Source organism: Sphingomonas rustica, assembly GCF_039652585.1.
In the GTDB taxonomy this organism is placed as follows: Bacteria; Pseudomonadota; Alphaproteobacteria; order Sphingomonadales; family Sphingomonadaceae; genus Sphingomonas; species Sphingomonas rustica.
The window spans coordinates 1-222470 of sequence record NZ_JBDIZK010000010.1 but is presented as its reverse complement, the minus strand read 5'-3'; the positions used below and the strand labels follow the sequence as shown (position 1 = coordinate 222470).

Below are 222470 nucleotides of genomic sequence, written 5' to 3'. Positions count from 1 at the left end.
TACTCGCAAACGGCACGGCAGACCTCCAAATATCATGTCTCGACAACATGATTTTGGCAGAATCCTCAGGACTTGTCTGCCGTGCACCTCCTCACAGAAACAAAATCCCGGACAGTTGTGGGCACTGCGGCCGGGGTGACGGAGGTTTTCGGGTGGCCACTCACGCTCGTCATGCCGGGGATGACGGCCGCCGGGTGGCGTGGCGGGAACTTCGCGGGCGCTCCTGCGCTTCCATTCGCGACATCCAAGCGGAGACTATCATGATCGGCAAGGCAATTGCGGGCTGGATCGGCAGCCGGATCGACCAGCGCGACGGCGAGGGCGGGACGCTCGGCGCAATCGCGGGCGTGGCGGTGTACGAGACGGCGAAGCGCGTGATTCCTGCCGCCGCGGTGATCGGTGGCGGCTATCTGCTCGTGCGGTACCTGACCAGCCGGTTCGGCGGCCAGGACGCGATCCAGCCGGCGGAGTGATGCCGCCGGCGCGGCTGGCGGTGCGACATCCATGGACCCCGGCGGAACCGCATTCATGTCCATGCCGTTGATCCTCAAGGACATTCTGGAGAGACGCGATGCTACGTAACATTCTGGGCGCCGTCATCGGCAGCCGCATGGCGCGGCGCGGCGGGGGCGGTAGCGTCAAGGGCGCGATCCTCGGCGCGACGGCGCAGCGCATGGTCACCCGCATGGGGCCGTTCGGCTGGGTGATGCTGGGCGTGGTCGGCCTGTGGCGGTTGATTTCCGGGCGAAAGCGCTCGACCCGCTATCGCTGAGCGACAATTGGGGAGTCGCCGCGCTTGACGAGCGCCCGACTCCTCCGCCACTAGCGCCCATGGCTGCGCACCCCGACGATCCGCATGGTTTCCACCGACGTGGCGTTTTGTTCGTCCTGTCGTCGCCCTCGGGCGCAGGGAAATCGACCATCGCCCGCAAGCTGCTGGCGGCGGACGACGATCTCGACATGTCGGTTTCCTACACCACCCGGACGATCCGTCCGGGCGAGGTGGACGGCGTCGATTATCATTTCACCGACACCGACACGTTCAAGGCGATGGTCGAGGACCGCGAGTTCCTGGAATGGGCGCATGTGTTCGACCAGCGCTATGGTACGCCCAAGGCGCCGGTCGACGCGATGCTGCGCTCGGGCCGCGACGTGCTGTTCGACATCGACTGGCAGGGCGCGCAGCAGCTGTTCCAGCTGATGGGCGGCGACGTGGTGCGGGTGTTCATCCTGCCGCCGTCGATGAAGATCCTGCACGAGCGGCTGACCAATCGCGGGACCGACAGTGCCGAGGTGATCGACCGCCGCATGGCGCGCGCCAATGCCGAGGTCAGCCACTGGGACGGCTATGACTATGTGCTGGTGAATGACGATGTCGAGGAGTGTTTCGACTGCGTCCACACCATCCTGAAGGCCGAAAGGCTCAAGCGATCGCGCCAGACGGGCTTGATCGGATTCATTCGCGGGCTCAACAAATAGCCTCTTGGGCCGGCACCTGCCGGCCGACAGGGAGGTTTCCATGCCCAGACTCATTCTTGGCGGCGTGCTCGGCGGCGTCGCGATGTGGCTCGTCGGATTCATCTTCTGGGGGACGCCGCTCAGCTGGCTGGCGCTGAAGGGCACCAGCGACGCGACCACCCAGGCGCTGCAGGCGGCGCTCAGCCAGCATCTCGGTGCGTCGGGCACCGGCGCCTATCCGATCCCCTGGCCCGGCACCCCGCTCGGCACCCAGCTTTATGGCCAGGGGCCGACCGCGATCGTCTTCTTCAACACCGGCGGCTTCGCCACGCTGGACGGCGGGTCGCTGATCGGCGGGCTGGTGCTGGCGATCGTCTGCACGCTGATGGCGGGCATCGCGCTGCGGATGGTGGCGCACCAGCTGAGTTTTGCCGGCCGGCTGAAGCTGGTGGCGGTGATCGCGATCGCCGCGACCGCCTATTCGGACCTGGGCCAGCCGGTGTTCAACCACATGCCGCTGGGATATTTCATGTATCTGTGGATCAGCGACGTCGCGTCGTGGATCGCGGCTGGGGCGGTGCTCGCCTGGGCGCTGCCGAAGCCGGCATATCCGAGGGTCGATACGCCCGCGGCATGAAACCGCCGGGCGGGGTCCGGCGTTTCTCACCGCCGCCAACCCGCCCGGAGCCCGACGCCGCATGATCAAGAGCCGCATGAAGCCGCGGGTGTTCTGGGGCGCGTCCGCCGTCGTCGCGCTGCTGCTGATCGGCACGATCGCGATGCCGGGCACGGCCGATGTGGCGTTCCACGCGGCGCAGAACTGGACGATCGACACGTTCGGCTGGTTCTATGTCGCCTCGGTCGCGGCGTTCCTGGTGATCGTGCTGATCCTGGGCTTCGGGCCGGCGGGCAAGCTGAAGCTGGGGCCGGACGATGCGGAGCCGGACTTTCCCTATGTGTCGTGGCTGGCGATGCTGTTCGCCGCGGGCATGGGCATCGGGCTGATGTATTTCGCGGTGGCCGAGCCGATCCAGCATTATATCTCCCCGCCCGATGTCGAGAGCGGCACGATCCTGGCTGCGCGCGAGGCGATGGCGATCACCTTTCACCATTATGGCGTCCATGCCTGGGCGATCTATGCGCTGGTGGGCCTGAGCCTGGGCTATTTCACCTATCGCAAGGGGTTGCCGCTGACGATGCGATCGGGACTGTCGCCGATCCTGGGCAAGCGGATCAACGGCCCGCTGGGCGACGCGATCGACATCTTCGCGATCTGCGGCACGGTGTTCGGCGTCGCCACGTCGTTGGGCTTCGGCGTGTCGCAGATGACCGCCGGCCTGGCCTATAATTATGCGGTGCCCGACACCGACAGCATGAAGCTGATCGTGATCGCAGTCGTCATGACCGCAGCCACGCTGTCGGTGCTCAGCGGCGCCGATCGCGGCATCAGGCGGCTGTCCGAACTGAACCTGATCCTCGCCATCCTGCTGATGGTCTTCGTCCTGTTCTCCGGGCCGACCCTGTTCCTGCTGCGCGCGCTGGTGCAGAATTTCGGGCTGTATCTCGACCATTTCGTGAAGCGCACCTTCACCCTCTATGCCTATGAACCGCGGGCATGGATGGCGAACTGGACGCTGTTCTACTGGGCGTGGTGGATCGCCTGGTCGCCCTTCGTCGGCATGTTCATCGCGCGCATCTCGCGCGGGCGGACGATCCGGGAGTTCGTCATCGGCGTGCTGTTCGTGCCGACCGCCTTCACCTTCCTGTGGATGACGGTGTTCGGCAACACCGCCATCTCGCTCGACCTGGGCGTGGCGGCGGGCGACATCGCCCGCGCGGTCCAGGCCGACCTGTCGACCGCGCTGTTCAAGTTCCTCGGCTACCTTCCCGGCGCCGGATTCACCTCGGCGCTGTCGATCCTGCTGGTCGGCGTGTTCTTCGTGACCTCGGCCGATTCGGGCGCGCTGGTGATCGATACGCTGGCCTCGGGCGGGCAGGAGGACACGCCGCGGTGGCAGCGCGTCTATTGGTGCATCCTGCTGGCGGTGACCGCGGCGGCGCTGCTGGTGGCCGGCGGGCTTGGCGCGCTGCAGGCGGCGACGCTGCTCGCGGCCTTGCCTTTCTGCTTCATCATGCTGCTGCTCGCCTATGGCCTGCTGCGCCAGACCAAGGCCGACCTGGCCGGAGAGACGCTGTCACAGGAGGACGGACCGTCGATCGCCGAGCGGATCAAGCGGCTGCTGGTGCCCGCCACGCGCGGCGACATCGCCAGGCAGATCGAGCGCGTCGGCATGCCTGCGCTCCAGTCGGTCCATGACGCGATGCGCGAAGAGGGGCTGACCAGCGCCAGCGTCGATCGCGACGGCGACGGTGCCACGCTGACGATCCGCCTCGGCGAGGCTCAGCCCTTCGTCTATCGCCTCGCCGCGCGCTCGCGACCCTTGCCCGCCTATACCGCGCTGGATGCGCCCGAGGGGCGGCGCAGCCTGACCTGGATGATGACCGGCCAGGCGGGCGACGATGCGCGCTATCGCAACCTGACCGGCTTCACGCGGGAACAGATCGCGGCGGACGTGCTCGAACAGCTCGAGCGCTGGCGGCTGCGGTGATAAAGCTCCAATAACTTTCAGTATGAGTTGATCGATCACGCCTGCAAGATCTCCGTCGTGCGCCGGCGATGAGCAGCGTACATATGCAGAGTTGGCGGCTTGGTCGACCGGACCTTTGAGGCGGCCATTAGCGGAAGCGAGCTTGTGTTCTGGCGCGTGATCAGCGCGAGCGTATGTTGAGGAGTTCGTCGATGAATCAGAAGTTTTTGACCAACCGAAGCACTTTGATATTCTACGGAATATTGTCGATAATCGTTGTGCCAGCGGGGGTTATCAATCTGTACAATTTCTTTTCGGGTGCTGCTGACGCCTCAATTGGATTCAGAGCGCTCGTCGCGCCGGTTTTGCCTATCCTGATATATGCTTCTTACAGGAGCGGTTTGCTCGTGGTGGACGCAGGGGGCGTGAAGGTCGGCAAGCGCTATTATTCATATGGCGATTTCAGTTTTGCGTTGTCGTCGAAGACGCTCTCCCTGACGGAAAGACCGCTGACATCGATCTGGAGAGCGTCCTATCCGATCTTGGTTATCACGTCGAAAACGACGGCAGAGACCGAGGCCGCCGATCTGGAGATGAGCAAAAAGGAGATCGAGCGGCTGCGAGCAAGCCTGATATCGCCTTGAGGGGCAATCAGCGAGGCGCCCTTATCATCAACGGCCTCTTCTTCCTCGGGACCATTTACGGCGGAGTGCGAACCTCAAGGTCAAATGCCGGTCCGACGATGTGAGGAAGGGTCATTCTCGAGATATCATGCCCTGTGTGGGGCCATATCGGTGCCATACCGGATCGCCACACCCTTCCTCGGCGCCGTCCCTCTTGCCGCCGCCCATCTCGCCGCCGCCATCAGATGGTGGTTGCGGGTCTCAGCCCAATTCGTCAGCGCAGGATGCCCGCCGCCTTCGCCGCGTTCAGCCAGCCGGGATATTCGGTCATCAGCTTGTCGTAGAGCTCGCTGTCGCTGAAGCTGTCGGCGCTGGGGGTCGAGAAGAAGTCGCAATTGTCGACCTTGCGGCCCTTCAGGTCGTCCAGCTTCTGGAGGAACTTGAACCCGCTGGAGCGCCCGCCGCTCTCGCCGATGCCCATGAACTGCCAGAAGATGCCCTCGGACGAGGCGTCGCGGATCTGACGCTCGGTCAGCGACCGGTCCATCGTGTCGCCGTCGGTGACGAACATCACATAGACCGGCACGCGCCCGAAATCGGCCTGCGCGCCGAAATCCTCGCGGATCAGCTTCACCGTCGCGCCGTAATGCGTCGAGCCTTCCAGCGGGTGCTTGCGCAGCATGTCGGGGACGAAGGTCTTGTAATTGTCGATATCCGCCGCGCCGACGCGATAGGCGCCGGTGCCGAAGGCATAGACCTCGATCGACCCGTCATCGTCCATGTTGAGGCCGAGCGCGAGGATGCGCTGGACGAGCCGGTCGACCTCGCCCTCCTCGTAGCGCATGTACATCGATCCCGAGATGTCGAGCACCAGCACCACCTTCGCCGTGGCGCCGGCCAGCGATTTCTTTTCCAGGCTGATCGCGGCGGTCTTCGCCAGACTGATCAGCTTGGGGTCGCGCTTTTCCAGGCTGATGATCCGCTGCTTGCGCAGGTCGATCGACGAGGGGGCGGGCGTGGGGGCCGGAGCAGGGGCGGCGGCGGGAGCAGGCGATGCGGGCTCGTCCGCCACGTCGATGCCGAAATGGCGCGACAGCGGCGCCAGGCCGCCCTGGAACCCCTGCGCGACCGCGCGGAACTTCCACTCGCCGGCGCGGCGATAGAATTCGCCCAGGATGATCGCCGCCTCGTTCATGCCGGCGGTGTCCTGGCCGAAGGCGACGATGCCCGGCGCCTCGATCGTCACCTGTCGCAGGTCGGCGACGGTGCCCTGGTCGGGGGTGACGCAGATCGCGATCCGCTCGACCTCGGCGGCGACCTTCGCCAGGTCGATGGTGAAGTCGGCACCGTTCAGCGCGATCGCGCCGTCGGGCGTCGAGGGCTGGTTGTAGAAGATCATGTCCGCATCGCTGCGCACCTTGCCGCCCGGGCCGAGTACATAGGCGGAGACATCGGCGCTGCCGGCGCCGAACCGCACGCCGGGTCGAATGACACCGGTCGGGACGGCGGTGTTCGCGCCTTTGGTGAGCTGCTGCATGCGGTGAGTCTCTCCGGGACGGTTGTTGCGGGCTGGACTTGTGCTGATGTCCTTGCCGCCAGGTCAAGCGGTTGGGTGGATGAGTTGAGAGATTGGAGGGGTGGTTCGGAACCCCGGTCGAGATCCTGTCCCGGCGGGAGCGGATTGTCCCTGTCTCGCACCCCATTTCGTTGGCCGAACCGGTCGCTCAGCCCAGCAGGGCCAGGAACCGCGCGCCCGCATCGAAATCGGCGCGTTTGGCATCGCGCGCCTTCGTCGCGAGCTCGTCCTCGCCCCACATCTCGGCCTGCCATGCCTCATCGACCTGCGATGCGGTCCACACGCTGTCGGGGTCGGCGGCACCCTCCAGCAGCGCCAGCGCGGCGACCAGCGATCCGCTGACGGTGACGAGCGGCGACAGGCCGGCGAGGCGGAAGGGGTCGAGTGCGGCGACGGCGTCGCTCAGGCGCGCAACCGTCGCCTCGGGCTGGGCCTTGTGCATCACGCCGGTCACGGTCTCGAAATGCACGTCGTAGCGGCCGCGCGCCCAGTCGAGCAGCGGGTCCCAGTGCGCGACCTGGCGTGCGACCAGCGGTTCGGGCAGTTCGGCGCGGTAGCACAGCAGGTCGCTCTCGCCATAGGCGGCAAGGCCGGCGGCGAAGCGCGCGGTGTCGGGGGCGATCCGGTCGATCGCCGCATTGGCCAGTCCGGTCAGCGGCATCGCCCGCGGATCGATCGTCTCGCCGACCGCGCGCCATTCATCGGCCACCGCCCGTGCCAGCGCATCGGTCGGCAGCAGTAGCGGCACGCGGCCCGGCGTGCGCACCGGCCGTCCGTCGAGCGCGATGCCGCGATCTTCGACGCTCACTTCCTTCCAGAATCGCTTCATGCCTCGGGGGGACTCTTCCATCTGCGGGCCATCGCGCGGGGCACGACCGCCATGACGTACAATGCCGACAGCACGATCGCGCCGCCAAGGACCTGCCCGTACCAGTCGGTCGATCGGCCCGCCAGCACCAGTCCGAAAAACGCGCCCGCAGCGCCGAGCAGGTTCACGCCCGCGATCAGGTAGTAGCGCTTGCGCGCCAGCATATCGGCTTCGGTCATAACGCCTCCAGATGGCCGGGCAGGGCATGGGCGGACTCGATGACGTGATGCGCGCCCGCCTCGACCAGATCATGCGCGGTGTGGTAGCCCCATGCAACACCCAGGGTGTGCGTGCCCGCCGCGCGGCCCATCGCCATGTCGAAACTGGTGTCGCCGATCATCACGGTCGTCGCGGGCGACGCCCCCGCCTCGGCCATCGCCGCCTCGATCATCGACGGGTGCGGCTTGGACGGGTGGCGATCGGCGGTCTGCAGCGTGACGAAGCGGCGGTCGATCCCGTGATGCGCGAGCAGCAGGGCGAGGCCGCGGTCCGACTTGCCGGTCGCGACGCCCAGCAGCCAGCCGGCGGCGTCCAGCGCGTCGATCGCCTCCGCGATGCCGTCGAACAGCGGTTCGGGATCCAGTCGCCCGTCCTGCCGCATCGTCCGGAAGGCGCGCTTGTAATCCTCCGCCATCGCCTCGTGCAGCGCCGCCTCCCCCTCCGGCAGCAGCAGCGCGATCGCCGGCACCAGGCTGAGCCCGACGATCCGCCGGATCGCCGTGCGCGGCGGCGGCTCCAGCCGGGCACCGGCGAAACATTCCTCCATCGCGCGGCAGATGTTGACTTGGCTGTCGGCAAGCGTGCCGTCGCAGTCGAAGAGGGCGAGCCGATTCATGCGCGGGCTTTAGGTCGGGGCGGGGGCTGCGGCAACGAGGGCATTGGGAGAGGGAGATCAGTCAACGCGGGCGCGAGCGCTCATTCTCCAGTCTTAGTGTACAGCGCTGGCAATGCTCGACGGCGCCTCGATGGTTTCATCCAACGAATCGATTTGTCTTAAAGGCGCTGGGCGATGCACACGCGCTCTCCGCGTGGCACCCCGATGACATCAGGAATTGCCTGGCAGGCCGCGGGTATAGTCGCTTTCCCGGACCTCTTCCGGAAGCTGGATCAGTGCCACCTTGGCGCAGTCGCGCACCTGGTTCCATCGCTCGTCGTTGAAGAGAGCTTCGCGCCGCCAGAAATCGGCATGAACCTTGCCGCTCCACTGCAAGAGCAGAGCGTTAAGAGGCGCAAGCGCGTCGATCTCTCGCTGGGAAATCTCACCATGGGATTGCATATGATTGACGGCAAGGTACGCGTCCTCGAACTCCAGCGCGAGTTCGTCATTGCCGTAGGCGGCTTGGATGTCGGGTGTGCAGTCGGCGAAGACGCGATTCAGATGCGCAACCTGCACCTCGGCTGGCGCTGCCAGATTGGCGACCACTTGCCGCAGGACCTGATAGCGCGTCGGCATCGCCCGTCTCCCCCTTCAGCCCGCGTCGCGCATCCGCTGCGCCATTGCCGTGCCGCCCCGCGCCGCCAGCGCGTCGGCGGCGGCCAGCCGAGCGGCTTCGGGCTTGTTCTGGCCCAGCTTGCGGGTGCCGCGCCAGTCCAGCACCTCCATCCGGAACCCGACGATCGCGTTCAGCATCGCGTCGATGCGCCGCGGGTCGGCCTTGGCGCGGGTCCATTCGGGCTTGGGCGCCAGCCGCGCCTCGAACTCATGGCTCAGCGTGTCGACCTGCGCGATCAGCGCGTCACGCTCCATCCGCACCATGCGGCCCTCCAGCTCGACCGCGACATAGTTCCAGGTCGGCACCTCATCGGGGCCGGTGCCGTACCAGTCGGGGCTGATATAGGCGTCGGGGCCCAGGACGGTGAACAGCGCGGTCGCGCCGTCCAGATGGCGCGTGACCGCATTGCCGCGGGCGAGATGGATGCCCAGCGTGACGTCGTCCAGCCACACGACCGGCACCTGCGCGGCACGCGGTCCGTCGGGCGTGCCCAGGAACAGCGTGCCGAAGCCCAGGTCGCGCACCAGGGCGCGCATCGCGCCGCGGTCCTCCCAGCGAAAGGCCGCGCTGGGATGCATCAGTCCCGTCCGCCGCGCCCGCCGCCCGATCCGCCCGGCCTGCCGCCGCCCGGCTTGCCGCCCGTCGGCCGGGTCGTGCCGCCGGGCTTGCGGCCCCCTGCGGGCTTGCCGCCGGCCGCGGGCTTGCCGCCGGGACCGCCGCGCGCGCTGCCGCCTGCGCCACGCTCGGTCGCGGTGCCGCGGCCGCGCCGTTCGCCCTTGCGTTCCTTGCGGACCGTCTTGGCGTGTTGCTTGGCCCAGATCTTCTGCTGTTCGCGGCTGGGGGGCGGGGCCTCCTCCATCGGCAGCTGGTCGCCCAGCGACAGGTCGAAGCCCAGCGTCGCCATCGATTCCGCGATGTGGCGCGGCAGCTCGGCGGTCACGTCCAGCTTGCCGCCATCGGGATGGTCGATGCGGATGCGCCGCGCGTGCAGATGCATCTTGCGGCTGATCCCGCCGGTCAGGAAGGATTCCTGCATGCCGTATTTGCCGTCGCCGACGATCGGATGGCCGATCGCCGCCATGTGCACGCGCAGCTGGTGCGTGCGCCCGGTATGCGGCTGCAGCTCGACCCAGGCGGCCCGGTTGCCCGCCTGCTCGATCACGCGGTAGCGGGTGCGCGCCGGCTGGCCCTCGGCCTCGTCGACCTGCATCTTCTCGCCGCCGGTGCCCGGCTGCTTGGCGATCGGCAGGTCGATATAGCCGTCCTCGATCTGCGGCACGCCGACCACCAGTGCCCAGTAGAGCTTGCGCGCGGTGCGGCCCGAAAAGCTCTTCGAGAAATAGGCGGCAGCGCGCGGCGTGCGCGCGACCAGCAGCGCCCCGGACGTGTCCTTGTCGAGCCGGTGGACCAGCTTGGGCCGGCTGTCGAGATCGTAATAGAGCGCGTCGAGCAGCTCGTCGACATGCTCGGTGGTGTTGGTGCCGCCCTGCGTCGCCAGGCCCGGCGGCTTGTTGATCACCAGCGCGCTGGCGTCCTTGTGGATCACCATCGACTGGGCGAACTCGATCTGCTCGTCGCTCAGGATCACGCGCGCCTTTTTCGGACGCGCCGCCATCGCCGGCGCCTGCTTGACCGGCTCGGCCGGGGGGACGCGGATCACTTGGCCCGCCGCGATCCGCTCGCCCGGGGTGGCGCGCGCGCCGTCGACGCGCAACTGGCCGGTGCGCGCCCAGCGCGACACGATGTTGAAGCTCGCATCGGGCAGGTGCCGCTTGAACCAGCGGTCCAGCCGGATGCCGTCATCGTCCAGTCCGACGGTGAACTGCCGCACGTCCGTGCCATCCGTGCTCATGCCAGTGTCCTCGTCGTCATCATCGTCGCTATCCAGAATCCTGCCGCCACCGCCGCGACCGAACCGATCACCGATGCCGAAATATAACCGATCGCCAATCCCCAGTCGCCGCGCTGGAGCATCGCCACCACGTCCAGCGAGAACGCCGAAAAGGTGGTGAAGCCGCCCAGCAGGCCGACGCCGATCAGCAGCCGCCACGTCTCCGCGCCGTTGCCCAGCCGCGCCAGGCCGCCCGCAAGCAGCCCCATGGCCAGCCCGCCCACGAGATTCACCGCCAGCGTCCCCCAGGGATAACCCGGCCCGAGCCACAGCACCGCGCCGCGCCCGACCAGATACCGCGCGCCGGACCCCAAGGCCCCGCCCAGCATCACGAGGAGGAGATTGAACATCGCCAGCGCCTAGCGCGGAACGCGGCAAAGGGGAACCACGGGCTTTGCAGGAGGGGGCTGATCCCAGCGCACCCGATCTCCCCTCCCGCTTGCGGGAGGGGCCGGGGGAGGGCCTGTCACCACTCGTCAGAAGCGATTGGCGATTGCGCGATCACCCCAAATGCCCCCAGCATGCGAAGACAATAGTCGGGGGGAGTGATGTTCGGATTCGGCAAGAAGGCGGCGATCCGGCAGCGGGCGATCCAGGAAGTGCGGGTCCTGCGCCATTTCTGCGAGGGCCAGCGGCAAGTCGACGCTGCGGCGTTCTGGAGCGACCCCTACCTCGTCGGCTTCGCGCATGGTGTCGTCGGCGCGATCACCAGTCCGCTGACCGGCACCCGCCTGAGCGAAACGGCCAAGGCGCGCATCTGGCTGGAGGCGGTGCAGGTCAATGGCGGCGACATCGCCGCGATCGGCGGATTCATGGCCCGCCATGCGGAGGACGAGGCATTCCAGCGGGGCATGGCGCAGGGAATCGACGTCCGGCTGCTCGAATTCGGCGCGATCCCGTCTCAGGGCTACACGGAGGACATACGCTGGGCCGTCGAGCGCGGTCCGATCGTCCAGGAAGAGATCGTCGCGCTCGATCAGCGGCCGATCGACGAAAAGGCGGCGGCCAGCATCGCGCTGATGACGCGCTACCTGCAGCGCCATCTGCACGACGCGATCTAGGACGCCGGCGCGGTCACACCCCGTTGTTCGCGACCAGGTCGATATCCGTGCCGCCATCCTCGCGGGACGTCATGTAGAGGACATAGGCCCCGCCGTCGCGATCGCGCGTGCCGCCCAGGATATGCTCGTCGCCATCGACCTGATGCTCGGACGAATAGCCAGCGCGGGTAGCGCGGGTGTAGTACCAGTCGAGCATCACCTGCATCGGTTGCGATGCGGAAAAGCTGACGACGCGCAGCGCACACTGGCCGCCTTCGGTGCCGGCCGCTTCGGTGACGCGGGCCTGGGGAAACAGCGGCAGGTCGGCGGGCAGGCGCTGGGCCCAGCCGGCGCCATAGCGGATCGCCGAGGCGCAGGCGCCGGTCGTGCCGCCCTGACGCTGCGCCAGCGCACCCAGCGTCACGCTGTCGCGCGACGCCTTGCAGGTCTTGCACGCCTTGCCGGCCTGGACCGGAGCGGGCGCCTTCATCAGCCCGGCCAGGTCGGGTTTCTGGCCGTTGGCGGCGACCGTCTCGACCGGGATTCCGGCGGAATAGGGCTGCGCAGGCGGACGGACCGCATCGGCATTGGATTGCTGGGTCAGGTTGGGATCGACCATGATCTGGCCCTGCAGCGCGCTGGCCAGCGCCGGATCGACGCCATTGACCTGCGCCGCGGGCACCGCATCCGCGATCTCGTCGGACTTGCCGCAGCCCGCCAGCGCGAGCGGCAATATGACGAGCATGTAGAAACCAAGCCGGGCGATCATGACAGCGCTCCTGTGTGAGGCTTCCTCATGACGCGGCAAGGTTAAGGACCGCTAAACGCCGTTCGCGGCGGGAACCGGTCGCGGGGATTCGCCGTTGATACGCGAACGTCACGAACGCGGTGGGCGCTTGTCATACGACCGTACAACAGGCTTGCGCCGCCGCCCTTCGATCGGCGCTTGACCCCGGTCCCTCAAGGACTGTATTATCCAATTAACACACTAAGCGAGGCTTGTCCGTCCATGCTGAATCTGGTTTCGATCCTCGTCGGTCTGGTAACCTTTCCCGTTATGCTGGTCGCGCTGATCCCGCTTCTGGGCTGGCTCAACTATCTCGTGATTCCGATGGCGCTGGTGGGAACGGCACTGGGTGCGCTGTCGGACAGCAGCACCGGCCGCAACCTGAACCTGGTCGTGCTCGTCATCGGCTTCGTTCGCCTCTGGCTGGGCGGCTTCTTCTTCTGATCGACCGGGCGTCCGCACGGATTTCTGATGAAGGCCGGCTGCCGCGGCGCTATGCGGCCCGCATGATGACGGTTCGGGTTCAGGGCGGATGACGCTTCACAGCTGGTGGCTGTTCGTCGCCGCGGTGTTCCTGCTGTCGGGGACGCCGGGGCCGAACATGCTCCACATCATGTCGCGGAGCATTGATTCGGGGCTGAAGCGCTGCATCTTCGCGATGGCCGGCTGCCTGCTGGCGATCGTCGCGGTGCTGAGCGCGTCGGCCGCCGGGCTGACGACGCTGCTGCTGGCGCTGCCCGGCGCGTTCGAGGTGCTGCGCTATCTGGGTGTCGCCTATCTGATCTGGCTGGGCATCAAGGCATGGCGCAGCGCGGTGCCGCCGATCGACGTGGGCGCGGGGCCGTTGCCGCCCGCCGTCTCGTCGCTCGCTGCCTTTCGCGGCGGCTTCGCGATCGGGATCAGCAACCCCAAGCTGCTGCTGTTCGCCGCCGCCTTCTTCCCCCAGTTCATCAACCCCGCCGCGCCGCAGGTGCCGCAATTCGCGATCCTGGTCGGCACCTTCGCGGTGATCGAGAGCTTCTGGTATGCGGTCTATGCGCTGGGCGGGCGCGGGCTGGCGCAGCATCTGCGACGGCCATCGGTCCGGCGCGCGTTCAACCGGATCAGCGGCACGATCTTCATCGGCTTCGGCCTGGCGCTGCTGGGCGTGAAGCAGGGCAGCTAGGGCGGATCGCGCCGGGGCAGCGGCCCGATCGCCTCGATCACTTCCCGGGCAGCTTGATCCCCAAAAGGACCAGCCGGTCGCCTGTGATTCCGAACCAGTGCGGCACGCCGGCCGGGACCAGGATGACATCGCCGGGGCCCAGCGCCCGCGTCGTCCCGTTCTCGATCCGGCTTCCTTCCACCAGGGTGGCGTTGCGTGGCTCCGCATCGAGCAGCGTCCCGCCCGAAACGAGGGTTCCGGTTCCCTCAATGACGATCGCATATTCCGCCTGATCAGGATGGACCGCGGGGCGACCGGGCCTTTTCCATATTTCGAGTGCCGCGATGCGCACGCCGTCCCGAACCAGTGGCCGCCACATGAACCCCTGGTCCGGCTTCATCTCGGCGAGCATCGCCTGGATTTGCGCCCGTACCTCTGCATCGCTGGCAAAATCTTGCCGGCTTGCGGCGTCGGGCGCCTTGGTCTGCGCGGAGGCGTCGGCGATCCCGAATGACATCGCCATCAGCACCACCGATGCCAGCGCGCTGAGTTTCGCTGCAGTCTTCACGGCGCCTCTCCCCCGACCGATCGCGGGGCGTGACATGCCTCGCGTCCCGCGATCGGGCAATAGTGACGTGTCGATGCCCGCAATGCCAGCATTTGCTTGTCAGGGGGCCACCCGAATATGGCCGCCCCGGCGCGCGTCAGGCGAGCGGCAGTCGGGCGCGGATGAACTCGGCCACGTTGGACGCATGGGGATGGCCGCGATTGGCGAGGACGAAGACACCGAAGTCGGGGGCGTGACCCAGGCGCTCGCCCGGCTCGAACAGGCGCTGGCGCGCAGGCCGCTGTCGCAGCGGATCGGCACGCCGCCGCCCAGGCCTTGAACCGCGACCGGGCGACGGCCTGCCGGATGCTAGAGTTTCGCTCGCCACTGCGCATCGAGGGCATCGATCGTCGCCGGCAGGCCCAGCGCCGGTCCGCGGGTGCCAAGCCACGCTTCGAAGCTTCGCCCTTGCGCCAGCGATTCGGCGATCTCGGCGAACACGGTCGGACGGCCGGTCCGCTCGAGCATGAAGTCGGCGAAGGCGCGCGCCTGGATATAGAAGAGCCGCTCCTGCACCGCCGAGTTCACGCCGCCGCCGCCGGCCGGGGTGTAGACCAGCGCAATCCCTCCGCCAGCCGGCATCTTGGGCGGCGCGGACAGCACGCGCGACAGCGCGGGATGCGCGCGCGACAGGAAGCCCTTGAGGTCCAGCATCGTCTCCCGGCCCGCGACCGGTCCGATCGCCGGCAGCACCTCTCCGGCCAGCAACGACCGGAACTGCGCGCGCCGCCGCGTGGCGGTCGGCTCGTCCTCCATCAGGATCGCGGCGAGTTCGTCGAGCCAGTCGGGGCCGGGGCCGCCATAATGGTTCGTGCCCGCGCTCTCGCCCTTGCCGGCGTCCGGCCAGAAGGCGTGGGTGAACCACAAATGCCCCAGTTCGTGCGGGACCATGCCCGCGTCGAGCGCGGCCTTGCCGCCATCGGCGCCGGCATTGGCCAGCGCGCGCGCGACGACCTGGTCGATCTGCGCGGCGGTCATGCCCTGTGACGTGCCGAACTGGCGGGCCGCCCGTTCGATGCCCTCACGCGTGGCGCGTTCGAAGCTTTCCGGATCCGGCCAGGGCAGGACATGGACGAAACCGGCCGCACGCAGCGCCCGCCCGTCCAGCGCCGGCGGCGTCGACGTGATCGCATAGGGAGCGATCGTCCTGCCGAAATAGGTGCGGAAGCGTGCTTCCCCGGCGCGCGCATGTGCGGCCAGCGCATCGGCATTCTTCCGGTCGCCGGCCAGCGCCACGCCGTTGCCGGTCGGCGCGCACACCGAATAGGCAGGCGCCGCGGCGAGCGCCCGGCGGCACGCATCGGGATCGGGCAGGGCGGGGCCGGACGAGACAAGGGCAAGCGCGAAGACGAGCATGGTTCACTCCTGAAAAGGTCCATGCGACGCTGACGGGTTCCTGTATCGGTTCGATGTCGGACAAGGCGACGCGCGCCTGGGTTCGACACAGGATCGATACATGCACGCGCGATGAGGGTGGAATGGACGCCGAAGACCGGGATCGCCGCGCCGACCTGCTGATCGTCGATGACGATCCGGCGGTGCGCCGCGCGTTGCACGACTATCTGACCGGACCGGAATTCTCGGTCCGCAGCGCCGACGGGAGCGCGGCGATGGACGCGGCGATCGCGTCGCGCATGCCCGACCTGGTCGTGCTCGACGTGATGATGCCCGGCGAGACCGGCCTGTCGATCTGCCGCCGGCTGGACGGGATCGTGCCGGTCCTGATCATCAGCGCGGCGGGCGAGACGACCGACCGCATCGTCGGGCTGGAGGTCGGCGCGTCCGATTATCTGGCAAAGCCGTTCGACCCGCGCGAATTGCTCGCGCGCATCCGCGCCATCCTGCGCCGCCCGGCGAGTCGGCGCGAGGATGCTTCCCCACCGCAGCGATACCGCTTCGCCGGCTGGCTGTTCGATCGCGACGCGCGGTCGCTGATCGATCCGGACGGGGCCGGCGTCGCGCTGACCACCGGGGAATTCTCCCTGCTGCTGGCCTTTGTCGAGCGGCCGGGCCGCATCCTCAGCCGCGACCAGTTGCTGGCGCTGACGCACGGGCCGCTCGCCGAGAATTTCGATCGCGCCGTCGATCTCGCGGTCAGCCGCCTGCGGCGCAAGCTGGATCGGCCCGGCCAGCCGCCACTGATCGAAACGGTCCGCGGGGTGGGATACCGCGCGCTGGTGGAGGTCGAGCGGGCGTGAGGGGCGCGTCGCTCCGCGTTCAGGTGGCGCTGTTCACCGTCGCCGGGATCCTGATCTGCCTTGCCGTCAGTTTCGGCATCGCGCTGGCCTTTCCCGATGCCGAACCGCAGCGCGTGTCGCTGGCCGAGGCGATCCATGCCGCCACCGCGCGGGACGTCCCGCCGGGCTGGCGGCGACGCATCGCCGATGCGCCGCCGTTCGAGACCCCGCGGGACGGGCCCGACATCGTGATCCGGGCGGGCCTCGCGGCGACGCTCGGCCTGCCCAATGACCGGGTTCGCGTCCGCTCGTTCCGCCAGGTTCGGCCGGGCGGCGCCGGTGCGCTGCGGCAGGGCGCGTCCGACGGCGCGGCGCTGTCGGCCGGCGCCGAGGCGATGCTCGCACGCATGGCGCTGGCGCCGGGAGCGCGGTTCGCGCCCTTCGCCCTCGCGATCCGGGAGGGTGACGCGCGCTGGGTGGTGCTGACGCCGGACCGGCCGTTGCTGACGCCCGAGCGCGCGCGGATGCTGATCGCGTTCGCGCTTGCCGCGGCGATCCTCATCCCGCTGGCGCTGTGGGGCGCGGCGCGGCTGACCGCGCCCTTTCGTCGGCTGGCGCAGGCGGCGGCGGACGACGGGCGGCTGGACAGCGCCGCCTGGGTCGGAGGGCCCGTCGAGGCGGCGCGCGCGGCGGAAGCGATCGACGCGATGCGCGCGCGGATGATCGATCACCTCAGGAGCCGCACGACGATGATGGCCGCGATCGCGCACGATCTTCGCACGCCGCTGACCGCGCTGCGCCTTCGCGTCGAGGGGCTGGCCGGCATCGCGCGCGAGGAAGCCGTGTCCGACATCGCCCGGATGGAGCGGATGATCGCGCAATTGCTGGCCTATGTCCGGGGCGAGTCGGTCGCCGCGATCGACGAGCCGGTCGATCTGGTGGACGTCGTCCAGGATTGTGCGCGGCGCCAGCGCATCGCCGGCGCGACGGTGACGCTGGCTGCCGAGGGCGAGCATCTGGTGTTCGGCGACCGCGACCTGCTGGATCGCGCCGTGTCCAACCTGATCGACAACGCCGTGATCCATGGCGGCCGCGCGGACATCATGGTGTCCGAAACCGGGGGGCAGGTGGTCTGCACGATCGACGACGACGGCCCCGGCATGGCCGAGGACCGGATCGAGGCCGCTTTCGCCCCGTTCCATCGCCTCGATCCGTCGCGCAACCGCGACACGGGCGGGGTCGGCCTGGGTCTGGCGATCGCCCGCGCGATCGTCGAACGCGCCGGGGGCACGATCACGCTGACCAACCGACCGCGGGGCGGGTTGCGCGCCGAGGTCCGCCTGCCCCCGCTCCGGGCGGCGCCGCCGTGACGCGCCGCCCGACCGCCATGCGCGCACAGCCCCGGAACGATCGCCGGAGCGTCGGGGTTATGACGCTCATGACCCGGATGATCTTGTGCGCCGCAGCCGTGCCCGCGCTGCTCCTGGCCGGATGCGAGCCGGCACAGCCGCCCGAGGACGGCAATCGCTCGACCCCGACAGAGGCGAATGCCGCCCGGCCCACGCCCATGGCCGCGCCGACGCCTGCGCCCGCAATTCCGGAAGCGACGCCCGTACCGGAGCCGAGCCCCGATCCCGCCGCCACGGTGCCCGAGCTAACCCCCGAGGCCGAGCGCGGCGAGAAGGGCGCGCGCAACCTGCTGCTCGGCTTTGCCCGATCGGTCGAGCAGAAGCAGTTCGACCGGGCCTGGTCGCTGCTGAGCCCGGCCGACAAACGCAAATGGAGCCGCGCCGCCTTCGCGAAGCTGTTCGCCGATCTCGATCGGATCACGGTCGCGATGCCGTCGGGCACGATGGAGGGCGCAGCCGGATCGAGCTATTACAATGCGCCCGTGTCGGTCACCGGCACCGACAAGGACGGCCGCTCCGTCAGGCTGGAAGGCGAAGCGGTGCTCCGCCGCGTCAACGACGTCGACGGCGCCACCGCCGAGCAGCGCCGCTGGCATTTCGAGACGCTGACGCTCGACTGGACGCATTGAGCCGCAGACGAGCCAACGGATCGTTCCTGTGGATGTCAGCGGGCTTCGGCGATTGCGGCCTTCCCGGCTTCGAGCAGCGCAGCCATCGCGTCCCGCAGATCCTGCGAAGACGGTTGTGTCCACGGTAACGGCCATCCGCCTTTTGCGCGGAAGCTGTCGGCGCTCACGCCCTGCCAGACGCGGGCGATCCACACGCCTTCATATGACCCTGGTTCACCCGCCTGGGTCGCGTTCAGTCGGACCGTGGCGCTGATCCTGCGCGTGTCGCGACCATCTTCGTCCGTCTGCTCGACCTGGACGCTCCACCATGGCCAATCGCGATTCGAGCGGTTGGACGTGTCCCGCACGACGTTTCCGACGAACGGTGCATGCTGGCGGCATTCGTCCAGCAGGGCATCGAGGGTGCGCATCTGGCATGCAAATGGGTCCTTGTCGCTCATGCAGGGACGGTATCTCCGATCACGACGTAAGTCAGCGTCCCACCCAATCGCAGTCGCCCGGCTCTGGCACAGGCTGGCGTAAACCCTCGCTGTGGCCGAAAGACCGCAAGATCGGGGGAGCGGGCGGCCGGCGCGTCCGGCACTGAGGGTGCGCCACGACGGAAAGAGGATGATGACCGCGACGCTGACGCACTATCAGGACCGGATGCGCCGGGTGCTGGATCATATCGACCGGCATCTGGACGGCGATCTCGACCTGGCTGCGGTCAGCAGCGTCGCGGCCTTCTCCAAATTCCACTTCCACCGGCAGTTCAGGGCGACCTTCGGCATTTCGCTGCATCGCTACGTCCAGCTTGCCCGCCTGCGACATGCGTCGAAGCGGCTGGCGGACGTGACGGGACACACGATCACCGAGATCGCGCTGGATGCCGGATACGAGACGCCAGACGCCTTTGCCCGCGCCTTTCGCCAGCGCCTCGGGCAATCGCCGTCGGGGTTCCGGAAGTCTCCCGACTGGGAGCCGTGGCTGCGCGCCTTCGGGCCGCTCACCTCAGCCAGGAGCAGACTCATGCAGCCGACCTATTCAAGCGACCATGTCGAAATCCGGACCGTGCCGACGATCCCCGTGGCGATGTTCGAGCATCGCGGCGATCCCGCGACGATCGACGTCACGATCCAGCGCTTCATCGCCTGGCGAAAGGCCGCCGGACTGTCGCCGCGGACCAACCCGACCTTCAACATCTGGTACAGCGAGCGCCGCCCGGCCGATCCCGCCGACTATCGCATGGACCTGTGCGTCGGGCTGAATGCGGGGCAGGGTGTGGACGAGACGGATGACGCGGTCCGGATCGGAGAGATTCCGGGCGGGCGATGCGCGGTGGTGCGCGTCACCGGGGACTCCCATGACCTGGAGCCCGCGGCGCTCTATCTCTATCGCGACTGGCTGCCCGCCAGCGGCGAGGAAGCGCGCGACTTCCCGATCTATTGCCAGCGCTTCTTCCTCGACGAGCCGGGCCTGACGACGGCGGCCGAGCTGTTCCTGCCCCTGAAGTAGACGGAACGCCGCCCCTCCCGCTGGCCGGGAAGGGCGGCGCCCTGTCAGTTGCGGATCACGATCGAGACGGCGCGGCGGTTGCGGGCATGGGATTGCTCGTCCGATCCCAGCGCGTCGGGGCGCTCCTTGCCATAGGACAGCGTGCTGATCCGAGTGGGGTCGATCCCCTGGAGGATCAGGAATTCGGCGGCCGCGCGGGCGCGGCGGTCGCCCAGGGCGAGGTTGTACTCGCGGGTGCCGCGTTCGTCGGCATGCCCCTCGATCGAGAAGCCGATGCGCGGATTCTGGCGCAGCCATGCGGCCTGGCGGGTCAGCGTCGCGCGGGCCTCGGGCGACAGGGTATAGGCGTCGAAGCCGAAGAAGACGCGGTCGCTGCCCGCCGCCGCGACCAGCGCGGACTGGAGCGCGCGCAGGCCCGGATCGTCCTGCTCGCCGCCATCATAGTCGCCGCCGGGGCCGGCATCGGGGATCGTCGCCCCGGTCTGCGGCGGCACGCGCTTGGCGCAGGCGGACAATGCGGCCGCGCCCAGCATCAGCGCGATCGTCAGGTGCTTCGTCTTCATCGGATCCCCTCTCGAGAAATGTTTCGGAAACACTCCTAGGGCGACCGCGCGAGACGGCGTTACTATAGCTTTTATATGCATGGACTTGGGCGGCAGGGGGCGGCTATCCGGAATGGGTGAGCGCAACCGCGTCCCTAGCGCGGACTCCTCTCTTCCCCCCCGAGGATGCGCTTCTCACCACGGCGGCGGGCGGCCATAAAGGCTCCCCCTCGGGCCCGGCTCCCGCCGTCGCGGACCAGATATGGAGACGATCCGGCCAATGGCCGAACCAGCCCCGTTTCTTGCCGGCCTCAGGACCATGAGGCTGCATATCGACCGCATGCAGGGTGCGGTCACGCTGCTGGTGCTGCTCGTCTCCGCGCTCGCCGCCTTTGCCGTCCATGATTATGGCGAGGTGGCCTCCGCGCTCGTCTTCGTCCTCGGCATCACCATCGCCGGCGCGCTCAGCGGCCTCGTCGCCGCGCTGATCGCCGCGGTCGTCGCCTTCGCCATCTATAATTTCTACCTGACCGAGCCCGCGCTGACCTTCCGCATCGCCGGAGGCGGCGACCTGGCGCCGCTGGTCGCGTTCAACCTGTGCGCGCTCGTCTCGGGCGTGCTCGCCGGGCGGTTGAAGGACCATGCCGAGGATGCACGCTCGACCAATCTGCAGCTGAACGGCCTGCTCGCGCTCAGTCACGAGCTGCAATCGGCGCTGCGCCTGGCCGATATCGTCGGGACGCTGGGCCGCGGCGCGCGCACCATCCTGGGCGCGGAAGTCGCGCTGTTCCGCATCGACGGCGATCGGGCGGTGTCGCTCGATGCCCGGCCGGAAAGCGCCGACTGGACCGATTTCGCGCTGCGCACCGACCGGGGGCCGAAGGCGTTGCGCGTCGAGAAGGCGCTGATCGGCCGGCGGCTGGGCGGGGGCGCCGGAGCGATGGTGATGGTCGCCGTCCCGCTCGGGGCGCCGCGGCTGAAGCCTGCGGTGGTCGATGCGCTGGGCAACATGGTCGCACTGGCGATCGAGCGCGCGGCCCTGTCCGACGAGATCACCGAGCGCCGCGCCGCCGCCCGCGCCGAGGAGTTGAAGAGCGCGCTGCTCGCCTCGGTCAGCCATGACTTTCGCACCCCGCTGACCGCGATCAGCGCCTCGGCTTCCAGCCTGCTCGCCTATGGCGCACAGCTCGATCCCGATACGTCGGCAAAGCTGCTGCGCGGCATCGTCGAGGAAGGCGACCGGCTGAACCGCTATACCGCCAATTTGCTGGAGATGAGCCGGATCGAGGCGGGGGGATCGCCCCAGCCGCTGCAGATCCTGAGCGCGACCGAGATGGTCGCGGCGGCGATCCAGCGGGTTCGGCCGCGCGCCGGCGATCGTCAGTTCGCCCTGATCGGCACCGATCCCGAGCCGCTGGTCGCCGCCAATGCCGCGCTGTTCGAACTGGTGCTGATCAACATCCTCGACAATGCGGTCGGCCATAGCGACGACGGCACCCGCATCCAGGCGAGCCTGTCACGCGAGATGGGGGCGTGCCGGATCGACATCGCCGATGCCGGGCACGGCATTCCGGAGGCCGCGCTGCACCGTGTGTTCGACCGTTTCTACCGCGAGGGCCGCACCGAGGGCAGCGGGCTGGGCCTCGCCATCGCCCGCGGCTTCGTCGAGGCGCTGGGCGGCACGATCGAGGCGCGCGTGCCCGGGCTGGACGGCCGGGGCAGCTGCATCACCATCCGGCTTCCGCTTGTCGAAGGGGCACTCACATGACCAGGATCCTGCTCGTCGATGACGAGGCGCCGCTGATCGCGGTGCTCGAGCCCGTGCTGGGCGCGGCCGGCTATGAGGTCAGCACCGCGCTGGACGGGTCGACCGCGCTGCGGCTGGCGCAGGATGTCGCGCCCGATGTCGTGCTGCTCGACCTGGGACTGCCCGATATCGACGGCAAGGACGTGATCCGCGAGCTGCGCCTGACCGGCACGGTGCCGATCATCGTCATCTCGGCGCGCCACCAGGAGACCGAGAAGATCGCCGCGCTGGATCACGGCGCCGACGATTACGTCAACAAGCCGTTCGAGATCGGCGAGCTGATGGCGCGCATCCGCGCCGCGATCCGCCGCAGTTCCAGCCTGCGCGAGGAACCGGGCGTCTATCGCGGCGGCCCGCTGGAGATCGATTTCGTCGCGCGCCGCGTCGTGCTGGACGGCGAGACGATCAAGCTGTCGCCCAAGGAATATGACCTGCTGCGCACGCTGGCGATGAGCGCGGGGCAGGTGGTCACGCACAAGCGGCTGCTCGCCGCCGGATGGGGGCCGGATTCGACCGACAGCCAGTATCTGCGCGTCTATATCGGCCTGCTGCGCCAGAAGATCGAACAGGATCCGGGCGATCCGCAATTGCTGCTGACCGAGCCCGGTGTCGGCTATCGCCTGGTCGGATCGGCCTGATGCGCGGGAGCGTTGCCACCTCATGATCGACGTCCGTACCCGCGACACCCTCGGCACCAGCAGCCTGGCCGAGCTGGAGACGCTTCACCATTTCTCGTTCGGCGGGTTCCAGGACCTGGCGCGCGACAATTGGGGGCGGCTGTGCGTGCTCAACCATATCGTGATGGCGCCGGGCGGCGGGCTGCGCACCGCGCCGATCGACGGCGTCGACCTGATCAGCGTGGTGCGCAAGGGGACGATCGCGCATGACGGCGGACTGGGCGGCAGCCCCAAGACGCGGGCGGGCGAGGTCCAGCTGATCTGCCCCGGCCCCGGCATCGTCCATGCCGATACCAATCCCGGCGCCAAGCCCGCCGAATATGTCGAGCTGCGCATCCGCATGGAGGGCGCGCCCGAACGCGCGCTGCGCCGCACGACCCGCTTTCCCGGCCGCACCCGCGCCGGCCTGCTCGAGCTGCTAGCCAGCGGCTTCCCGCAGGACCGCGCGCCATTGCCGCTCAATTCGCCGTCGCGCGTCTATGGCGCGCGGATACCGGCCAGGGCGCAGATCATTCATGCGATCGACCCGGGCAGGACCGCCTATCTGATGGCGCTGAGCGGTACGGTGACGGTCAACGGCGCCGTGGTCGGGCCGCTGGAGGGCGCCGCGATCGCTGACGAGGCGACGCTGGCGATCGAGGCGGAGACGTTCGTCGAGATGCTGCTGGTGGAGACCGACTGAGCGCGGGATTGCGAGGCGCGCTACGATCGCAACCAGGCGCGCCGCATCCGACACGAAGCCGCAACCCCCATCGGCGATCCCGATCCCGCATATCGGCGATCCCGTCCGATACCTGACCCGCGCGTCCGGCCGCGACGCTTTCGGCAAGCCGGGGGCATGACCGCCCGCGTCCGCGCCGCCGGTGACAGGACAGTTTCTGGGGTTTCACTTGGCGCATCATCTGATCGGACAGGCATCCATTGCCGCAACCACCGGCGCGCGGAGGGACGATGCGGCGCGGCCGGTGTCGGCGCCTCAGCGGATCGCCTCGCTCGACGTGCTGCGCGGCTTCGCGCTGCTCGGCATCCTCGTCCTCAACATCGAGGTGTTCAGCGGACCGATCACCTTCCACAACGTTCCGCTCGATCAGCCGCGCCCGGCCTTTGTCGGCTGGCATGCCGAGCTCGATTATCTGATCCTCTGGGTGAAATGGGCGTTTTTCGAGGGCAGGATGCGGACCCTGTTCGCGATGCTCTACGGCGCCGGCATCATCCTCCTGACCCGGTCGTTCGAGCAGCGCGGCGATGCGGCCCGCGGGCGGCAGATCTATTTCCGGCGCAATTTGTGGCTGCTCGCCTTCGGGCTTGCCCACGGCATCCTGATCTGGACCGGCGACATCCTGACCTATTACGCCCTGCTCGCGCTGGTGGTGATGTACCCGCTGCGGCGGGTCGGGGCGCGGACGCTGGTCACGATCGGCCTGATCATCGGGATCGGCGGCGGTTCGGTCGGGCTGTACCGCATGACCGATGCCGGCGCGATCTTCGAGGCGGAGCGCGTCGGGCAACTGGAACAGCAGGCCCATGCCGCGGTGAAGGCGCACCGGCCGCTGACCGACGAACAACGCGCCGCGCTGGCGTCCGAGGCCAGGCGCCGGGCAGAGGCTGCCGATGCGCCGGCATCGGTGGTGGGGGAATCGGGCAGATCCTATCTGCAGAGCATCGGACCGCGGGCGGCGTCCTTCTTCGAGTTCATTCGCGGCGTATTCGGCAGCGGCTGGATCCTCGAGGTGGTGGGCAGCATGATGGTCGGAATGGGCCTGTTCAAGCTGGGCTTCCTGACCGGCGACTGGTCGAGGCGCGCCTATGCGCTCACCGCGGGCATCGGCTATGCCCTCACCGTGCCGCTCGTCACGGTCGGCCTCGTCCTGTCCCAGCAATCCGGCTTTGCCGCACCGGTGCTGATGCGCTGGCTGGCGCTTCCCTATGGCCTGGAGGTGCTGCCCGGTGCGATCGCGAACGCGGCGCTGCTGCTGCTGATCTGGAAATCGGGTGTCGCGACCAGGGTGACGACCGCGCTCGGCAAGGTCGGGCGGACCGCGTTCAGCAACTATATCGGCACCAGCCTGATGTGCCAGTTCATCTTCGCCTGGGGGCCGTGGCCGCTGTTCGCGAAGCTGGAATATCACCAGCAGCTCTATGTGATCGCGGGCATATGGACGATCAATCTGGTCGCCAGTGCGCTCTGGCTGCGCTGGTTCGCCTTCGGCCCGCTCGAATGGCTGTGGCGGTCGCTCGTCTATGGCAGGCGCCAGCCGATGCGCGGGGCCTGACGCGGACTTGACGACGTTCGTAACGGGATCGGCAGCGACGGAGACGGCGCCGTAGCCTTGCCCTGCCAAACTGCCGGTTCTGACTTCAGCCGGGACCCCGCCATTGGCGTCCCGGCCCGGCAATGGGATTTACGATGCATCGCTCCGTTCTACCTCACGACCTGATTGTCGGCCCGCGCATGGCCAGCGAAGGCGGGCGTCATGACCTGCTCACGCTGATGGCGCTGGGGTGCATCGTCTATTTCATCACCGTCATGGGGCATGAGATCCTGGGCCATGGCGTCGTCATGGCTCTGAGCGGCATACGCAGCTTCGTCCTGACCTCGACCTCGATCGACGGAACCGATCCGAGCGAGTTCTCCGATTATGCCAGCGTCGCCGGACGTGCGATCGTGATGGCGGGATCGGCGTTCAACGTCCTGCTGGCCGCCCTGATCCATGCCGTGCTGTCGAGCCGCCGGAACTGGGCCGGAGCGCCGGTGCTGCACCTCTGCCTCCGCCTGCTGGTCACGGTCAATCTGTCGCTCGGCCTCGTCTATCTGCTGTTCTCCGCGATCTTCGGCGTGGGCGACTGGGCGATGGCGATCGATGGGCTGCCCCATCAGCTGCTGTTACGATCGGTCGAGATCCTGATCGGCCTGGCCGGGCTCTACCTGTCCGCCCGGATCATGGGCGGCTGGCTTCGCGACTATTCGGGCAAGCCGGCGGTCCTTGTCCGGGCGCCCTATCTCGCCTCCGTCGTCGCATTCTGCGTCATCGGGTCGCGCGTGCCCGACCCCTATCTCATCCTGACCTCGGTCTTCCCCGCGCCGATCCTGGGCCAGTCGCCGCTGATCCTCGCGCCGCTGTTCGTTCGTCGCCGCGCGGCAAGGCCTGATCCGACATCCCTGGTCCGGATCGAGCGAAGCTGGACGGCCATCGCGCTGGCCGCATCGTGCCTGATCGTGACCTGGCTCGTCGCCCCCGGGGTCGCGTTCCGGCTGTAACAGTAACGGTATCCAAGCCTGCTCGCCCAAGCAGATCACAGCGAGAATATGTCGATGTGATCCGTTCCTACTCAGCGTTTCGGGACGCTCGGCTTCGATCTTCGCATTGTCCGATTGACGAGGGCTCTGCGGTAGGCGAAATTGACTGTACTAACCGGGGGGCGGGGTTCCAGTGAATAAGCGACTTTGTCTCAGCGCCATTTCGGCGCTGATGTGTCTATCTGCTTGCAGCGGTGGCGGGGGCGGTGGCGGCGTCAACAGCGGCGGCGGCCCTGTCGCGCCGACGCCGACGCCGACGCCGACGCCGACGCCCGCCCCGACGCCGACCCCGACGCCAAATGCGTCGCTGTTGGGGCCGCTCACGAGCGAGAGCTTCACGAACGATTCGGCCTCCGGAACCGCGACGTTTCCGACCGGCGGTGCAGCCGTTACCACCAGCGCCGCGCGAAGCAGCGTGACGGTCAGCTACGATGCAGCGACGCGCAGCTATTCCATTTCAACCGATGGTCGGTCACAGATTTTCAGGCCGTCCGATCGCGATGCTGCCCAGAGCAGCAGCGCCACCGATGTCTTCGTGCGCACCAACGGGTCGATCACGGATTCGCTGACGCTGACCCGCCCCTCGGCGACGTCCGGTGCGTTGGCCTATAAATATGTCGGAGCCGGTTACTGGCAACGTACCAATAACGGGACGAGCGCGGTGACTGGCAGCTTCGACGCCTTCACCTACGGCGTAGAGACCCCCGATGCCGCGTTGCCGCGGACCGGGTCAGCCAATTATTCGCTGGATCTGCTCGGCATCGCGGCGGGCTGGCGCGGCTTGCGGGCCATCTCAGGCACCGGGAGGCTGGAGGCCAACTTCGCCAGCGGCCTGATCGCGATCAGGGGCACGGCACGCGAATATGATGTGCCGACGGGCTCGCTTGCCAGCGGCGCGATGGTCTTTTCCAGTGAGACGGCTTTGTCGAGCACGGGAAACGGCTTCAACGGCAGTTTCAGCTATAACTCGGAATATGCGACGACCTATGATGCCTATGACGGCACGGTGGCGGGGCGCTTCTATGGGCCCGGCGCGGAAGAAGTCGGCGCGACCTTTTCCGCGCGCAATCGGGACGGCAGTTCGATCGTGGGCACATTGACGGGCGGACGCGCTCCCGTTCCTTCGCTCCCGACGCTCGACGCGCTCAGCGCCAATCAGCAGTTCGATATCTACGCTTACTCGTACCACCCCGAATATTATCACGGGTACGATTTCCGCTCCACGTGGATTCGCTATGACGCAGCCAGCCGGAGTTGGACATTTCAGCCTCAGAATCTTACGACAGACAGAGTCCCCAGCTTCGGCCCGTCAAATCGCAACGCTACGCTGTCGAACGCGCGTTTCACCATTTATGATGTTGTCAACGACGTAGGAACCTTTCGCCTCACGCTCTACAATCCCGGTGCCGGCAACGATCAGCTGGCACTCAGCTATGCCAGCTTCGGCAGCTGGGAAGGCAAATTCACCAACACACCCGGTCTCGAACCTTCCAGTACTGGTGGCGCTATGATCGCCTTCGGACAGACGACCCCCACCCGGAATATCCCGATGACTGGCACTGCCACTTATGCAGGGATCGTGTTCGGGCAAGGGAGTGGCGATTCACATCGTTATACAGTGGGTGGAACGAGCCGGTTCGATCTGGCCTTTTCGACGGGCGAGTTCACCGTTGCACTGCAACTGAATGGTATCGAGAAGCGGTTGGGCACCGCGGTGGATTTCGGAAGTTTCACCTATGCCGGCAAGGGTATTGGCCGGGAAATGCTTGCCACCGACCGCGCTAACAATATCGGCTGGCGGGGCTTTCTTGCCGGACCGAACGGAGAGGAGATCGCCGGAACATTTAGAGTTGGCGGGCGCGATCCACTCGACAGCGGCTCTACTGTATGGCTCTACGGTGCGACGGGAGCCAAACGCTGCGCCGGGGCATGCTGATCCCGTAGGCCGCAAAAATGATCGGTGTAAAACAGGCGTTTGTTGCCATTGCAGCAGCGGCGACAATGATGGCGCCGCCCGTGCGCGCTCAGGAGATCAGCGGTCTGAACGCGTCGCAGCTGTTCGAGCTGGCTGATCAGGCGCTTCAGGCGGTCAAGCTCGACGAGGCCGAAGCAATCTATCTTGCCCTGTCCAAGGATCCCGATCTCGAGATTCGGACCGAGGCACGCTTTCGGCTTGCGATGCTATTGGCCGCGAACAAGCGTCCGCGCGAAGCGGCCGTGCTGCTTCGCGCGATCCTGGATGAAAAGCCTGGTGCGTCGCGCGTGCGTCTCGAACTCGCGGCGATCCTGGCCACGTTGGGCGATGATGCCGCTGCCCGGCGGGAGTTGCGCGCCGCTCAGGCAGGGGGGCTTCCTCCTCAGGTTGCGCAGGCGGTCAATCAGTTCGCGACCGCGCTGCGTTCCCGCAAACCTGTCGGAGCCAGTATCGAGATGGCACTGGTGCCGGATAGCAACATCAACCGCGCCACTGACGCGCAGATGCTGGACACCATTATAGCTCCGCTCGAGCTTTCGCGCGACGCGCGCAGCCAGTCCGGGGTCGGCGCAAGGATTGCCGGCCAGGCGTTCTTTCGACATCCGGTCTCGCCGGCACTGTCAGTCGTGCCCCGCGTCTCGGCACAGGGCGAATTTTATCGGCAGAGCCAGTTCAATGACGCGTCGGCGTCGGCGCTCATCGGTCTGGAATGGTCGCCGGGGCGCGAGCGGATCCAGGTGTCCGGCGGTGCCACGCAGCGTTGGTATGGCGGCGCTTCCTACGCCCGGACTGCGACGGTCACGCTGAACTGGCAGCATCCGTTGAACCCGCGCACCCAAATAACGGCGAATGCCACGGTGGCGAACACGGACTATCGGCAGAACGACCTTCAGGACGGCATGCTGTATAATGTCGAGCTGGGTGTTGAACGCGCGTTCAGCGCCCGCGCGGGGGGCGGCGTGTCGCTGTCGACCGTGCGACAGCGTGCCAGCGATCCGGGCTATTCGACTCTATCCGGGGGCGCGACCATTCTGATCTGGCGTGAATTCGGGCGGACGACCGGATTTGCCACGCTGACCGGCCGACGCCTCGAAGCGGACGAGCGCCTGTTTCTCTATCCCGAGCGGCGCAAGGATACGCTTCTTGGCGGGACAATGGGTGCCACCTTTCGCTCGCTCACGGTTCATGGTTTCGCCCCGCTCCTGCGCGTGACCTACGAACGCAACTTCTCGACCGTGGGCATCTACGACTATCGCCGGATCGCGACGACCGCGGGCATTACGCGAGCCTTTTGACGACGCAACAACTGGGCGGAGCGCACCCGTGCTGCCGCCGCCCTAGTGCCTGAGCGGAGGCGCAGACGTTGCCTACAGGTCGATCGAGGCCGACAGCTTGAAAGTGCGCGGCGCGCCCTGGAGCAGGTTCGGGCGCGAGCGGGGTCTGTCAAATGCCACGAGATCAGACTTAGTCGCGTGGACTGATGTCGCGAGGCAGGGGGATTGATCGACTGGACCTGCCCCGCACCAGGACCAGTTTGTCGGGGCGGCGGCCCGCGCGCCGTTGTGCTAATATCGGTCGCGACGACTCGGCGTTGCGCCAAGGCAGACAGGCATCGTTCCGGGGCGTGGTGAAGTAACGCCCAGAATGCGGTTCGGCGCTGACTGTCTGTCGCTGGTCCGCCCGGAGAGGTGTCCGATGGCGCAGGTGACGATCGATGCCGGCGATACGCGCTTCCATATCAGCCTGGCGCCCGCCATGCCGGTCGTCGAGCTGACGGCGAAGGGCGAGGACGGGCGTGCGCTGCCGGGGGCGTCCTGCACCTGGACCTTCGTGCTCGATTATCCGGGCTTCATCACGGTGCCGCAGGGATTTCGGCGCAACGGACGCGCCTATCGCCATCCGCCGATCGCGGCGGTCACGGGCAATCCGGTGCGCGTGCCCTTCGCCATCGTGACCGGCGGGCGGCTGACGGCGACGGTGACCGCCTCGGTCGGCGGGCGGCCGGTGACCGCCACCCGCGAGGACATCCTGATCGGCGGGACCAACCCGAGCGGTACCGATCTGGCGACCGCCGTGCCCGACAAGCTGATGCGCCAGATGATCCAGCAGGAAAGCGGCGGCGCGCAGTTCAACGACGGGCGCGCCGGGCTGCCGGCGCAGGCGATCAATCCCAACTGGTCGCAGGACAATCTGCGCGGGGTCGGGCTCGGCCAGCTGACCAATCCGCCGCCGACCGCCGACGAGGTGTGGAACTGGCGGTCCAATGCCGCCTCGCTCCAGCGCCGCTACCGCGACAAGAGGCGGTCGGGCGCGACGCTTCACACCCGGATCACGGCATCTGCCCGGTTCCAGGCGGAGGTGGCGGCGCTGGCCGAGTGGCGTCGCGCCGAAGGGCTGCCGCCGATCCGCGTCTCGCTGCCCGCCCTGACCGAGCAGCAGCAGGATCTCGAGGGTCTGCGCGCCTATAATGGCTTTGGCCGCACGGTCGCCGGCGAGTATCTCGATCACATCCATGAATATGAGCCGGCCCTGACCACGCTGACCTCCGCCACGCGCCGCGACCCCGCCGGGCGCGCGCTGACCTCGCCGCCGGTTCCCGCGGTGGATGGCAATGGCGCCGGCAGCTGGACCCAGATCAGCGGTGCCGAGCGAAATCGTCGCTCTGGCGGACAGGCGCCGGGCGATCCCGATTATGTCGCGCATGTCCTGGCGAGGCCCGGATGAGGCGGCTCGTGCGCCTGCTCTGGCTGCTGCCGCTGCTGGCCCTGGCGGCGCCGGTCCCGGTCGCGGCGCAGCGCTGGACCGCACCCCAGCAGGCGACGATCCTGATCGGTCAGTCGTGGCTCGGCCTGTGGCGCGGCGGCCGCGTCGCCGCCTCGCGGACCATGACCGGGTGGCAGTTCGGCGCCGCGCGGCTGACCCCTGACGGGCGGATGGTGGAGATCGCCGCGACCCGCACCGATGCGGCGCAGGGCGGCGACACGATCCTGCGCTTCGACGCGCGCACGCTGTCGCCGCGCGGGCAGGGGCGCGACCCCGTCCTGGCCGCGGCGCCGGTGCGCACCCCGATCGGAACCGACACCGGCATGGCCGACGATCGCGCGGCCCTGGCCCGTGCCGGGCGCGATGGCGGTAGGCTGGCGGGGCCGAACGACCGGGTCGTCCTGTCCGCCGACGGCAAGACGGTGGCGATGTTCGCGCCGTCGCCTGAGCCCGGTGCCCCCTGGACCGGGCGCGCGGCGCGCCTGCACGACGGGCACGCATTGAGCGCCGCCGGCCTGTTCATCGACGACGGTTCCCGCCGTGAAACGGGCGCCGCCCGCGCGCTCGCCTGCCTGCTGCCGCGCGGCGAGGGCGCGATCTTCACCTATATCGGCGCGCCGGCAGACCGCGTATCCGAATATCAGGCCTTCACGCCGCGCGCCGCACCGGTCCCGCTGAAGATGCCCTATGTGATGAGCTGCCTTTCGCCGCGGGAATCCTGACGCGGAGGTCATGCGTGGATCGTGGGAGAGTTAGCCTTGCGGCTTCGATGCTGCACGCTCGAGCCGGGAACGTCCCTTCCGCCCGAACCGCCACCCCCGCTTTGCCCGCTGCAACGCGATCGCCTCGCCCAGCGGGCGGTCGGGATGCTTCCGCCAGCCTCCGGCGCGATGCACATCGTGCCGGGCCGAGCTTTCCGCCAGGTCGAGCGTCGCTTCGTCGCCCATGACCGCAACGGCGATCGCCTGATCGTTCCGGTGGCGGTTCCGACGGTTTTCGATCGCCTTGCGCAACGGCACGGATTTGCGCGCGGTCTTCTGGCCGCTGGCGAAATAGGCCTGGCGCGTATCCTTCTTCAGGCTGAGTGCCTTCTTCTCCCGGGGCGTGCGGATCTTGCGCGGCATGTGCGCAAGGTGCCGGGAGATCGGGAGGCCCGCAACGAAAAGTTGAGCCAATTCGGTCGGCTGGATTCATCACTGGGGTGGCAGCGACGCCGATGCAGAAGCTGGGGAGGTTGCTTTCGTCGTCCGGATCGCGTTGGTATCGGTGGGGCAACCGGGGGGCATCATGGCAGGGCATAGTTTCGGGTGGCGCACACTTGTCATCGTCACCGGCCTGATCATCGCCTTGATCCTTCCCGCGACCGCATGGGCGAGAGATTATGATCTTCGTCACTTCGTCTGCCCTTTGGGCGGGCAGAAGTTCAGTCACGATGTCGGGTATGAGAGTTTTCCCTTTCTGACGCTACCGGATGGCAGTTGGCTCGGCGACGCCCTGATCGGCGCTCAGATCCCGGTATGCCCCGACAATGGCCTCGTCATCCTGCCGGACTTCGAAGCGATGCGCTTGAGCGACGAGCAGGCGATGAAGTACCGGACCTACACCCCGTCCGAGATTGCTCGCCTTCCTGCGCTCATCGCGGATCCGACCTATGTGGCGCTGAAAGCGGAGGGTCGGCATGCCCAGGCCTACTGGCTTGCAACCCAATTGGGCGTGTCCGCCGAGACCAGATTTCATCTGTTGCAGCGATCGACCTGGGCGGCGCTTCTCCCGCAGCTTCGTCGCACCCGCGTCGAGCGTTTCGCGGCCGATGGCCCCGCCCTGATCGATCAGTTGTCCGGACCGGAGGACGCAAAGCGGCTTTACAGGCTCTACATCGTGAATGCCTTGCGAGAGCTTGGCCGCTTCGAGGAAGCGCTCGCCGCGCTCGACCATTTGGTGCCGCCGAGCCCGAAGCCCGGCGAAACCGACGAACCCGCGGCAAATGATTTTATCCCGCTCAGACTGGCCATCGCGGCGCGGGATCACAGCCGGTTTGCGGTGGACATGCTTCCGGAGAAGGCGATGTCCTTGTTCTGCACTGGCGACGCGGCTCCACCCTATGATCAGATGACATCGCCGCCGGTCCAGGCGTGCGCGACGCGTCGGCAGCGCGAGGCCCGGGAGATGGAGCAAGATCGCGCGGACAGGATCAGATTCAGGGCAAACCCGCAACTGGTTGCCGAACAGTGCGCAGCGACGCCTGCTGGCCGACGCAGCGATGCGCTGGTCAGCGCGTGCGAACGAGCTTCGGCGGACAAGCTGATGGTCGACGGTCCGGCTTTGGTCAGGAGATGCGAGTCAACCGACGGCCAGGAACGGGCGCGCGTGCTTTTCCAGGCGTGCAGTCGCTATCTGGAATATCTTGCGCATGAGTTGGGCAGGGCGATTGCAGAAGACGCGGACGCCAGATCGATCCTTTGTGCCGGCGGCAGCTATATTCTGACCACGGCCGATATCCAGGTACCGGAGCCGTGCGAATATGCGGACGAGATCGCCGGCGCCCGGTTGGCGCAGCAACTGGGCGGCGATACCGATTTCGAGCGGCAGTGCGCCAACAGGTCCGAACTAAAACTGCCGAGGCCTATGTCCATTGCCTGCGATCAGCACTCGGACGCGACGGCCGAAGTCGAAATCCAAAGGCTGGCAGGAGACAGGGCAGCCTGGAAGCGTGAGTGCGGTCGCTATGTCAAGTCAGGCAAGGTGTCGCTCGATCTGATCATGAGAGACCCCAAGGTCGGCATTTGCGCCGACTCCCAGGACGCGCGGCCCTATCTCGCGGAGAAAGCGGCTGGTGAGGCGAAAGGGCTGGTGTGTCGAATCACGCTCCTCGGCGTCCAGTGCCAGACTCCTGCCGAACGCGACGCCGAAATGGCCGACAAGGCGCATGTGATCAGCGATGAGAACCCTGTCGCGCATGCGCACGCTGCCGCGATCATTGCGGAAGCGAAGGCGCGACGGTCCGCATCCGGAGCGCAACCGAGCCCCTGAGAACGATCCGCCTCACCCCAGCTCCGCCACCGTCACCATCCGCACCAGCTCCGACAGGCTCCTTGCCTGCATCTTCATCATCACGTTCGCCCGGTAGACCTCGACCGTACGAGCGCTGATTTCCAGGTCGAAGGCGATGACCTTGTTCGCGTGGCCGGCCACCAGCCCGTCCATCACCTCGCGCTCGCGCTGCGACAGGGTCGCCATGCGCGAGCGGATCAGGTCGCGTTCGGCCTGGGCCTCGTCGCGGTCGTTCTGGCGGGCGATCGCGGCGCGGATCGCGGTCAGGATGGTGTCGTCGTCGAACGGCTTTTCGATGAAGTCGGCGACGCCGGCCTTCATCGCTTGGATCGCCAGCGGCACGTCGGCGTGGCCGGTGATGACGATCACCGGCGCCGGCACCGCGCGGCGCTTCAGCTCGGCGACCAGCTCGACACCATTCATGCCGGGCATGCGGACATCGGTGACGATGCAGGCATGGTCGACCGGGGCGTGCGAGGCGAGGAAGGCATCGGCGGAGGGGAAGGTGCGCACGCGGATGCCGGCGCAGTCGATCAGGAACTCCAGCGAATGCCGCGCGCCCTCGTCATCGTCGATCACATAGACGATCGGCTCATTCGACATCGGCCAGTTCCTCCTTGTCCAGTCGCTCCAGCGTGAAGCGGAACACCGCGCCGCCGCCGTCATTCTCGTCGACCCAGATGCGCCCGCCATGCGCCTCGACGATCGTGCGGGAGATCGACAGGCCGACGCCCATACCCGTGCGCTTGGTCGTGATGAAGGGCTGGAACAGCTGCTGCGCGATGTCGGGGCTGATCCCCGGTCCGGTATCGGCGACGCGGACCAGCGCCATGTCGTTCGGCGCCGCCTCGATCGCGATCTCCAGCTCCCGCCGGTCGGTTCCGCTCTCGCTCATCGAATCGACGGCGTTGCGCACCAGGTTCAGCACCACCTGCTGGATCTGCACCTTGTCGGCCAGCACCAGGTCGATCGCGGGGTCGAAGGCATAGCGCACGCGGATGCCATGTTCCTTGGCGCCGACCAGCGCCAGCGCACTGGCTTCCTCGATCAGCTTGGGCAGGCTCTCGGCGCTGCGCTCGCTCTCGCCGCGCGCCACGAAATCGCGCAGCCGGCGGATGATCTCGCCGGCGCGCAGCGCTTCGTTGGCGGCACGATCGACCGCGTCGGCGATCCGCTCGACCGGCACCGCGTCGCGCTTCAGCAGCATCGCGCTGCCTTTCAGGTAATTGGCGATCGCCGACAGCGGCTGGTTGATCTCGTGCGCCAGCGACGACGCCATCTCGCCCAGCGCGGTCAGGCGCGAGACATGCACCAGCTCGCTCTGCAGCTCCTGCAGACGCGCCTCGGTCTGCTGGCGCTCGGTCAGGTCGCGGACGAAGCCGGTGAAGAAGCGCGCGCCCTCCATCCGCATCTCGCCGACCGCCAGCTCCATCGGAAAGGTCGATCCGTCGGCACGCTCGCCCATCACGACGCGGCCCTTGCCGATGATGCGCCGCTCGCCCGTCGCATAATAGCGCGCCAGATAGCCGTCATGCGCCTCGCGGTGCGGCGCGGGCATCAGCATGCTGACATTGCGTCCCTCGACCTGGTCGGCGGTCCAGCCGAACAGCCGCTCGGCCGTCGGGCTGAAGTCGCGGATCAGCCCGGCCTCGTCGATCACCACCATTGCGTCGGGCACGGTTTCCAGGATCGATCGCAGATGTGCCTCTCGCCGGGCAAGGTCGGCATTGACCGCCTCGGCCTCGCGCCGCGCCCGCTGGAACCAGTCGCCGCCCAGCGTCACCGCCGCGCCCACCAGCAGGAAGGCGCATGCCGCGATCCAGTTGCCCGCACCGATCGTCCCGGTCATCCGGTCGACCAGCAATCCCGCGGCCGCGCCGAGCAATGTTGCCAGCAGCCCCGGCCACAGGCCGGACAGGGCGGCTGCGGCGACCACCGCGGGCACGAAGAAGATGAAGGTCGCGCGCTGCTCCAGCAACTCGTCCAGGCTCCAGCGCACCGCCGCGCCGGCGGCGATCGCCGCGATCGCCAGCGCGCAGCCGGCCGCGATGCCCAGCCGGGGCAGGCGGGTCGGGGCGGCGGGAACGGGCAGGGCCATCGCGTCGATCATGCTCCGGCCGGCGGGACGCCGACCTCCGGGATTCCCCTTAGGGTAGTCATCCTAGGATGATCATCCAAATTTCGCCGCGCAGGCGCCGCGCCTAGTTGGAGTCCCGACGGCAGCGACCGGATCGCACCGCCTGTTTCGGGAGACTTTCCATGACCGCACCCTTTATCGACCTCAGCGTCCACCACCGTCCCAAGGGCGTGTCCGACCGCATCGCATTCGGCTTCACCAAGATGCTGCGCTGGACCGCCGACACCTTCTTCGCCGAACGCTATGGCCACCGCGCCGTGGTGCTCGAGACCGTCGCGGCGGTGCCCGGCATGGTCGGCGCGACGATCAACCACCTCGCCTGCCTGCGCCGCATGTGCGACGACAAGGGCTGGATCAAGACGCTGATGGACGAGGCCGAGAACGAGCGGATGCACCTGATGACCTTCATCGAGGTGTCGAAGCCGACCTGGTTCGAACGCGCGGTGATCATCGGCGTCCAATGGGTCTTCTACCTGTTCTTCTTCGGCCTGTACCTGGTCAGCAGCAAGACGGCGCACCGCGTGGTCGGCTATTTCGAGGAGGAAGCGGTGATCAGCTACACCCATTACCTCGCCGAGATCGACGAGGGCCGGTCCGAGAATGTGGCGGCGCCCGAGATCGCCAGGCGCTATTGGGGCCTGGCCGAGGATGCGACCCTGCGCGATGTGGTGCTGGTCGTCCGGGCGGACGAAGCCCATCACCGCGACGTCAACCACGGCTATGCCAATGAACTGGCCGGCCTGCCGATGGGCACCGTTGCCCCGTGCCCCCCGCACGCCGCGCTCGAGCCGACCTGGAAGCAGGCGGCCTGAGCGAGGCCGGGCCGGCGGATGCCCCCGCCGGCCGGGCGCCACCTGTTCCCGTCAGGTGGCGGCTCCGGACCTCCGCTCCCCGCCAACACCGGAACCGCGCCATGACGATCCAACCGCAGATCCTGTTGTTCGAACCCGATCCCGCCGTCGCCGCCGCGCTTGCCTTCTCGCTCGAGCTCGACGGCTTTCGCGTGATCGCGGGACATGCCGAAGGCAACGCCGCGGATGCCGCCTGCCTGGTGCTCGATCATCGCCAGCCGACCGGCGACGGGCTGGCGCTGCTGGGGCGGCTGCGCCAGCGGGGATGCCGGGGGCCGGCGGTGATCCTGGCGACCAATCCCAGTCGCGCGCTGCGCGACGGCATCGCCCGTGCCGGGGCGGCGCTGGTCGAGAAGCCGCTGCTGGGCGAGGGACTGACCCGGGCCTTGCGCAGCGCGCTCGCTCAGCCGAGAGAGGCCTGACATGTCCGACTTCGTGTTCGATCCGATCCCCGAACTGACCGAGGCCGACCTGGAACGGGTCGTCCACGAATTCTATTCCCGCGTCCGCCGCGATGCCGAGATCGGGCCGATCTTCAACGACGCGATCCGGGACTGGCCCGAGCATCTCGACAAGCTGAGCGCCTTCTGGTCGTCTGTGATGTTCACCAGCGGCCGGTACAAGGGGCGGCCGATGCCCGCGCATATCCGCCATGCCGGGCGGATCACGCCGCACGGCTTTGCCCGCTGGCTGGCGCTGTGGCGCGAGACCACCGACGACCTGCTGCCCGCGCGCCATGCGGCGGCGATGCAGGAAAAGGCCCGGCGGATCGCCGAAAGCCTGATGCTGGGGATCGATTTCCACCTCGGTCGACTGCCTTCCGACGCCCGCCAGGCCTGACCTGCGACGGGTCGCGGAACTCGAAACGGGTTCATCGGTACGAGACATCAGCGCAAATGCTGCTAAGAGCGCGCTTCCTGGCGATCCTCGCGGTCGCCTCCTCGAACCTATGGAACCCCGACGGATCATCATGGCAGGCTACAAGACCCCGACGTTCAACGATCGCGCAGCGGCATCGCGCGCTGCCCGCGAAAGCGCGCTGGAGAAGCTGCGCAACAAGGCCGCACCGGATCCCGCCGTCGTCGCCGAGCGCAAGGCGGCGCAGGAAGCCCGCGAAGCCGCCGAGGCGGAGAAGCGTGCCGCCCGCAAGGCAGCGATGGAGGAAGCCAAGGCTGCCAAGGCGGCTGCTGCGGCCGAGCGCAAGGCGGCAGAGGAAGCGAAGGCGGCGGTCGCCAACAAGCCCAAGCCGACCGATGCCGAGCTGAAGGCAGCGCGCGACGCGCGCTATGCGGCGCGTAAAGCCCGCAAGCGGTGACCCCCCGCGAGCTGATCGGCGTGGCCGAGGTGCCGGGCGGTCCGCCGCTCCGCCTCGTCCGGCACGGTCGCGACTTCATCATCATGCTCGATCGCAACGAGCTGATGAGCAGCCGCATGAGCGGTTCCGAAGTCGCGCTGGCGACGATGACGCTCGAACGGCTGGCCGACCCGGGGTCGGCGCGACTGCTGATCGGTGGCTATGGCATGGGCTTCACCCTGCGCGCGGCACTCGCCGCGACAGGGCCGAAGGCGCAGATGGTGGTCGCCGAACTGGTGCCCGGCATCCTCGACTGGGCGCGCGGTCCGATGGCTGATCTGGCCGCGGGCTGCCTCGACGATCCGCGCGTCGAACTCCGCATCGAGGATGTCGGCGCGTCGATCGGCGCCGAACGCGCCGGCTATGACGCGATCCTGCTCGACGTCGACAACGGCCCGGACGGCCTGACCCGGCCGGGCAATGACGGGCTCTATTCGAACCGCGGCCTGTCCCGTGCTCGCACCGCGCTGCGGCCCGGCGGTATCCTGGCGATCTGGTCCGCCGGCGCGGACGCCGCCTTCTCCCGCCGGGTAAAGCAGGCCGGCTTCGACGTCGACGAGGTCCGCGTCCGCGCGCGAGAGAACGGCAAGGGGCCGATGCACACCATCTGGTTCGCCCGGAAGGTGTGACGCCGGCGGCGCCGGCCCGCCCGACGGTGCGTTCACGCCGGGCGCGGCAGCGACCCCATGAAAAAGCGCCGGGGCAGGGCCGATGCAAGGTTCGGAAACACGGCGGAAAGCTTCGCCGTCTATGCGCCCATCGTCCAGGGGCCCGGTGATCCGGGCCTTCCCCGTTCCGGTATAAGCGCGAGGACCCTCAGTGCCCTCACCGTCACCCTCCATCCTGATGTGGCCGTCCCTGTGTTCCGCCCAGCGGATCACCGCCATCTTGCCGCTTGCAAAGTGCACGATTCGGCAACATTCCCGATTGTAACGCCATGAAACGATTCCCTGCCGCACGAGTTTGGCCCGCAGCGCCAGGGATCGTGTCTGGCTTGACCAGGACTCCCCACTTGCCCGCTCAATCGATCACGCATGTTTCCAGAACCCTGCCGCTCGTCCTCGCGCTGGTCCTTGCCGGCTGTAGCGGGGGTGCGAAGCAGGATCAGGCCAAGGGCAAGGGCATGGGCGGCCCGACCCAGGTCGGCTTCGTCGTGGTCCAGCCGACCAGCGAGCCGGTCAATGTCGAGCTTGCCGGGCGCGTGAACGCCTATCAGACCGCCGAGATCCGCCCGCAGGTCAGCGGCGTGATCCAGCGCCGCTTCTTCACCGAAGGCGCGATCGTCCGCCAGGGCCAGACCCTCTATCAGGTCGACCCCAGCCTCTACCGCGCCTCGGTCAATCAGGCGCAGGCCAATCTGCGAAGCGCCCAGGCCAATGCCGAGGCGACAGCGGTCCGCGCCCAGCGGTTGAAGCCGCTGGCCGAGATGGAAGCGGTCGCCAAGCAGGATTATACCGACGCCGAGGCGACTGCGCGCCAGGCGCAGGCGAGCGTCGCCCAGAACCGGGCCCAGCTGGAAACCGCGCGGATCAACCTGCGCTTCACCAATGTCCCTGCGCCGATCACCGGCCGGATCGGCCGCTCGCTGTTCACCCAGGGCGCGCTGGTCACCGCGAACCAGGCCGACCCGCTGGCGGTGATCCAGCGGCTCGACCCGATCTTCGTCGACATCCAGCAGTCGAGCGCCGAGATGCTCGCGCTGCGCCGCCAGCTGAGCCAGGGCGGCCTGTTGCCGACCCGGGCGCAGGTGCGGCTCAAGCTGGAGGATGGCAGCGACTATTCGCTGACGGGCAGCGTCGAGTTCGCCGAGGTCCAGGTCGATCCCGCAACCGGCACGGTCACGCTGCGCGCGGTGTTTTCCAATCCCAACGGCGTCCTGCTGCCCGGCATGTTCGTCCGCGCCAGCTTTGCCCAGGCGATCAACACCCGCGTCTATCTGGTGCCGCAGCAGGCAGTCACGCGCGAGGCCAATGGCACCGCCTTCCTGTTCGTTGTCGGCGCGAACAACAAGGCCGACCGCCGCAACGTCGAGATCGAACGCGCGGTCGGCGCCAACTGGGTCGTGACCAAGGGGCTGAATCCCGGCGATCGCGTGATCGTGCAGGGCACCGGTCAGCTCCGGCCAAACGCCGATATCCGCCCGGTTCCCGCCACCAACCCGCAGAATGTCGCGCCGCCGCAGCAGAAGCAGGGCGGCGGCGATGCCGCCAACGGCAAGCAGGGTTGAACTGAGCGATGTCCCGCATCTTCATCGATCGCCCGATCTTCGCCTGGGTGATCGCGATCATTACCATGCTGGCGGGCGTCGGCGCGATCTTCGCGCTGCCCAAGGCGCAGTATCCGAACGTCGCTCCGCCGCAGGTCAATATCCGCGCCACCTTCCCTGGCGCGTCTGCGGAGACGCTTCAGAATTCGGTGACCCAGGTGCTGGAACAGCAGCTGACCGGCATCGACGGGCTGCTCTACTTCAGTTCGAGCTCCAGCTCGCGCGGGCAGGTGACGATCTCCGCCACCTTCTCCACCGGCACCGATCCGGACATCGCCCAGGTCCAGGTCCAGAACCAGGTCCAGCAGGCGCTCCCGCGCCTGCCGCAGCAGGTGCAGCAACAGGGGTTGCGCGTCACCAAATCGAACCCTGACTTCCTGTTGATCGTCGGCACCTATGACGAGACCGACGAGAAGACCAATCGCGATGTCGCCGATTACCTGACATCGAACCTCCAGGACCCGCTGTCGCGCATCGAGGGCGTGGGCGACGTCAACGTGTTCGGATCGCCCTATGCGATGCGCATCTGGCTGAACCCGGACCGGCTGGCCAGCTATCAGCTGATGCCGGGCGACGTCGTCACCGCGATCCAGAACCAGAATACCGAAGTTGCCGCCGGCGAGCTGGGCGGTCAGCCCATGCCGCGCGAGCAGATGCTGAACGCGACCGTGACCGCCCAGTCGCGCTTGCAGACCGCCGACCAGTTCAAGGCGATCGTGCTGAAGACGCAGCAGAACGGCGCGACCGTCCGCCTGTCCGACGTGGCGCGCGTCGAACTGGGGGCGGAAAATTATACCGCGTCCAGCCGCATCAACGGCCATCCCGGTGCGGGCATGGCGATCAGCCTGGCGCCCGGCGCAGACGCGCTGCGCACCTCCGACCTGGTCAAGGCCGAGGTCGAGCGGCTGGCGAAGAATTTCCCGCCGGGCATGAAATTCGCCTATGCCAACGACACGACCGACTTCATCCGATTGTCGATCGACGAGGTGGTGAAGACCCTGCTCGAGGCAATCGTGCTGGTCGTGATCGTGATGTTCGTGTTCCTGCAAAGCTGGCGCGCGACGCTGATCCCGGCGATCGCGGTGCCGGTGGTGCTGCTCGGCACCTTCGCGATCTTCTATCTCGCCGGATTCTCGATCAACACGCTGACCTTGTTCGGGCTCGTCCTCGCCATCGGTCTGCTCGTCGACGACGCGATTGTCGTCGTCGAGAATGTCGAGCGGCTGATGGAAGAGAATCCCGGCATGTCGCCGCGCGATGCGACGATCCAGTCGATGCAGGAAATCCAGGTCGCGCTGGTCGCGATCGCGGTGGTCCTGTCGGCGGTGTTCATCCCGATGGCGTTCTTCGGCGGATCGACCGGCGTGATCTATCGCCAGTTCTCGCTGACCATCGTCGCCTCGATGGTGCTTTCGGTGCTGGTGGCGCTGATCCTCAGCCCCGCGCTGACCGCGACCTTGCTGAAGCCGAAGCATGCGGAAGGCGAGCATGAGGCAAGGCCCGGCTGGCTCAAGCGTCGCTTCCCGCGCGTCGCCGGTTGGGGCCACACCGCGAAGACCAAGTTCAACAACGGCTTCGAACGCGGCGTCGACAAATACACCACCAGCATCGCCTATGTCGTCGATCGCAAGTGGATCTTCCTGCTGATCTATCTGGCGGTCGTCGCGATCCTGGTCGTGATGTTCCTGCGCCTGCCCACCAGCTTCCTTCCTGTCGAGGACCAGGGCGCGGCCCAGATCCAGTTCCGCCTGCCTGCGGGCGCGACCCAGCCGCGTACCATCGCGGTGCAGGAGCAGATCGAGCGCTATTTCCAGCAATATGAGGGGCGTAACGCAGCCACCATCCTGACCGTCTCCGGCGGCGGCGGGGGCGGGGCCGCTGGCCAGAATACCGGCCAGGGCTTCCTCAACTTCGCCGACTGGTCCCAGCGCAAGGGCAAGGAAAATGGTGCCGATGCCATCGCGGCGCGCGCCACCGCCGCGTTCCGCAACATTCGTGATGCGCAGGTGTTCGTGCTGTTGCCGCCGGCGGTCCGCGGCCTGGGTCAGTCGACCGGCTTCACCATGGAGTTCCAGAACGCCAGCGGCATGAGCCAGGCCGATTTCGCCAAGGCACGCGACCAGCTGATCGCCGCCGCCAATGCCGACTCGATGCTGACCGGCATCCGCCTGAGCGATCTGCCTGACGTGGCGACGCTTCAGGTCGATATCGACCAGCAGAAACTGTCGGCGCTGGGGCTCAACCAGAACGACGTCAACAACACGCTCGCGACCGCCTGGGGCGGGCGCTACGTCAACGACTTCATCGATCGCGGCCGCGTGAAGCGGGTCTTCGTTCAGGGCGATGCGCCCTATCGCGCGACGCCCGAAAATCTGGGTGAATGGTTCGTGCGCGGATCGCAGGGCAATATGGCGCCCTTCACCTCCTTCGCCCGCACCAGCTGGTCGGTCGCGCCGACGACGCTCGGCCGGTTCAATGGCATCCCGGCCTTCGAGATCCAGGGCCAGGCCGCATCGGGTGTCAGCTCCGGCGAAGCAATGGACCGCATCGCCGAACTTGCCGCGCAGATCCCAGGGACCAGCGTCGCCTGGGCAGGCGTTTCGTTCCAGGAACGCCTCTCCTCCGGCCAGGCACCGTTGCTCTACGGCCTGTCGCTGCTCGTCGTGTTCCTGTGCCTGGCCGCACTCTATGAAAGCTGGTCGATCCCGGTCGCGGTGCTGCTGGTGATTCCGCTCGGCCTGGTCGGGGCGGTGTTCGCGGTCACGCTGCGCGGGCTGGAGAATGACGTGTATCTCCAGATCGGCCTGCTGACGACGATGGGCCTTGCGGCGAAGAACGCCATCCTGATGATCGAGTTCGCCGAACAGGCGGAGAAGCAGGGCAAGCGCGTCATCGACGCCGCGATCGAGGCGGCGCGGCTGCGCATCCGCCCGATCCTGATGACCAGCCTCGCCTTCATCTTCGGCGTGCTGCCGCTCGCCATCTCGACCGGGGCCGGCGCCAACAGCCGCGTCGCGATCGGCACCGCCGTGATCGGCGGCATGCTGACCGCGACGATCCTGGCGGTCTTCTATATCCCGCTGTTCTTCGTCCTCGTACGCCGCGGCGTGCGCGACGGGCTGAACAAGCTTCGCGGCCGCAAGCGCGATCCGAATGCGGGCACGACACCCCCGGAGGCTACGGCATGAAGCGCGCGCTGATCCTCCCGCTCCTGCTTGCCGGCTGTTCGATGACGCCGCGCTACGAGACGCCGGCGCTGCCCGTGCCGCAATCCTGGCCGGCGGGCGACACCTATCTGGCCCAGTCCGAGGCGACTCTGCCCAGCCTGACCTGGCGCGAGGTGTTTCGCGACACCCGGCTCCAGACGCTGATCGAGCAGGGGCTGGACGGCAACCGCGACCTGCGTATCGCCGCCGCCAATATCGAGGTGGCGCGCGCGCAATATCGCATCCAGCGCGCCCAGCAATTCCCGCAGGTCGATGCCGGGGCGGGCGTGACCGCCAGCGACAGCGGCACCGCGCGACAGGGCAATGCCGGCGGCGCGGCGGGGCAGGGCGGGGGCACGCGCACCAGCTTCTCGACCGACATCGGCGTCACCGCGTTCGAGATCGACCTGTTCGGCCGCCTGCGCTCGCTGACCGAGGCCGAGCAGAACCGCTATTTCGCGACCGAGGCCGCCGCGCGCGCCACCCGGCTGACGCTGGTGGGCGACATCGCCGATGCGTGGCTGACCCATGCGGCCAATGCCAGCCGCCTGAAGATCTCGCAGGAAACCGCCGCCAGTGCCGAGCGCAGCGTGCGGCTGACCCGCGCCCGCTACCAAGGCGGCATCGCCCCGCGATCGGACCTGCGCCAGGCCGAACAGATCCTCGCCACCGCCCAGGCGGACATTGCCGAGACGCGCACGCTGCTGGCGCAGAACGTCAACGCGCTGCAGCTGCTGGTCGGCCGTCCGATCGATCCCGCGCTGCTCGCCGCGTCGATCGACCAGGCCGCGCCCGCCATCGCGCTGGTGCCGGCGGGCATGGACTCGACCATTCTCCTGCGCCGGCCCGACATCGTCCAGGCCGAATATCAGCTGCGCGCCGGCAATGCCGATATCGGTGCGGCGCGCGCGGCGCTGTTCCCGCGCATCAGCCTGACCGGGCTGGTCGGCTTCGCCAGCAATGCGCTGACCTCGCTGTTCACCGGCGGCGCGTTCAACTGGTCGGGCGGCGCGAACGTCAACTATCCGATCTTCCAGGCAGGCGCGGGCAGGGCGGGCGTGGCGCTCAGCGAGGCGCAGCGCGACGCGCTGCTGGCCAGCTATGAACGCTCGGTCCAGACCGCGTTCCGCGAAGTGTCCGACGGGCTCGCCCGCCAGGGCACGATCGGCGAACAGCTTCGCGCGACCACCGTCAATATCGACGCCGCCGCCGACAGCTACCGGCTGGCCGAGGCGCGCTATCGCGGCGGGATCGAGCCGTTCCTCAACACGCTGGATGCACAGCGCTCGCTGTACCAGGCGCAGCGCAGCGGCGTGGACCTTCGCCTGACCGAGGCATCGAACCGGGTGACCCTGTACCGCGCGCTGGGCGGCGATTCGTCGATCTCCGATCCGCGCGCCTCAGCTCGACCCTAAACCGCGCACCGGTCGTCGCGCCCGCGGCCGTCCTTTTCCAAGGAACCGTTGCCGGGCGACGGGGATTGGGACAGACAGACGCAGGTTGGTGCTAATCCTCGCGGAGCCGGTGCATGAAGAAGACGCTGTATCTTCCGAAATTCGACGCGTCCCTGAATACCGACTGGTGCAATTCCAAGAACAACGCGGACCTGATGCTGACGCTGCGGTTGGGCTTTCGCCAGATCAACCCGGCCGGCGGTGCGGCAAAGGGCACCTATAACGACTATGGCGACGCCAGTGGCCAGCCGCGCGCGATCCTGAAATGGACGCCGCAGACGTGGCAGGCATGGAAGCAGACCTTCTGCCGCTCGGCCCAGTTGTTCTGGCACGGCAAGTTCTGGATTTCCAACAATCGCGGCCTGTTTCCGGTGCGGATCGGCCAGAACGTGTTCCTGCCGAACTTCTGGTGCAAGTTCGAGATACTCGGAAGCGACGCGTCGGCCGGGCGGCACCATCATGTGATCGATGTGGTTCGCCTCGACCCCAGCGAAAGCTGGTTCGGGTCGCACTCGACGCTGTACGACAGCGGCGACATCAATTCGGTGGCCAAGGCCCGCGACAGCAAGGGCAAGACCGTGATGCAGCGCGCCCATGTCCACGAGATCGGCCATCTGCTGGGCCTGCCCCATGTCGATGTCGGCAAGCCGCATTGCCCGCCGAGCGGGAACACCAATGCCAGTGCATGCTACGGCATCACCGATACCGACATGAACAGCGTGATGGGCGCGGGAATGCGGCTGGACGTTGTCCATGCCAAGCCCTGGCTGGACGCGATGGATGGGTTCGCCAAGGGGGAGGCGCGTTCGCCCCATTACAATCCGACACCCAATTTCGTGAAACCGTTCCAGGCGACCAAGCAGCGCATCTACCCGCGCAGCACGGCCGAGTTCGAGGCGGGCAAGCTGGTGACAACCCTGCAGTTCGGAAGGTGACCGTCATGACCATCGGCACGACCATCAGGTTCGGAATCATCGCGTCGGTGCTGGCGACCAGCGCGCTTGCCGGATGCACCGGATCGAATGCGGCAGCACCGGCGAACGAAGCCTCAACCCCCGACCCCCAGGCGCGCACCGTTGCGCGCGATCACGCGAAAGGACGGACCATGTCGGCATCGAAGCGCTGCGGCAGCACCCGGATCGAACGGTCCGCCTGCATGATCGAGCTGATCCTCGACGATATCCGCGCCAATTACGGCGCGATCGGCGGCGGCGGGATCACCAGCATCAAGGCGGGCGTCGGCATGTCCTACACCATCGCCCTGCCCCAGGAAGGGCGCACCGACCTGTTCACCTATGAGTTCGAGCTGCGCGGCGACGAGATCGCGATCAAGAGCAAGAAGGAGTCGACCCAGAGCTATTGATCGCCGGCGTCAGGCGAGGGGCGTGGCGAACTCGATGCGGATGCCGCCGGGGATGAAGACCAGGAAATGGCGCGTTGCCGATCCCGCGCGGATCGGGCCTGGCGGCGCGTCGACCGTGACGCCGGGATGCGCGCGGACCTTGTCCCAGACCGCATGCAGCGCGGCATCGTCCGTCACCGCCAGCGACAGATGGTGCAGCCCGATATTGGCCCGCCGGTCGAACTCGCGCGCCGTCTCCGGATCGGCCGCCCGCCACAGCGTCAGCAGGATCGCGCCGTCCGACACGAAGATCGACGGATAGTCCGGTACGCCGCCCACCTTGTCGAACCCCAGCACGCCGCAGAAAAAGTCGCGCGCCTCGTCCAGGTCGGGGACGGTCAGCCCGACATGGTGGACGCCGCGGGTCAGTGCCTTGGTCATGAATGTTCCTCCAGTTCCGCCACCCGCGCACGCAGCCGGGCGATCTCGTCGATCAGCGGCTGGCTGGCCTCCCGCACCTCGGCTTCGGTGAAGCGCGGCGTGATATGCTGGGGGCAGTTCCAGTCGAAGCCGGTCACGTCGATGACGAAGGCGCGCTCGACCTCCGCCGGATAGCCCGGACTCGCCAGCGCGGCGATTTCGGCGGGATCGTCGCTGCTGCGCGCATGGCCGATCAGCTTCAGCCTGCGCCGGTTGGGATAATCCATCAGGAACAGCGCGACGCGGTCGTCCGCCGCCAGGTTCGCCGTCGACAGATATTGGCGGTTGCCGCGATAATCCGCGAACCCGATCCGATTGCCGTCGATCCGCCGCAGGAACCCGGCAGGGCCGCCGCGATGCTGGACATAGGGCCAGCCATCCTCGCTGACGCTGGCCATGTAGAAGCTGTCGCGGGCCGCGATGAAGTCCGCCTCGCGCTCGCCCAGCCAGTCGATGTCCGCGCCCGCCTCCATGCGCGCATAAGCGGCGCGCGAACCCGCCGCCTCCTGCAGGGCGCGGGCGCCGGGGCCGAACAGGGTGTGGAGATAGGTTGCCGCCATGCAACCCAGCTAATGCGTTGCGACCGCGACGATAATAGTCGAGGATCGGCGCTCACTATTCCGAAGGGTGGAATAATGGATCGGTTCGACATGCTGGCCGCGTTCGTCGCGGTCGCCGACCGCCGCGGCTTCTCGGCGGCGGCGCGCGACCTGTCGATGTCGCCGCCCGCCGTCACGCGCGCCGTCGCCGGACTGGAACGCCATCTGGGCGTCACCCTGTTCCATCGCTCGACCCGCGCCGTCGCGCTCACCGACGAAGGCGCCGCCTTTCTCGAGCGCGCACGGGCGATCCTGGCCGATCTGCGCGAGGCGGAGCAGGTCGTGATGGGCGGGCGATCGGTGCCGCGCGGCCAGCTTTATGTCACCGCGCCGGTCATGTTCGGCCGGCTGCACGTCCTGCCGGTGATCGGCGCGCTGGTGGACGCGCATGACGGGCTGACCGCGCGGATGATGCTGCTCGACCGCAATGTCCGCATCGTCGAGGAGGGGATCGACGTCGCGGTCCGGATCGGCGAGCTGGCGGACAGTGCATTGCGGACGACGCGGATCGGCTCGGTCGAGCAGGCGATCGTCGCCAGCCCGGCCTATCTCGCCGGGCGTGGCGTCCCTCGGCGACCCGCCGACCTGTCCGACCATCGCTGCATCGCCGGCAGCGGCGTGCGCACCGGCACCGCCTGGCCCTTCGGTGGGCAGGGCCAGGCGCCGGTCGAGATCGCGCCCCGCCTGACCGTCAACACCGTCGATGCGACGCTGGCGGCGGCGGAGGCCGGGCTGGGGATCGCCAGCCTGCTGAGCTACCAATGTGCCGAGGCGATCGCCGCCGGCCGCCTCGTACGCATCCTGGCCGATCATGCGCCGCCGCTGCTGCCGGTCAGCCTGCTCTACGACGCCGGGCGCGCCGCCATGCCCGCGGTGCGCGCCTTCATCGACGCCATGCGAGAGCGCACGCGGCACGGCGCGTGGTGAACCGTTCGCGCGGCCTTAGGGCGCGATCGTTCCCTTCGACAGAATCCATGACCGCGATCCGCCATGGTCATAGACCACGGTGATCCGGCGCAGGACCGGCAGGCCGATGTTCGGGCGACCGCCCTCCATGAACAGGATCTCCGGATTCTCGATCGCCACGCCCTCGATCCTGACCGTGCCCGCAAGCCTGGCCACGTAGATCGGCTGGCGACCGGCGGCGGAGACGGCATAGCCATAGAGGCGCGGCGGCTGATCGAGCTTGAGCCGGTCCTTGAACGACAGAGGCAGGATGATCGACGAATCATTGCCCGTGTCCAGGATCGCGGGGACACTCAGCCCGTCGAATTCGAGGATCGCCGAGGGAAGGGCACTTCCGCCCGAGCCGAGATAGGGGGTCGCGGCACCGGGCGGCAGGGTCGCATCGGCCTTGCGCCGGATCGTCAGCCGGCTGCGCGGCCCGTCCATCTCGACCAGGCTTTCCGGAAAGCTGTTGGGGCCGAAAATGCCGACTTCGTCGGGCAGGTCATAGGCCAGCACCGTCGCGCGCGCGTCGCGGATCGCCACGCCGCCAAGGCGGGCCCCGCGGATGAAGCTGTCATGCCCCGGCACCGGCTTGCCCGTGCTGCCGTCGACCGAAGGCGACGGTCCGGTGTTCGGCAGCCCGAGCCGGTCGGCGAGGCCGGCATCGACCAGATTGCCGTTGGTGCCAGTGTCGAACACTACCGGTACCGGAGCCGCATCGCCGACACGCAGCATCACCAGTGCCCGGGTTTCCGACAAATAGAGGTTGATCACCTCGGGCTCGGCCGGCGCTTCCGCGGGTGCGTCCTGCGCATGCAGCGCCGACCCGACGGGAATGAGGGCGGTGACGAACAACGCGATGCAACGTACAAGGATCTTCGACATCTTCACCTCATTAGTACGAATCGTACTAAAGTTGGTATATGAACAGCGACGACGATAAAAGCGTATTGACCGAGATCGAGGGTGCTATCCTTTCCGAGATCGCGCATCGGGGCAACACCACCGCCTTTCGCGTGCGCCGCGCCTTCGAGCTTTCCCCGTCGTCGGAGTGGAGCGGCAGCGCCGGTGCGATCTATCCGGCGATCAAGCGGCTGCGCGACCGCGGCCTCATCATCGGGGAGGCGACCACCGATCGCCGCGCCACGCTGCGCATCTCGCTCACCGATGCGGGACAGGCGGCAATGCTGGCCTGGGCATGCGATCCCGATCGCGCGAGCAGCGTCGGCATCGACCCGTTTCGTCTGCGCTCGGGAATCTGGCGGCGGCTGCCCGACGCGGATCGCGTCATCGTGCTGCGCGGCTCGGCCGAATCGATCCGGGCCAATATCCGGTTCCTGGAGGAATACCGGATCGGACTGGACGATGTGGAGGCAGAACGGATCGAACTCAGCCTCGCGGTCCAGGCAATGCGGCTCGACTATATCGCCCGGCAGTTGCGACGTCTTGAGGAAGCCACGCCCGGATCGCCCTAGGCGGCGATCCAAGGTGCGTGCGGGACGAGCCGGGCGACCGCGCATGCCAGGGGCCATGGGGATGAGCCGTGCCTCCCCCCGGTCGGGTCGCGCCACGTCGCTGGTTCCTGCACGACCGCGATGTTAGGCTCGTGCCCGGCGGCGACGGAGGGCGTTGATGCGCAAGGTTCAGTTGAACGTAGGCGGCGTGCCGGTGGGCAAGGCGACCACCTGGGCCTATCCGCAGGGCAAGCCGCTCGGCTACTTCGAAATCCCGACCTATACGATGACCGTCGCCGGATCGCTGGGCGGGCGCCGCGTCTCGCATGCGTTCGAGGTGCTGCGCTTCGGCGTGTCGTGCAAGGATGGCAAGACGGCGCGGGTGGTCGGGCTGGCCGATCAGCAGACCCATGTCGTGCGCGCCTGGATCCCGACCTATGAGGTGCACAGCGCCAACTCGCCGGAAAATGGCGGGTGGCAGGTCTATGGCAATTTCCTCATCCATGACGGGCCGGACAATGCGACGGAGGTGTTCGCGTCGATCGGCTGTGTCGAGGTCATGGGCACGCGCGGGTTCGTGAGGTTCAACGACCTGCTGATCCAGTTGACCGGCGCGGTCGGCAGCAAGCGCAACGACCAGCTGCACCAGATTGCCCGTTCCGGCCTGCTCTCGATCTCCTATGATCGCGCGTCGCGGCCGCCGCTGGTGGCGATCCCATGATCCCGGCGATGCGCCTGGGCCTGATCTCGGCCGCCATGCTGGCCAGCGGCGCTGCCATCGGCCTGTCGCTGTCCGGCGGCGGCACCCCGGCCGATCCGGTGCCGCATGTCGCGCAGCCGGTGAGCCCGGACGCGCTGCTGCGCGGTCGGATCGTTGCCGATTACCGCTTGGCCGGCGACGCGGCGCGGTTCGAGGTCGCCGACTATGCGGCGGCCGATCTCGACCGCCTGGTTCGCACCCGGATCGACCCCGCGCTGCTGAAGGGCGCGGTGTCGAAACGCGGGCAGGATCTGCGCTTCACGCCCGCCGACGGGGTCCGCCGCCATGCCGGGGTCATCGTCATCCGCTATCCCGATGCGGCGACCGCTGCGGACCGGGTGCGCCCGCTGCTTGGCGGGAAGCGCTTTTTCAACGACACGAAGATCCTAACGCCGATGGTCGCGGCGGCGCGGGGGGACATGGTGGCGATCTTCTTTACCGAAAGCGGCGGCGACCCGATGCTGCGGACGGCGCTGTCGCACGCGGCCAATGCCTTTCAATCGCCAGTCTGACCGATTTCATCCGGCCGAAGGTTGTGCTGGTAAAATCCCGCCCGGACACTATATAGGAACTATCGCGTCATTTCCGCCACGAGCAGGACGCGACTGAGAGAGATCATCCGCTTTCGCTCCGTGCCGGAGCATTGCGTGCTTCCCAGATCCCAGAATTCCGGAGCGTCGCCGCTCCCGCCCGCGGTCGAGGCGCCTCCGCTTCCCGCAACCGGTTCCCCGCCCGCGCGCAAGCGCCGTCTGCTCTCGCTTTTTGCCGAAAAGGAACATCCATGTCCCGTGCTCTGAACATCAAGGCCACCGTCGCCGAAGTCATCGCCATGTCCGCCAAGAAGGGCGCGGCGATCACGGCGATCGAGCCGCTGACCCCGGCCGGAACGCGCGTGGTGTACATGAATTCCGACCAGACGGCCACGATCGCCCGCGCCTATGGCTCGCGCGTCATTACCGGCCCGGTCGTGCGCGAGGCATGGGGCACGCGCCGCATGATCTGACCTGTCGGGCAGGCCGGGTGTATCCCGGCCCGCCTCACGGTTGCGGGACACGCCTCGCTGACAAAAATGAAATCGGCCGCGCCTGTGCGCGCCGGCCGCGAATCGCCGCACCTTGCCTTGGTTCCCAAGCGCTTACACGGGTCATGGCGGGTCCGACCCAGATGCCCGCCGCCGGCTCCCCCTGACATGCCCCCTTGCGTCGGTCGAAACCCGCGGTAGCGTCTGGCGGGACACCATATCAGGGGCTTTCGATGACCGCATTCCGTACCGCATTTGCCGCGCTGGCCTTCATTGCCGGATCGGCACTCTCGCTTCCTGCCGCGGCGCAGATGGTGCGGGGGCAGAACCCCCAATCGGTTCTCGCCGCGATGAAGGCGGGCGGCTATTCCGGGGCCACGCTGAGCACCGACAAGGGCGGCGACCCGATGATCAACGCCGAAACCAACGACACCAAGTTCGCCGTGTTCTTCTACAACTGCAAGGACAACAAGGACTGCGCCACGGTGCAGTTCTACACGGCCTACAAGGCAGAGAAGCCGATCGCGCTCGAGCGGATCAACGAGTGGAACAACAGCCGCCGTTTCGGCCGGGCCTCGCTCGACAAGGACAATGATCCGGTGATCCGTATGGATGTGGACCTCGACGATGGCGGCATGCCGCAGGCGCTGTTCATCGACAATCTGGAATTCTGGGAGTCGGTCGTGGTCGGCTTCGAAAAGCATATCGCTTCCTGAGGGCATTGCGTGCGGCCTGGTCGGGGAACCCGGTTCCTCCGCCAGGCCGACGGGGCGATCTTCGCCCTTGCATCCCCCGCCGGCTCGGTTAGCTACGGCGCCGTGAAGATATTGGGGGGCTTGATGACAAACCGCATTCGTACCGCATTCGCCGCGCTGGCCATGATCGCCGGCGTCACTGTCGCGCTGCCCGCCGCGGCACAGATGGTGCGCGCACAGGATCCGCAATCGGTTCTGGCGGCGATGAAGGCGGGCGGCTATTCCGACGCGACGCTCGGCAAGGACGGCGAAGGCGATCCGAAGATTTCCGCCGAGATCGACGGTACGACCTTCCACGTGTATTTCTACAATTGCACCGGCAACAAGGCGTGCGCCACTGTGCAGTTCCACGCCGGTTACGACCTGAAGAAGCCGATCAAGCTCGAGCGGATCAACGAATGGAACCGCACCCAGCGGTTCGGCCGCGCCTATGTCGACGACGAGGGCGATCCGATCCTCCAGATGGACCTCGACCTGGACGATGGCGGCGTTTCACGGCTCCTGTTCATCGACAATCTGGAATTCTGGGCCGCCGTGGTTTCCAAGTTCGAAACGCATATCGGCTTCTAAGGGGCGACCGGGCGGCGCTAGGGCGAGGGGGGCAGGGCACCCGTCTCGCCATAGGTCGCGATCCACGCGGGCGGTTCCTGTTCCTTCGATCCGTCCACTCGCACGCCCGTCGCCCGGGCCCAGCGATAGCCCCACATCGGGCCGAACTTCGTCGCGACCGCCGGTGAGGTGGCATAGGCCGGGTCGGCCTGCGCTTCGGCCAGCGAGACGAAGCCGAAACCCTCCGCCCGGAACAGCGCGACCAGTTCGTCCAGCGTCGCGGCGTTGATCTCGTTGACATGGAGCAGCAGGATCGCGGGCGGCGCACGGCCCAGCACCTCGCGGCTCAATCCCTGATAATAGCGGATCTGCACGCGGCTATGGTCCAGATAGGCGCGGATGATCCGTGCCCTCGACACCGGGTCGGTGGCGGCGCGGACATAGGCGCGGTTGAACAGATAGTCCGACGTGTCGATCGTCGATGCCGCCAGCCGATAGCCGCGCTCGGCCAGGGCCGCCTCGATCGCGACGCGCTTCGCCTCGGTCTCGCCGACATGGTTATAGGCGAAGCGATAGAAACGCAGCGGCCGGCGATAGCGTTCGGCCAGCGGCCGGATCGTCCGCTCGCCCGCCTCGATCTCGGTGCGGATCGCGGCGATGTCGAGCCGGTTGATATCGGCATGCGTCGCGCCGTGATTGCCCAGTTCCAGCCCGGCGGCGATCCAGTCGCGCACCAGCCGCCGGCCGGCATCGCCCAGCGCGGTCACATTCTGCTCGGTCACGAACCCGATCGCCGGCACCCGCTCGCGGCGCAGCGTGCGGACGATCGCGCGGTTGGCGGCACGCGCCTCGGCCAGCGGAACGTCGCCCGCGCCCGCCATGGGCAGATCGTCGAACGTGATCGCGACGCTCGGCCGCTCGCCGCGCGGCTGTGCCGGGACGGCCTGGGGCGCGATCGCCAGCAGTGCTGCCGCGAGCCCGAGGAGCGGCCGGATCATTGCACCTGCCCCTGCTGCTGCCAGACGGTCTTCGTCGCGTAATCGACCGCGAAGCCGCGCGTCGTCAGCCAGTCCATGCCCAGGATCGCCAGCCGGTCGCCCGCCATGGCCAGCCGGCCGAACACCGGCAACGCGCCGACGCGCACCGGTGCGGAGGTCCAGCGCCACGTGCCGACGCGGATATCGGCAAGGGTGGCAGAGCTCAGCGGCAGCTCGCGGCCGTCGATGCCCGCGATCGAGCCGGCCGGCCTCAACCGCGCGGGATCGATGCCGGCCACGCGGGCGAATTCCGGATTGAGCGTCGTGTACTGTGCGCCGGTATCCAGCAATGCCCAGCCATCGGCCTGGCCGATGCGGATCGGCAGCATGATCTTCCAGGGCTGGATCCATTTGACCTCGACCCGGCGCCAGCCGCGCCCGGCGGGGCGGCTGCCCCCGGGGGCGATCGTCACGCACCCGCTGCCCGGCATCCAGCGGGTCAGCCGGTCGCCGAACAGGTCGGTTCCGGCCAGCCCGACGATCCGGTGGCTGGCGAGGGCGGGCGCCTCGATCGATGGGAGGGCGACGTTGCGCAGGCTGAGCGGGCCTGCGTCGAAGGCGGCGACCTGATGATATCGCACCGTGACGCCGCCGCCCATGCCCTGGGCGGTCTCGGTCGCGGCGTTGCGGGGCAGGGCCAGGCGCGCCGCGGTGGCGGGGTCGATCGTGGTCCCGCTCGATCCGGTATCGAGGATGAAGGACAATGGTTCGCTGCCGTTGACGCGCGCGGCGATCACCGGCGTGCCCTCGTCGCCGCGCTCGATCGCCAGGCAGGCGCCGTCCGCGGCCAGCGCCGCTGCGAGTGCGAGTGGGCTCACCGGGCTTGGCCCAGCGGCAAGAAAGGCTCCAACATCTTGCTGCGATACGTCTCGCCGTCCTGCCAGATATAGAAGGCTCCGGTCCAGATCGTCTCCGGCTGGCCGAGCATCTGGCGCATCAACTCGACCAGCGCCGGTGGCGACTTCTGACTGTCCGACGCGATCGCTGCGATCGCGGCATCGGGCGCGAACCAGCGCAGTTCGTCGAATCCGGCCGGTGCCCGCGCGGTACCGCCGGTCAACCGCGAGCGGTAGTGCGACCTGGTCGAGATCGCAGGGGTGTAGCCGTAGCGATAGCTGAACAACCCGGCCAGGCGGACCTCGTCGATTTCCACGCCATAGGTTCGGGCGAGGTCGGCCAGCCCCTCGCGGATCGTCAGTCTCTTGTCATATCGTACGCCCGGAGTACTCCACCCCATGAAGTTGCGCTGCAACAGCACCTCGCCGGCGTCGTTGACGATGATCAGATTCTGGGTGGTGTAGTTGGGGTCTTCGACCGGCTGCGCGGACGCAGTCCCGGTCCAGAGCACCATCGCGAAGATTGCCAGCAGCGTGCGGATCATCGATTACCCTCCCGTGCTTGCAGATGGTGCATCCGCCGCAGCCAAGTAAAGTCTTTCGTGAGAAAGGATCATCAATGCGATCGTCCGCCGTCCTGAGCGTCGCCGCGCTGGTCGAACGGGTCCGATACCGCATCATCGATCATTTCATGGCGTTTCATGCGATCGAGCCGGAGGAGGCGGTCGACTACCTGCCGACGTCACCGCTCTACCGGCGCGAGTTCGATGCGCTGCTGGCGCGCGGACTGGTCCGGCAGGCGGGGTATCGACGCTACTGGGTCGATCTCGCCGCATGCCAGGCCGATGTCGAACGCCGCCGCCGCCGGGCAGTGCCGATCGTCGTCGCCACTGCCATCGCCTCGGCGGTGGCGCTCACCTTCCTCTATCGCGGCTGAGGCTCCAGGGCGCTGCTCTCGTTCCCGGCGGCGCGGTCGGCGGCCGGGTCCCGGCCCAGGCGATAGGGAAAGGCAAGCCATTCACCGACGGTCCGCGGCGGTCCGGCCTCGGCGATGCCGCAGTCCGGCCATTCCTCGGCGGCCGGAAAATGCGCTGTCCCGAAAACGCGATCCCACAGGGTGGTGAAGGCGCCGAAATTCGTGTCGAAATGCCGCGGCTCCAGCGAGTGATGGATGCGGTGGAACCGGTTGTCGACAAGGCCCAGCCGCCCGGCGCCCAGATGGTAGCGCGTGGGGGAGTGGATGAAGGCGCCGTGGAGATAGAGAAACACGGTCACCACTGCGCTCGTCGCGCCGGCCTCGCTAACGATCAGGCTCGCCGGAATCAGGATCAGCACCGTCTGGATCAGCGGCTCGGTGATATGGTGATAGGCATTTACCGAGTTCAGATCGCGGATCGAATGATGGACCGCGTGAAAGCGCCACAGGAATCGGTGCTGGAACCGGTGACACCAGTAGAAAAAGAAATCGTAGAGGATCGCGGCGGCGATCGGTGCCAGCACCAGAGCGGCCGCCCCGGTCCAGTGAAAGCCGAGCGGCAGCGTCAGGAGCGGCTCGATGCCGGCGGCCACCCAGAGCCGGGTGAATCCCGCCTGGACGAGTGCCGATACCGGCAGCCAGATCGCCCAGAATGCCAGCCCCGGCAGGCGCGTGCGCAGCGGCTGGCGCCCGCGGGGCACCAGCATCTCGACCACGGTCATGAAGATGAAGGCGAAGCTCCACGACCAGAGATAGGGAACGGCGCCGGCGTAAAGCGTCTCGATCAGGTCCATGGCGAAAGGCTAGCGCCGGGAGGTTAAAGTTCCTTACCCGCTTGAACGTGACCGGGAGCCTGGCGGGGCGAGCCGGACCGCCGCCTATTCGATCGTGAAGCTCAGCCCGGCATTGGCTTCCAGCCGCGCCTTCAGCGGCTCGGCCATCAGCGCGCCCGGTGTCCAGATCCCGCCCTTGGCATCCGGGACGTCGCGCGCCAGGCACAGCGCGGCCTCTGCGATCATCTTGCTCGTCGATCCATAGCCGGGGTCGCGGTCGCCCTTCACGCTGGCGGTGACCCGGCGTCCGTCGGGCATCTCGGCGATGAAGGCGATGTCGTAATGGCCGCTGTCGCGCTCTTCCTTCGACGGCCCTTCGCCGGGGGCGGGGCCCTTTTCGGCGCTCATCGGATTCATCTTCGCGATCGCCTCGGCCGCTGCCTTGCCCAGGTCGCCCAGACCCGGGGCCACCATCATCTCGTCATAGCGAAAGTCCGCGCCATAGGGATGGCCCGCCAGGAAATTGGTGCGATGGACATTCTTGGTGTTGATCACCGCCATCATGAAGGGCGCGACCCAGCCGCCGATCGCCTCGTCATATTCGGGCAGCATCCCCTTGGGCTGGCCGGGGCCGGTGAAGCCGGGCGTCAGCGCGAAGGGATCGATCATCACCTTCAGCACCGACGGGTTCCTGGCAGCCGCCATCGCCGTCGCCTTGCCGCTGGCGAAGGTGCCGCCGGAGAAGGTGCCCTTCATCGTGCGTACCCGGCCCTTTACCCGCGGCGCCGGCCCGCCGAAGCGTGCGGTCGCCGCCTGCTGCGCCGTCCAGACGCCCAGGTCGAACGGGATGGAGTCGAACCCGCAGGAAAACACGATCCGCGCGCCGCTGGCCCGGGCCGCGGCGTCGTATTTCTCGATCATGTCGTGCATCCAGTTGGGCTCGCCGCACAGGTCGACATAGCCGGTGCCTGCCTCGACGCACGCCGCCAGCAACGGTTCGCCGTAAAGCTGATAGGGGCCGACCGTGGTGATCACGACGGCCGCCCGGCTGACGAGCGCCTTCAGCGCGGCCGGGTCATCGGCATTGGCGGTCAACAGCGGCGTGTCCGCCGGCGCGCCGATCTCGCTGCGGACCTGCTCCAGCTTTGTCAGCGACCGGCCCGCCATCGCCCAGCGAACGCTGCCGTCCGCATAATGATGCGCCAGATATTCCGCGACCAGCCGCCCGGTAAATCCGGTCGCGCCATAGACGATGATGTCGAACTCAGCCATGTCGCTCTCCCGCTGCCGGTTGCATACCGGCTTTTCTAAAACCGCGGACGTGGTGCCACGCGCGGCCGGGATTGGCTACAGGATTTCGAGCGGGCGGACGCGCCGTGCGGTCAGGCCGCCTCGTTGAACTGCAGCGCCGCCAGCCGGGCATAGAGCCCGCCCTGCGCGACCAGCTCGGCATGGGTGCCGCTCTCGACGATGCGGCCTTCGTCCATCACCACGATCCGGCCCGCTGCGCGCACCGTGGCCAGCCGATGGGCGATGACCAGCGTGGTGCGATCCCGCATCAGCCGCTCCAGCGCATCCTGCACCAGCCGCTCGCTCTCGGCATCCAGCGCGCTGGTCGCCTCGTCCAGCAGCAGGATCGGCGCGTCGCGCAGCAGCGCGCGGGCGATCGCGATCCGCTGGCGCTGCCCGCCCGACAGGCGCGCGCCGCCTTCGCCCAGGAAGGTGTCTAGCCCCTCGGGCAGCTCGCGCAGGAACTCGGCGGCATTGGCCGCCTCCGCCGCTGCCCAGATCGCCTCGTCGCCCGCATCCCAGGCGCCATAGCGCAGATTGTCGCGTGCGTTGGCGGCGAAGATCACCGTCTCCTGCGGCACCATCGCCATGCGGCTTCGGATCTCGCCCGGATCGGCCTGCTTCACCGGCACCCCGTCGACGCGGATCTCGCCGCCCTCGGGGTCGTAGAAGCGCTGGACCAGCTGGAACAATGTCGACTTGCCCGCGCCCGACGGGCCGACCACCGCGACCGTCTCGCCCGGGGCGATCGTCAGGGTGAAGTCGCGCAGCGCCGCAACCTCCGGACGCGTGGGATAGCGGAAGGTGACCTGCTCGAACGCGATCCCGCCCTGGGGCGGCTGGGGCAGGGGAAGGGGATTGGCCGGGGCGGCGATCTCGGGCTGTTCCTGCAACAGCTCGGCCAGCCGGCTGGCGGCGCCCGATGCGCGCAGCAGGTCGCCATAGACTTCGGTCAGTGCGCCGAAAGACCCGGTGACCAGTCCCGCGGTGATGACGAAGGCGGTGATCGCGCCGCCCGAGATGCGGCCGGCCGCCACGCCCGATACCGCGTCCCACATGATCAGCACGATCGCGGTGAACAACAGGCCGATGACCAGCGCGGTCATGATCGCACGCAGCGCGAACCGGCGCTTGGCGGCGACGAACCCGCGCGCGACCGCTTCGTCGAACCGCGCGCTCTCGCGCTTTTCCTGGCCGAATGCCTGGACGATCCGCATCGCGCCCAGCGTCTCCGACGCGATGGCGCCGATATCGGCGATCCGGTCCTGGCTCGACCGCGACAGCGACCGCACCCGCCCGCCCAGCCAGACGATCGGCAGCACGATCAGTGGGATGCCGATGATCAGATAGGTGGCGATGCGGGGCGACAGCGCGAACAGATAGATGATGCCGCCGATGCCGGTCAGCAGGTTGCGCAGCGCGGTCGACACGGTGCTGCCGACGACCTGCTCGATGATCGCGGTGTCCGACGTCAGCCGCGACGCGATCTCCGACGGGCGGTTCTCCTCGAACCAGCGCGGCGGCAGGCGCAGCAGGTTGCGATGCACCCCCGCCCGCATGTCGGCCACGGTCCGCTCGCCCAGCCAGGACACGAAATAGAATCGCACCGCGGTCGCCAGCGCCAGGATCAGCACGACCAGCAACAGGCCCTGGAAATAGACGCCGATGCGGCTGATGTCGCCGCCCTGGGTAAAGCCGTTGTCGACCACGCGCTGGAAGGTCCGCGGAATCCACAGCGTCGCCACCGACGAGGTGACCAGCGCCAGCATCGCCACCACCAGCTGCAACGGATAGCGCCGCGTGAAACTCCACACGACGAGCAAATTGCCCAGCTTGCGGCTCGGCTGGGGCGCAGCCTGGGGCTGGGCGGCGACGGAGGGTAATTCGGCCATGGCGGCTGCGACCTAGCGCGATTGGCCGCCCGGGGAAACCTAGGGAAGTGCATTCAGCCGCCATGTCGACCTCGGGGCCACGCCACCCCTCCGCTGTCACCCCGGCTGGAATGCCGGGGGCCACCCACCCTCCATCCCGGAACCACGGCTGCGCGCCACACTGGCCTCGCAGGCTGGACGTGGGGGGTCCTCGCCGCCGCCCGTCCGGGATGTGCCTTGCAGTGGATGCGGGCACTTCGGCCGGCATGACGGGGGTGTGGTGTTGGCGTGCAGAGAAAGCTCTCCCAACAGCCGACATGACAGTCCGTTTCGTATCGCCACGGACCGCAAAATCGAATCCGCCAGCCGGACAGCCCTGACAACGGGATCAATGCGTAGTGGTCCGGCGTTGCACCGCACAAGACATGGACTATAACTCGCCGTGCCGCCGCCGTCGGGGGGTGACGGTGGAAGGATCGCCAATGTTATATAATGCTTATGAATTCCAAAGGTCTCTGCTCGCCGGCGCCAGTGCCATGGCGAATTTCGGCGCGGGCCTGCTCCAGAATCCGGCCAACCCCTTCGCCTATATGGGGGGCGGCACCGTCCTTGCCTCGGCGCTCGAGGTGTTCGCCCATGCGTCCGCGCCGCGCGGCAAGCCTGCCTTCGGGCTGAACCGGACGACCGTCGACGGCCGCGAGGTCGATGTCGTCGAGGAGGTCGTGCTGCGCAAGCCGTTCGGCCAGCTCAAGCGCTTTGCGCGCCAGGGCGTCGAGGGCGGGCCGAAGCTGCTGATCGTGGCGCCGATGTCGGGCCATTACGCAACGCTGCTGCGCGGCACGGTCGAGCGGATGCTGCCGACCTGCGACGTCCACATCACCGACTGGCGCGATGCCAAGCTGGTGCCGCTGTCCGAAGGGCGGTTCGACCTGGACGACTATGTCGATTATCTGGTCGAGTTCCTCGAGGTGATGGGTCCCGGCGCGCACATGCTCGCCGTCTGCCAGCCCTCGGTTCCCGCCTATGCCGTCGCCGCGCTGATGAGCGCCGACAAGCATCCCTGCCGTCCGAAGACGCTCACCATGATGGGCGGCCCGGTGGACACGCGCGAGGCGCCGACGGCGGTGAACCTGCTCGCCACCGAACGGCCCTTCGCCTGGTTCGAGCGCAACGTCATCGCCAGCGTGCCGGTCACCTATCCGGGCGCCGGGCGCAGCGTCTATCCGGGCTTCCTGCAGCTTGCCGGTTTCATGACGATGAACCTGGGCAACCACATGATCTCGCATTTCGAGATGTTCAAGCACCTGGTCCAGGGCGATGGCGAGAGCGCCGATGCCACCATGGCGTTCTACGATGAGTATCGCGCGGTGTGCGACATGACCGCCGAATTCTATCTCCAGACGATCGACGTGGTGTTCCAGACGCATGCGCTGCCCAAGGGCGAGCTGATGCACCGCGGCCGCCGCGTCGATCCCGGCGCGATCACCGATATCGCGCTGCTGGCGATCGAGGGCGAGCGCGACGACATCTCGGGCCTGGGCCAGACCAAGGCGGCGCTGACGCTGGCCACCGCGCTGCCCGATGCGATGAAGCAGTATCACATGGCGCCCAGCGTCGGCCATTACGGCATCTTCAACGGCTCCAAATGGCGCACGAAGATCGCGCCGGTGGTCGAACAGTGGATCGCCGCGCACAGCGACTGAACGGTTCCGCCGTCAGTCTTTCAGGGCCGGGGCGGAAACGCTCCGGCCCTTTTCATGCATAGTTGAACGCCACGATCGACCAGGCCAGCCAGGCCAGCGCCGCCCAGATCGCGACGACGATCAGCACGCCCCACCAGGACACCGGCCGCTCGGCCGCCTGCGTCGCGGTCGCGCGGTGTTCGGCCAGCACCGCGGGCGGCACCATCTTCTCGAACAGCCACACGCCGATCGGCACCAGGATCGCATCGTCCAGCAGGCCGATGACGGGGATGAAGTCTGGGATCAGGTCGATTGGCGACAGCGCATAGGCCGCGACGAACAGGCCGAACAGCCGCGCATGCAGCGGCGTGCGCGGATCGCGCACCGCCAGCCAGACGGCATGCGCCTCGATCCGGATGCGATGTGCGAGCGATGGCCCCATCGCTGCCGGATGGGACGCGAACGGGGCCGCGTCAAGCGGCGCGGCCCCGGCATGGATTACAGCGCGGTCTCGACGTGGCGGCCGGCTTCCTGCGGCTTGATCGTCTGCCCGGTCAGCATCTTGAACTTGCCGGTCAGCGATTCATCGCCTTCCCAGATCTCGGCATCCTCCAGTTCGAAGCGCAGCATCAGCAGGTTCGGATCGTTGCGGCCGCCCTCGAACCACGCCTCGACGGTGTTCGACCAGTATTTGTCGATGATCGCCGGATCGGCTTCCTCGACCAGATTGCCCTTGATGCATGCGAAGACCACATGATCCTTCGACGCGAAATGGACCATCGCCGGGCCGCCCGGGGCGATCCGGTTGTCCTTGCTGGTGTAGAACCAGAACTTGCCCTCGACATCCTCGTCCAGCTGCGCGGTCATTGGCAGCGCGTGGTCGGTCGCGCCGATGCGCGACACCATGACGAAGGGGCTCTTCGCCATCTTCTTCCACATCCGGTCGCGGACTTCGGCGGGGTTTGCGGTCTCGTCCATTCTCTTTCTCCTGAAAGGGGTTGGAGCGAGAACGGGCAGTCGGGTCAGGCGTTCCCGAAGGCAGTCGCCGCGCCCAGCAATTCCAGGTCGTTGCGATTGACCAGCGCGACCGGCACCTCGCTCAGCTGGCGGCGAAAGCTCGCCTTGGCCTCCATCCGCTGGCGGAAGGCCGGGTCCATCAACTGCAGGTGCAGCGCGCGGGCGATGCTGCCCGTCAGGAAGATCCCGTCCCACGCCCCGAACGCCAGCGCCAGGTCGCCGGCGAACATGCCCAGTTGCTCGACGAACAGCCGCACCGCCGCGGTGCAGGTCTCGTCGCGCCCGGCGCCACGGGTCACTTCCTCCGGCTTCAGCAGCTTCCTGCCGCTCAGCGCCTCGTGCGCCAGCAACAGCCCGTTGGCGCTGATCAGCGTCTCGACCTCGGTCTGGATGCCGCGCGCGCGACAGAAATCGGCGAAGCGCTGGCCGTCGGCAGTGGCGGGGATGAAGCCCATATGCCCCGCCTCGCTCTGCACCGGCACCAGCCGGTCGCCCGCGGTGACCAGCGCGGCGACGCCCAGCCCAGTGCCGGTCCCGATCACCACGTAATTCCCGCCCGGCCGCACCTCGCGCGGCGCCGGACCGCGCAGCGGCGTGAACGCGCCGGCGGGCAACTGGCTGAGCGCCAGCGCATTGGCCGCGCATTCGTTCAGCGCCATCGGCGGCTCGCGCAGCACCGCCTCTACCCCGGACAGCGAGATGTACCAGCGGCTGCCGGTCAGGTTGATCAGGTCGCCCCTTGCTGCGCCCGCCACCGCCAGCACGCTGGGCAGCCGCGCATCGCGCAGGTCGACCGCGGTCAGGTAGGAAACCAGCGCGCTGGTGAAGGTCGGATGCTCGGCGGTCAGGAACTTGCGCACGTCGCGCGGCGCCAGGCCATGTTCCCCGCCGGTCAGCCCGAACCGAACCGACTGCCGCCCGATATCGGCGACCAGCGCCATGCTCTGCCCCATGATCCTGCTCCCTCACGGCCTTCGATGAAGGTCCGGCGACCGTTATCGCTAACAGGCGTTACCGAAAGGAAAACGTGGGGGGAGGGGCGTTCAATCGGACGGATCGGAAGTCGCGAGCGGTGCACGCCATGCGGTCAGCGCTCGCCCCTTGGATCTGCCCCGTACCGGTTCGCACCGTCCGTGCCGGGCGCGAAATAGAAGCCCAGCTGGGCGATCACCAACAGGGTTACCGCCAGCAGTAGCGGCAATGTTCCCGCATCCCAGTCGTACCGCCCTTCCCAGATCAGCATTCGGACGATGGATACGCCATTCGCATCGCCCGGCATCGACATCAGTGCCAGCGCGAGGGGAATCTTCGCGACCCCGATCAGCGCCCACCATCCCGATCGGTCCTGATCATGCATCCGCCGCACGAACAGCGCGATGCTGGGAATCTCCAGTGTCAGTGCCAGCGCGAGCGCAACGGCGACCCACGCCATTTCCGATCGGTCGCCCGCCAGCACCAGGGCGGTCTGAGAAAGAAGCGTGCTGACAAGCAGGAAGCCGAGCGCTTCGGTCCGGGTCGATCGGCCTGCGAACACGAAACTGTCCGCCACCGTTCGAACGAACAGCGGCATCCGGTCGCGCGCGGCGGAAGCGGCGGCAATGTCCATGATCGAAGGCTGCGCGCCGATGCAGTCTTCGTCAACCCTTGGCCTGCCGCGCCTCGGGCGGGCGCCCATCTCCCCCCTGGATGCTGCGCATCCGGGGGGAGATGGGGCCTCTTGCTTACAGGACCTCGAACAACCCGGCTGCGCCCATGCCGCCGCCGATGCACATCGTCACGACGACATACTTCGCGCCGCGGCGCTTGCCCTCGATCAGCGCGTGGCCGGTGCAGCGTGCGCCGGTCATGCCATACGGGTGGCCGATCGAGATCGACCCGCCATTCACGTTCAGCAGCTCGTCGGGAATGCCCAGCTTGTCGCGGCAATACAGGACCTGCACCGCGAACGCCTCGTTCAGCTCCCACAGGCCGATATCGTCCATCTTCAGGCTGAAGCGCTCGAGCAGCTTGGGGATCGCCACGACCGGGCCGATGCCCATCTCGTCGGGCTCGACGCCGCCCACCGCCATGCCGACATAGCGGCCCAGCGGCTGCAGCCCGCGCTTCTCGGCCAGCTTCTCTTCCATCAGCACCGATGCCGAGGATCCGTCGGACAGCTGGCTGGCATTGCCCGCGGTGATCGTGCCGCCGGGGATCACGGTCTGCAGCGCCTTGAGGCCCTCCAGCGTGGTCTCGGGCCGGTTGCCCTCGTCCTTGGTCAGCGTCACTTCCTTGGTCGTGACTTCCTTCGTTTCCTTGTTGACGATGTTCATCGTCGCGGTGACGGGGATGATCTCCTGGTCGAACAGGCCGGCGGCCTGCGCCGCGGCGGTGCGCTGCTGCGACTGGAAGCCATATTCGTCCATCACGTCGCGGCTGATGTTATAGCGCTTGGCGACCACCTCGGCGGTCTGCAGCATCGGCATGTAGACGTCCTTGTGGATCGCCAGCAGCTCGTAATCGGGCGCCACGCGCATCTGCGGCGTCTGCACCAGGCTGATGCTCTCGACGCCGCCGCCGATGGTGATGTCCATCTGGTCGCTGACGATCTGCTTGGCCGCGGTGGCGATCGCCATCAGGCCCGACGAGCATTGCCGGTCGAGCGACATGCCCGACACGCTGACCGGAAGGCCCGCGCGCAGCAGCGAGGTCCGCGCGATATTGCCCGCCTGGTGCCCCTGCTGCAGCGCGCAGCCGAACACCACGTCGTCGACTTCCGCGCCGTCGATCCCGGCCCGCTCGACCGCCGCCTTGATCGAATGGCTGGCCAGCGTGGGCGAGGGCAGGTTGTTGAACGCGCCGCGATAGGCGCGGCCGATCGGCGTGCGGGCGGTGGAGACGATGACTGCGGAACGCATGATGTTCTTCCTTTCTGTGGGCCCGCCGCCGCGCGGCCGGCCGTATCGATGATGGTTCAGACGTAGATCAGCGAGATCCATTCCGCGATCAGCGCGGGCTTGGGCTCGCCTTCAATCTCCAGCGTGAATTCGGTGACCTGTTCCCACACGCCCGGCTGGCGCTCGACGAACTTCAGCAGCTTGAAGCGTCCGCGCACGCGCTTGCCCGATCGTACCGGGGTCAGGAACCGGGTCTTGTTGCCCCCATAGTTGACGCCCATCCGCGCGCCGGCGATCTGCGGCGCGCCGGTGGTCTGCGCCAGCACCGGCATCAGCGACAGCGACAGGAAACCGTGCGCGATCGTGCCGCCGAACGGAGTCTGCGCCGCGCGTTCGGGATCGACATGGATGAACTGGTGGTCGCCGGTCGCCTCGGCGAAACGGTCGATCCGCTCCTGCGTCATTTCCAGCCAGTCGGACACCCGCTCGGTGCCGATGGTTTCTGCCATCTGCTCAACGGTGATGGTATCCACAGAGACTATCCCTCCCGCCGCTTTTTTCGCATAGCGCGCGGGCCCATCTAGTGAGCGGCGCGGGTGCGCCGCAAGTCCAAAGAGACCGGAAACACGAAAATGCCGAATGACGTAGCGTCCAGCCCCCGCGCTTCCATGGCGAGCCTGCACCGGGCCAGCGAACCCGATGTTCTAAAACCGCTTCTGGAGCGTGCGCGGGTCACGCCTGAGTCGCGCGGACGCATCCTCGGCCACGCCGCGGCGCTGCTGGCCGACCTGCGCGCGGCGCAGAATCGCGGCTGGGTGAACCAGTTCCTCCAGGAATATCGCCTGAACTCGTCCGAGGGCGTGGCGCTGCTCAGCCTGGCCGAGGCGTTCCTGCGCGTGCCCGATCCGGAAACCGCCGACCTGCTGATCGCCGACAAGCTGGGCGATGCCGACTGGAAGGCGCATTCGGGCAAGTCGAACTCGATGCTGGTCAATTCCGCCACCTGGGGCCTGATGCTGGGCCGCGCGGTGATCGGCGAGCAGGGCGGGGTGCTGCGCCGCCTGATCTCGCGCGCCGGCGAGCCGTTCGTGCGCCAGGCGGTCGGCGCGGCGATGAAGATGATGGGCGAGGTCTTCGTGATGGGCCGCACCATCGACGAGGCGCGCAAGCGCATGGCCCGGCCCGAGCACAAGGGCTTCACCGCCAGCTTCGACATGCTGGGCGAGGCGGCGCGGACCAGGGCCGATGCCGAACGCTATTTCGGCGCCTATTTCGATGCGATCCGCGCGGTCGGCAAGGATCCGAAATCGGGCCATTCGGTCTCGGTCAAGCTGTCGGCGCTGCATGCCCGCTACGAAGTCGGGCAATATGAAAAATGCGTGCCGGAACTTACCGACATGCTGGCCCAGCTGGCGTCGGAGGCCTGTTCGCAGGGCATCCACCTGACCGTCGATGCCGAGGAGAGCGAGCGGCTCGACATGTCGCTCGACATCATCGGCTCGGTCGCGCGTCGGCCGGAGCTCAAGGGCTGGGACGGCTATGGCATGGCGGTCCAGGCCTATGGCAAGCGCGCCCGCGCGGTCATCGCCTGGGCCGACCAGCTCGGCCGGCCGATGAACGTCCGCCTGGTCAAGGGCGCCTATTGGGACAGCGAGATCAAGCGCACCCAGGTCGAGGGGCTGGACGATTATCCGCTGTTCACGCGCAAGGCGTCGACCGACGTCTCCTATCTCGCCTGCGCCCGCGACATGCTCGACGCGACCAACATCGTCCCCGCCTTTGCCAGCCACAATGCGCTGACCGTCGCGACCATTCTCGAATGGGCGGGCAAATCGCGCGACTTCGAGTTCCAGCGGCTGCACGGCATGGGCGAGGGGCTGTACGAGCGGCTGGTCCAGGAAGACGGCTATCACTGCCGCATCTATGCGCCCGTCGGCGGCCACCGCGACCTGCTCGCCTATCTGGTCCGCCGCCTGCTCGAGAACGGCGCCAATTCCAGCTTCGTCCACCAACTGGCCGACGAGCATCTGTCCGAAGAGGAATTGCTCGCCGATCCGGTCAGCAAGATCGCCGCGGTCGGCGGCACCCGCCACCCCAATATCCCGCTGCCCAGGGACCTGTTCGGCGACTGGGCCAATTCGGGCGGCATCGACCTTCAGGAACGCTCGATCCTGCACCAGACCGCCGAGGCGATCGGCGCCTTCCCCTTCGTGCCCGAGGGCGCGGCGACCGTCCCGGTCGGCGACGCGGTGACGCGCGCGCAGGCGGCGTTCACCGGCTGGTCGGATCAGAGCATCGAGACCCGCGCCGCGACGCTGGAACGCCTCGCCGACCTGCTCGAGGCCAACCGGATCGAGCTGATGGCGCTGGCGGTCAAGGAAGCGTTCAAGACCATCCCCGACGCGCTGGGCGAAGTGCGCGAGGCGGCCGACTTCTGCCGCTACTACGCGATGCAGGCGCGCCGCGGGCTGGCCCCGATCGCGCTGCCCGGGCCGACCGGCGAGCGCAACGAGCTGCGCATGGAAGGGCGCGGCGTCTGGGCGACGATCGCCCCGTGGAACTTCCCGCTGGCGATCTTCCTCGGCCAGACAGCAGCCGCGCTGGTCGCGGGCAACACCGTGGTGGCCAAGCCCGCGCCGCAGACCCCGGCGATCGCCCGCGCCGCCGTGCGCCTGGCGCATCAGGCGGGGGTGCCGCAGGACGCCCTGATCCTGGTCCCCGGCGGCCCCGAGGTGGGCGCGGCGCTGACTGCCGATCCGCGCATCGCCGGCGTCGCCTTCACCGGATCGACGCCGACCGCGAAGAAGATCGCCCGCGCGCTGCTCGACGGCGACGATCGCCCGCTGGTGCCGCTGATCGCGGAGACCGGCGGCATCAACGCGATGATCGTCGATTCCACCGCACTGCCCGAACAGGTGGTGGCCGACGTGCTGACCTCGTCCTTCCGCTCGGCCGGCCAGCGCTGCTCCGCCCTGCGCCTGCTCGTCCTGCAGGAAGAGATCGCCGACACGGTGATCGAGATGCTGAAGGGGGCGATGGAGCTGCTGGTGATCGGCGATTCCGGCGATCCCGCGACCGATGTCGGCCCGGTGATCGACGATGCCGCCTATGACAAGCTCATGGGCTATCGCGACTCGGTGAAGGCGCGCTGGATGAAGACGCTGCCGGTGCCCGCCACCGGCCGCTTCGTTCCGCCGACGATGATCCGCCTCGACGACATGGACGATCTGCGGACCGAGTGGTTCGGACCGATCCTCCACGTCGCGACCTGGCCGGCGGGCGAGCTTGCCCGGACGATCGACCGGATCAACGCCAAGGGCTTCGGCCTGACCATGGGCCTGCACAGCCGCATCGCCCGCTCGGGCGAACTGGCGGAGATGCGCGCGCGCGTCGGCAATCTCTACATCAACCGCTCGATGATCGGCGCGGTGGTCGGCTCGCAGCCGTTCGGTGGCGAGGGCCAGTCGGGCACCGGCCCCAAGGCCGGCGGCCCGCACTATCTCCACCGCTTCTGCGCCGAACGCTCGGTATCGGTCGACACGACCAGCGCCGGCGGCAACGCCACGCTGCTTTCGCTTGACGAGGGCGGCATCTGACCATCCCATGCTGCCGTGCCGGCGACTCGGCACGGCACCTGGGGGGGGTATCGATGGGGACTTGGCTTCGCACCGGCGCGATTGCGCTGGCACTCACCGCGCTCGGCGCGCCGGCACTGGCTGCGGCGCCCGACAAGGGCGAGAAGGCGGAAGCCGTCGCAAGGGCGAAGGTCGCGCCCGAGATGCTGGCGCTGCAAAAGAGCCTGCACACCCAGACCGGCGATGTTCGCATCGCCGAGGCGAAGGCGGTGCTGCACCTGGGCGAGAATTATTATTTCATCCCCGCCGACGAAGCGAAGCGGGTGCTGACCGAGGCGTGGCGCAACCCGCCCGATGCGGTCGCCAATGTGCTCGGCATGGTGATGCCGAAGGGGGCGACGCTGTACGATTCGCCCTGGGGCGCGGTCATCACCTATCAGGATACCGGCCACATCTCCGACGCCGATGCCGCGGGCCAGGATTACGAGAAGGTCCTGCGCGAGATGCAGTCGGGCGAGGAAGCCCAGAACCAGGCGCGCAAGTCGGCCGGCTATCCGACGATGCGTCTGGTCGGCTGGGCACAGGCGCCCTCCTATGACTCCAAGAGCCATTCGCTGATCTGGGCGAAGGAACTCGCGAACGAAGGCGATCCGGTGCACGGCCTCAACTATGACGTCCGCCTGCTCGGCCGCACTGGCGTGTTGAGCCTTAACATGGTCTCCGACATGTCGGTGCTGGGCGACATCCGCGGCGCCGCCGCCAGCTTCGGCCGATCGGTCACCTTCGAACCCGGCGCCGCCTATGCCGATTACGACGCCTCGACCGACAAGACCGCCGAATATGGCCTGGCCGGCCTGGTCGCCGGCGGCACCGCCGTCGCGGTCGCCCAGAAGGTCGGGCTGTTCGCGGTCATCGCGAAATTCGGCAAGCTGATCTTCGTCGGCCTGTTCGCCGCCTTCGCCGCACTGGCCGGCCTCGTCCGCCGGATGTTCGGCGCGAAGGAGGAGAAGGACGTCATCTGAGGTGGCGGAAGGCCTCGGAGTGGGACCTCCCCGTCATGCCGGCCGAAGTGCCGGCGTCCACTGAGCGGCACATCCCGGATCGGCGGGGGCGCCGAACCTCCGCGTCCATCGTAAGGGATAGCGCCGTGCCCGACCAATGCCCAGGAATGGAGTACGGGTGGACACCGGCATTTCAGCCGAGGGACCGCGGAGAGGGGCGTGGAGCAAAGCTGCCGGCCGGTTAAGTAGAAGAAATGCGGCGTTACGAGCTCAATTGCCCGGGCAGGTTCGATGTGTAACTATTATTGGATGAAGCAATACCTGCCTCGTGCTGCGATCTTCGTCACGGCCCTGTTCGCCATGCTGATCAGCGGAAGTTGTGGCATGCCCAGAAAAAGCCTGAGCGCGACCGAACTTAGTTCGTGCAAGTCGCAAGGTGGATACGAAAGTCGCACGGCCTTCGGATCGCCCATCTGCCAATTCGATTATTCCGATGCCCTGAAAGTCTGCAGCGACAAGTCGGATTGCAAGGGGATGTGCCGGTTGATGGTAACGGGCGCATCAGGAGAACCGAGTTCGCGGCCGGGCGATCCAGCTCAGGGGCAATGCCAGGCTACGAGCTATGATCCTGGATGCTACGCCACTGTGGAAGGTGGAAAGATTACCGGGGACGGAGCGATATGCGAGGACTGAGCGGGGCGGCGCTTGACGCTGACGAGAGGTCTATTTTCAGCCATCGAGCCCTCTAAGGGTTTCTTGAAAGGAACGTCGTGGAACAGCGAGCCGGCCTGCCGATCGTCGGGTTCGCCAATGCCGCAGCCTTCGACGCTTGGCTGGCGGCGGAACCGCGATCGTCCAAGGGGCTGTGGCTCAAGCTCGCCAAGAAGGACTCGGGCATCGCCAGCCTGTCCAAGGCCGAGGCGATCGACGCCGCGCTGTGCCATGGCTGGATCGACGGGCAGCTCGACACCTATGACGAGAAAAGCTGGCTGGTCCGCTTCACCCCGCGCAAGCGCACCAGCAAATGGTCGCAGGTCAATCGCACCCGCGCGACAGAACTGATGGCAAGCGGCCACATGCACCCCGCCGGTCTGGCCGAGATCGAGGCTGCTAGGGCGGACGGCCGCTGGGAAGCCGCCTATGCCCCGGCCAGCAAGGCGGAGGTCCCGCCCGACCTTCAGACGGCGCTCGACGCCTCGCCGGCGGCAGCCGCCTTCTTCGCCACGCTGAAGGGCGCCAACCGCTACGCCATCCTCTACCGCATCGGCACGGCAAAGAAGTCCGAGACGCGCGCCCGGCGGATCGCGGAGTTCGTCGCGATGCTCGAACGGGGCGAGACGGTTCACGGTTCGTGAGCATGTTGGTGACCGCGCCTCTATCTCGCGCACCCGTCACCCTGGCTGGAATGCCGGGTCCACCCATCCTCCATTCCGGGCCTGAGGCTGCGCGCCATGTTAGTGGTTTGGCGCGGACGGAGAGCACAGCATACGAATTCGAACGAAAATCGCAAAGCCTGCTATTCGTTGTCGATCGCGCCGTCATATGTAACGTCTTCGACGGTCAGATATAGTGAGCTCGAGCAGGCCCGGCAGAACATCTTCTTACCGGTGCCGTCCGATCGCGTGTAGTAGCCACGTCGCGATTTATCGATCGCCCACGTACCGTGCTCACCGTTGGCAAGCCAGACAACACCCTTGGCGTAGCATTGTGAAATATTCAGTTCGTGATTGTAGGTTAGATCATCAATCGTCTCTGCACGTGTGAAAAATTCCTTCACCTGTGCCGGCGTCAATTGAAAGGCGGCGCAATCCGCGACGCTTTCATAATTCGTATCGTTTCCAGAATGAAGTCCGTTACCTGTAATCACCACCCTGAAGTTCCCGTTCGCAGCCGGGGAAGCATTCGCAGGCACGGAAGGGGGCTTGCTCGCGTTTTCGCTGTCGTTGACCTGCTTGCAATTTGACAACCCGATGGCGAGTAGGACGAAGAGCGCGCTGCGTCCGAATCGGATATTCGTCACCATTTCGCTGTCGCCGCTTCAGTCGGAGTCTTTCTCGAAACGAGAGGGTGGCGGAATATCTCCCTTGCGTTCGAATCAAACGTCTCGATCAATTCGCGCACCTACCATCTCAGATTAGAATTTTGCCGCGCCGCTACCGCTTCATATAGTGCATATGTCTCACCCTGTATGTTCTGCAATGCGTCGTGCCTTCAACGGTCCAATATGGTTGACCCGCTTGAGCACGCCACGCTGAAGGGCGCCAACCGCTACGCCATCCTCCACCGCATCGGCACGGCAAAGAAGCCCGAGACGCGCGCCAGTCTCACCACCCATCCTGCATTTCAGACCCAAAGCTGCACGCCGTGCCCGACCGGCAAGGGTAGACTCGGAGGTCCGGCCATCACCACCAGTCCGGGATCTGCCGCCCGGTGGGCCCCGGCATTTCAGCCGGGGCGACGATGAAGAGGTGTCGAGCGAAGCGCGCCAGCCTCAACCGCGCCTGATCAGCGCGTCAACGCCACCGCACCCCTCCGTCATGCCGGCCGGAGTGCCGGCATCCACTGCGCGGCACATCCCGGATCGGCGGCGGCCCGGAACCTCAGCGTCCATCGTGAGGGGGTAGCGCGGCGCCCGACCTGGGCTCCGGGATGGATGACGGGTGGCCCCCGACATTCCAGCCGGGGTGACGGCGGAGTGGTGGCGAACGAAGCGCGCGAGCCGCAGCCGCGATCATCTGCACCCCTCCGTCATGCCGGCCGAAGTGCCGGCATCCACTGCAAGGCACATCCCGGACCCAAGGCGGCCGGACCATCGTTTCCGCGCGGCGGCAGCCCCCGGACCCCGGAATATCATCCCGGGGTGACCATTTCCGCCTGCCCATGCGTTCAACCCCCATCCCAAAGGAGACGGCAGATGAACCCGACGCATATCCCCGGAAACGAGCCCGACCCCGGCGACATGTCCAGGGAGCCCAAAACGGTCACGCCCAACGACCAGGCCGAGCAGCACGACCTGCCCGAGGACGAGGCCGAGAAGCTGGGCGATTTCGCTTAGGGCTGACGCGATCCGGCGGACGACGGTAGCGGTCCGCTACCTCGCCGTCGCAAATCCTCGATCAGCGTCTCGATCGCCCAGCGGCAGGCGGCCGCCGCCTCTTCGCCGGTCAGGTCCCATTGCTCGCGCAGTTCCAGCCAGGCGGTGCCCTCGCTGACGAAACCCAGCATCGCCGCCGCGCGGATGCGCTCGGGTGCGGGAAGCGAGCCCGCCGCGTCGATCAGCATCGTGCGGGTCGCCTCCGGCCTCGCCCGGCGGCGGGCGGCGCGGCCTTCGGTGCTGGCCAGCGCCAGTGTCGCCTCGGCCGGGCGGGCGTCGAAGCCGGCGAAGCGCGCGGCCAGCCCCTCGATCACCGCGTCCAGGCTGGCCGGGGGTGGCGCGGGCGCGTCGATCCGCGCGCGGATGGCGGCGCGAAGGGCCTTCTGGTCGGGATAGCGGCGATAGACGGTGCGCCGCGACACGCCGGCGCGCTTCGCCACCGCATCATGGTTGAACCGCCCGCCCTCGGCGGCGAGCGCGATCAGCGCCGCCTCGATCGGCGAAGCCTCGGGCAGGGGCGGGACGGCCTGGCGCGCGGCCGGTTGTGCCGCTGCGGACGCGCGCTTCGGTGCGGGCGGGGGCGTCGGGGTTGCCCGGACCCGGGGCGAGGGTTCGGCCGGATCCTCGTACAGAAACTTGCGCATCCGAACGCCCTACGCCCGGCACGAAATGTGTCAATCCGTCACCCGGCCGGCGACTGCGCCTCGTAGGCACCGTTGCGGTAAGTCGCCCCGAAATAGACGGTGACCGACAGGATCCGCCCCTCGCGTACCTCGAAATATTCGGTGTTGCGGAACGACCGGCCGTCGTCCAGCGTGACCAGATAGGTCAGGAACGCCCCTTCGCCATCTGCGATCAGCCGTTCCTCCTCGAACGCGACATGATGCGAGCCCGGCTCCCAGCATCGCTGGAAATACTCCGCCTTGCCCAGCGCCTCGTCATAGGGGCTGGTGAAGGTGAAGCCCTCGTCCATCAGCGCGGAAGCCGCGGCCCGGTCGCGCTCGTGATAGGCCTGGTAGAAGGCGCGGATCGCGTCCGGCGTCTCCCTCATGCCCGCGCCGCTCCCGATGTCGCGGTCGCTCGTGGCGCCGGGGAATGGTCCGCGCCGGGGTCGGGATAGGGCAGGATCAGCTTGCCGTTCGGGTCGGCGGTGAACGCCGTCTGGGTCGGATAGGGGATCGAGATATCCTCGTCGGCGAAGCGGCGCAGGATCGCTATCATCACCCGGTTGCGCGCCAGATGCGCGGTATCCCAGTCGTCGCCGCGAATGTCGAACTCCAGCACGAAGTCGACCGAGCTTGCGCCGAACGCCTCGAAACTCGCGCGGGACACGGTCGCGCCGGCCGCCTCGACGATCTCGTGCAGCATGCCGGGCAGCGCCTCCAGCTTCTCGGGCGGCGTCTCATAGGCCACGCCGATCGCCAGCTTGATCCGGATATGGTCGCGGTGCGTGAGATTCTCGATCAGCTTGTCGAGAAGCTGCTTGTTGGCGATCACCATCTCCTCGCCGCTGAAGGCGCGGATGCGGGTGGATTTCAGGCCGATCGCCTGGATGATCCCGGTGGTCTGGTCGAAACGCACCTTGTGTCCGACGCGGAACGGCTTGTCGAACAGGATGGCCAGCGCGGCGAACAGGTCGGCGAAGATGCCCTGCGCCGCCAGACCAATGGCGATGCCGCCGACGCCCAGACCGGCGACCAGGCCGGTGACGTTCACGCCTAGATTGCTGAGCACCACGACCGATGCGATCGCGAACACCACGATCGTCACTAGCAGCCGGATGATCCCCAGCGCGCTGGTCAGCGCCTGGCCGTGATAATCCTCCGCCGACGTCCGGTGCTCGATCGCGCCGAACACCAGCTCGCGGACCCAGATCGCGGCCTGGAACACGGTGGCGATGGTGAACAGGAACCCGACCGTCGTATCGACCATCGGCGGGGTCTGCGCATAGCCCACGACCAGCCGGATCGAGACCATGATGATGAAGAAATTGCTGGTCCGCGACACCGCGCGGCCGATGATCGCATACCAGTTGGCGACGCCGTTGCCGCGCTCGCACAGCTTCATCGCCCAAGCGCGGATCGCGTACAGCAAGGCCGCGATCGCGATCGCGGCGCCGGCGGCGATCAGGATGCTCAGCCAGTAATCCTGGACCCAGTTCCACGCCTCGGTTGTGAACGACCGGACATGGGTTTCCAGCTCGGCGGCCGACGCAGACGTGGGCGTGGCCTTGGGGGCGGCGGTATTGACGGTCATGAAGATCCTCAGGCGGCTTTGGCGATGTCCGGCGCGTCGCTTTCGAGGAAGGCGATCAGGCCGCGCTCGGCGCGGCTGAGATAGCGCGTGGTTCGCGGAAGATTAAGACGGGAGCGAAATGTTTCCTGCAGCTCGCGATCCTTGGTCAGCGCGATGAGGGCAGGGTGAACATAGGATTTGCGCGCGATGGCGGGGGTGTTGCCCAGCGCCTCGGTCACTGGTTCCAGCATCGCGTTCAGCCCGACATGCGTCCTGGCCGTCGCCAGCGCCTCGAACGCGATCACGCTGGCGCCCCAGGTGCGGAAATGCTTGGCGGTGAATTCCTCGCGCATCGCATCGCGGATATAGCAGTTGACGTCGGTCGAGGTGACCGGATGCGTCTCGCCGGCATCGTCCAGCCAGCGGAACAGATGCTGGCCGGGCAGGTCCTGGCACCGCTTGACGAAGCGGATCAGCGATCCGTCGGTGATGGTCAGCAGCCGCAGCTTGCCCGACTTGGCGCGGAACTGCAGCCGCAGCGTCTGGCCCTTCACCTTCGCATGGCGCTTGCGCAGCGTCGTCGCGCCGAAGCTCTTGTTCGTCGCGGCATATTGCTCGTTGCCGACGCGGATGCTGCCGAGGTCGAGCAGCCGGACGACCGCCGCCACCGCCTTGTCCTTGCACAGGCCGCGCAGCTTAAGATCCCGTTCGACCTTGGCGCGCAGCAGCGGCAGGCGGACTCCGAAACTGGCGCAGCGATCATATTTCGCCGCCTCCTGCGCTTCGCGAAAGGCGGTGTGATAGCGATATTGCTTGCGCCCGCGATCATCATATCCGGTCGCCTGGATATGGCCGAGCGGGCTGGGGCAGAACCAGGCATCGCGATAGGCGGGGGGCAGGCCGATCGCGTTCAGCCGGTCGATCTCGTCGCGATCGGTGATCCGGTCGCCGGCGGCGGTGTAATAGCCCCATCCGTGCCGCATCTTGCGGCGGGTGATCCCGGCCTCGCGGTCGTCGACATAGCTGAGTTCGGATTGCGACATTCGGGTCCCTCGCGATGTCCCGATCAATGCTCGGGCAATCGCTTCGTTCCGGAACCGCGCCGTCGACGACGGGTTGGCGCTGGGAAAGTCCCTTCATTCAAGGATCTTACCCATGACCGATCTCTCCCGCAGCCACGTCCTCATGATCGCCACCGACGGCTTCGAACAGTCCGAGCTGTTCGATCCGCGCCAGGCGCTGCTAGATGCCGGCGCCCGCGTGACGCTCGCCTCGCTCAAGACCGATCCGATCACCGGCGAACAGGGCGGCGAGAAGGGCAAGAGCATCACCCCCGACACGACGATCGATCAGGTCGACCCCGCCGATTATGACGCGCTGGTCCTGCCGGGCGGCGTCGCCAATCCGGACGCGCTGCGCATGAACGACCGGGTCGTCGGGATCATCCGGCAGGTGTTCGATGCGGGCAAGCCGGTGGCGGCGATCTGTCACGCGCCGTGGCTGCTGGTCGAGGCCGATGTGGTGAAGGACCGCCGCGTGACCAGCTGGCCCTCGATCCGCACGGATCTCGCCAATGCCGGCGCCACCGTGCTCGACGAGGAAGTCGTCGTCGACGGCAACCTGATCACCAGCCGCAAGCCCGATGACATTCCCGCGTTCAACCGCGCGGTGATCGACGCGCTCGACCACGCATTGGCCGACGCCTGATCCTTCGCCTCAGATCGATGCCGTTCCGGTCCGCCGGAACGGCATCGGCCGGCCGTTGATCCAGCGCTGCGCCGGCCGCTCGACGAGGTGGTACAGCGCGACCGACGCCCCCAGCACGATCGCCAGGAAGCCCAGCGCCATCGGCCAGCCCATCCCGCCGGCGGGCACGACGGCAAGCTTGAACGCCATCCACAGGATCCAGTGGCCCAGATAGGTCGCATAGCTGATCTCGCCGAGATAATGGACCGGCGTCCATTCCAGCACGTTCCCGCGCATCCCCGAGCTCAGCGCCAGCGTCAGCACCAGCGCGGCGAAGACCAGCGGCATCGCCAGGATCTGCGGCACGAGGCCCAGCGCATGACCGCCGAGCAGCGCGGCGCCGACGGCGACGCAGCCCAGCGCCGGCGCCATCGGCCGATCGCGCCAGCGCAGCCACAGCGCGCAGGCGATCGTGCCGATGCCGAATTCGGCCAGGCAGCGCACCACGCCATACCGCTCGATCAGATTGCCCAGCACCGTTGCGCCCAGCGCGGTGAAGATCGCCCAGAGCGCCGCGGCCAGTCCGGTCATCGCCGCCAGCAAGGCCCAGCTCGGCCAACGCCGCCAGTCGGCCGTCATCACCAGCCAGGGAAAGACCAGATAGGCGGCCAGCTCGCACGAGATCGACCAGGCCGGCACGTTCCAGGTCAGCCGCCCGGTCAGCCCCCAATTCTGGATCAGCAGGAAATGGAGCGGCAGTTCGGCCGGGGGATATTGCGGCATGTCGGGCCGGCCCGCGACGATCAGCGCGACCGCGAACAGCATCGCGACGCCCAGCATCACCGCGTGCAGCGGCCACACTCGGGCGATGCGCCGCTTCAGGAACTCGGGAATGCCCGCCGGTCCCGCCTGTCGCAGCCGCTCGCCCCAGGTCAGCCAGATCACGAAGCCCGACAGGACGAAGAAGAAATCGACCGCCAGATAGGCCTGGGACAGCCAGCCCTGCGGCCCGCCCATGCCGGGCATCATGAAGCGCAGGTGGAACAGCACCACCAGCCACGCCGCGATCCCGCGCGCGCCGGTCAGCGCCTTCAGCTCGGGCCGGTCGCTCACGCGGCGGCCACCTCGGCCGGCCGCTGCCGCGCCCGGCCCATCGGCCGCCACAGCGCGGCAGCGCGCTTCTTCGCGCAATACAGGTCGAGCCCGATCTGCGCGCCGATCAGCATATAGACGAAGGGCTGGAAGGCGATGGCGATGAACACCGCGCCCAGAAGATAGATGATGTGCCCGCTCTGCAAGGCGCTTGCCAGCGGCGCGATCCAGTCATCCTCGCCCTCCGCCTTGCGATAGCGCCGCCGCAGCACCTCCATGCGCAGGATGCCGGCGATGTTGACGAGCAGCCACAGGCCCAGCCCGAAATAGCCCTGTTCGCCCAGCATCTCGAAATAGGCGCTGTGATAGGCGCGGGCCTGGTCGAGTTCCAGCGTGCGCTCCACCTTGGCCTGTCCGCCGACCGTATCGACATTGACCTTCTCGTACCGGATCCGGTTCTGGCGATAGGCCTCGAACCCGCCGCCGGTGGGACGGGTCTTCACATAGTCCATCGTCCATTGCCACACCGCGACGCGGGTGGAGGCGGAGCTGTCGCCCTGATAGGTCTTGATCGTCCCCATCCGCTCCATGAACGCCTGGGGCAGGAACGGGACGGCGACCAGCCCCAGCGTGGTGATGCCGGCCAGGTACACCAGAGGCCGCCGGCTGTCGCGAAGCCTGAGCGCGGCGAGCAGCCCGATGCACAGCAGCCCGGTGCGGGTCGAGGTGCCGATCGGGATCAGCAGGCAGGCAAAGATCAGCGCAGCGCAGAACAGCTTCACCCGCCAGTCGGGCTTGAAGATCGTCCCGTGCCGGGTGAACCACAGGATCAGCGGGATGATGCAGATCGCCACGGTCGAGATGGTCGATCCCTCGTACAGGCCCGAATTGTTGGTGATCATCAGGTTCAGCTCGCCATAGCCGCCGCCCGATGCCAGCGTCTTGATCCCGCCGGTGATGATGATCGCCGCCGCAGACGCGATCATGAACAGCAGCAGCGCCTCGATCCTCAGGCGCGTGCGCAGCGTGAAGGGCAGGAAGAAGGCGAAGGCCAGCGCCTTCCACACCCAGTCCCATTTCTCCAGCGCCTCGCGCGGGAAATCGGCATTGACCGTGGTGTAATAGCAATAGGCCAGCAGGATCAGGATCATCACCTGGCGCGGCGCGATCCGCAGGTCCTTCTTGTCGTCGGCCACCGCCCATCCGCCGACCGCGAGCGCCACCGCGATCAGCGAGACGGGCACCGAGTTGAGCAGCGAATAGGTCAGCCGCTGCGGCGAGACGATGTCGATATAGGCATAGGCGAGCACGAACATGAACGGGCGGTAGAAGCCGCACGCAAGGATCGCCCCCAGGAACGCGACGAAGGGAAGGTCATGCACCGGGACGACCCCATCTGCCCCTTGCTCGGGGCCGCGCGTCGTCGGCCGGCGGGCCTTCGCGGTCGAGATCGGTGCGTCGCATCAGCAGGATGGCGCCGAGCAGCATCACCGCATGGCTGATCGCGAGCGCGAAATTGTCGATCATCTGGCGTCCCGTGCTCCTCGGCCGATCGTCGCTGGCCCGATTCCCGCCTAGGGCCATGCGGTTGACGCGGCGTTAAGGACGTCGTGGCAGGACGGGGCCATGCGGATTCTCCACCTCCTCGACCACAGCCTGCCGCTGCACAGCGGCTATACCTTCCGCACGCGGGCGATCCTGAAGGCACAGATCGCGCGCGGCTGGGACGTGGCCGCCATCACCGGCCCGCGCCACGGCGACGCGCCGCCGGGCGAGGAGACGATCGACGGGCTGCGCTTCTTCCGCACCGGCCCCGTCGGTGCGCTGCCGGCACCGCTGGGCGAGTTGCGCGAGGTTCGCGCCTTCACCCGCGCGGCGCTTCAGGTGGCGCGCGATTATCGCCCAGACATCCTCCACGCCCATTCGCCGGTGCTGAACGCGATGGCCGGCCGGCGCGTCGCCGACCGGCTGAAGCTGCCCTTCGTCTACGAGATCCGCGCCTTCTGGGAGGATGCGGCCGTCGGCAATGGCGACGGGCGCGAAGGGTCGCTCAAATATCGCGCCACCCGCGCGCTGGAGACCCGCGCGGTCCGGCGTGCCGATGCGGTCGCGGTGATCTGCGACGGTCTGCGCCGCGATCTGGTCGCGCGCGGCGTGGATGCGGGCAAGATCTTCGTATCGCCCAATGGCGTCGACCTGACCCTGTTCGGCGATCCGCTGCCGCGCGATGCGGCGCTGGTCGCGCGGCTGGGGCTGGAGGGGGCCGAGACGATCGGCTTCATCGGCAGCTTCTACGACTATGAGGGGCTGGACGATTTGATCGCGGCGATGCCGGCGCTGGTCGCCGCGCGCCCGGCGATGCATCTCGTCCTGGTCGGCGGCGGGCCGTGCGAGGCGGCGGTGCGCGCGCAGGCGGCGGCGTCACCGGTGGCAAACCGGATCCACTTCGTCGGCCGGGTGCCGCACGACCAGGTCGAGCTCTATTATTCTGTGATCGACGTGCTGGTCTATCCGCGCAAGCGGATGCGGCTGACCGATCTGGTGACGCCGCTCAAGCCGCTCGAGGCGATGGCGCAGCGGCGGCTGGTCGCGGCATCCGATGTCGGCGGCCACCGCGAGCTGATTCGCGACGGCGACACCGGCACGTTGTTCGCGCCCGACGATCCGGCGGCGCTGGCGCGGTCGGTCGCGGCGCTGTTCGCCGACCGCGCGGGCTGGGAAGGGCGACGTGAACGCGGCCGCCGCTTCGTCGAGATCGACCGCAACTGGGCGGTCAATGTCGGGCGTTATGATTCTGTTTACCAAGATCTCGCCAAAAGGGCGGCCATGGAATCGGGTCGCAAGGCGGGAACGGGGATATGAAGCTGGCGGTGGCGACGCTTGGCGGGCTGGTGACCGGCGCAGCGGGGGCGATCGCGGTCGCCCTGCTGCCGGGGGCGCTGATCGAGTCGATCGTGACCGAATCAGGCCTGCCCGCGCTGCTCGCCGCGGCCGAACCGCCGCTCGGCCTGACCGCACGCGCCGGGCTGGCGCTCGGCGTCGGCGGGGTTGCCGCGCTGCTCGGCTGGTTCGCGGGTTTCCTGATCTTCGGCAGCCGCGGACTGGCGATCGGCCGATCGCACGCGGCAACACGCGGCGAACGGGGCGAGGGCGATCCGGTGCCGGTCCTGCGCCGTGCCGACGCGCATCCCGATGCGCCGGCCCGCGCGCCGTTGCTCGCGACTCGCGACCTCGGCACGCCATTCCTCGAAGTGACCGCGCGTCCTGCGCCGCCGACGCTGCCGCCACGCCGCGCAAAGCCGGAGCTCAAGGGCCTGCCGCTCGGCCGGCTGGCCGACCCGGTCGAGGCTCCCGCGGCACCCGCCGTCGTCGAGCCAGTACCGGCCGAGCGCTGCCTGCCGGTCGATCTGGAACAGCCGCTCTCCGCCTTCGATCCCGGCGCGATCCTCGCCGTCCCGATGCCTGCGCCCGTCCCGCCCAAGCCGCTGCGCCCGGCGCGTCCAGCGCTGTTCGACGAGAGCGAGCGGTTCGAGACGTTCGAGATCACCCCGCCGGTCCGCCCGCGCCCCGCGCCGCCGCCCGGCCTGCGCCCGGTGCCGCAGCCGGAGCGCGAGGCGATCGCGACGCCGCGCACCGACGCGACGATCCATGCGCTGCTCGAGCGGCTGGAAAAGGGCGTGATCGGCCGCACCGCCGCGCCGGCGCGGGCCGCGCCGCCGCCCGCGCGCGATCGCTCGCTCGAGGATGCGCTCGCCACGCTGCGCATGCTCGCCCGCACCGCCTGAGCGTCAGCCGTCCGCGTCGCGCGCGGCGATGAACGCCTCGATTCGCGACACCGTCCCCGCCCGGGGCTGGCGCCCCTTGCGGAGGTCGCTGACCAGCCGTGGATCGTTGACCGCGTCGCGGCCGAATCGCGTTTCCTTCATCCCGCTATGGCGCAGGAACAGGGTGATCTTGCGCAGGACCGCCATCTGCCTTCCTTCATCCGAGTCGCATGTTGATGATCCTGTTTTGTTCTGGTAATCCAACTTGTCTAGGAAATTTCCTACGGGATCGGATCGACCATGGACCCTGTCGAACAACGCGCCGCCCTGTCGGCTGCGATCGAACGTTCGGAGCATAGCTGCGCGCTCCTGTCCCGCGTGATCGGGCGCAACCCGGCCTATCTCCAGCAATATCTGAGCCGCGGCTCCCCGCGCGAGCTGTCGGTCGGGGACCGCGCCCGGATCGCCCGGTTCCTCGGCGTGCCCGAGGCGCGATTCGGGGTGGTGCCCGATCGCCAGATCATCGAGGTGACCCGCATGGACCTGGGCGCCTCGGCCGGGCCGGGCCGTCTGGCGGAGGAGGATCGCCGCGGACAGGCCGGGCTGGTCGATCCGCTGTTGCTGCGCAAGCTGGGCGTGCGCGCCGATGCCGCATCGCTGATCCGGGTGCGCGGCGACTCGATGGAAGGCACGTTGTTCGAGGGGGACGAGATCCTGGTCGACAGCGACCGGCGCGTGCCCAGCGGCCGGCACAGCCTGTTCGTGATCCGCTATGACGGGGCGCTGATGGTCAAGCGGCTGCTGCCGCTGGGCAGCGAGATCGAGGTCATCAGCGACAATCCCGACTATCGCAGCTGGACCGCGCCGGTGGGGGAGATCGACGTGGTCGGCCGGGTCGTCTGGCTGGGCCGCAACCTGATCTAGCGCCGGCGGTCGACCAGCCAGACCGCGGCGAGCAGCACCATGCCGACCGCGAAGCCGATCACCGTGCCCAGGCTGGCCTGGCCCTGGCTGGTACCGATGCCGAAGCCGAGCAGGAGGCTGATCGCGAGCAGGAAGCCGCCCGAGCGCGGGGTCTTGGTGCTGGAACCGTTGGTCATGCCGATCCCCTGCCATGTCCGCGCGCGCGACGCCACTGCCCATGGTTGTCGCCCGCTTCACCATCAAAAGCGGTTCGGTCCGGCGAAAGGGGGGAGACGGCGGGGCACTTTTCGGTATAGCGCGCAAAGGGACGCCCTGCGGGGTGTCGATCGGAGTTTCCATGGACGTTCTGCCCCCGTTTCTCGCCGACGCCGCGCAGGTTGCCGACGCCGCCGAGCTGATCCTGATGTTCGGCGACGAGGCCGGGTGCGAGGCAGCGTCGCGCGCCGATCGCAGCCGCGGCATGGGCAACACGCTCCATTATCTGCGCTGGCGCCAGATCGAGCGCCTGGTCGCGCTGCTGTCGTGCGACGAGGCGATCGGCACCGTCCACTGACGCGCTGACACCCATTCGGCTTCGCTCTCCGGAGCGGAGGGTCCCGCCTCTTCTCGTCCCCCCAGGAAGAAGAGGCGGGATTTCCCCGAATCGGTCGCGTCGCCACGGACCCGCGAGCGCAGACGGGAGTTAAGGCCCGGATGACATCCGAGGCCGCGTGACGCTCCCGCAGATCCTGTCGATTACCGTGCTGATCGGCATGATGCTGCTCTTCATCTGGGGCAGGCTGCGTTACGATCTGGTCGCGGTCACCGCGCTGCTGGCCGCGCTCGCGGTCGGGGTGGTGAAGCCCAAGGACGCCTTTTCCGGCTTTTCCGACGACATCGTGATCATCGTCGGATCGGCGCTGGTGATGTCGGCCGCGGTCCAGCGATCGGGCGTGATCGAGCGGGTGATGCAGATCACCCAGCGCCGCGTCCGCCGCATCCGGTCGCAACTCCTGCTGCTCACCACCAGCGTCGCCTTCGCCTCGGCGCTGGTCAAGAATATCGGCGCGCTGGCGATGCTGATGCCCGCGGCGATGCAGGTGGCGAAGAAATCGGACACCTCGCCTGCCGTGTTCCTGATGCCGATGGCCTTCGCCTCGCTGCTCGGTGGGCTGATCACTTTGGTCGGCACGTCGCCCAACATCATCGTCAGCCGGGTGCGGGAGGAGATTACCGGCCAGCCCTTCGGGATGTTCGACTATGCCCCGGTCGGGTTGGGGCTGACGGTGATGGGGCTGATTTTCCTGCGCTTCGGCTATCGCCTGATCCCGCGCGACCGGCGCGCGACCGCGTCGCTGGGCGAGGCGCTCGACATCCAGGACTATGTGACCGAGGCGGAACTCGCCGAGGGGTCGCTGGCGATCGGCGAGACGGTCGAGGCGTTCGAGGAGCGGCACGAGCAGGAAGTCGCGATCACCGCGATCCTGCGCCGCGGCATGCGCAGCACGCCCCACCGCCAGACGCCGCTGCGCGAGGGCGACGTGCTGATCCTGGGCGGCGCGCCCGATGCGCTGGAACGGGTGATCGCGATCGACGGGCTGAAGCTGGAAGGGCTGGAGCGCGAACTGCCCGAGGGCGCCGGCGGCGAGGTGGGCGTGATCGAGGCGGTGGTCGGCAATGAAAGCCCGCTGATCGGCCGCACCGCAATCGGCATCGGGCTGCATGAGCAGTTCGGCATCAACCTGATCGCGGTGTCGCGCCACGGCGCCCGGCTGGCCAAGCGGGTCGGCCGGATCGCGCTTCAGCCGGGCGATGCGATCCTGCTCCAGGGGCCGCTCGAGCTGGTGTTCGAGCAGTTGAGCGCGCTCGGCTGCCTGCCGCTCGCCCAGCGCCAGTTGCGGCTGGGGAGCGTGCGCAAGGGGCTTTTGCCCGTCGCGATTCTGGCCGCGGCGATGATCGCGACCGCAACCGGGCTGGTGCCGGTGGCGGTCGCCTTCTTCGCCGCCGCGGCGCTCGTCATCCTGACCGGCGCGCTGCCGGTGCGCGAGGCCTATGAGCATGTCGAATGGCCGATCCTGGTGATGCTGGGCGCGCTGATCCCGGTCAGCGACTCGCTGCGCACGACGGGCACCAGCGACCTGATCGGCGAATGGCTGTCGGCGCTCGCCGCGACGCTGCCGCCCTGGGGCGCGGTCGCGCTGATCCTGGTCGCGGCGATGGCGGTGACCCCGTTCCTGAATAATGCGGCGACGGTGCTGGTGATGGCGCCGATCGCGGCGACCTTCGCCAGCGGCCTCGGCTATCGGCCGGAGGCGTTTCTGATGGCGACCGCGGTGGGCGCCGGGTGCGATTTCCTCACCCCGATCGGGCATCAGTGCAACACGTTGGTGCTGGGGCCGGGAGGATACCGGTTCGGCGACTATGCTCGGCTCGGCGCGCCACTGTCGGTGCTGGTCGTCCTGGTCGGCACCCCGCTGATCCTGATGGTGTGGCCGGTGTGACGCTCGGCTGATAAGGCGTGCGAAGGTTCGAAGGGAGCGACGATGATGGCGCGTGTGGTTCAGATCGACAGGACGGGCGGGCCCGAGGTGATCCAGCTGGTCGATCTCGACCTGGCCGATCCCGGCGCAGGCGAGGTGCGGGTGCGGATGACCGCGATCGGGGTCAATTTCATCGACACCTATCACCGTTCCGGCCTGTACCCGGTCGAACTGCCCAGCGGGCTGGGCAGCGAGTTTGCCGGCGTGGTCGAGGCGCTGGGCGACGGCGTCACTGGCCTGGCGGTCGGCGACCGCGTCGCGACCTATGGCCCGGGGCTGGGCGCCTATGCCTCGCACCGCAATGTCGCCGCATCCTCGCTGTTCCGCCTGCCCGACTGGTTCGACGACGAGACCGCGGCGGCGGTGATGCTGAAGGGCTGCACGACCGAATATCTGGTCGAGCGCTGCGGCAAGGTGCAGGCGGGCTGGACCGTGCTGGTCCATGCCGCGGCGGGTGGAATGGGGCAGCTGTTGTGCGGCTGGCTCAAGGCGATCGGCGCGACGGTGATCGGATCGGTCAGCACCGAGGAAAAGGCCGCAGTCGCGCGCGCGGCCGGGGCGGACCATGTCATCCTCCATCGCGAGCAGGACATTGCGGCACGGGTGCGCGAGCTGACCGGCGGTGCGGGCGTGCCGGTGGTGATCGACGGCGTCGGCGGATCGACCTGGCAGGCGTCGCTGGCCAGCACGGCGCGGCGCGGGCTGATCATCAGCTACGGCAATGCCGGCGGCCCGGTGGAGGGCGTCAATCTCGCCACGCTCAACCAGCATGGCTCGCTGTTCGTCACCCGGCCCAAGCTGTACGATTATTACGCCACGCCGGTGGAACGCGAGCAGGGCGTCGCCCGGCTGTTCGCGATGCTTCAGAGCGGCGCGCTGCGCACCGAGATCGGATCGCGCCGGTCGCTGGAAGAAGTGGCGGACGTCCACCGCGCGCTGGAGGCCGGCGAGACGATCGGGTCGACGATCCTCATTCCCTGACCGGGCGGGCTGATCCCGTCCGGACACGAACACAGCGGAGAACGATATGGTCGGGATTTTCAGGAAGCTGTTCGGCGCGAAGCCGGACCCGGCGCCCCCGCCGGGCATGCCCGCGACGATCGAGGAGGGGATGGCATCGCAGGCCGATGAGTTTGTCGACGCTTTTTCCGAACCCGGCTCGCCGATCGACGGCACCCAGCTCGATTACAGCGAGGCCTCGCTCGCACTGGTCGACCAGATCCTCGACGATTTCCATCGCCAGCAAGTCCCGCTTCCCGAGGATCTCCACTTCCTCGCCTCGGCCTATGTGTTCGAGACCGCACGCCGCCAATTCGGCGGTCGCTATGCGCGCAGCGATGCCGACAACCCGTTCGTGCTGGTCATCGGCGAAGGCGATGCCGAGGTCGGCGTGTGCGTCATGTCGAAGGTGAACGGCCGCGTGGCGAATGGGGACGAGGACAGCATCCCTTTCTTCTACGCCGGCATCGCGCCGCTGGTCGCGGCGGGCAAGGGTGCGATGCTGATTTGAGGGTGCGCTGACGGCGCCTAATCGTCCGTCATGCCGGCCGAAGTGCCGGCATCCACTGTGCGACAGATCCCGGAATGTCAGCGGGACGCCGCCCTGGCCTCTTGCTGATCCGGGCGGGCGTCGTGGATGCCGACGGTTCGGGATGAAGGAGGGATGGGCCCCGGCATTGCGGCCGGGGTGACGGAAACGATCAGCCATTCACCCCGATCAGGGCCTTTACCTCCAGGAACTCCGCCAGGCCGAACTTGCCATGCTCGCGGCCATTGCCCGATTGCTTGTAGCCTCCGAACGGAAGCTCGGGACTGGGCTGGCCGCCATTGACATAGACCATCCCGGCGCGCAGCCGCGGCGCCACGCGGCGGATGGCTTCGGGCGAGCCGAACACGACCGCGGACAGGCCGTAGTCGGTGTCGTTGGCGATGCGCACCGCCTCTTCCTCATCCTCATAGGGGATGATCGTCACGACCGGGCCGAAGATCTCCTCGCGCGCGATCGTCATGTCGTTGCGCACGTCGGAGAACAAGGTGGGCTTCACGAAATAGCCGGTGTCGACGCCGTCGGGACGGCCGGGGCCGCCGGCCTCCAGCGTCGCGCCTTCCTCCAGCCCCTTGGCGATCAGGCCCTGGACCTTGTCCCACTGGGTCCGGTTCACCAGCGGACCGAGATGATGGCCTTCCTCGGCCGGGTCGCCGGTGCGCGTGGCCTTCATCATCTCGCTCGCCAGCGCGACGATCTCGGCCTGCTGCGCCTTGGGCACCAGCAGGCGCGTGGGGGCGATGCAGCTCTGGCCCGAGTTCATCAGCACGCTCATCAACGTGCCCTTCACCGCGCGCGCCGGGTCGGCGCCCTCCAGCATCAGGCTGGGCGACTTGCCGCCCAGTTCCTGGTGCACGCGCTTGACCGTATCGGCGGCGTTCTTCGCCACCAGCACCCCGGCGCGGGTCGATCCGGTGAAGCTCACCATGTCGACGCCCTTGTGCCGGCTGAGCGCGGTGCCGACGCCGGGCCCGTCGCCATTGACCAGGTTGAACACGCCCGCGGGCACGCCGGCCGCGTTGAGCACCTCGGCGAAGATCATCGCGCAGCTGGGCGCCTCCTCGCTGGGCTTCAGGATCATGGTGCAGCCCGCCGCCAGCGCCGGCGCGACCTTCGACACGATCTGGTTCAGCGGCCAGTTCCACGGAGTGATCATCGCGACGACGCCGATCGGTTCATGCACCACCTCGGACGATCCGATCGTCTCGGCGAACTCGAACCCGCGCAGCGCCTTGGCCGCGGCCATCAGGTGACCGATGCCCGACCCGACCTGCGCGGTCTTCGCCAGGCTGAGCGGCGCGCCCATTTCCTGGCTGATCGCCTCGGCCATGTCGCCGGCGCGCTTCTTGTATTCGTCGATCACCCGCTCGATCAGCGCGATCCGCTCGTCCGGGCTGGTGCGCGAGAAGCCGTCGAACGCGCGCCGCGCGGCGGCAACCGCCTTGTCGACATCCGCCTCGCTGCCCAGGATGATCTCGCTGACCGGCATTTCGGTCGCCGGGTTGATGACATGGTGCGCGGTGCCGCCCTCGCTCTCGACCCAGGCGCCGTCGATATAGTGGTTGAGGTTGCTGCGCATCTCGCTCTCCCGATTCGAATTTCCGGTATGGAGATGCAACGCGGGGAGATCGGTTGCAAGCGTTGGGGGCTGTGACCAAGCCTCTCCTCCCCAGGAGCCTGCGGCTCCGGGGGAGGAAAGGGCTTACCGCTTCTCGCTCGCCAGCCGGGTCATCAGGATCGCGGCGCGTTTCGCCTGTAGCGCGATACTGGGGATGTCGAGCCATTCGCCCTCGGCATGGCTGTTGCCGCCCCATGGGCCCATGCCGGCCAGCGTGTCGGCATCCGCCGCGACAAAGCTCGAATCCGCCGCGCCGCGCTTGGCGGGGTCGTATTCGGGCATCTCGGGCAGGCCAAGGCTCTTGTTCACGCCGTTCAGCTTGCCGAGCAGCGCGCGATTGCCCTCAGTCGGCGCCATCGGCGGATAGCCGGACTCGACGGTGAAGGTCGCGCTGGTGCCCGGCAAATTCTGCGCCGCGATGGCGGTCATCTTCTGGCGCGCGCGGGCGTCCTGTTCGGCGGTCAGGCTGCGGATGTCGCCGCGGGCGATCGCGGTTTCGGGGACGATGTTGGTCTTGCCCGATCCGGTGATGGTCAACTGCGCCGCATCGATCGTCGCCGGGGTGCCGCCGCCGGCGACCGAGACATTATAGGTCAGGTTCGGCTCGACCACCTCGCGCCGCCACGTGTCGAGGATGCGCGACAATTCGTAGATCGCGCCATAGCCCAGCTCCTTGCCGAAGATCGTGCTGGAATGGCCGGTCTTGCCCTTCACCGTCAGCAGCCAGTTGGACGAGCTGCGTCGCGCGACCGTGCCGTAATCCTTGCCGCCCTCACGCGCGAGGCTTTCGAACTCCAGCGCGACATCGGCCCATTTGCCCGCCTCGATCAGGTCGCGGCGCGCCACCTCGACCGGGGCACCGATCCGTTCCTCGTCACCGGTCAGCACGACCATGATGTCGGCCTGTTTCAGCGTGCCCGCCGCCTGCATCCCGCGCAGCGCCGCGAGGATCACCGAGATTCCGCCCTTGTCGTCGACGACACCGGGGCCGATCGCGCGGTCGCCCTCGCGCTTCCACGTCTGGAAGGGCGAGCTGGGCTCGAACACCGTGTCGAGATGGCCGATCAGCAGCATCCGCTTGCCGCGGCCATTGCCCTTGTGCGTCGCGACCAGATGACCCGATCGCCCCGTGGCGGCCATGTCCGACCAGCGCACCGCAAAGCCCAGCGCCTCGAACTCGGGCACCAGCAGGTCATGCACCTTGCGCACGCCGGGGGCGTTCAGCGTGCCGCTGTTGATGACGGTCATCTTCTCCAGCAGCGCCAGCGAGCGATCCTGCTCGGCATCGATCGTCGCGGCGATCTTTGCCTCCGACTTGCTCAACTGGGCGGCGGCGGGCGTGGCGATCATCATCGCGAGCGTGCTCAGGATCAGGGATTTCATGCGGCGCAGGCTAGGGCGGTCGGAAACGGGTGGCAATGACGAGGATTGCCGCGCGGCGATGCGACGCTAAGCTTTCCCTCGGGGGGAATGTGCGATGCTGGGATTGTTCAAGCCGAAGCTGCCGGTCGATCCGGACGAATTCGAATGGCTGATGGCCGGCTATGCCTGGCTGCTCCAGGAGTTTGACGGGATCGAGGGGCTGCGCGGGACCGGGCTGGTGCTGCCCGACGGGGACTATTTTCCCGCGAGCCGAGCGACCGGCCATATGCGCGCGGTCGAACTGTTCGATCAGGTGCGGGCGATCGCGGGCATGAGCGACTGGCAATGTGACCTGTATGAAGGCGCAACCGATGCGGATCCGCATGTCGCGCACGGCCACGCACTGCGCCGGCTGACCGCAGCGCAGCCGCTCGGAACCTTCGGCTATGCCGACGGTCGCTATCATGTGACCTATAATCCGGACGAGCTGGCACGGCCGCAATCGCTGGTCGCGACCTTCGCGCACGAGCTTGCCCATTATCTGATCCACAGCGCGCGGACGCGCCCGCCGGGCGGTCCGGAACTGGAGGAGCATGCGACTGATCTGGCCGCGATCTTCATGGGATTCGGTGTGTTCCAGGCCAACAGCGCGCGCGATTTTCGGCAGTTCCAGGATGCCGGGGAACAGGGGTGGCAGATGCGATCGAGCGGCTATCTGTCCGAACTGTCCCGGGTCACCGCGCTGGCGATGTTCGTCCGGCTGACCGACGCCGATGCAAAGGCGGCGGAAGTCGCGCTGAAGGACTATCTGCGCGGACCGTTCCGCAAGGCGATCGCGGCACTCGACCATCGCCATCCTCGATTGGCCGAGGAGATTGCAGCAGTGGACCTGGCCGAATGGCGCTGATCAGGCAGGCGTGACGCGGAAGATCTCGCCCGCCAGGTCGACGAGATAGAGATTGCCCGCCGCATCCTCGCCGAACGAGGCGATCTGGTCGATCTCGCCGGCATCGGGCGTGAAGTCGAGGTTGCGGCGTTCGTAGCTGCCCGAGGGGAACAGGCTGCCCTGCACCAGCGATGCGGCCGGGACGGTCCAGATGTTGCCGCTGACGAAATCGGCGAAGACATAGTGGCCGGCCAGCGAGGCGACGGGGCCGCGATAGACATAGCCGCCGATGATCGAGGCGCCCTGGGTCGGGCCGGTGCCATGGCCATATTGCGAGACCGGCGCGGTCAGCCCGCCCGGCGCGGTGCCGCGATAGGGCTGGGTCCCCTCGAGGAACGGCCAGCCGAAGTTCAGCCCCGGCTGGTCGGGACGGACGACGTCGATCTCCTCGATCGCGCCCTGGCCGACATCGGCGATGTACAGCCGCCCGTCGGGCCCGAAGGAATTGCGGAACGGATTGCGCAGGCCATAGGCGAAGACATAGGGGTCGCCGCCGCCGCCGGCGAAGGGATTGCCCGGCGCGGCGCGATAGCCGCCGCCCGGCGCATCGGCCAGCCGCAGGATCTTGCCCAGCCGCGAGCTGGTATTCTGGGCATTGTTGCCCGGGTCGCCCGACCCGCCGCCGTCGCCGGTGGCGACGTAGAGCAGGCCGTCGGGGCCGAAGGCGATCCATCCGCCATTATGGTTGTTCGCGCCGGGATGCGGCACGCTGAGCGCGGTCGTATAGCCGGGCGATCCGACGACATAGTCGCGCACCTCGATAATCCCGCCGACGCCGGTGCAATGGACCGCGACGCGCCTGCTGGTCGCGAAATCGGGCCGCGCCGCGAGGCCAAGCAGCCCGCGTTCGCCATCGGTGGTCAGCCCGGTGACGGTGAACGCGGCGCTCTTCGCGCCCGTTGCGGGATCGAGAGTCCAGACGTTGCCGCCCTTCTCGACCACGAACACGCGGGTGTCGCCGGGAATGGCGGCGACATAGAGCGGCTGGTTGAAGCCGGTGCCGACGCGGCGCACGGCGATGCCCTCGCGGCTGTTGGTCACGGTGATCGCCAGGTCGAGCGTGGCGTTCAGCGTCCCGTCGCTGGCGCGCAGCTGGACGTTGTAGACATTGTCGGCCCCGGCATCGGCGGGCGCCTCGAAATTGGGCGCGGAGGTGAAGCTGAGCGCGCCCGCCGGGGTGATGGCGAAGCGCGCGGCGTCGGCGCCGCCGGCGATCGAATAGGTGATGGCGTCGCCATTGGGGTCGGTCGCGGTCGCCTGATAGGCGGCGCTGCTGTTCTCGACGACGCTGGCGGTTGCGGCAGAGGTGAAGACCGGCGCACCATTGGCTGCGGGCGGTGTCGGCGCCGGGCTGGGGGAGGGGTCCGGCGTATTCCCGCCGCCGCCGCTGCACGCGGCGAGAAGAAGCAGGGGCAAGGCGATGCCGGCGCGCATGATCAAGGCGCGTAACGCGATGGGTGCGCGGTAGTTCCGAAAGGTCTCTTCCAGTAAAATCCTCTCCCGGAGGGAGAGGGGGACCGCGAAGCGGTGGAGAGGGATTTTCCACGTTCGCAGTTTGTCGTTTGGGAATACTCCCTCTCCACCAGCCTGCGGCTGGTCCCCCTCTCCCTCCGGGAGAGGATTTATTTTACCTTGCGAGTTACTTCCTCAAAGCCCCAGCGCCTTCTTGATATCGTCCCATGCCACCAGCTTGAAATTCTGGGCGCGCGGGGCGTTCTGGCCGTCCTGGGCGATGAAGATGCCGCCGGGATAGTCGGGGCCGAAATCGCCGACGCCGATGTCGATGCCGTCGGTTTCCTCGGTCGCGCCGAACCTGCCCGCGCCGATGCGAAAGCGGCCGACATAGGAATCGTCGCTCAGGCGATAGACCGCATAGGCATTGTCGCCCTGGCTCGACACGATCAGATAGCCGCCATCGGCATCGCCTTCCGCGGCGATCGTGACGCCTTCGGTGTCGGGCACGATCTCGACGCCATCGGCCGCCCCGAGCTTGACCGGCGTCGTGGCGCCCGTCGCCCGCGCGTCGAAGCGCCACAGGCCGACATCCTCCTCGGCGACATAGAGGCGGTGCGTGCGCTCATCGACGACGCAACCTTCGGACTGGGTCGCCAGCTTCATCGTCCGCACGATCCGGCCGGCGGGTGCCGCCCCCGACAGGTCGAGCTCGACCTGGGTGATGGTGCCGTCCTTGATGACGTTGAACGCGCTCAGCGTCGTGCCCTGGCGGTACAGGCATACGCCATAGGCCTCGCCGGTGCCGACCGCGACCTTGCCGAGCGGGGTCAGCGTGCGCGTGGCGGGGTCGAGACGGAACAACGCCAGTTTCGGGTTCAGCTTGTCGATCCGGTCGCTGGCGGCGACGATGATGCCCGCGGGCCCCATGTCGCGCAGGTCGACATTGTTCACCCGGCCGGCATCGAGGAAGGACTGGATCTCGCCCTTCAGGTTGTAGACGTACAGGCCGGCCTTCTTGTCGGTCGCCACGATCAGGCTTGCGGCCGGATCGGCGGCGTTGCGCCAGATGGCGGGATCGTCCGCGGCATCGGCATTGGCGGTCGCCACCGCCGCCGTCTCGCCGCGCGCCTTGACGCTGGCGGTCGGGGCGGGGGAGAAGGCGGGGCGGGGCTCGGTTGCGCTGCACCCTGCCACCAGCGGGAGGAGGGCAGCCAGGGTGGCGGTCAGCGTCTTGGTCATGGTCGTCCTCGGAAGCGCCGGGCGGGCGTGCGGAAGGCCGGACGTAGGAGCGACGTTTGACATTCGGGCGCGATTTGCGTGACGGTTCGGCGTCGTTTGCGTGACACTTCCGCGCACGGCCGCCGACGCCAATCAGGCAGCCGGCGGCTTGCGCTCGGTACAATGTCCCGATCGCTCAGTTCATCCGAGTCAGCCAGATGCGGGAACTGCCATCGGGATCGTTGACGTGCATCATCATCCGCCCGTTGCGGGTGCTGTAGCTCATGACCAGGTTCGATTCCGTCATGTGGATCGCGCTCTGGTTGATCTCGTACAGTTCTTCTTCCGCCGGATCGGTATAGCCGGTCTTCGCGCGATAGGTGCGCATCTGGCGATCGGCGGTGAATTCGATCTGGTCGCCGCGATGGATATCCTCGAATCCGCTGGCGCCGGTCACCTTCCAGCGCCCGACGACCGCCAGGTGGCGCAGCGCCTTGGGCGGCTCGCCGCCGAAGCCCGAATAGAAGCCGGCACGCTGGCGCAGGTCGGCAACCAGCCTGGTTTCTCCCTCCAGTCCGTCCAGCCCCGAACTCGCCATACGGCTCGCCAGCCCGTCGACCAGCGCATAGGCCGCCTTGGGGTCGTTGCGCTGATGGAAGGCGGTGGTCGCTTCCTTCAGCGACAGATATTCGTCGACCAGCAGATGCGCCTTGCGCAGCGGTGCGCTGGCGACGCGCGTTGGAGTCAGATCGACCGCGACCGCATCGGTGCCGGGCGTGCCGTCGATCGCGTTCCAGCTGACCGTCGCCGCCAGCAGCGGCGCGCCGGCGGCGACCGGCGCCAGCGGCAGGTTGGCGCGGTCGGCACTGCGCGTCATCGTCGCGAAGATTCCGCCGCCATTGGTGCTCAGGAACACGCTGGGCACGGTCACGGTGATCGCCCCCTCGGGCGTCTCGGTCATCACGTCGGCGGGGACGCCGAACACGCCGGAGATGCGATAGCCCGCGGCCGGGGTCAGCGTCAGCTTCAGGTCGTGCGCCAGTTCGCTGACCATCGTGTCGAGCTGGCGATCGAACACCGTCTTCACATCGTCGTCGCTGGCGATGAAGAACAGGTTGCCGCCCCGCACGCTGGACACGCGCGTCGCCAGCGGGCCGTCGAACTGGGTACTGACGCCGATCGTCGTCAGGCCGATGCCGCGCTGCGATGCCTCCTGCGCCATCCCCATGAAGCTTTCGGCATCGGTCGCGCCGACATTGGGCTGTTCGTCGGTGAACAACATCATCCTGGTCGTACCCTTGAACCGCGGCGCATCGGCAAAGGCGGTGTCGTACCCGACGCGCAGGCCCGCCTCCATGTTGGTCGATCCCTCGCTGCGGATGTCGCGGATCGCGGCGGCGATCCGGTCGCGGCTTGCGGCGATGTCGGTCGGCGCCAGATAGACGTGCGAGCGGTCGCCATAGAGGATGATCGACATGCGATCGCCGTCGCGCATCTGTCCCAGGATCTGGAGCAGGCTGGCCCGGACCCGATCCAGCGGCGCCCCGTTCATCGATCCGGACTTGTCCACCACCGCGACGAGGTTCAGCGGCGCGCGGCGCCAGTTCGCCCCGTCGATGTTCGACGCGAAGCCGACGCCGACGAACAGCCGGTCGTCGTCGCGCAGCGCCAGCGTGGCGGGCATCGCCTCGCCGGTCAGGCAGAACAGCTTGGCACAATCCCTTGCGGCGGGCAGCGTCAGGTCATGCTCGCCCATCAGTCCTTCGACCGTCAGCGTCTCGGGACGCGGCATGCCGACCTCCTCGGCGATGTTGCGGAACGCCTTGATGTCCTGCGCGCCGCCCTGGCGGACCGCGGTGACGACTAGTTCATCATAGCCTTCGTCCTGATCGTCGGTCTGGGCGAGGGCAGGGGCAGCGGGGAGCAGCAGCGCGGCCAGCGTCAGCGCAAAGAGGGAATGGGCCAAGGGCTTCATGACGATCCTCCCGATATGTTCTGTAACGCGAAGCTAACACGAGCCGACGGGTGGCGGAAACGAAAAGGGGCGCCCGGACGGCAAGGTCCGGGCGCCCCAAAGCGCCGATGATTTCCCCCGAAATCAGGCGCTGTAGTACATGTCGTATTCGACCGGGCTGGGGGTCATTTCCCAACGCGCCACATCGGCGCGCTTGATCTCGACATAGGCCTCGATCTGGTCCTTGGTGAACACGTCGCCCTTCAGCAGGAAGTCCATATCGGCTTCCAGGCTGTCCAGCGCCTCGCGCAGCGAACCGCAGACGGTCGGCACGTTCGCCAGCTCGGCCGGCGGCAGGTCGTACAGGTTCTTGTCCATCGGGTCGCCCGGATGGATCCGGTTCTGGATGCCGTCCAGGCCGGCCATCAGCAGCGCCGCATAGCAGAGATACGGATTGGCCAGCGCGTCGGGGAAGCGGAACTCGACCCGCTTCGCCTTGCTGCCCGCGCCGTACGGGATGCGGCACGATGCCGAGCGGTTGCGCGACGAATAGGCCAGCAGCACCGGCGCCTCATATCCCGGGACCAGCCGCTTGTAGCTGTTGGTGCTGGGGTTGGTGAAGGCGTTCAGCGCCTTGGCGTGCTTGATGACCCCGCCGATGAAGTACAGGCACATGTCGCTGAGCCCGGCATAGCCGTTGCCCGCGAACAGCGGGTTGCCCTTGTCCCAGATCGAGATGTGGGTGTGCATGCCCGAGCCGTTATCTTCCTTGATCGGCTTCGGCATGAAGGTCGCGGTCTTGCCATAGGCATGGGCGACCTGGTGCACGACATATTTGTAGATCTGCATGCGGTCGGCGGTCTGGACCAGCGTGCCGAAGGTCAGGCCCAGCTCGTGCTGCGCGGCGGCGACCTCATGGTGGTGCTTGTCGCAGGGCAGGCCCATTTCGAGCATGGTCGAGACCATCTCGCCGCGGATGTCGACCGCGGAATCGACCGGCGCGACCGGGAAATAGCCGCCCTTGGCGCGCGGGCGGTGGCCCATGTTGCCGGCTTCATATTCGCGGCCCGAATTGCCCGGCAGCTCGATGTCGTCGATCGCGTAATAGCTGGTCGAATAGCTGTTCTCGAAGCGGACGTCGTCGAACATGAAGAACTCGGCCTCGGGGCCGACATAGACGGTGTCGCCAATGCCCAGCGACTGGAGATAGGCCTCCGAACGCTTCGCGGTCGAGCGCGGGTCACGCGAGTAGAGCTCGCCGGTCGACGGCTCGACGATGTCGCACACCAGGATCAGCATCGGCGTCGCCGAGAAGGGATCGGTCCACACCGCGTCCAGATCCGGCTTCAGGATCATGTCGGACTCGTTGATCGCCTTCCAGCCCTCGATCGACGAACCGTCGAACATCAGGCCGTCGGTCAGTTCGTCCTCGCCCAGGATGCTGGCGACCATGGTCAGGTGCTGCCACTTGCCCTTCGGGTCGGTGAAGCGCAGGTCGATCCACTCGATCTCCTGATCCTTGACCATCTTCAGAATGTCGCTGGCCGAATTCGCCATTGGGAACCCCTTTCGCTCTCTTTCAGAAACCCGACGAATCGGGCAATAAAATTACCGTGCGGCGCGCTTCATCCAGTGGATGCTGCGCCGCGTCAATCGACTCAGATTGCGTTCTCGTTACGCTCGCCGGTGCGGATGCGCAGCGCGGTCTCGACCGGGATCACGAAGATCTTGCCGTCGCCGATGCGGCCGGTCTGCGCTGCCGCGGCGATCGCCTCGACCACCCGGTCGGCCAGCGCATCCTCGACCACCACTTCCAGCTTTACCTTGGGCAGGAAGTCCACGACATATTCGGCGCCGCGATACAATTCGGTGTGCCCCTTCTGGCGGCCGAACCCCTTGGCCTCGGTCACCGTGATGCCGGAGACGCCCACCTCGTGCAGGGCCTCCTTCACCTCGTCCAGCTTGAACGGCTTGATGATCGCTTCGATCTTTTTCACGTCGTACCCCTAACCGGAAGGCGGTCTCGCCTGTCGCGCGTGTCGCAACAAGCGTGCCAGCCGCAATGCACAGCTTGTCCCTCCGCGCGGCGCGACGCAATGCCCGAGCGCTGCCTGATAAACGGGCAGATGCGGGCCTGCTGCCCGTTCCTCCGGCATCTGCCCGGTCGTGCAGCAAGGGCTCCGCGGGTTGACGTCGATTGTCGCGGTGATATTGCGAGGCAATCGCAATTAACCCAGGAGATGCGGCATGTACCGGTTCCTCGATCGCCACGTCCTGTCGCTCGCACCTGGCGAGCAGGCACTGCTCTGGTCGGTGCGCAGCTGGACCGACGCGATGCTGATGCAGCGCTGCCCTTGCGCCGCGCTGGGGCCGGCCTTCGCGCGGTGGCGGGTGGCCGAGCTGCTGCCCGATTTCAACATGGCGATGTTCCTGCTGAACGGCGAGGGACTCGGGCGGATGATGTTCGGCGCGCCGCCATGCGCGCACGTCCATGATGACGAAGCGATGCTTCTGGCGCTTTTTCACGCCGCATCGGCCGATGATTTTCACCTTCTTGAACGAATGGCATTGCAATTGGTGAAACAGGAAAGCATCGCGCCTTTCATCGTTGCGGCAAGTCAGGCCGCCGAACTGCTGCGGCGCACGCCCGTGCCGAAGCAAAACTGAAGGACCTGCAGTTCAATGACGTTGCATACGCGGCCACCCGCGCTGCTTCCCGAGCACAAGAGCTTCCTCACGGCGGGCGTCCGCTGGGTACGCCACTGGAACGAGCATCTGTTCAGCTTCGCGATCGAGCGTCCGGCGAGCTTCCGCTTCCGCTCGGGCGAATTCGTGATGATCGGCCTGCTCGACGACGAGGGCAAGGCGCTGATGCGCGCCTATTCGATCGCCAGCCCCGCCTGGTCGGACGAACTGGAATTCCTGTCGATCAAGGTCGCGGACGGCCCGCTGACCTCGAAGCTGCAGCTGATCCGTCCCGACGACCAGCTCTATCTCGGCCGCAAGCCGACCGGCACGTTGGTGTCGGACGCGCTGCTGCCGGGGAAGCGGTTGTTCATGCTGGGCACCGGCACCGGGCTGGCGCCGTTCCTCAGCGTGGCGCGCGATCCCGAAATCTACGACCGGTTCGACCAGGTCGTGATGGTGCACAGCGTGCGCCGCGTCAGCGACCTGGCCTATTATGAGGAACTGACGGCGCAGCTGGCCAGCGACCCGCTGGTCCAGGAACAGGCGCTGCTCCAGTTCCATTATGTCCCGACGGTCACGCGCGAGCCGTTCCATACCTCGGGCCGGATCCAGGCGCTGGCCGATGACGGCACGCTGTTCCGCTCGCCGGTCGTCGGCCCGGCCGAGTTCGACCCCGAGACCGATCGCATCATGCTGTGCGGGTCGATGTCGATGATCCGCGACTTCGCCGAGATGCTGGAGGGCAAGGGCTTCATCGAAGGCTCGAACGCCAATCCCGGTCACTTCGTGATCGAGCGCGCCTTCGTCGGCTGATCGGCGCAAGCGCTGGAGAGAATTGGGGCGCGTACCGTCGAGGTGCGCGCCCTTTTTCGTGCCGGCGCGGATTTTTGCGCGCAGAGACGCGGAGACGCAGAGATCGGGTGCGAGGAGGCCCATACTTCTCCCCTTCTTGGAAGGGAGGGGAATCTAAAATCTCATGCGCGAAGCGCTGATTGCGGCGGCACCGCCAGCGCACCCCCTCTGCGCCTCCGCGTCTCTGCGCGCAAAAAATCCGCCCCTTCAGCCAACTGCCACCCTCAATAAGGCGGCCGGTCCAACCCCTTGGGGCTCTTGGTGAAGATCTCGCAGCCATCCTCGGTGATGCCGATCGAATGTTCGAACTGGGCCGAGAGCGAGCGGTCGCGCGTCACTGCCGTCCAGCCGTCGTCGAGCAGCTTCACGTCGGCGCGGCCGATGTTGATCATCGGCTCGACGGTGAAGAACATGCCGGGCTTCAGCTCCGGGCCGGTCTTGGGACGGCCGACATGGACGACTTCGGGCGCATCGTGGAACATGCGGCCGACGCCGTGTCCGCAGAAGTCGCGGACCACGCCGTAGCGATGCTTTTCGGCATGCGTCTGGATCGCATGGCTGATGTCGCCCAGGAAATTGCCGGGCCTGGCCTGTTCGAGGCCGAGCATCAGGCATTCATAGGTCACGTCGACCAGCCGGCGCGCCTTGAGCCCGACATCGCCGACCAGGAACATGCGGCTGGTGTCGCCGTGCCAGCCATCGACCAGCGGGGTGACGTCGATATTGGCGATGTCGCCGTCCTTCAGCACCCGGTCGCCCGGAATGCCGTGGCACACGACATGGTTGATCGAGATGCAGCAGCTATGGGTATAACCGCGATAGCCCAAAGTCGCGGGCACGCCGCCGCCGTCCAGCGACATCTGGCGGACGATGTCGTCCAGCTCGCCGGTGGTCACGCCCGGCACGACATGCGGCACCAGCGCGTCGAGAATCTCGGCAGCCAGGCGGCCGGCGCGGCGCATGCCCTCGAAGCCCTCGGGCCCGTGCAGCTTGATCGCGCCCGTGCGGGCCATCGGCGTGTCTTCGGTGACGCTTACATACTCGGTCATGTCGCCGATATAGTCGTTTGCGTGCGGCTTTGCGAGTGAGTACGAGCGCCGATATGGACGAGAGGATCTGGACAGCCGCGCTGGTCGTGATCGGAGACGAGATCCTCTCCGGCCGCACCCAGGACCGCAACATCGCGCAACTGGCCACCTGGCTGAACGCGCAGGGGATTCGCCTGGCCGAGGTGCGGGTGGTGCCCGACGTCCAGGCGGCGATCGTCGAGGCGGTCAACACGCTGCGCGCGCGCAACGACTATCTGTTCACCACCGGTGGCATCGGCCCGACCCATGACGACATCACCGTCGATGCGATCGCCGCGGCGCTTGGCGTGCCGGTCGTGATCCATCCGCAGGCGCGCGCGGTGCTGGACGACTATTACCAGACGCGCGGCGGACTGACCGATGCGCGGTTGCGCATGGCCCGCGTGCCCGAGGGCGCCGACCTGATCCCGAACCGGATGTCGGGCGCGCCGGGCATCCGGGTGGGCAACGAGGTCTTCATCCTGGCCGGCGTGCCGCATATCGCCGCGCAGATGCTCGACGCGCTGACCGGCCAGCTCGAGGGCGGGCGCCCGCTGGTGTCGCGCACGATCGGCGGCTGGGTCGCGGAGAGCGAGATCGCCGACCTGCTCGGCAGGACCGAACGGGCCCATGAGGGCGTGTCGATCGGCAGCTATCCCTTCTTCCGCGAGGGCCGCGTCGGCGCGAACTTCGTCGTGCGCGCGACCGATCCTGCGGTGGTCGACGCCTGCGTCGCGGACCTGATGGCCGCGCTGGCGGCGGCGGGATATGAGGTCGTCGACGGCGGGATTTGATCAAGGCAGGGTGCGGCTTGGCCTTTCCTCCCCCGGATGCTGCGCATCCGGGGGAGGGGGACCAGCCGAAGGCTGGTGGAGGGGGTCCACAACAGATGTTGCAGTCTCTCCACCACGCCGGTTGCAGCCCCCTCCACCACGATGCTGCGCATCGCGGTCCTCCTCCCCCGGAGCCGCAGGCTCCTGGGGAGGAAAATTAGAACTTCGTGCCCGCCCGGATGCCGAACGTGGCGGGCCGGATGTAGAAGGCATAGGGCCGCTGGGTACAGGCGCCGCATGCCTGGAAGCGGCTGATCTGGGCGCGCTCGTCCCAGGCATTGTCGAGGAACGCCTCGATCGAGAACTCGCCGAACTTCACCCCCGCCGCCAGGTCGAGCGTGGTGAAGGCGGGAAGGCGGCCCAAGGCGTTGGCATAGTTCACCCGAATGTCCGACGACGCGCTGCTCTGGTGGGCCAGCACGCCCTGGACATGCACCCGGCTCGATCCCACCGGGAGTTCGTAGCGTGCGGTGATGTTGCCCTTGAACCGCGGCGTGACCGGCAGGCGCGTGCCCTTGGGCGCGGAGACCGAGTTGCCGGGATCGGCGCAGCTATAGGTGGGGTCGTCCGCCGCGCACAGATTCTGAGTGGTCTTGGCATCGGTATAGGCGCCGCCCGCGGTCAGGGTCAGGCCGTTGCGCGAATAGTTCAGGTCCGCCTCGATCCCGCGGATGCGCGCGTCGGGGCCGTTGTGGATTTCGGTGAAGCTGTTCTGCCCCAGGAACGAGAACTGGAACTTCTCCCAATTCTGCTGATAGACCGCGCCGTTGAAGCGCAGGCCCGGCGCCAGCGTCGTCTTCCACCCCAGCTCGTAATTGATGAGGAAATCCGCGGCATAGGGCGGGATGGTGCCGCGGCGGTTGATGCCGCCGGGGCGATAGCCCTTCGACCAGGTGCCATAGAGCATGATCCCCTCTGCCGGCTTAAAGGTCAGGTTGAAACGATAGAGGAAGCCGTCATCCTTGGTCGCCTTGGGCACCAGCTTGCCGTCGACGAAGGTGGCGAGATTGGTGCACGGGCTGCCCGCCACCGCCGCCGGCAACAGCGCCGCGCCGGTATCGTCGCGCACCGTCGCACCGTCTGCGGTAAAGCACCCCGCGACGCCGGTGCGGCTGCTGCCCGCGGCGTTATAGGGCGGGCCGTTCGGATCGCGGCCGAAGCCGAAAAAGCCGATCAGCGAATTGTCATAGCCATAATAACGCCCGCCAACCGTTGCGGTCAGCTGCGGCGTCAGGTCGTAGCTGAGCTCGCCGAAGCCGGCATAATCCTTGTCGACGCGGTGCTGCTGCGTCAGCCACAGCGTGCCGGGATAGCCGTTGACCGACAGCGCCGGCGAAAGGCCGGTGATGATGTAATCCTGGTGGATCGCATTGCTCTGACGCTGAAAGAAGCCGCCGCCCACGAACCGCAGCGGCGCGTCGGCGGGGGAGGCGAGCCGCAGCTCCTGGCTCATCTTCTTGAAGTGATCGGTGCCATAGACGCGCTGCCGCGGGTCGATCGTCGCGCCACTGGCGTTCTGGTAAAAGAAATAGCCGGCCAGCCCGCCGACCGAGGAATAGAGCGAGTCATATTGCTCTGCATAGTCGGTATAGTCGGTCGAGCTGGCGGTCTTGCGGTCGAGATAGGCGCCGGCATAGGTCAGGTCCCAATTGCCGATCCGCCCCTCGATCGTCAGCGCCGCCTGGACGAAGCGGTCGTCGCGATATTCGTCGAAGAAGCGCTGCGCCTTCAGGTCGCCGACCCGGGCGTCCGATCCGAAAAAGCCCTTGGCATGCGATTCCTGGTACAGGACGGTCGGCGTGACGGTCCAGTTCTCGTCCAGGTCGACCTTCAGCGCGGCGCGGCCGCCATAGCTTTCGACCGTGTTGTAATCCTTGTCGACGAACGCGTTGTTGTTGACCGTGATGCCGCCGGGGTCGGGCAGGAAGCTGCGCGTGCCCGGGACATTGTCGATGAAGCCGGCGTCGCGCTGATAGAAGCCGACGACGCGCAGCGCCGCCATCGGGCTGACCGGGACATTGACCATGCCCTCCAGCTTGCCGCCGACACCGCCCTTGGCGACCTTGTTCACCTCGCCGTCGACGCGCCCCTCGAAGCCGCTGGTGCTGGGCTTGTTGGTGATGATGCGGATCGTGCCGGCCTGGGACGAGGCGCCGTACAGCGTGCCCTGCGGTCCCGCCAGGCTCTCGATCCGGGCAATGTCATAGACATGCACGTCCAGCGTCCCGCCGATCGTCGTCACCGGCTGTTCGTCGAGATAGAAGCCGACCGAGGGGAGCGATCCCGAATGGTTGCCGTCGCCGCCCGACGCGACGCCGCGCATATAGACGGTGGTGATGCCCGGCTGCAGCGTCTGGAACGCGACCGAGGGCAACAGGGTGGAGAAATCCTCGAAATTGGTGACGTTCAGATTGTCCAGCCGGGTGGTGCCCAGTGCCTGGATGCTGATGGGCACGTTCTGGACATTCTCCTCGCGCTTCTGTGCGGTGACGATGATCTCGTCGTCGACCGGGGCGGGGGGCGGAGTCGTGTCCTGCGCAAATGCCGGTCCCGCCAGGGCAGCCGAAGTGAGCAGGGCGACAAGGGTAGCGCGGCGCGTGGTGTGATGCATCGGAACAGACTCCGGTACGAGGGCTTCGCGAGTCCGGAGGCTGTTCGCAGGCGTAACGATCGTCAATATTGTACGACCGTGCAGGTTCATTTCGCAGGTGCAGCGTGACAGATTTGCAACGCTGCGATTACGGCCGGAAGTCGGGCACCGCGGGATAGACGGTCAGCACGTCGCCAAGCGCGGTTTTCAGCGGATCGAGCCAGGGATCGAACGCCTGCCACGCCCCGGTCCCGTCTCGGAAGATCGGTTGCCGCACCTGCTCTGAACTGGCGGTGCGCACCGCGCGTTCGGTGCGGTGGAACTCGAGGCAGGCGGGTTCGAAGTCGAGCCCCAGCGCGGCGAGCAGCGCGCGGACCTGCGCCTCGGTATCCTCGACCATCGCCTCGTAGAAGACGCGGTGGACCAGCCCCGGCCGAACCGCGTCGACATGCGCCATCAGCCGCACATAGTCGCGATAATAGCGGCCCATGTCGTCCAGCGCATAGCTGAACGCCTGGCCGCGCGCGAAATGCTGCTTGAAGTTGGAGAAGCAGCAGCCGAGCGGGTGGCGGCGCGCGTCGATCACCTTCGCATTCGGCAGGATCAGGTGGAGCAGCGGCAGGTGCGCCCAGTTGTTGGGCAGCTTGTCGATGAAGAAGGGGCGATCGGTCTGGCGCTGGATCGCGGCGCGCCTGAGATATGCCTCGCCCATTTCCTTCAGCCGATCGGGCGAAAGCGCGGCGACGCCGGCGGGATAGCCGTCGATCCGCCGGGCGATGGTGGGCAGGTCGGGCAGTTCGGTCGTCCCCTCGACCAGGCTGTGGCTCGACAGGATCTGTTCGATCAGCGTCGATCCGGCACGCGGCATGCCCAGGATGAAGATCGGGTCGGGCGCGGCGCAGCCCTGGCCGGCGCGGGCGTCCATGAAGTCCCGGGTATAGAGTGCGATGCTGGCATCGACGAACGCTGCGGTCTCGTCGGCGTCATAGACGATCTTCGTCTTTCGCAGCCGGTTGCCCGCCTCGTAATGGGCGAAGGCACGCGCGGGATCGCGCCGGTCCTCGAACGCCTTGCCCAGCGCGAAGTCGAGATGGAAGCGATCCTCGTCCGACAGGTCGCCTCCCGCCAGCGCCGCCTGCATCGCCGCGATATCGGCGTCGTCGAACGTCACCGTCTTCAGATTGGCGAGGCTCCACCAGATTTCGCCGAGGTCGGGCGCGAACTCGAGTGCCGCGCGATAGGCGGCTATGCCCTCGGCCTGGCGCCCGACGGTCTTGAGCATATGGCCATAGCTCATCCACACCCTGGGCTGGTTCGGCGCGGCGTCCAGCACGTCGCGGTACAGCGCGATCGCGCCGTCGAATCCGCCCAGCCGGCCCAGTGCCGCCGCCTTCAGATTCGCATGGCCGATATTGTCCGGATCCTCCTCCAGCACCCGGTCGAGCTCGGCGATCGCCTCGTCCGCCCGGTTCATCCGGTAGAGGACCAGCGCGAGATTGGCGCGGGCGGCGGTGAAGGCGGGCGACAGCTCGATCGCGCGGCGCAGCAGCGCCTCGGCATCCTTGTACCGGCCGATCCGCCCGGCAAGCTCGGCCAGCATCCGGATCGCTGTCACGTCGAACGGGTCGGCCTTCAGATGCGCCTTCAGCAGCGGTTCGGCATCGTGCAGCCGATTGTCGTGCAGCGCCAGCGCGGCATCGATCAGCCGGGGGGGATAAAGGCGGGCGGGCAGGGGCTGCGGCGTCTGCATGATGCGCGAGTGTAACGACCGTGCCGCCGCGCGCCATCCCCGCGTGACGTGCAGCGCATTTCGTGATTGAGTGGCCGCAATCGGGGGAGAAGGCGATTGACGGTATCGAGACGCGCGCTGGGGTTCTGGACCGCGCTTGCGCTGGTCGTCGGCAACCTGATCGGGTCGGGCGTCTATCTGCTGCCCGCCAATCTCGCGCCGCTGGGCGCCAATGCGCTGCTCGGCTGGCTGGTCACGATCGCCGGCGCGATGTGCCTGGCCTTCGTGTTCGCGCGGCTCAGCGCCCGGCTTCCGCTGGCGGGCGGACCCTATGCCTATGTCAACGCGGCGTTCGGGCCGGTCGCCGGGTTCGCGGTCGCGTGGAGCTATTGGGTGATGACGTGGGCGGGCAATGCCGCGGTGGCGATCGCCGTGGTCAGCGCGCTCGGCCTGGTCTTTCCCCCGCTGATCGACACGCCGGGCCTGGCACCGATCGTCGCGCTGGCGCTCAGCTGGAGCCTGATCCTCGTCAACATCCGCGGCGTTGCCCTTGCCGGGCGGGTCCAGCTGGTGACGGCGGTGCTCAAGCTGGTGCCGCTGGCGGGCGTGATCCTGCTCGGCGGCTGGCTGACGCTGCGCGGGATCGGCGGGGGTGCGGGTACGATCGAGGTGCAGCCGCTGGCGCCCGCCGCGATCACCGCGGGCGGGATCGCGACCGCTGCGGCGCTGACCTTCTGGAGCTTCATCGGGCTGGAAAGCGCTACCATCCCCGCCGACAAGGTCGAGAATGCGGCACGAATCGTGCCACGGGTGACCATCCTCGGCGCTGGCGCGACCGGACTGGTCTATTTCCTCGTCGCCATCGCCATCGCCTTCCTGATGCCGTGGCAGGTCACGGCAGCCTCGCCGGCGCCGCTGGCAGAATTTCTCGGCCGCGAATTCGGCAGCGGGACGGGCAAGGTCATCGCGCTGTTCGCCGCGATCAGCGCGTTCGGCGCGCTGAACGGCTTCATCCTGCTGCAGGGCGAAATGCCCTGGGCGATGGCCAGGGGCGGCGTCTTTCCCGCCTGGTTCGCGAAGGAAAGCCCGCAGGGGACACCGGCCCGCGCGCATCTGGTGTCGGGCGTGCTGGTCACGCTGCTGATGGCGCTCAACTATGGCGATCGCACCGGCCAGCTCTTTTCGGACATCGCGACGATCAGCCTGGCCGCCGGCATGGTCGCCTATTTCGCCAGCGCGCTGGCGGCGATCCGCCTGCTGCCCGGCGACCGCATGCTGGCGACCTCGGCGCTGGTGTCGGCCGGTTTCGTGCTGTGGATGATCTGGGGCCTCGGCCTGCGCGCCGACCTGTGGGGCCTGGGACTGATGGCGCTGGGCCTGCCGGTGTACCTGCTGGTCCGGAGGGACGGGGCGGGGCGGAGTGCGGCGAGCCAAGGCTCGTAAGTGAGCGTTTCCGCCCCCGGATGCTGCATCCGGGGGCGGACGTGGCAGCCCCTCCACCACCCCGCTGCGCCGGGCGGTCCCCCTCCCCGAGCGAGCTCGGGGAGGATTTCAGGCGCGGCGGTGGCATCGCTAATTCCTCCCCGAGCTCGTCTCGGGGAGGGGAACCGCGCCCGGAGGGCGTGGTGGAGGGGTATGCGGTGATGGAGCCGCAGGCTCCTGGGAAGAGAGGTTGCGATCTTCTGCCGCGCGCCGTCAGAACAAAAGCCTGCACCGCGCTGAACCCGTTTGGAAACTGCAACGAGTTGCGGCTAGACGCAGTCCGGGGGCGTCCGGGGCGGGCGTTCCGACAGGGGGACATGCGGAATGGATGCGCCGGTTGAGGGCAAGGGCGAACTGACGGCCGCGGTGCGGCAGGTGAATGCGCATCTGGAGTCGTTGAGCGCGCGGTTCGTGGGGCGGCGTGCGCTGCTCGAACTGGTGATGCTGGGGCTGATCGCACGCGAACATGTCCTGCTGATCGGGCCGCCGGGGACCGGCAAGTCGGCCGCGGTGCACGCGATTGCCGATTCGATCGACGCCACCGCATTCGACTATCTGATCGGCCGCTTTACCGAGCCGTCCGAATTGTTCGGCGCGCTCGACCTGAACGCGCTGAAGGAGGGCGAAATTCGCCCGGTCACCAAGGGCATGCTGCCCGAGGCCGAGATCGCGTTCCTCGACGAAATCTTCCTGGGCTCGACGGCGATCCTCAACTCGCTGCTCAAGATCCTGAACGAGCGGACCTATCGCCGCGGCCAGTTCAGCGTGAAGACGCCGCTGCTGTCGTGCGTCGCCGCATCCAATGCCCTGCCGGACGATAGTTTGCTGGCGGCGTTTGCCGATCGCTTCCTGCTGACAATGTTCGTCGATCCGGTGGGCGACGATGCGCTGGGCGACCTGCTGCGCGCGGGATGGCGCGACGCGACATCGGGTGCGGCGCCGGTCGCGCCGCTCGACAAGGCGATGGTCGCGGCACTGCACGATGCGGTGCTGCGGATCGACATGGCCGGGGTGATCGATGCCTATGCCCATGTCGTGCGCAAGATCCGCCTGACCGGCGTGACGCTGTCCGATCGCAAGCTGGTGAAGGCGCAGAAGCTGGTCGCGGCGGCGGCGCTGTTGCGCGGGGCGCAGGTTGCCGGCCCGGAGGACCTGTGGCCGGTTACCTATCTGGTCCAGTCGCGCGACCAGCAGGAGGCCGTGCGCGAACTGCTCCACGCCGAATTGCAGCACAGCCACAACCCGGTGCTGACCGGCAGCGTCGCCAAGGCGACCTATGGCCCGACCGCCCATGCCGCCCATCTGACCGCTCAGGCGACCGCATTGCTGGAGGCGCATCCGGCTGCAGATGACGAGACGGCGCGCGAGGCATGGCTGGTGCGACTGGAGACGCTGGTCACCCGCATCGACGCCGCCTTCGCCCGAGACAAGCTGCCCGAGGCGTTGCGTGCTGCGCGAGCCAGCATCGACGCGATCCTGTCGGGTGGCGGCAAGGCGCCGCAGGGCGCGGGTGCCGAGGCGGCTGCGGAACCCGCCTGGTGCGCTGGCGCCGCACCGATCCGGTGCAGGCCGTCTCGGCACTGCTCGTCGCCGGCCCCGACGCTGCACGCCGTGTGGGCGCGGCGATGGCGGAGAAGTCGCGCCTGTTCCATACGCTGCGCGTCGCGCATGGCGAGGACTGGGCCGCGGTGTTCGGCGCGCCGCTGTTCGGCGAGGCGGAGATCGTCCTGCCACGGATCGACGGGGCGACGGCGCTGTACGAGGCGCCGCGCAGCTGGTGGATGCCGGTCGGTCTGGTGCTGGACGTGCCCGAACGGCTGCACGACCAGCTGCTGATGGGACTCGCCCAGGCCCGCGGCTTCACACCGCCGGCGATCCTGGTGCCGTCGGGGGAGGGCGACGCCGTCCACGCCTATCCGGTGGGCGGCGCGCTGTGCTTTTCCGACTCCGGGCTGGGTGAGGGGGCATGAGCACCTACGACCCCGACGGCAAGCGCACTGGTGATTCGGCTACGCCCGGAGCCGCCCCTTCGATTCCCGAGGCGGCAGACTGGGTGGCCCAGGGGTTGCGCACAAATTATGCGGGTCTGGTCAAGGCTGCCGCTCAAAAACGGGCTGCCCTGGCAGCGCCCGAGCGGCCTCCCGAACCTGCGGTGCCGATCGCCCGCCCGTCCGAACCGAACGCGGGTGACCTGGAACGCCTGCCGCCCGCCTATGCGCCATTTGCGCCTGTCCTGGAGGCGCTCTCGCTTCCGCTGCGCCAGATCATCCACGGGCTGCTCGCCGAGCTCGAAACGACTCTCGCAGCCTTCGAGGTGCGCGAGTTCGCCCAGCAGGGTGAGTTCGAGGGTCTGGGCGGGCTCACCACCCGCGGCGACATGGCGCATGTCCTTCAGAGCGAGTTGCTGCTTCGCACCGAAGCGCCGCTGGAGTTTCTGCGGCGCTTCGCCGAGTCCGAGATTCTGTACCACGCGCCGCAATATGCCGATCCCGGCACGCGCAGCCTGTACCGGGTCATGATCTCGTCCGGGCCGGGCCTGCTGGGCCATGGCCGGATCGTCGCGCTGGCGGCGTTGTTCTTCCTGGCGCGCGTGGCGCATGAGCGCGGTGCCGAGTTCCACTGGTGCTATCTGCCGCGCGAGGAGGGGGCGGACTGGTTCGATGAGGTGTCGATCCGGACGGTGATGCGCTTCCTGAAGAGCGCTTCCTATCGGGAGATGAGCGGGGACGATGTCGCCGACGCCGATGGCAGCTGGACGGGCGCGACACCCGGACGATCCGAAGACCGCGACCCGCGCCTGCTCGATTGGGTCGTCGGCGCGCAGTCATCGCTTGCCGGCGCCCGTGACGCTCAGCCTCCGGCGGTAGTCGATGCGCCCAATGCGCTGACTTTCACACTGAAGGCCCCGATCCCGGGCACGCCGCGTGCCACCGACATCAGGGTGCGGCGGGCCGGACGCGAGCGGGCGCGGCGACGGATGGTTTTCCCGGAAGACAAGATTTGCCGCTCCGCGCTGGAACAGCCTTTCGATCAGCTGAACGCGGTGGCAGATGCGCGTCCTCCGGGCGTTCGGCAGGTGCCGCCCCGCGGTGGGCAGTCCCAATATCTTGCCGTTTGCGGCAGTGTCATCTTGATCCGGACTGACTGGGGATTGCTGATCTGCGATTGGACCAAGAGATGGTTCGGTCGTTGCCGCTATGTGCCGATCGAAGCGGACGCGACGTTGGTCGGGGTGTCCGCAACAGCGCGAACCCTCCTGCTTCTGATGCACGCCCGAAATGCGCTGGCTCTCAGTCAGATCTCGTTGACCACTGATGCACCGGATGGTTTATTGCTCGGGAGAGCAACCGGGCCCGATATAAAAGATCTAGTGGGTCGGGGCCGATACGCGATCCCGCCCCTTGGAAATGACTACGATCTTATCCAGTTCTACACGGCTTCTGGACAGAGCTGGTTTATTTATCAATTAGCGGACCGACCGGGCGAGCTAGCGTTGACCATTGACGGATTAGACCTTCGCTTTGCTCAGAACCAGTATCGCGTTTTCGTCGATCGCATCACGGGCTCTCAGCGACTGGAGGTCAGAAAAAGGCGTGAGTCGAGGGCCAAACGGTTCTGGCTGCCGTCGGGGCAGACATTGCCTGCCGATGTGCTCGACTGGGCGTGGAGTCCCGACGAGTCCAGCCTGGCCTTCAGCGCTGAAGCCAATGTCTGGACCATTCCCGAACGCAAAGAGGGTGAGGCAGCAGAGATGTTGTCGGTCGCGCCGTGCGAACAGGTGCTAACCGCCCTCGTAAACGAGGGCGGCGTAATCGCCCGAATCTGGTCCGACGCGCGCTATGGCGGGAACGGGACCGTGAGAGAACTCGGCTATCTGGACGGGAGGGTCGTACATCGGGGCCCGACACTAATGCTGGGCGATGTCGGGTCGAAGATCGTCTACCTGCAATATGTCGACGGGGGATATTGGGCGGTGGTCGGTGACGATGGCGGAAGGCCCCATACGCTAATCCGCTATCGTCGGACCCAAGGTGGCGGCTATTCCACCCACCGCTTCCCGCTGGCCGAACTTCGCGCGAAGGCGGTCACGCTCGATCCGAAGCAGCTTTATGCGTGACACCAGCCACGCCGGCCGCCGGTCGGCCAGGTCGATCATGCGCGACTTTCCGGTCTTGCCCACCCTGCCGGCGGGCACCGTCTGCGATGGACTGGCATTCCTGCAGGACGGGCGCGCGGCGATCCCCGATTTGCGGCCGCTGCGGGAGGAAATCCGCGAGATCCGGACCGGGATGGTGGGGGGCGATGACGGCTGGACGGTCATGCTCATGGTGTTCGAACGACCGCTGACAATCGATCCGATGCGCTGGCCGGGGGCGCTCCCCGTGATCGGCGTGGCGCCCGCGACGCTGCGCAGCTTCGCCGACCGGCTCGACAGGGATGCGACGCCGCCATCGGGCGCGCGCAGTTTTCGCCGTCTCGAACTGCGATGGGGCGGCACGACCCATGGTGTCGCGACGGATGCGCTGACGCCGGTGTCGCTGATCTCATTGTGGGATCTGCCGCCGGTGACGATCCACGCGCAATCGCCGCGGATCGTTCGCCGCGTCATCGTGCGTGGTGACGGTGACAGCCCTGGTGATGGCGGTGACGGGACCGATCTGGCGTCGCGGGGCAGTGCGGACGGAAAAGGCCTGGCGGCCGGTACCGACGGCTCCTGCCAAAACAAGACGACCACCGGCGCAGCGAAAGTGTCGGTCGCCAGCCCGGCGATCCGATCCGACGCTGAGGATTTTCAGGATTATGTGCGTGCCCGGCTGGGCCGCGGCGGTGGTGGTGCGGGTGGCTTGCTGCGCCGGATGCGTGAGCGACTGCGCGGCTCGGCTGCGGACGATTCCGGGGACAGCGATGCGATATCACCGCAGGGGGAGAATCCGCTGGGCGCCCTGTTCGCATGGATCAAGTGGCGCACGCCGCTGGGCGATGGCCTTCGCCGCCAGTTCGGCGAGAGGCTCAGTCTCGTCGAGCGCCTGATCGCATCGGGCAAGTTCGACGAAGCGTTGCGATACGGGCTGAAGGTCGGCGGCGACAAGGATGGCGGCCGCAGCCGAATGCCGGGATCGCTGCCGCCGCCGCATGCACGGCTGGACTTCGACATTTCGCTCGGCGGCGTTTCCTACCCCATCCTCGATTCCGGCAGCTTCTGGAATTTGAGGGCGACCTATCGCGACCTGGCCGGCCGGCTCGAGCGCGAGGGGGATTTCCGGCGCGCTGCCTTCATCCGGGCGCAGCTGCTGGGCGAGCACGAGGCCGCGGTGCTGACGCTGGAGCGTGGCAAGCTCTATGCCGATGCGGCCAGGCTTCCGCTGCGCGCGCAACTCGACCCGGTGCTGGCAATCCGGATGCTGTATCTTGCGGAGGACCGCGACGCCGCATTGGCGCTGGCGCGCCGTGCCGGTTGTTTCGACGCGCTGGCCGAGGACAGTCGGGAGCGTCATCCCGATTATCACGCCTATGTCGTTCATGCCTGGACCGAAATGCTGGCAGGAACGGGCCAGTGGTTGCGCGCGCTGCAGGTCACCGACGATCTGGCGTCCCAGAGTCCCGACGATGCGCTGTTGCTTGCGCGGCGCGGCTGGCTGGAGGCGGCGATGGATCGCGCGGGTGCTCGTCCAGGGGCTGAGTTGATCGTGCGTGCATTGCTGGCGTCGGCGTCGCAGGATGTGGGCGGCGATCTTGAGCGGTTCGCCGCTTTCCCGGCCATGGCTGTGGACGAGGGTGCTGGCCCGTTCGAACTCGCGCTGTCGCACGTTCAGGCGGCGGCGCGCGACGAAGGCGATGCAGCGGCCATGCTGCTCGACTTGCTTGACGCATTGATGCGACTGGCCCTGACAAGCCATGCGGAGCAGCAGGCATTCTGGAAAGGGGTGGGGCCGGCACTGATCGACGGCATCGCCCGAGCGGCGATCTCGATCGCTTCGGGCCGGATGCAGTTGCCCGATCTGGAGGCGCTGCAGTCGCTTCTGCGCAGGGCGGATCAGCCGGTTCTGGCTTGGGATCTCGACAAGCTGCATCGCCTGACCCCGCGGCCATCGAAAGCGGAAAATCGTCATGTGCTGGAGGTCCCGGACATCAGCCGGCCAGCGGTGCGGATCGGCTGCATCCTGGCCGGCGGCGACATCCTGGCCTGGCGTGACGGAGACCTGCTCGAACTGCGCGATCGTCACGGGCGGCTGGAATGGCAGATGCGATTGCCGCTGGTCGTCGCGCTGGTGCCGATCGGATCGAGCGACGACGCGCTGGTCATCCAGTCGCGCGAGGACGAGTTCTTCGCGCTGAGCCGGATGGCGACGCGGTCGCGCACGGTGCATCCCATCGGCGCAGTTCCGCTGCTGGGTGCGCACGACCTGACGACCGACACCCAGTGGCTGGTTCAGATCGATGAGCAGGTCGGTGCGCTCGATCTGGTCAAGCTGTGCGCGCCCGAACCCGAGATCGAATATCTGTGGGCCTGCCAGCTGGGCAAGGGCGTGCGCACCCGCGCCTTTGCCCATTACGCCAAGGGCGCGGGCTGGATTACGATCGGGGTCGGCCTGCACGGGGCGGGCGTGATGGAGAAATGGCAGCTGACCGGTTCCGGCCAGCTCACCTCGCATGTCTGCCTGCCCTCGACCGACGACAGTGATCTGCGGCCGCATGACTGGTTCTGGGATCCGGGAAGCGGGATCGGGACGATCGGACCTACCGTCCGCTGGATGTCGTTCGAGGGATGGAGCGAGAAGGCGGCAGCAAAGGCCCGGCGCCTGATGGAGGCACGCGAGCGGCTGGAAATCGAGGGAATCGACAGCATCCAGCCCTGCGATCTCGGTCGGCCCTATGTCGATCACAGGCTGAGCCCGAAGCTCGACAGCTTCGACACGCGCGTGACCTTGTCCGAACTCAACGGAGATCATTACCGGCTCGACCATCCCGTTGCGCTTCCGCTGCGATGCCTGGCGCGAGCGCCGATGCCCGGTGCCATCGCCAGGGACCAGGCGGGTCCGGGCTCGAAGAAGAAGCGCAGCGCATTGCCGGGGCCCGGTGCCACTGCCTTGCTCGCCGACGATCATGGCCGGATGATCCTGGTCGATCCGGGCGGGCGCCGGGTGACGCTGATCCCATAGTCGGGAGTGGCGCAGGTTGAGATCGCGCTTTCCTCCCCGGAGCCGCAGGCTCCCGAGGAGGGTAGGATGCTTTACCCCAGCAGCCACCCCAGCATGCTGCGATCGCGCAATATCTCGTGCGCCGCATTATGGCCGGGGGCGCCGGTGACGCCGCCGCCGGGATGGGTACCGGCGCCGCACATGTAGAGGCCCTTGATCGGGCCGCGATAGTCGCCATGGCCGAGCAGCGGGCGGGCGGCCCAGAGCTGGTCGAGCGACATGTGGCCATGCATGATGTCGCCGCCGATCAGCCCGAACTTGCGCTCCAGATCGAGCGGGGAGTGGATCTGGGTGGCGATGATCGACTTGCGGAAATTGGGCGCGTGCCGGGTGACCGTGTCGATGATCGTCTCCGCAGCCTTCTCGCGCTCGTCGTCCCAGCTGCGGCCGCCGGGCAGCACCGGTGCGAATTGCTGGCAGAACAGCGAGGCGACATGCATGCCCGGCGGCGCCAGGCTGTCGTCGACGCTGGTCGGGATCTTCATCTCGACGATCGGCGCGTCCGACCAGCCCTTGGCCTTCGCGTCGGTGAACGCGCGGTCCATATAGTCGAGCGTCGGCGAGATGATGATGCCCGCGGTGTGGTGTTCGGCCACGTCCCTGCCCGGCAGGACGGCGAAGTCGGGCAGTTCGGACAGGGCGACGTTCATCCGGAAGGTGCCCGACCCGGCCTTGAAATGGTCCATCCGCCGGGCGAATTCGGGGCTCATGTCGCTGCTGTCGACCAGCTGGCGATACAGCAGCGCGGGGCCGGCGTTCGACGCGACGACGCCCGCCGCGATCTCCTCGCCGCTTTCCAGCCGCACGCCGGCGACGCGCTTGCCGTCGACCAGCACCTTGGCGACCGGCGATTCCAGGCTGATCTCGACGCCCAGGTCGCGGCAGGCCTCGGCCATATATTGGGTGATCGCGCCCATGCCGCCGACCGAATGGCCCCAGGTGCCCTTTTTCCCGTTCACCTCGCCGAAGACATGGTGGAGCAGGACATAGGCGCTGCCGGACGTGTCGGGGCTGGCATAATTTCCGACCACTGCGTCGAAGCCGAACGCGGCCTTCACGAAGTCGTTCTCGTACCAGCTGTCGAGGAAATCGCGCGCCGACTTGACGAACAGGTCCATCACGTCGCGCTGCGCCTCGATGTCCATGCCCGCCAGCTTGCGGCCCTGGCTGGCGGCGGCCAGGAGCGCGCGCACGCCGCTGCCGGCATTGGGCGGGGTCTTCAGCGACAGGTCGCGCAGCACCTCCGCCACCCGCTCCAGCGCCGCCTCGTATTTCGGGAAGGTCTCGGCATCCTTGGCGCTGAACCGGGCGAATTCGGCCTGGGTGCGCGCGGTGCCGCCGCCCAGCTTCAGATAGCCGCCGTCATGCGGCAGGAAGTTGCTGATCGTCCGCTCGATGATCCGCCAGCCGCGTTCGTGGAGCCGCATGTCGCGGATCACCTTGGGCCGCAGCAGGCTGACCGTGTAGCTGGCGGTCGAGTTGCGGAAGCCGGGATGGAATTCCTCGGTCACCGCCGCGCCGCCGACGATGTCGCGCCGCTCGAGCACGCGGACCTTCAGCCCGGCATGTGCGAGGTAGAAGGCGCAGACCAGGCCGTTATGCCCGCCGCCGATGATCAGTGCGTCGTATCGCTGCGTCATTCGTCCCCGCCCGTTCGTATCATTCTGGTTCGCGTCGCTGCCGGCGCGACGGTCAGTCGACCGCGCGCGGCCGGCGGCTCCATCCCGGCGCCGGCGGCTGGTGCAGCCGCGCCTCGGGGATCAGGCCGCGTATCTTGCGCGCGAAACTGCGCAGGCACACCTCGCTCCTGCCCAGCGGGCCGACGCTGTAGCTGCGCGAGGCCATGCCCTGCTGGATGCGGGTGATCAGCCAGGTATCCTCGGCATTGACCATCCGGTTGATCCGCCAATTGGCATAGCGGACCAGCTTCATCGTCCGGCGCTGGTCCTCCGGCAGATGGTCGTCGGGCCGGGCGAAGCTCATCTCGCGCAGCACGCAGCTGGTCGGCGTCAGCGGCAGCCACTGCATGAAGTCAATCTGGTCCGAATAGATGTCGAACGCCTGGTTCGGCCACAGCTTGTAATAAAGCCACAGCCGCTGGTTCGCCTCGGGCAGGTGATCGGCACGGGGCAGGTGGGTGCGGTACACATCCTCCCAGAAATTGCCCGATCGCTCGGTCAGATAGCCCGACATGCGATCGACCCAGGGCTGGGCCTCGACCGAATAGCTGCGCCCGAACAGCCGGGTCAGGCCGGGATGGGCGACCGGGATGTGGAGCCCGTCCGAATAATTGTCGCCGACATTCTTCCAGTTCACCGGCCGCTCGCGCCGCCGTTCGGGGGTCAGCGTGCGCATCTCTTCGAACCGATAGGGCGCGACCTCCTCGTCATAGGGCGCCATCATCTCGGCCACCGAGGGCCCGCCGCGATCCTCCAGCCGGACGAACACGAAGCCGCGCCAGATCTCGACGCCGACCGGCGCCAGGCCGTGGCTGGCGGGATCGAGGGTCGCATAGTCGGACCGAGCGGGCACGCCGCTCAGCCGTCCGTCGGGATCATAGGTCCAGGCGTGATAGGGACAGACCAGCTTCTTCGCGCAACCCGCCGGCCCCTCGACCAGCCGCATCGCACGGTGGCGGCAGACATTGGTGAAGCCGCGGATCTCGCTATCGGCGCCGCGGATCACGATCACGCTTTCGCCGACATAATCGAGCGTGTGGTAGTCGCCGGTCTTCGCCAGGTCGCCGACATGGCAGACGATCTGCCATGACGGGCGGATCACCCGCTCGATCTCCGCCTGCTGGAATTCGGCATCGCCATAGATCCAGCCGGGCAGGCTCAGATCGTCGTCGGGGTCGATGCCGGCGTCGGCGAAACGATGGGCCATGAATGCTCCGCAGCGCGTTGTTGTACGATCGTATAACAGCGGATCTGCCCTTCGACAAGCGCGCGGGGATCGGGCATGAAGCCGCCATGGCACGCAGCTTTACCCGCGCCGAACCCGACGCCCGGCGCCAGAGCCTGATCGAAGCCGCCGCGACGGTGCTTGCCGAACGCGGCGCCGCCGGGGCGTCGGTCCGCACCATCTGCGCCACCGCGGGCGTTTCGCCGGGGCTGCTGCGCCACTATTTCGACGGCATCGACGCGCTGATCGCCGAGACCTATCGCTGGGTCGATGCCCGCGTCGCGCAGGCGCTGGACGAGGCGGTGGCGGATTCCGGGCTGATGCCGCGCGCGCGGCTGGTCGCGTACGTCAATGCCAGCTTTCGCAGCCCGATCGCCGATCCGGCGCTGCTCGCGACCTGGATCGCCTTCTGGAGCCTGGCCAAGTCGAACCCGGCGATGCAGGCGCTGCACGGCGAGATCTACGCCAATTACCGCGCCGGGCTGGAGCCCCTGCTGATCGGCTGCGGCATGCCGCGGCGCGAGGTGCGGCTGGCCGCGATCGGCCTGACCGCGCTGGTCGACGGGCTGTGGCTCGAACTGTGCCTGGCGCCCGACGTGTTCACCGCGGAGGAAGCGGGCGAGATTGCGGAGCGGTGGATCTCGGCGTTGCTGGGGTAGGGTGGTCCCGCTGAGGTCGCTCAGGCGCAAGAATTTGATCTGTAAGGACAAATTCTCTCCCGGAGGAGGCCTTTGCAAAAGCGGTTGGTCTGTGATTCGATAGGGATCACAAGGAGGTTGCCGCGATGCATCGTTCGAGTGGTCAGGGTGATCTGGGTCGGGCGTGGTTGTCGCCGCAGCTTGGGCGCAACGCTCGGCTGGAGCGGATCCGGGCGGCGTTTGACTGGGGCGCGATCGAGGCGCTGGTTGCGGAGGTCTACTCGGCTCGGACCGGTCGTCCGAGCTGGCCTCCGGTGCTGATGCTCCGCGCGTTGCTGCTGCAGCAATGGTATGGTCTGTCCGACCCTGGGCTGGAGGAGGCGCTGAGCGATCGGCTATCGTTCCGCAGCTTCGTGGGTCTGGGCCTGGACGAGGGCCAGCCCGATCATTCGACGCTGAGCCGGTTTCGCAAGCGCCTGCGCGAGCTCAAGCTGGACGAGCGGCTGTTCCAGGAGGTCGAGCGCCAGTTGTCGGCACAAGGGATGCTGGTGCGCAGCGGCACGCTGCTCGATGCGACTTTGGTGGAGGCGGCGGTGCGTCGCCCGGGTGCTCCGGCCGGCTCGAGGTCGCAGGTCGATCCCGACGCCGCCTGGACCCGCAAGGGCGGCACGAAGCACTTCGGCTACAAGGCGCATCTTGGCGTGGACGAAGGCTCCGGCCTCATTCGCCGCGCCGTGCTGACCCCGGCGGTGATCAACGAGAGCCTGGTCGCCGATGCGCTGATCTGCGGGGACGAGCGCGCGGTCTATGCCGATCGCGCCTATGAGCACAAGGATCGGCGGAAACGCCTCAAGGCGGCCGGTGTGAAGGACCGGATCATGCATCGCAGCCACAAGAACCAGCCGCGGCTGCCGCACTGGCAGGCCGTGCGCAACCGGCTGATCAGCCCCATCCGGTCTGCCGTCGAACGGGTCTTTGGCACCCTGAAACGTGGCTATGGCTATCGGCATGTGCGCTACCGCGGGCTCGACGCCAACTGGCTCCACCTCAGGCTGCTGTGCATCGCCTTCAACATGCGCAAAGCGACCTCTGCCGTCTGATCAAGCGCCGACAACGCGGATCGCAGCCGAAGCCAGGGATCAGGCGGCTGCGGTTGAGCAAACGCAGGCCCTCATTTGCCAGTAACCCCTCGTGGGCCAACGTCTCGGCCCCCCTCCAATCACCGCCCGGACCTTACGCAAAAGCCTCCTCCGGGAGAGGATTTAAGATACTGATATAGTGATGTTTTCGAAGGGGTGCGGTACTCTCGCACCCCGCACCCTCACTTTGCCAGTTCGGTCAGCACCGTCTTGTAGAACACGATCGACGGCGCGATCTCGCTGATCGGGGTGCGCTCGTTCAGGCCGTGGGCGAAGGAATCGCTGCCCTTCATGAAGATCGGGCTGATGCCGTAGCTGGGCACGCCGCGCGCGCGGAAGTGCATCGAATCGGTGGCACCGGCCGACATCACCGGCACGATCGGCACGCCGGGGAAGCGGGCATGGACCGCCCTGGTCACCAGCTTCATCAGGTCGGGGCGCAGCGGTGATGCGTCGCTGGCGACCGATCCGCTGTCGAGCTCGCGGATCTTCAGCTCGGGATCGCCGGTCACCTGGGTCAGCGTCGCCTGGACGTCGGACACCTTCACGCCGGGAAAGATGCGGCAATTGACGTTCGCCGTCGCGCGCTGGGGCAGGGCGTTGGCGGCATGGCCGGCATTGACCATCGTCGCGACGCAGGTCGTGCCGGTCTGGCCGACATAGCCCGGATCGGCGCGCAGCACCGCCAGCGCCTCCTTGTCCTGGGGGTTCGCGACGAAGCGGCGCATCGCATCGGCGATCTTCGGCTCGGCATTGGCGGCCGCGGCGGTGAAGCTGGCGCGGGTCACGTCGTTGATCTGGGCAGGGAACTGATAGGCGGCCAGCTTGTCCAGCGCGCGCGCCAGCGAATAGATCGCGTTGCTCTTGCGCGGGGCCGAGCTGTGGCCGCCGGGATTGGTCACGCTCAGCTCGAAATCGGCATAGGTCTTTTCCGCGCCCTGCACGCCGAACACGATCGGCTTGCCCGCCTCGTCCAGCTCGCCGCCGCCGCCGTCGATGTTCAGCAGCAGTTCGGCGTCGTGATAGTCCGCGGCCATCAGCGCGGTGGTCTTCATGCTGGTCTCCTCGTCGCCGGAGAACAGCAGGATGATGTCGCGGCCGGGCTTGAACCCCTCGCGCTTCAGCTGGACGAAAGTCGCGACCATCGTCGACATGTCGTACTTCATGTCGCTGGCGCCGCGGCCCCAGATATAGCCCTTCTCGACCACCGCGGTGAACGGGTCCCGCGTCCAGTCGGCGGGCTTGGCCTCGACCACGTCCATATGGCCGGAGATCAGGATCGGCTTGGCGCCGTTCTTCGCCTTACCGGTGCCGCGATAGCGCGCGACCAGATAGGCGGTGTCGTCGACCCGCTCGACCTTGATGTCGTCGGCCGGGAAGCCCGCCTCGACCAGCACGCCCTTCAGATAGGTGGCATAGTCGAACGTCTGGTTGCCGGGGCCCGCGACGGTGCGAAAGCCGATGCCGCGCTTCAGCAGCTCGAGCGCCTGCGCCTCGGCCTGCGGATTGGGGCCGGCGCCCTGGGCGTGGGCAGCAGTGACGCCGCCCGCCGCGATCGTCACCGCCAGCAAAGCCGCAAACCCACGACGCACCATCACTTGTCTCCCTGTTGTACAGGCGTAAAGTTATGCGGAGGCTGTGGGGGAATGGCAATGCGCCTTGTGGTTCGGTGGCTCGTCCTGTGCATCTGGCTGGCGGTCGCGCTTCCCGCTGCCGCGCAGCAGGAGGCGAGGCAGGTCCGCTATGTCCGTGCCGGCCAGCTGCTCGACGTGATCGCCGGGCGGATGCTCACCGACCAGCTGATCCGGATCGAGGGGGATCGCATCGCCGCGGTCGGCCCGTGGCGCGGCGCTCCCGCCGACGGCCCGGTCGAGGACTGGTCGGGCTATACCGTGCTGCCCGGGCTGATCGACATGCACACGCACCTGGCGGATTTCGAGGGGTTCGAGCCCGGCACCGTGCTGATGCGATCGGCGGCGGAGACGGCGTTCGTCGGCGCGCGCAATGCCGGGCTGACGCTGCGCGCGGGCTTCACCACCGTCCATGATGTCGGCTGCTATCGCGGGCTGACCGACGTCGCGCTGCGCGACGCGATCGATGCCGGATGGGTCCAGGGGCCGCGGATGAACGTGGTCGGCGCGTACATCACCGTGCCGGGCGGCGGCGGCGAGGTGACCGGCTTCGCGACCGACGTGCAGATCCCGGCCGACTTCCGGATGGGCGTGGTGCGCAACCCCGAGGAAGTGCGCGAGCGGGTGCGGTTCCTGTTCCAGCACCGGGTCGACTCGATCAAGCTGATCGCATCGGGCGCGGTGCTGGCGATGGGCGGCGAGCCCGGCCGGCTGGAACTGTCCGAGGACGAGATGCGCGCCGCGGTGGCCGAGGCGGCGGAGAATGGCGGATACGTCACTGCCCATGCGCACGGCGCCGCCGCGATCAAGGCGGCGATCCGCGCCGGGGTGCGGTCGATCGAGCACGCCTCGCTGATCGATGCCGAGGGGATCGCGATGGCGAAGGCGCGCGGCGTCTGGCTGGTGATGGACATCTATAATGGCGACTGGATCGAGAGCGAGGGCCGCGCCAAGGGCTGGCCCGCCGAATATCTGCGCAAGAACCGCGAGACCACCGACACCCAGCGCGCCGGCTTCGCCGCGGCGGTGAGGGCGGGGGTGAAGATCGCCTATGGCACCGACGCCGGCGTCTATCCGCACGGCCAGAATGCGCGCCAGTTCGCATACATGGTCCGCCACGGCATGACCCCGCTCCAGGCGATCCGCGCCGCGACGACCGTCGCCGCCGAACTGCTGCGCCGCGAAGCCGATATCGGCGCGGTCGCCCCCGGCCGCTATGCCGACATGATCGCGGTGAAGGGCGACCCGCTGACCGACATCCGCGTGCTGGAGCATGTCGCGGTGGTGATGAAGGGCGGGGCGGTGGTGCGATGAGCTTTGCCGGTTGACCGGACGCCCCCGCCTGGCATATCCGGCGCTGCACGCGGGTGTAGCTCAATGGTAGAGCAGAAGCTTCCCAAGCTTACGACGAGGGTTCGATTCCCTTCACCCGCTCCATTTTCTAGATGCTGAAAACATGGGAATTTCCCAAATTTTTTGCCTGTGATAGGTACTGTGCAAAATTTTGGTTTGGTTTCGATTGGTCCAGCAGTCGGCAGAATCAAAGCGGCTGCCAAGCGCAGATGGTGCGCTACCCAATTAGGGCCATTTCTCGTAAAAACCTCGACGGCTCCTTGTTCCAGCCGAACACACGCTGGGAGTAGGTCATCGTGAGCGAGTCTTCGGTGCGCGTAATAGCCACAAAGCAATTGCGGCGTTCTTCCTGCATTTCTCTGCTGTCGGGCCCTTTCTTAACCGCCGCCCAGCTCGGTAACTGATCCTCGACCATCGCCATCAAATAGACATGGCCAAACTCCATGCCCTTAGAAGCGTGAATGGTGAAACAGGGAACAGAGCCCTTGGCAGGTGCGGGAGCTTTGGACCTCATATCTAGCTCTTGAAGTAACACGTTGAGCGTAACATTTTCGCTGCCGAACTGGCCTTCGATCTCGGCAGTTAGATCGGACCACGTTAATTTCTCATCGACGTACTCTGCAAACGGATTGTCTGTCCCATATGAAGAATCTTGCAGCAACTCCGCCCAACTGAATGTGGCTTGCATAAAAGACCGGAATTCCAACTTATCGGTCAAAGGCGGAATAGAATCTCTGATGAAAGCAGCCGTGTTGTTTCCAATTTCTCCACGGCTCAGCGCAATATGCGCAAATGCGCGGAGCGCATTGCCGTCAAATGCTTCCGACGCCGAGCTAACGTTGGCTGGATCAATTTGAAGACCTTCCAGTGCGTAAAAGGCCTTTGATAGCCTCCGCGCCTGCTCTCGATCTTGCGGGTTATTGGCGAGACGCAGTGCGGCATGCAGAAAACGCATGGGCGCACTCACGAACTCGTCTTTCCGCATGGCCAGATATGCGGGTACGCCTTGCGCCGTTAGGCGCTCAAGGGCACTTTCAAGCGCTTTGCGAGTGCGGGCCAAAACAACGCACCGGCCACGTTCCTTCTCGTCCCGCGCGGCTATATCGGCTGCCACCCAAGCCGCCTCTTGATCAAAGGTGCCAAACCGGTGGACGCGAACGGCATCTCCATCCGAGACCGGCTTCAACGCCTGCAGGTTCTGCTTTTCCGCTGACCGTGCGGAATTGTGCGCGATGAGCTTGTTGGCGATCTCGATCACAGCTGGAGGGCAACGGTAATTCGCGGGCAGCTGGATCAAACCCATTCCAAAATCGGTTCTAAGCTTTGTGAGGCGCTCAGGACTAGCCCCGTTCCATTGGTAGATGATCTGGTCATCATCAGCGACAACGAACAGGTTTTTTCGCTCTTGATCGACTAGATGGGTAAGCAAATGATATTGGGATAAGTTTGTGTCCTGAAACTCATCAACACAGACGAACTTGTAAACTCGCCGAATCTGCTTGCAAACCGCAGGTTTCTCGCGGAAAATTCTAACTGACTCAGCAATTAGTGCGGGAAAATCCAAGCTATTGGAAGCGACTAGGTGAGCACGATATGCTCTGTAAATCGCCTGAATGGGCTCTTGTTGATTTTCAGGCAATGTCATCACCATGCGCGAAACAGAGCCCGCCGACACGTCGTTTTCCAGCATGCGATTAATCAGCGGAAGCAAACGCTCGCCGGTAAGATGCATAGTGTCGTTGTCAAATTGGGATTTTTCGATTACTTCATCAAGAAAAGCGATGCGTTCGCCTTCCTGAGTAATGATGGTAAAATCTGGTTTTAGTCCGATTAAATGACCATGCTGTCTAAGTAAATCACCTGCAAAAGAATGAAATGTGGTCAGCAGCGCCCTGTTTCCAGAGCCGGGTACCAATGCTTCGATTCTCTGTCGCATCTCGGCAGCGGCCTTGTTCGTGAAGGTCAGCGCAATAATACGAAAATGCTCTGAAGCCGATTCTTCGATTATCCGCGCAATTCGGCTTGTCAAAACCTTTGTTTTTCCAGAACCTGGCCCAGCAAGCACAAGCAAGGGGCCCTCTTGCCATTTGACGGCCTCCAGCTGGCGGTCATTTAGCGTTGACAAATCAATCATTAATCACCTTCCCCGGTCTTCGCAACGGTCAGCTCGATAACCTCACGAAGATATTGTGGCACGCCTCGCGACGAAGGCTTTTCCATTTCCTCGATAACACCGGCGACGCGCGCTGGTTTTCCTTTCTTAGGTTGCAGCTTGGTCACGACGTGCTTCCAGTAATTGTCCGTTCCCACTGGATCACTGATCGGATACAGCGCCTGCAATTGGGCCGAGACCGTCGCGAGGTACATGTGTCCATAGCCATGGATCGACAAATATGTTTCAATGTCCCATGCGGGGATCTGTCGGATATGGTCAGCGCCATGGCGCCCGTTTAGAAGGCCTTGGGCGGCAGCGGCATAACCATTTCCTGAACCATCAGCGTCCGCAACCACTATCCAGTGAATGCCGAACTGGTCGGCGAGGCGAATGAATGGCTCGACCCCGATCTCGGTGAACTTGAAGCAGCACACCCCAATTCCGAAAAGGTCTACACCGAGAATGCGAGCGGTTTCCTGAAAAACGGTTTCGTCAGTTTCGCCCTCCACGAGAAGCCACACTTTAGCAAAAAGGAAGCCTCCACGATGGCGACGAACGTGATGGTCGAGTCTGCGTAAGTCTTCGTTGCCTATTGCGCCATCCGTCAGTTGAAATACTTTGACTTCATCCCCCACTCTGCGGAGACGGCGCAGAGATTTGAGGGATACTGACGAAAGTAAGTCGCCCGAGTGGGTGGAAATGAGCTTTTGGCCAACAAAATTGCTGAGCATTTGCCCAACTGCACGCACTGCTGCGGGGTGCAAATGTGCTTCCGGCTCTTCTAGTGTTAGGATCGGCACGGCGCCCTCGCCAAACTCACCGATAAGTTGGGCATCGAGAAACGCATCGAAAAGGCAAATGACGGCGAGGCTTTGTGTGCCTTCCCCATGCTGTGATAGGGGCAGGGCCGCTCCGGTTTTGCCGGACAGCATGACTTGCGTTTTGGCCAGGATGTCAAACACGCGGTTGGGCAAAGCTTCGATACGCACCGGATCAGCTCCGCCGCCAAGCGGCACCATCTTTCCAGAGTTTGCCAACCTTGTTTTTACTGACTCAAAACCCGTGTGCGCGTCCAGTACTTGCTGGTTCAGGTTTGCAATGTCCTGCTCAATTTGCGCGCGAACCGCGGGGTCAATTTTCAATGCTTTGACGAAAGGTCCCCAAAACGGTGCTCCAGCACGAAACTCTCGCCCCGCATCCCGCAAAGCGGCGAGATAAAAGGCGGGGATAATCTGTTGTAACTTGCGCAGTGCGTTTGGATTGGATGGGTAGGGATTTCCTGCCGGATCAAGGAAATCGGACGTCGTTACAAATGAGTTCGCTGCGTCATCAAATGAACCGGTGACACGAAGCGTAACTACTTGGAGTCCATCCGCCGTAACGCCGACCACTTTGTCGAGCTGCTGAACCTTCTCGTCCGGCCATTCGGCTTCCATCGTTTCCGAAAATTTAACGGTGATCTGGATGGGCGGCGCGTCTGTTGGCTGCATCGCTCCATCAAGATGAAAATCATATTCTGAAAAGATGCCGCCTTTGCGACCAAAGGCTCTGCTAAGGACACAGTGGATCGCCGCCATAATGGTGGACTTACCAGTGTTATTAGAACCGAAGATTACGGTTGTCTCATCAAGATGCAGCGATAGGCTTTTAATTCCTCTAAAATTCTCAATGTCTAGCTGCCGGATAATCACGCTCTTGCCCTCCCGCGGACATCGTTGCGCACCTGCACAGTCCGTCCCAAATCTGGTTGCGAAAGCAGGCCGCTTACCCGTCGATCATATCTGCCCGGTTCCGCGGCGGGATCGGAAATGATGCGCTCGACACGTGCCACCGCGAAATGGCTGCGCGTGCTCGTGACCTTGCGCGGCCCATAACAGGCGACCCATCCAACAAACTGCGATGCGTGCCCAAGGTATTGCGGCGGGAACTGATAGCGCTCGGCCGGAATGTCATCATAGATTGAGTCCGAGCGGTGGATGAAGACGCCGTAGGCCATGGCGCATGATAGCCTGCGCGGGCTGGCACGCTAGCCGGAATGCGCCGTGGTTGCTCCGCCTGTCCGCATATCACACTTTCCCCGCACCGCAGCATTGCAATCCCCCGCATCGCTGGCTAATGCGAATTAGTCGCATAAAGGGGAAACCGTGAAACCTGCATTTATCCCGGGGCTGCTCGTCGCCCTGGCTTCGCCTACTGTTGCCTTCGCCCAAGATCAGGGGACCGCCACCGCCGATCCGGCGGCCGAGACCGCGGTTGGCGACGAGATCATCGTCACCGGGCGCGCGCAGCGTCTGTATCGGACCGAGACGACGACGGTGGGCAAGTCGGCGGAGGATCCGCTGAACATTCCCCAGGCGCTGCAGGTGATCAATTCGGACCTGTTCGCCGATCAGGGCGCGCGCGACGCGACCGATATCTATCGCAACATCTCGGGCGTCAGCTTCTTCAGCTATGCCGGGGTGACGTTCCGCGGCTTTCGCCAGGACCAGTCCTATTATGATGGCCAGCGGGGCAATCCGTTCATCGGCTTTTCGGTGCCGCAGCTGTTCAACATCGACCGGGTCGAGGTGCTGAAGGGGCCCGCCGGACTGTTCTTCGGGCCCGGATCGCCGGGCGGCATCATCAACTATGTGTCGAAGACGCCGTCGGACAAGGCGGCGCTGCGCACCGTCGTGACCGCGGGCAATTACGACCGGATCGGCATCTCGTCCGAGGCGACCGGGCGGATCGACGGCGACGGGGTGCTGACCTATCGCGTCGGCGGCTTCTATGAATCGATGGATCCGTATCGGCGAAACACGCAGAACAAGGCGCTGATCGGGGATGCCGGGCTGACGATCCGGACCAATGCGGGCGGTGCGCTGACGCTGCAGGCGACGACCTATGACAATCAGCTGCAGGCCAACCGGCTGCGCGGCGTGCTGGTCGACAATGCGGGCAATTTCCTGACCTCGATCCGCTGGAACGCGAACGAGCCGAGCGACTTCCTCCACCTGACCTCGACCGCGCTTCAGGCGCGCTATGCGACCGCGATCGGCGAGCGGGTGACGTTCGACGCGGGCGTGCGATATTTCAAGGCGACCGAGCGGCAGAAATATCACGAGCCGCGCGGGCTGAGCCCGACCAATCCCGACCTGGTGCTGCGCGAGTTCCGCGACCAGATCCGCCCGGTCGACGGCCTGTCGTTCATGGCCAACGCGACGGCGAAGGCCACCATCCTGGGCATGGAGCACAAGTTCCAGGCGGGCGGCGACTGGTATGACGAGACCAGCATCCTCCAGTCGCGGATCCTGCGCGCCGGCGTGCTGCCGCTCAGCCTGAGCAACCCGGTCTATGGCCAGTCGGACGGCGATGCGGTGCGCGCCGCGGCCTTGCCCTATACGGTCACCGATACGCGCACGAAGCGATACGGCTTCTACCTGCAGGACCAGCTGAGCCTGAGCGAGGCGCTGATGCTGGTCGCGGGCGTGCGCTACGACCGGTTCGAGGACGGGGTGACCACCAGCACCGGCGGCACGGTGAGCGCGCGGTCGCGCTACCGCGACGGCGACGTCACCTTCCGCGGCGGCGCGATCTTCAAGCCGCGGCGCGACGTGTCGCTCTATGCCAGCTGGTCGCAAAGCTTCGAGCCGCAGGCGGCGGCGAGCCAGTCGACCGATGCCGGCGGACCGTTCGCGCCGGTCACCGGCAACCAGATCGAGGCGGGCGCCAAGTCCGACCTGTTCGGCGGGCGGGTCCAGGCCAATGCCGCGGTGTACCGGATCCTGCGCCGCAACATCCTCCAGGCCGATCCGACGCTGCCGCCGGTCAACGGCCAGGACCAGTTGCGCCCGATCGGCGAGGTGACAAGCAAGGGGGTCGAGTTCGACCTGACCACCGACCTGACGCCCAACTGGGTGCTGATGGTCAATTACGGCTATAACGATGCGCGGATCACGGGCACGGTGCCGGGGCAGGCGATCACCAATGCGGTGGGCGACCGCTTCGCCAATGCGCCGGCGCACAAGGTCGGCTTCTGGACGCGATATCAGCTGCCGGTGGTCGATGCGGCCTTCGCGTTCGGCGGCGAGCATGTGTCGCGGCGGATCAGCCTGTCGGGCCAGACGGTCCGGCCCTATACGGTGTTCGACGCCTCGATCACCAAGAAGCTGGGCTTTGCCGAGGTGATGCTGCGCGTCGATAACCTGTTCGACACGGTCTATGCGGCGTCGGGCTTCTCGGCGCAGAGCGGCCATTTCCCGGGCGAGCCGCGCACCTTCCTGGCCGAGCTGCGTACGCGGTTCTGACGATGGCAAATCCCGCGCGTCCGCCGAAGCGCCGGTCCTTGTGGTGGATCGTCCACAGCTGGGCGGGGCTGAAGCTGTCGATCTTCCTGACCTTCATCCTCGCCACCGGCACGCTGGCGGTGTTCGCGCACGAGATCGACTGGCTGGTCACCCCGGCGATGCGGGTCGCGCCGCAGGACGCGCCCAGGGCGTCCTGGGGTACGATCGCCGAGGCGGCGACGCGGGCGGCCCCCGACCTTCGGCTGACGACGATCTTCGCGCCGATCGATCCGTGGTTCGCAGTCGAGGCCTGGGTCGAGCCGGAGAAGGGGGCGCCTGGCCGGGTCTATGTCGATCCCTGGACGGGGGAGGTGACCGGGCAGCATGGCTGGGCCAATGTCCATCGCTTCCTGCGCCAGGTGCATCGTCACCTGATGCTGCCGACCCGGATCGGCATTCCGATCGTCTGTGCGCTGGCGCTGTTGCTGGCGGCGTCGCTGATCACCGGGGTGGTGACCTACAAGAAATGGTGGCGCGGCTTCTTCAGACGGCCGCGCGGCGGGGACGGGCGGCGGCTGGCGGGTGATCTCCACCGGCTGGGCGGGCTGTGGAGCCTGTGGTTCGTCGCGCTGATCTCGCTGACCGGCATCTGGTATCTGGTCGAGACGCTGGGCGGCAACGCCCCGGTCGAGCGGGTGCCGGAGATCGGCAAGCGGACGATGCCGACCGGGCCGGCGCTGGACCGGCTGGTCGAGATCGCGCAGCGGGCGCGGCCGGGGCTCGAGATCCGCGAGATCCGCTTCATGGAAAAGGAAGGCGTGATCTTCCTGGGACAGGACAGCGCCTGGCTGGTGCGCGACCGGGCCAATGCCATCGCGGTCGACCCGGCCGACGGACGGGTGACCGCGACGCTGGATGGCGGCGACCTGACGCTGCATCAGCGGATTTCGGAAATGGCCGACCCGCTGCACTTCGGCACGTTCGGCGGGCTGGGGACCAAGATAGTGTGGTTCGTGTTCGGCGCGCTGATGACCGCATTGGCGGTAACCGGAACCATGATCTACGCGATGCGCCTGGCCCGGACCGAGACGGGCGGCGGGATGCGGATCGCGTGGTGCGGCATGGGCGTGTGGGGCTGGGTGGGCGTGGCGGCGGTGGTCACCGCGCTGGCGATGACGCCTTATGCGATTGGCGGGGCGAGTTGAGCTGCACCCGGTTTCGTGGACACCAAGATAAGGTGTTTTTGGACCCGGAGGGTGAAGATGCAAAGACGGAAGTTCAGCCGAGAGTTCAAACTGGAGGCGGTGAAGCTGGTATTGGAGCGGGGCGTTTCCGCAGCCCAGGCGGCTCGCGATCTCGACGTGCATGCCAACGTGCTGCGCAAGTGGATCCGCGAAGCGGAAGGCGATCCGGGATCGGCCTTTCCCGGCCACGGCAACCTGCGACCCGAGCAGCTTGAGATTGAGCGGCTACGCCGCGAGCTGGCCCGGATGAAGGCGGAGCGCGACATCCTAAAAAAAGCGGCGGCCTACTTCGCGAAGGACTCGATATGAGGTTCACCTTCATCGCGAAGCACCGGGGTATCTGGCCGGTATCGTGGATATGCGAGGCGCTCGGGGTCTCGCGCAGTGGCTTCCACGCCTGGCTCGTGCGTGCGCCGAGCGTGCGCTCTCGCAGCGACGAGGCGTTCGGCGCCAAGGTGCGTGCAAGCTTCATTTCCAGCTATCGCACTTACGGCGCGCGTCGTGTCTGGCACGATCTTCTGGCCGAAGGCCTGTCATGCGGCCTGCACCGCGTCGAACGGCTGATGCGGGCGCAGGGTCTCAAGGCTCGCCCCAGGCGTCGCGGGCTGCCCAAGGACGAGGGCCAGCGATCGGTGATCGCTGGCAACGTGCTCGATCGTCAGTTTACCGCCGCTGCGCCGAACCAGAAGTGGGTGGCAGACTTTACCTATATCTGGACCGCCGAAGGCTGGCTCTACGTCGCAGCCGTCATCGGCCTGTTCTCACGCCGCGTCGTTGGCTGGTCGATGAGCGACACGATGACAGCGCAGTTCGTCACCGACGCACTGGTGATGGCGATCTGGCGACGCGGCAAGCCCGATGCCCTCCTGCATCACTCGGACCAGGGCAGCCAGTACACCAGCGAGCAGTTCCAGCGGCTGATGACCGACAACGGCGTCACCTGCTCGATGAGCCGGTCGGGCAACGTCTGGGACAATGCAGCGATGGAGAGCTTCTTCTCCTCGCTCAAGACCGAACGGATCGCGCGGAAAACATACCGCACGCGCAATCAGGCCCGGGCGGACGTGTTCGATTATATCGAGCGCTTCTACAATCCGACACGCAGGCACTCGACCTTGGGGTATCTCAGCCCGATGGACTTCGAGAAGCAGGCTAATGTAGCCTAACCTGGTGTCCGCGAAACCGGGTGCAGCTCAAGTTGAGGGCGGTGGGGTTGGGTGGGCTTGCCCTGGAGTGGGCAATCAGGGCGGACCCGTAAACGGCCGCTATCGTCACGTGGGTCGCCCGTCTAACGTTGGGTGGAAAGTGCTCGCGCCGCTTATTGCAGGCTACCTTGCTATCGATGCTGCTGAATTGTTAGACATCAAGCTTTGGCGGGGGGCGGTAAAATGATCGTTGGTTTTTTATTCATAGTGCAAGACGTCCCTCAATTGCCTCCGCCGAGGTTGCCACTAGTGCCAATTGAAAACCTGACGGACAGCGCAGGGCGCCAAACGCTTCCTGCATACAAGGTAGATTGCAAGCTCAACGACAGTCGCGGCCGGATCAGTCACCTCAAACTGGAGCAAACCGGGGGGCGCGGCGTCCGTGGCACAAAAGACGAGCTCTGGACTATGCCGGCTTGGCGAGGATTCGTGAGCACGCCCGTTTCTCTGAAGATCGTCAAAGATGATGCCGGAATTTTTGAAAACTCCGTGGTTGAAGCCGAAGCCAGTGCCAAGCAATCCGACCTCGAAATTTATCGTTGGGATGCAACTCGGCGCTCCAACTATGATACCCTCATGCGCTTTCAGGATGGCGAGACATGGGTGATGATCCAGCTTACCGAGACGCCTGAGCCGTCCGTCAATCCGTCTGGGCCGATGGTGTATGGCGCCGTGATCACACTCCGGAGAGATAATAGAAACTTGCCTGGCGCGCATCTCGGTTTCTGCTCGATTAAAAGCAGCCCTCAAAAGCCATTGTCGCAGGCAGAAGAGGTTGAGTACCGACGCCGGTAATGTCGCTCGGGTCATGAGCGGCTACCATTCAACTCCCTCATTTTCGGTACCCGTGCGTGACAAGCGAGCGGACCATCACAGCACCCGCACCGTCCACACCCCCGTCTCGGCCTGATCGAACCGGCACATCCGCCCCGTGAACCGCTCGATGATGTCGGCGGCGGTGCGGCTGTGCTGGCTGGGTTTGACCGTGGTGAAGCTGCCGCGGCCCGCCAGCGCGAAGGGCAGGAGGAGCTGGTCTGCCAGATAGGGGCCCGCAAAGGCGTCCGACGCGAGATAGCCGGTCATGCGCTGCGCTGCCTTCTTCGCCAGCGATTCCGCCGACACGCCCAGCTTGCCGAAGCCGCTGACGATCTCGGTCGCATGTTCGAAACTTGCCTCGAGCAGCAGGATCGTGCCGGGGCCCTGATCGACCGGCAACTCGCGCGCCGAGAAGGCGCTGTCCGGCCAGTCGGGCAGGTGCCTGCGGGCGGTCGCCAGCATCCGGTCGGCGACGTCGAACGGCAGGGAGGCGAACACGGCCGACGCCGTCACGCCGGTCGGCGCGCCGCGGTCGAGGCAGTCGATCGGCGTCAGCCGCGGGGCGGGGGTGATGTCCACCTCGATCCGGCCGCCGCCGCGCGGGTAGAAGCCGTGGCGGATCAGCCGCGCCTCGATCCGCGGGCCCATGCGGTTGACGATCGGCAGGAAGCAGCGGTCGATGAAGTCGAACGGCGGCGCCATCATGTTGTGCGTGCCGCCCTCCAGCACCAGCCGCGACGGGCCGCCGGCCAGCGCCAGCGGCATCGACAGCGTCTGGAGCACCAGCCCGGCGCTGCCTGCCGATCCGACCGCGAAATGATATTCGCCGGGCACGACCGTGCCGGGCGTGAAGGCGATCTCGCCCGAGCCGATCGCCAGCCCGTCGCAGCTCGCGCCGCCGATGCGGCACGCCGCCTCGACCGCGGTCAGATGCTGGCGCATCAGCCCGGGCTTTTCGCGCCCGCCGCGGACATTGGTGATGCGGAAGGGGGTGCCGGTGATCAGCGACAGCGCACAGCTGTTGCGCACCACCTGGCCGCCGCCTTCGCCTTCGGATCCGTCGATGATGATCATGAATTTACCAGGTCCAGAAACAGTTTGTTGGCTCGGTCCGCGGCGTCTTCGGGCCGTTCGGGGCCGGTCACCTCGCCGACGCGGCCGATCTCGTCGCGGATCAGCGCGTCGATCTCGGCCAGTCGCGTGCCGTTGGCATGCTCGTTGGTCCGCGCCTTGGCCGCGACCAGCAGATCGATCTGCTCGACGATTCCGTCGGGCAGGCCGCTGAGCGCGACCAGCGACTGGAGGTTCATCGGCGGTCGCGAGTTCGGGTCGAGCCGGAGCGCGCGGATCGCGAGCGCGGGCCGCAGCGCGTAGAAATATTTCTTCACCGGCACGTCGCCGTCGCGGTCCAGCCAGCGATCGGCCGACCCCCGCGCCAGCGCGGCATAATGCCGGGCCAGTGCGGGCGGATCGAGCAGGTCGTCGGCCATCGCCGCGAGCCGGGCGATGACCGGATCGTCAGCCTGATAGCGGATCGGCGAGTTCATCCATTCGCTGACCACCGCGTTCGACTTGAGCAGCAGGCCCAGCGCCTTGCGCAAATCCCATCCGTTCAGGTCGACCTCGTCGACGATCGGCCGCTCGATCACGTCGCGCACCGGCGACAGCGCCAGATAGGCGTCGCGCGGCCGGATGTAGAGGAAGCGCACGTCATAGTCGCTGTCGGGCGAGGGGAAGCCCCAGGCGCGCGAGCCGGACTCGACCGCCAGCAACAGGCGCACGCCGTCCACCGCCTCGATCGCGGCCATGCGGCGCTCGATCTCGGTCCGGACGGGGGCGGGGATGGGATCGGTCGTCATCTCAATCGGTATCCGTTGTCAGTAGGACGGTCGCGATCCGAGTGCCTCGGTCGAACCAGAATAAACTGCGGTCCCACCCCATGCCGCGAAACCAGCCGTTCCATGGTTCCTCGCTCACCCAGCCGCCGGCACTGGAGAAACGATCTCCGATGCCGGCGCCGAAGTCGGCCACCAACTTGGCGGCGTCAGCAGCGCTGCCCCTGAAGCTGCGATACGCGCCGCCGTCCATGATCCCGCGTTCAAGCCTTTCGGTGAGTTGAGTTCCGCTCTCGTGATGGAAGCCAAGCATGGTTTCCGATGGCTGCGGCATGTTCGGAAAAGCCCTTCGGACATCCGGGTGGGTGAAAAAGTGGAAGAAGAAATCGGCCTCTATGCGATTGTGATCGAAATAGTCGCTCAGTGCGGGATCGGGATGGATCTCGAACTGGAGGAATTGCACGCCATTGGACACATTGCAGGTGGCGCGTATCGTCTTCGCCACCGCCTGAAGGCGGGGATCCAGTGCCTCGACGCGGGTCAGCGTCGTCCGGGACCAAGCGCTCTGATAAGCGATAAATCCCGGACGTGCGCCCTGGGTGGATGGCGTGAAGTCACTCATTACTACCCCTTAACGCACACCGCCTAGATCGCGGCCATGCGGCGCTCGATCTCGGTCCGGACGGGGGCGGGGATGGGGTCGGTCATCTCAATCCTCTTCGCGCCACTCAGTGACTGTTGGCGCCGGTATGAAAACACGAGGGGTCCAGCAATCGGTGCGAAGCGTACCTATTTCGGCTCCGCAGCCGCACAGTTGGTTTGGTCCATCGCAGCCATCGAGTCCGCAGCATCCGGCAAGGCGACCCTTGTCCTTGGTCATGCGCACGACCTTGGTCAGATCATCCGGGTTGAGCCAATACTGTGGGACAGATCCCAGCAACGTTGGCGTGTCCAAAGACGAAAGCCCGATTGGTTCATAGGATTCGAACGCGATGCCTGCCGGGGTCATCGGTTTGCCATCCTCCATGTCGGGTGGCGTGACCGCGGGGTCCTTGCCTGACAGGATGGCGAGGGGCCGCGTCAGCGCGATGCCGCACGCGGCACAATGTAGCTTCTTTCGCATTCAAGTTCCCCTGATGGCGGTGCGCGGGTGCCGGCTCGCAGGGCGAGCCGGCGATCGGGCGGCGGCATGCCCCCGGCATGCCGCTTGATCGCCCGATCACCCCTTCACGCACACCACCTGCTTCAGCGTGTGGACGATCTCCACCAGATCGGCCTGCGCGGCCATCACGGCTTCGATCGGCTTGTAGGCGCGCGGCGTTTCGTCGATGACGCTTTCGTCATTGCGGCATTCGACGCCGGCGGTGTCGGCGATATGCTCGTCGAGCGAGACCAGCTTCTTCGCCGCGGTACGGCTCATCACCCGGCCCGCACCGTGCGAGCAGCTGTCGAACGACTCCGGATTGCCCAGCCCGCGCACGATGAACGACTTGGCGCCCATCGATCCCGGGATGATCCCCATCACGCCCTTTGCCGCCCGCACCGCGCCCTTGCGGGTCACGAGCACGTTCTGGCCGAAATGACTCTCGCGCTGGACATAGTTGTGGTGGCAATTCACCGCTTCCATCTCCGCGTCGAACGGCCTGGCGATCTGGCCCCGCAGCGCGCGGATGACGTTGGTCATCATCGTGCGGCGGTTCAGCGCGGCAAAGTCCTGGGCCCAGCCGACCGCCTCGACATAATCGTCGAAATGGTCGGTCCCTTCCGGGAAATAGGCCAGGTCCTGATCGGGCAGGTTGATGTGCCACTTGCGCATGTCCTGCTTAGCCAGTTCGATGAAGAAGGTGCCGATCGCATTGCCGACGCCGCGCGAGCCCGAGTGCAGCATGATCCACACGCGCTGGTCCTGGTCCAGGCACAGCTCGATGAAATGGTTGCCGGTGCCCAGTGTCCCCAGATGGGTGAGGTTGTTGGTGTTACGCAACCGCGGATGCTTGTCGGCCAGCCGGTCGAAGCGCTGCGCCAGCGTGGCCCAGGCCTCGACAATCGCCGGGGGCGGGGAGCCCCAGGAGCCCGTATCGCGCTTGCCGCGTCCCACCGACCGCCCATGCGGCACCGCCTGCTCGATCGCCGAGCGGATGCCCTCCAGATTGTCGGGCAGGTCGCTCGCCACCAGCGAGGTGCGCGCCGCCATCATGCCGCAGCCGATATCGACGCCCACCGCCGCCGGGATCACCGCGCCCTTGGTCGGGATCACCGACCCCACGGTCGCGCCTATGCCGACATGGACGTCGGGCATGACCGCGACATGGCTGAACACGAACGGCATCTGCGCCGCACGCTTCAGCTGCTCGCGCGCCTGGTCCTCCACGGGCACGCCGCGGGTCCACATCTTGATCGGCACGCCGCCCTCGACATGCTGGTAATCGTACAAAGCTTCGGTCATCTCGACCTCCTTGATCCTTCTGGTGCCGGCGACGAGCGTTGGCGAGACATCCGGATCGCTCCGGCGCGGAGTTGAACCGCCCGGCCTTGCGGCCTTACCATGTAGTCCCGCCGGGCATTCGCCGGCTTGTGTGTTCGGTTCCGGCAACGAGGGATGCGGTGGACGAGGCCCCGAAGGGACATCGTTGGAAGATGTAGTCCATCGCGGCATTTGCCGGAGTGTGTCGCGTGCTGGCGACAAGGGGTTGGCGAGACGCTCATGCTCTGTCCAACTGAGCTACGGGCCGGAGGCCCGGGCGGATTCGAACCGCCGACCTTGAGATTAACAGTGTAGTCCCGCCGGCATTCGCCAGCTGTATCGTGGTTCCGGCAACGAGAGTTGCGAAGGACGGGTCCCCGAAGGGCCATCGTGACAGGATGTAGTCCTGCGCGGCATTTGCCGGAACGAAATCATGGGGCCGTGGCGACGAGATCGGTGGTGAGACTTTTCGCCAGTGCGTGAGGTGCTTTCGAACCCCCGCTCGCTGGCCCCTGATGTAGTCCCACCCGCATTCGCCACGGCCTTGTTTCCTATACCTCCGTCTGTTCGACGATGCTCACCCAGTCGCGCGTCTCGCCGGCGGCGAAGCGTGCGATCGTGTCGAACACCGCGTCGGAGAAGCCTCCGACGTTCAGGATTTCCGGACGCCCGGCCGCCTGGGTGGTCCCGTGCGGCTGGATGTCGATGCAAACCAGCTTCGCCTGCGGGTTGCGCCGCTTCAACTGGTCCCATTCGCGCATCGTCTGGGTCGCCCCCGACCGGCGTGCGTCGACCCAGGACTCATTGTCCGAGACGATGATCACCAGGTCGACCGAAGCCCGTTCGGCATTCAGCTTCGCCAGCGGAGCAGAGACGTTGGTCCCGCCGCCGCCCAGTCCGGCAAGTGCCGCCGCGTTCACCGCAAGTCGCGCATGCCGGTCCAGCCGGACATCCTTGACCCGCACCTCGAACGGCATCACCCGTGCCTCGGCATTGGTCCGCAGCATCGCCGCCGAGACCAGGGCCGCGACATCGATGCACCGCACCTTGGACGAGGCACCCTTGCGATACCCGGTCGCCGGCGAGCTCATCGAGCCCGAGACGTCCGGACACACCACGATCCTGCCCGCCACCTTCGGCACGCGCGAGACCGCGATCTCGAGCGCATCCTCCAGCGCCGCCTGAACCTTCAGCGGCACCGCGTCGTTCGCGGAATCCAGCGCCACCATCAGCTGATAGGGCAGGACCCGCGACCGCGCGATCGCTTCGGGATCGGCCAGCCGCTGCGCCACCGCCGCGGACACGCCCTCCACCGCGAACGCGCCGCTGCGCGCCAGCGTGTTCAGGTTCATCCGCAGCGCCTGCCAGCCCATCCGGCCAGCAAGCACGCCCCACTGCTCAGCCGAGAGCGGGAAGGCGGTCAGCCATTCGAACGGCACCTCGGGCAGCGGCAGCGAGGGGTCCCGCTTCCACGCCTCGAACCCGGCGATCTCGGCCGGCAATGCCGCGAGATCATAGGGCTTGCCGATCAGCCAGCCGTAAAAGGCGCGACGCTGCGCATCCGCGGGCCTGGGATGGACCATCCGGACGATATCCGCCAGCGACGGATCGTTGCCGGTGGCCGCCGCCATCAGCCGCGTCATCGACGCCCGCTCCAGCCACTGCTGGACCAGCCGCTTCGGACGCGAACCGAGCGAACGCCGCCCGACCTGGCCCGACCGCAGGATCTGCACGAAATTGCGCAGCATGCGGCCGTTATCGATCACCCGGTCGAACACCCGTACCGACAGGTCCGGATCGGCAACCGTCAGATGCGCCGCGATCAGCGCCGGCATATCCTTCATCGCGCCCGAGCGGCGCGCATAGACCGCCGCCTTTGCCGCGAACATCGGATCGACCGCGCGGATCGCCTCCAGCGCCTCCGCCAGATGCGTCTGGGCATCGGCGTAGAAGCTGTCGCTCAGCGTGCCGGTCGCGGCCAGCTGGGCGAGCTTCGCCTGCGGGCCATAGGCATAGGCCGGGGCCGCTTCGCGATTGCGCGCATCGGTCGCCGGGAACAGCGCCGCGACCGCACTGGCGAAGAGGTTCTTGTTGGCCATGTCGATCCCTTTCCAATCCTTGGGGGCGTTTGGGGCGGCCGGCCTATTCCAGCCGCCCCTCGATCCCGCCGCCCGGCCGAATGTGCCGGACACGGATAGCATTGCAGGGGGCGTGCCAACTTCGGTTGGGCAGGTGCCGGGTGTCGCATAATGACCTGTAATATAATGGATAAATCCCAATTTCTTTTGATTGGATCGGGAATGGGGCATCGTGCGACGTCCCAAGATTCCTATCGACAGGGATCGAAACTTATACGACAGGATAGGAATGCGACCTCTTACCGTTATCGGCTTTCTCGGATCCACGCTCGACGCTGCGAAGTTCGGGCCCTCGCGCTGGAACAAGTGGCGGCCGTCGGTCGCGCTGACGATGCACGAGGATCTTCGCGTCGACCGGTTCGTGATGCTGCATGGCGAGGGGCATTCGCGGCTGGCGGAATTCGTGGCGGAGGATATCGCGTCGGTCTCGCCGGAGACGCAGGTCGTGCGGCAAGTGATGACCCTGACCGATCCCTGGGACTTCGAGGAAGTGTATGGCGCGCTGCTCGACTTCGCGCGAAGCTATCCGTTCGATCCGGAGGCGGAGGATTATCTGATCCACATCACCACCGGAACGCACGTCGCACAGATCTGCCTGTTCCTGTTGACCGAGGCGAACTATCTGCCGGGCAAACTGCTCCAGACCCAGCCGGCCAAGCTCGCCGACAGCGGCGGCGCGCCCGGCCGCTGGACCGTGATCGACCTGGACCTGTCGCGCTACGACAGCATCTCGACGCGGTTCGCGGTCGACCGGGCGGCGGGGGCATCGTTCCTGAAATCGGGCATCGAGACGCGCAACGCCGCGTTCAACACGATGATCGACGAGATCGAGCAGGTCGCGATCCGCAGCCGCGCGCCGGTGCTGCTGATGGGGCCGACCGGCGCGGGCAAGAGCCAGCTGGCGCGGCGCATCCATGAACTGAAGCGCGTGAAGCGTCAGGTGAAGGGGCCGTTCGTCGAGGTGAATTGCGCGACGCTGAAGGGCGACAGCGCGATGTCGGCGCTGTTCGGGCACAAGCGCGGCGCCTTTACCGGCGCGACCTCGGACCGGCCGGGCCTGCTGCGCACGGCCGACACCGGCATGTTGTTCCTCGACGAGATCGGCGAGCTGGGGCTGGACGAGCAGGCGATGATCCTGCGCGCGATCGAGGAGAAGCGCTTCCTGCCGGTCGGCGCCGACCGCGAGGTGGCAAGCGACTTCCAGCTGATCGCCGGCACCAATCGCGATCTGGCGGCGTGCGTGACCCAGGGGACGTTCCGCGAGGACCTCTATGCGCGGCTGAACCTGTGGACCTTCGCGCTGCCCGGGCTGGCCGAGCGGCGCGAGGATATCGAGCCGAACCTGGATTACGAGCTGGACCGCTATGCCGAGCGCGAGGGCGACCGGGTGACCTTCAACCGCGAAGCGCGCGACCGCTATCTGGCGTTCGCGACCGGCGCCGACGCGCCCTGGCCCGGCAATTTCCGCGACCTGGCGGCCAGCGTGACGCGGATGGCGACCTTCAGCCCCAAGGGACGGATCGACGTGGCCGGGGTCGATGCCGAGATCGCCCGGCTGCGGCGGCTGTGGCCGGATGCCTCGGCGGGGCAGGGCGACGACGGGCTCGCCGCCTTGCTGTCGGCCGAAGCGCTGGAGGCGCTCGATCCGTTCGATCGGGTGCAGCTTGCGCATGTCGTTGCCACCTGCCGTGCCAGCCGCTCGCTGTCGGCGGCGGGACGGACGCTGTTCGCGGCGTCGCGCACCCAGCGTGCCTCGACCAACGACGCCGACCGGCTGCGCAAATATCTCACGCGCTTCGGTCTGGAGTGGAGCGCGCTGGCGGAGGGGTGAAGAGGCTTGCCGCATCGCACTGCCCGGACTAGCTCGGGGCCAAATCACGTGAGGAGAGCCCGGATGAGCGACGCCCCGACGGTAGTGCTGGAAAGGGACGGCGATGTCGGCATCGTCCGGTTGAACCGGCCCGACCGGCTGAACGCGGTGACCTATCCGATGCTCGACCTGATCGCGGCGACGCTACGGCAGGCGGTGGACGAGGGCGCGCGGGCGATCCTGCTGACCGGCGAGGGGCGGGCCTTCTGTTCGGGTGCCGACCTGTCGGGCCGCGGCGGCGACGCGTTGCTCGATCCGGGCGAATCGCTGCGGCGCCACTACAATCCGATGATGCGGACCTTCGCCGACCTGCCGGTCCCGATCGTCACCGCGATCAACGGTCCGGCCGCGGGGGCGGGTGCCTCGATCGCGCTGGGCGGCGATATCGTCGTCATGGCGCGCTCGGCCTATCTGCTGCTCGCCTTCGCCAATATCGGGCTGGTCCCCGATGCCGGCGGCACCTGGCTGATCGCCAAGGCGGCGGGTCGCGCCAAGGTGCTGGAGATGGCGTTGCTGGGCGAGAAGCTGCCCGCCGACCAGGCGCTGGACGCCGGCCTGGTCACCCGCGTGGTCGATGACGAGGCGCTGATGGACACTGCGCTCGACTATGCGCGCCGGCTGGCGGCCAAGCCGACGGTCGCGCTCGGGCTGATCCGCAAGCAGGTGGCCGCGGCGCTGTCGGGCACGTTCGAGCAGACGCTGGAGATCGAGGCGTCGCACCAGTCGATCGCCGGCAGGACCGAGGATTTCCAGGAAGGCGTCGCTGCCTTCCTCCAGAAGCGCCAGCCGGCGTTCCGCGGCAAATGAGCCAGTATGACGTGCTGATCGTCGGTGCCGGTCACGCCGGCGCCCAGGCCGCGATCGCGCTGCGCCAGAACAAGTTCGCCGGCACCATCGCCATGATCGGCGACGAGCCCGAGATCCCCTATGAGCGCCCGCCGCTGTCGAAGGAGTATTTCTCGGGCGAAAAGGCGTTCGAGCGCATCCTGATCCGCCCCGCCGCCTTCTGGCAGGAGCGGCAGGTCGAGATGCTCCTGGGGCGCCGCGTCGTGTCCGTCGACCCGGCCGGCAAGGCCGTCACGACCGCGGACGGCGAGACGATTGGCTATGGCGCGCTGATCTGGGCGACCGGCGGCAAGCCGCGCGAGCTGCCCTGTGGCGGACATCACCTGACCGGTCTGCACACCGTGCGCACCCGCGCCGATGCCGACCGGATGCTGGCAGAGCTGGACGGCGTCACCCGCGTCGTCGTGATCGGCGGCGGCTATATCGGGCTCGAGGCGGCGGCGGTGCTGAACAAGTTCGGCAAGCAGGTCGTGGTGCTCGAGGCGCTCGACCGGGTGCTGGCGCGCGTCGCCGGCGAGCCGCTGTCGCGTTTCTACGAGGCGGAGCACCGCGCCCACGGTGTCGAGATCCGTCTGTGCGTGACCGTCGCCTGCATCGAGGGCGAGGACAAGGTGACCGGCGTGCGCCTGTCAGGCGGCGCGGTGGTGCCGGCCGACATGGTGATCGTCGGCATCGGCATCGTTCCCGCGGTCCAGCCGCTGATCGACGCCGGCGCCCTGGGCGGCAATGGCGTGACCGTCGATAGCCAGTGCCGCACCTCGCTGCCCGACATCTATGCGGTGGGCGACTGTTCCCAGCATTCGAACCGCTTCGCCGAGGGCAGGGCGATCCGGCTGGAATCGGTACAGAACGCCAACGACCAGGCGACCGTGGCGGCGAAGACGATCCTGGGGATCGATACCGAATATGACGCGGTGCCGTGGTTCTGGTCGAACCAGTATGACCTGCGGCTCCAGACCGTCGGCCTGTCGACCGGCTATGACGCGACCGTGGTCCGCGGCGATCCCGCGGCGCGCAGCTTCTCGGTCCTGTATCTACGCGACCGCCGCGTGATCGCGCTCGACTGCGTCAATTCGACCAAGGACTATGTCCAGGGCCGGAAGCTGGTGGTCGAGGGCGCGGTGATCGATCCGGCGAGGCTGGCGGATGCGTCGGTGCCGCTGAAGGAAATGGCGGGGTGACGGGTGGAGTTGTGCGGTCGGTTCGTGCCGCCATTTTCCTCTCGCGGAGCTGCGCTCCGAGGGAGGAGATTATCTGAACCCGTACGGCACTGCGCCGCGCGCGTCCGCGTCGATGCGGATCTCGCTGCCTGCGGGCGGGAAGGCGCGCTGGTCGCAGTCGGTGCGGGGGCAGATGCGGCAGCTGGTGCCGATCGGGGTGGCGATGCCGTCGGTGCGCAGGCCGTCGGCATAGATGAAGTCGGGCGCGTGGCTCTCCTCGCAACCCAGCGCCACGGCATAGCGGCGGGGCGGGCGGGTATAGCTGCCCGAGGGTTTGACCAGGCCCTTCGCCATCGAGACATAGCGCACGCCGTCGGGCGTCTCGGCCATCTGGACCAGGATGCGGTCGGGGATCGCCACCGCCTCGTGCACCACCCATAGCGGACAGGCGCCGCCGAAGCGCGCGAATTGCAGGCGGGTGGCCGAATGGCGCTTGGTGATGTTGCCCGCCATGTCGACGCGGCAGAAGAAGAAGGGAATGCCCGCCGCGCCCGGCCGCTGCAGCGTCGAGAGGCGGTGGCAGGTCTGTTCGAAGCTGGTGCCGAAACGCTGGCGCAGCCGGTCGATATCGTGACGCAGCTCGCGCGCCGCCGCGCGGAACCGGGCATAGGGCATTACCAGCGCCCCCGCGGCATAGTTTGCCAGCCCCGCCGACAGCAATTCGCGCCCGGCGGCGGAATCGATTCCGCGATGCGCGATGTCGCGGATCAGCTCGGCGAATTCGAGCCGGGCGAGCTGATGCGCCAGGCTGAAGAGGTTGGTCTCCGGCCCCTGCGACGGATCGACCTGCAGCAGGCGGGCGTCGGGATCATAGGCGCGCAGGCGCGTGCCGCCCGCTTCCACCGTCACGCCGTGGCGCTCGCGCAGCCGGAGCTCGATCGCGCGTGCGCCCTCGTGAAGCTCGCCCGCGATCCGTTCGGCCTCGCGGTCGATCGGGTCGATATAGTTGCGCTCGGCATGGAACCAGTCGCGCACCTCGTCCCAGGGCAGCCGCGCCTCCCCGGTTTCGAACCGGTCGTCGAGCACGCGCAACTGGTCCTGCGACCGGCGATAGGCCGAATGCAGCGCGACCATCCGCCGTACCAGCTGCGGCTGCTGCTTCACGCCGCGCTGGACTGCCTCCTGACCGATCGCGCCGTCGGGCACGCTGGGATCGACTGCCGCCTCGACCCCCTCGATCAGCAGCGAGGTCTCCTCCTGCGGGTCGATCGTCGCCCAGTCGGTGGGGAAGGCCTCGCCCAGCGCGCCGAGCACCGCAGGCGTGATCGGCCGGTCGCCATTCTCGATCTGCGAGAGATAGCTGACCGAGATGCGCAGCCGCGCCGCCATCTCCGCCTGGCTCAGCACCAGCCGGGTGCGAAGCTCGCGCACCAGATGGCCGGCGAAGATGCGGCGGGTCGACATGGACCGGGATCCTAGGACTGGCCACCGTAGTTTGCAAACATCCCGTCGGTGGGTTTGCAACATCACAGTTGCGCCGCGATGCAAGCTGTGAAACGGGCAGGCTTTGGCCAGCCGGAGACCGCCCTTGTCCTCGACGATCGAAGAACTGGAACGCCGCCGCGATGCCGCCCGTGCAGGCGGGGGCGAGAAGCGGGTCGCCGCGCAGCATGCCAAGGGCAAGCTGACCGCGCGCGAGCGGGTCGAGGTGCTGCTCGACGAGGGGTCGTTCGAGGAGCTCGACATGTATGTCGAGCATAATTGCGTCGATTTCGGCATGCCCGACCAGATCGTTCCGGGTGACGGCGTCGTCACCGGCAGCGGGACGATCAACGGCCGGCTGGTGTTCGTGTTCAGCCAGGACTTCACCGTGTTCGGCGGGTCGCTGTCCGAACGCCATGCGCAGAAGATCTGCAAGATCATGGACATGGCGCTGAAGGTCGGCGCGCCGGTGATCGGTCTGAACGATTCGGGCGGCGCGCGCATCCAGGAGGGCGTTGCCAGCCTGGGCGGCTATGCCGAGGTGTTCCAGCGCAACGTGCTGGCATCGGGCGTGGTCCCGCAGCTGAGCCTGATCATGGGGCCGTGCGCGGGCGGCGCGGTCTATTCGCCGGCGATGACCGACTTCATCTTCATGGTGAAGGATTCCTCCTACATGTTCGTCACCGGTCCCGACGTGGTGAAGACGGTGACCAACGAGGTGGTGACGCAGGAGGAACTGGGCGGCGCGGTGACGCACACGACGCGCTCGTCGGTCGCCGACCTGGCGCTGGAGAATGATATCGAGGCGCTGCTGGCGGCGCGCGACTTCATCGATTTCCTGCCCGCCTCGAACCGCGAGCGCGCGCCCGAGCGGCCGTGCCACGATCCGTGGGACCGGATCGAGGACAGCCTGGACACGCTGATCCCGCCCAGCGCCAACCAGCCCTATGACATGCACGAGCTGATCCGGAAGACGGTGGACGAGGGCGATTTCTTCGAATTGCAGCCCGCGCATGCCGCCAACATCATCATCGGCTTCGGCCGGATCGAGGGGCGCACCGTCGGCATCGTCGCCAACCAGCCGATGGTGCTGGCCGGCTGCCTCGACATCAACTCGTCGAAAAAGGCGGCGCGGTTCGTGCGCTTCTGCGACGCGTTCGAGATCCCGATCGTCACCTTCGTCGACGTGCCGGGCTTCCTGCCGGGGGTTGGTCAGGAGCATTCGGGCATCATCAAGCACGGTGCCAAGCTGCTGTTCGCCTATGCCGAGGCGACCGTGCCGAAGATCACCGTCATCACGCGCAAGGCCTATGGCGGCGCCTATGACGTCATGGCGTCGAAGCATCTTCGCGGCGACCTCAACTATGCCTGGCCGACCGCTGAGATCGCGGTGATGGGCGCAAAGGGCGCAGTGGAGATCATCTTCCGCGGCCGCACGCCCGAGGAAATCGCCGAGAAGACCGCGGAATATGAGGCACGCTTCGCCAATCCGTTCGTTGCCGCCAGCAAGGGCTTCATCGACGAGGTGATCATGCCGCATTCGACCCGCCGCCGGATCGCGCTGGGCCTGCGCAAGCTTCGCAACAAGAAGCTCGAGAATCCGTGGAAGAAGCACGACAACATCCCGCTGTGATTGCGTGCCCTCCGGGCGCGGAGGGCCATTCGAAGGACCGTTTCATGACCACCGATCCCGTCGTCATCCTTTCCTATGCCCGCACGCCGATGGGCAGCTTCCAGGGCAGCCTGTCGGGCGCGACCGCGACCGAGCTGGGCGCGACCGCTGTCAGGGCCGCCGTCGAGCGCGCCGGCGTCGATCCGCAGGATGTCGAGCGCTGCTATATGGGCTGCGTGCTGCCCGCCGGCCTCGGCCAGGCACCGGCGCGCCAGGCGGCGCGCGGCGCGGGCCTGCCCGACCATGTCGAGGCGACCACGGTCAACAAGATGTGCGGCAGCGGCATGAAGGCGGCGATGATGGCCGCCGACGCGATCGCCGCGGGCAGCAGCGACATCATCGTCGCGGGCGGCATGGAGAGCATGTCGAACGCGCCCTATCTGTCGAAGAAGCACCGCGCCGGCGCGCGGATCGGCCATGACACCGTCTATGACCACATGATGCTCGACGGCCTCGAGGATGCCTATGAGCCCGGCAAGGCGATGGGCGTCTTTGCCGAGGCGACCGCGGGCGAGTATCAGCTGACCCGCCAGGCGCAGGACGATTACGCGATCGAATCGCTGACCCGCGCGCAGAAGGCCCAGAGCTCGGGCGCGTTCGACGGCGAGATCGTCGCGGTCGAGGTGAAGACTCGCAAGGGCTTCGAGACGGTCGACAAGGACGAGCAGCCGCTGAAGGGCGACCCCTCGAAGATCCCGACCCTGCGTCCCGCCTTCGCCAAGGACGGGACGATCACCGCGGCCAATGCCAGCTCGATCTCCGACGGCGCCGCCGCGCTGGTGCTGGCGCGCGCCTCGGTCGCGGAGGCCAAGGGGCTGAAGCCGGTCGCCCGCATCGTCGGCCATACCGCGCATGCCCGCCTGCCGGCGCATTTCACCACGGCACCGGTCGGCGCAATCGAGAAGCTGCTGGCGAAGACCGGCTGGAGCGTCGGCGATGTCGACCTGTTCGAGATCAATGAGGCGTTCGCCTGCGTCACCATGTTCGCGATGCGCGACCTCGGCATCCCGCACGACAAGGTGAACATCCATGGCGGCGCGACCGCGATGGGCCATCCGATCGGCGCATCGGGCGCGCGCATCCTGGCGACGCTGATCGCGGCTCTGCAGAAGACCGGCGGCAAGCGCGGCGTGGCCGCCTTGTGCATCGGCGGCGGCGAGGCGACGGCGATGGCGGTGGAGCTGGTCTGATGAAACTGGGTCGCCTCAACCATGTCGGCGTCGCGACGCCGTCGATCGATCAATCGATCGCCTTCTACCGCGACGTGATGGGCGCGCAGGTGATCCGCGAGCCGTTCGACCTGCCGGCGCAGGGCGTGAAGGTCTGCTTCGTCGATACGCCCAACAGCCAGATCGAGTTGATCGAGCCGCTGGGCGAGGGGTCGCCGATCCACGGCTTCCTGGCCAAGAACCCGGCCGGCGGCCAGCATCACCTCTGCTATGAAGTGCCCGACATCGCCGATGCCAAGGCCTGGTTCGAGGCGAAGGGCGCCAGGGTGCTCGGCGAACCCCGCATCGGCGCACACGGCACCCCGATCTTCTTCGTCCACCCCAGGGACATGGGCGGCGTGCTGACCGAGATCATGGAGACGCCCCGTGGCGAGCATTGAGATTTCTCCTTCCCTTGCGGGAGAAGGAAGGGGCCCGCTGCCGCAGGCAGTGGGAAGGATGAGGGGGCCTGAGTCCAATTCCCCCTCACCCTTCCGCAGCCTATGGCTGCTCCCTCCCTCTCCCACAGGGGGAGAGGGGCAGTGAGCGACAAGCCAACCCTCGCCCAATGGTCAGCCGCCGCTTCGAAGGAAGTGAAGGGTCGCGACCTCACCTGGCACACGCCGGAGGGGATCGACGTCAAGCCGCTCTACACCGCCGAGGACGTCGCCGGGATCGACGCGGGCCTGCCGGGCTTCGCGCCGTTCACCCGCGGGGTGCGCGCGTCGATGTATGCCGGGCGGCCCTGGACGATCCGCCAATATGCCGGCTTCTCGACCGCCGAGGCGTCGAACGCATTCTACCGCCGCAACCTGGCGGCGGGGCAGAAGGGGCTGAGCGTCGCCTTCGATCTCGCCACGCACCGCGGCTATGACAGCGACCATCCCCGCGTCACCGGCGATGTCGGCAAGGCCGGCGTGGCGATCGACACGATCGACGACATGAAGATCCTGTTCGACGGCATCCCGCTCGATCAGATGTCGGTCAGCATGACGATGAACGGCGCGGTGATCCCGATCCTCGCCTTCTTCATCGTCGCCGGCGAGGAACAGGGCGTGCCCCGCGCGCAGCTGGACGGGACCATCCAGAACGACATCCTCAAGGAGTTCATGGTCCGCAACACCTATATCTACCCGCCCGAGCCGAGCATGCGGATCATCTCGGACATCTTCGGCTATACCAGCCGCGAGATGCCCAAGTTCAACTCGATCTCGATCTCCGGCTATCACATGCAGGAAGCCGGAGCGACGCAGGTCCAGGAGCTTGCCTTCACCATCGCCGACGGCATGGAATATGTGAAATACGGCGTCGCATCGGGCCTGGACATCGACAAGTTCGCCGGGCGGCTGAGCTTCTTCTTCGCGATCGGCATGAACTTCTTCATGGAGATCGCCAAGCTGCGCGCCGCGCGCGTTCTGTGGCACCGCGTCATGACGAAGCTGGGCGCGCAGGACGAGCGGTCGAAGATGCTGCGCACGCACTGCCAGACCTCGGGCGTGTCGCTGACCGAGCAGGACCCGTACAACAACGTCATGCGCACCACGATCGAGGCGATGGCGGCGATGCTGGGCGGGACCCAGTCGCTTCACACCAACGCGCTCGACGAGGCGATCGCGCTGCCCACCGACTTCTCCGCCCGGATCGCGCGCAACACCCAGATCGTGATCCAGGAAGAGACGGGCATGACCAAGGTCGTCGATCCGCTGGGCGGCAGCTATTATGTCGAGAGCCTGACGCAACAGCTGGTCGACAGCGCCTGGGAGATCATCGAGCGCGTCGAGTCAGAGGGCGGCATGGCCAAGGCGGTCGCCGCCGGCTGGCCCAAGGCGATGATCGAGGAAGCCGCCGCGGCCACCGCCGCGCGGATCGACCGCGGCGAGCAGGTGATCGTCGGCGTCAACAAGTATCGCAAGGACGGCGAGGATCCGATCGACATCCTCGATGTCGACAACCACGCCGTGCGCGAGGCGCAGATCGCCCGCATCCGCAAGGTGAAGGCCGGCCGCGACGAGGCCGCCTGCCAGGCCGCGCTGGAGACGCTGCGCGTCGGGGCGGAAGGGACCGCAAACCTGCTCGAACTCGCGGTCGAATGCGCCCGCGCGCGCGCGACCCTGGGCGAGATCAGCTCGGCGATGGAGGCGGGCTTCGGCCGCTACGGCACGCAGCCGACGCCGGTTAAGGGCGTCTATGGCGGCGCCTATGCCGACGATGTCCGCTGGGAAAGGCTGAAGGATGGCGTCGCCGCCACCGAACGCCGGCTGGGTCGCCGCCCCCGCATGCTCGTCGCCAAGATGGGGCAGGACGGGCATGACCGCGGCGCCAACCTCGTCTCGTCGGCGTTCGGCGACCTGGGCTTCGAGGTCGTGCCGGGCCCGCTGTTCCAGACGCCGCAGGAAGCCGCGCTGCTTGCGCTGGAATCCGACGTCGACGTCGTCGGCGCGTCCAGCCTTGCGGCCGGCCACAAGACCCTCATTCCCGAACTGATCCGCGAGCTGAAGGATGCCGGCCGCGCCGACATCAAGGTGGTCGCCGGCGGGGTGATCCCGGCGCAGGATTACGAGTATCTGCGCGAAGCGGGGGTGCAGGCGATCTTCGGACCGGGTACGAACCTGGTGAAGGCGGCCGAGGAAGTGCTCCGGCTGCTCGGCCACAACATGCCGCCCGTGGAGGAAGCCGCCGAATGAGCGACGATGCGGAAGCACCGGTCGATGTGCCGCATGACGGCGAGACCCTGCTCTACGATTATTTCAAGCATCTCACCTCGCTATGCCTGTTCTCGCTGGGCGGGGTGCTGGCGCTGGCGCAGAACGCCAAGGGCGTCTCGGCTGGTGTCATGATCGCGGTGCTGGGCGTGATCGGCGTTGCGGCGCTGATCTCGTTCAGCGGCACCGCGGAGATCGTCGCTGCGCGGTTTCACCGCAAGCCGCTGGCCAAGCACGTCAATCACTATCGCGCGATCGCGCCGGTCTTCCTCTCGGTCGGCGTCGGCATGTTCCTCTATCTCTTCACAAGGACGCTCCACCCGTGATCCGTACCGACTGGACCCGCGACGAGGTCGCCGCGCTGTTCGACATGCCGTTCCTCGACCTGGTGTACGAGGCGGCGACGATCCACCGCGAACATCATCCGCGCAACGCGGTGCAGCTGTCGACCTTGCTGTCGATCAAGACCGGCGGCTGCGTCGAGGATTGCGGCTATTGCAACCAGTCCACCCACGCCGAGACCGGGCTGAAGGCGACGAAGCTGATGGACCCCCGCGCGGTGCTGCAGGCGGCGGCGCAGGCCAAGGATAACGGCTCGTCGCGCTTCTGCATGGGCGCGGCGTGGCGCGAGCCCAAGGATCGCGACATGCCCGCCATCATCGAGATGGTGAAGGGCGTGCGCCAGATGGGCATGGAAACCTGCATGACTTTGGGCATGCTGACCGAGCGTCAGGCGGCGCAGCTGGCCGAGGCCGGGCTCGACTATTACAACCACAATATCGACACCAGCCCCGAGAATTACGCCAACGTCATCTCGACGCGCAGCTTCCAGGACCGGCTCGACACGCTCGACGCGGTGCGCTCGGCGGGCATCAACGTGTGCTGCGGCGGGATCGTCGGCATGGGCGAGACGCGCGAGGATCGCGTCGGCTTCCTCCACGTGCTGGCGACGATGCCGCATCCCGAAAGCGTGCCGATCAACGCGCTGGTGCCGGTCAAGGGCACCGTGCTGGGCGACATGCTGGCCGACACGCCGCTGGCGAAGATCGACGAGATCGAGTTCGTCCGCACCGTCGCCGTCGCGCGCATCCTTATGCCGCATTCGATGGTCCGCCTGTCGGCCGGGCGCGAGAGCATGTCGGACGAGACCCAGGCGCTGTGCTTCATGGCGGGCGCCAATTCGATCTTCACCGGCGACAAGCTGCTGACCACAGGCAATGCCGGCGACGACAGGGACGCCGCGCTGTTCGCCCGCCTGGGCGTCCGCGCGATGCAGGGCGAGGTGAAGGCCGAGCTGGAAGCTGCAGAGTGATTCTCCCCTCCCGCTTGCGGGAGGGGCCGGGGGAGGGCCTGTTCCTCCCGACACAACAGACACCGCCCACGGAAGACCGGCCTGTCGGCTCCTTCCTCAGGCGGGAGGGGAGTTGAAGGCGTGATCAAGAAAATCCTGGTCGCCAATCGCGGCGAGATCGCGTGCCGCGTGATGCGCACCGCCAAGAAGATGGGCATCAAGACGGTCGCCGTCTATTCGGACGCCGACGCGCGCAGCCCGCATGTGCTGATGGCCGACGAGTCCGTTCGCCTCGGGCCCGCACCGGCCAGCGAGAGCTATCTCAAGGCCGAGCTGATCCTGCTGGCGGCCAAGGAAACCGGCGCCGACGCGATCCACCCCGGCTATGGCTTCCTGTCCGAGCGCGAGAGCTTCGCCAGGGCCTGCGCCGAGGCTGGCATCGCCTTCGTCGGTCCGCCGCCCGGCGCGATCGCGGCGATGGGCGACAAGATCGAGTCGAAGAAGCTGGCCAAGGCGGCCGGCGTCAACGTCGTCCCCGGCTTCGTCGGCGTGATCGAGGATACCGAGCATGCCGTGCGCATCTCGAATGAGATCGGCTATCCGGTCATGATGAAGGCATCGGCCGGCGGCGGCGGCAAGGGCATGCGGCTGGCCTATTCGGAACAGGATGTCCGCGAAGGGTTCGAGGCGACCAAGCGCGAGGGGCTGGCGAGCTTCGGCGACGACCGCGTCTTCATCGAGAAGTTCATCGAGAGCCCGCGCCATATCGAGATCCAGGTGCTGGGCGACCAGCAGGGCAATATCGTCTATCTGGGCGAGCGCGAATGCTCGATCCAGCGCCGCCACCAGAAGGTGGTCGAGGAAGCGCCGTCGCCCTTCGTCACGCCCGAGATGCGCAAGGCGATGGGCGAGCAGGCGGTCGCGCTGTCGCGCGCGGTGGGCTATTACAGCGCGGGCACGGTCGAGCTGATCGTGTCGGGCGCCGATACGACCGGCCAGGGCTTCTACTTTCTCGAGATGAACACCCGGCTCCAGGTGGAGCATCCGGTGACCGAGGCGATCACCGGGCTCGACCTGGTCGAGCAGATGATCCGCGTCGCCTCGGGCGAGCCGCTCGGCTTTACCCAGGACGATGTGACGCTGACCGGCTGGGCGATCGAGAACCGCGTCTATGCCGAGGATCCCTATCGCGGCTTCCTGCCCTCGACCGGGCGGCTGACGCGCTATCATCCGCCGCGCGACACCTCGCCCGGCAGCCCGGGTGCGGAGGCGCATGGATCGTGCTGCGGCCCCGCGCCCGAGCCGCAGGGCAGCGGCTATGTCCGCGTCGATGACGGCGTGCGCGAAGGCGGCGAGGTGTCGATGTTCTATGATCCGATGATCGCCAAGCTGATCACCTATGGTGCCACGCGCGACGAGGCGGCGGACCTGGCGGTGCAGGCGCTCGACCGGTTCCAGCTGGAGGGCGTCGGCAACAATATCGATTTCCTGTCCGCCATCATGCAGCATCCGCGCTTCCGCGCCGGTGCGCTCACGACCGGGTTCATCGCCGAGGAATATCCCGAAGGCTTTGTCGGCGCACCGCTGGCGCTGGACCTGTCGGCCAAGCTGGCGGCGGTCGCTGCGGTCGTCGCATCGGTAGAGGCGACCTGGGCCGGCAGCATCAGCGGCCAGCTGAGCGCGCGTCCGGACGTGTCGAACCGCTGGACGGTCACGCTGGGGGGCAACACGCATGAAGTCGCGATCGACCAGATCATGGTCGTCGTCGACAATCGCGCGATGAACGTCCAGTTCCACTATCTGCCCGGCCACCGGCTGATCGAGGCGACGATCGACGGCGAGGCGCTGTCGGTGAAGATCGAGCGGCACCGCAGCCACTGGAAGTTCACCGCCCGCGGCGCGGCGCACACCGTGCGCGCCTATCCGCCGCGCATCGCGACGCTGGCGCGGCACATGATCGAGAAGATCCCGCCCGACATGTCGCGTTTCCTGCTGGCGCCGATGCCGGGGTTGCTGACCCAGCTCCACGTCCAGCCCGGCGACCGGGTCGAGGCGGGCCAGCCGCTCGCGGTGGTCGAGGCGATGAAGATGGAGAATATCCTGCGCGCGGAAAAGGCGGCGACGGTGAAGGCGGCGAATTTCGCCCCCGGAGACAGTCTGGCGGTTGACGCCGCGATCCTCGAGTTCGAATGATCGCGCGATGAAGCTCGCACTCCCGCTCGCCGCGCTGGCGCTCGCCCTGTCCGCAACCGCTGCCCAGGCCCAGGACGAGGCGGGCGAACCCGCCTCGCCGCTGGCGCAGGACACCGCCTGGCACAACAAGCAGCAGCTGGCGCTCGCCAGCCTGAAGGCGGCCGACGGCTGGGCACCGCTGGAGGGCAATATCCGCTGGCGCCGCGTGGCGGGCACCGGCAGCGGTCGGCACCCCAAGGTGACCGACACGGTGACGCTCCACTATGCCGGCACGCTGACCACCGGCGCCGAGTTCGACAGCAGCTGGACCCGCGGCGAACCCGCCACCTTCCCGCTGAACCAGCTGGTCCGCGGCTGGCAGATCGCGGTGCCGATGGCCGCGGTGGGCGACACGATCGAGATCGCGATCCCCTCCGACTATGCCTATGGCCCGATCGGCCGCGGCCCGATCCCGCCCAATGCCACGCTGTTCTTCAAGGTCCAGCTGATCTCGATCGACACCCCGGCGGGTTGAGGCTTCCATTTCCTCCCCAGGATGCCGCGCATCCGGGGGAGGGGGACCGCGCCCGCAGGGCGTGGTGGAGGGGGCCCACAACAGCTGGGGCTGCCCCCTTCCGCCACAACCGGATCAGCCCCCTCCACCACGATGCTGCGCATCGCGGTCCCCCGCCCCCGGAGCCGCAGGCTCCTGGGGAGGAGAGGGGCGGGCCGATGTCCCTCGTTGATGCTGGTCGAAAGTTAGCCGCAGCGCGCAACCGCCCCCTCCCTTTCAGGGAAGGGAGACCTCAGTGGCGTCGATCACCCCTCGTCCCGCGCCGCCTTCAGCGCCGCCGCAAGCGACGTCGTCGCGCTCCCGCGCCGCGCGGGTTTCGGTTGTGACGGGTCGGGTGCCCAGCCGGTGAGGTAGACGATCTCGAACCGCTCGGGCACGCGTCCGTCCGGATCGGCCTTTGCCGCGAATGCCTCGGCCGCGCGTAGCAGCGCGCCGCGCGTCAGCGGCCGCGCGCCGGGCAGCAAATTGGTCGCGGCCATCCCGCGCAGGTCCTTGAGCAGGCTCCAGATGCTCGAGTAGCGCACCGTCAGCGTCTCGGTATCCGCCACCTGGAGCGTGAAGCCGGCGCGGCCCAGCAGGTCGCCGGCCGAGCGCACGTCGATCTGCGGGTGGAAGCGGGCGACCGGCTCGGCGGCCAGGAACGCGGCCTTCAGCGTCGCGAGGCTGCCCGCCCCGGCGAAGGCGCCCAGGAACAGCCCGTCGGGTTTCAGCGCGCGGCGGATCAGCGCCAGCGTGCCGGGCACGTCGTTGACCGTGTCGAGCACGCCCGCCGACACCACCAGGTCGAAACTCGCCTCCGGGAAGGGGTACAGGTCCTCGTCCGCCTGCACCGCGCCCGACTGTGCGGCAAAGGCCGCACCGGCGTCGAGCCGGGTGATCGTCGCGCCGGGCAGGGTGAAGCCGCCGTTGAAACTGCCCAGGTCGAGCACGTCGCGAAACTCGCGCTTCACGTCGGCCAGCCGCTCGTAGATGCCGTCCAGCATCTCGTCGCGCAGGAAGCCATGGTCGCGGTACAGGGCGGCGGCGCGGTCGCGGCGCTTGCGGCGCAGCGCGCGATCGAAGATCTCGGCGGATTGGGAGTCGGACACGCGGCGCTTGTGCAGCGATGCGCGCTGGGGAACAAGTCGTGCGTGCGCCTCTCGGCTCCCCTTGCCGCGCTCGTCGCCCATGCGCTGCCGCCGCGCTGCCCCGGCTGCGGCGACGTCACCGCGGCCGATTACCGGTTCTGCGCGCCCTGCTGGTCCAGCTTGCGCTTCCTCGGCCCGCCCTGGTGTGCCGGATGCCAGCGGCCGTTCGACCATGATCGCGGGCCCGGCGCACGCTGCGGCGAGTGCCTGGCCGATCCGCCGCCGCATGACGGGGTGCGCGCCGCGGTCGCGTACGGCGATGTCGCGCGCCACGTCGCGCTGCGCCTCAAATATGGCGGGCGAACCGGCCATGCCGGGACGATGGCGCGGGCGATGACCCGGCTGATGCCCGAGGGTGCCGACCTGCTGATCCCGGTGCCGCTGCACCGCTGGCGCATCTGGGGCAGGGGGTTCAATCAGGCCGCGCTGATCGCCGCGCATCTGTCGCGCGCTACCGGCGTGGCGGCGGATCCGCACCTGCTGCTGCGCCCCAGGGCCACACCGGTGCTGCGCGGGCTGGGGCCGAAGGGGCGGGCGAAGGCGGTGGCCGGTGCCTTCGCGCTGGCCGATGGCGCCCGCGATCGGCTCGCCGGGCGCCATGTCGTGCTGGTCGACGATGTCCATACCAGCGGAGCGACTTCGCGTGCCTGCGCCAGGCTGCTGAAACGCAATGGCGCGGCATCGGTGATCCTTCTGTGCTGGGCGCGCGTTCTGCATGAGGAGGCCGATTGACAAGCGGCCGCGGCGGCATCACCTCGGAGGAACGATGGCTAAGGTTGAAATCTACACGCGCGCATTTTGCGGCTATTGCGCCCGCGCGGTCTCGCTGCTCGACGGCAAGGGCGTCGAGTATCAGGAATATGACCTGACGATGGGCGGCCCGCAGCGCGCCGAGATGGTCCAGCGTGCGAACGGCCGGAATACCTTTCCGCAGATCTTCATCGAAGGCAGGCATATCGGCGGGTGCGACGATCTGGTCGCGCTGGAACGCGCGGGCAAGCTGGACGCGCTGCTGAACGGATGAGCGGTCGCGCCGCCCTGTTGCAGATGACGAGCGGGATCGATCCGCTCGCCAATGCCCGAACGATCGTCGATGCCATTGCCCGGGCGAAGGATGGCGGCGCGGCGATTCTGTTCACGCCCGAGATGTCGGGCCTGCTCGACGGCAATCGCGATCGCGCCGCGGGATCGCTGCGCCATGAGGGCGACGATCCGGTGCTGGCGGCGGTGCGCGACGCCGCGGCCAGGCACGGCCTGTGGCTCCATATCGGCAGCCTGGCGATCCTGCGCGAGGACGGCAAGCTGGCCAATCGCGGCTTCGTGATCGACGATGCCGGCGACATCCGCGCCCGCTACGACAAGATGCATCTGTTCGACGTCGACCTGCCCACCGGCGAAAGCTGGCGCGAGTCGAACAGCTATACCGCGGGCGAGCGGCCGGTGACGGTCGCCACCCCGCTGGGCGTGCTCGGGCTCGCCATCTGCTACGACCTGCGCTTCCCCGACCTGTTCCGCACCCTGAGCGACGCGGGGGCGACGATCCTGGCTCTGCCCGCCGCCTTCACCCGTCCGACCGGCGCGGCGCACTGGCACGTGCTGCTGCGCGCCCGTGCGATCGAGGCGGCTGCGTTCGTGATCGCCGCGGCCCAGACCGGCGAGCATGAGGACGGCCGCACCACCTATGGCCACAGCCTGGCGATCAACCCCTGGGGCGAGGTGCTGCTCGACATGGGCGAGGCGGCCGGGCTCGCCTTTGCCGACATCGACCAGGCGCGTGTCGAGGATGCCCGCACCCGCGTGCCCGTGCTGCGCCACCGCCGCGCCATCCCCCCGGTCGAGGCGCGATGATCGTCTTCGACCTGAAGTGCGGGACGGGTCATGTGTTCGAGGCGTGGTTCGGATCGAGCACCGCCTATGAGGACCAGCGCAGCCGCGGCCTGCTCGCCTGCCCGATGTGCGGCAGCGCCGACGTCGCCAAGGCGGTGATGGCGCCGAACGTCGCCGCCAAGGGCAATCAGCGCAGTGCGCCTGCGGTGCCCGCGATCCAGCCTCCACCCGCCCAGCCGCCCGCGCCCGCCGACGCGCCGCCCAGCCCGGAACTGGTCAAGGCCGCGCTGGCGACACTGGCGCAGCTTCAGGCGAAGATGCTCGAACAGTCGCAATGGGTCGGCGGCAGTTTCGTCTCCCGCGCCCGCGCGATGCACGCCGGCGAGGAGGACCACGCCCCGATCCACGGCCAGGCCACGCCCGAACAGGCCCGCGAACTGGTCGAAGACGGCATCCAGATCGCCGCGCTGCCCTTCCCGGTGATCCCGCCCGAGGTGAGCAATTAGTCAGCACAGCTCAGCCTTCGTCCACGCGGCGTTCTGTCCGTCACCTCGAAAAACTGGTCATCCCGGCCGCAGTGCCGGGATCCACCGGGAGGCAAATCCCGGATTAACGGCCCCGTTGATTATGATTGCGCCGGGGTGCTGCTTAATATCGATCCGCCCTATTGGGACTGTAAGACCGACTATGGCGAGGGCGTCTTCAGCCGTGCCTCCAGCGCTTGGCCGCACGCTGGGTGAGATCCGCGGGCGCTTCCCGCTTTCGTTGGACGACACTCCGGGAGGGCTTCAGTGCCTTTCCCATGATCGGGATGATGACGACCTCGACGATTGCCGCGTCGGGGGTGCGGCGCCAAGCGCGCGGCCGAGCTTGTGATCAGCAACTTCGAAGTGGGCACGCCTATCGCTTAATCTTCGCCCCGCTGCTAATCCTGCATCAGCTGAATTTTTGACGCGCCTCCGCGATGGTGTGGTCGAGAAACTCGGCGCCCAGCTTGGCAAACCCCAAAACTGATTGTGAGATAGGGCTACCAAGGTGTGTTGGCGGGACGGCGTAAGTCGTCCCGCCGTTAATCACATCACTCAGGATCAGCGAGGCGGGCTTGAAATCGATGATCGGCGTTACACGGTCCGGAGTCGCGTATTTGAAGTTAATTTGGCCACCTTTCACCGAGAATTCCGTGATGTTTAGTGGGCCCTCGCTCTGTCGTCGGATCAGAAGTGATATTCTCGACTTTGGGGTAATATCGAGACACCCATGTTCGTCTGCATCACGCGCCTGCTTGAGATAACAAAGCAGAGCATCCTTTTTTCGCGTCACCTTCAGCCGCTCGAACCACCCACGCTCTGGGCCGGTCTCCATCGCATTACCAAGCTTATTAAATGCCCTGGAATGCTCCGTCAGATACTCAGACCAAAACTGACGCGCTTGTATTAGGTTCGCCGATGTCGCCATGCCGAGGATTTTCTCTCTCGACACAGAAACATGGGCAGCGGCCATAGCCAGTACATTATAGTCCATAGTGATATTTTGCCGATGGCGGGGCGTAGCCTCAATCTCCGATCAAACGCGATCAGGTCCAGTTCGGATCAAAAGAGGTTCTGTCACGCAGCCCGGTTGAGCGCTTAGGCGCGCCGGTATGCGTCCCGCGGCCGCTCCCAATATCAACCGGTTCGGGCTTCGGTGGTGGCGGAGGGGGCGACGGTGTCGGCGGTACCGCTCTCAGGTCCATCCCTAGGCCGCCGCCGCCGTCTTATGTTCGGCAGATTAATGAGGATGTTGGAGTTATTGGGGTTTTCCCGCCTGGTATAATATATCTGGCGGGAGCAGGTTCGAACATGCGAGGTCGAATGCCGATTTCCTATCCATCCGCTCTTCCGGAAAGGGAGTACCTATTCATCGATGGCGGCTGCTTGAGGAGCAGCACCCGGGCGATGTGCAAGCAGATCTTCGGTGGAGAAAACGCGTACGAGCCCCTGATTTCGGCCATCGCCGCCGGCTCATATCACAAGGTGTTTTATTACGACGCGGTTCCCGGCCGAGATCATGGCGAGGCGCAGGCGGCGTACGAGGCTCGCGTACGCCCCGACCATGAGCGGTTTGCAAAGATCCGCGCCCTAGACCGAGTGCATGTGGCGCTCGGTTACACTGTCGGGCCAAATCGCCGGCAGAAGGGGGTCGATGTCCAGTTAGCAGTCGATATGATGACCCACGCGTTTCGCGGAAATCTGACGCGGGCTACATTGTTCGCAGGTGATGCGGACTTCGTTCCGTTGCTTCGATCATTGGTTGGAGAGGGGGTGCACGTGACGCTGTGGCATCCACCGCAGGCCAGTGAAGACCTAAAGGCTGCAGCCGACAGTACCCGCCTTTTCCAGTTCGCATCTGATCATCATTGTCTCTCACTAGACGGTCAACAATCTGGGTTCAGGGCGATCGGCGTTGAACACTCGCGTTGGCCTGAGGACGAAGGAATCACGCGCTTCACTGAGAAGGATGGATTCCTATATGCCGGGCGATGGGACGGCGGAATCCTGGACGTCTGGCGTCATGACAAAAATACCACTTGGCGACGCGTATCTTTGAGTGCGCCGGGCGCCGATCTCGAAACCGCTCTCACGGCGCTCGACGCTATTCATTCATGGGGCGTGAAGGACATTGGTGAAGCGTTTTTCGAGCCGGCTGCGGCGGCTTAGCTCCAGCAATCTGGTATGGCACCGGTATCGCAAATAGGTGCTTGTTCACGGCTCGTTCGCGATATTAGGATCGGGTTTGGCCTGAACTTCCCCCCAGCCCGAGCCAAAGGACGCAATCGCACTGAAGAGGTCAGGGGGTGATTGCTGCGGAGCCGCGAAAAAAAGTCATCATATTGTGCCCCTTTTTGTGCCCCGCTTCTTCTCGGTTCGTTGGAGTTTAGCAGCCGCGCTGAGGAAGTCGCCCCATGCGGCGTTGGGTACACGGCGCGAACAGATTGTGCCCACTGCTGTGCCGTCGTAAACCGTACCTCGCCGCGTTTTTCGCGCGCGCCGGATTGACCGCTAGTGTCGGAAAACCTACGGATTCCGCCCACGTCCCCGTAGCTCAGCAGGATAGAGCAACGGTTTCCTAAACCGCAGGTCGGAGGTTCGAATCCTCTCGGGGACGCCAATCACAGCAGGCGAGACCCGCAGGATCGACGGAATATGCAGCTCTGAATCGAGCTCAGTATTCCTGACGCGCCCATTATCATTGGAAGGACCTCGGATGCCGGAATGTGAAAGGCATGAGTTCACGAGGGGGGCGTTATGAGGTCGGTAATCTTCGCCGCTGTCTCCATAATGGCGCTGGCTGGCTGCCAGGAGCGCAAGCCCTCCTTCTCCGCTGATGCCTTCGAGGTTGCGAAGCGGGAGTGCGGAGCGAAGGACGCCTACATCATTGCAGATACGTCCAACACGATTGGATTTCGTGGCACTGCGGACGAGCATGTCGAACAGGCGAAGTGCATCAAGCAGAAGCTGGCCGGCACTGACGTGCAAACCGTTGTCCTCGGGTCGGCGATGTATGGCCCCCAAGAAGGGCCGGAAGCAGGAAAGGGCTCGAACGCTGTCCGCTGAGGATCAGCGATATCGCTGAATATAACGCGCTTCGTTACCGCAGGTCGAAGGTTCGAACCCTCTTGGGAGTGCCAGTTGCGAGGGCTCGGTTCTAGCGCGACACAATTTCAGTGCGCGTTCAGATGCACCCGTCCGGCCCGGTGCCGCCGCCATAGCCCTCGGGCAGGGGCAGGCCGACCTCGGCCTCCAGCGCCTTGTCGGCATGGCAGTAGAGCCGCTTCGCCTTGACCTCGGTCACCCGCGCGAACGCGTACGGCGTGCCGATGCCGCCGTCGTTGCGGACCAGCGCATAGATGGCGATGCTGGTCGGCGCGGGATCGGGGACGGCGTCGCCGATCGCGCGGGTCGCGACCAGCGCGAAGGTGGTTGGCTTGCCCTGGTGCATGCCGCGGGCGAAGCGGACCGAGGTGATCACGTCCTCGCCGGTGTGCGGACTGTCGGTGAAGCGGTCCTTGTCGCCAACCGTCGCGACCGATCCGTCGACCGACACGGTGTAGATGTTATAGCCCCAGGCATTGCCGTTCTCGCGGTGGTCGATCCGGATCGTGCCGGCCTTGCTGTCGCCGGCGATGTCCGCGATCCGGTTCTCTCCGCCCTTGATCGCGACCGGCTTGAGGTCGCGCCATTCCGGACCCATGGACGGGGTGGAGAGCAACAGGGCAGCGGCAAGGAGTTTCAGCATCGTGAGTCGTCCGCAACAGAGGGGTGCCGAATCTGCGCCCGCACGAGGCGACAGGCAATCGGCCGTCCGGCGCAAATGCGGTGAGTCGAGGATGGTTGCGATCCTGCTGATCGGTATCGCAGCGCTTGCCGGATGCTCGGCGCCGAAGCCCGATCCGCGTCGCGAGCGGCTGGGCCCCAATCCGGGCGAGGCGGCGCTGCGCCAGGTGGCGGACGCGCGGATCGGCGCGCAAAAATTCGGCCGGTGCGCACAGTGCCATTCGATCGAGCCGGGGGCGGGGCATCGCGCCGGGCCGAACCTGGCCGGGGTGATGGGCGCGCCGGTCGCGGGCGATGGCAGCTATGGCTATACCGCGGCGCTGCGCTCGGTCGGCGGCACCTGGACGTGGCAGTCGATGAACGCTTGGCTCACCTCGCCCCAGCGGTTCGCGCCGGGCAACAAGATGGCCTATCCCGGCGTCACCGATCCGCTCGATCGCGCCGACCTGATCGCCTATCTGGAAGCGAAGTCGCGGGGGCGCTAGGCTTTCGGCCGCCGGCGTTCGCGGAGGGCGGTGCCGACCAGCGCGCGGGTCGACAGCAGGATGCCCGACACCAGCACCGCGATCGCCAGCACGCCGACGGGCGACACGCGCACCGATGCCCGCAACACCTTGCCGTCGCCCAGCACGAACTCGGCGCTCTGCGGCTCGCGCAGCAGCTCGACCGCTGCGGGGCGCGGCGAAGGCATGGCCTCCGCGACGTCGCGCGGCTCAGCGCCAGCCAAGGGCAGGCGCGACATGGGTGAGGATGCTCTCGATCACATGCGCGTTATAGTCGACGCCCAGCTGGTTGGGAACCGTCAGCAGCAGCGTGTCCGCCTCGGCGATCGCCTCGTCCGCGCGCAGTTCCTCGATCAGCTTGTCGGGCTCGTTCGCATAGGAACGGCCGAACACCGCGCGCATATTGTCGATGACGCCGATCTGGTCGCTGCCCTCGCCGCGGCCGAAATACATGCGGTCGCGGTCGTTCATCAGCGCGAAGATCGATCGCGACACCGATACGCGCGGGGTGCGATCATGACCGGCCGCGGTCCACGCCTCGCGATAGGCGCGGATCTGCCTGGCCTGCTGGACATGGAACGGCTCGCCGCTCTCGTCCGCCTTCAGCGTCGAGCTTTGCAGGTTCATGCCCATCTGCGCCGCCCACACTGCGGTCGCGTTCGACGCCGATCCCCACCAGATCCGGTCGCGCAGGCCGGGCGAATGCGGCTCGAGCCGCAACAGGCCCGGCGGGTTGGGGAACATCGGGCGCGGGCTCGGCTGGGCGAAGCCGTCGCCCTTGAGCAGTTCCAGGAACACCTCGGCATGGCGGCGGCCCATGTCCGAGTCGCTCTGGCCCTCGGCCGGGGCGTAGCCGAAATGGCGCCAGCCCGCGATCACCTGCTCGGGCGACCCGCGGCTGATGCCCAGCTGAAGCCGCCCGCCGCCGATCAGGTCGGCCGATCCCGCATCCTCGACCATGTAGAAGGGATTCTCGTAGCGCATGTCGATCACGCCGGTGCCGATCTCGATCCGGCGGGTCTTCGCGCCGACTGCGGCGAGCAGCGGGAAGGGCGAGGCGAGCTGCTGCGCGAAATGATGGACGCGGTAATAGGCGCCGTCGGCACCCAGTTCCTCGGCCGCGACCGCCAGGTCGATCGACTGGAGCAACACGTCGGCGGCCGAGCGCGTCGCCGACTGGGACGAGGCGGACCAGTGCCCGAACGAGAGGAATCCGATCTTCTTCATCTGCTGCATCCTGCCGAAATCATCGCCACCGATCTGGCGAGCCGGCCGGCGGCCCGCAAGGCGAGGGTCGGAATTGCAGCGTTTCCGTTCGCGCGTTCAGGCGGTCCAGCCGGCCAGGTCGGGCTGCTCGCCGATCAGCGCCAGGCCATGCGCGATCGACGTCAGCTCGCCTCCGGTCGCGATCCGCTCGCTTCCGAAACGCCGTTCGAAGATCGCGCGGATCGCCGGGATCAGCGACGAACCCCCGGTCATGAACACGCGGTCGATGTCCCCGGCCGCAACCCCGGCGCGGTCGAGCGCAGTGTCCATCGCCGCCTCGATCCGGCGAAGATCCTCGCCGATCCAGCCTTCGAAGTCGCTGCGGCGCACCTCCGCCGCGATCTCGACTTCGCCGCCACAGAAGCGGAACTCGGCCGCCTCGGCGCTCGACAGCGCCCGCTTCAGCCGGCCGACCGCGTCGTACAGCGGAAAGCCCTGCTCATGCTCGATCAGCGCGATCATCCGCCCGATCGGCTCGGGATCGACCGCGTCGCGTTGCAGCTTGCGAAGCTCGTCCAGCGTGCGGCGGTTGCGCATCAGCGCCAGGCGCGACCAGTCGGCGAATTCGACGAAATAGCCGCCTGGGATCGGCAGCAGCTTGCCGAACGAGCGATAGTCGCCCCCCTTGCCCAGCATCGGCAGGACGAGGTGATCGACGATACGCTGGTCGAACCGGTCGCCCGCGATGCCGATGCCCGCCGAGGCAAGCGGAACGCAGCGGCGCTCGGCGCCCGGCTCGGCCACGCGCACGACCGAGAAGTCGGTGGTGCCGCCGCCGAAATCGGCGACCAGGATCGTGGCGGGATCGGTCAGGCGCGAGGCATAGCTGAACGCCGCGCCGAGCGGTTCGTACACATAGTGAAGCTCGACCCCGAACCCGTCGAGCATCGCGTCGTAGCGCCGGCGGGCAAGCGCGGGATCGGGCCGAGCGCCGGCATATTCGACCGGGCGGCCGACGATCACCCGCCGCGGCCGTCCGTCCAGCGCGCCGCCCGAATGCGCGACCAGCTTCTGGAGGAACAGGCGGCCGAGATCCTCGAACCGGAACGGCTTGCCGAAGATCTGCGCACGCTCGAACAGCGGGCTGGCGGCGACCGTCTTGAACGACTGGACGAAGCGGCTGTCGAGCGGCGACTGGAGGAATTCGGAAATCGCCCAGGGTCCCGCCTCGTGCGCGATCCCGTTCCAGCCGCGCTCCTCTTCCCAGAAGCACAGCGCGGTGCGGAACACCGCTCCGGTCGCCTCGTCGCCGGCGAATTCGATCAGCCGGGACGATCCCGCGCCGTCGGCCAGTGCCGCGACCGTGTTGGTGGTGCCGAAATCGAGCCCGAGCGCGCCCGTGTCGCTGTCCACGACAAGTCTCCTCTATCGGTTTCGTGAGCCCGCGCGCGCATGGCATCGGCGCGGCGGGCGCCTATGGCAGCGCCGGCCGCGAACGGCAAGCGGCGATGCCCTGTCCGGTTCGCGGCATGTGCGCCGTCTTTCCCGATATCGGCCGCGGGTGCGGCCCCTGTCGGAGAAGCTGCCCATGTCGATCCTGCGTTTCATTCCCGCCTGCGCGCCGGCCGCGCTTGTTTTCGCCGCATGTCCCGCCGCCGCCCAGGTCGTGGTGATCGGCGGCCCGTCCACCATCGGCGCTGACTCCGCGTCGGGTGTTCCGATCCGCATCGTTTCGGCCAATTCGGGCGGAATGCGCGTGTCGATCGACACCGACCCCGATGTCGCGCTGGTGTGCGACAACAAGGAACCGAAGACGACCTGCTACGCCTATGTGAAGAAGGGATCGGTCATTCGCGTGGCGATGCGCCGGCCGACCGGACCCCGCGCGATGCCGGGGCAGGGTGTCGCGCCCCAGCCGTCGCAATGGGCCTATGACTGTATCGGCACCACTGGCCCCGATTGCGTCGTGACGATGGACCGGGTGCGCACCGTGTTCGTCGACTGGTCGGCGAGTGCGCGGCGCGGGCAGTAGGAGAAGAGTGAAAAATCAGTGTCTTAAATCCTCTCCCGGAGGGAGAGGGGGACCGCGAAGCGGTGGAGAGGGAGTTTCCACGCGCGAAGGTCCTCGTTTGGGGACACTCCCTCTCCACCAGCCTCCGGCTGGTCCCCCTCTACCTCCGGGAGAGGATTGTTTATAATAATCAATTGCTTGCCGTCGATCAATCGCCCTTGGCCATCGCCCCCAGCGTCACATAGTCGATCTTGCCCGTGCCCAGCACCGGCAGCGCCGCGACCTGGCGGATGTCGCGTGGCACCGCCAGTTCGGCGACGCCGTTGGCGCGGGCCCAGGCCTGGAGCTCGGCGAGCTTCGGGTCGGGCCGGGTGGTGAACAGCACGAGCTGCTCGCCCTTGCGCGGATCGGCGCGGGTGACGACGGCATGTTCGGCCTCGGGCCACACCGCGCCCGCATAGCCCTCGACCGCCGGGAGCGAGACCATCTCGCCGCCGATCTTGGCGAAGCGCTTGGCCCGGCCGCGGATCGTGACGAAGCCGTCGGCGTCGATCGTGACGATGTCGCCGCTGTCGTGCCATCCGCGTTCGGGCGGCTGGATCTCGCCGGGGCGGTCGGCCTTCATGTATCCTGCCATGATGTTCGGCCCGCGGATCGACAGCTTGCCGCCCTCGTCGATCCCCGGCACCGGGTCCAGCCGCGCCTCGATGCCGGGCAGCAGCCGGCCGACGCTGCCCGCCTTGTAGTGCATCGGCGTGTTCACCGCGATCACCGGCGCCGCCTCGGTCGCGCCATAGCCTTCGAAGATGCGCAGCCCGAACTTCTCGTTCCAGGTCCGCCGCGTCTCGTCGCGCACCCGCTCGGCACCGGCGAAGATATAGCGCAGCGCATAGAAGTCGTAGCTGTGCGCCATCCGCGCATAGCCCGACAGGAACGTGTCGGTGCCGAACAGGATCGTCGCATTGGCGTCATAGGCGAGCGCCGGCACGATCCGGTAGTGGAGCGGATTGGGGTAGAGCAGCGTGCGGATGCCGCTGAGCACCGGCAGCAATGTGCCGCCGGTCAGCCCGAAGCTGTGAAACACCGGCAGCGCGTTCAACACCAGGTCCGACGAGTTGAAATCGACCCGCGCCGACAGCTGGGCGCAGTTGGACAGAAGGTTGCGATGGGTCAGCACCACGCCCTTGGGCAGCCCCTCCGATCCGCTGGTGAACAGGATCACCGCCGGGCTGTCGACGGCGATGCGCCGCCGACGATGCAGCCGACCCGCGACGATGGTCTTGAGCAGTGCCGACAGCCTGGCACGCGTGCCGACCTCGCCCGCCAGATCCTCGAGATACAGGAAGCTGCGGCCGTCCGCCTCCAGGCCGGCAACGATCGGCTCCAGCTTGCCCTGCTCGATAAAGGCGCGCGCGGTCACGATCGTGCGCACGTCCGCCGCCAGGCAGGCGGCCTTCAGATTGGCCAGGCCCGCGGTATAGTTGAGCATCGCCGGCACCCGCCCGATCGCCTGCAGCGCGAAGAAGCTGACGACCGTGCCGGTGACGTTGGGCAGCAGCAGTCCGATCGCCTCGCCGGGCTTCGATCGCGCCTCGAACACGCGGCCCAGCGCCAGGCTGCCGATCAGCAGCTTGCGATAGCCCATCGGCTGGCGCTTGATGTCCTCGACCACCAGCGCCTTGCCGCCATGCACGTCGCGCGCGTCGATCAGCGCCTGGAACAGCGTCCGGTTGGTGTCGGACGTGTCGAAGATCATGCCGCTCATCTCGTCATACAGGCGGCGGCCAGCGATGCCGCGGCGGGCGCGGGCGGTCATCTCGCCTTCGATCTCGAACCGGCGCGGCGGCAGGATCGTCAGGTCGATCCGGGGGAAGGTGCGCAGCCGGACCTTGCCGCGCAGGCGCGAAAAGGGCGTGAACTGCGCGCCGTCGATCCGCACCGGGATGATCGGCGCATCGGCCTTGTCGGCGACCATGCCGGGGCCGTCGAAGATCTTCATCAGCGCGCCGGTGACGGTGATCCGCCCCTCGGGGAAAATGACGAGCGTGTTGCCTTCCTTCACCGCGCGGACCATCGCCTTGGTCGACATCGGGTTGGTCGGGTCGACCGGGAAGGCCCGGAACAGCTTCAGCGCAGGCTGGATCCACCATTTCTGGGTCACCGCAGTGTGGACCGCGAACAGCGGCTTGCCCGGCAGGAACACCGCCAGCAGCAGCCCGTCGATCCACGAGACATGATTGACCACGACGACGGCGCGCTGGCCGGGCTTCGGCATGTTCTCGGCGCCGTGGACCTCGATCCGGTAGATGGCTGCCAGCAGCGTGCGCAGCGTCGCCTTGATCACCGTCTCGGGCAGCAGCCAGCACGAGATCAGCGCGACCGCCAGCGTCGCGAAGCCCATCGCGCCGACGATCCCGGGGATCGACGCACCGGCCGCCAGCATCGCGGTGGCGACCGCGACCAGCAGCACCATGACCGCGGCATTGACGATGTTGTTCGCCGCGATCACGCGCGACCGTTCCTCGGGCGGGCTCTGCGTCTGGAGGATCGAATAGAGCGGCACGACGAACATGCCGCCCGCCACCGCCATGCCGGCCAGGTCGATGACGATGCGCCAGCTGCCCGAAGTCTGGAGGAATTCCGGGATCGATGCGTGCGGCGTCACGATCACGAAGCCCGAGGTCGACAGCCACAGGTCGATCATGAAGACTGCCATCGCCAGCGCCGCGGCGGGGACATAGCGGGCCGAAACCTCGCCCTTCAGCAGCCGGTTGACCAGCACCGAGCCCGCCGCGATCGACACCGAGAAGACGATCAGGAAGAAGGTGACCAGATCCTCGCGCCCGCCCAGATTGCCCGACACCAGCGGCAGGAATTCGGACACCAGCACCGCGCCGACCGCGAAGAACCAGCTGATCCCCAGGATCGACAGCCATACGCCGCGCCCCTGGTGCCCGGCGCGCAGCACCGCCCAGGTGCTGACGAACGGATTGCGCGTGATCGGCACCTTCGCGATCGGCGGGGCAGGGGGAACGAACAGGCTGACGGCGAACCCGACCATCGCCAGCACGGTTGCGATCAGCCCCGCCTCCCAGGGCGGCACCATGCCCGCCAGCAGCTGCCCGCCCAGGATCGCCAGGAACGTCCCCGCCTCGATCAGGCCGGTCCCGCCTACGATCTCGTCCTTGTTCAGATGCTGCGGCAGGATCGAATATTTGACCGGCCCGAACAGCGTCGAATGGCACCCCATCAGGAACAGCGCGAGCAGCAGCAGCGGGATCGACTGATACCACAGGCCGGCCAGGCCGATCGCCATGAAGCCGATCTCCGCCCCCTTCACCGCGCGGACCAGCCATGCCTTGTCCCACGCATCGGCGACCTCGCCGGCCAGCGCGGAGAACAGGAAATAGGGGGCGATGAAGATGCCGGTCGCGATCACCGCCAGCATCGCCGAATCCTGCGGCGCATTGGCGTAGAGCGTGAAGTTCGCGAGGAACAGCATCGCATATTTCAGGACATTGTCGTTGAACGCGCCCAGGAACTGGACGACGAACAGCGGGCCGAACCGGCGACGGTTCAGCAGCGAGAAATCGGGTGCGGACATGATGGTGTTCCCCCTGGATCGCTTATGCCGCTGCGCCTGCGGCCTGGCGAGCCTTCAGCTCGCACAGGAACCCATGCAGCACTTCGGTCGACAAACCGTGAAGCATCAGCCGGAATCCGGCGCGCAATGTCGAAAACGGCACCAGCGGATGGCGGTTGCTGATCATCGCCAGATGCTTGTCCTCGCCCGTCAGCCGCGCGGCATAGAGCCCGATCGTCTCGTCGAGCTGGAGCGAGTTGGACGCGCGCCAGAAATCGCGGTCGGTCAGCAGCATGGCATAGGCGGGCGTATAGAGCTCGATCGCGGTCTGCAGGTCGATGACGTTCAGCCGTCCCTCGGGCAGCGGGGCGATGTCGAGATCCTCGGTGATGGCCGAGAAATCGAGCGTCTCTACCCGGCCCAGCGTGGTGCCGCGCCGCTCCATTTCCTGGTTCAGCTGGATCAGGAAATTATAGATGTTGAGGTCGTGCTTCAGGAACAGATTGTCGCGGATATCGTCGATCGTGCGCGGCCGCATCGGCTCCAGCGCCGGGTGGAATCCGGGCGTGGCATTGTCCGAGATGAAGCGCAGGATCTGCGCCCCCAGGTGGAAATGGCGCAGGATCAGGCGGTTTGCGTCGGGCGTCAGGAACCGGCGCATGCCGAAGGCGATGCTGCGGTGGAGCAGCCGCGGCGCATGCGGCCAGCGCGGGCTGACCGTGTGGACCAGTTGCGCCACGATGATCATGATCCGCGCCAGCGGGCGGACGATCGGCAACAGGAACTGGCGGCTGCGCGAGGTCTGGTCGCGGATCAGCGCCGCCTTGGCCTCGCGGTCGAAGGGCAGCGATCGGTCGAGCAGCAGCGCCAGACCGGGATCCGGATCGCTCGGGTCATAGGCCTCAGACATTGTCGAGCTCCTCGAGTTGCAGCCGGTACAGCCGCGCGACGATCCGCGCATGGCGGACGATGTCGTCCGCCACCGCTTCGCTATCGCCGATCGCCAGTTCCAGCGCATGGTCGAACATCTCGAGATGATCGCCGTCATTCGCCCCGTGATAGGCGAGAAAGCTGACCGCGTCGTCGCCCAGGCCAAGCTGGTGCTTGATCGCTTCGGACCAGGGCAGCGCCAGACGCTCGCCCAGCCCCTCGATCACGAACATCGCACCCAGCATGCCCAGCGGATCGGGCCGCGATGCCGCCTGGTACATGAAGGCCGACAGCGCCTCCGACCCGATATTCTTGCGCGCCGACCGGATCTCCTCGGCCTTGCCTCCGGCGGCGACATAATTGTCCTCCAGCAGGCGATAGTCGCGATGCTCGGCCACCGCGTGACGCACGAACAGCGATCGCAGCTCCTCGTGATCGGGACCGAGATTCGATGCGGCGCGGCTGATCCAGCGGCTGCCCTCGACCACCTGCTGGCGCAGGTTGCGCAGCAGCGCGCGATAATCCTCGGCACGCAGCTTGCCACCGGTCAGCCGGGCGATGACCGGCACTTGCACCAGTGCGCTTTCGAAATCGATCCAGGCCTGGGCGAGCCCGCGGTTCGCGCGCTGGACGAGTGCGTTCATCGGTCTTCTCCCACGACGGTCATCGCTGCATAGGCCATGATGCACTGGCCGCTCTCGGGCACCGCGCACAGGATGCGCTGGCCAGGTTTCAGCGTTCCCGACCGCATCAGGTCGTCGATCATCAGGAAGATCGCGGCCGCGCCGACATTGCCCTTGTCATAGATGTTGGTGAACCAGCGGTCCTCGGGGATCATGACCCCCGCGCGCGTCGCCAGGGTCACCATCTCCTCGCGCAGGCTGTGCGCCGAGAAGTGGCAGAGGAACCAGTCGACCGCGTCGGGCTCGATCTTGCCCGCGTCGACCAGCCGCATCATCTCGCCCAGCCACACGGGCAGCATCCGGTGGAGCGCCTCGACATCCTGGCGTAGCTGGAACGCGCCCGCCGCGGCGGGGTCGGGATGCAGGCTCCACGGGGTCAGGCTGCCATCGGCCTCGCGCACCGCGCCGCCGGTCATGCATGGCGCGAAGCGATCGGCGAACGAGCGCAGGGAGATCCAGTCGATCCGCAGCGACAGGCCGCGCTCGGCCGGGCGATCCTCGATCAGCAGGCCGGCGGCGCCGTCGCTCAGCGTCCAGCGCAGGAACTCGGCATCGCCGGGCAGCGTGTCGTTGTCGCCGACGGTCGCGGTCCCGCGATAATGGTGGGGGCGGAAATAGCGACTGGAAAATTCGGCGCCGACCACGATCGCCGCCTGATGTTCCTCCGCCGCCACCTGCAGCGCCGCGGTCTTCAGCGCCATCATCGAACTGGCGCACACGCTCTGAAGGCTGGCGACCTCGATCGGCGGCAGCCCGCTCTCGGCATGGACGCCGCTGGCCAGGCCGGGGACCAGCATGTCGTTCTGCGTCGTCGCGCTGGCCAGGAAGCCGACCCGGCGGGCATCGATCCCGGCATCGGCGATCAGGCTGCGCACCGCCTGGCCCGCCAGCTTCGCAACGGTCCAGTCGCTGCTGCCGTCGGGGCGGATCGCGTAATGGCGGCTGCGGATGCGGTTCTGGCGCAGCGTCAGCCGGCCCAGCCGCTCCGCCTGGGGCGACAGGCGACCGATATGATCGGCCATCTCGTCATTCCCGACCGGCGCGCCGGGCAGGCATTGCGCGGCGGCGGTCACATAAACGGGACGCATCAAACTCCTCCGTTCGGCTTCGTGTTCGCCATAAACGCTCAATGGCAGTCAAATGATCAATGTTCAATAAATAAATTATTCAGTGATCAATTTATCTCCGCGATCGGCGCGGTTGCGCGCGGGGTGCATTAGGCTAGGATGATCGGGCCGTTGGTACGGTTGCCTCGCAGGCGCCCTCGGCCGGAAGCGCGATCCGCGCACGCCGCTTGCGACGGGTGGAGCAGCAGATGACCGACCGGCTCCACCAGGCCCATGAGACGCTGTCGACCGGGGCCCGCTTCTTCGCGACGTGGCTGTCACCATCCGCGGCGTCGCTGACGCAGGAGGGGGTCGCTCACGAATATCGGTCCAGGGCCATCGGCAATGGTTTGCGCGAACTCGATCGCTTTCTCAACATCTTGCTCGACGAAGTTGCGCTGCATCACGGCGTTGCCCGCGCGCTTCGGGCGCGCGGCACCGCGCGGCGGCTGCGCGGCCTGCGCCAGTTGCTGGGCGTGGCGGATCGCGATCATGACCGGCTGGTCGCGCTCGGTCGATCGCGCGCCTGCCTGTTCCATTGTAGCGGGACGGTCCGCAGCGGCGATCGCCGCGACCTCACCACGATGACGCTCGGCTGGCCGGACGGCGTGGCCGGCATGCCGCCGCGCCGCGTGCCGCTGGGCGTCCGCGTCTCGCTGGGACGCGGGGACATCGAAAGCATCGCCAAATTCTACAGCGGCATCGGGGATGAACTGATGCAACTGACACCGCTTCCCGTGCACGGCGAAATCAGGATTTCGGCCTGATCCTTTCGGGTTGTCCGGCGATCCGGAATCGCGTGTTCCTGCCGCTCGATTTGCCTTTTAGCTGCCTTTCAGGCATAAAGACGCGGCTACAGTCGCAATCAGAACGGTCTTTCGGTGCTTTGCGGCTCCTTTTTTCCTTCTCCTGGCCTCCGCAGCGCGAGGCACGCCGGCATCCGGTGCGCCGATCATGGAAGGAATACCGAATGAGCATTCAAGGCACCGTCAAGTTCTTCAACGCAACCAAGGGCTATGGCTTCATCGCACCGGACACCGGCGGCCAGGACGCGTTCGTCCACATCACCGCGGTCGAGCGCGCCGGCCTGGCGACGCTGAACCAGGACCAGCGCGTCAGCTACGAGCTGGAGACCGATCGTCGCGGCAAGACCAGCGCGGTCAATCTTCAGTCGATCTGACCTTCCGGGGGCGGGGCGCCAGGCGTCCCGCCGCCGATTGGCGGCGCGCGATCCGCTGCGCCGCTGCCGCTTCACCGACGCGAGGATATCCATGGCCCAGCAGCACCTGATCTATCGCGAGAATGCGGCCCGCGCCCGCGCCGATGCCGATTCGGCGACGCTGGCGAATGTTCGCGACCGGTGCCTGCGCGCCGAGGCTGCCTGGCTCGACATGGCCACCCGCTACGAACGCGTCGAGACCGCCCGCGGCGAACGCGAACGCGGCGGCAATCCCGGACTGGGCGGAACCGAGTAATTTCTCTCGCAATGCCCTTGCTGCTGCTCGCCGCCCTGGTGTTCGGCGCGATGGTTACCTTCGGCGCCGTCCTGCACCGCCGGCGGACCGAAAGGCTGTCGCGCTGTCGCAAGGCCGCGTCGCGGACCCGCATCGCCTTTCCCTGGCACCGACCCTAGGCTCGCCTGACTGGACCGCGTTGCGGCGCGGCCGGTCTAGTCGGCAAGCGTCGTGTCGATCGCAGGACCGGCCTGCGGCGGTTCGCCCCCTGCCGCCCCCGCCATCCGCCGTGCGATCACCGCGCAGGCGATCAGCTGGATCTGGTGGAACAGCATCACCGGCAACAGGATCGCGCCGACCTGCGCCGCAGGAAACAGCACCCCCGCCATCGGCACGCCCGACGCCAGGCTCTTCTTCGATCCGCAGAACAGCAGCACGATCGCGTCCTCGCGCGGCAATCCCATCATCCGGCCCAGCAGCCAGGTGACGGCCAGCACCACGACCAGCAGCAGCGTGCACAGCAGCAGGATCAGCGCCAGCGTCTCGCCCGACACGCGGCTCCACAGCCCCTCGACCACCGCCGCGCTGAACGCCGTATAGACCACCAGCAGGATCGATCCGCGGTCGACACTGCTCACCAGCGTGCGATGCCGGCCGACGAAGCCGCCGATCCACGGGCGCAGCAAATGGCCCGAGACGAAGGGCAGCAGCAGCTGCAGCGCGATCGTCTCGACCGCCTCGATCGACACGCCCGACTGGCCGGCGAGCCCCGACATCATCAGTGCGACGAGCGCGGGCGTGACGACGATCCCGATCAGGTTCGAGAAGGACGCGCTGCACACCGCCGCCGCGACATTGCCGCGCGCGACCGCGGTGAAGGCGATCGACGACTGCACCGTCGAGGGGAGCAAGGTCAGGAACAACAGGCCCGCGGCGGTCGGGCCGGTGACGAAGGGCAGCGAGACGAGTCCGAGCCCGAGCAGCGGAAAGAGCGCGAAGGTGGTGAGGAACACCGCCAGGTGCAGACGCCAGTTGCTCGCGCCCTTCACGATCTCCTCGCGCGACAGCTTCGCGCCGTGAAGGAAGAACAGCAGCACGATCGCCGCAGTGGTGATTCCGTCGGCCAGCGGTACCAGCGATCCGCGCACCGGCAACAGGCTGGCCAGGACGACGGTGCCGAGCAGGGCGAGGACGAAAGGCTCGAACAGCGAGAGAAGCGAACGCGGCATCACGGGTCCTGACAGGGACGATGCAGGCGGCGCTGGCCCAGATCGCTCCGGATCGCAAGGGGCAGGGGCATGCCGGACCGGTATTGCAGACCTGCCCGGCCGGAAAAAGGCACCGGCGGCGGGGGCAGGTGGTCCGGAGGTGAGAGGATCGGCGCGAAGCTTACAAAATGCTCATGTTGCGGACACGGGACCGACAGCGGCCGGGGCTCAAACATGGTGTCACCCCGCAGCGAGCGGGTGAGTTCAAGGAGTATCACCATGGTTACTTCCCGCACGATCATCGCCGCCGGCCTTGCCGCCGCGACGATGCTGTCCGGCACCGCCGCCTTCGCCGCCACCGGCGCCGCGCGTCAGGCATCGACCCACAAGGTCGCGACGCACCAGGCAGCCAAGCCGGGGACCACCACGGCGAAGCCGGCCGCCGCAAAGCCGGCGACCGCAAAGCCGGCGGCGAAGAAGGCCTACTGATCCCCCAAGGCGGGACAGACACAAGATCCGGATCCTCCTTCCTCCCGGAGGATCCCGGAAACCCCGCTGCCCCATCCCGGCAGCGGACGCGGAACGAGGCGCGGTTTTCTCCCCTGGGCCGCCCGGGTTTCGCCATTCCAGACGGCCGGTGCGTGACCCCTGCGCATCGGCCGTTCTGGCGTCCGGGCCGGTTGCGGTCCGCAACGTGACGCAGAGTTAATCTGCCGGGCAGGTCGTGGCAGGGTCGGGGGGCTTAGCGACGATAGCGTCGGCCGGCTGTTGCGTTCCCGGTCGGCGACCCCGCGGCGCCCGGTCCTTCCGTCCACCTCGGACCGGGCGCTGCACCTTCCAGCGACAGCAACGGGGACGTGAGAATGAAGCGGCCGATTTTCTTCGATGCGAGCGGGCGCCGCAATCGCTGGACGATGCGCGGCTTCTTCGCGCTCATCCTGGTCGTGATCCTGGCCGCGATCGCCTTTGCGATGACGGTGGTCGAGGTTCCGGTGCCCGGCCCGCTGGCGATGTCGATGGAACGCCCGGCGCCGCGCTCGCTCAAGCAGCAGGTCGCCCGGCTCCACCATGGCTTCGAGTCCTGGCTGCCGCGCAAGCATGGCAAGCCGGGCGGGCCGCCGCTGGCGGTCGGCTTCTATGTCCCCTGGTCCGATTCCAGCCGCGCCTCGCTGGCGCGCCATATCGGCCAGCTCGATTGGGTCGTGCCGTCGCTCTACAGCGTCAACGGACCGGCGCACCAGCTGGTCGTGACTCCCGATACCCGTTTCGACGCGCTGATCGCCAGCACCCCGCGCCATCCGCGGGTCCTGCCGATGGTGCAGAATGCGCAGGGCGACGACTGGGACGGGGCGGGGACCGCGGCGCTGCTGCACGATCCGCGCGCCCGCGGTGCATTTCTCGACCGGCTTCAGGGCACGCTGGCCGCGCGTCATGCCGATGGCGTGGTGTTCGATTTCGAGGAGTTGCCGGCCTCGGCGCAGCGCGACTATCCCCAGTTCCTGCGCGATGCGCGGGCCCGCTTCGCCCCGAAGAACATGACCGTCGCGGTCACCGTGCCCGCCGCCGACGACGACTGGAACCTGGCAAGCTATGCCGCGGCGGCCGACAAGCTGATCCTGATGAATTACGACGAGCATGCGCCGTCGGGCGCGGCCGGACCGATCGCCAGCCAGGGCTGGTTCGTCCAGCAGATGGACCATGCGCTGGCGCATGTCCCCGCCGACAAGCTGATCGTCGGCGTCGCCAACTATGCCTATGACTGGACCGCACCGGGCAAGGCCGACACGCTGACGATCGAGGAGGCCTGGCTGATCGCGCACGACAGCTCGGCGCAGCTTCAGTTCGATCCCGCAAGCGGCAACCAGAGCTTCGGCTATGAGGACAAGGGCGTCGAACACACCGTCTGGATGGTCGATGCCGCCAGCGCCTGGAACCAGTTGCGCGCCGCCAATCTGAAGGGCGTGGGCGGCGTCGCGCTGTGGCGGCTGGGGTCCGAGGACTCCAATTTCTGGAAGGTGCTGGACGCCGCGCATGGCGGCAAACTGCCCGACCTGTCGCGGCTCGAATCGGTCGGCGACGTCGATGTCGAAGGCACCGGCGAGATCTTCCGCATCACCAGCACGCCCGGCTTCGGTCAGCGCGCGATCAATCAGAACGCCCAGGGGCTGATCGTCGACGAACGCTTCGCCGCGCTGCCGACGCCCTATGTCGTCACCCGCACCGGCTATCATCCGGGCGAAGTGGCGATCACCTTCGACGACGGTCCCGATCCCGACTGGACGCCGCGCATCCTCGACATCCTGAAGGCCAAGCAGGTGCCCGCCACCTTCTTCATGATCGGCGAGAATGCGGTCGAGCATCCCTGGCTGGTGCGCCGGGTGGTCGAGGACGGCAGCGAGATCGGCAGCCACACCTTCACCCACCCCAATCTGGCCCAGTCGTCGGACGATGCGACCCGGCTGGAGCTGAATGCGACCCAGCGGCTGCTCGAGGCCTATACCGGCCGCTCGGTCCGCCTGTTCCGCGCACCCTATTTCGGCGACGCCGAGCCGACGACCGCCGACGAACTTCAGCCGGCGCTGGCGGCGCAGCAACTGGGCTATACCAATGTCGGCTTGCACGTCGATCCGAACGATTGGCAGCGGCCGGGCACCGATGCGATCGTCAACACCACCCTGGCCCAGGTCGCGGCGGGCAATGCCGAGCAATCGGGCCAGATCATCCTGCTGCACGATGGCGGCGGCGACCGGTCGCAGACGATCGAGGCACTGCCGAGGATCATCGATGGCCTGCGCGCCCGGGGCTACAGGATCGTGCCGGTGTCGCAGATGGCCGGGCTGACCCGCGACCAGGTGATGCCGCCGGTCCAGGGCGCGGATCTGGTCGCGGTGCGGACCGATGTCGGCATCTTCCTGATACTGGCGGCGATCGGCTTCGCGCTGAAATGGACCTTCTTCGCCGCGATCGCGCTGGGCATCGCCCGGGCCGTGGTCCTGGCCGCGCTGGCGCTGATCGCCAATCGCCGCCGCAACCGCCCGGTCGCGCCGGAAATCGATCCGGGCCGGTTCGTCTCGGTGCTGATCCCCGCACTCAACGAAGAGCGGGTGATCGTGTCGTCGATCCAGCGGGTGCTGGCCAGCGAACAGGTCGGGGTGGAAGTGATCGTGCTCGACGACGGGTCGACCGACGCCACCAGCGACGTGGTTCGCGCCGCCTTTGCCGACGAACCGCGGGTGCGGCTGCTCACGCTGGAAAATGGCGGCAAGGCGCGCGCATTGAACCAGGGGCTGGCGCTGGCGACCGGCGAGATCGTGATCGCGCTGGACGCCGACACCCAGTTCGAACCGATGACCATCGCCCGGCTGGCGCGCTGGTTCGCGGACCCGGCGATCGGCGCGATCGCCGGCAATGCCAAGGTCGGTAACCGGTTCAACCTGGTCACCCGCTGGCAGGCGGTCGAATACGTGACCTCGCAGAATCTGGAACGGCGCGCGCTTGCCCGGCTGGACGCGATCATGGTGGTGCCCGGCGCGGTCGGTGCGTGGCGCAAGTCTGCGCTCGACGCGGTCGGCGGCTACCCGGTCGACACGCTGGCCGAGGACCAGGACCTGACCATCGCCATCCAGCGCAAGGGCTGGCGCGTCGGCTACGACATCGACGCGGTCGCCTGGACCGAGGCGCCGGAAAGCTTCGGTGCGCTCGCCCGCCAGCGCTATCGCTGGGCCTATGGCACGCTGCAATGCCTCTGGAAGCACCGTGCGATCCTGCGCACGCGCAAACCGGGCGGGCTCGCGATGGTCGGCATGCCTCAGGCCTGGGTGTTCCAGATCGGCTTTGCGCTGGTCTCGCCGCTGATCGACCTGGCGCTGGTCGCCAATATCGCCGACACCGCGCTGCGCGTGTGGCAGCATGGCTGGGCGCAGACCGAAACCGACGTGCTGCGCATGGCGCTGTACTGGCTGATCTTCACCGGGATCGACCTGATGTGCGGCTGGGTGGCGTACCGGCTGGAGTCGCGCGAGAAGCGCTATCCCGCATTGCTGCTGCTGGCGCAGCGCTTCGTCTATCGCCAGCTGATGTACTGGGTGGTGATCCGCGCGGTCGTCAGCGCGCTGCGCGGGCCCAGCGTCGGCTGGGGCAAGCTGGAACGCAGCGGCCGGGTGGAGACCGCGGCATGAGCGCGCGGATCCGCTGGGCGCTGATCGCCGCGCTGGCCCTCGCCACGCCGGCCTTCGCCCAGGAAAGCCAGCCTGCCGGCGGCGCGGGGGCCGACACGCCGGTCGACACCAGTCGTGACCGGATCACCGTCGGCGTCGGGGTCGGCACGACGCCGCGTTACTCGGGTGCGTCGCGCTCGATGACCATCCCCGTGGTGGCGGTGCAGGGCCAGATCTCCGGCATCAGCTTCGCGACCCAGGGCACGTCGGTCTTCGCCGATGTGATCCCGGGCAGCGGCAAGCCGGGATGGAAGCTGCAGTTCGGCCCCGAAGTCGCGCTTCGCCTCGACCGCAACACCTCGCCCGGCGATGCCGCGGTCGCGCGGCTGGGCAAGATCGGCCGCGCCTGGGAGGCGGGCGGCTGGGTCGGCGTGCAGCGCACCGGGGTGGTCACCAGCCCTTACGACACGCTGTCGCTCAGCGCATCGTGGCAGAAGGACCTGTCGGGCGTGCATGGCAGCGCGATCTTCACCCCCAGCATCGATTACGACACGCCGCTGTCGCGCCGCGCCTATGTCAGCCTGTCGCTGTCGGCCGATCATGTCGGGCGCGGCTTCGGCGACACCTATTTCGACATCACGCCTGCGGGCAGCGCTGCCAGCGGGCTGGCCGCCTATGACGGCGCCGATCACCCGGGCTGGAAGGACTGGAACGCCAGCGGGCTGATCGCGCATTCGCTGACCGGCGATCTGACGCACGGGCTGGGTCTGTTCGCGACCGCGGGCTACAGCCGGCTGCTCGGCGATTACGCCCGCTCGCCGGTGGTGCGCGAGCGCGGCCAGGCCAGCGCCGCCCTGGGCGTCGAATTCACCTTCTGATGCCGAAAAGGGAACAGCCTGATGCACAAGCGCCAAAGCCAGCGTGCGCTGAGCGAGCGGGCCTGCCGGATGATCTGCCCGATCGCCGCGGCGATGGTCGGCGTGTGCCTGACCGCCATCGGCATCCTGCGCGTGGTGATCTCGCTGCGCAGCACCAGCACGATCGCCGACGACCTGCTGTCGCTCGATTCGGTGCTGTTCCTGATCGCGACGCTGACGTCCTATTTCGCGCTGCGCACCGAATCCGATTCGCGGCTCCACTGGCTTGAGCAGATCGCCGACCTGACCTTCATCATGGCGATGATCCTGATGACGGTGGTCGCGCTGGTTATCACCTATGTCCTGGCGGCGTGAAGGCATAGCACCGCACGCAGGCCCGGTTCATTGTCCTCCAGCGCGAAGCTGCCCTGGTGCAGCCGCGCGACCGCGTCGACCAGCGACAGGCCCAGGCCCGACCCGGTGACGTGGCGCGCAGGGTCGAGCCGGCCGAACCGGCTGAGCGCCTCGGCCCGGCGGCTCTCGGGAATGCCGGGGCCGTCATCGGCCACCGCCAGCGCGACCCGGTCGCCGCGGCGCGTCGCCGACAGCCGGATGGCCCGGCCGCCCTCGGCATAGTTGGTCGCATTCTCGATCAAATTGCCGATCGCCTGGCTGATCAGCTCGCGGTGGAGCGGCAGGTGCAGCCCCGGCTCGGCCGCCACCTCGATCGCGAAGCCGCGATCCTCGGCCAGCGGGCCATAGACCTCCGCCAGGTCCTCGAGCAGCGAGCCGGCATCGGTATCGACGAAACGGTCGCGGCCGATCCCGGCTTCGGCGCGGCTGATCAGCAGCGCGGTGGAGAGCATGCCGAGCAGCGTCTCGGCCTCCGACGACACCCGCTCCAGCGCGCCGAGGGCGGCGGGATCGTCGGTCTCGACGATCGCATTCTCCAGCACGACCTTCAACCGGGTGACCGGCGAGCGCAGGTCGTGCGCCAGCCCGTCGGTCATCATCCGCAACTGCGACACCAGTGCCTCGATCCGGTCGAGCATCGCGTTGACCGACTGGCCGAGTGCGTCGAACGCGTCGCCGCTGCCGTCCAGCGGCACGCGGCGGCCCAGCGCGCCTTCGCCGACGTCGCGCGCGGTGGCGACCACCGCCTGGATCTGGCGCGACAGGACCCGGCCGATCAGCAGCGCGCTGAGCAGCGCCAGCACGATGCCGATCACCAGCGCCGCGGTCAGCGCCTCCTGGTTCAGCCGGGCCAGGCGGACGCTGGAATCGATCACATGGCCGGCGAGCAGCCGCCGGCCGCCGGGAAGGGCGGTGGCGGTCACCGCCATCAGCTCGGGCCGGTCGCTGCCGGTGCGATACAGTTCGATCGTGCGCCAGTCGGTCTGGTACGGGATCACCGTCGGCCAGGCACCGAGATTGCCGGCCAGTGAATCGCCCTGGGCATTGGCCAGCAGGATCACCGGCGGGGTCCCGCGCGTCGCGAGCCGCACGTCGATGATCCGGCGCAGCCCGTCCTCGCCGCCCGATCGCCAGGCCGAGATCAGCTCGTCACGCAATTCGGTGACCAGCGTCTGCTGTTCGCTGGCCAGCGCGCGCTGGCTGGCCTGCTGGACGAACAACAGGATGCCGCCGGTGACGACGAGCTGGACCAGGAAGGCGACGATGACGAAGCGCGCGGTCACCGACCGCGTCAGCGACCCCCAGCGGAGCGCCACCTCAGGCCGCCGGGCTGAGGCGGTAGCCCGCGCCGCGGATGGTCTGGAGCATCGGCGCGCCGCCATCGTCCAGCTTCTTGCGAAGCCGGCTGACATGCACGTCGATCACATTGGTTCCGGGATCGAAATGATAATCCCATACGCCCTCGAGCAACATGGTGCGGGTGATGACCTGATCGGGATGGCGGAGGAAATATTCGAGCAGGCGGAACTCGCGCGGCTGGAGGTCGATCGCGCGGCCGCCGCGCTTCACCCGGCGCGAGAGCAGGTCCATCTCCAGGTCGCCGCACGCCAGCCGGGTGATCGCGCCGTCGCTGGCGCCGGCCTTGCGCAGCAGCAGGCGGACGCGCGCCAGCAACTCGGCGAAGGCGAAGGGCTTCACCAGATAGTCGTGCGCGCCGCTGGTCAGGCCCTCGACCCGGTCGTCGGGCGTGCCGAGTGCGGAGAGGATGATGACCGGCGTCTCGATCTTGGCGGCGCGCAGCGCGCCGAGGACGCCCATGCCGTCCATTCCCGGCAGCATCCGGTCGAGCACGATCGCGTCGTAGCTGCCGTCGCTGGCCAGGAACAGCCCGTCGCGGCCATTGTCGGCGCGATCGACGGTGAACCCCTCTTCCGACATGCCCTTGGCGATATATGCGGCGGTCGCCTCGTCGTCCTCGACCACCAGCAGCTTATGACCCATGTGCCCCACCTGCATTGCGCGCCAGCTTCAACTGCCGCCGATGCTGGTCATGGACCAGGTCGAGGCTGAGGGCCGGCATCGCGTCATTATGCAGATAGCGGCGCGCCTGATCCAGCGTCTCGATGCGCCTTCCGTCGATCGCGACGATGCAGTCGCCCACCTCGATCCCGTCGCCCGCCGCCTCGCTGTCGGAGCGCAGGCTGGTGACGACCAGCCCGCCCGCGGGGCAGGCCGAGCTTTCGGCGGTGAATCCGGGGAACAGCGCATCTGCCTGGCCGTCGATGCTGCGCGCGGGAACGACCCATCCCGACCAGACGAGCAGCAGCACGATCCCGACCGCGACCGTCAGCGCGACGATCAGCGCAAAGCCGGGCAGGCCCCTGGCGCCCGCGGCGCGCCCGCTGAATCGCGCCTCGGCGGTCATGACGATGCCCGCACGGCGCCGCGATCCATCGCCGTCATCAGCTGCGACAGGCGCGCTTCCAGCCGGTCGAGCCGGTCGGTGACGCCGCGGTCCAGCTTCTCGTGGAGGCGCAGGATCTCCAGCTCGGCACGCAGATTGACTTCGAAGTCGAGGCTCGCGGCCAGCCGGTCCTTCGCCGCCTGGCGGTTCTGGCTCATCATGATGATCGGCGCCTGGACCGCCGCCAGCATCGACAGCATCAGGTTGAGGAAGATGAAGGGATAGGGGTCGAACACCAGCCCGACATGGCCCAGCACGTCGGTGTTGAGCACCACCCAGGCGAACAGCACCAGGCCGAACGCGATGATGAAGCCCCATGAGCCGCCGACCGCGGCGACCTGGTCGGCCAGCCGCTCGCCGCGGGTCGCGCGCTCGTCCGATATGTCGGCGGCGTCGCGGCTGATCGGGCTGTGGTTGCGGATGCCGAGCAGCACGGTCTGCTCCTCGGGATCGAGCGCGTCCGAAGACTTCGCAAGCAGCGTGCGCGCCAGATCGTGGATCTCTCCCTCGGTCATCGGTCTGCTCCTGCGGTCTGAACTACATACGAACAGATGGTCTGCGGGGGTGGGCAAGTCACGTTAAGCTTTGGTCATGATCCGGTCACCGCCCCGCCACCGGCCGGCGGATAGCGAGGAGCCTCGAACGGATAGGAAGATGTGATGCGCAAACCGCGTCGTGCCCTGTGGACCTCGCTTGTCGCGCTGCTGGTCGTGCTGGCCGGGGCAGCCGGCTGGCTGCGCTATATCGGCTATCTCGGCGGGCCGGTGTTCTTCGAGATGCCGGCAACGGCGCAGGCCGCGCCTGGCGAACGCGGCCTGGGCGTCGTGATCGTCTCGGGCGACATGGGCTTCCGCGTGGGCATGGGCCCGCCGATCGCGAAGGGTTTCACCGCCGATGGCGTGCCGGTGCTCGGCGTCAGCTCGCTCGCCTATTTCCGCAATCGCCGCACGCCGCAGGAAGTCCAGGCGCTGATCCGCGAGTCGGTCGAGCGCGCGCTGAAGATGCCGAATGTCGACCACCTCGTGCTGATCGGCCAATCCTTCGGCGCCGACATGCTGCATGTCGGGCTGACCGGTCTTCCCGCCGATCTGCGCGCCAGGGTACAGCTGGTCGCGCTCGTGGTCCCGACCGACACCGTCTATTACCAGGCCAGCCCGGCCGAGATGCTGACCTTCTCCGATCCCGATGCGGCCGCGCTGCCGACCGCGCGGCAGCTCACCTGGATCCGCGCGCTGTGCGTCCAGGGCGCCGAGGAAAAGGACAGCCTGTGCCCCAGGCTGACCCAGCCCAACATGCGGCGCGTCGCATTGCCGGGCGGCCATTATCTCAACTATGACTCCGATGCGCTCTACCGCGTCCTGCACCAGGCGGTGGTCGCGTCGGATCAGGCTCCCAACATGTCCAAGGGAAACAGATCATGAGCGTCTCTCGTATCGCGGCCGTCGCCGCACTCGGCGCACTCGCACTGACTTCGACCCCGCTGTCGGCCCAGGCGCCCGCCACCGGGGTCGACGGCACCTGGGTCAATCCGCATGGCAGCGTGAAGGTGAAGACCGGCCCGTGCGGCGACAAATTATGCGGCTGGGTCGTCTGGGCCAGCCCCCAGGCGCTGAAGGACGCCAGCGACAGCGGCGTCGCCAAGCTGATCGGCACCGAACTCCTCCAGGACTATCATTCGACCGGCCAGGGCAAGTGGCAGGGCCGGGTCTATGTGCCCGACATGGGCCGCAGCTATTACTCGACCATCCAGCAGGAGGGGCCGAACAGCCTGAAGATCAGCGGCTGCATCCTGGGCGGATGGATCTGCAAGTCCCAGATCTGGCAGCGGGCCTGACCCGCCATGTCCGCCGCCAGCCTCTATCGCCGTCACCGGGTCGCGATCCAGGGCGTCGCGGTGCTGCTGCTCGCGCTGCTGGGTTTCGCGGCGCTCCACGCGCTGCTCAGCGAAGTGCGCTGGCGCGACGTGCGCCATGCCATCTCGGCGGTCAGCGCCTGGCAGCTGGTCGCGGCGGTGCTGCTGACCGCGGCCAGCTATCTGATGCTGACCTTCTACGACGTGCTGGCGCTGCGCATCGTCGGCAAGCCGCTGCCCTATCGCACCGCGGCGCTCGCGTCGCTGACCAGCTATACGCTCAGCCATAATTTCGGCTTCGCGCTGCTGACCGGCGGATCGGCGCGCTACCGCGTGTACAGCGCGGCGGGGCTGGAGACGCCCGACATCGTCCGCGTGATCGCGACTGCCAGCGTGACCTTCTGGGCCGGCATCTTCGTGATGGCGGGGGTCGCGCTCAGCGTCCATGGCGGCCGGCTCGACCTGGCCGGGCTGGCGATCCCCGGTGCAGTCCAGCGCGGGCTGGGGCTGGTGATCCTGGCGGCGGCGCTGGCGGTGCTGTGCCTGTTGCGCGGCGGCAATCACGAGGTGCGCGTGCTGCGCTGGCGGTTCAACCTGCCGGGCCGCACCCAGGCACTGGCCCAGATCGCCATCTCCGCGCTCGACCTTGCCGCGGCCAGCGCCGCGCTGCTGGTGCTCGTGCCCGGCGCCAGCGCGGGGCAGTTCCCGATCTTCTTCCTCGGCTATGCGCTGGCGATCATCGCCGCTCTGGTCACCCATGTTCCCGGCGGGGTCGGCGTGTTCGAGGCGGTGATCATCGCCGTGATGCCGGGGGTCGAGCCATCGCACATCCTGGCGGCGCTGATCCTCTACCGCGTCGTCTATTATATCCTGCCGCTGATCGTGGCCGCGGCGATGCTGGCCATCCATGAGCGCCGCCGCCTGCGCCAGCCGCTGGCGACCGCGATGGGCGCGATGCAGATGGCGCTGGGCGGCCTCGCCCCCACCGTCCTGTCCGCGCTGGTGTTCGTCGGCGGGGTCGTGCTGCTGGTCTCGGGATCGCTGCCCGCCATTCCGCACCGGCTGCGCGCGCTCCACGCCTTCGCGCCGCTGCCCTTCATCGAGGCATCGCATATCGCCGCCAGCCTGGCGGGCACCGCGCTGCTGCTGATCGCGCCCGGCCTGTACCGGCGCCTCGACGCCGCCTTCCACCTGTGCCGCGCGCTGCTGGTCGCGGGTGCGATCTTCTCGCTCGCCAAGGGCGTGGATTATGAGGAGGCGGCGATCCTGCTGGTCATCGCCGGCCTGCTCCAGCTCTCGCACGGGGCCTTCTACCGCAAGACCGCGCTGACCAGCGCGATCGGATCGGCGCGCTCGCTGATGTCGGTGCTGCTCGCGGTCGGGCTGGCCACCTGGATCGGCTTCTTCGCCTTCAAGCATGTCGACTACCAGAGCGAGATGTGGTGGCATTTCGCCTGGAAGGGCGATGCCTCGCGCTTCCTGCGCGCCAGCTTCGGATCGGCGGTGGTGCTGCTGTGCGTCGTCATCTGGCACTGGTTCGGCCATGCCCGGCCGCCGCGCGCGGATCCTGTCGCGGCGGACGGCGAACTGCCCGGCGCCGCGCTTGCCCAGTCGAACCGCACCGACGCCTTGCTCGCCTATACCGGCGACAAAAGGTTCCTGCGCTCCGCCAGCGGCGACGCGGTGGTGATGTACCAGGTCCAGGGCCAGAGCTGGATCGTGATGGGCGATCCGGTCGGCCCGCGCGAGCAATGGGGCGAATTGCTGTGGCAGTTGCGCGAGATGGTCGATGCCGCGCAGGGCCGGCTGCTCCTCTACCAGATCTCGACCGACGCGCTGCCGATTGCGATCGACCTGGGGCTCCAGCTTGCCAAATATGGCGAGGAGGCGCGCGTCGACCTGGCGGCCTTCACCATGGACGGCCCCGACATGAAGTCGCTGCGCCACGCCGATCGGCGCGCCGCGCGCGAGGGCGCCGAATTCGCCATCGTTCCGGCACATGCGATGGACACGATCCTGCCCGAGCTGCGCGCGGTATCCGATGCCTGGCTGGCGGCGAAGGGACAGAGCGAGAAATCCTTCTCGGTCGGACGCTTCGACCCCGCCTATCTCGGCCGGTTCGATTGCGCGGTCGTCCGGGCAGGGGGGCGCATCGTCGCCTTCGCCAACATCTGGGCGACCGAGAATCGCGAGGAGCTGTCGGTCGACCTGATGCGCCACCTCGACGACATGCCGTACGGCACGATGGACTATCTGTTCGTCCGGCTGATGCAATGGGGCAAGGGCCAGGGCTATCGCTGGTTCAACCTCGGCATGGCGCCGCTGTCTGGCATCGAGTCCCGCCGCCTGGCGCCGGTCTGGGCGCGGATCGGCGGGCTGCTCTACCGTCACGGCGACGCCTTTTACGGGTTCGAGGGGCTGCGCGCGTACAAGGAGAAGTTCGGCCCGGTCTGGTCGCCCCGCTACATCGCCGGGCCGCACGGGCTGGGGCTGGCGCGCGGGATGATCGACCTCCAGACGCTGATCGGCGGCGGCAAGCGCAGCGCCGCGCGCAGGCTCCGGCTGGTGGCGTGAACCCGCCCCGATTTCGCTTGACCCCCACCGGGCCAGCGAAGAGGAACCGCCCATGGTCTATTATCTCGGCATCGACGCGGGCGGGAGCCATTGCCGCAGCCGCCTGATCGACGCGCGCGGCACGATCCTGGGCACCGGAGAGACCGGTCCCGCCAATGCCCGGATCGGGATGGACCTGCTCTACGCCACCTTGTGGGACGCCGCCGGTCAGGCGATCGAGGCCGCCGGGCTGGACGCGGATCAGGTCCGCACGATCCGCGCGGGCATGGGCATCGCCGGCATCTCGCGCCCCGGCGTGCGTGACAGCCTGGTCGATCTCGACTTCCCCTTCGCCTCGGTCGCCTATGAGACCGACGCGGTCATCGCCAATATCGGCGCGCATGGCGGCGCCGACGGTGCGACGCTGGTGATCGGCACGGGCAGCATCGCGCTGGTCCGCGTCGACGGGCGCGACTTCTCGATCGGCGGCTATGGCTTCCCCATCTCCGACGAGGGCAGCGGCGCCGCCGTCGGTCTCAGCGCGATGCGCCACGCGCTGCGCGCGCTCGACGGCCGGACCCGGCGCACGCCGCTGTCGATCGCCGTCGCCGCCCGCTTCGGGCACGAGACCGCTCGCGCCGTCGCCTGGATGGATGAAGCGACGCCCAGGGACTATGCCGCGCTCGCGCCGCTGGTGATGGACTATGCCGAGAATGACGATTCGATCGCCCGGTCGATCGTCGAGGATGCCGCCCAGCATATCGAGATCTTCATCGAGACGATCTACGCCCAGGGTGCGCCGCGCTGCGCGCTGGCCGGTGGCCTGTCGCGGCGAATGCGTCCCTGGCTGCGCGAGCGCACCACCGCCAAGCTGGTCGAGCCGCAGGGCGATCCGCTCGACGGCGCGCTGCTGCTCGCCGGCTACCGCGCCGCTCCCACGAACTGAAGGCAGCCATGTCCACCGAGAGCATCGACCCGCGTTTCACCGATATCGACCTGTGGCCGACGGGCAACGCGGTCCAGGCGATGATCGAGGGGCAACTGGCCGCCGTCGCGGCGCTGCAGGGCCAGGCCCGGGCGATCGCCGCCGCGGCCGAGGCTGCGGCCGGGCGGCTGCGCGCGGGCGGGCGGCTGGTCTATGCCGGCGCGGGCACCTCTGGCCGCGTCGCGGTGCAGGACGGGGTCGAACTCGGGCCGACCTATGGCTGGCCCGAGGCGCGGCAGGTCTATCTGATGGCCGGCGGGCTCCGCGCGCTGACCGAAGCGGTCGAGGGTGCCGAGGATGACGCCGATGCCGCGCGCGCCGAGATCGCGGCCGCCGGGGTCGGCGCGAACGATGTCGTGATCGGCGTCGCCGCCAGCGGCCGGACGCGCTACACCGTCGCCGCGATCGAGGCGGCACGCGCGGCAGGCGCACTGACGCTTGCCATCGCCAACAATCCCGACACGCCGCTGCTCCGTGCCGCCGAGCACGCGGTGCTGGTCGATACCGGCAGCGAAATCGTCGCCGGGTCGACCCGGATGAAGGCGGGCACCGCGCAAAAGGCGGCGCTCAACCTGTTCTCGACCGCGACGATGATCCGCCTGGGCTATGTCTATCGCGGCCAGATGGTCGCGATGCGCATGGCCAATGCCAAGCTGCAGGTTCGGGGCAGGGCGATGGTCGCGCGGCTGGCCGGCGTGGACGAGGATGCCGCCGGCGCCGCACTCGAGGCTGCCGGCCGCGACATCCGCCGCGCGGTCCTGATCGCACGCGGCGCGTCGCCCGAAGATGCCGCCGCCCGGCTCGATGCTGCAGGGGGAAGCCTGCGCGCGACGCTGGAGCAGTGAGCGAACGCCTGACTGCCGCCCAGGCGCGACGCATCGCACTGGCGGCGCAGGGCTTCGGCACCCGGCGGCCGGACATGCCGGGCAGGGCGCATGTGCTGCGTACGCTCGACCGCCTCGGGCTCTTCCAGATCGACAGCGTCAACGTGATCTCGCGGGCCCATTACCTCCCGGCCTTCTCGCGCCTCGGCAGCTATGACCGCACCTTGCTCGATCGCGCCGCCTGGGGCGTGACGCGTGATCGGCGCATGTTCGAATATTGGGCGCACGAGGCGTCCTTGCTTCCGCTCGACCTGCATCCGCTGCTGCGCTGGCGCATGGCCAGCGCCGACCGCGGCAGCTTCGGCTGGAAGGCGATGCGCGTCTTCGCGACCGAGCGCCGCGCCGAGGCGGTCGGGGTGGTCGACCGCATCCGCGACCAGGGACCGATGGCGGTCTCCGATTTCGAGGAAGGCCGCAGCCGCGCCGGCTGGTGGGACTGGGGCGATGCCAAGCGTATCCTCGAATGGCTGTTCTATGCCGGCCATGTCACCACCGCGACGCGGCGCGGCAGTTTCGAGCGCGTCTACGACCTGACCGAACGGGTGATCCCGCGCGCCATCCTCGACCTGCCGACCCCTGACGAAGCCGAGGCGCACCAGGCGCTGATCGAGCGGGGCGCCCGCGCACTGGGCGTCGCCACCGCCATCGAACTGCGCGACTATTTCCGCCTGCGGCCCGCCCAGGGCGATCCCGCCATCGCCGCGCTGGTCGAGGCGGGCCGCCTGATCCCCGCCGAAGTCGCCGGCTGGAGCCGCCGCGCCTATTTGCACCCGGAAGCCAGACGCCCCCGCCGCATCGCAGCCCGCGCGCTGCTGGCCCCGTTCGACCCGCTGATCTGGGAACGCGACCGCACCGAACGGATGTTCGGCTTCCGCTACCGCATCGGCATCTACACCCCCGCCGACAAACGCAGCCACGGCTATTACGACCTGCCCTTCCTGCTGGGCGACCAGCTGGCCGCGCGCGTCGACCTGAAGGCGGATCGCCAGGCGGGGCGGCTGCGGGTCCAGTCGATCCACCTCGAACCCGCAGCACCCGGCGAGACGATGCAGGAACTGGAGGTAGAACTCCACGAAATGGCAAGCTGGCTGGGCCTGACGCGAGCCTAATCCATCCAGCCGTCATCCGCTCGAACGCAGCGCTTAGTCCCAAGCTTTTCCTCCCCAGGATGCTGCGCATACGGGGGAGGGGAATGAACAGGTGAGATTGCCGGGGGCAATCTCACCTGTTCATTCGCGCAGCGAATGGTGGAGGGGGTCCACCACGTCTGTTGCAGCCCCCTCCACCACGATGCTGCGCATCGCGGTCCCCTCCCCCGGAGCCGCAGGCTCCTGGGGAGGAAACGGGCTCGCTGCCATCGACGCCCGAGCCCATTCACCCTTGATCCCCCGCCCGACATCGCGCACCCCTCGCGCGGCCACCACGGGAGCACGCGCAATGCCGATCGAGACCCTGTCGACCTTCAAGGCCCATGGCGGCACCCAGGGCGTCTATCGCCACGCATCGGAGACGACCAGCACCGACATGGTCTTCTCCGCCTATGTCCCCCCGCACGAGGAGGGCGCGAAGCTGCCGGTGCTCTGGTATCTCTCCGGCCTGACCTGCACCCACGCCAATGTGACCGAAAAGGGCGAGTTCCGCGCCGCCTGCGCCGAACAGGGCGTCATCCTGATCGCGCCCGACACCAGTCCGCGCGGGCAGGACGTGGCCGACGACGATGGCTATGATTTCGGCCAGGGTGCCGGCTTCTATGTCGACGCGACGCGCGATCCCTGGGCCGGGCATTTCCGGATGCGCAGCTATATCGAGCAGGACCTGCCCGCGCTGATCGCCGCCGAATTCCCGATGGCCGACCTGGATCGCCAGTCGATCACCGGCCATTCGATGGGCGGGCACGGCGCGCTGACCATCGGCCTGCGCAATCCGGGCCGCTTCCGCTCGATCTCCGCCTTCTCGCCGATCGTTGCGCCCAGCCAATGCCCCTGGGGCGACAAGGCGCTGGGCGGCTATCTCGGCGACGACCGTGCGGCATGGCGCGAGTATGACGCCTGCGCCCTGATCGAGGACGGTGCCCGCGTGTCCGAGCTGCTGGTCGACCAGGGCGATGGCGACCAGTTCCTGACCGAGCAGCTCAAGCCCGAACTGCTGGCCGAAGCCTGCAAGGCGGCGGGCATCGACCTGACGCTGCGCATGCAGCCGGGCTACGACCACAGCTATTACTTCATCTCGACCTTCCTGCCGGACCATGTCGCCTGGCATGCGGCGCGGCTGAAGGGGTGAGCGAGCCCTGCGTCACTTGCGCGGCTCAATATGAGCATCGGGTCGCAACTTGAGGCAATCGCTCCCCCTGAGGGTGGTACGGGTCTGCCTTGGCTTCAAATCTGCTTGGCCGGCTTCTGTATATCCTCGCGGGTCGACGACCGGTTTCTACGTCGTGCGAGCTTCCGTAACTTCGTAGACGCGCAGATTGCGATCGCGGATGCCGAGGCTGGGCCACGCCGCACGCCACTCGGCAAGATGAGCGGAAGCGAAGTGGCGATCCAGGGCGCCCTGATCGGTCCACATCTCCTTTACGTGGATGAGCCCGGGCTCGAACACATCTTCCGCATAGCCATATTCGACGCAGCCTTGCTCCAGGCGACTGGCGTCCGCCATCTGTTTCATGATTGGGCGTGCGGCGTCCATATTCTGCGCCGGTACGCGCACGGTTCCTACGATCAGCAACATGCCCAAGCGTATCGGCGGGATCATGCGATGGAAAGCGGCCGATCGACTGTCGAATGACTCTGCCCACCTTGGCCAGTCATCCCGGGCCGAATCACCGCCCCGCCGAAATCACCTCGCGCACCGCAGCCAGCGCCGGCGACCCCTCGCGCACCTCGTCCGCGACATGGGCGCCCAGCATCAGCCCGATCTGGCGGACATGGTCGAACCCGGCCAGGCGCGGGCGGGCGACGCCGTCGGCCGCGAACCCGTCCGGCATCACCGTCACGCCCAGCCCGGCGCGCACCATCGCCAGCGCGCGGTCGTCGCTGGTCGTGCGGGCGGTGAAGAAGGGACGGACCCCGCGGGCGGTGAAGTGACGGCTGGTCTCGGCCAGCAATTCGCAGTGGCGACGCACGATCATCACGTCGCCCGCCAGCGCCTCGGCCTCGACTACCGGCTGCTGCGCCAGCCTGTGGCTGGCCGGCAGCGCAAGCGCATAGCCCTCGCTGCGCAGCACCTCGCCATCGCCCTGGCGCACGATCGTCAGCGCCGCATCGATCCGTCCGCGCTTCAGCCGTTCGAGCAACTCGCCCTCGCGCCCTTCCGAAACCTCGATCCGCTCCTCGCCCAGCCGCTGCGCGAAGCGGGCGGCCAGCGCGCCGATCCAGTCGGCGGGGATGCTGGCGAGGATGCCCAGCCGCAGCGTCGGCCGCGTCGCGCCGTCACCGACCAGCGATCGCTCCGCCGCGGCGAACTCGCTCTCGATCCGGCGCGCATGGCCGGCGAACTGCACCCCCGCCTCGGTCAGCTCGACCCGGCGGTTGGTGCGATGGAACAAGGTGCGCCCCAACAGGCGTTCCAGCTTGGCGATGCCGACCGACAGCGTCGGCTGCGAGACATTGCACTGCGCCGCCGCGCGGGAGAAATTGCCGCTGTCCATCACGGTCAGGAAATAGCGGAGCAGGTAGCGGTCGATCATAGATACCATCTATGATGTTCCGCGAAGACCTTCAATTTCTCTTGTGTCAATGCGGGTGCTAGGGATGGCGCAACGGATTTTGGAGAGGCTGAATGAGCGAACTGGACTTCGGCATCGGCGAGAATGCGGAGATGATCCGCGACACGACCGCGCGCTTCGCCAGGGAGCGGATCGAACCGCTGGCCGCGAAGATCGATGCCGAGGACTGGTTCCCGCGCGACCTGTGGCCGGCGATGGGCGAACTGGGCCTGCACGGCATCACCGTTGACGAGCAATGGGGCGGGCTGGGCCTGGGCTATCTCGAACATGTCATCGCGTGCGAGGAAGTGTCGCGCGCCTCGGCCTCGATCGGTCTCAGCTATGGCGCGCACTCCAACCTGTGCGTCAACCAGATCGCGCGCTGGGCGAATGACGATCAGAAGGCGAAATATCTGCCAAAGCTGATCTCGGGCGAGCATGTCGGCAGCCTCGCCATGTCCGAGAGCGGGGCAGGGTCCGACGTGGTCGGCATGAAGCTGCGCGCCGAGAAGACCGACCGCGGCTATGTGCTGAACGGCACCAAATTCTGGATCACCAACGCCGCCTATGCGGACACGCTGGTCGTCTATGCCAAGACCGGCGAGGGCAGCCGCGGCATCACCACCTTCCTGATCGAGAAGGACATGCCAGGCTTCTCGATCGGCCAGAAGATCGACAAGATGGGCATGCGCGGATCGCCGACCGCCGAACTGGTGTTCGACGATTGCGAGGTGCCCGACGAGAATGTCATGGGGCCGGTCAATGGCGGCGTCGGCGTGCTGATGAGCGGGCTCGACTATGAGCGCACCGTGCTGGCCGGGATCCAGCTGGGCATCATGCAGGCCTGCCTCGACGTGGTCGTGCCCTATCTGCGCGAGCGCAAGCAGTTCGGCCAGCCGATCGGCAGCTTCCAGCTGATGCAGGCCAAGGTCGCCGACATGTATGTCGCGCTCAATTCCGCGCGCGCCTATGTCTACACCGTCGCCAAGAATTGCGACGCGGGCCGCACCACGCGCTTCGATGCGGCGGGCGCGATCCTGCTGGCGTCGGAAAATGCGGTGCGGGTGTCGCTGGAGGCGATCCAGGCGCTGGGCGGCGCGGGATACACCAAGGACTGGCCGGTCGAACGATTCGCCCGCGATGCCAAGCTGCTCGACATCGGCGCCGGCACCAACGAGATCCGCCGCATGCTGATCGGCCGCGAGTTGATCGGGGCCTGATCCCCGGTCACTCTGGCCGTTCGACGATTCGGGGGAAATTGATGCTTGGTACCGCTCTGCTTGCAACGTTCATGATCGCGTATGGCCGGACCATGAGAACCCATTTCCTCATGCACGTTGCGATTGTTCTCGGTCTGGCTGCGGGTCTGGCAGCGCTGGCGGCTGCGACGGGCGCTGCGGAGTTTGACGTAGTACTTTGGGGAGTGGGATTGATTTCGCTGCTTTTCTTCATGCTTGGCCGGCTCCTTGGTCGCTGGCTGGATCGCGGCAAATATGAATAAATGTGACACTGGAGAGGTATCTGTGAGTAAATCGGTCAGGGTCCGCCTCTCGAGCATCAACAACGGTCATTACCAAGCGCCGTCCCATTCCCCTCGCTGGACGGGAGGGGAGCTCGTTGCGGATCGCCGCAGCTGGGGGCGTTTCCAATGAGCGCACCAGTCCTGCAGACCAGCCTCTCCAGCGACAGCGAAACCTTCAAGGCCAACGCCGCGCACAACCGCGCGTTGGCGGAGCAGCTTCGCGCCGATGTCGCGCAGGCCGCGCTCGGCGGCAGCGCCGCGTCGCGCGAACGCCACATCGCGCGCGGCAAGCTGCTGCCGCGCGAGCGGGTCGAGCGACTGCTGGATCCAGGCGCGCCGTTCCTCGAGATCGGGCAGCTTGCCGCCGGCGACCTTTATGACGGCGAGGTGCCCGGCGCGGGGCTGATCGCCGGCATTGGCCGGGTGTCGGGCCGCACCTGTATGATCGTGTGCAACGATGCGACGGTGAAGGGCGGCACCTATTACCCGATGACGGTCAAGAAGCATCTCCGCGCCCAGGAGATCGCCGAGCAGAACCGCCTGCCGTGCATCTATCTGGTCGACAGCGGCGGCGCGAACCTGCCGCACCAGGCTGAGGTGTTTCCCGACCGCGACCATTTCGGCCGGATCTTCTTCAACCAAGCGAACATGTCGGCGCTGGGCATTCCGCAGATCGCCTGCGTGATGGGCAGCTGCACCGCCGGCGGCGCCTATGTTCCGGCCATGTCGGACGAGTCCGTGATCGTGCGCAATCAGGGCACGATCTTCCTGGCGGGCCCGCCGCTGGTTAAGGCGGCGACGGGCGAGGTGATCAGCGCCGAGGATCTGGGCGGCGGCGACCTGCATGGCCGCCGTTCGGGCGTGGTCGATCATGTCGCCGAGAATGACGAGCATGCGCTGACCATCGTCCGCGACATCGTCAGCACGCTCCAGCCCGATCGCCAGGCCGATGTGAACCTGCAGGACCCGCGCGCGCCGAAGTTCGACGCGGACGACCTCTACGGCATCGTGCCGCAGGACGTGCGTGCGCCCTATGACGTGCACGAGATCATCGCCCGGCTGGTCGACGGCAGCGAGTTTCACGAGTTCAAGGCGCTGTACGGCACGTCGCTGGTGTGCGGCTTCGCCCATATCTGGGGCATCCCGGTCGCGATCCTGGCGAACAACGGCGTGCTGTTCAGCGAGAGCGCGGTGAAGGGCGCGCACTTCATCGAACTCGCCTGCCAGCGTCGCATCCCGCTGCTGTTCCTTCAGAACATCTCCGGCTTCATGGTCGGCGGCAAGTATGAGGCCGAGGGCATCGCCAAGCACGGTGCCAAGCTGGTCACCGCGGTCGCCACGGCCAGCGTGCCGAAGATCACCGTGCTGATCGGCGGCAGCTTCGGCGCCGGCAATTACGGCATGTGCGGCCGCGCCTATTCGCCGCGCTTCCTGTTCAGCTGGCCCAACAGCCGCATCTCGGTGATGGGCGGCGAACAGGCCGCCAGCGTGCTGGCCACCGTCCACCGCGACGCCGACAGCTGGACGCCCGACCAGGCAGAGGCGTTCAAGGCACCGATCCGCGCACGCTATGAGGAAGAGGGCAACCCGTGGCACGCGACCGCGCGGCTGTGGGACGACGGCATCATCGACCCGGCGCAGACCCGCGACGTCCTGGGCCTGGCATTCAGCGCGACGCTGAACGCCCCGATCCCGGAGCGCGCGCAGTTCGGCGTGTTCCGGATGTGATGGGAGAGGCGCCGGCCCCTCCACCATGCGCCGCATGGTCCCTCTCCCCGAGACAAGCTCGGGGAGGATCTGGCGCATTACCTTCCTCGATCCTCCCCGAGCTCGTCTCGGGGAGGGGGACCGCCCCGCGCAGCGGGGTGGTGGAGGGGCAGCCGCGCCACCGCTACCGCCACGACAGCGTCGGCCGCCGCAACCGGATCGCGCAGAACCACGCTCGCCGGCACCCGCAACGTCTCGATCCCGCGCTCTGCCAGCCACGCGTCGCGTCGCTCGTCCCGCGCCGGCCGGTCGCCACGCGAATGCGCCTCCCCGTCCACCTCGATCGCCAGCGCGGCGTCGCCGCAGTAGAAGTCGAGGCTGTACTCGCCGCTCGGATGCTGGCGGGGGAATTTCAGATGCTCCGGACGGGTGCGCAGCGCCTGCCACAGCAGGACTTCGGGCAGGCTCATCTCGCGGCGCTGCGCCCGAGATCGGCGGATGGAGTTGCGATTCCCCTTCGGCGACCTGTCCTTGAACACCGCTTCTGCCCCTCCACCATGCTTCGCATGGTCCCCCTCCCCGAGACAAGCTCGGGGAGGATCAAGAAGATGTCCTCACCTGTGTCCTTCTGCAATCCTCCCCGAGCTTGCTCGGGGAGGGGGACCGCCCCGCGCAGCGGGGTGGTGGAGGGGCAGCCGCGCCACCGCTACCGCCACGATAGCGTCGGCCGCGTCAGCCGGATCGCGCAGAACCACGCTCGCCGGCACCCGCAACGTCTCGATCCCGCGCTCTGCCAGCCACGCGTCGCGTCGCTCGTCCCGCGCCGGCCGGTCGCCACGCGAATGCGCCTCCCCGTCTACCTCGATCGCCAGCGCGGCGTCGCCGCAGTAGAAGTCGAGGCTGTACTCGCCGCTCGGATGCTGGCGGCGGAATTTCAGCTGCTCCGGCCGGGTGCGCAGCGCCTGCCACAGCAGGACTTCGGGCAGGCTCATCTCCCGGCGTTGCGCCCGGGCGCGACGGATGGAGTTGCGATTCCCCTTCGGCGACCTGTCCTTGAACACCGCTTCTGCCCCTCCACCATGCTGCGCATGGTCCCCCTCCCCGAGACAAGCTCGGGGAGGAATGGAAACCTAACGCATCGCTCGCCCGCTTCAATCCTCCCCGAGCTTGCTCGGGGAGGGGGACCGCGCCGCGCAGCGGCGTGGTGGAGGGGCCGCCCATGTATTGAAAGAGCGAGACACCAGTAATGCGCCACCTCCTCCTCGCCGCCGCGCTCCTGGCCCCCGGCATCGCCGCCGCCCAGACCACGCCCACGCCAAAGCTCCCCCCGGCCAACCCGCTCCCCTATGACGACCCCGACGCGGCCGCCGTCATGGCCCCGATCGCCGCGCTCACCCGCGCCATCGCAGAGCGCGACGGTCAGGCCGCGCTCGCGCTGGTCAAGCCAGAGGGCATCGTGACGGTCGTCGAGCAGGGCGAGGCTGCACCCCGGATCACCCATCAGCGCTGGTCCGACTGGGCCAAGGCCGTCGCCCCCGGGCCGGAGCGGTTCGAGGAACGGCTGTCGACCCCGGCGATCGAGGTCGATGGCGACCTGGCGATGGTCTGGGTGCCCTATGTCTTCCTGATCGACGGCAGGGTCAGCCATTGCGGCACCAATCACGCCGACCTGGTCCGCGAGGGTGGAAGCTGGCGGATCGTCAACCTGAGCTGGACGCAGCGCAAGACCGGATGCCCCGCATGACCGCCGCGCGCGATCGCCTGTTCGTGCTCGAGGCCGAGTTCGCCGACCCGGAATTTCCGGGCCGCAGCTTCTACTGCAAGGACTGCATCACCGTCGAAGGGCTGCTCGCCGCCTTTCCCGATCGGGCGGCGGGGATCGAGCTGGTCCGCGTCCCGTGGCCGCGCCCGCGCGCGGCGGTGGTCGATGCGATCGGCGAGGCCAACCAGAACCTGCCCGCGCTCGCCCTTGCTGAGGGCGGGTTCGTCAACGAGATCGAGGCGCTGCTCGCGGCGCTGCACACCCGCCACGGCTTTCCGGAACGACATCCATGATCCAGTCCCTGCTCATCGCCAATCGCGGCGAGATCGCCTGCCGCATCATCCGCACCGCCCGCGCGCTGGGGATCCGCACGATCGCGGTCCATTCCGATGCCGACGCGCAGGCGCTGCACGTGCGCCTTGCGGACGCGGCGGTCGCGATCGGCCCGGCGCCGGCGCGCGACTCCTACCTGGTCGGCGAGAAGATCATCGCCGCGGCACGGGCTACCGGCGCGCAGGCGATTCATCCCGGCTATGGATTCCTGTCGGAGAATGCCGATTTCGCCGAGGCGGTGATCGCCGCCGGGCTGGTGTGGGTCGGGCCCAGGCCCGACAGTATCCGCGCCATGGGGCTGAAGGACGCGGCCAAGGCGCGGATGATCGCGGCCAACGTGCCCGTCACCCCCGGCTATCTCGGCGAGGACCAGTCGGCCGAGCGGCTGAAGGCCGAGGCGGACGCGATCGGCTATCCGGTGCTGATCAAGGCGGTCGCCGGCGGCGGCGGCAAGGGGATGCGCCGCGTCGACGATGCGGCGGCGTTCATGGACGCGCTGGCCAGCTGCAAGCGCGAGGCGGCGTCCTCGTTCGGCGACGACCGGGTGCTGATCGAGAAATACATCCTCTCGCCGCGGCATATCGAGGTGCAGGTGTTCGGCGACAGCCACGGCAACGTCGTCCACCTGTTCGAGCGCGACTGTTCGCTTCAGCGGCGACACCAGAAGGTGATCGAGGAAGCGCCCGCGCCGGGGATGGACGAGGCCACGCGCGAGGCGATCTGCGCCGCGGCGGTGCGCGCGGCCAAGGCGGTCGACTATGTCGGCGCCGGCACGATCGAATTCATTGCAGATGCAAGTAATGGATTGCGCGCTGACCGCATCTGGTTCATGGAAATGAACACCCGGCTCCAGGTCGAGCATCCGGTGACCGAGGCGATCACCGGCCAGGACCTGGTCGAGTGGCAGCTGCGCGTCGCGAGCGGCGAAGCTCTGCCGAAGCGGCAGGACGAACTCGCGATCGACGGCTGGGCGCTCGAGGCGCGGCTCTATGCCGAGGATGCCGATCGCGGCTTCCTGCCCTCGATCGGGCCGCTCGACCTGCTGAGCTTCCCCGAGGATGACGGTCTGCGGATCGATACCGGGGTTGAGCAGGGGGCGGAGGTCAGCCCCTATTACGACCCGATGATCGCCAAGCTGATCGTCCACCGCGAGGATCGCGATGCGGCGCTGGAAGGTCTGGCGACCGCCGCCGGATCGACGCTTGTCTGGCCGGTCCGCACCAATGCCGGCTTCCTCGAACGGCTGCTGAGCCTCGATGCGGTCCGCGCCGGGCAGGTGACGACCGGGCTGATCGAGCAGCGGCTGGAGGATCTGCGCGGGCCCGCTGGCCCCGATGGCGACATGATCCGCGTCGCGGCGGCTGGGCTCTACATGACCCGGCGCGACGAGACCCCGCCCAGCTTCTGGACCGGCATGATCCTTTCTTCGGACGAGGATGCGAGCGCGTCCGCCGGGCTGGCCGGCTTCCGGCTGAACGCGCCGTCCAGCGTGCGCGTGACGGTCGAGAGCTTGGGCGAGGTCAGCGTCGTCGCGTTCGATCCCGCCGAGATCGAGTCGATCTACGAATATGACGAGCGCGGGGGCGACGCCGCGCGGCCGATCGAGCTGACCGCCTGGGGCGACGCGGTGCTGGTGTCGCGCGCCGCCGACCTGTTCGCGGTGCGGCTGGCCGAGCCGCGCGGAACCGCCGGGGCAGGGGCGGCGTCGGACGGCGCCGTGCTGGCGCCGATGCCGGGCCGCGTCACCGCGGTCGAGGTCTCCGCGGGCGAGGCGGTGACCAAGGGTCAGCGGCTGCTGACGCTCGAGGCGATGAAGATGGAGCACGGCCTGACCGCGCCGTTCGACGGCACGATCGCCGAGCTGAACGCGGCCACCGGTGCGCAGGTGAGCGAGGGCAGCGTGCTCGTGCGGGTCGAACCGGCGGGCGAGTGACGCAGGCACTAGCGGGAATCGCCCGCAACCCCTAAGCGCCTGCCATCATGCTCAACCTGTCCGACATCACGGTCCGCCTTGGCGGGCGGACCATCCTCGACGGCGCCACCGCCTCCCTGCCGCCGCGCGGCCGCATCGGCCTGATCGGCCGCAACGGCGCGGGCAAGACCACATTGGTCAAGGTGATCGCCGGGCAGCTCGATCCCGACACCGGCGCGGCCGAGATGCCGCGCGGCCGGCGGCTCGGCTATATCGCCCAGGAAGCGCCGGGCGGCGACGCCACCCCGTTCGAGACGGTGCTGGCCGCGGATACCGAACGCGCGACCCTGCTGGCCGAGAGCGAGACGAGCCACGACCCCGACCGGCTGGGCGAGATCCACGAGCGGCTCAACGCGATCGACGCGCATGCCGCTCCCTCGCGCGCGGCGCGCATCCTGGTCGGCCTGGGGTTCGACGAGGAGGCGCAGCACCGGCCGCTGGAAAGCTTCTCGGGCGGCTGGCGGATGCGCGTCGCGCTTGCCTCGCTGCTGTTCTCGCAACCCGACCTGCTGCTGCTCGACGAGCCGTCGAACCACCTCGACCTCGAAGCGGTGCTGTGGCTGGAGGAGTTCCTCCAGAGCTATCCGGCGACGATCCTGATCGTCAGCCACGAGCGCGACTTCCTGAACAATGTCGTCGACCACATCCTGCACCTCGAACGCGGCAAGCTGTGGCTCTATCCGGGCGGCTATGACGCGTTCGAGCGCCAGCGCGCCGAGCGCCAGTCGCAGCTTGCCTCCGCCCGCGCCAAGCAGCAGGCCGAGCGCGAGAAGCTGCAGGACTATATCGCGCGCAACTCGGCCCGTGCCTCGACCGCGAAACAGGCCCAGTCGCGCGCCAAGGCGCTGGCACGGATGCAGCCGATCGCCGAGCTGCTCGACGATCCCAGCCTGACCTTCGGCTTCCCCAATCCCGAGGAATTGCGGCCGCCGCTGATCACGCTCGACATGGCTTCGGTCGGCTATGGCGAGACGCCGATCCTGCAGCGGCTGAACCTGCGGCTCGACCCGGACGACCGCATCGCGCTGCTCGGCCGCAACGGCAACGGCAAGACGACGCTGGCGCGGCTGCTCGCGGCGCAGCTTGCGCCGATGGACGGCGAGATGAGCGCCAGCGGCCGGATGAAGGTCGGCTATTTCACCCAGTATCAGGTCGAGGAGCTCGACCGCGACGACACCCCGCTCGACCATATGACGCGCCTGATGAAGGGCGTGAGCCAGTCGGCGGTGCGCGGGCAGCTCGGCCGCTTCGGCTTTTCGGGCGAGAAGGCGACGACCAAGGTCGGCAAGCTGTCGGGCGGCGAGCGCGCGCGGCTGGCGCTGGCGCTGATCACGCGCGACGCGCCGCACCTGCTGATCCTTGACGAGCCGACCAACCACCTCGACGTCGATGCGCGCGAGGCGCTGGTCCAGGCGCTCAACGAATATACCGGCGCGGTGGTGATCGTCAGCCACGACCGCCACATGCTCGAGATGACCGCGGACCGGCTGGTGCTGGTCGACAGCGGCACCGCGCGCGACTTCGACGGGTCGATCGAGGATTATATCAAGTTCGTCCTCGCAAAGGAGCCCCAGGGCGAGGGCAAGAGCGAGGCCAAGGCCAATCGCAAGGACGCCCGCCGCGCCGCCGCCGAGGCGCGCGAAAGGGGCAATGCGATGCGCAAGGCCGCCAAGGCTGCCGAGGCCGAGCTGGCCAGCCTGAACGAACAGCGAAGCGCGGTCGACCGGGCGATGTTCGATCCGTCCTCCGCCGACGCATCGCTGACGAAGCTGACCATGACCGACCTGATGAAGCGCCGCGCCGCGCTGGACGCCAGGATCGGCGAGGCCGAGGCGGCGTGGATGGAGGCGAGCGAGGCCGTGGAGGCGATGACCGCGGGCTGATCGCCGCCGGTGCGGATGGGGCCGGGTCGGCTGGGCCCCCCGATTCCGGTCTGGCTAGCCGCGACCCTGCAGTTCGCGCGCGCTCTGGCGAGTGCCGCGATAGACCTGGGTAGGGGCCGGCGGAAAGCTGGACGCTGTTCTGCGTAAACGATGCGGCTCGTTCCTGCTATGATAACGCTTTGCCAGAGGCGGCGATGTTGCCATCCTTAGTGATATCGAGGCGCAAGCTTCCCAAGGCCGGTAATCGTGGATTTTTCGTGATGCTCATCACCAGGAGAAGAAGACTGGCGATCATCGGCGCGCTGGCCGCCGCGACGGTCGCCGTCCCCCTGGGCACTTATCTGGCGTCGGGCGACGAGACGCTCGAGACGAGAAGCTCCCCCGACGGTCGCTACGCGCTGGAACTCCGTAGCGCCACGCGGTGGCAGGTGGCCACGCATGCCATCGCCGACCAGCTGGTCTATGCCCGCCTTCACCTGCCGGGCGGAAAGCGGGTCGACTCCGCTCCGTTCGACGTGAGCGGCGCCGGCCCTACCTTGTGGACGGACAATGGTGGCGTGCAGATCGGCACGACCGCGATCTACGAGCCGAAGAAGCAGCGCTGGTCCGTCCAGTCGTAACGTAGACGTCCACCGCCGAAGCGTTGCCGCCTGCGGGCCAGCATAAAGGTGTATCCGGATCGGATGCGCTGTGGCTTCGTTCCCGGTATGATCTGCTATGCTCTCCCATGCCGGGCCCGGTGAGCGCCCGCGCAACGGCGTGAATGGGGAGGTTGGTGATGATCCTGACGATGCTGGCTCTGGCGGCGGCGATCCAGCGGACGCCCGCGACGGAGGAAGAGCGAAGCGCGGCGATGGAAACCTATTTCGCGTGTCTGGCCAAGGCGGCGGACGAGAATGACGACAACCGGTCCGATGCGATGACGATCGGCCTGATCATCGCCCCCTATTGCCGCAGCGGGCGCGAACTTGTCGCGCAGGTGTGGGCGCGCGGATACAAGCGCGACCGCGTGCGGGTCTGGTTCCTCCAGGATCTGGAGGACCGGGCGCCGCAGGATGCCGCCGCGATGGTCGTCGCCCGGCGCCAGGCGCGGGGTGTGAATTAGGATGGGGGCGCAAAGGCAGCCGCTTCCAGCCGAGGACCGGATGACTGAGACTGGATGGGCGGGGGCGTGTCGTTCACCTTGAGGTGGCGGCAGCTATGCGCCGCAATTTCGGCCGTTCCAGATCCTCCCTACCAATCCTGAAAGCTGCCGTTCGTTCAGACCCAATGGCACGGCCGACTTTGGGACGAAGCCGTCATTCCGAAAAACTCGGCTCACGGCGGCTTTGCCACCAGCGGGCGTTCGCGCACCCGGCCGGTGATGATCCGTTGCCAATGGATATCATCATTTCCCGCTGTAGGCGGGATGACCCACTTGCGGACAGTCAGACCTACTTGACTGGCTTTCAGCTTCTGACGTTCGTTAGTGCATTACCGAGTTGAGGTCGCTGAACACGCCGGCCGATCGCCACAGCGCCTTGTTGCCGATGACGTAGACCGCCTCTTTTGCCCGAGTAACGGCGACGTTGAGGAGGTTGGGATCTTTACCGGCCCAGGCACGAGCACCCGTCTGGTCCTCGTTCGGAGCGCCGAGAACGAAGATCACGGCCTCGGCTTCACGGCCCTGTACGGTGTGGATCGTGCCAATGTGAGCGCGGGTCCAGTGATCGAGTTCAGGGATGGCATGGGCGAGTACGGCGCTGTCGCGAAACAGCCTTCGCAGGCCATTTGCAACGATCACGAACGGCGTCACGATATAGAGGTCGGGCTTGATACCGGCGCTGACGACTTGTTCCATCATCGCCAACGCTTCCTGCCCCTCACGCAGGCACCATTTGTCCTCGCCTGATCCGGTCACATCGATCCAACGGGATGGCCCAATAAGATCACGAATAGCTGACGGGCGGTCGGCTTTGGCCTGCACCATTAGATTTTCGTAGGCGATCCGATTGGCGATATCGAACATAGGAGACGAACAGCGACGATGCACCAGCAGCGGTACCCCGACGGTCCGACTACCAATGCGCGCTGGGAACTCAGCAAACCATGCTGTTGCATCATCAGCGAGAGTCTGCACGGAGGCGGTAGGGGCGCCGAAGCGCTGAGGATCAACGTTGAACGTCTGGCAGATCGCTGCAGTCAGCCGATCGGGCAAGAGAACTACGGGTTGAACCTGAACAGGATCGCCGACCACAATGGCCCGGTTGGCGCGCATAATCGCACCTACGGCCTGTTGCGGGGCGGCCTGGCCGGCTTCGTCGACTAGCAGCCAGCCCAATGCTTCTGCCGGCACTCGAGCGAGCATCGTGCCGACCGATGCGAAGGTAGTCGATACCGCCGGCACCACGAGAAACAGGCTGGACCACAGGTCCGGGATCATCACGTCCTTAATTTGATCTGAGAAGCCTTTGCCGTCGAGAACCTGCAACATGGCGTTGAGGTTGTGACGCAGTGGTTTCGCCGCAGCGTCAATGAAGGCACGGTGCAGGTCCAATGCCGCTTGGAACAGCGCGTCACGCTGACGGTGTTCTTCAGCACTCAGCCACGGCGCAGTCGGTTGGCGCTGATCGTTCTCTTGGTCGAAAAAGGCGTCGTCAATAATTGGAGCTTGGCGGGCCTCCCGATCATGCCGGAGTTGCTCCAGCAGCGGACGCAAGCCCTGCTCGATGCTCATAGCACGCGACGCGGCGCCAAACCCAAGCCATGGGGAGCGCGTGAGCAATCCAGCCACCGCTTTCGAGATCACCCTAGCATCCGACGCTGCCGCGGCGTCTGTCGCCAGTGCCGAAGAAAGCGGCAGATGCTCGGATTTCCAACGGCGGTAATCGGCTAGCCTAAAAAGCTGCTGCACCCAGCCCGGTCTGCGTTTGGCATGATCGCGTGCAGCGTTGAACGATCGCTCAATGGCGGGAAGGTGACACCAGCGCCGACGGAAGGCTTCTACGGCTGCCGTGGTTTCGGTGACTTGCTTCTCTAACAGCCGGAACCTGCTGCGTGCCGCTTGCCAGCGGCGCAGGGCTTCGCGTCGCTCGACCGGGGGATTGAGTTCGGTAACGATGGTCGGTGGGCGCTTGCTGCCATCGGGCTGTTCGACCTCCGGCTTACGTCCGTCGACTGCCTTCAGATAGTTGAACAGACCAGTGTCGGGGTCCCACCAGAATTTGTCTTTGAAGGCCCCCCTGTTGGCACCGTTGCCTAGCACCGCTGCTATGGCACCCCAGCTTTCGGCTCCAAGCAGCCCGTCAGCAAGCGGCTTGAAATAGCGTAGGTCGGGCGCATCATCGGCTACCGCTCCCAACGCCGGCAGCTCGGCACTGACATTTTCGACCGCTTTGTTGTTCGACGATGCGATTAGCATCTCGAACCCCTTAAGGGCCTTGTCGAGGCCATATAGCTGGAGCCAGCCATTGCCGGCTTTCAGCTTATGGCCAGATGGTGAGAATGCTTTTTCCGGATCGTCCAGCGCAGCCATGGCGCTGGCACGCTGAGTGACGAGAGCGGCAACAACGTCACGCAGCAACGTGGTCTTACCGGTGCCAGGCGGGCCGTTGACCGCTAGGATCTCCCCATCGCTCTGCTCGACGGCAAGGTTGACGGCTGCCTGCTGCATCAAGACGAGCGGATGCCTCCCGGGGCCGGGCCAGCGTGCGGGTGGAAACCGTGCAGGCGCCACGACTTGCTCAATCGCCGTCCCGTCGTTCAGTAGATCGCGGCGTGATGATGGGGCCCGCGCCCCTATGAACCGTTGAAGGGCCGGCGGAGCCTGTTTGTCGCGGAACAACAGGGTAGCGGCATGCAGATCCTTCAGGAAGAAGCTGTTGAGCAGCAGCGGCTCAGGTGGGCTTTTCGACTTGAAGGCCACCAGACTGCGCACGGCAAAGATCGGAGGGCGTACCATCGTCCGATCGACGCCCAGCTCGTCGACCAGCCACTGATGGGCATTTGTGATGGCTGCCATGTCGAGGGGCTTGGGTCTGCCGTCCGGGCCTTCACGAAACAGCTGATCATGTAATGTGTCCTGTAGACCCTCGCCTAAGGCTTGCCACTCGCTAAGCGTTGCCGGGTCGTCCGTCAGGGCAAGTGGCAGGCCCCACGCAAAGCTGGATATTACGGCGCAGCTATCTGGGATCGGTCGGCCTTCACAATCGACAATGACAACCGCAAGAGGTGTTTCGCCCCGCCTGCTTGGTCGCTCAGGACGATTGTCGGCAAAGCGCTGAAGTAGATGCTCCATGGCAGGCTGCATGGCCAACGAGCCGAGTACGATCTGGAAAAAGAGCCGCGTGTTGTGGGGGGATTTTGCTGCCCCACCCGCCCAGGGCAGTCCTTTTTCAAAACGGGCAACACGACGGCCATCACCGGCAGCTAGATCAGCCGGCGTCTTAAAGGATGCAGGCGACAAAACCTCCAGCACCGTCCATGCCCGTAATATGTTCTGGGGATCGTTTGGATCACTGCTTCTTGGCGGCAGCGATAATGGACGTCGTGGCGAGCTAGTTGCACGCGATGGCGATTGGCTTTGTGATACCGGCTTCGGGTTCGGCACTTGAGCTTCGGCTCGCCCATCGGGACCACTGAGCATCTTCTCTAGTTTACCACGCAGGCGGAGCGCGCGCTGGGTATTACGGTAGCGCAGCTCAGCTAGAATCTGATCATTGATCGGATGAGACCCGGATACATCGCTGACCAGCTTTTCCAGCTGGTCGATACCCAGGTCGGCATAGGGGCGGGATATGTTCATCTATGCCAAGCTTAACCGTCGAACAAACCAAGGCAAACGAAAGTGCTATGCCATCGAGCCGAGCAGTCAGGATAACGACTGCTATCCGATCGGCTTGCGGACAGTCTCGATGCGTCCCGGCAATGCCGCAACGCGTCCGGCATGATGCGCGTTGATGGGACGGCTTGAGTTGTTCGATAGCTGACACGCCATCCCGGACCAGGGATGGCAGCTTTCACGCTCTGATTCCCTGAAAGCTGCCTGTCGGCACCCGGCCCAATTCCAGTCGCCGGTCGGCACCTGAGCCGATGACCGAAGTTGGGGTGACCCTTGACGAGTCATTTATGTCTGAGAAGCGACAGCCGCGCGTCGTGAGCGCCTCGCACGTCGTGTACTTGCCAACCTGACGCGACAGCCTGGACGCGCTGGCCTCAACCCGCCCTCACGGCTGCCCTCAGGCTGCGGAACGTGATCGACCAGCGGGTCGCGGCCATCGGGGCGATGCTGTGTTCCCAGTCCCAGCGCGCCTCGCCCGACAGGTGATAGGCGGAGCGCGCGGGGAGGTCGATCGAGTGGCGGTCGAAGCCGCCGGCGGGGCGGCGGCGGCGGAAGCGCAGCGTGGCCTCGGCGCCCAGCGATATGCCGACGACATGTTCGAACACCGGCCGGTCGCGATGCCAGCCGATGCCCGCGCCGGGATCGTATCGGGTCAGCAGCACCTGTTCAAGCGCATCGGCGGGCAGGCCGGCGAAGCGCGCGGCGCTGTCGCGGACGGGCAGGAGCCAGCCGGGGACGGGATCGGCGCGATCGAACCCGCCCGTCTCGAAATCATAGCGCCATCCGAACGAGGTCGTCAGCCGCTTGCCCGTCCATTGCTGGAAACGGAACGGCGTCAAATCCAGTCGGTCGATCCCGTTCGACAGTCCCGTTTCCGCCTCCGGCCGGACATGATCCAGACACAGATCGAGCCCGGAAAGTGCGGGATAGCCGAATAAATCGATGGGGTTAGGCGTCATAGCTGATACATAGGCTTACTTCACGATTGCGCAACAATATCCAGTTTTTTCCGAGAGATAGCGGGTTGCATCCCCCGGCCGGAGCCCGTAGCAGACCCCGGTGAAGTACGAGTTGATTGAATCTGCCGATCGCGTTTCGGTGTTCCTGAAAGCGCTAGCCGGCCGAAGCCGCCTCCTTCTCCTGTGCCATCTGTGGGAAGGCGAGAAGTCCGTTGGTGAACTCGCGCGCCTGACCAGCTCGCGCGATACCGCGGTCTCGCAGCAGCTCGCGCTGCTGCGTCGCCAGGGCATGGTGAAGGCACGCCGATCGGGACAGACCATCTTCTATTCGCTGTCGAGCGACGAGGTGATCCGCATCCTGGACGCGCTTCAGGACATGTTCGCCGACGGCGGCGCCGAGGCCGAGCCCGAGACCGTCGCAAGGCGCAGCGAGGCGGCCTGACGCCGCGACCGCCCGCGTCAGCGCCGCGGGCGATCGATCACCGCGCGCGCGGCGGCGACCACGGTTTCCTGCGGACGGTTCACCTTCATCCGGTGCCAGCCATACAGCTCGCCGATCGATCGGCGGGATTGTTCGCGCACCACGTCCGCGCCCGCATCCGATGCGTCGCCCGACCGCGCGTTGACGCGGGCTATCCGGTCGCGCTCGGGTGCCTCCAGCCAGATGCCGGTGAACGGCACCCGCCAGCGATCGGCCAGCATCTCCGCGATGTCGCGCTCGCTGCGGCGCATGAAGACCGCGTCGATGATCACGCTGGTCCCGCACGACAGATGGTCGTCGGCGGATTCGAACAGCGCCTCCCAAGTATCGGCATCGTTCGCCTGGGTATAATGCGAGGCAGGCAGCCGCGCCTCGGGCGGCAGGCCCATCAGCCGCTTGCGGAACACGTCGCTGCGCAGGATCCGGGCGCCCGGCGCGCGGCCCATCAATCCGCCGAGCGAGCGGGCCAGCGTGCTCTTGCCCGTGCCCGAGAGTCCGCCCAGCGCCAGCAGCCGCGGCGGCGAGTCGGCCAGCACCGCATCGTCATGGCCGTGGATCGACACGAACAGGGGCAGCAGCGACCAGCCCTGGGCACCCTGGGGCAACAGGTCGACATAGCGGTTGGCGATCACGTTCGCCGCGGCGACCAGGCCGCGACAGCGCAGATCCTCGAGCAGGGCGGCCAGGTCGAACAGGATGTCGATGCCCGTCCCGGTCGCGGCGCCCAGTTCGGGTCCGGCCTCGCCCACGATGATGTGATCCAGCGTCAGCGCGCCGTGGCCGTGCCGGAAGCGGCCATTGGCGGTGCGCGAGTCGAGATGGCGGGCGTGGCGCGACCATTCCAGCCGCTGCTGCGGCAGTTCGGCCTCGATCGCCGCCGCGCCGCCGCCCGGCGCACGCTCGGCCGAGGCATGGAAGGCCGCGATCCGGTCCGCCAGCCGCATCAGCAGCGCGTGGTCCAGCTCGCGCCGCTCGACGATTTCACTCAGCAACAGGCCGGCCGGAACACGCATGAACAATCCTTAGCACGCCCGACCGGCGCGTCACCTTAACGGCGCGGGGAAACCGACAATTCCGACAGTTCGATCCAGGGCTGCGGCGCATTCGCCTTGGTCCGGCCGAATGCGGTCAGGCACTTCATGAATTCGGGCGCGAACATCACCCCGCCGCCCGGCTTCAGGCAGGGCACCGCCTTGTAGCCGTCGGCGCTGACCATGCGCAGTGGGCCGCGCGGATGCTCGATGCGAATGACCGCGATCGAATTCACCTCCAGCTGGTTGACCAGGATCGATTCCGCCCGCAGCGCGGCGTCGACCGCGCCATGCTTGTCGTTGATGTCCGGATCGGGCTCGGCCGTGGTCGGGCCGTTGCGGATGACATAGATGGGGAACAGCGGCTCGCGCCGACGCGCGGGCTGGCCCGGGGCGAGGGGGGCGGCCGCGTCGCGCTCGCTCACCGCCTGCACCGAAGCGGCGACATTCGCCTCGAACACCGATGCACGCGTGCCGCCGTCGAAATAGGTCACGCCGTTGATCTGCACCGGCTGGAAATTGACCGGCATCGCTGCCGACGCCAGCGCCGCGCCGGTGATGCAGGTCCGCGCCTCGCGCCGCGGCAGCTGGGCCAGTTCGACCACGTCGACATATTTGAACGTGCCGCTGGCCGCCTCGACGAAGCCGATCAGGACGAACTTGCGCTGCTGGCCGTCGGGGCCGAGCATCGCCTTCAGCGCATCGATCGCGCAGGGCCTGGTGGGGTCGTCCACCACCGCATCGGGGCACAGCGCCATCTCGATCCGCCCCTGGAGCGGGGCGAGGCCGGCCATCGACCCCTTCAGGATCACCCGCAGGAAGCCGCCGCGATCGACGATGTCGCTTTCCTTTGCCGGGGCATAGGCCTGGAGCAGCTCGGCATAGGCCTGGGGCGTGCCGATCGACACGAACAGCGACTGCAGCGCGCCGGTGCTGACCCCGCTGATGAAGGTCGCGTCGGGCAGGGCGCCGTTCAGCCGCATCTGGTCGAGAAAACCGGCGCCGAACGCGCCCCATTGTCCGCCGCCCGACAGCATCAGGACCGCCGGTACCTGCTGGGCAGGGCCACCGGGCCGCGATGTCAGCCCCTCGGCCGGGCGGGTGGCCCGGTCGATGCGCGTCAGCATGTCGGTGTCGCGCGGTGCCCCTTCCAGCTGCGGTCCGCCGCGCGGCGGCAGGCCGTGGATCTCGCGCTCCAGCGACGAGAAGGGCACGTCATGGGTGAACTTGTCGAACTTCGGGCAGCTGATGTTCAGCGTCCCGTGATTCCCCGAACAGGCCGACACCAGCAACCCGAGTCCGATCGATGCAACGATCCTGCGCATACCCCACCCCCATGAAGTTCGTAAGGCCGGGCGGGCTGTTGCGCCGTCCCGGTCCGGAGCTGCGACCGTTGCCCCCGCCGCTAGACCAGCGAAGGGCGGCTGCCAAGATCGTTACGCTGTCAAAGCGGACCTATCGCGCGCCTATCGCCTCGGAGCCTCGCCCAGCGCCTTCGCGATCGCCGCGTGCAGCGGCTTGGGCCGGAATTCGGCGTCATAGGGACAGCCGCGGATCATCTGCTTGTCGGCGCGCGGATCGAAGCCGGTCAGCCAGCTATATTTGTCGACCATGCCCCAGGCGAGCACCTCGCGCAGCTGGGGATAGGAGGCCATCAGCTCGAGATAGGCGCCGGCATAATCGGCCACCATCCGGTCGCGCACGGCGATGTCGGTCGGCGCCTTCTTGTCGTTCACGTCGAACTCGGTGATCGCAAGCTTGTAGCCCATGCCGACCACCGCATCGATGAACGCGCGCCACGGCCCGCTCGATTCGCGGACGATCTCGGCCACCGGCGCATCCTTCAGCAGGCGGATGTGCGACTGGATGCCCAGCGTGTCGACCGGCGTCCCGCGCTTGCGGAACCCCTCCAGCATCCCGAGCACACCCTTGATATGGGTCTCGTCCTCGGTGCCGCGCTCCCAGCTCATATAGTCGTTATAGACCAGCTCGGCATGCGGCGCCTCGGCCCTGGCGGTATGGAACATCAGGTCCAGCATCGCCTCGCCGCTGCCGAACGCGCGGGTGACGACGGTGTCGCGCAGCGCGCCGGTCTCGGGCTCGACCGCCTCGTTCACCACGTCATAGGAATGGATCTTCGTGCCGTATCGGCGGCAGACGGTGCGGACATGACTGGCCAGCAGCGTCTCGGCCGCCTTTGCCGGCTGCGATCCGAAATCATAACCGACCAGCCATTTCGGAAACCATTTCTCGGGCGCCCAGAACAAGGTGTGGCCGCGCACGCCCATGCCGCGTTTCACCGCTTCCGCGACGATCTGGTCGAAATGATCGAAGTCGTAGCGGTCGGCGGCGGGACGGGTCCATTGCCACTTCAGCTCGTTCTCCGGCACGACCAGCCCGCAGTCGCGCTCGAGGATCGCGGCATAGGCGGGGTTGGCGAAGCTGCCGCGATCGGCACCCGGCGCGCCCCAGGCGACCGCCGATCCGAAGCGCAGCCCCTTGCGCTGTGCCACCGCATCGATGCCGGCCGGTGCCGCCTGGGCCAGCGCAGGGCCGCCAATCTTCAGCGCGGCCCCGGCCGCCCCGGCCGCCAGGATCCCGCGGCGCGTCAGTCCCGTCATGGCATTCCCCTCCGTCACCAGTTGAACATCGTGCCGTCTTCAAGGCGTGCGACCGGCAGATAGGCGCGCTTATAGTCGTGCTTCGCCGCCAGCACCTCGTCGATCTCGACGCCCAGGCCCGGCTTGTCGCCCGGATGCATCATCCCGTCCTCGAAGCGATAGGCGTGGGGGAAGACTGCGTCGGTCTCCTCGGTATGGCGCATATATTCCTGCACGCCGAAATTCGGCACCGAGATGCCGAAATGCAGCGCCGCCGCCATGCTGACCGGCGACAGGTCGGTCGCCCCGTGGCAGCCGGTGCGGACCTGGTACAGGTCAGCCAGGCTGGCGATGCGGCGCAGATGGGTGATCCCGCCGGCATGGACCACGGTGGCGCGGATATAGTCGATCAGCTGTTCCTCGATCAGCTGCTTGGCGTCCCAGATCGAGTTGAAGATCTCGCCCACCGCCAGCGGCGTCGTGGTGTGCTGGCGGATCAGGCGGAACGCCGCCTGGTTCTCCGCCGGGGTGGCGTCCTCCAGCCAGAAGGGGCGATAGGGCTCAAGATCCTTGCCCAGCCGGCCCGCCTCGATCGGGGTCAGCCGGTGATGGACGTCGTGCAGCAGGTGCACGTCCCAGCCCAGCGCCTCGCGCGCCGCCTCGAACAGCGGCGGGACCGAGCGCAGATATTTCTCGGTCGACCACAGGCTCTCGGTCGGCAGCGCAGCATCGGCGGGCTCGTAGAAATAGCGGTCCTTCGACACGCCATAGGTCGCCTTCAGCCCCGGCACGCCCGACTGGAGCCGGATCGCGCGATAGCCCTGTTCATGGTAACGCAGCGCATTCTCGATCGTCTCGGAAATGTCGGCGCCATTGGCATGGCCATAGACCATGCAGCCCTCGCGGCTGGCGCCGCCCAGCAGCTGATAGACCGGCAGCCCGGCCAGCTTGCCCTTGATGTCCCACAGCGCCATGTCGACCGCGGCGATCGCCGACATGGTCACCGGCCCGCGCCGCCAATAGGCGCCCTTGTAGAGATACTGCCAGATATCCTCGATCCGGTGCGCGTCGCGCCCGATCAGGCAGGGGATGACATGATCCTCGAGATAGCTGGCAACCGCCAGTTCACGGCCGTTCAGCGTGGCGTCGCCGATGCCGGTGACCCCGTCCTTCGTCTCGATCAGCAGGGTGACGAAATTGCGTCCGGGCGAGGTGACGATGACGCGCGCAGAGACGATCTCAGTCATGCCGATTCCCGCACTCTCGCTGTGCCCCGCATGCCCGCATCCTGCTCTCCCGTCTCTCGAATTTCATATTGTCTGATGATAGCGCTACCAGAAACGTCATGCTATCGGCTTTGTCAACGGCGGGCGTGACTCGGCGAGGCGAGAGGATGACGATGCGGCTGTTTTTCCAGCTTTTCTGCCTGTTGGCATTGATTTTTGGCATGACTCCCGAATCGCGTGCCGAGGACGGCTATGACCTCTGGCTGCGCTATCGTGCGGTCGAAGCGGAGGCGCAGGCGCGCTACCGGCCGCTGGCCGCCGCGATCGTGTCCGAAGGCCGCAGCGATACGATCGACGCCGCGACGCAGGAACTTCGCCGCGGGCTGGGGGGAATGCTCGGTCAGGCCCCGGCAACCGCCGCCCGGGTAACCGGCGACGGCGCGATCGTCATCGGCACGCCGGCCGGATCGCCGATCGTGGCACGGCTCAGGCTGCCACTGTCCGGGCTGGGCCACGAGGGCTTCCTGATCCGCTCGGTCACGATCGACGGCCGCCGCGCGACGGTGATCGCGGCGAACAGCGACATCGGCCTGCTCTACGGCGCCTTCCGCTATCTCCAGCGCATCCAGCTTCGCCAGCCGGTCGACGCGATCGACCTGTCTGACAAGCCGAAACTCGACGTGCGGGTGCTCAATCACTGGGACAATCTCGATCGCTATGTCGAGCGCGGCTATTCGGGTGAATCCTTGTGGGACTGGCAGAAGCTGCCGCGCTTCCGCGACCCGCGCTACACCGACTATGCCCGCGCCAACGCCTCGATCGGGATCAACGGCGTGGTGCTGACCAACGTCAACGCCAATGCCGATATCCTGCGGCCCGAATGGCTGGAAAAGGTCAAGATACTGGCCGAGACCTTCCGCCCCTATGGCATCCGCGTCTACCTGACCGCGCGCTTCTCCGCCCCGATCGAGCTGGGCGGCATGAAGACCGCCGATCCGCTCGACCCGGCCGTCCGCGCCTGGTGGAAGGCGCGCACCGACGAGATCTACCGGGTCATCCCCGATTTCGGCGGCTTCCTGGTGAAGGCCAATTCGGAAGGCCAGCCGGGGCCCGGCGACTACAAGCGCACCCATGCCGACGGCGCCAACATGCTGGCCGACGCGGTGAAGCCGCATGGCGGCATCGTGATGTGGCGCGCCTTCGTCTATGAACCGCACAATCCCGAGGACCGCCACAAACAGGCCTATACCGACTTCGTGCCGCTGGACGGCAAGTTCGCCGACAATGTCCTGGTCCAGGTGAAGAACGGCGCGATCGATTTCCAGCCGCGCGAACCCTTCCATCCGATCTTCGGCGCGATGCCGCGCACGCCGCTGATGATGGAGTTCCAGATCACCAAGGAATATCTCGGATTCGCCACCCACCTCGCCTATCTGGGGACGATGTGGGAGGAGGTGCTGGAAAGCGATACCGGCCGCCCCCGCGCCGGCCGCACCGTCGCCGATGTGCTGGAAACCCGCGTCCGTCCCGGCGCGCTGACCGGCATGGCCGGGGTCGCCAATATCGGGACCGACCGCAACTGGTCGGGATCGCAGTTCGACCAGGCCAATTGGTACGCCTTCGGCCGGATGGCCTGGAATCCGGACAGCAAGGCGCAGGCGATCGCCGCCGACTGGACCCGGATGACCTGGGGCGCCGGTCCGGCGATCGACGATGCCGTGACCGGCATGATGATGCGATCGCGCGAGGCGGTGGTCGATTACATGACGCCGCTGGGGCTGGGCCACCTGATGGCGACCGGCCATCATTACGGCCCGGCGCCCTGGGTCTCCGACCTCGCCCGGCCCGAATGGAACCCGGTCTATTATCACAAGGCCGATCAGGGCGGGATCGGCTTCGACCGGACGAAGACCGGCAGCGATGCGGTTTCGCAATATGCGCCGTCGGTCGCGGCACGCTACGGCAGCGTGGACCGGGTGCCCGAGGAGCTGCTGCTGTGGTTCCACCATGTGCCCTGGAGCCACCGAATGGCGTCGGGCCGCACCCTGTGGGACGAACTGATCGTCCGGTACGACCGCGGCGTCGGCGAGGTCGCGGCGATGCAGGCACGCTGGGACACGCTGAGGGACAAGGTCGATCCCGGCCGCTGGGCCGAGGTTCGCGACTTCCTGGCGATCCAGCATGACGAGGCGACATGGTGGCGCGACGCCTCGATTGCCTATTTCCAGTCGGTTTCGAAGCTGCCCTTGCCCGCCGGCCATGCGGCGCCCGCGCACGACCTCGACTGGTACAAGGCGATCGACAGCAAATACGCGCCGGGCAACGGCAAATAGGCGAAGCGGGGGCGGGGTTCGCAGAGCGGATCGCCGCCTCCGACGCCGAACGGGCAGGGCGCCTGCTCACGGGTAAATCCCCGGATATCGGGGCCCGGGTCGCGCCGTGCGGAGCGTTCGAAACGACCAGTCGCATTCCCGCCTTTTCGTCGGGGCTTGACCGGATTTTTCGAATCGATAAAAACTCATACAAAAGATGGTAGCGCTAACGTGACCATGATGAGGGGAGAGGACATGATGAATCCGTCGAAGAATCGTGTGCGCGGCGTGCTGGGCATGACCGCGTTGCTGATGGCCGGAACGGCACTGCCGGCCTTTGCCCAGACCACCGCCGAACCGGCGCCGCAGGACCAGGCTGCACCCCCGGCGGACGAACCGACCGACATCGTCGTCACCGGTTATCGCGCCTCGCTGGAAAGCTCGACCAATGCGAAGCGCGACTCGGTCGGCTTCAGCGACTCGATCTTCGCGACCGACATCGGCAAGTTCCCGGACACCAACATCGCGGAATCGTTCAACCGGATCCCCGGTATAACGATCAACCGCGACGTGAATGGCGAAGGCGTCAACGTCGCCATCCGCGGCTTGGGCTCGAACTTCACCAACGTCACGCTGAACGGCGCGCCGATCGCGGTCTCTTCGTCGGGCGCGACCGACGCGCAGGGCACCGATCGCTCGGTCGACCTCAGCTTTTTCCCGACCGACCTGTTCACCAAGCTGACGGTGAACAAGAGCTATACCGCCAATCTTCTGGAGGGCGGCGCCGCCGGCAATATCGACATTCGCTCGGCGCGCCCGTTCGACCGTCCAGGCACGCGGCTGACCTACAATGTCCAGGCGGTCCGGTCGGGGATCGAGGACAAGCTGGGCGCTCGCGGATCGCTGATCGCCAGCACCACGACCGATACGCTGGGCATCCTGGTCGGCGTGTCGGCGCAGCGGCTCTACACCGACAATCGCGGTTACGAGACGATCGGCTTCACCAACCCGGCGCTGACCGCCGCCCAGTGCGGCGCCGCGACCGGTTGCAACTCGACACTCGGCGGCAACTGGACGATCCCGGCTACGGTTCCGGCGGGCGCCGGCGGCGGGCTGACCGCAGGCACCGTCATCGACCGCGATTTCCTGCTGGCGAACAATCCCGGTGCGACGATCCAGCAGATCGACAACGGGCTGCTGCCGCGCCTCGGCCGTTTCTCGGCGCAATATGGCCGCCGCGACCGGATCAACGGCATCGTCAGCGCGGAGTGGCGGCCCAGCGACACGCTGAACTTCTATGTCGACGGCCTGTACGGCTACAAGTTCAACGACCTGCGCCGCGAGAACATCGCCTGGATCGTTCGCAACAGCCAGGTCATCCCGACACAGACCAAATATGACCGGGCGGACTGTTCCGCCGGCTGCCTGGTGACCGAGGGGACCTACGCCAACTCGCAATTCTTCCTCGAATATCGCCCGTTCATCGAGACCACCGAGCTATGGAGCGTGAATCCCGGGATGGAGTGGGAGATCGCGGACAAGCTGAAATTCTCGTTCCAGGGCAATTACGCCCGCAGCACCTTCCACCGCGAGGTGCCAACCGCAGGACCGGCGACGATCATGGGCGCAGGCACCACGGTAAACTACAAATATAATCCCAATGGCCCGCCCACGATCGACGCCAGCATCGACCTGAACAACCCGGCGAATTTCGCGTGGAGTGGCGGCCGCGTGAACATCCAGGACGAGCGCCGGGTCAACGAGACCAAGGGCCTGCGCGGCAGCCTGACCTGGGGCGATGCGGCGCTGAGCGTCCAGGTGGGCGGCAATTATGACGACGTCACCCGCCGTATTCGCGGGTTCGACAATAGCGGCGCGTGGCAGAATGCGGTGTGCGGCGGCAACCCCAGCATCAGCTTGCCCTTGCCCAATGGCCAGCCGCCATGCCTGGGCCAGACCGCCGGCCAGATCACGCCGGGCGTTGGCGGCTATCCCAACTATCCCGGCTATGGCACCGGCTATACCGCCGGCCAGACGGGCACTGTCAGCTATGGCGGCTCGCTGATCCCCGCGGCCCAGCTTTCCAGCTTCCTGACGCCCGGGCGCGCGGGCTTCGTCACGGTGGACTGGGACCGGTTCAAGGCGGCGTCCAACTATGACTTCTATCACGACAATGCGCCGGAATCGGGCGGGTCGAACACCGGTGCCAATGGCGGCCTGATCAACGAAAAGTCATGGGCCGGCTATGTCACGGTCAACGGCACGCAGCAGGTGGGCGGCAACGACCTGCGCTTCAACCTGGGCGTCCGCTATGTGCGGACCGACCAGACGATCGGCGGCCGCGTCTCGTTGACCGATCCGCGCAACACGCTGCCGAACGGGACGCAGATCCCCGACGGCTCGCGCTATCCCAGCGTAACCAACTTCATCGAGACACGGAACAGCTACGACAAATGGCTGCCGGCTGCGACGGTGGCATATAACGTGACCGACAATGCCATCGTACGCGCGGCCTATTCGAAGACGATGACCCGCCCCGATCCGGCGGCGCAGCTGCCCGGCGTTGGCTTCGGCGATCCGTCGGCGGCGACCGCGACGATCGGCAACCCGGCGCTCAACCCCTATTTCTCGAACAATATCGACCTGGGGTTCGAACTCTATACCGGGCGCGAGGGGCTGATCGCGTTCAGTGCATTCCGCAAGTCGCTCGTCGGCTTCACGAGCCCCCTGGTCACGACTCAGCCATTCTCGTTCCTGGCGCAATATGGGATCACCTATGACTCGCTGAACGCGACTCAGCGCACGGCGATCGACCTGCGCGGCGGTCCCACCACTGCCCAGATCCAGGTCCAGTCGCAGGTCAACGTACCGAACAAGCTGATCGTCAATGGCCTGGAATTCCAGTGGGTCCAGCCGCTCGACTTCCTGACCGAGCGGCTCGGTGTGCGCGGCTTCGGATTCAACGCCAATGCGACTTTGGTCGATCAGCGCAGCGATGGACCGGCAGTCGCCTTCGGCGTGGCGCCGTTCACCTACAATCTGATCGGCTATTACGAAAATGGCGGGGTCAATCTGCGCGTCTCGACCACGTTCCGCGAGGGGTCGCAGAGCAGCAGCACCAACCAGAACGGCATTCTCCCGGCAGCATTGTACACCACCGACTATCAGCAGTGGGACATGTCGGCGAGCCTCGACCTGAAGGAGGCGTTCGGCATCGAGCATGCGCCGCAACTGACGCTGGACATCCAGAACTTCACCAACTCGAAGCTTCGCAGCTACTTCCAGTTCCCGGGTGCGACCTTCAACCAGTACACCCCCGGCACCACCGTGCTGGTCGGCATCCGCGGCAGCTTCTGACGAGCGGGACGGACGGCGCCCCGCGGGTGCCGTCCGCCTGACGAAGATATCTACGGGATCGGCAATACCGACATCCCGGATGCGTGCTTCAGGAACGGAGTTGGCATGTTCGATCGTCGCGGCGTCATGGGAGCAGCGATTGCCGGCTTCCTTGCCGCTTCCCCGCTTGCCGCGGCCGTGCGGTTCGACCGTCGGAACCCCGGCTTCGACATCGTCGATGACGGCGGCGGCGTGGTCCCGATCTTCGTCGATGCCGCGGACCTGCCGGGCGTGCGCCGTGCCGCCGGGGATCTGGCCGCCGATATCGGCCGGGTGACCGGAACCGACGCGCGGATCCTGGCGTCGGCCGCCGAGCTGGCGGGCCGCGTCATCATCGTCGGCTCTCTGGGGCACAGCCCGCTGCTCGACGGCCTGGTCGCGCGCGGCAAGCTCGACGTGCGCGATGTCCGGGGCAAGTGGGAAGCCTATACGCTCCAGACGATCGCCGATCCGATGCCCGGCGTCCGCGAGGCGCTGGTGATCGCGGGCAGCGACAAGCGCGGCGCGATCTATGGCATCTACGACCTATCGCGAACGATCGGCGTGTCGCCCTGGTACTGGTGGGCGGACGTGCCCGTCGTCCGGCGCAAGCAGGTGCGCGTCAGTTACGGACGCTATGTCCAGGGATCGCCTGCAGTGAAATATCGCGGCATCTTCCTCAACAACGAGGCACCGGCGCTGTCCGGCTGGACCAAGGCGAAGTTCGGCGGAATGAACGCCGCCTTCTACACCAGGCTGTTCGAATTGCTGCTGCGGCTGCGCGCCAATTATCTGTGGCCTGCGATGTGGGACAATGCCTTTGCCGAGGACGATCCCGCCAATCCGCGGATGGCCGAGGACTATGGCATCGTCATGGGCAGCTCGCATCACGAACCGATGATGCGCGCGCACAAGGAATGGACCGACCGCAAGGACCGGCTCGGCAACGGCCAGTGGAACTACGTCACCAACCGCGATGCCATCCGCCAGTTCTTCCGCGAAGGGATCGAGCGCAACCGCGACAACGAGGTGCTCGTCACCATCGGCATGCGCGGCGACGGCGATGTCGCGATGAGCGGAACCGGCAGCCTGGCGTCCGACGTCAAGCTGCTCGAGACCATCATCGCCGACCAGCGCGGGATCATCGCCCAGGGGATGGGCCGGCCGGCCGAAACCGTGCCCCAGGTCTGGGTGCTCTTCACCGAGGTCTATAAATATTACGATGCCGGGCTGAAGGTGCCCGACGATGTCACGCTGATGTTCGCCGACGACAACGTCGGCAATCTGCGCCGGCTGCCGCTCAAGTCCGAGCTCGGCCGCAAGGGCGGGTTCGGCATCTATTTCCACATGGACATGAATGGCGGTCCGTTCTCGTACAAATGGGTCAACACCAATCCGCTGCCCAAGATCTGGGAACAGATGAACCTGGCGAACCGCTATGGCGCCAACGAGATCTGGATCGCCAATGTCGGCGATCTCAAGCCGCTCGAGCTGCCGATCGAATTCTTCCTGGCGATGGCATGGAATCCGGTCGAGGTCGGCAAGGACCGGATCGCCGGCTGGACCCGCGACTGGGCCGCGGAGCAATTCGGCCCTGCGCATTCGGCGGAGATCGCCGATCTCCTGGCGCGCTACGCGAAATATAATGCGTGGCGAAAGCCCGAGCTGCTGAGCCCCGGCACCTACAGCCTCGAGCATTATCGCGAGGCCGAACGCGCATGCGAGGCATGGGACATTCTGGAGCGCCGCGCCGATGCACTCGCCGAAAAGCTCGCCCCGGATCAGCAAGCGGCCTATTTCCAGCTTGTCCTCTATCCCGTGCGGGCCTGCGCTGCCCTGACGAACCTCTATGTCGCGGCGGCGCGCAACGCCCGGTTCGGGCGGCAGGGGAGGGCCAGTACCAATGCCGAGGCGACACGGGTGCGCGAACTGTTCGAGCGCGGCCACCGGCTGCGCGATGCGTACAACAAGGATCTGTCGGGCGGCAAATGGGACCATCTGATGGACCAGCCCTATATCGGCTATTTCGACTGGTTCCCGCCGGTGAACGACATCATGCCGGCGGTGACGTCGCTCGATCTCGCCGCGGACGCCGGCTTCGGCGTCGCCGTGGACGGCGATGCCAAGGGCTGGCCGGGCTTCTGGCTGTCCCCCAGGCTGCCGACGCTCGACAGCCTGTCGCGCAACCGCACCTATATCGAGGTCTTTCCGCGCGGGCCCCGGCCGCTCGACGTCCAGCTTGTCGCGGACCGGCCCTGGGTCCGGATCGAGCGCGGGCCCGCCTTCAGCGTGTCGCCGGAGGACCGCCGCTACTGGATCGACATCGACTGGTCCGCCGCGCCGGTCGGGGCTTCGGAGGCGGTGATCACCGTCAGCGGCATGGATCAGGAACCCGTCAAGGTCACATTGCCCGTGCTGCGGGCCACCGCGCAGCAGATGCGCGAGGCCAGGGGGGCATGGGGCACGCTCACCGGCGCCTTCGCCATCCCGGCGTCGGCCGCAAGCCGATCGGTTCCCGCGCGCGGCGTGCGATGGGAAGCCATTCCCGACTATGGCCGGGTCGATACCGCCATGTCGGTCTTCCCCGTCGATGCGGAGCCCTTCAGCGATCCGACCAGCTCGCCCCGGCTGGACTATGAGCTGTTCCTCGCCCAGCCCGGCACCTATCATGTCGACCTGGTCACGGGCGCCACGCTCGAGGCCTATCCCGGCCGGAAACATGCGGTGGCGGTCGGCATCGATGACGAGGCGCCCGTCGTCCAGGCGGTATTCACGCCCGAGAACGGACCCAGGCAGGATTTCCTGGGTTCCGGACATGCCGAAACCGCCGGGGCAAATGCGCGCACGATGCGCTTCGAGATCCCGGTGGCCCGCGCCGGACGTCATCTGCTGCGGGTGTCGATGATCGATCCGATGGTCGTGCTGCAGACGATCATCGTCTCGCGCGATCCGCTTCCCGAAAGCTATTTCGGGCCGCCGCCCCTGGGTCCGCGATAGCGGCTATTCGACCATGCGGATCGGCATCGACAGGCTTCCCACGGCGACGGCCTCGCTCAGGGTCGCTGGAGGCCGCGCAACAGATAGTGTTTGAGATAGGCGCGCCAGCCCGGGCTCGGCTCGCCGAGCACGCGGCGATGCTCGGGCGGCAGATGTTCGGCCGGATGACCGTGGCGGCGAAAGGCGAAGGTGTCGAACATCGCCCGCCACGCCTCGCGCCGCGGCTCGGAAAGATGGCTGACCGCCAGGATGGCGTGGACCATCGCCTCCATCCGCGCCGGCATGTCGGGGGAATCCGCCCACCAATAGTTCATCAGCAGGTTGAACCGCGACAGCGCGTCGACCTGATGCCACCACAGGGCGGGGATGAAGATCGCGTCGCCGGGTTCCAGCTCGGCGACCCGCGCCGCGGCCAGCGCCTCGCGGAAACGCGGATAGCGATCGAAATCGGGATTGTTCAGCTCGACCATGCTGGCGGGCTGGCCGGCCATGTTGTGGTCGAGCGGGCCGACATAGAGATTATGCACCTGGTCGGGCGGGAACAGCGTGAAGCGCCGCCGTCCGCCGGCGACGACCGCGACATTGTCCGACGCGTCGAAATGGATGCTGACGATGCTGGCATTGCCGATCCACAGCCGCGGCGACGCGTCCAGACCCTCGACCAGCGGCATCGGATTGGCGTCGGATAGGCCGGGCAGCGTCGCGTCGGCATCCAGCGCCCCGGCATAGATTGACGGCGGATCATCGCTGTCGTGGATCTGCTCGAGCGTGGCGAGCAAAGCCGCCAGCGGCCCCTTGCGCCGCTCGAAATTGAAGCCGCGCATGTCGGCCGTGTAGAAATACCGGCCGCCCATCCCGGACTGGCCGACGAACGCCTCGGCCGTGCTGCCCCGGTCGAAGCGCCGCAGATAGGCGCCGGCCGATCCCGGGGCGCTTCCCGCCGCCGCCAGCGGCCAGTCCGCCGCCGCGCCGCGGATCACGACCGGCTCATAACGTTCGACCACCTCGTCGCGAAAGGCGGCGGGGGAGAGGTCGCGGAGTTCGCGGATCGGTGTCATCCCCGGTGTCCTAGCGGCATCGGCGGGCGAGGGGGCCAAAAAAAAGACGCGCAGGCATACGTCCTGACCCGCTCGACACCCGCATCCCCATCCGCCATGGTAGCGGTAACGAAACCAAGGGGAGAGTATGATGCGGATGGCGATTTTGGCCACCATGTTGCTGGGCGTCGCCGTACCGGCAGCGGCGCAGACGGCGCGGTTCGACTGGTTCGACTATCGGGGTTCCGACCCCGTCGACGCCACGGTCAGGCAGGGCCCGGGCGACTATCGCAATCCGATCCTCGGCGGCTTCTATCCCGACCCCAGCGTCACCCGCGTCGGTGCGGATTTCTACCTCGTCACCTCGACCTTCAGCTACTTCCCCGGCATCCCGGTCTTCCACAGCCGCGACCTGGTCAACTGGACCCAGATCGCCAACGCGATCGACCGCCCGGGCCAGCTCGACTTCAAGCAGCTCGGCCTGTCGCGCGGCGTGTTCGCGCCGACCATCCAGCACAAGGATGGCCTGTTCTATATCCTCAACACCTGCGTGGATTGCGGCGGCAACTTCGTCATCACCGCAAGGAACCCCGCCGGTCCCTGGTCCGACCCGGTCTTCCTCCCCGACCTGAAGGGCGGGATCGACCCGTCGCTGTTCTTCGACGAGGACGGCCGCACCTGGATCATCAACAACGACGCCCCCGCCGGCCCGCCGCAATATCAGGGGCACCGCGCCCTATGGGTCCAGGAGTTCGACCTCAAGGGGCTGAAGACCTTCGGCCCGCGCACCATGATCGTCGATGGCGGCGTCGACATCCGGACCAAGCCGATCTGGATCGAGGGGCCGCACATCTTCCGCAAGGACGGCTGGTATTATCTCAGCGCAGCCGAGGGCGGCACCGCCGAGGGGCACAGCCAGGTCATCCTGCGCTCCAAATCGGTGCTCGGCCCGTGGACGCCCGGTCCGCGCAACCCGATCCTGACCCAGCGCGACCTGCCGCGCGACCGCGCCCATCCGATCACCTCGGCCGGCCATGCCCAGCTCGTCACCACCCCCGACGGCAAATGGTGGGCGACCTTCCTGGCGGTGCGTCCCTATGAGGGCGACTATTACAATACCGGGCGCGAGACCTTCCTGCTGCCGGTCGAATGGAAGGACGGCTGGCCGGTCATCCTCGAACGCGGCAAGCCGATCCCCTATGTCCACCCCAGGCCCGCGCTTCCCGCCGGTAAGGGCACGGCGATGTCGGGCCCGCTTTCGGTGCGCGACGAATTCGCCGGGCCGAAGCTGCCTGCCCATTGGATGATGATGCGCAACCCGAAGAGCGACTGGTACCGCTTCGACAAGGGCGCGCTGGTCCTCACGGCCCGCCCCGACGGGCTGGGCGACAATGCCAACCCCTCCTTCCTCGGCCGGCGCCAGCAGAACATGGACGCCGTCGCCTCCACCGTCGTGCGCTTCACGCCCGGCAAGAACGGCGACCGCGCCGGGCTCGCCGCGCTGCAGAGCGACGACTATTGGGGCTTTGTCGGAATCGGCATGGAGGGTGGCAAGCCGGTCGTGCTGGTCGAAAGCCGGGCAGGGGAGAAGGAGCCGAAACCGGGCCGCATCCTCGCCTCCGCCCCGCTGACCGCCAAACCCGGCGCTCCCGTCTGGCTGCGCGTCACCGCCTCGGGGAAGGACTATGCCTTCGCCTATGCCACGACCCAGGGCCGCTGGCAGACGCTCGGCACGCTCGACGCGAAGCAGTTCAGCACCAAGAGCGCCGGCGGCTTCGTCGGCACCGTCTTCGGCCCCTTCGCACGCTCGGGACAATGATGCGCCTTCTTCTCGCGACCACCGCCATCGCCCTGACCCTTTCCTCCCCCGGAGCCGGTGCTCCGGGGGAGCGACTATCTGCCGGGTCAAGCGGCAGACGCCAGTTTTTGGCGTGTATCGCGCATTTTGGCGTTCAGTCTGACGAGGAGTTTGCGGGCCAGGGCGATGCGGACGACCATCTTTGGTTTGCC

Annotated in this window: 208 protein-coding genes and 2 tRNA genes; 120 read left to right on the top strand and 90 right to left on the bottom strand. The window is 67.2% G+C overall.

Going from position 1 to position 222470, the window contains the following annotated elements; all coding sequences use genetic code 11:
* The first annotated feature begins 260 nt into the window (after positions 1-260).
* The 6 genes from TPR58_RS17045 to TPR58_RS17020 all read left to right on the top strand — a co-directional run bounded on the left by TPR58_RS17045 (position 261) and on the right by TPR58_RS17020 (position 4690).
* Positions 261-473: a hypothetical protein gene (locus TPR58_RS17045; RefSeq protein WP_346247931.1), complete on the top strand. Its 213-nt coding sequence runs from the start codon at positions 261-263 to the stop codon at positions 471-473.
* 98 nt (positions 474-571) lie between these two features.
* Positions 572-772 carry a hypothetical protein gene (locus TPR58_RS17040; RefSeq protein ID WP_346247930.1) on the top strand — a complete coding sequence of 67 codons (201 nt, stop codon included), beginning with the start codon at positions 572-574 and terminating at the stop codon, positions 770-772.
* A gap of 59 nt (positions 773-831) precedes the next feature.
* Positions 832-1479, top strand: coding sequence for a guanylate kinase (gene gmk, locus TPR58_RS17035; protein ID WP_346247929.1), 648 nt, complete (start codon positions 832-834; stop codon positions 1477-1479).
* Between the two features lie 40 nt (positions 1480-1519).
* Complete coding sequence (locus TPR58_RS17030) at positions 1520-2095, top strand: hypothetical protein (RefSeq protein ID WP_346247928.1); 576 nt, start codon at positions 1520-1522, stop codon at positions 2093-2095.
* Between the two features lie 61 nt (positions 2096-2156).
* The gene (locus tag TPR58_RS17025) at positions 2157-4067 is read left to right on the top strand and encodes a BCCT family transporter (protein WP_346247927.1); all 1911 of its coding nucleotides are present in this window, start codon (positions 2157-2159) and stop codon (positions 4065-4067) included.
* 191 nt (positions 4068-4258) lie between these two features.
* Positions 4259-4690: a hypothetical protein gene (locus TPR58_RS17020; RefSeq protein WP_346247926.1), complete on the top strand. Its 432-nt coding sequence runs from the start codon at positions 4259-4261 to the stop codon at positions 4688-4690.
* Between the two features lie 253 nt (positions 4691-4943).
* Here the strand turns inward: TPR58_RS17020 and TPR58_RS17015 are convergent, their stop codons facing one another.
* The 8 genes from TPR58_RS17015 to crcB form a co-directional block, all read right to left on the bottom strand.
* On the bottom strand, positions 4944-6206 hold the full coding sequence (locus tag TPR58_RS17015; RefSeq protein ID WP_346247925.1) for a VWA domain-containing protein: 1263 nt from the start codon (positions 6204-6206) through the stop codon (positions 4944-4946).
* 187 nt (positions 6207-6393) lie between these two features.
* Positions 6394-7074, bottom strand: a complete 681-nt coding sequence (locus TPR58_RS17010; RefSeq protein ID WP_346247924.1) for an ATP12 family chaperone protein — start codon at positions 7072-7074, stop codon at positions 6394-6396.
* Positions 7071-7292, bottom strand: a complete 222-nt coding sequence (locus tag TPR58_RS17005; protein WP_346247923.1) for a hypothetical protein — start codon at positions 7290-7292, stop codon at positions 7071-7073. The genes TPR58_RS17010 and TPR58_RS17005 overlap by 4 nt, the downstream gene beginning before the upstream one ends.
* Positions 7289-7948, bottom strand: coding sequence for an HAD-IA family hydrolase (locus TPR58_RS17000; protein WP_346247922.1), 660 nt, complete (start codon positions 7946-7948; stop codon positions 7289-7291). The genes TPR58_RS17005 and TPR58_RS17000 overlap by 4 nt, the downstream gene beginning before the upstream one ends.
* 210 nt (positions 7949-8158) lie before the next feature.
* Positions 8159-8566 (bottom strand): hypothetical protein, encoded by a 408-nt coding sequence (locus TPR58_RS16995; protein ID WP_346247921.1) that lies wholly within the window; start codon positions 8564-8566, stop codon positions 8159-8161.
* Positions 8567-8581: 15 nt separating this feature from the next.
* Positions 8582-9184 (bottom strand): FMN-binding negative transcriptional regulator, encoded by a 603-nt coding sequence (locus TPR58_RS16990; RefSeq protein ID WP_346247920.1) that lies wholly within the window; start codon positions 9182-9184, stop codon positions 8582-8584.
* Entirely contained in the window at positions 9184-10458 is a 1275-nt protein-coding gene (locus tag TPR58_RS16985) for an RluA family pseudouridine synthase (RefSeq protein ID WP_346247919.1), read from the bottom strand. Before TPR58_RS16985 ends, TPR58_RS16990 begins: the two co-directional genes overlap by 1 nt.
* On the bottom strand, positions 10455-10847 hold the full coding sequence (gene crcB / locus TPR58_RS16980; protein ID WP_346247918.1) for a fluoride efflux transporter CrcB: 393 nt from the start codon (positions 10845-10847) through the stop codon (positions 10455-10457). Before crcB ends, TPR58_RS16985 begins: the two co-directional genes overlap by 4 nt.
* Before the next feature lie 198 nt (positions 10848-11045).
* Between crcB and TPR58_RS16975 the strand changes: the two genes are divergently transcribed.
* Entirely contained in the window at positions 11046-11558 is a 513-nt protein-coding gene (locus tag TPR58_RS16975; RefSeq protein WP_346247917.1) for a hypothetical protein, read from the top strand.
* Between the two features lie 13 nt (positions 11559-11571).
* Here TPR58_RS16975 and TPR58_RS16970 read toward each other — a convergent pair whose 3' ends face one another.
* Positions 11572-12306 carry a hypothetical protein gene (locus TPR58_RS16970; RefSeq protein WP_346247916.1) on the bottom strand — a complete coding sequence of 245 codons (735 nt, stop codon included), beginning with the start codon at positions 12304-12306 and terminating at the stop codon, positions 11572-11574.
* Positions 12307-12546: 240 nt separating this feature from the next.
* Between TPR58_RS16970 and TPR58_RS16965 the strand changes: the two genes are divergently transcribed.
* Complete coding sequence (locus TPR58_RS16965) at positions 12547-12768, top strand: hypothetical protein (protein ID WP_346247915.1); 222 nt, start codon at positions 12547-12549, stop codon at positions 12766-12768.
* Between the two features lie 88 nt (positions 12769-12856).
* On the top strand, positions 12857-13489 hold the full coding sequence (locus TPR58_RS16960; protein WP_346247914.1) for a LysE family translocator: 633 nt from the start codon (positions 12857-12859) through the stop codon (positions 13487-13489).
* 37 nt (positions 13490-13526) lie between these two features.
* Here TPR58_RS16960 and TPR58_RS16955 read toward each other — a convergent pair whose 3' ends face one another.
* Positions 13527-13991 carry a cupin domain-containing protein gene (locus TPR58_RS16955; protein ID WP_346247939.1) on the bottom strand — a complete coding sequence of 155 codons (465 nt, stop codon included), beginning with the start codon at positions 13989-13991 and terminating at the stop codon, positions 13527-13529.
* Between the two features lie 235 nt (positions 13992-14226).
* On the opposite strand from TPR58_RS16955, the gene TPR58_RS16950 reads away from it, so the two are divergent.
* On the top strand, positions 14227-14355 hold the full coding sequence (locus TPR58_RS16950) for a hypothetical protein (protein WP_346247913.1): 129 nt from the start codon (positions 14227-14229) through the stop codon (positions 14353-14355).
* A gap of 29 nt (positions 14356-14384) precedes the next feature.
* Here the strand turns inward: TPR58_RS16950 and TPR58_RS16945 are convergent, their stop codons facing one another.
* Positions 14385-15431: a hypothetical protein gene (locus TPR58_RS16945; RefSeq protein WP_346247912.1), complete on the bottom strand. Its 1047-nt coding sequence runs from the start codon at positions 15429-15431 to the stop codon at positions 14385-14387.
* A 122-nt stretch (positions 15432-15553) separates the two neighbouring features.
* On the opposite strand from TPR58_RS16945, the gene TPR58_RS16940 reads away from it, so the two are divergent.
* Genes TPR58_RS16940 through TPR58_RS16930 form a run of 3 tightly spaced genes read left to right on the top strand, consistent with a single transcriptional unit; the run spans position 15554 to position 18290 of the window.
* Complete coding sequence (locus TPR58_RS16940; RefSeq protein WP_346247911.1) at positions 15554-16273, top strand: response regulator; 720 nt, start codon at positions 15554-15556, stop codon at positions 16271-16273.
* Positions 16270-17622 carry a sensor histidine kinase gene (locus TPR58_RS16935; protein ID WP_346247910.1) on the top strand — a complete coding sequence of 451 codons (1353 nt, stop codon included), beginning with the start codon at positions 16270-16272 and terminating at the stop codon, positions 17620-17622. Before TPR58_RS16940 ends, TPR58_RS16935 begins: the two co-directional genes overlap by 4 nt.
* 59 nt (positions 17623-17681) lie before the next feature.
* Positions 17682-18290: a hypothetical protein gene (locus tag TPR58_RS16930; protein ID WP_346247909.1), complete on the top strand. Its 609-nt coding sequence runs from the start codon at positions 17682-17684 to the stop codon at positions 18288-18290.
* A gap of 35 nt (positions 18291-18325) precedes the next feature.
* Here the strand turns inward: TPR58_RS16930 and TPR58_RS16925 are convergent, their stop codons facing one another.
* Positions 18326-18730 carry a hypothetical protein gene (locus tag TPR58_RS16925; protein WP_346247908.1) on the bottom strand — a complete coding sequence of 135 codons (405 nt, stop codon included), beginning with the start codon at positions 18728-18730 and terminating at the stop codon, positions 18326-18328.
* A gap of 172 nt (positions 18731-18902) precedes the next feature.
* Between TPR58_RS16925 and TPR58_RS16920 the strand changes: the two genes are divergently transcribed.
* Positions 18903-19784 carry an AraC family transcriptional regulator gene (locus TPR58_RS16920; RefSeq protein ID WP_346247907.1) on the top strand — a complete coding sequence of 294 codons (882 nt, stop codon included), beginning with the start codon at positions 18903-18905 and terminating at the stop codon, positions 19782-19784.
* A gap of 44 nt (positions 19785-19828) precedes the next feature.
* Here TPR58_RS16920 and pal read toward each other — a convergent pair whose 3' ends face one another.
* A complete protein-coding gene (gene pal / locus TPR58_RS16915; protein WP_346247906.1) occupies positions 19829-20347 on the bottom strand; it encodes a peptidoglycan-associated lipoprotein Pal in 519 nt (172 codons plus the stop codon).
* 259 nt (positions 20348-20606) lie between these two features.
* Here pal and TPR58_RS16910 point away from each other — a divergent pair, with 259 nt between their 5' ends.
* From TPR58_RS16910 to TPR58_RS16870, 9 genes are all read left to right on the top strand, one after another.
* Complete coding sequence (locus TPR58_RS16910) at positions 20607-22094, top strand: sensor histidine kinase (protein WP_346247905.1); 1488 nt, start codon at positions 20607-20609, stop codon at positions 22092-22094.
* Positions 22091-22771, top strand: a complete 681-nt coding sequence (locus TPR58_RS16905; protein WP_346247904.1) for a response regulator transcription factor — start codon at positions 22091-22093, stop codon at positions 22769-22771. Before TPR58_RS16910 ends, TPR58_RS16905 begins: the two co-directional genes overlap by 4 nt.
* A gap of 22 nt (positions 22772-22793) precedes the next feature.
* Positions 22794-23492 carry a pirin family protein gene (locus TPR58_RS16900; protein WP_346247903.1) on the top strand — a complete coding sequence of 233 codons (699 nt, stop codon included), beginning with the start codon at positions 22794-22796 and terminating at the stop codon, positions 23490-23492.
* A gap of 208 nt (positions 23493-23700) precedes the next feature.
* Positions 23701-25083, top strand: a complete 1383-nt coding sequence (locus TPR58_RS16895; RefSeq protein WP_346247902.1) for a DUF418 domain-containing protein — start codon at positions 23701-23703, stop codon at positions 25081-25083.
* Between the two features lie 134 nt (positions 25084-25217).
* Positions 25218-26069 carry a hypothetical protein gene (locus tag TPR58_RS16890; RefSeq protein ID WP_346247901.1) on the top strand — a complete coding sequence of 284 codons (852 nt, stop codon included), beginning with the start codon at positions 25218-25220 and terminating at the stop codon, positions 26067-26069.
* Between the two features lie 172 nt (positions 26070-26241).
* Positions 26242-28044: a HupA family protein gene (locus TPR58_RS16885; RefSeq protein ID WP_346247900.1), complete on the top strand. Its 1803-nt coding sequence runs from the start codon at positions 26242-26244 to the stop codon at positions 28042-28044.
* 242 nt (positions 28045-28286) lie between these two features.
* Positions 28287-29378, top strand: coding sequence for a surface lipoprotein assembly modifier (locus tag TPR58_RS16880; protein ID WP_346247938.1), 1092 nt, complete (start codon positions 28287-28289; stop codon positions 29376-29378).
* Positions 29379-29778: 400 nt separating this feature from the next.
* A complete protein-coding gene (locus TPR58_RS16875; RefSeq protein WP_346247899.1) occupies positions 29779-30807 on the top strand; it encodes a hypothetical protein in 1029 nt (342 codons plus the stop codon).
* Entirely contained in the window at positions 30804-31568 is a 765-nt protein-coding gene (locus TPR58_RS16870; RefSeq protein WP_346247898.1) for a hypothetical protein, read from the top strand. The genes TPR58_RS16875 and TPR58_RS16870 overlap by 4 nt, the downstream gene beginning before the upstream one ends.
* A 30-nt stretch (positions 31569-31598) precedes the next feature.
* Here TPR58_RS16870 and TPR58_RS16865 read toward each other — a convergent pair whose 3' ends face one another.
* Positions 31599-31970, bottom strand: coding sequence for a hypothetical protein (locus tag TPR58_RS16865; protein ID WP_346247897.1), 372 nt, complete (start codon positions 31968-31970; stop codon positions 31599-31601).
* A gap of 163 nt (positions 31971-32133) precedes the next feature.
* Between TPR58_RS16865 and TPR58_RS16860 the strand changes: the two genes are divergently transcribed.
* Complete coding sequence (locus TPR58_RS16860) at positions 32134-33876, top strand: hypothetical protein (protein WP_346247895.1); 1743 nt, start codon at positions 32134-32136, stop codon at positions 33874-33876.
* Between the two features lie 12 nt (positions 33877-33888).
* On the opposite strand, the gene fixJ is transcribed toward TPR58_RS16860, so the two are convergent.
* Together fixJ and TPR58_RS16850 are read right to left on the bottom strand one after the other, a co-directional pair.
* Positions 33889-34500 (bottom strand): response regulator FixJ, encoded by a 612-nt coding sequence (gene fixJ, locus TPR58_RS16855; protein ID WP_346247893.1) that lies wholly within the window; start codon positions 34498-34500, stop codon positions 33889-33891.
* On the bottom strand, positions 34490-35995 hold the full coding sequence (locus TPR58_RS16850; protein ID WP_346247892.1) for a two-component system sensor histidine kinase NtrB: 1506 nt from the start codon (positions 35993-35995) through the stop codon (positions 34490-34492). The genes fixJ and TPR58_RS16850 overlap by 11 nt, the downstream gene beginning before the upstream one ends.
* Before the next feature lie 161 nt (positions 35996-36156).
* Between TPR58_RS16850 and TPR58_RS16845 the strand changes: the two genes are divergently transcribed.
* The 10 genes from TPR58_RS16845 to TPR58_RS16800 all read left to right on the top strand — a co-directional run bounded on the left by TPR58_RS16845 (position 36157) and on the right by TPR58_RS16800 (position 46528).
* On the top strand, positions 36157-36846 hold the full coding sequence (locus TPR58_RS16845) for an alternative oxidase (protein ID WP_346247891.1): 690 nt from the start codon (positions 36157-36159) through the stop codon (positions 36844-36846).
* A 101-nt stretch (positions 36847-36947) separates the two neighbouring features.
* Positions 36948-37307, top strand: a complete 360-nt coding sequence (locus tag TPR58_RS16840) for a response regulator transcription factor (RefSeq protein ID WP_346247890.1) — start codon at positions 36948-36950, stop codon at positions 37305-37307.
* Position 37308: 1 nt separating this feature from the next.
* Complete coding sequence (locus tag TPR58_RS16835; RefSeq protein ID WP_346247889.1) at positions 37309-37725, top strand: group III truncated hemoglobin; 417 nt, start codon at positions 37309-37311, stop codon at positions 37723-37725.
* A gap of 130 nt (positions 37726-37855) precedes the next feature.
* Positions 37856-38200 (top strand): DUF6481 family protein, encoded by a 345-nt coding sequence (locus tag TPR58_RS16830; RefSeq protein ID WP_346247888.1) that lies wholly within the window; start codon positions 37856-37858, stop codon positions 38198-38200.
* On the top strand, positions 38197-38868 hold the full coding sequence (locus TPR58_RS16825; RefSeq protein ID WP_346247887.1) for a spermidine synthase: 672 nt from the start codon (positions 38197-38199) through the stop codon (positions 38866-38868). Before TPR58_RS16830 ends, TPR58_RS16825 begins: the two co-directional genes overlap by 4 nt.
* A gap of 383 nt (positions 38869-39251) precedes the next feature.
* A complete protein-coding gene (locus TPR58_RS16820; RefSeq protein ID WP_428835732.1) occupies positions 39252-40466 on the top strand; it encodes an efflux RND transporter periplasmic adaptor subunit in 1215 nt (404 codons plus the stop codon).
* A gap of 8 nt (positions 40467-40474) precedes the next feature.
* A complete protein-coding gene (locus tag TPR58_RS16815; RefSeq protein ID WP_346247886.1) occupies positions 40475-43693 on the top strand; it encodes a multidrug efflux RND transporter permease subunit in 3219 nt (1072 codons plus the stop codon).
* Complete coding sequence (locus TPR58_RS16810) at positions 43690-45126, top strand: efflux transporter outer membrane subunit (RefSeq protein WP_346247885.1); 1437 nt, start codon at positions 43690-43692, stop codon at positions 45124-45126. The genes TPR58_RS16815 and TPR58_RS16810 overlap by 4 nt, the downstream gene beginning before the upstream one ends.
* A gap of 113 nt (positions 45127-45239) precedes the next feature.
* Entirely contained in the window at positions 45240-46100 is an 861-nt protein-coding gene (locus TPR58_RS16805) for a hypothetical protein (RefSeq protein ID WP_346247884.1), read from the top strand.
* A gap of 5 nt (positions 46101-46105) precedes the next feature.
* Complete coding sequence (locus tag TPR58_RS16800; protein WP_346247883.1) at positions 46106-46528, top strand: hypothetical protein; 423 nt, start codon at positions 46106-46108, stop codon at positions 46526-46528.
* A gap of 9 nt (positions 46529-46537) precedes the next feature.
* Here TPR58_RS16800 and TPR58_RS16795 read toward each other — a convergent pair whose 3' ends face one another.
* Positions 46538-46948 (bottom strand): VOC family protein, encoded by a 411-nt coding sequence (locus TPR58_RS16795; RefSeq protein WP_346247882.1) that lies wholly within the window; start codon positions 46946-46948, stop codon positions 46538-46540.
* A complete protein-coding gene (locus tag TPR58_RS16790) occupies positions 46945-47547 on the bottom strand; it encodes a pyridoxamine 5'-phosphate oxidase family protein (protein WP_346247880.1) in 603 nt (200 codons plus the stop codon). The genes TPR58_RS16795 and TPR58_RS16790 overlap by 4 nt, the downstream gene beginning before the upstream one ends.
* 75 nt (positions 47548-47622) lie before the next feature.
* Here TPR58_RS16790 and TPR58_RS16785 point away from each other — a divergent pair, with 75 nt between their 5' ends.
* Positions 47623-48513: a LysR family transcriptional regulator gene (locus tag TPR58_RS16785; protein ID WP_346247879.1), complete on the top strand. Its 891-nt coding sequence runs from the start codon at positions 47623-47625 to the stop codon at positions 48511-48513.
* Positions 48514-48528: 15 nt separating this feature from the next.
* On the opposite strand, the gene TPR58_RS16780 is transcribed toward TPR58_RS16785, so the two are convergent.
* Positions 48529-49419, bottom strand: a complete 891-nt coding sequence (locus TPR58_RS16780) for a retropepsin-like aspartic protease (RefSeq protein ID WP_346247878.1) — start codon at positions 49417-49419, stop codon at positions 48529-48531.
* Positions 49420-49457: 38 nt separating this feature from the next.
* Between TPR58_RS16780 and TPR58_RS16775 the strand changes: the two genes are divergently transcribed.
* The 6 genes from TPR58_RS16775 to TPR58_RS16750 all read left to right on the top strand — a co-directional run bounded on the left by TPR58_RS16775 (position 49458) and on the right by TPR58_RS16750 (position 53094).
* Entirely contained in the window at positions 49458-50009 is a 552-nt protein-coding gene (locus TPR58_RS16775; RefSeq protein ID WP_346247877.1) for a PadR family transcriptional regulator, read from the top strand.
* A gap of 157 nt (positions 50010-50166) precedes the next feature.
* Positions 50167-50709 (top strand): hypothetical protein, encoded by a 543-nt coding sequence (locus tag TPR58_RS16770; RefSeq protein WP_346247876.1) that lies wholly within the window; start codon positions 50167-50169, stop codon positions 50707-50709.
* On the top strand, positions 50706-51260 hold the full coding sequence (locus TPR58_RS16765; RefSeq protein ID WP_346247875.1) for a hypothetical protein: 555 nt from the start codon (positions 50706-50708) through the stop codon (positions 51258-51260). Before TPR58_RS16770 ends, TPR58_RS16765 begins: the two co-directional genes overlap by 4 nt.
* A 269-nt stretch (positions 51261-51529) precedes the next feature.
* A complete protein-coding gene (locus tag TPR58_RS16760; protein WP_346247874.1) occupies positions 51530-51751 on the top strand; it encodes a hypothetical protein in 222 nt (73 codons plus the stop codon).
* A gap of 251 nt (positions 51752-52002) precedes the next feature.
* Positions 52003-52485, top strand: a complete 483-nt coding sequence (locus TPR58_RS16755; RefSeq protein WP_346247873.1) for a YbjN domain-containing protein — start codon at positions 52003-52005, stop codon at positions 52483-52485.
* Positions 52486-52608: 123 nt separating this feature from the next.
* On the top strand, positions 52609-53094 hold the full coding sequence (locus TPR58_RS16750; RefSeq protein ID WP_346247872.1) for a YbjN domain-containing protein: 486 nt from the start codon (positions 52609-52611) through the stop codon (positions 53092-53094).
* A 17-nt stretch (positions 53095-53111) separates the two neighbouring features.
* Here the strand turns inward: TPR58_RS16750 and TPR58_RS16745 are convergent, their stop codons facing one another.
* The 3 genes from TPR58_RS16745 to TPR58_RS16735 are packed head-to-tail and all read right to left on the bottom strand — an operon-like array spanning position 53112 to position 55491.
* Positions 53112-54071 carry a polysaccharide deacetylase family protein gene (locus TPR58_RS16745; RefSeq protein ID WP_346247871.1) on the bottom strand — a complete coding sequence of 320 codons (960 nt, stop codon included), beginning with the start codon at positions 54069-54071 and terminating at the stop codon, positions 53112-53114.
* Positions 54068-54928 (bottom strand): retroviral-like aspartic protease family protein, encoded by an 861-nt coding sequence (locus TPR58_RS16740; protein ID WP_346247870.1) that lies wholly within the window; start codon positions 54926-54928, stop codon positions 54068-54070. The genes TPR58_RS16745 and TPR58_RS16740 overlap by 4 nt, the downstream gene beginning before the upstream one ends.
* On the bottom strand, positions 54925-55491 hold the full coding sequence (locus TPR58_RS16735) for an NUDIX hydrolase (protein ID WP_346247869.1): 567 nt from the start codon (positions 55489-55491) through the stop codon (positions 54925-54927). Before TPR58_RS16735 ends, TPR58_RS16740 begins: the two co-directional genes overlap by 4 nt.
* A 74-nt stretch (positions 55492-55565) precedes the next feature.
* On the opposite strand from TPR58_RS16735, the gene TPR58_RS16730 reads away from it, so the two are divergent.
* Positions 55566-55883 (top strand): hypothetical protein, encoded by a 318-nt coding sequence (locus TPR58_RS16730; RefSeq protein ID WP_346247868.1) that lies wholly within the window; start codon positions 55566-55568, stop codon positions 55881-55883.
* Here TPR58_RS16730 and TPR58_RS16725 read toward each other — a convergent pair.
* From TPR58_RS16725 to TPR58_RS16715, 3 genes are all read right to left on the bottom strand, one after another.
* Positions 55871-56716 carry a sterol desaturase family protein gene (locus TPR58_RS16725; protein ID WP_346247867.1) on the bottom strand — a complete coding sequence of 282 codons (846 nt, stop codon included), beginning with the start codon at positions 56714-56716 and terminating at the stop codon, positions 55871-55873. The two genes, TPR58_RS16730 and TPR58_RS16725, sit on opposite strands and share 13 nt — an antisense overlap.
* 84 nt (positions 56717-56800) lie before the next feature.
* Positions 56801-57967, bottom strand: a complete 1167-nt coding sequence (locus TPR58_RS16720) for a saccharopine dehydrogenase family protein (RefSeq protein ID WP_346247866.1) — start codon at positions 57965-57967, stop codon at positions 56801-56803.
* A gap of 110 nt (positions 57968-58077) precedes the next feature.
* Positions 58078-59877 (bottom strand): ABC transporter transmembrane domain-containing protein, encoded by a 1800-nt coding sequence (locus TPR58_RS16715; RefSeq protein ID WP_346247865.1) that lies wholly within the window; start codon positions 59875-59877, stop codon positions 58078-58080.
* 461 nt (positions 59878-60338) lie between these two features.
* Here TPR58_RS16715 and TPR58_RS16710 point away from each other — a divergent pair, with 461 nt between their 5' ends.
* Positions 60339-61559, top strand: coding sequence for a polyhydroxyalkanoate depolymerase (locus TPR58_RS16710; RefSeq protein ID WP_346247864.1), 1221 nt, complete (start codon positions 60339-60341; stop codon positions 61557-61559).
* Positions 61560-61611: 52 nt separating this feature from the next.
* On the opposite strand, the gene TPR58_RS16705 is transcribed toward TPR58_RS16710, so the two are convergent.
* The 6 genes from TPR58_RS16705 to TPR58_RS16680 all read right to left on the bottom strand — a co-directional run bounded on the left by TPR58_RS16705 (position 61612) and on the right by TPR58_RS16680 (position 65940).
* Complete coding sequence (locus TPR58_RS16705) at positions 61612-61980, bottom strand: YkvA family protein (protein ID WP_346247863.1); 369 nt, start codon at positions 61978-61980, stop codon at positions 61612-61614.
* Between the two features lie 56 nt (positions 61981-62036).
* Positions 62037-62516, bottom strand: a complete 480-nt coding sequence (locus TPR58_RS16700) for a pyridoxamine 5'-phosphate oxidase family protein (protein WP_346247862.1) — start codon at positions 62514-62516, stop codon at positions 62037-62039.
* Positions 62517-62560: 44 nt separating this feature from the next.
* Entirely contained in the window at positions 62561-63508 is a 948-nt protein-coding gene (locus TPR58_RS16695; RefSeq protein WP_346247861.1) for a glucokinase, read from the bottom strand.
* Positions 63509-63642: 134 nt separating this feature from the next.
* Positions 63643-64161: a DUF805 domain-containing protein gene (locus TPR58_RS16690; RefSeq protein ID WP_346247860.1), complete on the bottom strand. Its 519-nt coding sequence runs from the start codon at positions 64159-64161 to the stop codon at positions 63643-63645.
* Positions 64162-64276: 115 nt separating this feature from the next.
* A complete protein-coding gene (locus TPR58_RS16685) occupies positions 64277-65452 on the bottom strand; it encodes an acetyl-CoA C-acyltransferase (RefSeq protein ID WP_346247859.1) in 1176 nt (391 codons plus the stop codon).
* A gap of 56 nt (positions 65453-65508) precedes the next feature.
* On the bottom strand, positions 65509-65940 hold the full coding sequence (locus TPR58_RS16680; protein WP_346247936.1) for a MaoC family dehydratase: 432 nt from the start codon (positions 65938-65940) through the stop codon (positions 65509-65511).
* Between the two features lie 123 nt (positions 65941-66063).
* Between TPR58_RS16680 and TPR58_RS16675 the strand changes: the two genes are divergently transcribed.
* The 3 genes from TPR58_RS16675 (at position 66064) to TPR58_RS16665 (ending at position 71362) form a co-directional block, all read left to right on the top strand.
* The gene (locus TPR58_RS16675) at positions 66064-69027 is read left to right on the top strand and encodes an L-glutamate gamma-semialdehyde dehydrogenase (protein WP_346247858.1); all 2964 of its coding nucleotides are present in this window, start codon (positions 66064-66066) and stop codon (positions 69025-69027) included.
* Positions 69028-69080: 53 nt separating this feature from the next.
* Complete coding sequence (locus tag TPR58_RS16670; RefSeq protein WP_346247857.1) at positions 69081-70028, top strand: DUF2167 domain-containing protein; 948 nt, start codon at positions 69081-69083, stop codon at positions 70026-70028.
* A gap of 749 nt (positions 70029-70777) precedes the next feature.
* The gene (locus TPR58_RS16665; RefSeq protein ID WP_346247855.1) at positions 70778-71362 is read left to right on the top strand and encodes a YdeI/OmpD-associated family protein; all 585 of its coding nucleotides are present in this window, start codon (positions 70778-70780) and stop codon (positions 71360-71362) included.
* Positions 71363-71523: 161 nt separating this feature from the next.
* Here the strand turns inward: TPR58_RS16665 and TPR58_RS16660 are convergent, their stop codons facing one another.
* Positions 71524-72030, bottom strand: a complete 507-nt coding sequence (locus tag TPR58_RS16660; protein ID WP_346247854.1) for a hypothetical protein — start codon at positions 72028-72030, stop codon at positions 71524-71526.
* Between the two features lie 891 nt (positions 72031-72921).
* Here TPR58_RS16660 and TPR58_RS16655 point away from each other — a divergent pair.
* Positions 72922-73062: a hypothetical protein gene (locus TPR58_RS16655; RefSeq protein WP_346247853.1), complete on the top strand. Its 141-nt coding sequence runs from the start codon at positions 72922-72924 to the stop codon at positions 73060-73062.
* On the opposite strand, the gene TPR58_RS16650 is transcribed toward TPR58_RS16655, so the two are convergent.
* The 4 genes from TPR58_RS16650 to TPR58_RS16635 are packed head-to-tail and all read right to left on the bottom strand — an operon-like array spanning position 73059 to position 76379.
* A complete protein-coding gene (locus TPR58_RS16650) occupies positions 73059-73745 on the bottom strand; it encodes a TetR/AcrR family transcriptional regulator (protein ID WP_346247852.1) in 687 nt (228 codons plus the stop codon). The genes TPR58_RS16655 and TPR58_RS16650 overlap by 4 nt on opposite strands.
* Positions 73746-73783: 38 nt before the next feature.
* Positions 73784-74152 carry a nuclear transport factor 2 family protein gene (locus TPR58_RS16645; RefSeq protein ID WP_346247851.1) on the bottom strand — a complete coding sequence of 123 codons (369 nt, stop codon included), beginning with the start codon at positions 74150-74152 and terminating at the stop codon, positions 73784-73786.
* The gene (locus tag TPR58_RS16640; RefSeq protein ID WP_346247850.1) at positions 74149-75357 is read right to left on the bottom strand and encodes a mechanosensitive ion channel family protein; all 1209 of its coding nucleotides are present in this window, start codon (positions 75355-75357) and stop codon (positions 74149-74151) included. The genes TPR58_RS16645 and TPR58_RS16640 overlap by 4 nt, the downstream gene beginning before the upstream one ends.
* Before the next feature lie 8 nt (positions 75358-75365).
* Positions 75366-76379, bottom strand: a complete 1014-nt coding sequence (locus TPR58_RS16635) for a DNA topoisomerase IB (RefSeq protein WP_346247849.1) — start codon at positions 76377-76379, stop codon at positions 75366-75368.
* Positions 76380-76491: 112 nt separating this feature from the next.
* Between TPR58_RS16635 and TPR58_RS16630 the strand changes: the two genes are divergently transcribed.
* Positions 76492-77043, top strand: a complete 552-nt coding sequence (locus tag TPR58_RS16630; RefSeq protein WP_346247847.1) for a type 1 glutamine amidotransferase domain-containing protein — start codon at positions 76492-76494, stop codon at positions 77041-77043.
* A gap of 9 nt (positions 77044-77052) precedes the next feature.
* Here TPR58_RS16630 and TPR58_RS16625 read toward each other — a convergent pair whose 3' ends face one another.
* From TPR58_RS16625 to TPR58_RS16615, 3 genes are read right to left on the bottom strand one after another with little or no spacing between them, the layout of a single operon-like run.
* Positions 77053-78135: an acyltransferase family protein gene (locus tag TPR58_RS16625; RefSeq protein WP_346247846.1), complete on the bottom strand. Its 1083-nt coding sequence runs from the start codon at positions 78133-78135 to the stop codon at positions 77053-77055.
* A complete protein-coding gene (locus tag TPR58_RS16620) occupies positions 78132-79496 on the bottom strand; it encodes a putative O-glycosylation ligase, exosortase A system-associated (RefSeq protein ID WP_346247845.1) in 1365 nt (454 codons plus the stop codon). The genes TPR58_RS16625 and TPR58_RS16620 overlap by 4 nt, the downstream gene beginning before the upstream one ends.
* A complete protein-coding gene (locus TPR58_RS16615; RefSeq protein WP_346247844.1) occupies positions 79489-79641 on the bottom strand; it encodes a hypothetical protein in 153 nt (50 codons plus the stop codon). Before TPR58_RS16615 ends, TPR58_RS16620 begins: the two co-directional genes overlap by 8 nt.
* 99 nt (positions 79642-79740) lie before the next feature.
* Here TPR58_RS16615 and TPR58_RS16610 point away from each other — a divergent pair, with 99 nt between their 5' ends.
* Both TPR58_RS16610 and TPR58_RS16605 read left to right on the top strand, forming a co-directional pair.
* Complete coding sequence (locus TPR58_RS16610; protein WP_346247843.1) at positions 79741-80976, top strand: TIGR04063 family PEP-CTERM/XrtA system glycosyltransferase; 1236 nt, start codon at positions 79741-79743, stop codon at positions 80974-80976.
* Positions 80973-81899, top strand: coding sequence for a hypothetical protein (locus tag TPR58_RS16605; protein WP_346247842.1), 927 nt, complete (start codon positions 80973-80975; stop codon positions 81897-81899). Before TPR58_RS16610 ends, TPR58_RS16605 begins: the two co-directional genes overlap by 4 nt.
* A gap of 3 nt (positions 81900-81902) precedes the next feature.
* On the opposite strand, the gene TPR58_RS16600 is transcribed toward TPR58_RS16605, so the two are convergent.
* Complete coding sequence (locus TPR58_RS16600; RefSeq protein WP_346247841.1) at positions 81903-82085, bottom strand: hypothetical protein; 183 nt, start codon at positions 82083-82085, stop codon at positions 81903-81905.
* 93 nt (positions 82086-82178) lie between these two features.
* Between TPR58_RS16600 and TPR58_RS16595 the strand changes: the two genes are divergently transcribed.
* On the top strand, positions 82179-82802 hold the full coding sequence (locus TPR58_RS16595; RefSeq protein ID WP_346247840.1) for a S24 family peptidase: 624 nt from the start codon (positions 82179-82181) through the stop codon (positions 82800-82802).
* Here the strand turns inward: TPR58_RS16595 and TPR58_RS16590 are convergent.
* Positions 82799-82978, bottom strand: coding sequence for a hypothetical protein (locus TPR58_RS16590; RefSeq protein WP_346247839.1), 180 nt, complete (start codon positions 82976-82978; stop codon positions 82799-82801). The two genes, TPR58_RS16595 and TPR58_RS16590, sit on opposite strands and share 4 nt — an antisense overlap.
* 161 nt (positions 82979-83139) lie before the next feature.
* Here TPR58_RS16590 and TPR58_RS16585 point away from each other — a divergent pair, with 161 nt between their 5' ends.
* The 4 genes from TPR58_RS16585 to TPR58_RS16570 all read left to right on the top strand — a co-directional run bounded on the left by TPR58_RS16585 (position 83140) and on the right by TPR58_RS16570 (position 86831).
* Positions 83140-83355 carry a hypothetical protein gene (locus TPR58_RS16585; protein WP_346247838.1) on the top strand — a complete coding sequence of 72 codons (216 nt, stop codon included), beginning with the start codon at positions 83140-83142 and terminating at the stop codon, positions 83353-83355.
* A 157-nt stretch (positions 83356-83512) separates the two neighbouring features.
* Entirely contained in the window at positions 83513-85282 is a 1770-nt protein-coding gene (locus TPR58_RS16580) for an SLC13 family permease (protein ID WP_346247837.1), read from the top strand.
* 45 nt (positions 85283-85327) lie between these two features.
* Positions 85328-86302: a quinone oxidoreductase family protein gene (locus TPR58_RS16575; RefSeq protein ID WP_346247836.1), complete on the top strand. Its 975-nt coding sequence runs from the start codon at positions 85328-85330 to the stop codon at positions 86300-86302.
* 46 nt (positions 86303-86348) lie between these two features.
* Positions 86349-86831 (top strand): hypothetical protein, encoded by a 483-nt coding sequence (locus TPR58_RS16570; RefSeq protein ID WP_346247835.1) that lies wholly within the window; start codon positions 86349-86351, stop codon positions 86829-86831.
* A gap of 190 nt (positions 86832-87021) precedes the next feature.
* On the opposite strand, the gene TPR58_RS16565 is transcribed toward TPR58_RS16570, so the two are convergent.
* Both TPR58_RS16565 and TPR58_RS16560 read right to left on the bottom strand, forming a co-directional pair.
* Positions 87022-88446 carry an aldehyde dehydrogenase family protein gene (locus TPR58_RS16565; protein ID WP_346247834.1) on the bottom strand — a complete coding sequence of 475 codons (1425 nt, stop codon included), beginning with the start codon at positions 88444-88446 and terminating at the stop codon, positions 87022-87024.
* Positions 88447-88569: 123 nt separating this feature from the next.
* Positions 88570-89868 carry a M20/M25/M40 family metallo-hydrolase gene (locus TPR58_RS16560; protein ID WP_346247833.1) on the bottom strand — a complete coding sequence of 433 codons (1299 nt, stop codon included), beginning with the start codon at positions 89866-89868 and terminating at the stop codon, positions 88570-88572.
* Between the two features lie 94 nt (positions 89869-89962).
* Here TPR58_RS16560 and TPR58_RS16555 point away from each other — a divergent pair, with 94 nt between their 5' ends.
* Positions 89963-90754 carry a hypothetical protein gene (locus TPR58_RS16555; protein WP_346247832.1) on the top strand — a complete coding sequence of 264 codons (792 nt, stop codon included), beginning with the start codon at positions 89963-89965 and terminating at the stop codon, positions 90752-90754.
* On the opposite strand, the gene TPR58_RS16550 is transcribed toward TPR58_RS16555, so the two are convergent.
* The 5 genes from TPR58_RS16550 to TPR58_RS16530 form a co-directional block, all read right to left on the bottom strand.
* Positions 90755-92227: a PQQ-dependent sugar dehydrogenase gene (locus TPR58_RS16550; protein ID WP_346247831.1), complete on the bottom strand. Its 1473-nt coding sequence runs from the start codon at positions 92225-92227 to the stop codon at positions 90755-90757.
* A 213-nt stretch (positions 92228-92440) separates the two neighbouring features.
* Positions 92441-93487: a phytase gene (locus tag TPR58_RS16545; RefSeq protein WP_346247830.1), complete on the bottom strand. Its 1047-nt coding sequence runs from the start codon at positions 93485-93487 to the stop codon at positions 92441-92443.
* Between the two features lie 175 nt (positions 93488-93662).
* Positions 93663-95441, bottom strand: a complete 1779-nt coding sequence (locus TPR58_RS16540; protein WP_346247829.1) for a vWA domain-containing protein — start codon at positions 95439-95441, stop codon at positions 93663-93665.
* 123 nt (positions 95442-95564) lie between these two features.
* Positions 95565-96977 carry a type I glutamate--ammonia ligase gene (gene glnA, locus TPR58_RS16535; protein ID WP_346247828.1) on the bottom strand — a complete coding sequence of 471 codons (1413 nt, stop codon included), beginning with the start codon at positions 96975-96977 and terminating at the stop codon, positions 95565-95567.
* A 101-nt stretch (positions 96978-97078) separates the two neighbouring features.
* The gene (locus TPR58_RS16530; RefSeq protein WP_346247827.1) at positions 97079-97417 is read right to left on the bottom strand and encodes a P-II family nitrogen regulator; all 339 of its coding nucleotides are present in this window, start codon (positions 97415-97417) and stop codon (positions 97079-97081) included.
* A gap of 250 nt (positions 97418-97667) precedes the next feature.
* On the opposite strand from TPR58_RS16530, the gene TPR58_RS16525 reads away from it, so the two are divergent.
* The gene (locus tag TPR58_RS16525; protein ID WP_346247826.1) at positions 97668-98087 is read left to right on the top strand and encodes a hypothetical protein; all 420 of its coding nucleotides are present in this window, start codon (positions 97668-97670) and stop codon (positions 98085-98087) included.
* Between the two features lie 15 nt (positions 98088-98102).
* Positions 98103-98921, top strand: coding sequence for a ferredoxin--NADP reductase (locus TPR58_RS16520; RefSeq protein ID WP_346247825.1), 819 nt, complete (start codon positions 98103-98105; stop codon positions 98919-98921).
* A gap of 263 nt (positions 98922-99184) precedes the next feature.
* On the opposite strand, the gene map is transcribed toward TPR58_RS16520, so the two are convergent.
* Positions 99185-100009 carry a type I methionyl aminopeptidase gene (map, locus tag TPR58_RS16515; RefSeq protein ID WP_346247824.1) on the bottom strand — a complete coding sequence of 275 codons (825 nt, stop codon included), beginning with the start codon at positions 100007-100009 and terminating at the stop codon, positions 99185-99187.
* A 53-nt stretch (positions 100010-100062) separates the two neighbouring features.
* On the opposite strand from map, the gene TPR58_RS16510 reads away from it, so the two are divergent.
* Complete coding sequence (locus tag TPR58_RS16510) at positions 100063-100821, top strand: competence/damage-inducible protein A (RefSeq protein WP_346247823.1); 759 nt, start codon at positions 100063-100065, stop codon at positions 100819-100821.
* A 196-nt stretch (positions 100822-101017) separates the two neighbouring features.
* On the opposite strand, the gene TPR58_RS16505 is transcribed toward TPR58_RS16510, so the two are convergent.
* Positions 101018-103471: a TonB-dependent receptor gene (locus TPR58_RS16505; RefSeq protein WP_346247822.1), complete on the bottom strand. Its 2454-nt coding sequence runs from the start codon at positions 103469-103471 to the stop codon at positions 101018-101020.
* Between the two features lie 127 nt (positions 103472-103598).
* Positions 103599-105200 carry a tetratricopeptide repeat-containing sulfotransferase family protein gene (locus TPR58_RS16500; protein WP_346247821.1) on the bottom strand — a complete coding sequence of 534 codons (1602 nt, stop codon included), beginning with the start codon at positions 105198-105200 and terminating at the stop codon, positions 103599-103601.
* 96 nt (positions 105201-105296) lie between these two features.
* Here TPR58_RS16500 and TPR58_RS16495 point away from each other — a divergent pair, with 96 nt between their 5' ends.
* From TPR58_RS16495 to TPR58_RS16475, 5 genes are all read left to right on the top strand, one after another.
* Positions 105297-106622, top strand: a complete 1326-nt coding sequence (locus tag TPR58_RS16495; RefSeq protein WP_346247820.1) for an APC family permease — start codon at positions 105297-105299, stop codon at positions 106620-106622.
* 363 nt (positions 106623-106985) lie between these two features.
* Positions 106986-108497, top strand: a complete 1512-nt coding sequence (locus tag TPR58_RS16490; RefSeq protein WP_346247819.1) for an AAA family ATPase — start codon at positions 106986-106988, stop codon at positions 108495-108497.
* Positions 108443-108631, top strand: a complete 189-nt coding sequence (locus tag TPR58_RS16485; RefSeq protein WP_346247818.1) for a hypothetical protein — start codon at positions 108443-108445, stop codon at positions 108629-108631. Before TPR58_RS16490 ends, TPR58_RS16485 begins: the two co-directional genes overlap by 55 nt.
* Complete coding sequence (locus TPR58_RS16480; protein ID WP_346247817.1) at positions 108628-110778, top strand: hypothetical protein; 2151 nt, start codon at positions 108628-108630, stop codon at positions 110776-110778. Before TPR58_RS16485 ends, TPR58_RS16480 begins: the two co-directional genes overlap by 4 nt.
* On the top strand, positions 110771-113821 hold the full coding sequence (locus TPR58_RS16475; RefSeq protein ID WP_346247816.1) for a hypothetical protein: 3051 nt from the start codon (positions 110771-110773) through the stop codon (positions 113819-113821). The genes TPR58_RS16480 and TPR58_RS16475 overlap by 8 nt, the downstream gene beginning before the upstream one ends.
* A 71-nt stretch (positions 113822-113892) precedes the next feature.
* Here the strand turns inward: TPR58_RS16475 and TPR58_RS16470 are convergent, their stop codons facing one another.
* Together TPR58_RS16470 and TPR58_RS16465 are read right to left on the bottom strand one after the other, a co-directional pair.
* Positions 113893-115500 carry a phytoene desaturase family protein gene (locus TPR58_RS16470; RefSeq protein ID WP_346247815.1) on the bottom strand — a complete coding sequence of 536 codons (1608 nt, stop codon included), beginning with the start codon at positions 115498-115500 and terminating at the stop codon, positions 113893-113895.
* A gap of 52 nt (positions 115501-115552) precedes the next feature.
* Positions 115553-116746 (bottom strand): aromatic ring-hydroxylating oxygenase subunit alpha, encoded by a 1194-nt coding sequence (locus TPR58_RS16465; protein ID WP_346247814.1) that lies wholly within the window; start codon positions 116744-116746, stop codon positions 115553-115555.
* 86 nt (positions 116747-116832) lie between these two features.
* On the opposite strand from TPR58_RS16465, the gene TPR58_RS16460 reads away from it, so the two are divergent.
* Together TPR58_RS16460 and TPR58_RS16455 are read left to right on the top strand one after the other, a co-directional pair.
* Positions 116833-117423, top strand: coding sequence for a TetR family transcriptional regulator C-terminal domain-containing protein (locus TPR58_RS16460; protein ID WP_346247935.1), 591 nt, complete (start codon positions 116833-116835; stop codon positions 117421-117423).
* 125 nt (positions 117424-117548) lie between these two features.
* Complete coding sequence (locus TPR58_RS16455) at positions 117549-118502, top strand: IS5 family transposase (RefSeq protein ID WP_346247813.1); 954 nt, start codon at positions 117549-117551, stop codon at positions 118500-118502.
* Positions 118503-118723: 221 nt separating this feature from the next.
* Here the strand turns inward: TPR58_RS16455 and TPR58_RS16450 are convergent, their stop codons facing one another.
* The gene (locus tag TPR58_RS16450; protein WP_346247812.1) at positions 118724-120136 is read right to left on the bottom strand and encodes a M20/M25/M40 family metallo-hydrolase; all 1413 of its coding nucleotides are present in this window, start codon (positions 120134-120136) and stop codon (positions 118724-118726) included.
* Between the two features lie 57 nt (positions 120137-120193).
* Between TPR58_RS16450 and TPR58_RS16445 the strand changes: the two genes are divergently transcribed.
* The gene (locus tag TPR58_RS16445; protein WP_346247933.1) at positions 120194-121486 is read left to right on the top strand and encodes a Xaa-Pro dipeptidase; all 1293 of its coding nucleotides are present in this window, start codon (positions 120194-120196) and stop codon (positions 121484-121486) included.
* Positions 121487-121535: 49 nt separating this feature from the next.
* Positions 121536-121609, top strand: a tRNA-Gly gene (locus tag TPR58_RS16440).
* Between the two features lie 133 nt (positions 121610-121742).
* Here the strand turns inward: TPR58_RS16440 and TPR58_RS16435 are convergent.
* The 3 genes from TPR58_RS16435 to TPR58_RS16425 are packed head-to-tail and all read right to left on the bottom strand — an operon-like array spanning position 121743 to position 125676.
* Positions 121743-123659, bottom strand: coding sequence for an ATP-dependent helicase (locus TPR58_RS16435; RefSeq protein WP_346247811.1), 1917 nt, complete (start codon positions 123657-123659; stop codon positions 121743-121745).
* Entirely contained in the window at positions 123659-125371 is a 1713-nt protein-coding gene (locus TPR58_RS16430; RefSeq protein WP_346247810.1) for an ATP-dependent nuclease, read from the bottom strand. The genes TPR58_RS16435 and TPR58_RS16430 overlap by 1 nt, the downstream gene beginning before the upstream one ends.
* Positions 125368-125676 (bottom strand): hypothetical protein, encoded by a 309-nt coding sequence (locus tag TPR58_RS16425; protein WP_346247809.1) that lies wholly within the window; start codon positions 125674-125676, stop codon positions 125368-125370. Before TPR58_RS16425 ends, TPR58_RS16430 begins: the two co-directional genes overlap by 4 nt.
* Before the next feature lie 148 nt (positions 125677-125824).
* On the opposite strand from TPR58_RS16425, the gene TPR58_RS16420 reads away from it, so the two are divergent.
* The 4 genes from TPR58_RS16420 (at position 125825) to TPR58_RS16405 (ending at position 131189) form a co-directional block, all read left to right on the top strand.
* A complete protein-coding gene (locus tag TPR58_RS16420) occupies positions 125825-127966 on the top strand; it encodes a TonB-dependent siderophore receptor (protein WP_346247808.1) in 2142 nt (713 codons plus the stop codon).
* 2 nt (positions 127967-127968) lie between these two features.
* Positions 127969-129150 (top strand): PepSY-associated TM helix domain-containing protein, encoded by a 1182-nt coding sequence (locus TPR58_RS16415; protein ID WP_346247807.1) that lies wholly within the window; start codon positions 127969-127971, stop codon positions 129148-129150.
* Between the two features lie 57 nt (positions 129151-129207).
* Positions 129208-130355, top strand: a protein-coding gene (locus TPR58_RS16410; RefSeq protein WP_346247806.1) for an IS3 family transposase whose coding sequence is annotated in 2 segments (ribosomal slippage) — positions 129208-129469 and positions 129469-130355 — 1149 coding nt in all. Because the reading frame shifts where the segments join, the coding sequence is not laid out codon by codon here.
* A 222-nt stretch (positions 130356-130577) separates the two neighbouring features.
* Positions 130578-131189 (top strand): hypothetical protein, encoded by a 612-nt coding sequence (locus TPR58_RS16405; protein ID WP_346247805.1) that lies wholly within the window; start codon positions 130578-130580, stop codon positions 131187-131189.
* Between the two features lie 75 nt (positions 131190-131264).
* Here the strand turns inward: TPR58_RS16405 and rtcA are convergent, their stop codons facing one another.
* From rtcA to TPR58_RS16375, 6 genes are all read right to left on the bottom strand, one after another.
* Positions 131265-132284 (bottom strand): RNA 3'-terminal phosphate cyclase, encoded by a 1020-nt coding sequence (rtcA, locus tag TPR58_RS16400; RefSeq protein ID WP_346247804.1) that lies wholly within the window; start codon positions 132282-132284, stop codon positions 131265-131267.
* On the bottom strand, positions 132281-133069 hold the full coding sequence (locus TPR58_RS16395; protein ID WP_346247803.1) for a nucleotidyltransferase domain-containing protein: 789 nt from the start codon (positions 133067-133069) through the stop codon (positions 132281-132283). Before TPR58_RS16395 ends, rtcA begins: the two co-directional genes overlap by 4 nt.
* Before the next feature lies 1 nt (position 133070).
* Positions 133071-133667 carry a hypothetical protein gene (locus TPR58_RS16390; RefSeq protein ID WP_346247802.1) on the bottom strand — a complete coding sequence of 199 codons (597 nt, stop codon included), beginning with the start codon at positions 133665-133667 and terminating at the stop codon, positions 133071-133073.
* A gap of 87 nt (positions 133668-133754) precedes the next feature.
* Entirely contained in the window at positions 133755-134168 is a 414-nt protein-coding gene (locus TPR58_RS16385) for a hypothetical protein (protein ID WP_346247801.1), read from the bottom strand.
* A 96-nt stretch (positions 134169-134264) separates the two neighbouring features.
* Positions 134265-135491, bottom strand: a complete 1227-nt coding sequence (locus TPR58_RS16380; RefSeq protein WP_346247800.1) for an RtcB family protein — start codon at positions 135489-135491, stop codon at positions 134265-134267.
* A gap of 569 nt (positions 135492-136060) precedes the next feature.
* Positions 136061-137608 (bottom strand): vWA domain-containing protein, encoded by a 1548-nt coding sequence (locus tag TPR58_RS16375; protein ID WP_346247799.1) that lies wholly within the window; start codon positions 137606-137608, stop codon positions 136061-136063.
* 268 nt (positions 137609-137876) lie between these two features.
* Between TPR58_RS16375 and rtcR the strand changes: the two genes are divergently transcribed.
* The 3 genes from rtcR to TPR58_RS16360 all read left to right on the top strand — a co-directional run bounded on the left by rtcR (position 137877) and on the right by TPR58_RS16360 (position 141544).
* Positions 137877-139478 (top strand): RNA repair transcriptional activator RtcR, encoded by a 1602-nt coding sequence (gene rtcR, locus TPR58_RS16370; RefSeq protein ID WP_346247798.1) that lies wholly within the window; start codon positions 137877-137879, stop codon positions 139476-139478.
* Positions 139479-139541: 63 nt separating this feature from the next.
* The gene (locus tag TPR58_RS16365) at positions 139542-140324 is read left to right on the top strand and encodes an enoyl-CoA hydratase-related protein (RefSeq protein WP_346247797.1); all 783 of its coding nucleotides are present in this window, start codon (positions 139542-139544) and stop codon (positions 140322-140324) included.
* Positions 140321-141544: an NAD(P)/FAD-dependent oxidoreductase gene (locus tag TPR58_RS16360; RefSeq protein ID WP_346247796.1), complete on the top strand. Its 1224-nt coding sequence runs from the start codon at positions 140321-140323 to the stop codon at positions 141542-141544. Before TPR58_RS16365 ends, TPR58_RS16360 begins: the two co-directional genes overlap by 4 nt.
* A 69-nt stretch (positions 141545-141613) precedes the next feature.
* On the opposite strand, the gene TPR58_RS16355 is transcribed toward TPR58_RS16360, so the two are convergent.
* Positions 141614-142987 (bottom strand): helix-turn-helix domain-containing protein, encoded by a 1374-nt coding sequence (locus tag TPR58_RS16355; RefSeq protein WP_346247795.1) that lies wholly within the window; start codon positions 142985-142987, stop codon positions 141614-141616.
* 124 nt (positions 142988-143111) lie between these two features.
* On the opposite strand from TPR58_RS16355, the gene TPR58_RS16350 reads away from it, so the two are divergent.
* The 8 genes from TPR58_RS16350 (at position 143112) to TPR58_RS16315 (ending at position 152585) form a co-directional block, all read left to right on the top strand.
* Positions 143112-144638, top strand: coding sequence for an acyl-CoA carboxylase subunit beta (locus TPR58_RS16350; protein ID WP_346247794.1), 1527 nt, complete (start codon positions 143112-143114; stop codon positions 144636-144638).
* A 44-nt stretch (positions 144639-144682) separates the two neighbouring features.
* Positions 144683-145867, top strand: coding sequence for an acetyl-CoA C-acyltransferase (locus TPR58_RS16345; RefSeq protein WP_346247793.1), 1185 nt, complete (start codon positions 144683-144685; stop codon positions 145865-145867).
* Positions 145867-146286, top strand: coding sequence for a methylmalonyl-CoA epimerase (mce, locus tag TPR58_RS16340; protein ID WP_346247792.1), 420 nt, complete (start codon positions 145867-145869; stop codon positions 146284-146286). The genes TPR58_RS16345 and mce overlap by 1 nt, the downstream gene beginning before the upstream one ends.
* Before the next feature lie 141 nt (positions 146287-146427).
* Positions 146428-148569, top strand: coding sequence for a methylmalonyl-CoA mutase (gene scpA, locus TPR58_RS16335; RefSeq protein ID WP_346247791.1), 2142 nt, complete (start codon positions 146428-146430; stop codon positions 148567-148569).
* The gene (locus TPR58_RS16330; RefSeq protein ID WP_346247790.1) at positions 148566-148913 is read left to right on the top strand and encodes a hypothetical protein; all 348 of its coding nucleotides are present in this window, start codon (positions 148566-148568) and stop codon (positions 148911-148913) included. The genes scpA and TPR58_RS16330 overlap by 4 nt, the downstream gene beginning before the upstream one ends.
* Positions 148913-149899 carry a biotin synthase BioB gene (gene bioB, locus TPR58_RS16325; protein ID WP_346247932.1) on the top strand — a complete coding sequence of 329 codons (987 nt, stop codon included), beginning with the start codon at positions 148913-148915 and terminating at the stop codon, positions 149897-149899. The genes TPR58_RS16330 and bioB overlap by 1 nt, the downstream gene beginning before the upstream one ends.
* Positions 149900-150019: 120 nt before the next feature.
* Entirely contained in the window at positions 150020-152071 is a 2052-nt protein-coding gene (locus TPR58_RS16320; protein ID WP_346247789.1) for an ATP-binding protein, read from the top strand.
* A 7-nt stretch (positions 152072-152078) separates the two neighbouring features.
* Positions 152079-152585: an FKBP-type peptidyl-prolyl cis-trans isomerase gene (locus TPR58_RS16315; RefSeq protein ID WP_346247788.1), complete on the top strand. Its 507-nt coding sequence runs from the start codon at positions 152079-152081 to the stop codon at positions 152583-152585.
* A 284-nt stretch (positions 152586-152869) separates the two neighbouring features.
* Here TPR58_RS16315 and TPR58_RS16310 read toward each other — a convergent pair whose 3' ends face one another.
* Positions 152870-153712: a methyltransferase domain-containing protein gene (locus TPR58_RS16310; RefSeq protein ID WP_346247787.1), complete on the bottom strand. Its 843-nt coding sequence runs from the start codon at positions 153710-153712 to the stop codon at positions 152870-152872.
* Positions 153713-153754: 42 nt separating this feature from the next.
* On the opposite strand from TPR58_RS16310, the gene TPR58_RS16305 reads away from it, so the two are divergent.
* The 4 genes from TPR58_RS16305 to TPR58_RS16290 are packed head-to-tail and all read left to right on the top strand — an operon-like array spanning position 153755 to position 156084.
* On the top strand, positions 153755-154483 hold the full coding sequence (locus tag TPR58_RS16305; RefSeq protein ID WP_346247786.1) for a ComF family protein: 729 nt from the start codon (positions 153755-153757) through the stop codon (positions 154481-154483).
* A gap of 34 nt (positions 154484-154517) precedes the next feature.
* Positions 154518-154775: a glutaredoxin 3 gene (gene grxC, locus TPR58_RS16300; RefSeq protein WP_346247785.1), complete on the top strand. Its 258-nt coding sequence runs from the start codon at positions 154518-154520 to the stop codon at positions 154773-154775.
* A complete protein-coding gene (locus tag TPR58_RS16295; protein ID WP_346247784.1) occupies positions 154772-155599 on the top strand; it encodes a carbon-nitrogen hydrolase family protein in 828 nt (275 codons plus the stop codon). The genes grxC and TPR58_RS16295 overlap by 4 nt, the downstream gene beginning before the upstream one ends.
* A complete protein-coding gene (locus tag TPR58_RS16290) occupies positions 155596-156084 on the top strand; it encodes a DUF1178 family protein (RefSeq protein WP_346247783.1) in 489 nt (162 codons plus the stop codon). Before TPR58_RS16295 ends, TPR58_RS16290 begins: the two co-directional genes overlap by 4 nt.
* Before the next feature lie 430 nt (positions 156085-156514).
* Here TPR58_RS16290 and TPR58_RS16285 read toward each other — a convergent pair whose 3' ends face one another.
* Positions 156515-157099, bottom strand: a complete 585-nt coding sequence (locus TPR58_RS16285) for a hypothetical protein (protein ID WP_346247782.1) — start codon at positions 157097-157099, stop codon at positions 156515-156517.
* 329 nt (positions 157100-157428) lie between these two features.
* Between TPR58_RS16285 and TPR58_RS16280 the strand changes: the two genes are divergently transcribed.
* From TPR58_RS16280 to TPR58_RS16270, 3 genes are all read left to right on the top strand, one after another.
* Positions 157429-158274 (top strand): NYN domain-containing protein, encoded by an 846-nt coding sequence (locus TPR58_RS16280; RefSeq protein WP_346247781.1) that lies wholly within the window; start codon positions 157429-157431, stop codon positions 158272-158274.
* A 374-nt stretch (positions 158275-158648) separates the two neighbouring features.
* Positions 158649-158725, top strand: a tRNA-Arg gene (locus TPR58_RS16275).
* A 137-nt stretch (positions 158726-158862) separates the two neighbouring features.
* Entirely contained in the window at positions 158863-159171 is a 309-nt protein-coding gene (locus TPR58_RS16270) for a hypothetical protein (protein WP_346247780.1), read from the top strand.
* A gap of 118 nt (positions 159172-159289) precedes the next feature.
* On the opposite strand, the gene TPR58_RS16265 is transcribed toward TPR58_RS16270, so the two are convergent.
* Positions 159290-159853: a hypothetical protein gene (locus tag TPR58_RS16265; RefSeq protein ID WP_346247779.1), complete on the bottom strand. Its 564-nt coding sequence runs from the start codon at positions 159851-159853 to the stop codon at positions 159290-159292.
* 91 nt (positions 159854-159944) lie between these two features.
* On the opposite strand from TPR58_RS16265, the gene TPR58_RS16260 reads away from it, so the two are divergent.
* Positions 159945-160376, top strand: a complete 432-nt coding sequence (locus tag TPR58_RS16260; protein ID WP_346247778.1) for a c-type cytochrome — start codon at positions 159945-159947, stop codon at positions 160374-160376.
* On the opposite strand, the gene TPR58_RS16255 is transcribed toward TPR58_RS16260, so the two are convergent.
* The 3 genes from TPR58_RS16255 to TPR58_RS16245 all read right to left on the bottom strand — a co-directional run bounded on the left by TPR58_RS16255 (position 160373) and on the right by TPR58_RS16245 (position 163013).
* Positions 160373-160582: a hypothetical protein gene (locus tag TPR58_RS16255; protein ID WP_346247777.1), complete on the bottom strand. Its 210-nt coding sequence runs from the start codon at positions 160580-160582 to the stop codon at positions 160373-160375. The two genes, TPR58_RS16260 and TPR58_RS16255, sit on opposite strands and share 4 nt — an antisense overlap.
* 22 nt (positions 160583-160604) lie before the next feature.
* Positions 160605-161621, bottom strand: a complete 1017-nt coding sequence (locus TPR58_RS16250) for an LLM class flavin-dependent oxidoreductase (RefSeq protein ID WP_346247776.1) — start codon at positions 161619-161621, stop codon at positions 160605-160607.
* Between the two features lie 96 nt (positions 161622-161717).
* A complete protein-coding gene (locus tag TPR58_RS16245) occupies positions 161718-163013 on the bottom strand; it encodes an Hsp70 family protein (protein WP_346247775.1) in 1296 nt (431 codons plus the stop codon).
* A gap of 175 nt (positions 163014-163188) precedes the next feature.
* On the opposite strand from TPR58_RS16245, the gene TPR58_RS16240 reads away from it, so the two are divergent.
* The gene (locus TPR58_RS16240; protein WP_346247774.1) at positions 163189-163632 is read left to right on the top strand and encodes a hypothetical protein; all 444 of its coding nucleotides are present in this window, start codon (positions 163189-163191) and stop codon (positions 163630-163632) included.
* 187 nt (positions 163633-163819) lie between these two features.
* On the opposite strand, the gene TPR58_RS16235 is transcribed toward TPR58_RS16240, so the two are convergent.
* The 4 genes from TPR58_RS16235 to TPR58_RS16220 are packed head-to-tail and all read right to left on the bottom strand — an operon-like array spanning position 163820 to position 169895.
* The gene (locus tag TPR58_RS16235; RefSeq protein WP_346247773.1) at positions 163820-167215 is read right to left on the bottom strand and encodes an acyl-[ACP]--phospholipid O-acyltransferase; all 3396 of its coding nucleotides are present in this window, start codon (positions 167213-167215) and stop codon (positions 163820-163822) included.
* A gap of 22 nt (positions 167216-167237) precedes the next feature.
* Positions 167238-168104, bottom strand: a complete 867-nt coding sequence (locus TPR58_RS16230) for a DUF6999 family protein (RefSeq protein WP_346247772.1) — start codon at positions 168102-168104, stop codon at positions 167238-167240.
* Positions 168097-168768 carry an iron-containing redox enzyme family protein gene (locus tag TPR58_RS16225; protein WP_346247771.1) on the bottom strand — a complete coding sequence of 224 codons (672 nt, stop codon included), beginning with the start codon at positions 168766-168768 and terminating at the stop codon, positions 168097-168099. The genes TPR58_RS16230 and TPR58_RS16225 overlap by 8 nt, the downstream gene beginning before the upstream one ends.
* A complete protein-coding gene (locus tag TPR58_RS16220) occupies positions 168765-169895 on the bottom strand; it encodes a 3-oxoacyl-[acyl-carrier-protein] synthase III C-terminal domain-containing protein (protein WP_346247770.1) in 1131 nt (376 codons plus the stop codon). The genes TPR58_RS16225 and TPR58_RS16220 overlap by 4 nt, the downstream gene beginning before the upstream one ends.
* Before the next feature lie 227 nt (positions 169896-170122).
* On the opposite strand from TPR58_RS16220, the gene TPR58_RS16215 reads away from it, so the two are divergent.
* From TPR58_RS16215 to TPR58_RS16205, 3 genes are all read left to right on the top strand, one after another.
* Positions 170123-170680, top strand: coding sequence for a hypothetical protein (locus TPR58_RS16215; protein WP_346247769.1), 558 nt, complete (start codon positions 170123-170125; stop codon positions 170678-170680).
* A gap of 203 nt (positions 170681-170883) precedes the next feature.
* On the top strand, positions 170884-171093 hold the full coding sequence (locus TPR58_RS16210) for a cold-shock protein (protein ID WP_346247767.1): 210 nt from the start codon (positions 170884-170886) through the stop codon (positions 171091-171093).
* A gap of 91 nt (positions 171094-171184) precedes the next feature.
* Positions 171185-171388 (top strand): hypothetical protein, encoded by a 204-nt coding sequence (locus tag TPR58_RS16205; protein WP_346247765.1) that lies wholly within the window; start codon positions 171185-171187, stop codon positions 171386-171388.
* A gap of 194 nt (positions 171389-171582) precedes the next feature.
* On the opposite strand, the gene TPR58_RS16200 is transcribed toward TPR58_RS16205, so the two are convergent.
* Entirely contained in the window at positions 171583-172596 is a 1014-nt protein-coding gene (locus tag TPR58_RS16200; protein WP_346247764.1) for a bile acid:sodium symporter family protein, read from the bottom strand.
* 258 nt (positions 172597-172854) lie between these two features.
* On the opposite strand from TPR58_RS16200, the gene TPR58_RS16195 reads away from it, so the two are divergent.
* From TPR58_RS16195 to TPR58_RS16180, 4 genes are all read left to right on the top strand, one after another.
* The gene (locus TPR58_RS16195; protein WP_346247763.1) at positions 172855-173064 is read left to right on the top strand and encodes a hypothetical protein; all 210 of its coding nucleotides are present in this window, start codon (positions 172855-172857) and stop codon (positions 173062-173064) included.
* 374 nt (positions 173065-173438) lie between these two features.
* Entirely contained in the window at positions 173439-176753 is a 3315-nt protein-coding gene (locus TPR58_RS16190) for a polysaccharide deacetylase family protein (protein WP_346247762.1), read from the top strand.
* Positions 176750-177610 carry a MipA/OmpV family protein gene (locus TPR58_RS16185; RefSeq protein ID WP_346247761.1) on the top strand — a complete coding sequence of 287 codons (861 nt, stop codon included), beginning with the start codon at positions 176750-176752 and terminating at the stop codon, positions 177608-177610. The genes TPR58_RS16190 and TPR58_RS16185 overlap by 4 nt, the downstream gene beginning before the upstream one ends.
* A gap of 21 nt (positions 177611-177631) precedes the next feature.
* Positions 177632-177964 carry a hypothetical protein gene (locus TPR58_RS16180; protein WP_346247760.1) on the top strand — a complete coding sequence of 111 codons (333 nt, stop codon included), beginning with the start codon at positions 177632-177634 and terminating at the stop codon, positions 177962-177964.
* Here the strand turns inward: TPR58_RS16180 and TPR58_RS16175 are convergent.
* The 4 genes from TPR58_RS16175 to TPR58_RS16160 are packed head-to-tail and all read right to left on the bottom strand — an operon-like array spanning position 177946 to position 180982.
* Positions 177946-179319 (bottom strand): sensor histidine kinase, encoded by a 1374-nt coding sequence (locus tag TPR58_RS16175; protein WP_346247759.1) that lies wholly within the window; start codon positions 179317-179319, stop codon positions 177946-177948. The genes TPR58_RS16180 and TPR58_RS16175 overlap by 19 nt on opposite strands.
* 1 nt (position 179320) lies before the next feature.
* The gene (locus TPR58_RS16170) at positions 179321-180004 is read right to left on the bottom strand and encodes a winged helix-turn-helix domain-containing protein (RefSeq protein WP_346247758.1); all 684 of its coding nucleotides are present in this window, start codon (positions 180002-180004) and stop codon (positions 179321-179323) included.
* Positions 179994-180428, bottom strand: coding sequence for a PDZ domain-containing protein (locus TPR58_RS16165; RefSeq protein WP_346247757.1), 435 nt, complete (start codon positions 180426-180428; stop codon positions 179994-179996). The genes TPR58_RS16170 and TPR58_RS16165 overlap by 11 nt, the downstream gene beginning before the upstream one ends.
* Positions 180425-180982 carry a DUF1003 domain-containing protein gene (locus tag TPR58_RS16160; RefSeq protein ID WP_346247756.1) on the bottom strand — a complete coding sequence of 186 codons (558 nt, stop codon included), beginning with the start codon at positions 180980-180982 and terminating at the stop codon, positions 180425-180427. Before TPR58_RS16160 ends, TPR58_RS16165 begins: the two co-directional genes overlap by 4 nt.
* A gap of 144 nt (positions 180983-181126) precedes the next feature.
* Between TPR58_RS16160 and TPR58_RS16155 the strand changes: the two genes are divergently transcribed.
* The 7 genes from TPR58_RS16155 (at position 181127) to fghA (ending at position 189021) form a co-directional block, all read left to right on the top strand.
* Positions 181127-181888, top strand: coding sequence for an AcvB/VirJ family lysyl-phosphatidylglycerol hydrolase (locus TPR58_RS16155; protein ID WP_346247755.1), 762 nt, complete (start codon positions 181127-181129; stop codon positions 181886-181888).
* A complete protein-coding gene (locus TPR58_RS16150) occupies positions 181885-182301 on the top strand; it encodes a DUF2147 domain-containing protein (RefSeq protein ID WP_346247754.1) in 417 nt (138 codons plus the stop codon). The genes TPR58_RS16155 and TPR58_RS16150 overlap by 4 nt, the downstream gene beginning before the upstream one ends.
* A gap of 6 nt (positions 182302-182307) precedes the next feature.
* The gene (gene mprF, locus TPR58_RS16145) at positions 182308-184893 is read left to right on the top strand and encodes a bifunctional lysylphosphatidylglycerol flippase/synthetase MprF (RefSeq protein ID WP_346247753.1); all 2586 of its coding nucleotides are present in this window, start codon (positions 182308-182310) and stop codon (positions 184891-184893) included.
* A 52-nt stretch (positions 184894-184945) separates the two neighbouring features.
* Complete coding sequence (locus TPR58_RS16140; protein WP_346247752.1) at positions 184946-185818, top strand: glucosamine kinase nucleotide-binding domain-containing protein; 873 nt, start codon at positions 184946-184948, stop codon at positions 185816-185818.
* Positions 185819-185826: 8 nt separating this feature from the next.
* The gene (locus TPR58_RS16135; RefSeq protein ID WP_346247751.1) at positions 185827-186702 is read left to right on the top strand and encodes an N-acetylmuramic acid 6-phosphate etherase; all 876 of its coding nucleotides are present in this window, start codon (positions 185827-185829) and stop codon (positions 186700-186702) included.
* Positions 186699-187850 (top strand): winged helix-turn-helix domain-containing protein, encoded by a 1152-nt coding sequence (locus tag TPR58_RS16130; protein ID WP_346247750.1) that lies wholly within the window; start codon positions 186699-186701, stop codon positions 187848-187850. Before TPR58_RS16135 ends, TPR58_RS16130 begins: the two co-directional genes overlap by 4 nt.
* A 328-nt stretch (positions 187851-188178) precedes the next feature.
* Positions 188179-189021 (top strand): S-formylglutathione hydrolase, encoded by an 843-nt coding sequence (fghA, locus tag TPR58_RS16125; protein WP_346247749.1) that lies wholly within the window; start codon positions 188179-188181, stop codon positions 189019-189021.
* A gap of 147 nt (positions 189022-189168) precedes the next feature.
* Here fghA and TPR58_RS16120 read toward each other — a convergent pair whose 3' ends face one another.
* Positions 189169-189468, bottom strand: a complete 300-nt coding sequence (locus TPR58_RS16120) for a putative quinol monooxygenase (RefSeq protein WP_346247748.1) — start codon at positions 189466-189468, stop codon at positions 189169-189171.
* Between the two features lie 91 nt (positions 189469-189559).
* Positions 189560-190426, bottom strand: coding sequence for a LysR family transcriptional regulator (locus TPR58_RS16115; RefSeq protein ID WP_346247747.1), 867 nt, complete (start codon positions 190424-190426; stop codon positions 189560-189562).
* A gap of 92 nt (positions 190427-190518) precedes the next feature.
* Here TPR58_RS16115 and TPR58_RS16110 point away from each other — a divergent pair, with 92 nt between their 5' ends.
* The 3 genes from TPR58_RS16110 (at position 190519) to TPR58_RS16100 (ending at position 193694) form a co-directional block, all read left to right on the top strand.
* On the top strand, positions 190519-191664 hold the full coding sequence (locus tag TPR58_RS16110) for an isovaleryl-CoA dehydrogenase (RefSeq protein WP_346247746.1): 1146 nt from the start codon (positions 190519-190521) through the stop codon (positions 191662-191664).
* 41 nt (positions 191665-191705) lie between these two features.
* The gene (locus TPR58_RS16105; protein WP_346247745.1) at positions 191706-191945 is read left to right on the top strand and encodes a hypothetical protein; all 240 of its coding nucleotides are present in this window, start codon (positions 191706-191708) and stop codon (positions 191943-191945) included.
* A 147-nt stretch (positions 191946-192092) separates the two neighbouring features.
* Positions 192093-193694, top strand: a complete 1602-nt coding sequence (locus TPR58_RS16100) for a carboxyl transferase domain-containing protein (protein WP_346247744.1) — start codon at positions 192093-192095, stop codon at positions 193692-193694.
* A gap of 77 nt (positions 193695-193771) precedes the next feature.
* On the opposite strand, the gene TPR58_RS16095 is transcribed toward TPR58_RS16100, so the two are convergent.
* Positions 193772-194212, bottom strand: coding sequence for an endonuclease domain-containing protein (locus tag TPR58_RS16095; protein WP_346247743.1), 441 nt, complete (start codon positions 194210-194212; stop codon positions 193772-193774).
* Positions 194213-194287: 75 nt separating this feature from the next.
* A complete protein-coding gene (locus TPR58_RS16090; protein ID WP_346247742.1) occupies positions 194288-194734 on the bottom strand; it encodes an endonuclease domain-containing protein in 447 nt (148 codons plus the stop codon).
* Positions 194735-194919: 185 nt separating this feature from the next.
* Between TPR58_RS16090 and TPR58_RS16085 the strand changes: the two genes are divergently transcribed.
* The 6 genes from TPR58_RS16085 to TPR58_RS16060 all read left to right on the top strand — a co-directional run bounded on the left by TPR58_RS16085 (position 194920) and on the right by TPR58_RS16060 (position 200728).
* Positions 194920-195417, top strand: a complete 498-nt coding sequence (locus TPR58_RS16085; protein WP_346247741.1) for a nuclear transport factor 2 family protein — start codon at positions 194920-194922, stop codon at positions 195415-195417.
* Positions 195414-195728: a DUF3088 family protein gene (locus tag TPR58_RS16080; protein WP_346247740.1), complete on the top strand. Its 315-nt coding sequence runs from the start codon at positions 195414-195416 to the stop codon at positions 195726-195728. The genes TPR58_RS16085 and TPR58_RS16080 overlap by 4 nt, the downstream gene beginning before the upstream one ends.
* Positions 195725-197701, top strand: coding sequence for an ATP-binding protein (locus TPR58_RS16075; protein WP_346247739.1), 1977 nt, complete (start codon positions 195725-195727; stop codon positions 197699-197701). The genes TPR58_RS16080 and TPR58_RS16075 overlap by 4 nt, the downstream gene beginning before the upstream one ends.
* A gap of 47 nt (positions 197702-197748) precedes the next feature.
* Positions 197749-199623, top strand: a complete 1875-nt coding sequence (locus TPR58_RS16070; RefSeq protein ID WP_346247738.1) for an ABC-F family ATP-binding cassette domain-containing protein — start codon at positions 197749-197751, stop codon at positions 199621-199623.
* A 257-nt stretch (positions 199624-199880) separates the two neighbouring features.
* A complete protein-coding gene (locus tag TPR58_RS16065; protein ID WP_346247737.1) occupies positions 199881-200243 on the top strand; it encodes a hypothetical protein in 363 nt (120 codons plus the stop codon).
* A 158-nt stretch (positions 200244-200401) separates the two neighbouring features.
* Positions 200402-200728, top strand: coding sequence for a hypothetical protein (locus TPR58_RS16060; RefSeq protein ID WP_346247736.1), 327 nt, complete (start codon positions 200402-200404; stop codon positions 200726-200728).
* A gap of 360 nt (positions 200729-201088) precedes the next feature.
* Here the strand turns inward: TPR58_RS16060 and TPR58_RS16055 are convergent, their stop codons facing one another.
* Together TPR58_RS16055 and TPR58_RS16050 are read right to left on the bottom strand one after the other, a co-directional pair.
* Positions 201089-204406 (bottom strand): DEAD/DEAH box helicase, encoded by a 3318-nt coding sequence (locus TPR58_RS16055; protein WP_346247735.1) that lies wholly within the window; start codon positions 204404-204406, stop codon positions 201089-201091.
* Between the two features lie 410 nt (positions 204407-204816).
* Complete coding sequence (locus TPR58_RS16050; protein ID WP_346247734.1) at positions 204817-205401, bottom strand: alpha-ketoglutarate-dependent dioxygenase AlkB; 585 nt, start codon at positions 205399-205401, stop codon at positions 204817-204819.
* Between the two features lie 100 nt (positions 205402-205501).
* Here TPR58_RS16050 and TPR58_RS16045 point away from each other — a divergent pair, with 100 nt between their 5' ends.
* Positions 205502-205843 carry an ArsR/SmtB family transcription factor gene (locus TPR58_RS16045; protein WP_346247733.1) on the top strand — a complete coding sequence of 114 codons (342 nt, stop codon included), beginning with the start codon at positions 205502-205504 and terminating at the stop codon, positions 205841-205843.
* Between the two features lie 17 nt (positions 205844-205860).
* On the opposite strand, the gene TPR58_RS16040 is transcribed toward TPR58_RS16045, so the two are convergent.
* The 4 genes from TPR58_RS16040 to manD form a co-directional block, all read right to left on the bottom strand.
* Positions 205861-206895, bottom strand: a complete 1035-nt coding sequence (locus tag TPR58_RS16040) for a P-loop nucleotide/nucleoside kinase family protein (protein WP_346247732.1) — start codon at positions 206893-206895, stop codon at positions 205861-205863.
* Positions 206896-206930: 35 nt separating this feature from the next.
* Entirely contained in the window at positions 206931-208238 is a 1308-nt protein-coding gene (locus tag TPR58_RS16035) for a patatin-like phospholipase family protein (RefSeq protein WP_346247731.1), read from the bottom strand.
* Between the two features lie 141 nt (positions 208239-208379).
* On the bottom strand, positions 208380-209534 hold the full coding sequence (locus TPR58_RS16030) for an endo-1,4-beta-xylanase (protein WP_346247729.1): 1155 nt from the start codon (positions 209532-209534) through the stop codon (positions 208380-208382).
* Positions 209535-209548: 14 nt separating this feature from the next.
* Positions 209549-210760: a D-mannonate dehydratase ManD gene (gene manD, locus TPR58_RS16025; RefSeq protein WP_346247728.1), complete on the bottom strand. Its 1212-nt coding sequence runs from the start codon at positions 210758-210760 to the stop codon at positions 209549-209551.
* Positions 210761-210960: 200 nt separating this feature from the next.
* Between manD and TPR58_RS16020 the strand changes: the two genes are divergently transcribed.
* From TPR58_RS16020 to TPR58_RS16010, 3 genes are all read left to right on the top strand, one after another.
* A complete protein-coding gene (locus TPR58_RS16020) occupies positions 210961-213072 on the top strand; it encodes an alpha-glucuronidase family glycosyl hydrolase (protein WP_346247727.1) in 2112 nt (703 codons plus the stop codon).
* 234 nt (positions 213073-213306) lie between these two features.
* Entirely contained in the window at positions 213307-216408 is a 3102-nt protein-coding gene (locus TPR58_RS16015) for a TonB-dependent receptor (protein WP_346247726.1), read from the top strand.
* A gap of 105 nt (positions 216409-216513) precedes the next feature.
* Positions 216514-219423, top strand: a complete 2910-nt coding sequence (locus tag TPR58_RS16010) for a glycosyl hydrolase 115 family protein (RefSeq protein ID WP_346247725.1) — start codon at positions 216514-216516, stop codon at positions 219421-219423.
* Positions 219424-219479: 56 nt separating this feature from the next.
* On the opposite strand, the gene TPR58_RS16005 is transcribed toward TPR58_RS16010, so the two are convergent.
* Complete coding sequence (locus TPR58_RS16005) at positions 219480-220481, bottom strand: cupin-like domain-containing protein (protein WP_346247724.1); 1002 nt, start codon at positions 220479-220481, stop codon at positions 219480-219482.
* A 130-nt stretch (positions 220482-220611) separates the two neighbouring features.
* Between TPR58_RS16005 and TPR58_RS16000 the strand changes: the two genes are divergently transcribed.
* On the top strand, positions 220612-222279 hold the full coding sequence (locus TPR58_RS16000; RefSeq protein WP_346247723.1) for a glycoside hydrolase family 43 protein: 1668 nt from the start codon (positions 220612-220614) through the stop codon (positions 222277-222279).
* Positions 222280-222470: the final 191 nt, after the last annotated feature.

What these genes read in the sequence shown, in the direction of transcription:
- TPR58_RS17045 (WP_346247931.1), top strand. Translation starts at nt 261, where the DNA reads ATGATCGGCAAGGCAATTGCGGGCTGGATCGGCAGCCGGATCGACCAG.
- TPR58_RS17040 (WP_346247930.1), top strand. Translation starts at nt 572, where the DNA reads ATGCTACGTAACATTCTGGGCGCCGTCATCGGCAGCCGCATGGCGCGG.
- gmk (WP_346247929.1), top strand. Translation starts at nt 832, where the DNA reads ATGGCTGCGCACCCCGACGATCCGCATGGTTTCCACCGACGTGGCGTT.
- TPR58_RS17030 (WP_346247928.1), top strand. Translation starts at nt 1,520, where the DNA reads ATGCCCAGACTCATTCTTGGCGGCGTGCTCGGCGGCGTCGCGATGTGG.
- TPR58_RS17025 (WP_346247927.1), top strand. Translation starts at nt 2,157, where the DNA reads ATGATCAAGAGCCGCATGAAGCCGCGGGTGTTCTGGGGCGCGTCCGCC.
- TPR58_RS17020 (WP_346247926.1), top strand. Translation starts at nt 4,259, where the DNA reads ATGAATCAGAAGTTTTTGACCAACCGAAGCACTTTGATATTCTACGGA.
- TPR58_RS17015 (WP_346247925.1), bottom strand. Translation starts at nt 6,206, where the DNA reads ATGCAGCAGCTCACCAAAGGCGCGAACACCGCCGTCCCGACCGGTGTC.
- TPR58_RS17010 (WP_346247924.1), bottom strand. Translation starts at nt 7,074, where the DNA reads ATGAAGCGATTCTGGAAGGAAGTGAGCGTCGAAGATCGCGGCATCGCG.
- TPR58_RS17005 (WP_346247923.1), bottom strand. Translation starts at nt 7,292, where the DNA reads ATGACCGAAGCCGATATGCTGGCGCGCAAGCGCTACTACCTGATCGCG.
- TPR58_RS17000 (WP_346247922.1), bottom strand. Translation starts at nt 7,948, where the DNA reads ATGAATCGGCTCGCCCTCTTCGACTGCGACGGCACGCTTGCCGACAGC.
- TPR58_RS16995 (WP_346247921.1), bottom strand. Translation starts at nt 8,566, where the DNA reads ATGCCGACGCGCTATCAGGTCCTGCGGCAAGTGGTCGCCAATCTGGCA.
- TPR58_RS16990 (WP_346247920.1), bottom strand. Translation starts at nt 9,184, where the DNA reads ATGCATCCCAGCGCGGCCTTTCGCTGGGAGGACCGCGGCGCGATGCGC.
- TPR58_RS16985 (WP_346247919.1), bottom strand. Translation starts at nt 10,458, where the DNA reads ATGAGCACGGATGGCACGGACGTGCGGCAGTTCACCGTCGGACTGGAC.
- crcB (WP_346247918.1), bottom strand. Translation starts at nt 10,847, where the DNA reads ATGTTCAATCTCCTCCTCGTGATGCTGGGCGGGGCCTTGGGGTCCGGC.
- TPR58_RS16975 (WP_346247917.1), top strand. Translation starts at nt 11,046, where the DNA reads ATGTTCGGATTCGGCAAGAAGGCGGCGATCCGGCAGCGGGCGATCCAG.
- TPR58_RS16970 (WP_346247916.1), bottom strand. Translation starts at nt 12,306, where the DNA reads ATGATCGCCCGGCTTGGTTTCTACATGCTCGTCATATTGCCGCTCGCG.
- TPR58_RS16965 (WP_346247915.1), top strand. Translation starts at nt 12,547, where the DNA reads ATGCTGAATCTGGTTTCGATCCTCGTCGGTCTGGTAACCTTTCCCGTT.
- TPR58_RS16960 (WP_346247914.1), top strand. Translation starts at nt 12,857, where the DNA reads ATGACGCTTCACAGCTGGTGGCTGTTCGTCGCCGCGGTGTTCCTGCTG.
- TPR58_RS16955 (WP_346247939.1), bottom strand. Translation starts at nt 13,991, where the DNA reads ATGGCGATGTCATTCGGGATCGCCGACGCCTCCGCGCAGACCAAGGCG.
- TPR58_RS16950 (WP_346247913.1), top strand. Translation starts at nt 14,227, where the DNA reads ATGGCCGCGATTGGCGAGGACGAAGACACCGAAGTCGGGGGCGTGACC.
- TPR58_RS16945 (WP_346247912.1), bottom strand. Translation starts at nt 15,431, where the DNA reads ATGCTCGTCTTCGCGCTTGCCCTTGTCTCGTCCGGCCCCGCCCTGCCC.
- TPR58_RS16940 (WP_346247911.1), top strand. Translation starts at nt 15,554, where the DNA reads ATGGACGCCGAAGACCGGGATCGCCGCGCCGACCTGCTGATCGTCGAT.
- TPR58_RS16930 (WP_346247909.1), top strand. Translation starts at nt 17,682, where the DNA reads ATGACGCTCATGACCCGGATGATCTTGTGCGCCGCAGCCGTGCCCGCG.
- TPR58_RS16925 (WP_346247908.1), bottom strand. Translation starts at nt 18,730, where the DNA reads ATGAGCGACAAGGACCCATTTGCATGCCAGATGCGCACCCTCGATGCC.
- TPR58_RS16920 (WP_346247907.1), top strand. Translation starts at nt 18,903, where the DNA reads ATGACCGCGACGCTGACGCACTATCAGGACCGGATGCGCCGGGTGCTG.
- pal (WP_346247906.1), bottom strand. Translation starts at nt 20,347, where the DNA reads ATGAAGACGAAGCACCTGACGATCGCGCTGATGCTGGGCGCGGCCGCA.
- TPR58_RS16910 (WP_346247905.1), top strand. Translation starts at nt 20,607, where the DNA reads ATGGCCGAACCAGCCCCGTTTCTTGCCGGCCTCAGGACCATGAGGCTG.
- TPR58_RS16905 (WP_346247904.1), top strand. Translation starts at nt 22,091, where the DNA reads ATGACCAGGATCCTGCTCGTCGATGACGAGGCGCCGCTGATCGCGGTG.
- TPR58_RS16900 (WP_346247903.1), top strand. Translation starts at nt 22,794, where the DNA reads ATGATCGACGTCCGTACCCGCGACACCCTCGGCACCAGCAGCCTGGCC.
- TPR58_RS16890 (WP_346247901.1), top strand. Translation starts at nt 25,218, where the DNA reads ATGCATCGCTCCGTTCTACCTCACGACCTGATTGTCGGCCCGCGCATG.
- TPR58_RS16880 (WP_346247938.1), top strand. Translation starts at nt 28,287, where the DNA reads ATGCTATTGGCCGCGAACAAGCGTCCGCGCGAAGCGGCCGTGCTGCTT.
- TPR58_RS16875 (WP_346247899.1), top strand. Translation starts at nt 29,779, where the DNA reads ATGGCGCAGGTGACGATCGATGCCGGCGATACGCGCTTCCATATCAGC.
- TPR58_RS16870 (WP_346247898.1), top strand. Translation starts at nt 30,804, where the DNA reads ATGAGGCGGCTCGTGCGCCTGCTCTGGCTGCTGCCGCTGCTGGCCCTG.
- TPR58_RS16865 (WP_346247897.1), bottom strand. Translation starts at nt 31,970, where the DNA reads ATGCCGCGCAAGATCCGCACGCCCCGGGAGAAGAAGGCACTCAGCCTG.
- TPR58_RS16860 (WP_346247895.1), top strand. Translation starts at nt 32,134, where the DNA reads ATGGCAGGGCATAGTTTCGGGTGGCGCACACTTGTCATCGTCACCGGC.
- fixJ (WP_346247893.1), bottom strand. Translation starts at nt 34,500, where the DNA reads ATGTCGAATGAGCCGATCGTCTATGTGATCGACGATGACGAGGGCGCG.
- TPR58_RS16850 (WP_346247892.1), bottom strand. Translation starts at nt 35,995, where the DNA reads ATGGCCCTGCCCGTTCCCGCCGCCCCGACCCGCCTGCCCCGGCTGGGC.
- TPR58_RS16845 (WP_346247891.1), top strand. Translation starts at nt 36,157, where the DNA reads ATGACCGCACCCTTTATCGACCTCAGCGTCCACCACCGTCCCAAGGGC.
- TPR58_RS16840 (WP_346247890.1), top strand. Translation starts at nt 36,948, where the DNA reads ATGACGATCCAACCGCAGATCCTGTTGTTCGAACCCGATCCCGCCGTC.
- TPR58_RS16835 (WP_346247889.1), top strand. Translation starts at nt 37,309, where the DNA reads ATGTCCGACTTCGTGTTCGATCCGATCCCCGAACTGACCGAGGCCGAC.
- TPR58_RS16830 (WP_346247888.1), top strand. Translation starts at nt 37,856, where the DNA reads ATGGCAGGCTACAAGACCCCGACGTTCAACGATCGCGCAGCGGCATCG.
- TPR58_RS16815 (WP_346247886.1), top strand. Translation starts at nt 40,475, where the DNA reads ATGTCCCGCATCTTCATCGATCGCCCGATCTTCGCCTGGGTGATCGCG.
- TPR58_RS16810 (WP_346247885.1), top strand. Translation starts at nt 43,690, where the DNA reads ATGAAGCGCGCGCTGATCCTCCCGCTCCTGCTTGCCGGCTGTTCGATG.
- TPR58_RS16805 (WP_346247884.1), top strand. Translation starts at nt 45,240, where the DNA reads ATGAAGAAGACGCTGTATCTTCCGAAATTCGACGCGTCCCTGAATACC.
- TPR58_RS16800 (WP_346247883.1), top strand. Translation starts at nt 46,106, where the DNA reads ATGACCATCGGCACGACCATCAGGTTCGGAATCATCGCGTCGGTGCTG.
- TPR58_RS16795 (WP_346247882.1), bottom strand. Translation starts at nt 46,948, where the DNA reads ATGACCAAGGCACTGACCCGCGGCGTCCACCATGTCGGGCTGACCGTC.
- TPR58_RS16790 (WP_346247880.1), bottom strand. Translation starts at nt 47,547, where the DNA reads ATGGCGGCAACCTATCTCCACACCCTGTTCGGCCCCGGCGCCCGCGCC.
- TPR58_RS16785 (WP_346247879.1), top strand. Translation starts at nt 47,623, where the DNA reads ATGGATCGGTTCGACATGCTGGCCGCGTTCGTCGCGGTCGCCGACCGC.
- TPR58_RS16780 (WP_346247878.1), bottom strand. Translation starts at nt 49,419, where the DNA reads ATGTCGAAGATCCTTGTACGTTGCATCGCGTTGTTCGTCACCGCCCTC.
- TPR58_RS16775 (WP_346247877.1), top strand. Translation starts at nt 49,458, where the DNA reads ATGAACAGCGACGACGATAAAAGCGTATTGACCGAGATCGAGGGTGCT.
- TPR58_RS16770 (WP_346247876.1), top strand. Translation starts at nt 50,167, where the DNA reads ATGCGCAAGGTTCAGTTGAACGTAGGCGGCGTGCCGGTGGGCAAGGCG.
- TPR58_RS16765 (WP_346247875.1), top strand. Translation starts at nt 50,706, where the DNA reads ATGATCCCGGCGATGCGCCTGGGCCTGATCTCGGCCGCCATGCTGGCC.
- TPR58_RS16760 (WP_346247874.1), top strand. Translation starts at nt 51,530, where the DNA reads ATGTCCCGTGCTCTGAACATCAAGGCCACCGTCGCCGAAGTCATCGCC.
- TPR58_RS16755 (WP_346247873.1), top strand. Translation starts at nt 52,003, where the DNA reads ATGACCGCATTCCGTACCGCATTTGCCGCGCTGGCCTTCATTGCCGGA.
- TPR58_RS16750 (WP_346247872.1), top strand. Translation starts at nt 52,609, where the DNA reads ATGACAAACCGCATTCGTACCGCATTCGCCGCGCTGGCCATGATCGCC.
- TPR58_RS16745 (WP_346247871.1), bottom strand. Translation starts at nt 54,071, where the DNA reads ATGATCCGGCCGCTCCTCGGGCTCGCGGCAGCACTGCTGGCGATCGCG.
- TPR58_RS16735 (WP_346247869.1), bottom strand. Translation starts at nt 55,491, where the DNA reads ATGATCCGCACGCTGCTGGCAATCTTCGCGATGGTGCTCTGGACCGGG.
- TPR58_RS16730 (WP_346247868.1), top strand. Translation starts at nt 55,566, where the DNA reads ATGCGATCGTCCGCCGTCCTGAGCGTCGCCGCGCTGGTCGAACGGGTC.
- TPR58_RS16725 (WP_346247867.1), bottom strand. Translation starts at nt 56,716, where the DNA reads ATGGACCTGATCGAGACGCTTTACGCCGGCGCCGTTCCCTATCTCTGG.
- TPR58_RS16720 (WP_346247866.1), bottom strand. Translation starts at nt 57,967, where the DNA reads ATGGCTGAGTTCGACATCATCGTCTATGGCGCGACCGGATTTACCGGG.
- TPR58_RS16715 (WP_346247865.1), bottom strand. Translation starts at nt 59,877, where the DNA reads ATGGCCGAATTACCCTCCGTCGCCGCCCAGCCCCAGGCTGCGCCCCAG.
- TPR58_RS16710 (WP_346247864.1), top strand. Translation starts at nt 60,339, where the DNA reads ATGTTATATAATGCTTATGAATTCCAAAGGTCTCTGCTCGCCGGCGCC.
- TPR58_RS16705 (WP_346247863.1), bottom strand. Translation starts at nt 61,980, where the DNA reads ATGGGGCCATCGCTCGCACATCGCATCCGGATCGAGGCGCATGCCGTC.
- TPR58_RS16700 (WP_346247862.1), bottom strand. Translation starts at nt 62,516, where the DNA reads ATGGACGAGACCGCAAACCCCGCCGAAGTCCGCGACCGGATGTGGAAG.
- TPR58_RS16695 (WP_346247861.1), bottom strand. Translation starts at nt 63,508, where the DNA reads ATGGGGCAGAGCATGGCGCTGGTCGCCGATATCGGGCGGCAGTCGGTT.
- TPR58_RS16690 (WP_346247860.1), bottom strand. Translation starts at nt 64,161, where the DNA reads ATGGACATTGCCGCCGCTTCCGCCGCGCGCGACCGGATGCCGCTGTTC.
- TPR58_RS16685 (WP_346247859.1), bottom strand. Translation starts at nt 65,452, where the DNA reads ATGCGTTCCGCAGTCATCGTCTCCACCGCCCGCACGCCGATCGGCCGC.
- TPR58_RS16680 (WP_346247936.1), bottom strand. Translation starts at nt 65,940, where the DNA reads ATGGCAGAAACCATCGGCACCGAGCGGGTGTCCGACTGGCTGGAAATG.
- TPR58_RS16675 (WP_346247858.1), top strand. Translation starts at nt 66,064, where the DNA reads ATGCCGAATGACGTAGCGTCCAGCCCCCGCGCTTCCATGGCGAGCCTG.
- TPR58_RS16670 (WP_346247857.1), top strand. Translation starts at nt 69,081, where the DNA reads ATGGGGACTTGGCTTCGCACCGGCGCGATTGCGCTGGCACTCACCGCG.
- TPR58_RS16660 (WP_346247854.1), bottom strand. Translation starts at nt 72,030, where the DNA reads ATGGTGACGAATATCCGATTCGGACGCAGCGCGCTCTTCGTCCTACTC.
- TPR58_RS16655 (WP_346247853.1), top strand. Translation starts at nt 72,922, where the DNA reads ATGAACCCGACGCATATCCCCGGAAACGAGCCCGACCCCGGCGACATG.
- TPR58_RS16650 (WP_346247852.1), bottom strand. Translation starts at nt 73,745, where the DNA reads ATGCGCAAGTTTCTGTACGAGGATCCGGCCGAACCCTCGCCCCGGGTC.
- TPR58_RS16645 (WP_346247851.1), bottom strand. Translation starts at nt 74,152, where the DNA reads ATGAGGGAGACGCCGGACGCGATCCGCGCCTTCTACCAGGCCTATCAC.
- TPR58_RS16640 (WP_346247850.1), bottom strand. Translation starts at nt 75,357, where the DNA reads ATGACCGTCAATACCGCCGCCCCCAAGGCCACGCCCACGTCTGCGTCG.
- TPR58_RS16635 (WP_346247849.1), bottom strand. Translation starts at nt 76,379, where the DNA reads ATGTCGCAATCCGAACTCAGCTATGTCGACGACCGCGAGGCCGGGATC.
- TPR58_RS16630 (WP_346247847.1), top strand. Translation starts at nt 76,492, where the DNA reads ATGACCGATCTCTCCCGCAGCCACGTCCTCATGATCGCCACCGACGGC.
- TPR58_RS16615 (WP_346247844.1), bottom strand. Translation starts at nt 79,641, where the DNA reads ATGATCGACAATTTCGCGCTCGCGATCAGCCATGCGGTGATGCTGCTC.
- TPR58_RS16610 (WP_346247843.1), top strand. Translation starts at nt 79,741, where the DNA reads ATGCGGATTCTCCACCTCCTCGACCACAGCCTGCCGCTGCACAGCGGC.
- TPR58_RS16605 (WP_346247842.1), top strand. Translation starts at nt 80,973, where the DNA reads ATGAAGCTGGCGGTGGCGACGCTTGGCGGGCTGGTGACCGGCGCAGCG.
- TPR58_RS16600 (WP_346247841.1), bottom strand. Translation starts at nt 82,085, where the DNA reads ATGGCGGTCCTGCGCAAGATCACCCTGTTCCTGCGCCATAGCGGGATG.
- TPR58_RS16595 (WP_346247840.1), top strand. Translation starts at nt 82,179, where the DNA reads ATGGACCCTGTCGAACAACGCGCCGCCCTGTCGGCTGCGATCGAACGT.
- TPR58_RS16590 (WP_346247839.1), bottom strand. Translation starts at nt 82,978, where the DNA reads ATGACCAACGGTTCCAGCACCAAGACCCCGCGCTCGGGCGGCTTCCTG.
- TPR58_RS16585 (WP_346247838.1), top strand. Translation starts at nt 83,140, where the DNA reads ATGGACGTTCTGCCCCCGTTTCTCGCCGACGCCGCGCAGGTTGCCGAC.
- TPR58_RS16575 (WP_346247836.1), top strand. Translation starts at nt 85,328, where the DNA reads ATGGCGCGTGTGGTTCAGATCGACAGGACGGGCGGGCCCGAGGTGATC.
- TPR58_RS16570 (WP_346247835.1), top strand. Translation starts at nt 86,349, where the DNA reads ATGGTCGGGATTTTCAGGAAGCTGTTCGGCGCGAAGCCGGACCCGGCG.
- TPR58_RS16565 (WP_346247834.1), bottom strand. Translation starts at nt 88,446, where the DNA reads ATGCGCAGCAACCTCAACCACTATATCGACGGCGCCTGGGTCGAGAGC.
- TPR58_RS16560 (WP_346247833.1), bottom strand. Translation starts at nt 89,868, where the DNA reads ATGAAATCCCTGATCCTGAGCACGCTCGCGATGATGATCGCCACGCCC.
- TPR58_RS16555 (WP_346247832.1), top strand. Translation starts at nt 89,963, where the DNA reads ATGCTGGGATTGTTCAAGCCGAAGCTGCCGGTCGATCCGGACGAATTC.
- TPR58_RS16550 (WP_346247831.1), bottom strand. Translation starts at nt 92,227, where the DNA reads ATGCGCGCCGGCATCGCCTTGCCCCTGCTTCTTCTCGCCGCGTGCAGC.
- TPR58_RS16545 (WP_346247830.1), bottom strand. Translation starts at nt 93,487, where the DNA reads ATGACCAAGACGCTGACCGCCACCCTGGCTGCCCTCCTCCCGCTGGTG.
- TPR58_RS16540 (WP_346247829.1), bottom strand. Translation starts at nt 95,441, where the DNA reads ATGAAGCCCTTGGCCCATTCCCTCTTTGCGCTGACGCTGGCCGCGCTG.
- glnA (WP_346247828.1), bottom strand. Translation starts at nt 96,977, where the DNA reads ATGGCGAATTCGGCCAGCGACATTCTGAAGATGGTCAAGGATCAGGAG.
- TPR58_RS16525 (WP_346247826.1), top strand. Translation starts at nt 97,668, where the DNA reads ATGTACCGGTTCCTCGATCGCCACGTCCTGTCGCTCGCACCTGGCGAG.
- TPR58_RS16520 (WP_346247825.1), top strand. Translation starts at nt 98,103, where the DNA reads ATGACGTTGCATACGCGGCCACCCGCGCTGCTTCCCGAGCACAAGAGC.
- map (WP_346247824.1), bottom strand. Translation starts at nt 100,009, where the DNA reads ATGACCGAGTATGTAAGCGTCACCGAAGACACGCCGATGGCCCGCACG.
- TPR58_RS16510 (WP_346247823.1), top strand. Translation starts at nt 100,063, where the DNA reads ATGGACGAGAGGATCTGGACAGCCGCGCTGGTCGTGATCGGAGACGAG.
- TPR58_RS16505 (WP_346247822.1), bottom strand. Translation starts at nt 103,471, where the DNA reads ATGCATCACACCACGCGCCGCGCTACCCTTGTCGCCCTGCTCACTTCG.
- TPR58_RS16500 (WP_346247821.1), bottom strand. Translation starts at nt 105,200, where the DNA reads ATGCAGACGCCGCAGCCCCTGCCCGCCCGCCTTTATCCCCCCCGGCTG.
- TPR58_RS16490 (WP_346247819.1), top strand. Translation starts at nt 106,986, where the DNA reads ATGGATGCGCCGGTTGAGGGCAAGGGCGAACTGACGGCCGCGGTGCGG.
- TPR58_RS16485 (WP_346247818.1), top strand. Translation starts at nt 108,443, where the DNA reads ATGCCGGTCGGTCTGGTGCTGGACGTGCCCGAACGGCTGCACGACCAG.
- TPR58_RS16480 (WP_346247817.1), top strand. Translation starts at nt 108,628, where the DNA reads ATGAGCACCTACGACCCCGACGGCAAGCGCACTGGTGATTCGGCTACG.
- TPR58_RS16475 (WP_346247816.1), top strand. Translation starts at nt 110,771, where the DNA reads ATGCGTGACACCAGCCACGCCGGCCGCCGGTCGGCCAGGTCGATCATG.
- TPR58_RS16470 (WP_346247815.1), bottom strand. Translation starts at nt 115,500, where the DNA reads ATGACGCAGCGATACGACGCACTGATCATCGGCGGCGGGCATAACGGC.
- TPR58_RS16465 (WP_346247814.1), bottom strand. Translation starts at nt 116,746, where the DNA reads ATGGCCCATCGTTTCGCCGACGCCGGCATCGACCCCGACGACGATCTG.
- TPR58_RS16460 (WP_346247935.1), top strand. Translation starts at nt 116,833, where the DNA reads ATGGCACGCAGCTTTACCCGCGCCGAACCCGACGCCCGGCGCCAGAGC.
- TPR58_RS16455 (WP_346247813.1), top strand. Translation starts at nt 117,549, where the DNA reads ATGCATCGTTCGAGTGGTCAGGGTGATCTGGGTCGGGCGTGGTTGTCG.
- TPR58_RS16450 (WP_346247812.1), bottom strand. Translation starts at nt 120,136, where the DNA reads ATGGTGCGTCGTGGGTTTGCGGCTTTGCTGGCGGTGACGATCGCGGCG.
- TPR58_RS16445 (WP_346247933.1), top strand. Translation starts at nt 120,194, where the DNA reads ATGCGCCTTGTGGTTCGGTGGCTCGTCCTGTGCATCTGGCTGGCGGTC.
- TPR58_RS16435 (WP_346247811.1), bottom strand. Translation starts at nt 123,659, where the DNA reads ATGATTGATTTGTCAACGCTAAATGACCGCCAGCTGGAGGCCGTCAAA.
- TPR58_RS16425 (WP_346247809.1), bottom strand. Translation starts at nt 125,676, where the DNA reads ATGGCCTACGGCGTCTTCATCCACCGCTCGGACTCAATCTATGATGAC.
- TPR58_RS16415 (WP_346247807.1), top strand. Translation starts at nt 127,969, where the DNA reads ATGGCAAATCCCGCGCGTCCGCCGAAGCGCCGGTCCTTGTGGTGGATC.
- TPR58_RS16405 (WP_346247805.1), top strand. Translation starts at nt 130,578, where the DNA reads ATGATCGTTGGTTTTTTATTCATAGTGCAAGACGTCCCTCAATTGCCT.
- rtcA (WP_346247804.1), bottom strand. Translation starts at nt 132,284, where the DNA reads ATGATCATCATCGACGGATCCGAAGGCGAAGGCGGCGGCCAGGTGGTG.
- TPR58_RS16395 (WP_346247803.1), bottom strand. Translation starts at nt 133,069, where the DNA reads ATGACGACCGATCCCATCCCCGCCCCCGTCCGGACCGAGATCGAGCGC.
- TPR58_RS16390 (WP_346247802.1), bottom strand. Translation starts at nt 133,667, where the DNA reads ATGAGTGACTTCACGCCATCCACCCAGGGCGCACGTCCGGGATTTATC.
- TPR58_RS16385 (WP_346247801.1), bottom strand. Translation starts at nt 134,168, where the DNA reads ATGCGAAAGAAGCTACATTGTGCCGCGTGCGGCATCGCGCTGACGCGG.
- TPR58_RS16380 (WP_346247800.1), bottom strand. Translation starts at nt 135,491, where the DNA reads ATGACCGAAGCTTTGTACGATTACCAGCATGTCGAGGGCGGCGTGCCG.
- TPR58_RS16375 (WP_346247799.1), bottom strand. Translation starts at nt 137,608, where the DNA reads ATGGCCAACAAGAACCTCTTCGCCAGTGCGGTCGCGGCGCTGTTCCCG.
- rtcR (WP_346247798.1), top strand. Translation starts at nt 137,877, where the DNA reads ATGCGACCTCTTACCGTTATCGGCTTTCTCGGATCCACGCTCGACGCT.
- TPR58_RS16365 (WP_346247797.1), top strand. Translation starts at nt 139,542, where the DNA reads ATGAGCGACGCCCCGACGGTAGTGCTGGAAAGGGACGGCGATGTCGGC.
- TPR58_RS16360 (WP_346247796.1), top strand. Translation starts at nt 140,321, where the DNA reads ATGAGCCAGTATGACGTGCTGATCGTCGGTGCCGGTCACGCCGGCGCC.
- TPR58_RS16355 (WP_346247795.1), bottom strand. Translation starts at nt 142,987, where the DNA reads ATGTCGACCCGCCGCATCTTCGCCGGCCATCTGGTGCGCGAGCTTCGC.
- TPR58_RS16345 (WP_346247793.1), top strand. Translation starts at nt 144,683, where the DNA reads ATGACCACCGATCCCGTCGTCATCCTTTCCTATGCCCGCACGCCGATG.
- mce (WP_346247792.1), top strand. Translation starts at nt 145,867, where the DNA reads ATGAAACTGGGTCGCCTCAACCATGTCGGCGTCGCGACGCCGTCGATC.
- TPR58_RS16330 (WP_346247790.1), top strand. Translation starts at nt 148,566, where the DNA reads ATGAGCGACGATGCGGAAGCACCGGTCGATGTGCCGCATGACGGCGAG.
- TPR58_RS16315 (WP_346247788.1), top strand. Translation starts at nt 152,079, where the DNA reads ATGAAGCTCGCACTCCCGCTCGCCGCGCTGGCGCTCGCCCTGTCCGCA.
- grxC (WP_346247785.1), top strand. Translation starts at nt 154,518, where the DNA reads ATGGCTAAGGTTGAAATCTACACGCGCGCATTTTGCGGCTATTGCGCC.
- TPR58_RS16295 (WP_346247784.1), top strand. Translation starts at nt 154,772, where the DNA reads ATGAGCGGTCGCGCCGCCCTGTTGCAGATGACGAGCGGGATCGATCCG.
- TPR58_RS16290 (WP_346247783.1), top strand. Translation starts at nt 155,596, where the DNA reads ATGATCGTCTTCGACCTGAAGTGCGGGACGGGTCATGTGTTCGAGGCG.
- TPR58_RS16285 (WP_346247782.1), bottom strand. Translation starts at nt 157,099, where the DNA reads ATGGACTATAATGTACTGGCTATGGCCGCTGCCCATGTTTCTGTGTCG.
- TPR58_RS16280 (WP_346247781.1), top strand. Translation starts at nt 157,429, where the DNA reads ATGCCGATTTCCTATCCATCCGCTCTTCCGGAAAGGGAGTACCTATTC.
- TPR58_RS16270 (WP_346247780.1), top strand. Translation starts at nt 158,863, where the DNA reads ATGAGGTCGGTAATCTTCGCCGCTGTCTCCATAATGGCGCTGGCTGGC.
- TPR58_RS16265 (WP_346247779.1), bottom strand. Translation starts at nt 159,853, where the DNA reads ATGCTGAAACTCCTTGCCGCTGCCCTGTTGCTCTCCACCCCGTCCATG.
- TPR58_RS16260 (WP_346247778.1), top strand. Translation starts at nt 159,945, where the DNA reads ATGGTTGCGATCCTGCTGATCGGTATCGCAGCGCTTGCCGGATGCTCG.
- TPR58_RS16255 (WP_346247777.1), bottom strand. Translation starts at nt 160,582, where the DNA reads ATGCCTTCGCCGCGCCCCGCAGCGGTCGAGCTGCTGCGCGAGCCGCAG.
- TPR58_RS16250 (WP_346247776.1), bottom strand. Translation starts at nt 161,621, where the DNA reads ATGAAGAAGATCGGATTCCTCTCGTTCGGGCACTGGTCCGCCTCGTCC.
- TPR58_RS16240 (WP_346247774.1), top strand. Translation starts at nt 163,189, where the DNA reads ATGTCGATCCTGCGTTTCATTCCCGCCTGCGCGCCGGCCGCGCTTGTT.
- TPR58_RS16235 (WP_346247773.1), bottom strand. Translation starts at nt 167,215, where the DNA reads ATGTCCGCACCCGATTTCTCGCTGCTGAACCGTCGCCGGTTCGGCCCG.
- TPR58_RS16230 (WP_346247772.1), bottom strand. Translation starts at nt 168,104, where the DNA reads ATGTCTGAGGCCTATGACCCGAGCGATCCGGATCCCGGTCTGGCGCTG.
- TPR58_RS16225 (WP_346247771.1), bottom strand. Translation starts at nt 168,768, where the DNA reads ATGAACGCACTCGTCCAGCGCGCGAACCGCGGGCTCGCCCAGGCCTGG.
- TPR58_RS16220 (WP_346247770.1), bottom strand. Translation starts at nt 169,895, where the DNA reads ATGCGTCCCGTTTATGTGACCGCCGCCGCGCAATGCCTGCCCGGCGCG.
- TPR58_RS16215 (WP_346247769.1), top strand. Translation starts at nt 170,123, where the DNA reads ATGACCGACCGGCTCCACCAGGCCCATGAGACGCTGTCGACCGGGGCC.
- TPR58_RS16210 (WP_346247767.1), top strand. Translation starts at nt 170,884, where the DNA reads ATGAGCATTCAAGGCACCGTCAAGTTCTTCAACGCAACCAAGGGCTAT.
- TPR58_RS16205 (WP_346247765.1), top strand. Translation starts at nt 171,185, where the DNA reads ATGGCCCAGCAGCACCTGATCTATCGCGAGAATGCGGCCCGCGCCCGC.
- TPR58_RS16200 (WP_346247764.1), bottom strand. Translation starts at nt 172,596, where the DNA reads ATGCCGCGTTCGCTTCTCTCGCTGTTCGAGCCTTTCGTCCTCGCCCTG.
- TPR58_RS16195 (WP_346247763.1), top strand. Translation starts at nt 172,855, where the DNA reads ATGGTTACTTCCCGCACGATCATCGCCGCCGGCCTTGCCGCCGCGACG.
- TPR58_RS16190 (WP_346247762.1), top strand. Translation starts at nt 173,439, where the DNA reads ATGAAGCGGCCGATTTTCTTCGATGCGAGCGGGCGCCGCAATCGCTGG.
- TPR58_RS16185 (WP_346247761.1), top strand. Translation starts at nt 176,750, where the DNA reads ATGAGCGCGCGGATCCGCTGGGCGCTGATCGCCGCGCTGGCCCTCGCC.
- TPR58_RS16180 (WP_346247760.1), top strand. Translation starts at nt 177,632, where the DNA reads ATGCACAAGCGCCAAAGCCAGCGTGCGCTGAGCGAGCGGGCCTGCCGG.
- TPR58_RS16170 (WP_346247758.1), bottom strand. Translation starts at nt 180,004, where the DNA reads ATGGGTCATAAGCTGCTGGTGGTCGAGGACGACGAGGCGACCGCCGCA.
- TPR58_RS16165 (WP_346247757.1), bottom strand. Translation starts at nt 180,428, where the DNA reads ATGACCGCCGAGGCGCGATTCAGCGGGCGCGCCGCGGGCGCCAGGGGC.
- TPR58_RS16160 (WP_346247756.1), bottom strand. Translation starts at nt 180,982, where the DNA reads ATGACCGAGGGAGAGATCCACGATCTGGCGCGCACGCTGCTTGCGAAG.
- TPR58_RS16155 (WP_346247755.1), top strand. Translation starts at nt 181,127, where the DNA reads ATGCGCAAACCGCGTCGTGCCCTGTGGACCTCGCTTGTCGCGCTGCTG.
- TPR58_RS16150 (WP_346247754.1), top strand. Translation starts at nt 181,885, where the DNA reads ATGAGCGTCTCTCGTATCGCGGCCGTCGCCGCACTCGGCGCACTCGCA.
- mprF (WP_346247753.1), top strand. Translation starts at nt 182,308, where the DNA reads ATGTCCGCCGCCAGCCTCTATCGCCGTCACCGGGTCGCGATCCAGGGC.
- TPR58_RS16140 (WP_346247752.1), top strand. Translation starts at nt 184,946, where the DNA reads ATGGTCTATTATCTCGGCATCGACGCGGGCGGGAGCCATTGCCGCAGC.
- TPR58_RS16135 (WP_346247751.1), top strand. Translation starts at nt 185,827, where the DNA reads ATGTCCACCGAGAGCATCGACCCGCGTTTCACCGATATCGACCTGTGG.
- fghA (WP_346247749.1), top strand. Translation starts at nt 188,179, where the DNA reads ATGCCGATCGAGACCCTGTCGACCTTCAAGGCCCATGGCGGCACCCAG.
- TPR58_RS16120 (WP_346247748.1), bottom strand. Translation starts at nt 189,468, where the DNA reads ATGTTGCTGATCGTAGGAACCGTGCGCGTACCGGCGCAGAATATGGAC.
- TPR58_RS16115 (WP_346247747.1), bottom strand. Translation starts at nt 190,426, where the DNA reads ATGATCGACCGCTACCTGCTCCGCTATTTCCTGACCGTGATGGACAGC.
- TPR58_RS16110 (WP_346247746.1), top strand. Translation starts at nt 190,519, where the DNA reads ATGAGCGAACTGGACTTCGGCATCGGCGAGAATGCGGAGATGATCCGC.
- TPR58_RS16105 (WP_346247745.1), top strand. Translation starts at nt 191,706, where the DNA reads ATGCTTGGTACCGCTCTGCTTGCAACGTTCATGATCGCGTATGGCCGG.
- TPR58_RS16100 (WP_346247744.1), top strand. Translation starts at nt 192,093, where the DNA reads ATGAGCGCACCAGTCCTGCAGACCAGCCTCTCCAGCGACAGCGAAACC.
- TPR58_RS16085 (WP_346247741.1), top strand. Translation starts at nt 194,920, where the DNA reads ATGCGCCACCTCCTCCTCGCCGCCGCGCTCCTGGCCCCCGGCATCGCC.
- TPR58_RS16080 (WP_346247740.1), top strand. Translation starts at nt 195,414, where the DNA reads ATGACCGCCGCGCGCGATCGCCTGTTCGTGCTCGAGGCCGAGTTCGCC.
- TPR58_RS16075 (WP_346247739.1), top strand. Translation starts at nt 195,725, where the DNA reads ATGATCCAGTCCCTGCTCATCGCCAATCGCGGCGAGATCGCCTGCCGC.
- TPR58_RS16070 (WP_346247738.1), top strand. Translation starts at nt 197,749, where the DNA reads ATGCTCAACCTGTCCGACATCACGGTCCGCCTTGGCGGGCGGACCATC.
- TPR58_RS16060 (WP_346247736.1), top strand. Translation starts at nt 200,402, where the DNA reads ATGATCCTGACGATGCTGGCTCTGGCGGCGGCGATCCAGCGGACGCCC.
- TPR58_RS16055 (WP_346247735.1), bottom strand. Translation starts at nt 204,406, where the DNA reads ATGAACATATCCCGCCCCTATGCCGACCTGGGTATCGACCAGCTGGAA.
- TPR58_RS16050 (WP_346247734.1), bottom strand. Translation starts at nt 205,401, where the DNA reads ATGACGCCTAACCCCATCGATTTATTCGGCTATCCCGCACTTTCCGGG.
- TPR58_RS16040 (WP_346247732.1), bottom strand. Translation starts at nt 206,895, where the DNA reads ATGCGTGTTCCGGCCGGCCTGTTGCTGAGTGAAATCGTCGAGCGGCGC.
- TPR58_RS16035 (WP_346247731.1), bottom strand. Translation starts at nt 208,238, where the DNA reads ATGCGCAGGATCGTTGCATCGATCGGACTCGGGTTGCTGGTGTCGGCC.
- TPR58_RS16030 (WP_346247729.1), bottom strand. Translation starts at nt 209,534, where the DNA reads ATGACGGGACTGACGCGCCGCGGGATCCTGGCGGCCGGGGCGGCCGGG.
- manD (WP_346247728.1), bottom strand. Translation starts at nt 210,760, where the DNA reads ATGACTGAGATCGTCTCTGCGCGCGTCATCGTCACCTCGCCCGGACGC.
- TPR58_RS16020 (WP_346247727.1), top strand. Translation starts at nt 210,961, where the DNA reads ATGACTCCCGAATCGCGTGCCGAGGACGGCTATGACCTCTGGCTGCGC.
- TPR58_RS16015 (WP_346247726.1), top strand. Translation starts at nt 213,307, where the DNA reads ATGATGAATCCGTCGAAGAATCGTGTGCGCGGCGTGCTGGGCATGACC.
- TPR58_RS16010 (WP_346247725.1), top strand. Translation starts at nt 216,514, where the DNA reads ATGTTCGATCGTCGCGGCGTCATGGGAGCAGCGATTGCCGGCTTCCTT.
- TPR58_RS16005 (WP_346247724.1), bottom strand. Translation starts at nt 220,481, where the DNA reads ATGACACCGATCCGCGAACTCCGCGACCTCTCCCCCGCCGCCTTTCGC.
- TPR58_RS16000 (WP_346247723.1), top strand. Translation starts at nt 220,612, where the DNA reads ATGCGGATGGCGATTTTGGCCACCATGTTGCTGGGCGTCGCCGTACCG.